Consider the following 230,686-nt stretch of genomic DNA (forward strand, 5'->3'; position numbering starts at 1 on the left):
CAGTGCAGCCTGCAGGCGCTTTTCGCGCACCGCCGCGTCAGGCGCCGGGATATGCGCGCTGACCAGCGCGGATGCGGCGTCCACCAGCACCCCGGCCGGCTTGCCGGCGGCATCGCGCAGGATGCGCCCGCCCTCGGGTTGCCAGTCGCCGGACAACGACCTGCCCGCCTTTTCCGCGATCCGCAGCGCGGCGCTGTTGGCCCAGCCGGCGTGGCCGTCGACACGTTCCAGGTACACCGGTCGTTCGGGGAACGCGGCGTCCAGGTCGGCCGCGGTCGGGAACGCGGTATCGTCCCAGCGGTTCTGGTCCCAGCCGGCGCCAAGCAGCCACTCGCCCGGCGCCAGCGTCTTCTCGAACGCGCGCAGCCGCTCGACCACGTCGGCACGGCTGCGCGCGCCATTGAGATCGGCCTGCGCCAGGGTGTTGCCAAGGCCGACCAGGTGCGCGTGCGCGTCGATCAGCCCCGGCACCACCGTGGCCTTGCCGACATCGACCCGCGTGGCCTGCGGATAGCGCTGCAGCAGCGCGGTGCGTTCGCCCACCGCCAGCAGGCGGCCGTCGTCCGTGTCCCAGGCCAGCGCGCTGGCGGACGGCTGCTGCGGATCGCCGGTGCGGATGGTGTCGGCGAGCAGCACCCGCACCCCGGCCGCGACCGGCGCGACATGCAGGCAGGGAAGCAGGATGGCGAGACAGGCGGCGGTACGGCGCATGCGGGGACACTCCTGGCCAACGGGAACGGCGACTATGCCGTCATCGGCCAGGCGTGACAACGAACCGCGGGCGCCGTCGGGCGCGGATCAGTCGGCGCTGACGTCCACCCGCACCCGGATGCGTTCGCCCGGGTGGTAGTCGCGGCGGGTGTGGTACTCGCGGCCGGCGTACTCGTAGGTAACGTCGTAGCCGGCCACCCGTTCGCGCTCGTAGCCATAGCCACCAACATCGCGTTCGGGCTCGCATACGCGCACGTCCGAACGGCGGTACAGCGGACGGTTGTTGGCGTCATAGATCGCGCGACCGGCGGCGCCGCCGGCGACGGTACCGATCGCGGTGCCGAGATAGCGGCCATCGCCGCCACCGATGCGGCTGCCGATGATGGCGCCGGCCAGGCCACCGATCACCGTTGCCACCTGGCGCCCGCCATCGCTGCCCTGGCGATAGCCGCCATCGCGCCCGTCGCCATAGTCGCGGATATCGCCACGCTCGCGGCGGTAGCCGTCGGCGTCGTACACGTAATCGCCATCGCTGCGCTCGTAACAGGCGCCCTGGCGGCCGCCGCCGTCGACGATGATCGGATCCACCCGCACCACCCGGGCATAGTCGTAGACCGGGCCGTTGTCGTCGCGGTCGTAACGGCCATCATCGTCGCGCCACTGGCCGCTGCTGCCCGGGTAGGGGCGATAGCTGCCGTCGTCGTAGCGCTGCGCCGAGGCGGTGAACGCCAGCAGGCAACCAAAGACCAGGACACCTGCAACAGGCAATGATCGGGACATGGCGGCCGCACCGGCGTGGGAGATGGACGGATGCTCCGGCGCGGCGCGTGAAACGGCCCTGAACCGGAACGCCGGGGCGGTTGCGCACCGCCCCGGCCGACGGGTCAGGAGGCGAACTCGGTTTCCAGGCTGATCGGCACCGCGCCGAGCGCCTTGGACACCGGGCAGTTCTGCTTGGCGTCGTCGGCCACCGCGCGGAACTTCACTTCGTCCATGCCGGGCACCACCGCCTTCACCCTGAGGCGGATGCGCGACAGCTGCGGCCCGCCCTCCATCGACAGGTCGACATCGGCGCGGGTGTCGAGCGAGCGCGGCGGGAAACCGGCTTCGGTCAGTTTCGCCGACAGCGCCATGGTGAAGCAGCCGGCGTGCGCGGCGGCGATCAGCTCCTCGGGATTGGTGCCCTTCTCGTCGCCGAAGCGGCTGGAAAACGCGTAGCGGGTGTTGTCCATCAGGCCGCTCTGCGGCGTGCTCAGCCGCCCCTGCCCGCTCTTGAGGTCACCTTCCCAGTGCGCGGTGGCGTGACGCGAAATACCCATGGCAAGTCTCCTGTGCATGCATTGAAGGTGGCCCCAGCCTAGGCGAGCGTTCGTTAGCGCCTTGTGCGCCGCGGCGGCATCGCCCCGCGCGCCGGCCAGCGCTGCCGGCCGCGCCCATGCCCGCCGCCATTACCGGCATGCACCCCCGCGTTTGCCGTGCATTTTCCCGCCGCCGTCGCCCGCGCCGTGGCAAAAGGGCGGCTGGATGCAATTTTTATGGGGTTTTTGTGCCCCGGCCTATTGGCGATGCACCGCGCATGCCCTACATTTCGCTTGCCGACGGGGTCGGCACGACCAACAACCATCCGCTCACGGAACAGGAAACCATGGCAAAGACCGCTAAGAAGGCTGCCCCGAAGAAGGCAGCGAAGAAAGTCGCTACGAAGGCAGCCGCCAAGCCGGCCGCTCCCAAGCCGATCAAGGAAGCCCTGACCAAGTCGGGTCTGGTTGCACACCTGGCCGAGGCGACCAGCGTCGCCGCCAAGGATGTCCGTTCCGTCCTGGCCGCGCTGGAAGGCGCCGTTGCCGCATCGGTCAACAAGAAGGGCGCTGGCAGCTTCACCCTGCCGGGCCTGCTGAAGATCACCACCGTGAGCGTGCCGGCCAAGCCGAAGCGCAAGGGCATCAACCCGTTCACCAAGGAAGAGCAGTGGTTCGCCGCCAAGCCGGCTTCCACCAAGATCAAGGTGCGCCCGCTCAAGAAGCTCAAGGACGCCGCGATCTGATCCGCGCGCCCTGGGCGAAACAACGGGACGGCCATGCCGTCCCGTTTTTTTTTGCGCCGTGCACGGCGCTTCCCGGGTCATCGACGGGCAACGCCGGAATCGTCCCGGCGCCCGCCTGCAAGGCGTCTGCACCAACCCGCGCGGATGCGCGGAGGGGAGATCCAGCCACCGCGCGCAAGCGCCGCCATCACCACGGTGCGTTGCCGGATCGGCAGCAATCCGCGGGCGCCGACATGCACCGGGAGCAGCGCTGCCGCGCAGCCGGTGGTTGGAAAGCGCGGGACGTGCCCCCCAACGGACGCCGTGGCCGGCGCCGTGGACCGGTGCGCCACGCGGCCTGCGGCACGCCCGCCAGCGATGGCCACGGGGTGCCCGCCGGCACGGGCCGCTGCCCTGCGCGGCGGCCTGCACTGGAACACAGCGTCATGGGCTGACGCCTCGCCCCGGCCGCGCGCCGGGCCTATGGTGGTCGCCAAGCCACACGACCCCACGCCACACCATGTCCAGCAGCAAGCACCGTTACCGCATCACCGTCACGCCGATCGAAGCCGATGGCCTGCAGTGCAGCGGCCGTTGCACCATCGAGTTCGAGCAGCGCAGCCCGCGCGACTGGATGCGCGAACTGGAGGAGGCCCAGCGGCAGCGGCGCCTGTCCTGCAACGAGGCCGCCGGCGTCGTGGTCGCCACCGGGCTGCTGGAAGCGCTGGCCGCGGCCGCGCGCGGCGACGGCCACCCGCTGGCCACGCTGCAGCCGGAACTGGACGGACTGATCGCGCGGCTGCGCGCACTGCGCCCGGCGCAGTGACTGCGGCGACGCCGTCGCCAGCGCGCTAACCGGCCATTCACCGTTTCCGGGTATCGTGCGTCGCTTCCCGCCGCACTCTCACAGGCCGATACGATGAACCTCCGCACCCTGTTGCTGCCCGCCGTCGCCTGCGTGGTCCTGGCCACCAGCGCCCATGCCGCGCCGCAGGTCAGCGGCCGCCGGCTCCTGGTCGACGCGGCCGACGTGCAGCACTACCTGGACGGCAGTTTCCCGCGGTCGCAGAAGGCACTGGGCGGGCTGCTGGCGATGACCGTCAGCCAGCCGCGGCTCACCCTGCCCGCGGGCAGCCGCCTGAACCTGCAGTTCGACCTGGCCATGGCCGCCGCCGGCGGCGCGCCGATGCCGGTGGGCAACGTACAGCTCAGCAGCGGCCTGCGCTACGACGCGCAGACCCGTGGCTTCCACCTCGAGCAGCCGACCGTCGACGCGTTCCGCCCGGCCATGGCCGGGGCCGAACTCGACGCCGGTACCCGCGGCCTGCTCAACACCTGGCTGGCCGACTACGCGCGCCGCGAGCCGATCTACCGCATCGAACCGGCCATCGCCAACGTGATGGGCGCGCTGCAGGTGAAGTCGGTGGGCATCGAGAACGGCCGCATCGCGGTGGACTTCAACCAGAACCTGGGCACGCTGCTGCCGCAGGGGCTGCTGGGCAACTGAGGTTCCGCGCGCCTGCGATGACGCGAGGCGCCACGAAACGGACGGCCGTGGATGCGCGGCTTGCCCCGCCTGGCGCTCCCCGGGGAAGTCCAGCGCGGGGCAAGCCCGGCACCTGCGGACCAGCGGGCAGTTCCACCTGCCGGGAACGAAGAAGGCCGCCGAAGCGGCCTTCTTCATGTCCAGTCACCCGCTGCCGCTCAGCGCTTGGGCTGCAGCATGGTGCCGGTGCACTTGGGCGAGCCGCAGCGGCACTCCCAGATCTTCTTCAGCCGCGGGGTGTGGCGCTCGGCCAGGGTGATGCCGTAGTTGTAGGTCAGCTCCTCGCCCGGACGGATCGCGCGGATCGCCTCGATGAACACCTTGTCCGCGGTGCGGTCGTCGCCCTCGGCCTCTTCGATCAGCGCCTCGCAGTTGGGGTCGCAGCTGTGGTTGATCCAGCGCGCGTCGTTGCCCTTGTAGCTGGCATCGATGACGTAATCGTCGTTGAGCGTGAACAGGAAGGTATGCCCGCTTTCCACGTCGCCCGCATCGTCGGCGTCCACCTCGGCGTGGGTCCGGCGCAGCCCCTTGTACTCGATGATGCGCTCGCCCTTGGCGATGGCCGCCAGCGCGAACACGCCATTGCCGTGGATGGTGGATTTGCGCGCCTGGATCTTCTTGGGCATGTACATGGCCGGGAAACGATGGGAAGGGGGATTCTCGCGCAGTCGCGCAGGCTTCCCAAGCCCGGGGCGCCACAAGGCGGCCGCTTGACCTGCATCAACGCGGCGGCCGGCGGCCGATTTGAGGCCCCGCGCACAAAAGCGTACAATTTCGGTCCACATTGATTCCCCCGCCTTCGCATGCTCCGCGTCACCAAGCTCACCGATTACGCCAGCGTCGTCATGACCGTGCTCGCCACGCGGCCGGACGAGGTCTTGAGCGCGACCGAGCTGGCCGAGGCCGCCGGGCTCGAACCGCCCACGGTCAGCAAGCTGCTCAAGCCGCTGGCGCAGGCCGGGCTGGTCGAAGGCCTGCGCGGCGTGCGCGGCGGCTACCGCCTGACCCGCCCGGCCACCGAGATCAGCCTGATCGAGATCGTCGAGGCGATGGAAGGCCCGCTGGCGATCACCGAATGCAGCCAGGGCGAGAGCCAGTGCGGCATCGCGCGCCAGTGCGGGGTGCGTTCCAACTGGCGGCTGATCAACGACGTGGTCGCCGATGCCCTGCGCGGGGTCACCCTGGCGCAGATGCTGCACCCCCTCCCACTTGCTGATCGCCGGCGCATCGACGTCAGCATCGTTTCCTGAATTCCGTAGGCAGCCTCATGGCCACCGAGACCATCGACAACGTCGGCAGCGCCGACACCCCCAACCGCGAGATCCACGAACAGCTGGGCCGCAAGTACGCGGCCGGCTTCGTCACCGACATCGAGTCCGAGTCGTTCCCGCCGGGCCTGGACGAGGACATCATCCGCGCCCTGTCGGCCAAGAAGGACGAGCCGGAATGGATGACGCAGTGGCGCCTGGACGCCTACCGCCATTTCCTGACCATGCGCCAGCCGGACTGGGCCAAGCTGCAGATCGGCCCGATCGACCTGCAGGCGCTGAGCTATTACTCCGCGCCCAAGGGCCCCAAGTACAAGTCGCTGGACGAAGTCCCCAAGGAACTGCTGGACACCTACGACAAGCTCGGCGTGCCGCTGCATGAACGCGCCAGGCTGGCCGGCGTGGCGGTCGACGCGGTGTTCGACTCGGTCTCGGTGGGCACCACGTTCCGCAAGGAACTGGCCGACAAGGGCGTGATCTTCTGCTCGATCTCCGAGGCCATCCGCGAGCACCCCGAACTGGTCCGCCAGTACCTGGGCTCGGTGGTGCCGGTGGGCGACAACTATTTCGCCGCGCTCAACTCGGCGGTGTTCTCCGACGGCAGCTTCGTGTTCGTGCCCAAGGGCGTGCGCTGCCCGATGGAGCTGAGCACCTATTTCCGCATCAACGCCAACAATACCGGCCAGTTCGAACGCACGCTGATCATCTGCGAGGACAGGGGCCACGTCTCCTACCTGGAAGGCTGCACCGCGCCGATGCGCGACGAGAACCAGCTGCACGCCGCGGTGGTGGAACTGGTGGCGCTGGAAGACGCCGAGATCAAGTACTCCACCGTGCAGAACTGGTACCCGGGCGACGAGAACGGCGTGGGCGGCATCTACAACTTCGTCACCAAGCGCGCCGAATGCCGCGGTGCCCGCTCCAAGGTCACCTGGACCCAGGTGGAGACCGGTTCGGCGATCACCTGGAAGTACCCTTCGTGCGTGCTGCTGGGCGACGACTCGGTGGGCGAGTTCCACTCGGTGGCACTGACCCACCACCGCCAGCAGGCCGACACCGGCACCAAGATGATCCACGTCGGCAAGCGCACCAAGAGCAAGATCGTGTCCAAGGGCATCAGCGCCGGCCGTGGCCAGAACACTTACCGCGGCCTGGTCAAGGTCGCCGCCAGCGCCGACGGCGCGCGCAACTACACCCAGTGCGACTCGCTGCTGATCGGCAAGAAATGCGGCGCCCATACCTTCCCCTATATCGAGGTGAAGAACCCCGCCGCCACCGTCGAGCACGAGGCCACCACCTCCAAGATCTCCGACGACCAGCTGTTCTACTGCCGCGCGCGCGGCATCGACCAGGAGAACGCGGTGTCGATGATCGTCGACGGCTTCTGCAAGCAGGTGTTCAAGGAGCTGCCGATGGAGTTCGCGGTGGAAGCCAAGAAGCTGCTGGAAGTGTCGCTGGAAGGCTCGGTCGGATGAGTCGCCTGCCCCTGCTCCTGCTGGCATTGCTGCCGGTCGCTGCCTCGGCCGCGTCGCCAGGCAAGGCCTGCGACAGTGCCCGCACCCAGCTGGACATCAACGAATGCGCCGCGCGTGAAGCCGACGCCAGCGATGCCGAGCTCAACGCCGTGTACCGGCAGGTGATGCAGAAGCTGCAGGGCCAGCCGGTGGCCATCGCCAGGCTGCGCGACGCCCAGCGCCTGTGGATCCAGCTGCGCGACGCCGACATCCAGGCACGCTACCCGGTGGGCAAGGACGAGAACCCGCGCGTCCTGTACGGCTCGATGTACCCGATGCTGTATTCGGCCAACAAGGCCGAGCTCACCCGGCAGCGCACCGGCTGGCTGCGCGCCACCTTCCTCGATCGCGCCGAAGGCGAGCTCTGATCGCCCTGCCCCACATTCAAATTTGAAGACCGCACCCTCATGTTGAAGATCGAAAACCTCCACGCAAGCATCGCCGGCAAGGAAATCCTCAAGGGTCTGTCGCTGGACGTGAAGCCCGGCGAAGTCCACGCCATCATGGGCCCGAACGGCGCCGGCAAGTCCACGCTGGGCAATGTGCTGTCCGGCCGCGATGGCTATGAGGTCACCGCGGGCAGCGTGCGTTTCGAGGGCAACGACCTGCTGGAGCTGGAGCCGGAGGCGCGCGCCGCCGCCGGCCTGTTCCTGGCGTTCCAGTACCCGGTGGAGATCCCGGGCGTGAACAACACCTATTTCCTGCGCGCCGCGCTCAACGCCCAGCGCAAGGCGCGCGGCGAGGAAGAACTCGATTCGATGCAGTTCCTCAAGCTGGTGCGGCAGAAGCTGGCCGTGCTGCACCTGAAGGACGAGCTGCTGCACCGCGGCGTCAACGAGGGCTTCTCCGGCGGCGAGAAGAAGCGCAACGAGATCTTCCAGCTGGCGGTGCTGGAGCCGAAGCTGGCGATCCTGGACGAGACCGACTCGGGGCTGGACATCGACGCGCTCAAGAGCGTGGCCGACGGCGTCAACGCGCTGCGCTCGCCGGAGCGCTCGTTCCTGGTCATCACCCACTACCAGCGCCTGCTCGACTACATCAAGCCGGACGTGGTGCACGTGCTGGCCGATGGCCGCATCGTCAAGAGTGGCGGCCCGGCGCTGGCGCTGGAACTGGAAGCGCACGGCTACGACTTCCTCAAGGACCGCGTGGTGCGCGAGGCGGCCAAGTAATGAGCCCGCTCCTGCAATCGCTGGCCGCCGCGTTCTGCGGCAACGACGAGCGTCGTGCCGCGCTCGATGCCGCGCTGCGCAGCGGCCTGCCCGCCGCGCGCAGCGAAGCCTGGAAGTACACCTCGCTGCGCCAGCTCGAACGCCGCAGCTTCGATGCCGCGCCGCTGCAGGCGCCGGCCATCGACGCCGCACTGCTGGCCGCCATCCCGGCGCCGCGGCTGGTCTTCGTCAATGGTCGCCCCAGCGACGCCCACAGCGACCTGTCAGGGCTGGACACCGGCGTCCAGGTACGCACGCTGTCGGCGGTACGCCGCGACGAGCCGCTGGCCGCCGGCTTCCTGGGCCGCCGCTTCGACCGCGCCGAGGAGGTGTTCGCCCAGCTCAACGCCGCGCTCGCCGATGAGGGCGTGCTGGTGCAGGTGGCCGAGGGCATCGCCGCGACAACGCCGTTGCACCTGGTGTTCGTCAGCGCGCCGCTGGCCGCCGCGCACGCCGATGCCACGACCGCGGCCGCGACCCGGGATGCGACCGACATCGCCTGGCATCACCGGCACCTGGTCGAACTGCGCCGTGGCGCGTCGCTGGACCTGGTCGAACACCACCTGCATGCCGGCGACAGCGCGCACCTGGACAACACACTGGTGCATGTCCACCTGGCGCAGGGCGCGCGGCTCGCGCATGCCCGCGTGCAGGCCGACAGCGCGCGCGCCACCGCGCTGCTGCGCACCGACGCGGTGCTGGCGCGCGATGCGGAGTACCGCCGCATCGACCTGGAACTGGGCGCCGCGCTGAGCCGCCATGAACTCAACGTGCGCCTGGAAGGCGACAACGCCCTGCTGGTCGCCAATGGCGTGCTGCTGGGCACCGGCCGCCGCCACATCGACACCCGCCTGGGCATCGAGCACATCGCCCGCGACACCCGCGCCGAACTGCTGTGGCGGGGCGTGGCGGCCAACCGCAGCCGGGTCGTGTTCCACGGCGGCATTCATATCCGCGAGGGCGCCGACGGCACCGACGCCAACCTGTCCAACAAGAACCTGCTGCTGTCCGCCGACGCCGAGATCGATACCCAGCCCACGCTGGTGATCGACGCCGACGAGGTCAAGGCCGCGCACGGCGCCACCGTCGGCCAGCTCGACGCCAACGCGCTGTTCTACCTGCGCTCGCGCGGGGTGCCGGCCGAGCAGGCGCGCGCCATGCTCAGCACCGCGTTCTGCCACGAGCCGCTGGCCGCCGTGGACGACACCCTCACCGGGCAGCTGGTCCAGCACCTGGGCCAGGCACTGCACCAGGCAGGCATGGCATGAACCTTTCCTCCCCGCGCCCCCTCCCCGACACCGGCAGCGCCCCCGACTGGGAGCGCGTGCGTACCGACTTCCCGCTGCTGATGCGCGAGGTCAACGGCAAGCCGCTGGTGTACTTCGACAACGCCAACACCGCGCAGAAGCCGCTGCCGGTGATCGGCGCGGTCGATGAGTTCTACCGCCGCTACAACGCCAACGTCAGCCGCGCGGTGCACGCGCTGGGGACCGAGGCCACCGACGCCTACGAAGGCGCGCGCACCAAGCTGGCGCGCTTCCTCAACGTGCGCGCCAACGAGCTGGTGCTGTGCAGCGGCACCACCTTCGCCATCAATCTGGTGGCCTACTCGTGGGCGCTGCCGCGGCTGAAGGCCGGCGACGTGATCCTGGTCTCGCGCATGGAGCACCACGCCAACATCGTGCCGTGGCAGCTGGTCGCCGAACGCACCGGCGCCCGCATCCGCGTGGCCGAGATCACCGCGGACGGCAGCCTGGACATGGACGCGCTGCACGCGGCGATGACCGCGGACGTGAAGCTGCTGGCGCTGACCCACGTCTCCAACGTACTGGGCACGGTCAACCCGGTGCGCGAGATCTGCCGCGAAGCGCGCCGGCGCGGCATCGTCAGCGTCATCGACGGCTCACAGGCCGCGCCGCACCTGGCGCTGGACGTCGCCGCCATCGGCTGCGACTTCTACGCCGTCACCGGGCACAAGATGTGCGGCCCCACCGGCACCGGCGCGCTGTGGGCGCGCCGCGAGCTGCTGCAGGAGATGCCGCCGTTCCTGGGCGGCGGCGAGATGATCAAGGAGGTCAGCTTCGACGGCACGGTGTTCAACGACGCGCCGCACAAGTTCGAGGCGGGCACCCCCAACATTGCCGGCTTCGTCGGCCTTGGCGCGGCGGTCGACTACCTGGACGGCCTCGGCCGCGACCACATCGCCGCCCGCGAACAGCAACTGCTGGCGCACTTCACCGAGGAACTGCAGCGCGTGGACGGCGTGCGCATCTTCGGCACCGCGCCGCACAAGGCGGCGGTGGTCTCGTTCCTGGTCGAAGGCGCGCATGCGCACGACCTGGCCACCCTGCTCGACCTGCAGGGCGTGGCGGTACGCTCCGGCCAGCATTGCGCGCATCCGTTGCTGCAGTACTACGGGGTGGCCGCGACCTGCCGTGCCTCGCTGGCGTTCTACAACACGCACGCGGAAATCGAGGCGTTCATGGCCGCGCTGAAGAAGGTACGCGCCCTGTTGGGCTGAGCGTGGAGGCGGGGCATGCCCCGCCCGCGGCGTTGCCGTCACGGCATGCGCGGCAGGCCCCGCATCTACAAGGAAATCCGGCATCGCTACAATGCGGCGATGGATACCCTCACCTTCCGCAGCGCCACCCCGGACGACGTTCCGGCCCTGATCGAACTGGTCACCTCGGCCTACCGTGGCGACGCCTCGCGCGTGGGCTGGACCACCGAAGCCGATCTCCTCGACGGCCAGCGGGTGGACGCCGCGGGCCTGCTCGCCGACATCCAGCGGCCGCGCAGCGTGATCCTGCTGGCCGAACAGGGCGGGCGGCTGCTGGCCTGCTGCCACGTCGCCGACGAGGACGGTCATGGCTACTTCGGCATGTTCGCGGTCAGCCCCGCGGCGCAGGGCGGCGGGGTCGGCAAACAGGTCATGCAGCATGCCGAGCGGCTTGTCGCGGCGCAGTGGGGGCTGCCGACCATGCAGATGACCGTGATCGACTGCCGCGACGAACTGATCGCCTTCTACGAGCGCCGCGGCTATGCCCGCACCGGCATCAAGAAGCCGTTCCCGTACGGCGACGCGCGCTTCGGCCTGCCCAAACGCGACGACCTGCGCTTCGAAGTCCTGGAGAAGCGACTGGAGCCGGCGGCATGAGCGCGACCTGGACCTATGTCTGCGCCAGCGATGAGCTGCTGCCGGGCGAGATGAAGACCGCGTTCGACGAGGTGACCGGCGCGCCGATCGTCGTGTTCAACCTGGACGGCGAACTGTACGCGCTGGAAGACCAGTGCACGCACGAGGAGTTCGAGCTGTCCTCGGGCAGCATCGACCCGGTCGAGGGCAGCATCGAGTGCGTCCTGCATGGCGCCCGTTTCGATGTCCGCGACGGCCGCGCCCTGTGCGCCCCGGCCTATACCCCGGTGCCCAAGTTCCCGGTCAAGCGCGAGAACGGCGGCATCTGGGCCCGCGACGACCGCGACTGACCCAGCCGGCACGGCGCCGGTCGGGGCACCGCGCATGCGTGTGGACATGCGAATCATTATCGTTTAATTTACCGTTATGCATGCCGCCCGCCCCCGCCCGCGCGGCTCCCGCGACGGAGCCCCGCCCTGCCTGCCGACCGTTCCGGTGCGGCGGTACTGGCATCTGTGGCTGCTGGCATGCGGCTTTCTCGCCACCTGCCTGGTGGCGGCGCTGGCCCCTGCGGCTCATGCCGCCACATCGCCCGCCGGCGGCGCGGCCGTTGTCACGTCCGCCGGCCAGCCGGCGGCCCCGGGCGGCCCATCGCTGCACCTGACTGCGATTGCCGAAGCCGATGCCGAAGCAGCGACCCGCGTCGCGCGCCCGGCGGCACTGTCGCGCGCGCCCTGGCCGGCATCGCATCCGGCCCGGCCAGCCACGCCTCGGCGGATCAAGCCGGCGCCTGCGGCACCCGGCGCACGGGCGTACCGGTCGCCTCCGGGGCATGCGCCCCCTGCGCGCCACCACGGCTGAGTTCCGCGCGGCCGGGTCCACCTGCCAAAGGCCGCGCCTGCCTGCTCCGTTCCGCTTCCCGGGCGTCCGCACCGCCGGCGCCCGCGCTGCTGCTTTCATCTTTACTTTTCCCGGACATCGTCATCCATGAGCCCCATCAAGACCCGCAAGTACCCGCCGCGTGCCGCCATGCTGGCCACCGCCACCCTCGCCGCCGGCTTCTCGCCCTTGGCCGCGCAGGCGGCGGACGCTGACGCCGGCGCCGCACAGGCCACCGATCTGGACAAGGTCCAGGTCCGCGGCAGCTGGTTCGCGCCGTCCTCGCCCAAATTCACCGCCGAACTGCTGGATACGCCCAAGTCGGTGGCCGTGGTCACCGAGAAAACGCTGCAGGAGATCGGCGCCACCAACCTGGTGGACGCGCTGCGCATGGTGCCCGGCATTACCTTCGGCGCTGGCGAGGGTGGCAATTCGACCGGCGACCGCCCGTTCCTGCGTGGCTTCGATGGGCAGAGCAACATGTTCGTCGATGGCCTGCGCGACGTCGGCAGCCAGACCCGCGAAGTGTTCGACCTGGAGCAGCTGGAAGTGGTCAAGGGCCCGAGCTCGGCCTACGGCGGCCGTGATTCCGGCGGCGGCAGCATCAACCTGGTCAGCAAGACCCCGAAGCTGAAGAACCAGACCAGCGCCAGCATGGGCGTGGGCAGCGACCGCTACGCGCGCGGCACCGTGGACGCCAACTACGTACTTGGCGACGGCATCGCCGCGCGCCTGAACCTGCTCAAGCACGAGTCCGACATCCCCGGCCGCGACGCCGCCAACGTCAGCCGCTGGGGTATCGCGCCGTCGATCGCGTTCGGCCTGAACGGGCCGCTGCAGGTGATCGCCAGCCATTACCACCTGGAAACCGACGACCTGCCCGATGCCGGCGGCTTCCCGTATGCCGACCCGGCCACCGGCACCACCACCGGCCGGCCGCTGGTGCCTGACCGCAACAACTACTACGGGCTGAAGGACCGCGACTTCCAGCGCACCCGCGCCGACATCAGCACCCTCGATGCCAGCTATGACCTGGGCGGCCACAAGCTGCGCAACATCGCGCGCCTGGGCAACACCAGCAACGACTACCTGTGGACCCAGCCGGACGACAGCAAGAACAACCCGAACAAGTACGGCACCCTGTGGCGCCGCACCAACGACCGCGCCATCGACACCCGCACCTTCGCCGACCAGCTCAGCCTGACCGGCGCCTTCCAGACCGGCGGGCTGAAGCACAGCTACAGCGCCGGGGTCGAGTACAGCGAGGAGAAGAGCAGCAAGGGCCGCTACCTGATCGGCGGCGGCGGCACCAGCAACGCCATCAATGGCACCCAGGCCTGCCCGACCACCGGCGCGGCGACCGGCTGGAACTGCACCGACTTCTACAACCCCAACCCGAACGACCCCTGGGCCGCCACCCACCCGGTCACCCGCAGCGACAAGGCGCTGGACATCCGCCAGACCACGCGCACCGCGTCGGTGTACGCGTTCGACACCCTCGAACTGAGCCCGCGCTGGCTGCTCAACCTGGGCCTGCGCTGGGACGACTACGACACCGAGCAGGTCACTCCCGTCGCGGGCAAGGCGCCGACCGTGCTGCGCAACAGCGAGTCCTTCGTCAACTACCAGGCCGGCGTGGTGTTCAAGCCCACGGCCAACGGCAGCATCTACCTGTCCTACGGCACCTCGTCCACGCCGCCGGGCATGGACAGCGGCGAAGGCAACGACGCGATCAGCGCCGCCATCCAGAACCTCAAGCCGCAGGAGACCAGGAACTACGAGCTGGGCACCAAGTGGGACCTGTTCGGCAACCGCCTGAACCTGACCGCCGCGCTCTTCCACACCGAGGTGAACAACGCGCGCGTGGTGGTCGACAGCGGTGACACCCGCAACGCCGGCCGGAAGGCGATCAACGGCGTGGAGATCGGCATCAACGGGCAGATCAGCGAACGCTGGAGCGTCGCCGGCGGCTACACCTGGATGGATTCGGAGCTGAAGGACAACGGCTACGTCTGCTCGGTGCCCAGCCGCAGCGGCTGCCCGGCGCCCGGGGTGTGGATCGTCTCGCCGAACAACGGCAACGTCTTCCCCAACACGCCGCGGCACGCGGCCACGCTGTGGACCACGTATGCGCTCCCGTTCGGCCTGACCCTGGGCGGTGGCGCCAGTTACGTGGACAAGCAGTACGGCGACGTCGCCAATACCAAGTGGATCCCGGCCTACACCCGCTGGGACGCGATGGCCAGCTACGCCCTGCAGGACAACATCAGCCTGCAGCTCAACCTGCAGAACCTGACCGACAAGGTCTACTTCACCAAGGCCTATTCGTCGCACTACGCGAGCATCGCGCCGGGGCGTTCGGCCACGCTGGCGCTCAACGTCAGGTTCTGATCCCGGGACACGGACGGCGGCAGGTCTGCTGCCGCCGTCTTCGCCTTTCCGGCAGGCCCGTCTTTCCTCCAAACGCCAAGCCCGATCGAAGCCACCGATGTCCGCGTCCTCCCGCCCCTTCCTCGATGCCGACGCGCTGGCCGCGCGGCTGAGCACGGACCCGCACGCGGCCTTCGCCGATGTCCGCGCGGCCGCCCAGGGCGGACTGGTCGCCGCGCAGCTGCTGCTGGCGCAGATGTACATGGACGGCAAGGGCGTGGCGCGCGACGCCGAAGCGGCATTGCTGTGGTACGCCACCGCGGCCAACAACGGCGATGCGCTGGCGATGAACATGCTCGGCCGCTGCCACGAACTGGGCCAGGGCACCGCGCACGATCCGGCACTGGCTGCCGTCTGGTACCGGCGCGCGGCCGAGGCCGGGCTGGACTGGGGCATGTACAACCTGGCCAACCTGCTCGCCACCGGCCGCGGCGTGGCGCAGGACCGCCGCCAGGCGCTGGCGCTCTACACCCGCGCCGCCCACCTGGGCCACGCCAAGTCGATGAACCTGCTGGCGCGCCACTTGGAAGACGGGCTGGAGACCGCGCGCGACCCGCAGGCGGCGCTGGACTGGTACCGGCGCGCGGCCGAAGCCGGGGACTTCCGCGGGCAGGCCAACTACGCCTCCATCCTGTTGCAGCAGGCGCGCATCGACGAAGCGCTGCACTGGCTGCGGCTTGCGCTCGCCCACGGCAGCCCCGCGTTCATGGCGCATATCGTTCCGCAACTGGCCGCCTCGCCGCACCCCCGGGTACGCGCGCTGGTCGACTCTCCCGCAGACTGAGGAAAGCCCCGATGCTGCTGCATATCCCCAACGTGTTGACACCGGCGCAGGTCGCCGGCTTCCGCGCCCGGCTCGACGCCGCGCAGTGGATCGATGGCCGCCAGACGGTGGGCCACCTCGGCGCCCAGGCCAAGCGCAACGAGCAGTTGCCGGAAGATTCGCCGCTGCGGCGCGAGCTGGGCGAGACCCTCCTGCTGGCACTGGCCAGGCACCCGCTGTTCTTCAGCGCCGCGCTGCCGCTCAAGTACCTGCCGCCCCGCTTCAACCGCTACACCGGTGGCGGCACCTACGGCTTCCATGTCGACGGCGCGGTGATGAACCTGTCCCAAGGCGAACAGCTGCGCTCGGACGTGTCGTGCACGCTGTTCCTCAACCCGCCGGACGAGTACGACGGCGGCGAGCTGGTCATCAGCGACACCTATGGCGAGCACGCGGTGAAGCTGCCGGCCGGCGACCTGATCCTGTACCCCTCCAGCAGCCTGCACCAGGTGACGCCGGTGACCCGTGGCGCGCGGCTGGCGTCGTTCTTCTGGGTGCAGAGCATGGTCCGCGACGACACCCGGCGGCGGATGCTGTTCGAACTGGACAGCTCCATCGAGACCCTGCGCCAGGGCAACGCAGATGCCGGCGCGGTGCTGCAGCTGACCGGCGTGTACCACAACCTGCTGCGGCAATGGGCCGAGGTCTGACGGTGCGGTGGGCGGGTTGATCCACGTCAACCCGGCTTTAAATGAAATGAATTCTTATTTGCATCGGATAACGAATCCCAACTACAATTGCGCAACGCCGCCGGCCCGTTGATCGGCGGCCACTGACGCCTACCGGGGATCCGATGCACCACCTGCTCCGCCGCCGCTGCCTGTCCGCCCTTGCGCCCCTGCGCAACGGCCTGCGCATGCCGCTGTGGGGGTTGATGGTCCTGTGCCTGCTGCTGGGCCCTGCCGGCACCGGCCAGGCGCATATCGCGCCCGCGACCCGGGCGCCGTCGGCCGCCGTCGGCGCAGGCGAGGAAACGCCCGCGGGCGAGACGGCCGCGCAGGAAACACCCGCCAAACTGCGCCGCGTGGCCACGCTGCAGGCGCCGCGCGCGGCCTGCCTGCGCGCCGCGCCGCCACGTCCCGTGGCATGCGCAGTGGACAGCGCATCGACCCTGACGTCCGCCCTGCCGGCGGCTTCGCCGGCGCCCCCGGCCGCCCTGCCCAGGCACTGGCGGTCGCAGCGCAGCCAGGCGCCCCCGCCGCGCTGAGCCGTCGCCGCGCGGCCACGCCGCGCCTGTTCCACCGACCCTTCCGTCGCTGCCATGGCGCCCGTGCGCCAGCGGCCCGCCGCACCCTTCTCCATTCCGTTCCCGAGGTCTTCCCATGGCTCTGCGCCATCGTTTCCGCGCGCCCGCCGCGCGCACTTCCCTCGCCCTGGCCCTGCTCGCCGCGCTGCCGGCGCTGGCCCACGCCTCCGGCGCCCCCGCCGCGCAACCGTCCACGCTGGACACCGTCGTGGTCACCGCGTCCGGCTTCGAGCAGAAGATCACCGACGCGCCGGCCAGCATCTCGGTGATCACCCGCGAGGACCTGGCCAGGCGCCCCTACATGACCCTGCTGGACGCGGTGCGCGACCTGGAAGGCGTGGACGTGGGCGAGACCCGCGACAAGACCGGCCAGGGCACCATCTCCATGCGCGGCATGGGCGCGGACTACACCCTGATCCTGGTCAACGGCCGCCGCCAGAACAACCACGGCGACATCTACCCGAACAACTTTGGCGGCAACCAGTTCAACCACATCCCGCCGCTGGACGCGATCGAGCGCATCGAGGTGATCCGCGGGCCGATGTCCACGCTGTATGGCGCCGACGCCATGGGCGGGGTGATCAACATCATCACCCGGCGCACCCTCGACAGCTGGCACGGCTCGGCCAGCATCGCCCGCACCGTCGAGACCGACGACGCGTTCGGCGACGACAGCACGGTGGACTTCTTCGTCACCGGGCCGCTGCTGCCCGGGGTACTCAACCTGAGCGCGCGCGGCAGCTGGTACGAACGCAAGGCTTCCAACCCGACCTACGCACCGGCCACCGATCCGGCCGGCGGCCTGCACACCCGCCCGCTGGGCTTCGGCAGCGGCGGCAAGACCGTGGACAACACCAACAAGGCCGGCGGCATCACCCTGGCGTGGATGCCATCGGACAACCAGACCCTGTCGCTGGACTACGACACCTCGCGGCAGACCTACGACAACAGGATCAGGATCAACGACAGCGGCGTGGAGGAATACCCCGTCGGCACCGTCGACAACATCAACAGCATCTGGCGCGCCTCCAACTACTGCAGCGGCGCGAGCGGCGCCAACGCCGCCGCCTGCCGCGCCAACGGCGGCACCTGGGCGCGGCGCGCCGACCCGCGGGTCGGCTACAGCGCGTCGCAGGCGTTCACCCGCGATGCCTGGGCGCTGACCCACGAAGGCCAGTGGGACATCGGCAACAGTTTCGTCTCGCTGGCGCGGGTGGCCACCAACAACGATGGCCGCACCCTGCCGTTCACCGTGGCCGAGCGCGAACGCCTGCTGGCGATGATCGACGGCACCGGCGCATATGCCGGCATGGGCCTGGCCGAGCGCCGCGCGCTGGCCGAGTCCACCTTCCTGCCGCGCCCCAAGCGCACCCTGGAGAGCGCGCAGTACACCCTGGACGCCAAGCTTGACGTGCCGTTCCAGGCCGCCGGCGAGCACACCCTGGTGGTCGGCACGCAGGTCATCCGCGGCGATCTGACCGACGGCGTGTTCGGCACCGAGAAGGGCACGCCCGGGCTGAAGCAGGAGCACGACATGTACTCGCTGTTCGTCGAGGACAACTGGAAGGTGAGCGCGCCGCTGACCCTCACCGCGGGCCTGCGCTACGACGACCACAAGGTGTTCGGCGACCACCTGAGCCCGCGCCTGTACGGTGTCTATGCGCTGGGCGAGCAGTGGACGATCAAGGGCGGCGTCAGCACCGGCTTCAAGACCCCCAGGACCACCGACCTGTACGACGGCGTCATCGGCTTCGGCGGCCAGGGCACGCTGCCGTTCTTCGGCAACCCGGACCTGAAGCCGGAAACCAGCACCAGCACCGAGCTGGCGGTGTACTGGCAGCACCCGCGCGGCCACAACTTCAACGCCACGCTGTTCCACAACCGCTTCGACGACAAGATCGACAGCCAGCCGTGCGGCGCCGGCCTGGCCCTGCGCTGCACCAGCAGCGGCGAGTACGCCGAACTGGGCTATTCGAGCAGCAGCCGCACGGTCAACATCGACGAAGTGGTGATCCAGGGGGCCGAGCTGGCCGGGCGCTGGCAGATCAGTGATGCCTTCGGCCTGCGCGCCAACTACACCTTCACCGACAGCGAGCAGAAGAGCGGCGCGGAGAAGGGCCTGCCGCTGGGCAACAGCGCCCGGCACATGGCCAATGCCACGTTCGACTGGCAGGCCAGCGACCGCCTGAGCCTGTTCCTGACCGCCGAGGCGCGCTCCAGGCGCTACCGCGGCGTCAGTGCCGTCACCGGCAAGGAGCTGTACTACAAGGACTACACGGTGCTGCACCTGGGCGCGTCGTTCGAGGCCACCGGCTGGCTGACCTTCAACGCGCGCATCAACAACCTGCTCGACCGCGACTTCACCACCTACCAGACCACGTTCACCGACCTCAACGGCAACGGCATCTACGGCGACGTGACCAATGAGGTGCTGTTCGAGGACGACTACAACAACAAGGACAAGGCGCGCAGCGTCTGGCTGAGCATGAACCTGCGCTTCTGATCCGCCCTGGCGGGTGGCGCCCCACCCGCCGAGGCCGGGATACAGAGCGATACAAATTGCGAATCATTCTCATCAATGTTCTAATTCCATCTCTTTCCCCCGCACCACGCCCGTGTCCGCCGAACGTTCCCCCGCCGATCTCGTCCAGCAGCAGGCCAGCCGCGGCTTCTGGCTGCGCACGCTGCACCAGTGGCACTGGATCAGCTCGGCGGTCTGCCTGATCGGCATGCTGCTGTTCGCCGCCACCGGCATCACCCTCAACCATGCCGGCAGCATCGAGGGCGCGCCGCAGGTGACCAACCGCCAGCTGGAACTGCCGCCGCCGCTGCTGCAGGTGCTGGCGGCGCCGCACGCCGATGGCAATGCGCCGCTGCCGGCGCGGGTCGCCGACTGGCTGGCGCGCGAACTGGACGTGGCCATCGGCGGGCGCGCGGCCGAGTGGTCGCCCGAAGAGATCTATCTGTCGCTGCCGGGCCCCGGCAGCGACGCCTGGCTGAGCATCGACCGCGAGACCGGCGCGGTGGAGTTCGAACGCACCCGCCGCGGCTGGGTGTCGTACTTCAACGACCTGCACAAGGGCCGCAACGCCGGCGCCGGCTGGGGCTGGTTCATCGACCTGTTCGCGGTGGCCTGCCTGGTGTTCTGCATCACCGGCCTGTTCCTGCTGCACCTGCATGCGCGGCAGCGGCGCATGACCTGGCCGCTGGTCGGCCTGGGCCTGCTGGTGCCGCTGCTGATCGCCCTGCTCCTCATCCACTGAACACGCTTCCCCTACGGAGTCGCACCATGCGCGTCACCCTCACCATCGCCCTGAGCGGGCTGCTCGCCGCCGCCCCGGCGGCCTACGCCGCGAGCCTGGACATCAACGTCGAGATCCCCCGGCTCAACGTGGCCGAGTACCACCGTCCCTACGTGGCGGTGTGGGTCGAGGATGGCGCGCAGAAGTCGGTGGCCAACCTGTCGGTGTGGTACCAGCAGACGTCCAACGCCGAAGGCCATGGCACCAAGTGGCTGCCCGACCTGCGCCAGTGGTGGCGCAAGAGCGGCCGCACCCTGCAGGTGCCGGTGGACGGCGTGACCGGGCCGACCCGCCCGGCCGGCAAGCACGCGCTGAGCTTCAGCGACAGCCAGCCGCAGCTGCGCAACCTGCCCGCCGGCCAGTACACCCTGGTGGTGGAAGCGGTGCGCGAGGTCGGCGGCCGCGAGCTGCTGAAGATCCCATTCGAGTGGAAGGGCAAGGCCGCCACCGGCAGCGCCCGCGGCCAGAGCGAACTGGGCCTGGTCACCCTCGCCACCAAGCCCTGACCTTCCGGACAAGGAGAAACCCGCATGAAACACACCACGCTGCTCGCCGCGCTGATCGCCGCCTCGCTTCCGTTCTCCGCCCTGGCCCACAAGCAGTGGCTGCTGCCCTCGGCCACCGTCGTCGCCGGCAACGATGCCTGGGTGACGGTCGACGCCGCGGTGTCCAACCAGCTGTACTACCCCGACCACGTGCCGATGCGGCTGGACAACGTCAGCATCGCCGCGCCCGACGGCAGCACGCTGCAGCCGCAGAATCCGGCCACCGGCAAGTACCGCAGCGTGTTCGACGTGCCGCTGGCGCAGGAAGGCACCTACCGCATCGTCAACCTCAACCGGGGCCTGTCCGCGCGCTGGGATACCCCGAAAGCCTGGCCGCGGCCAAGGACAAGCCGGCGGCCGGCGGCATGGGCGGCGCCCGTGGCGGCTTCCTGCGCAACGCCACGGCCGAGGACCTGGCCACCAAGATTCCGAAGGACGCGCAGAACCTGCAGGTCACCGAAGGCATCGGCCGGGTGGAGACCTTCGTCACCAAGGGCAAGCCGAGCACCGTCGCTGCCACCGGCAAGGGCCTGGAACTGGTACCGGTGACCCACCCCAACGACCTGTTCGCCGGCGAGGAAGCCACGTTCAGGCTGGTGGTCGACGGCCAGCCCGCCAGCGGGCTGGAGGTGGAAATCGTGCGTGGCGCCACCCGCTACCGCAACGCCCAGGACGAGATCAAGGTGACCACCGGCGCCGACGGCAGCTTCAAGGTGACCTGGCCGGAGGCGGGCATGTACTGGCTGGAAACCTCGACCAGCGATGCCAGGACCAGCGCGCCGCAGGCCAAGCAGCGCCGGCTGAGCTACGTCGCCACGCTGGAAGTGCTGCCGCAGTAAGGCAGCGGCACGTGCCGGGGAGCCACGGGCAGGCCGTCGCCGCGGCGGCCGCCCAGCTCCCCGGCCCGCGCCTGCACGGGGACCGGCGCGGCCGCCGGCGCCCCTCTTCTTTCCCCTGTCCGCATCCCCTTCCATGTCATCCGACATCGCCGCACTCGGCGGCCACACCATGGGCACCACCTGGAGCGTCAAGCTGGTGGCGCCGCGCGACCGCGACCTGCATGCGCTGCATGCCGGCATCCAGGCGCAGCTCGACCGCGTGGTCGCGCAGATGAGCACCTGGGCGCACGATTCGGATATCAGCCGTTTCAACCGCGCGGACCGCGGCCACTGGCAGCCGCTGCCCGACGATTTCTGGCAGGTGTTGCAGGCCGCGCGCAGCGTCGCCGAACGCAGCGAGGGCGCCTTCGACCCTACCGTCGGCCCGCTGGTCGGGCTGTGGGGGTTCGGCGCCGATGCACGCGGCCAACGCCCGCCCGACGCGGCGCAGATCGCCCGTGTCGCCGCGCAATGCGGCTGGCAGCGGCTGCGACTGGACGCGCAGGCGCAGGCCGTGCTGCAACCGGGCGGCCTGCAGCTGGACCTGTCGGCCATCGCCAAGGGCTACGGCGTGGACCTGGTCAGCCGCTGGCTGCGCGCCCAGGGCATCGAAGCGGCGCTGGTCGAGGTCGGCGGCGAACTGCATGGCCGCGGCCGCAAGCCGGACGGCCAGCCGTGGCGCGTCCTGGTCGAATCGGCACCCGACGAGGATGCCGGCAGCGGGCAGCCGCCACGCGTGCTGGCACTGGACGACCTGGCCGTGGCCACCTCCGGCGACCACTGGCACCGCTATGAACACGACGGGGTGAGCTACAGCCACACCCTGGACCCGCGCCGGCAGGCGCCGGTGACCAGTGCCGCCGCGGCGGTCACCGTGCTCCACCGCGAGGCGATGCTGGCCGACGCCTGGGCCACCGCGTTGACGGTGATGGGGGCCGACCAGGGCTGCGCGTTCGCCGATGCCCACGGCCTGGCCGCGCGCTTCCTGCAGCGCGGCGCCGATGGCCCGCTGGAAACGTTGTCGCGCGGCTTCCGGCAGCAGCTGGACGCGGGCAACGCATGAACCATCCGGGCTCGATGCGCACCATCGCCGGCAATGCCGTGGTCATCGCCGCGCTGCTGGCCATCGCCGGACTGCTGCTGCGCCTGCACCTGGGCCAGGACGGCTGGCAGCCCACGCCGCTGCCGGCGCGGCGCTGGATCGCGCTCGCCGCGGTGCTCGGCTACGTGGCAGGGTGCCTGGCGCTGTGGTGGCGCGCGCGCCCGCGCCCGGACGAGCCCGGCGACAGCGGCGAACCGCCGCTGCTGGTGGCCTGGGCCAGCCAGACCGGCTTCGCCCGGCAGCTGGCCGGGCATACCGCGCAGAGCCTGCGCGATGGCGGTTGCCGGGTACGCCTGCGCGCGCTCGACCAGGTCGATGCGGCGCTGCTGGCCGGTACCCGCAAGGCACTGTTCATCGCCAGCACCACCGGCGAGGGCGATCCGCCCGACCACGCCCTGGCCTTCCTCGGCCAGGTGATGCGCCAGGCGCCGGCGCTGCCGGCACTGCAGTACGCGGTGCTGGCGCTGGGCGACCGCAGCTACGCGGACTACTGCGCGTTCGGCCACCGGCTCGACGACTGGCTGCGCGGACAAGGCGCGCAGCCGTTGTTCGATACCGTGGACGTGGACAATGCCGATCCGGCCGCGCTGCGCCACTGGCAGCAGCTGCTCGGCCAGTTCGGCGACGGCCGCGTGCAGGCCGACTGGAGCCCGCCCGATTACCAGCCGTGGGTGCTGCGCGCACGGACGCGGACCAATCCGGGCAGCGTCGGCGGCCCGGTGTTCCAGCTGTGCCTGCAACCGGCCGACGGCGCGCTGCCCGCCTGGCAGGCCGGCGATATCGCCGAAATCGGCCCACGGCACGCGCCGGCCACGGTCGAACAGTGGATGCGCGCGCACGCGCTCGATCCGGCGACAACGCTGGCCGATGGCCGCGCGCTGCGTGAACTGCTGGCCGCGGCCAGGCTGCCCGAGGCGATCGATGGCAGCGCGCCCGAGGCGATCGCGGCGGCGCTGCAGCCATTGCCGCACCGGGAATACTCCATCGCCTCGCTGCCCTCGGAGAACCACCTGCGGCTGCTGCTGCGGCGGCAGTCGCATCCGGACGGCACTCCGGGCCTGGCCAGCGGCTGGCTGTGCGACCACGCCGCCATCGGCGCGCGCATCGACCTGCGCCTGCGCGCCAACCCCAACTTCCACCCGCCGGCCGGCGACGCGCCGCTGGTGCTGATCGGCAACGGCACCGGCATCGCCGGCCTGCGCGCGCACCTGCGCGCACGCATCGACGCCGGCGCACGGCGCAACTGGCTGCTGTTCGGCGAACGCCACCGCGCCCACGATTTCCACTTCGGCGACGAGCTGGAGCAGTGGCGTCGCGATGGCGGCATCGAACACCTGGATACCGTGTTCAGCCGTGATGGCGGGCCCCATCGCTACGTGCAGGACGTGCTGGCCGCGCAGGCCGGGCGATTGCGGCGCTGGGTCGACCACGGCGCCACCGTGCTGGTCTGCGGCAGCCTGCAGGGCATGGCGCCGGCGGTGGACGCGGTGATCGCACAGGTGCTGGGGCACGAACGCAAGGAACAACTGGTCCGGGAACGGCGCTACCGCCGCGATGTTTACTGACGGACCCGCATGAAGCGGGGAGCGGCGGGGCCGCCTGCCGGGACGTGAGGGGGTAATGCCCCTGCGGGGCAAGCCCCGCCTCTACGATCCGCATCAACACAGGACCGTGGTGCCGGGCGTGTCCGGCACATGGCTTTTCCGGTAATGCCACATGCGGGGCAAGCCCCGCCTCTACCATCCACATCAACACAGGACCGTAGTGCCGGGCGTGTCCGGCACGTGACTTTCCCGGAAATGCCGCATGCGGGGCAAGCCCCGCATCTACGATCCGCATCAACACAGGACCGTGGTGCCGGGCGTGCCCGGCACATGGCTTTTCCGGTAATGCCGCATGCGGGGCAAGCCCCGCCTCTACGGCAGCAGCGCCATCCACTGCCTGATCAGCGCCACCACTGCGGCCTGCCTGGCTTCCAGTTCGGCGGCATCGCGGAATTCGAGCAGGGCGCGGTCCGGCGCCAGCCAGGTGAGCAGGCCGTCCGGATCGGCGATGGCGCCCACCGGCAGGCTGCGCTTCTGCGTTCCCAGGTGCAGGATCAGGCGCACCACGTCGGGCCGGCGCAGCTGCATCGTCGCGAAGTGCCCGCGGCTGCGGAAGCTGGGGGCATTCCACTTGACCTCGTCGCGGATCGCCGGATCCACCGCCAGCAGCAACGCACGCAGCGCGCGGATCACTGCCAGCCGCGGGTGATCGAGCGCATCGATGAAGGCATCGACGTCCTTGCCATGGGTCTTGTCCATCGTCGCTCCCGGCGCTGCGGCCAGACGCCATCATCGGCCGCCGCGCACGCGGCTGTCCACGCGCCGCGGCCGCCTCAGGCGACGTGCGCGGCCGGCGAGACCCGGATCGCCAGCAGCTCGCCGGCACCGTGCAGCGCATGCCGCCGGCGCTCGCCGGCCCCCAGCCAGGCGCTGTCGCCGGCCTCCAGCGGCGGCAGCATCGGGTCCTCGAACGCCGCCTGCCCGGCCAGCAGGTGGATCGCCCACGCCACCTGCGGCTCGCAGAAGAACAGCATGCTGCCGACCAGCGGCCGGTGCAGCAGCTCGGCACGCAGGTCGGCGCGACGCCACATCAGGTTGAAATCGCGGGTCGGGCCATCGACCAGTTCGCCGTCCAGCGCGTCCTCGCCGGCGAACCGCAGCCGCTGGTAGGGCGGCAGCAGGGTTTGGCAGCGGCCATCGGCGAAGCGCAGGCGCAGACCCTCGCCTTCGAGCAGCACCAGTTCGCGTTCGATGCCGGGAAACGCGGAAAACGCCGCGTCGTGTTCGATCTCGGCGATGGACAGGCGCAGCTGCCACGGCTCCTGCGCCGGCAGGCGCAGGATCTCGCGGGTCCAGCCCAGGCCGTTGCGCCACCGCTCGCGCTGGTAATCGGCGGCCGGAATCACCCGGGAAGGCGTCGTCAGGATATCCATCGGCGCATGATGCCACGCCGCGACGATGGCGCCGCCACGACAGTGGCGGCGATCCGCATGCTGCGTGCCGCGCAGGACCGGCGCGGCGATGCCCACGCCTGCGTGCGCGTCGCCTACTCCGGCAGCGCCAGGTTCTCCGCGGACAGCGGCTTGCCCATGCGCGGCGTGGTCTGGATCACCGCGTCGGCCGGCAGTGGCGTGCCCTTGTCCAGGCGCGCCTGCACGCGGTCCAGCGCAGCATGCACGTAGGGCAGCAGCGGCAGGTAGCGCGCGCCGTAGTCGGGCAGCCCGAGGAAGCCGTCGAAGTGCTGCACATGGCGTACCTGCCAGTAGTTCACCTCGCGCCCGGCGGCCTTGGCCGCGGCCACGTACGGCGCGCTGCTGAACGCCGGCGGGATCAGGCCGTCGTCGGTGCCGTGCACCACCATCACCGGCAGGCCGCTGCGCGGCAGCCCGGCGCGGGTGGCCTCGATCCCGGCCTGCACCCGGCGGGCATCCTCGCCCTGCCCGTCCCACAGGGCGCGCAGGCACTTCAACCCGGGATAGGTCAGGTCCGGCAGCCGCACCTTGCTGTCGAGCAGGCCGACCCCGGCCCCCGGCGGGATGCCGCTGCCATCGGCGATCCACGCCGCGCGTTCGGCGGCGGTGGCCGCACGCGGCGAAAAATCCGGGTTCTGCGCGGCGAAGCTGAAGCCGCACGGATGCTCACCCACGCCATAGCGGCCATAGGCCGAGGCATAGCCGGCGGCGACCGCGCGCCACAGGTCGAAGCCGGTGGACAACGCGCCGGCACGCAGCGCAGCGTCGGTCCAGCCCTTGCCGAGCATCAGTTCGTAAGCCGACCGGGCCTGCGCCGCCGGCGTGGCGCCGGCGATGACGCCTTCGGCCGCCAGCGTGGCGCAGCGCACCGTGGCAGCGGTCTGCAGCGCGGCGGTCAGCGGCGGCTGCGGCAGGTCGGTCATGTGCAGTTGCGCGCACGGCATCAGCAGCGCCGCCTCGGTGGCGTAGTCGTACAGCGCGCGCACACCGGGGCCACTGGACAGCACGCTCGGTTCGCCGGCAACCACCGCGTCCAGCCAGTCGCCCTCCATCTCCGCCGCGCGCAGCACCGCGCCGCCGCCGTTGGAGATGCCCACCGCGATCACGCGGGTGTTGGCGAAGGTGAACGGCGCGGCCTGCGGGAAGGCCTGGTCCAACGCCAGCAGCGCGAACTCGGCCGCCTGCTTCACGTGACGGCCCCAGTCCGCTTCCGGGTTGTCCCGCGAATGGGCGTGCTTGAACGCCACGCCGGACGCATTGACCGGCGCATCCGGCACGAAGGCCAGGTCGGCGGCCTCGCCGAGCGCGCCGACCATGCCGTTGGCACGCACGCCCATCTGCGCATCCAGGTCGAAATAGTCGCTGCCCGCGCCCTTGTCGGTGTAGACCACCGCGCAGCCGCGCGGCAGGCCCCAGGCCGCCGCCACCGACACCGCGCCGTAGATGCCGCGCGAACCCGACGCCGGTGCCACCAGCACGCAGCGCCGGCCGCTGTCGAAGTTGTCCGGCACCTGCGCCAGCACGCGGTGCGGCTGGTGCGCGCCGGGCAGGCGCGCATAGGCCGAGTACTCGCGCCCCGGCACCGGGGCCAGGTCGCCGAACAGATCGCCATAGCCACCGCCCGGGGCCAGGTCGGCGATGCCGCGCCAACTGCCCCACAGCGCGCGCCGGCGCAGTTCCTCCACGGTCGGCGCATTGGCATCGGCGAATGCCGGCGGCGCCAGGCTGCGCAGCCCGGCCAGGCCGAGGCCGGCGGTCAACAGGTCGTCGTTGCCGCGATGCTCGCTGCGCAGTTCGTTGCTGAACATGGAAGACTCCACGGACTTGGACGCAGGGCCGCTGGCGCACGACGCCAGGCCGAATCCGACGATGAGGCCGCAGGCGGCGCGCAGGAGGGAAGTAGTCATGTCCCCACACTAGCAGAGCGCCCCGCCCGGCCCATCGTACTTTCGTACCACGCGGCGCTTACGTTCCGGCTGCTACGTTCTGCAGCCTTTCCCCACTGTTTGACGGAGTTCCCATGGACCGCTTCCTGCAGGGTCGCACCGCGCTGGTCACCGGCAGCACGTCGGGCATCGGCCTGGCCATCGCCCAGGCACTGTCCGCCGCCGGCGCGCGCGTGGCGATCAACGGCCTGGGCACGGCCGAACAGATCGACGCCGCGCTGGCCGGCGTCGCCGCGGCCGGCGGGCAGTCGCGCCATTTCGGCGCCGACCTGCGCAATCCGGCCGAGATCGAGGCGATGATGGCCGCGGTGCAGGACTGGGGCGCGCTCGACGTGCTGGTCAACTGCGCCGGCATCCAGCATGCCGCGCCACTGGCCGAGCAGCCCGCCGGCAAGTGGGACGACATCATCGCCATCAACCTCAGTGCCGCCTTCCACACCATGCAGCAGGCGCTGCCGGGCATGGCCGCGCGCGGCTACGGCCGGGTGGTCAACATCGCCTCGGTGCACGGGCTGGTGGCATCGAAGAACAAGGCGCCCTACGTGGCCAGCAAATTCGGCATCGTCGGCCTGAGCAAGGTGGCCGCACTGGAATACGCCGCCGCCGGCAGCCGCGACAGCGGCGGGGTCACCGTCAACTGCGTGTGCCCGGGCTGGGTGGAAACGCCGCTGATCGAGCCGCAGATCCAGGCCCACCGCCACGGTGGCAGCCGCGACGACGGCGTGCGCGCCCTGCTCGAAGAGAAGCAGCCCAGCCTGCGCATGTCGCTGCCCGAGGACATCGCCGCGATGGTGGTGTGGCTGTGCCGCCGCGAAGCGCACAACCTCACCGGCGCGGCGCTGCCGATGGACGGTGCCTGGACCGCGCAGTAAGCGCATGGCGGCGCAACCTGCCGGGCACCGCGGCCGCGCCGGCGGCGCCGCTGCCGGCCGGGGTGCGCCACCGCCACACATTGGCCGACAATGCAGGCATCACCCGCCCCTTCCTGCCCCATGCCCAGCCTGCTGATCGCCGACGACCACCCGCTGTTCCGCGCCGCGCTGCGCCAGGCCGCGGGCGAGGCGGTGGCCGACCTGCAGGTGCGCGAGGCCGAATCGCTCGAGGGCGTGCTGGCGGCGCTGGACGCCGCGCCCGATACCGACCTGATCCTGCTCGACCTGCACATGCCCGGCAACCACGGGCTGGCCGGGCTGGCGGCGATCCGCGCCCAGCACCCGGGGGTGGCGGTGATCGTGGTGTCGGCCAACGACGACCCGCGCGTGGTGCGACGCGCGCTCGACCACGGCGCCGCCGGCTACCTGCCCAAGAGCTCGGGGCTGAACGAACTGCGCGAGGCGATCCGCAGCGTCATGGCCTGCGAGCAATGGCTGCCGGCGTCGCTGCGCGCGGCGGTGGCGCGGGCGCAGTCCTCCAGCCACGACAGCGAACTGGCCGCACGCCTGGCCAGCCTGTCGCCGCAGCAGTTCCGGGTACTGGCGCTGGTCGCCGAGGGCCTGCTCAACAAGCAGATCGCCGACCGCCTGGACGTGCAGGAACGCACGGTCAAGGCGCACCTGTCGGCGATCTTCGAGCGCCTGGGCGTGCGCAACCGCACCCAGGCCAGCGTGGTGCTGCGCGAACTGGAACTGAGCGACCCCAGCCGCCAGAGCGACCTGTAACGCGCGGCGCGCAGGTACGCGCCGCGCCACCGGTCATGCCGCTGCCTGGCGCTGGCGCCGCCGCGACAGCAGCGCGTAGTACAGCAGCGGAATCACCACCAGGGTGAGCACGGTCGACACCAGGATGCCGAAGATCAGCGCGATCGCCAGACCGTTGAAGATCGGGTCGTCGAGGATGAAGAACGCACCGGCCATCGCCGCCAGCGCGGTGAGCGCGATCGGCTGCGCGCGCACCGCGCAGGCATCGATAACCGCCTGCTCCAGGGTCTGCCCGCGTTCGACCAGGTGGTTGATGAAATCCACCAGCAGGATCGAATTGCGCACGATGATGCCGGCCAGCGCGATCATGCCGATCATGCTGGTCGCGGTGAACTGCGCCCCGAGCAGCGCATGGCCCGGCATCACCCCGATCACGGTCAGCGGGATCGGCGCCATGATCACCAGCGGCACCGCGTAGTTGCGGAAGTACGCCACCACCAGCAGGTAGATCAGCACCATGCCGGCGGCATAGGCGATGCCCATGTCGCGGAAGGTCTCGTAGGTGATCTGCCATTCGCCGTCCCACTTGATGCCGAAGCCGGCGCCGTCGGTCGGCTGGCGCACGAAGAACTGCGCCAGGCGCTGGCCGTCGATGGCGTGGTCGCCGACCTGGCCGACCAGGTCGAACATGCCGTACAGCGGGCTGTCGATGCTGCCGCTTTCGTCGCCCATCACGTACACCACCGGCAGCAGGTCCTTGTGCTGGATCGCGCCATCCCAGGGCGCGCGCCGCACCGTCACCAGCTCCGACAACGGCACCAGCTGGCCGTTGCCGCCGCCTACCCGCAGCGCCAGCACGCCGTCGAGCGTGGCCTGGCCGCTGGCCGGCAGCCGCAGCCGGATCGGGCGCGGGTACAGCGAGCCGCTGTCGATGACATGGCTGGCGTCGCTACCCGACAGCCCGGCGGCGATGGTCTGCACGATGTCCGCCTGCGACACGCCCAGCCGCGCCGCGCGCTCGCGGTCCACCACCAGCACCTCGCGCGCGGCATCGGCCTCGACGCTGCTGTCGACGTCGACGATGCCGTCGGTGTCGAGGAAGCGCTGGGTCAGCGCGCGCCCGATCTGGCGCAGGCGCGCATGGTCCGGGCCGTACAGCTCGGCCACGATCGGCGACAGCACCGGCGGTCCCGGCGGCACTTCCACCACCTTCACCGAGGCACCATGGCGGCGTCCGATCCGCGCCACCTCCGGGCGCAGCGCCACGGCGATGTCGTGGCTCTTGCGGCTGCGCGCGTGGCGGTCGACCAGGTTGACCTGCAGGTCGCCGGTGTTGGCGCCCTCGCGCAGGTAGTACTGGCGCACCAGCCCGTTGAAATTGATCGGCGCGGCGGTGCCGGCGTAGCCCTGGTAGTGCAGCACCTCCGGGGTGCGGTCGAGCACGCCGGCCAGTTCGGCGAGCACCGCGTTGGTGGCCTCCAGGGTGCTGCCTTCGGGCATGTCCACCACCAGCTGCAGTTCGGACTTGTTGTCGAACGGCAGCATCTTCAGCACCACCAGGCGGAACACCGCCAGGCTCGCGGCCAGCGCCACCAGCACGGCCATGGCCAGGAACAGCCAGCGCCGCCGGCGCGCGGCGCCGTCACCGGCCAGGAACGGCGTCATCACCCGCACGAACACGTGGTGCAGGCGCGCGGCCATGCCGCCTTCGACATGGCCGTGGGCACCGGCCACCGCTGCGCCGGCATGGCGGCGCAGCAGCTTCAGCGACAGCCACGGCGTGACCACCAGCGCGATCAGCAGCGACAGCACCATGCCGACCGAGGCATTGATCGGGATCGGCCGCATGTACGGCCCCATCAGGCCGCTGACGAAGGCCATCGGCATCAGCGCGGCGATCACGGTGAAGGTCGCCAGGATGGTCGGCCCGCCCACTTCGTCGACCGCCGGCGGGATCGCCTCGCGCAGGGTCTTTCCGCCCTGCGCCATGTGCCGGTGGATGTTCTCCACCACCACGATGGCATCATCGACGAGGATGCCGATCGAGAAGATCAGCGCGAACAGCGACACCCGGTTGAGGGTGAAACCCATGGCCCAGGACGCGAACAGCGTCACCGCCAGGGTCAGCACCACCGCCGAACCGATCACCAGCGCCTCGCGGCGGCCCAGCGCGAACAGCACCAGCAGCACCACCGAACCGGTCGCGAACACCAGCTTCTTGATCAGGGTCTGCGCCTTGTCGCTGGCGGTCGCGCCGTAGTCGCGGGTGACGGCCACTTCCACGCCCTCGGGAATGACCTGCCCGCGCAGCGCCTCGATCCGCTCCAGCACCGCGCCGGTGATGTCGGCCGCATTGCTGCCCGGCTGCTTGGTGATGGCCAGGGTCACCGCCGGCGCCACGCCGGTGCGCGGGCCGGCGCGCCCGGGCGGCGCGCCGTGCCAGACATAACGCGACGGCAGGTCGGTGGCATCGCTGACCGTGGCCACGTCGGCCAGCCGCACCGGCTGCCCGCCGTCCACCCCCAGCACCAGCCCGGCCACGTCGGCGCGGTCGGCCAGGAAGCGCCCGGCGCTGACCTGCACCACGCCGTCGCCACCGATGCGTTCGCCGGCCTGGCGCGCCAGGTTCGCCGCCTGCAGCGCCGCGGCCAGGTCGTTCACCGCCAGGCCATGGGCGGCCAGGCGCGCCGGATCCAGCGTCACCATCATCGCCCGCTCGGGCGCGCCGATGGTGTAGACGTCACGGGTTCCGGGGATGTGCTTGAGCTCGGTTTCCAAGGTATGCGCGACCTGGGACAGTTCCAGCGCGCCACGCCCGCCGGCACCGCGGTCCGCCGCCGTCGGCGCGGGCGCATCGGCCCACAGCGTCAGCGCCATCACCGGCACGTCGTCGATGCCGCGGGGCTTGATGATCGGCTGGCCGACGCCCACGTCCGGCGGCATCCAGTCCATGTTCGAGAACACCTTGTCGTACAGGCGCACCAGCGCCGCCTGCCGCGGCACGCCGACGTCGAACTCCACGGTCAGCACCGCCAGCCCCGGGCGGCTGACCGAATAGGTGTGCTTGACCTGCTCGATCCCGGCCAGCCGGCGCTCCAGCGGATAGGCCACCAGCTGCTCCACCTGGCGCGCGTCGGCGCCGGGGAACGGCACGATGACGTTGGCCATGGTCACGTCGATCTGCGGCTCTTCCTCGCGCGGGGTGATCGCCACCGCGACCAGGCCCAGCAGCAACCCCAGCAACGCCAGGATCGGGGTCAGCGGGTTGTCCTGGAAAATGCGGGCCAGGCGGCCGGAAACACCCAGCCGCGGCGTATCGTGCGGCGCCATGTCAACGCTCCCCGCGGGCAGCGGCCAGCGCCTGCATCGCCGCCAGTGGATCGGCGGCGATGCGCTCGCCCGCCGCGAGCCCGGCGATTACCTCCACCTGGTCGCCGCGACGTTCGCCCAAGCGCAGCTGCCGCAGCGACGGCCGGCCATCGGCCAGCACGTAGACGGCATCGACCTCGCCCCGCCGCAGCAGCGCCGAGACCGGTATCTGCGGATACGCGCCGCCCTTCACCGCCGGGAACACCACCCGCACCGTATTGCCGGGCACCGGCGCTGCCTCCAGCACCGGCAGCAGCACCCGCACCTTCACCGCATGGGTTGCGGCATCGGCGGCCGGGAATACCGTCACCTGCGCCGCGTCGACCTGGCGCCCGTCGTCCAGCTGCAGCCGGGCCACGGCATCGGCACGGATCGCATCGGCCTCGGACTGCGGCACGCTGACTTCCACGCGCAGCGCATCGGGCGCGAACACCGTCATCAGCGGCTGGCCCGGGTTCACGCTCTCGCCGGGCTCGACGTCGCGGCTGCTGACAATGCCGGCATACGGTGCGCGCACCAGGGTGTAGCTGCCCTGCTGGCCTGCGCTGGCCAGTTGCGCGCGGGCCGCATCGCGCGCGGCCACCGCCGTGTCGCGCGCGGCGCGGGCACGGTCCAGCTGCGCCCGCGACACATACTGGCCCTGCGCCAGGTCGGCATGGCGGCGATAGTCGAGCTCGGCCTCGCGCGCGGCGGCCTCGGCGGCACGCACCTGCGCACGCGCCGCGTCCACCCCCGCCTGCTGTTCGACCGCGGTCAGCCGCAACAGCACCTGCCCGGCGGCCACCCGGTCATCGACATCGGCCTCCACCTGCGCCACCCGCCCGCTGGTCTGCGCCGACAGCGTGGCCTGGCGCACGGCCTCCACTACGCCATCCCAGCCGCGCCCTTCGCTGGCGTCGGCGGCCCGCACTTCGATGCTGGACAGGCCCTCGACCCTGATCGGGGCAGGCTGAGGCTGGCCCCCGCCGCAGGCCGCCAAAGAGGCGGCCAGCAGCAGGGCCAGGGCATGGCGCGGGCGCAGGGTGTTCTGTTCCACGGCGCCGCCTTACTTGAACGCGCAGCCGCCGGGCACGCCCAGCCTGCGGAACACGATGGCGGCCGGGCAGAAGCCGGTGACGCTGGCCTGCAGCAGGTTGGCGCCGACGAACACGGTGAGCCACAGCCACAGCGGCGATACGAAATGCGCGAGGGCGACGCTGGCGAGGACCATCACGCCGGCGAAGGCAAGGACGGCACGGTCGAGGTTCATACGGATTCTCCTGGGCTGCACGGGACGGCACGGATGCCGGGTTGCGCTGAACATTAGCATTTACTAATATTAGCGTCAACTGATATAAGGAACCGCCATGCCCGCCTCCATCAACGACCTGGTCGCCGCCGCCCGCGCCCGCATCCGCGAGGTTTCCCCGCAGCAGGTCGCCGCCTGGCCAGCCGGCAGCGTCGCGATCATCGACGTGCGCGAGCCGGACGAGTACGCCGCCGGCCACCTGCCCGGCGCGGTCAACATCCCGCGCGGGGTGCTGGAGTTCCGCATCCACGCCCACCCGGCGCTGGCGTGTTCCACCAGCCAGGAACTGACCCGCCCCGACCGTCCACTGCTGCTGTACTGCCTGACCGGCGGCCGCTCGGCACTGGCCGCCGACAGCCTGCGCCAGCTCGGCTTCAGCGACGTGCGTTCGCTTGCCGGCGGCGTCAACGCATGGCGCAATGATGCGCTCCCGCTGGAACAGGAATGATGATGGCCGATACCGCTTCCCGCCCGCCGTTCGACGTGACCGCGATGCGCGCGCATGCCGGCGACGCCGCGCAGCTGCTCAAGGCGCTGGCCAACGAGAACCGGCTGCAGGTGCTGTGCCTGCTGGCCGAGGGCGAGCGTTCGGTGGGCGAGATCAACGCCCTGCTGGACCTCAGCCAGTCGGCGCTGTCGCAGCACCTGGCGGTGCTGCGCGAGGAAGGCCTGGTGCTGACCCGGCGCGAGGCGCAGACCATCGTCTACGCGCTGGCCGATGGCCCGGCGGCGGCGGTGATGCACACCCTGCACGGCATCTACTGCGGCCGCCCCGCGACCCGCGGCAAGGCGGGCAAGCCATGATCACGCTCCTGCGGCCCCTGTTCGGCCGTCGCGGCGGGCAGCTCACGGCGCATGAAGCGCGTGCGCGCATGCAGCGTGGCGCGGTGCTGGTGGACGTGCGCGAAGCGGCCGAGTTCGCCCGCGGCCACGCGCCCGGCGCACGCCTGCTGCCGCTGTCGCGCATCCGTGCGGGCGCGGCCGGCGCACTGGAGAGCCTGGACCTGCCCGGCGCCCCCGCGAACTGCTGCTGATCTGCCACAGCGGCATGCGTTCGCGCATCGCCCAGGCGGCGTTGGCAGGGCACCCGCGCGTGCGCTGCGTCAACGTCGCCGGCGGCATGCAGGCCTGGGCCGCCGCGGGCCTGCCGACCACACCCCCGCAGGGCTGACCACGCGTTACCGGCCCTTCCTGCACAGCGGCGCCCGGCGCCGATGCCTGTTCCCACCACGCCGGCAATCGCCGGGCACCGTTCCCCTTCCCTTCCCGAGGAGCAAATCCATGAGCGCCACCCCGTCCTACACCGAACTGACCCGCGACATCTCGCGCAACCTCACCCCGCTGCGCACCCACAACGCCGATGTGATGCAGGGCTTCGGCGCGCTCAGCAAGGCGGCAATGGCGGCCGGCGCGCTGGATGAGAAGACCAAGGAGCTGATCGCCATGGCGATCGGCGTGGCCAACCGCTGCGATGGCTGCCTCGGCTTCCATGCCAAGGCGCTGGTCCGGCTGGGCGCCACCCCGGAGGAGTTCCGCGAGATGCTCGGCGTGGCGGTCTACATGGGCGGCGGCCCGTCGTTGATGTACGCGGCCAACGCGCTGGCGGCGTTCGAGGAATTCAGCACCGCCCAGGGCTGAGCACGTCTCACCGCGCGCGCTATGGCCGGGCCAGCGCGCGCGCGGCCAGCAGCCGGTCCATGATCGATTTCAGCGCGAGCGGCCGCACCGGCTTGTGCAGCAGGGTCAGGCCCTGCTCCAGCACCTCGCGGCGGGTGGCCAGGCTGTCGTCGGCGCTGAGGATCAGGGTCGGCCGGGTGCCGAAGCGCGCCCCCAGCCGCGCCTGCAGCGCGGTGCCGGTGTCGCCGTCGTCCAGGTTGTAGTCGAACAGCCACAGCGCCGCCGGCGCGGCCTGCATCGCCGCGACCGCAGCCGCCTCGGCCGACGCCTCGGCGACGTCGTAGCCCCAGCCGCGCAGCAGCGCCGCCAGCCCGGCCAGCGCCGCCGGGTCGTTGTCCACCACCAGCACCCGGACCGCACCGCGCGCCGCCGGCTCCGCCGGTCCCGGCGGCGGCGCCGCCGGCGTGGACACCGGCAACGCATCCACCGCCACCGAGAACACCGTGCCCCGGCCGAGCGTGCTGCGCAGCCGCAGCGGCGCCTGCAGCAGGCCGGCGATGCGGTCGGCGATGGCCAGGCCCAGGCCCAGCCCCTGACCGCCGCTGTCCTCGCCACGGCGGAACTCCTCGAAGATGCGCCGCTGCTCGGTCGCGGCGATGCCCGGCCCGGTGTCGTGCACCTCGATGCGCAGCCGTCCGCCCTCGCGGCGCACGCCCAGCAGCACGCCGCCGCGCGCGGTATAGCGCACCGCATTGGCCAGGAAGTTCTGCAGTACCCGCCGCAGCAGCTGCGGGTCGCTGTTCACCCAGGCCCGGGTCGGCACGTAGCGGAAGCCCAGCCCACGCGCCGCCGCCAGGGCACGGAACTCGGAGGCCAGCGGGTCGAGCACCTCGGCCAGCGGCATCCCGCGCGGCTGCGGCACCAGCCCGCCGGCCTCCAGCCGCGACATGTCGAACAGGCCGGTGAGCAGCTGCGTGGTCGAATCCAGAGCGCCGCGGATCTGCGCCACCGCCTGCCGCTGCGACGGCGCCTCGACCTGCTGCGCCAGGGTGTCGGTGAACAGGTGCGCGGCATGCAGCGGCTGCAGTAGGTCATGGCCGATGGCGGCCAGGAACCGGCTCTTGGCGTCGTTGGCGCGCTCGGCCTCGCGCTTGGCCGACTCCAGCAGCGCGGTGCGCTCGCCCACCCGCTGCTCCAAGGTCTCGTTGCTGCGCATCAGCTCCTGTTCGGTGCGGCGGAACTCGGTGACGTCGGTGAAGGTGGCCACGAAGCCGCCACCGGGCATCGGATTGCCGCGGATCTCGACGATGCGGCCGTCCGGGAACACCCGCTCGGTGAGGTGCGCGGTGCCGGCGCGCATGAACGCCAGGCGCCGGTCCACCGCACGCTCGTCGCTGCCACGCTGCGGCAGCGCCTGCAGCGCCCAGCGGGTCAGGTCGACGATCGGCCGGCCCACCTGCAGCAGTTCATCGGGAAAGCCGAACAACTGCGCATACGGACGGTTCCAGGCCACCAGCCGCTGCTCGCGGTCGATCACGCTGATGCCCTGGCTCATGTTCTGCAAGGCCGCCTGCAATACCTGCTGGTTGAAGCGCAGGTCCAGCGAGGCCTCGCTGACGATGGCCGCGACCGTGGCCAGTTCGCCACTCTCGCGGCGCGCGGCGTCGAGCAGCAACCGCGCCGACGCCGCGCCGAGCACCGCGGACAATTCGCGCTCGATGCTGGCCTCGGTCGCCGCCGGCACCGGCCCCTGCCGCGGTGCGTCGGCCAGCAGCCGCTGCACCTTCTCCCACGGCAGGAAACGGCGGCCGGCGTCGCGCAGTGCGTCCGCGTCGAGGTTGCGCCGGGTGCGGTCGGGCGTGTCGCGGCGCCAGGCCATCACCAGCAGCGTCACCGCGGTGCCGACGAACAGGCTGGCGCCGACCGCGCGTCCCAGCGGGCTCCAGCCGGTCAGCCCGAACAGCGCCTCGGGCGCCAACCAGCGCCAGCCCAGCGGCCCGTGGGCAAGCCAGGCCGGCACCCTGCCGCTGCTCTCCAGCAGGGTCGGCAGCAGCAGCACCCAGGCCCAGGTGGCGAAACCGGCCAGCACCCCGGCGATGGCCGCGCGCGGCGGCGTCTGCGGCCGCCAGATCGCGAACCCCAGCACCGGCACCAGCGTGGCCATCGCCGAGAACGAGATCGCACCGATGTCGGCCAGTACGTTGCCGCCGCCGATCGAACGGCTGTAGCCCCAGGCCAGCAGCATGATCACGCAGATGCCGGCGCGCCGCAGCCACACCAGTTCGCGGCGGTGGTCGCCGCCGGCGCGGGCCCAGGTACTGCGCAGCAGGCCCGGCGCGAACCAGTGGTTGCCGATCATCAGGCTCAGGGTCAACGTGCTGACCACCACCATGCCGGTGGCCGCGCTGAGCCCGCCGAGGAAGGCGAACAGCGCCACCCCGGTGTGCCCGGCGGAGAACGGCAGGGCCAGGGTGTACATGTCGCTGGGCACGCTGTCGCCCAGCAACGCGGTGCCGGCACGCGCCAGCGGCAGGATCGGCAGCGCGATCAGCAGCAGGTACAGCGGGAACAGCCAGCGCGAGGTGCGGATGTCGGCCGGGTCGCGGCACTCGACCACGCCGACGTGGAACTGGTGCGGCAGCAGGAACATCGCCAGCGCGCCGAGCAGCACCAGGGGCATGAAGCCGCCGGCCGGCGCATCCGCCACCGGCGCGGGCGGCGGCACCGCCACCGCATCCAGCCCGAACCAGACGAAGGCGCCCAGCGCCAGCATCGCGCCCAGCTTGAACAGCGACTCGGCGGCCATCGCCAGCACCAGCCCGCGGTTGTGCTCGGACACGTCGGCGCGGCGCGCGCCGAACAGCATCGCGAACAGCGCCATCGCCAGCGCCACGTAAAGCGCACTGTCGCGCCAGGGCGCGGCGTCCACCGCATCGGCCGAGCGCAGGGTGAGCATGGCAAAGCTCATCGCCACCGCCTTGAGCTGCAGCGCGATGTAGGGAATGAGCCCGAGCGCGGCGATCAGCGTCACCGTCGCCGCCAGCCAGGCGTCGCGCCCCAGCCGCGCAGCGATCAGGTCGGCCAGCGAGGTCGCGTTGGTCTCGCGCGCCAGCCGCACCAGGCGCACCATCATGCCGATGCCCAGCGCGTAGAACAGGATCGCGCCGACGAAGGTCGGCGGCAGCGGCCAGCCATAGCGCGCGGCCTGGGTGACCGTGCCGTAGAACGTCCACGAGGTGCAGTGCACCGCCAGCGACAGCGCGTAGACATGGCGCCAGTGGCGCGCGAACACGGTGGGCCGGCGTTCGCCATAGAGCGCGACGCCGAACATCAGCACCAGCCAGGCCACTCCGGCCAATGCCACCGTCACCAGACTCAACATGCGCAAGCAGTCCCCGTATGCATGGCGGGCAGGATACGGCGCACGCCCCGCGTGGCGGAACCGCGCGGACCCCGGCCCGGCGGCGGCACGGTGGCCGGCGCCCCTGCGCGCCGCGCGCCGGCCCCGTGCGCGGCATGCGGCCGCGCCCCGCCACCGCCACGCCGCGGCTGCGGGCCCGCGCACGAAAAAGCCCTCCCTGCGGGCGCAGGGAGGGCCGGGTTGCGGAACTGCGGCACGTGCCTCAGAAGTTGTAGCGCAGCGACATGTACCAGTTGCGCGGCAGGCCGTAGTAGGCGGTCTGGATGTTGCCCACGCTGGCGAACTCCTGGCCTTCGGTCTTGTATTCCTTGTCGGTCAGGTTGCGCACGCCGGCACGCACCTGCCAGGCCATCTGCGGCGAATCCCACACGCCGTAGACGCCGAGCAGGGTGTAGGCGTCCTGGCTCAGCACCGCGCGGTTGTCCACGCTCAGCCAGGTCTTGCCGCGGTAGGAGACATCGCCACCGAAGGTCAGGTTGCCGTTGTCGCCCAGCGAAAACACGTGCTGCAGGGCCACGCGCGCGGTCCAGTCCGGCGAGAACGGCACGTGGTCATGGCTCACGTTCGGATCGAAGCCCGGGTACGAGGGATCCAGGCGGAAGTCCTCGAACTTGTCGTACTTGGCGTCCATCCAGCCGATCTGCGCGCTCAGCGTGGTGGCCTCGCCCAGCAGCGCACTGCCCTCCAGCTCGATGCCCTTGATGTTGAGCTTGGCCGCGTTGAGCACCGGGAAGGTGCCCACGTCCTGCGAGACGCGCGCCTGGAAGTCGCTGTAGTTGCTGTAGAACGCCGCCGCGCTGCCACGGAAGCGGCGGTCGGCCGAGCTGCCCTTCAGGCCGAGCTCGTAGGTCCACACGTATTCCGGATCGAACTTGGCGTGCTGGGTGTCGTAGCGGGTGTTGGCGCGGCCGTTGAAGCCGCCGGACTTGAAGCCGCGGTTGGCCGACACGTAGCCCATCAGGTTGTCGCCGAACGCCTTCTGCAGGCTGATCGACGGGGTGACCGCGGTCCACGAGGCGTTGGCGGCAAAGGCCACGGTTTCGTTCAGGGCGGTGAACGGTGCGCCCCAGAAGGTGCTGGTGGAACGGGCGTAATCCTTCTTGTCCTTGGTCCAGCGCACGCCCGCGGCCACGGTCCAGCTCGGCACGAACTCCCAGTTGAGGTGGGCGAAGGCGGCGTTGGAGGTGGTGGTCAGGTCATCGTTGATGGTGCGCAGGAACGGCACCTTCGCCCCCAGGAACGAGAACAGGTCGTCGGCATAGGCCTCCTGGTAGGACGGGACGTTCTCCTTCATGTAGTACGCGCCGAAGGTGGCGTGCAGGTTGGAGCCGTTGTCGTAGTGCAGCTGGAATTCCTGGCTCTTCTGGTCCTGGTCCAGCGCGACCAGCACGTCGCCCAGCTCGTACTCGGAGGCGTCGATGTCGATGTACGACTTGGTCTTGAGCTTGCGGTAGGAGCTGATGCTCTTCAGCGTCCACTGCGCGTTGATGTCCCAGTCCATCGCCAGCGATGCACCGGAGTGCTTCAGGTACTGGCCCTCGCCGTTCTTGAACGAAGTCAGGGCGCGACGGTTCCACTCGCCGGTCTCACCGGGCTGCAGCACGATCACGCCGGCCGGCGCGAGGCTGGTCTGGCGCAGGTCGGCCATCGGCCGGCCCAGGGTCAGCGCGGCGTCCTGCTTGGTGGTGTCCAGCGACAGCGTGGCACGGAAGCTGTCGGTGGGGTTGAAGGCCATCTTGAAGCGCAGCGCCTCGGTGTCGTCGTCGTTGTAGCGCTTGCCGGTCTCGGCGTCCTTGACGTAACCGTCGTTGGTGATCTTGGCACCGGCGATGCTGGCGGCGATGGTGTCGCTGAGCTTGCCCGAAACGTAGAAGCGGCCTTCCAGGCGGCCGTAGTCACCCGCGGTGACTTCCACCGCGCCGCCCTCGTTGTCGAACGGATTCTTGGTGGTCAGCTTGATCGCGCCGCCGGTGGAGTTCTTGCCATACAGCGTGCCCTGCGGGCCGCGCAGCACTTCCAGCTGCTGGATGTCGAACAGCGAGAACAGCGCGCCGTTGATGCGCGAGTAGTAGACGTCGTCGACGTACATGCCCACGCCCGGGTCGAACGTCTGCAGCGCGTCCGGCTGGCCGATGCCGCGGATGAACACGTTGACGCTGTTGGCCGAGCCGCGGCCCTGGGCGATGTTCATGTTCGGCACCGCGCCCTGCAGGCCTTCCACGGTGGAGGCCTGCAGGTCCTTGATCTGCTCCTCGCCGAACGCCGACACCGCCACCGGCACGTCCTGGATGGACTCGGCGCGACGCCGCGCGGTCACGGTGACTTCGTCCAGCTGGGTGGCCTGCTGGCCGGCCGCCGGCTGCTGTTGCTGGGCCTGCACGAATGCGGCCGGGGCCAGCAGTGCACAGCCCACGGCCATGCTCAGATACTTGCGCTTCATTGGTCTCCCTCCTCCCGGGTATGACACGGCGGCACACGGATGCCGCCCACGTAGCGCACGTTAACGGGGCGTTAGGAGCCGGCGTATCGTCCGTTCGTACAGTGGGCCGGGCCGGGCCGGCTCCCGATACTCGCCGGCATCGTGTCTGGCCGGGGAGCCGTGGATGTCGTTTCTGATCGTACTGGCGGCGCTGTGCTTCCTGATGTTCGTGGCCTACCGCGGCTACAGCGTGATCCTGTTCGCGCCGGTGGCGGCGCTGGGCGCGGTGCTGCTGACCGACCCGACGCTGGTGCAGCCGATGTTCACCGGCCTGTTCATGGACAAGATGGTCGGCTTCCTGAAGCTGTATTTCCCGGTGTTCCTGCTCGGCGCGGTGTTCGGCAAGCTGATCGAGATCTCCGGCTTCTCCAAGTCGATCGTCACCGCCACCATCCGCCTGGTCGGCGCACAGCGCGCGATGCTGTCCATCGTGCTGGTCTGCGCGCTGCTGACCTACGGTGGGGTGTCGCTGTTCGTGGTGGTGTTCGCGGTCTACCCGTTCGCCGCCGAGCTGTTCCGCCAGAGCAACATTCCCAAACGGCTGATCCCGGGCACCATCGCGCTGGGGGCGTTCACCTTCACCATGGACGCGCTGCCGGGCACGCCGCAGATCCAGAACATCATTCCGGCCTCGTTCTTCGGCACCACCGGCTGGGCCGCGCCCTGGCTGGGGGTGATCGGCACGGTCGTGATCCTGGTGCTGGGCATGAGCTACCTGGAATGGCGCCGGCGGGTCGCCATCGCCCGCGGCGAGGGCTACGCCGGTACCGACGAAGCGCTGCGCAACGAGCCCGAGCCCTTCAGGGGCGACCGCCTGGCGCACCCGCTGCTGGCGGTGCTGCCGCTGCTGCTGGTGGGCGTGGCCAATTTCCTGTTCACCCGCTGGATCCCCGGCTTCTACGGCGAAAGCCAGTCGTTCGTGCCCGCGGTGATCGGCAACCCGCGCCGGTGGTGCAGGAGGTGTCCAAGGTCGCCGCCATCTGGGCGGTGCAGGGGGCGCTGCTGCTGGGCATCCTCAGCGTCGTCGCGCTTGCCTGGAAGCCGGTGGTGGCGGCCTTCGCCGAGGGCACGAAAGCGGCGATCGGCGGCGCCATGCTGGCGTCGATGAACACCGCCTCCGAGTACGGCTTCGGCGCGGTGATCGCCGCCCTACCCGGCTTCCTGGTCGTGGCCAACGCACTGGGGTCGATCCCCAACCCGCTGGTCAACGAGGCCATTTCCGTCACCGCCATGGCCGGCATCACCGGCTCGGCGTCGGGCGGCATGAGCATCGCCCTGGCGGCCATGGCCGACAGCTTCATCGCCAACGCGCAGGCCGCCGGCATCCCCATGGACGTGCTGCACCGGGTGGCGGCGATGGCGTCCGGCGGCATGGACACCCTGCCGCACAACGGCGCGGTCATCACCGTGCTGGCCGTGACCGGCCTGACCCACCGCCAGTCCTACAAGGACATCTTCGCCATCACGATCATCAAGACCCTGGCCGTGTTCGCGATCATCGGCGTGTACTACGCCACCGGCGTGGTCTGAGACAGGGGCACCCGCGCCACACGGGCGCTGACCGGCGGCTTTGCGCAGTCAACCGCGCTCGTCCCCCGGGGGCAGCATCAACTCGATGGGGTCGTGCCACAGGGCGCAGGACCCGCGCCGGTCGCGCTTCGCGGCGGGCCTGCCACAGCGGGACAGGGCGACCGCTGGTCGGGCATGGATCGGGGCGGTCCGGCATTTCCGGCCACTGCGAGGAGGCTGAGGCCACTGTGCGGTCGCAGGACGCAGCCGGGCCCGGTGCGCGGGACGGGGCATCGACCTTGATTGCATGGCCGGCAGAACGCCCTGTCCGGGCGGGCGGCGGGCGGTGACCGGGAATGCCGCGGCCTAATGCCAAGCCTCGGCGGTCCGCCACGGCCGCAAAAAGAATCGCCCGGCTGCACGTCACTGTGCAACACCGGGCGATATTCACGTCCTTGTAGGCTTCCTGCCTCTCCCCTGCCTCCTGGCTATGCGGGGTTCTCCGTGTGGCCGTCGTCCAGACGGCGCACATAACCGCGATTCCTTTCCGCTCAGCGTCTTTCGACCGGTTTGGCCGCTGCCGGCTTGGCAGGCCTGGCGGCGGAGGCGGTTCCTGCGCCCACGCCGATCAGGTCACGATTCCGTTCGACCGTCTTCAAACCGATGCCTTTCACCAGTGCCAGTTCCTCGACACTCTTGAAAGGGCCGTTCGCCTGCCGGTATTCGACGATCGCCTGCGCCTTGGCGGCGCCGACATTCACCAATACCTGGTCCAGCTCCGCCGCGGTGGCGGTGTTGATGTCGACCTTGTCCGTGGCATGCGCCGATGCGGTCAACAACAACGCCAGAACCAGTGACTTCAGCATCACGGTGAAACGCTTCATCGCTGCAACTCCTTGTGGCTTGGACTGGAATGCCGGCAGTCCCGCCGGCCAGTCCAGTGTTCCGCGCCACATGAACACAGCCTATCCGCCGCGCCTTCACACCGCAGCCGGCAAACCGCCCGATTCCTTGTAGGAAAATTCCTACAAGACGGACGGCGTAGAATGGGCGCATCTGAAACCTTCGCAACCGGAGTTCCCGAATGGACAGCGCCAAGCTCGGCCAATTTCTCAGTGACAAGTGGGACAGCGACATCGTCCCGCAGCTGGTCGACTACATCCGCATCCCCAACAAGTCGCCGATGTTCGACGCGAACTGGGTTGCCAATGGCTACATGGACCAGGCCGTGGCGCTGATGGAGGGCTGGGCCAGGGCGCAGAAGATCCCGGGCCTGCAGGTCGAGGTGGTCCGCCTGGAAGGCCGCACCCCGCTGATCTTCCTGGAAATCCCGGCCTCCGGCCCGGAGACCGGCGACGACACCGTGCTGCTCTATGGCCACCTGGACAAGCAGCCGGAAATGACCGGCTGGGATGCCGACCTGGGCCCGTGGAAGCCGGTGCTGCGCGGCGACAAGCTGTACGGCCGCGGCGGCGCCGACGACGGCTATGCCCTGTTCGGCTCGCTGGCCGCGGTGCTCGCCCTGCAGGAACAGGGCCTGCCGCACGCCCGCTGCGTGATCCTGATCGAGGCCTGCGAGGAATCCGGCTCCTACGACCTGCCGGCCTACGTCGACCACCTGGCCGGGCGCATCGGCCAGCCGTCGCTGGTGGTGTGCCTGGACTCGGGCTGCGCCAACTACGACCAGCTGTGGTGCACCACCTCGCTGCGCGGCCTGACCGGCGGCAACTTCACGGTCAAGGTGCTCAACGAGGGCGTGCACTCCGGCGACGCCTCCGGCGTGGTGCCGTCCAGCTTCCGCCTGCTGCGCCAGCTGCTCTCGCGCATCGAGGACGAGAACACCGGCCGTATCCTGCTCGACGGCCTGCACACCGAAATCCCGGCCGAGCGCCTGGAACAGGCCCGGCGCGCGGCCGAAGTGGTCGATACCGCCATCTTCGACAAGTTCCCGCTGGTCGACGGCCTCAAGCCGATGAACGAGGACCTGACCGAGCTGGTGCTCAACCGCACCTGGCGCCCGGCGCTGTCGGTCACCGGCATCGGCGGCATGCCGCCGCTGGAGTCGGCCGGCAACGTGCTGCGCCCGGAAACCTCGGTGAAGCTGTCGCTGCGGCTGCCGCCGACCGCCAACGGCAAGGCCTGCGGCGAGCTGCTGAAGGAAGCGCTGCTGCGCGACCCGCCGAACGGCGCCCATGTCAGCCTGGAACTGGAAAAGGCCTCCACCGGCTGGAACGCGCCGGCCATGGCGCCGTGGCTGGAGAAGTCGATCGACGACGCCAGCCAGGCCTTCTTCGGCAAGCCGGCCATGTACATGGGTGAAGGCGGCTCGATCCCGTTCATGGGCATGCTGGGCGAGAAGTTCCCCGGCGCGCAGTTCATGATCACCGGCGTGCTCGGCCCGCACTCCAATGCGCACGGCCCGAACGAGTTCCTGCACATCCCGATGGGCAAGCGGGTCACCGCCTGCGTCTCCAAGGTACTGTTCGACCACCACGCAGCCAGCCTGCGCGGCGAGACCAGCGGCTCGCCGGTGGCCGCCGACAGCGGTACCCGCCACGGCGGCCACGGCTGCTGCTGAGCGGCGCGATGACGACGCAGCCTGGCCTTGCTAGGCTGCGTTTTTTCCTGGAGCGGGCGCGCACATGAGCGGACTGTTTGGCAGCGACAGCTGGCTGTACATCATCCTGGTCGGCTTCGTGGTCGGCCTGCTCGGGCGCTTCTTCATGCCCGGCAACAACCGCATGGGCTGCCTGCTCACCATCGTGCTGGGCATCGCCGGCGCGGTGTTCGCCGGCTGGTTCGGCCGCGAGATGGGCTGGTATGCCGCCGGGCAACCGGCCGGCTTCGTCGGCGCCATCATCGGCGCCATCGCCCTGCTGGCGCTGCTGCGGCTGGTCAGCGGCAAGCGCTGAAGCCCACCCCGGATTTCCCTTCCAACACGGCACGTCCCCGGAGCGCAGCGCCCCGGCGGCGGGGCCATTGGCACCTGCGAGCACGCTCCACCGATGAACCCGGACATTTCCCTCGAACCGCAGCGCGCGCGGCACCGCCTGGAGTGGGCACGCGAACGCCTGGCCGACGCCACCGCCAGCATCGAGCGCGCCTCGGTGGATGCCGGCTTCCGCAGCTACTGGCGCGTCACCGGCGATGCGGGCAGCCATATCGTCATGGACGCACCGCCCGGGCTGGAGGATCCGCGGCCCTGGCTGCGCATGCGCGAGCTGCTGCTGGCGCATGGGCTGCGCGTGCCCGCGCTGCTCGCGCAGGACCTGGATGCCGGCTTCCTGCTGCTGGAGGACCTGGGCGCGCCGACCCTGGCGCGGCTGCTGGACGACGGCAATGCCGATGCGTGGTTCGACCGCGCCATGGAGCAGCTGGTCCGGTTGCAGTCGATCCCGGTGCCCGACGGCTTCGGCGAGTTCGGCGAGGCGCTGCTGCAGCGCGATGCCGGCCTGTTCGACGAATGGTTCCTGCAGCGCCATCTCGGCCTGCAGCTGGACTGCGGCGAGGTCGAGGGCCTGCAACTGGTACAGCGGCGGCTGATGGACAACGCGCTCGGGCAGCCGCAGGTGATGACCCACCGCGACTTCATGCCGCGCAACCTGATGCCGGTGGCCGACGGCCCGGCGGTCCTGGACTTCCAGGACATGGTGCGCGGGCCGATCGCCTACGACCCGGTGAGCCTGTTCAAGGATGCCTTCCTCAGCTGGCCGCTGCCGCGCGTGGACGACTGGCTGGCGCGCTACCACGCGTGTGCGCTCGGCGCCGGCCTGCCGGTGCCCGACCGCGCCACCTTCCTGCGCGACGCCGACTGGATGGGCGTGCAGCGCCACCTGAAGATCCTCGGCATCTTCTCGCGCTTGCATTACCGCGACGGCAAGAGCCATTACCTGGAGGACGTGCCGCGCTTCATCGCCTACCTGGACGAGGTCCTGCCGCGCCATCCGCAGCTGTCCGCGCTGCAGTCGCTGCTGCAGCGGCGGATCAAGCCGGCGCTCGCCGCACGGGCCACCCGATGAAGGCGCTGGTTTTCGCCGCCGGGCTGGGCGAGCGCATGCGCCCGCTGACCGAGCACACGCCCAAGCCGCTGCTGCCGGCCGGCGGCAAGCCGCTGATCGCATGGCACCTGGAAAAGCTGGCCGCGCTCGGCGTACGCGACGTGGTGATCAACACCTCGTGGCTGGCCGAGCAGTTCCCCCGGGCGCTGGGCGACGGCAGCCGCTGGAACCTGCGCCTGCACTATGCCCACGAGGGGCCGACCCCGCTGGAAACCGGCGGCGGCATGCTCAACGCGCTGCCGCTGCTGGGCGAGGCGCCGTTCCTGGTGGTCAATGGCGACATCTGGACCGACTTCGACTTTTCGCGGCTGCCGCGCGAGCCGGCCGGCGAGGCGCACCTGCTGCTGGTGGACAATCCGCCGCAGCACCCGCGCGGTGACTACCACCTGGACGCGCACGGCGTGCTGCATGACGACCGCGACGCACCGTGCCTGACGTATGCCGGCATCGGCGTGTATCGCCCGTCGATCCTGCAGGGCTGGCGCGCGGTGATCGGCGATGCCCCCGGCAGCGAGCGCACCCCGCCGCGCTTCAGCGTGGTGCCGCTGCAGAAGCACTTCATGGCGCAGGGCCGCATGACCGGCCAGCACTACCGCGGCCGGTGGACCGACGTCGGCACCCCGCAGCGGCTGCAGGCGCTGGAAGAAACCCTCTCATCGTAGGTACGGGGCTTGCCCCGTACGGCGCTTTCCCGGTGAGGTTTCGTGCGGGGCAAGCCCCGCACCTACGGCAAGCGTTGCCAACGCGCCGTTCAATCACAGGCAGGGGCTACGTCCTCCGCGCCCGCATCCAGGGCATCGTGCGGGGCAAGCCCCGCACCTACGGAGAGCGTTGCCAATGCGCCGTTCAATCACAGGCAGGGGCTAGGTCCTCCGCGCCCGCATTCGGGGCGCCAGCGGCCACCCCGACCTGGCCGGTTCGCCGGAGCGGGTTCCACCCGTAAGGGAACAAATCTGTCGTAGGTACGGGGCTTGCCCCGTACGGCGCTCTCCCGGTGAAGCCTCGTGCATTCCCGGCGAGGCTTCGTGCGGGGGCAAGCCCCGCACCCATGCAACCCACCTGCCTCGCCTGGAACGTTCCCGGCAAAACCCCGGCCAGGCGATCGCCGCGCTGCTCAGGATCCGTCCAGCACCTGGCGCAGGAACGGCACGGTGATCCGCCGCTTGGCCGCGAGCGACTCGCGGTCGAGCCGGTCCAGCAACACCACCAAGCCACCGAGGTCGCGCCCGGTGCGGGTGAGCAGCCAGTCGATCGCGGCCTGGTCCAGCGCCAGCCCGCGACGGATCGCGCGCTCGCGCAGCACCGCACCGCGGCCGGCGTCGTCGAGCGCGTCCAGCAGGATGCGCCCGCACTGCGACAGCCGCGAACGCAGGTCCGGCAGCACCAGCCCCAGCGCGTCGGGTGCGGCGCTGGCGGTGTAGAGCAGGGTCACGCCGGCGGCACGCGCGCGGTTGTGGAAATCGAACAGCGCCACCTCGTCCTCGCGCTGGCCGGCGATGGCATCCAGGCCATCCAGCGCGACCACGTCGCGCCCCTCCAGCGCCTCCAGCGCATCGCGCAGGCGCCCGGCGGCGGCCTGCAGCGGCAGGTAGGCCGAACCGCGCCCGGCCTGCTCGGCGGCCGCGCACACGGCCAGTGCCAGGTGGGTCTTGCCGCTGCCCGCGGGGCCGACCAGGTACACCCAGTCGCGGCTGTCGCCGGTGGCGGCGGCGCGCAACTGCGCCAGCGCCCCGTCCGGGGCGCCGATGAAGGTCTCCAATCGCTGGTCCGGCGGATAGCGCAGGGCCAGCGGCAACTGCGGCACGCTCACTTCTGTTCCACGTCCTTCGGCACGATGCCCATGCCCGGGGCGGGCTCGCCGCTGGACTGCAGCACGATGGTCGGGCCGTGCCCGGCATACAGTTCGCTCTGCCGGTAACGCTCATGCGCGTAGCGCAGCAGCACGTTGATCACCGCCGCCGCCGGCAGCGCCAGCAGCATGCCGAGGAAACCGAACAACTGGCCGCCGGCCATCACCGCGAAGATCACCGCCACCGGATGCAGGCCGATCTTGTCGCCGACGATGCGCGGGGTGAGCACGTAGCTCTCCAGCAACTGGCCGACGGTGAACACCACGCCGACCAGCGCCAGCAGCTTCAGGTCGAAGCCCTGCGCCTGCACCAGCGCCGCCAGCACCGCCAGCACCACGCCGGTGGTGGCGCCCAGGTAGGGAATGAAGCTGATCAGCCCGGCGACCAGTCCGATCAGCAGGCCGAGGTTGAGTCCGACCACCGACAGACCCACCGCGTACACCACGCCCAGCGCGATCATCACCGCGATCTGCCCACGGATGAAGGCACCGAGCACGTCGTTGGATTCGCGCGCCAGCCGCGACACGGTTTCGATATGGTTGCGCGGGATCACCGAGGCGACGCGCTCGACCAGGCGGTCCCAGTCGCGCAGGAAGTAGTACGCCAGGATCGGCAGCAGCGCCAGGTTCACCACCCAGGCCACCATCGCGAAGCCCGAGCGCGACAGGTAGCCGAACAGGGTGCTGGCCGCGCCACCGGCCTGCTGCCAATGGGTGCGGATCCACTCGAACAGGCGTTCGGGTTCCAGCCAGCCGAGGATCTCCACCCCGGTACGCCGTTCGATCCACGGCAGCGCGGTGCCCATCAGCCATTCCTGGGCCTGCGGCAGCGCGGCCACCAGGGTGGTGATCTGGCGCTGGATCATCGGCACCAGGATCAGCAGCGCCAGCGCCAGCAGCAGGATCATCAGCGCGAACACCAGGATCACCGCGGTATTGCGCGACCGGCCGCGCGCCTCCAGCCGGTCCACCAGCGGATCGCCCAGCCAGGCCAGCATCAACGCCACCACGAACGGGGTCAGGATCGGTGCCAGCAGCCACAGCACCCACATGGCGAAGGCCCCCAGCACCGCCCACTTCACGCGGCGCAGGAACAGCGCGATTTCGGTATCGGCGCTACTGTTCATCGGACGCGGTACTCGGCCGTGGTGGACGCCGGCGCGCCTTCGGCAGGCGGTGCCACCGGCTGCAGCGCGGCATCGGCGCCGAGCATGCGGTTCAGGCCCTGCAGGCCGCTCATCAGTTCCAGGTCCAGCTCCAGGCGGTCGCCGGACGCCTGTACCGGCACGACCGAACGCACCACCGGCACCGACTGCAGCGTGGCGGCCACGCGCAGGTAATCGGCCGCGGTGCGCAGCCCGCTGACGCGGATGCGGTAGGTGCCGGCGGCACCGGTCACCGGCGCCTTGGCGTAGCGTTTGACCAGCGCGTCCGCGGCACCGTCGGCGCCACCGGCCATGGCGCGGCGGGCATCGCCGTCGCGGGTGCTCCAGCGCGCCAGCTCGCGCCCGTCATCGACGAACACCCAGTCGGCCATCCAGCCACCGCCGCTGGCGCGGTACAGCTTGCCGACCAGTTGCATCGGCGGAGCATAGCGCGCCGAGGCGCGGGCGATGGCGGCGGTGTCCTGGCGCCAGATCGCACCAACCAGCGCCTGCTCGGCGGCGCCGCCGCCGGGCAGGCCCAGGCGGAAACCGCGCTCGATCGCGCGGTCCAGCAGCGGACGCGCCGCATTGGCCTGCTGCACGCTCACCAGGCGCGGGCCGCTGCCGTCGTCGATCGCCATCCACACCACCGGCTTGGGCCGCGGCTGCGGCCATACCGGCAGCCCCAGCGCCGCGACCAGCCCGTCCACGTCGTCCTGGCGGAAACGCGCCACCAGCATGGTCCGGAAGCTGGGTGCGCCGGAGGCCGACACGCTCTGGTCCTGGCGGTAGTCGTAGCTCTCGACCATGTCCCTGGCACTGCGCAGCGCCTGGGCGACGCCCGGGCGGGTCATTGCGCTGCGGTCGCCGGACAGCTTGCCCAGTACCGCGCCCAGCGCGCGCGCCAGGGCGCCGTTGCGGTCGGCGTCGCCCTGGCTGTTGACCGGCACCTCCGCCTCGTAGGCATTCTGGGCGCTGGCGATGTCGCCCTCGGTACGCAGGCCGGACTGCGCAAGCGCCGCCGGGACGGACAGGCAGAGCGCCATAAACAGGAAAAAGGCCAGGCTGCGACGCATTGAGGGTTCCATTGCTCGACGGTTCCGGTGGGAATTGTTGCCCGAATGCGGCCTTGGCGCCAACGTGGCCTGTTAAAATCGCCCGTTCACCCCGCCAGTGCAGCCGCCCGTGACCAGTTCCCCGACTTCCGCCAACTCTCCCCTGACCTACCGTGACGCCGGCGTGGACATCGACGCGGGCAACGAACTGGTCGAGCGCATCAAGCCGCTGGTCAAGCGCAGCTTCCGCCCCGAGGTGATGGGCGGGCTGGGCGGTTTCGGCGCGCTGTTCGACCTGTCCGGCAAGTACCGCGAGCCGGTACTGGTCTCGGGTACCGATGGCGTCGGCACCAAGCTCAAGCTGGCCCAGCAGCTCGGCCGCCACGACACCATCGGCATCGACCTGGTCGCCATGTGCGTGAACGACGTGCTGGTGCAGGGCGCCGAACCGCTGTTCTTCCTGGATTACTTCGCCACCGGCAAGCTCGACATCGACACCGCCGCCGCGGTCGTGGGCGGCATCGCCAACGGCTGCACCGAGGCCGGCTGCGCGCTGATCGGTGGCGAGACCGCGGAGATGCCCGACATGTACGCCCCGGGCGAGTACGACCTGGCCGGCTTCACCGTCGCCGCAGTGGAGAAGAGCGAGCTGAAGGACGGCTCCAGCGTGCGCCAGGGTGACGTGCTGATCGGCATCGCTTCCTCCGGCCCGCATTCCAACGGCTACTCGCTGGTGCGCCGGATCTACGACCGCGCCGGCCAGCCGGCCGACCTGGTGCTGGAGGACGGCGTCAAACTGGTGGACGCGCTGATGGCACCGACCCGCCTGTACGTCAAGCCGATCCTGTCGCTGCTGAAGGAACACGGCGCCGCGATCCACGGCATGGCCCATATCACCGGCGGCGGCCTGACCGAAAACATCATCCGCGTGGTGCCCGATGGCCTGGGCCTGGACATCGATGCCGGCAGCTGGACCCTGCCGCCGGTGTTCCAGTGGCTGCAGCGCGAAGGCAACGTCGCCGACAGCGAGATGTGGCGCACCTTCAACTGCGGCATCGGCTTCGTGCTGCTGGTGCCGGCCGACCAGGCCGCCGCCATCGGCGCCTCGCTCGACACGCTGCAGCTGGCGCACTGGCAGATCGGCCAGGTGGTCGCGGCCGAGGGCGGCGAGCGCGTGCGCATCGGCTGAGGTTTCCGGACCGCACGCTGCCCCATGGACCCGGTGACCGCCCCCGCCCCGCCGCCCAGGCTGACCGACGAGGACGCCAGCCAGTTGCGCCTGCTGTCGATCTTCCATTACGTGGTGGCGGCGATCACCGGGCTGTTTTCGCTGATCCCCGTGCTGCACCTGGTGATGGGGCTGGCCATGGCCACCGGCAGGCTGCCGGTGGAGACGGGTACTTCCGGTGCGCAGGCCATCGATCCGCGGTTGTTCGGCTGGTTCTTCGTCGCCTTCGCCGGCGTCTTCATTGCCTGCGGCCTGGCCCTGGCGGGTTTCATGGCCCATGCCGGCCGCTGCCTGCGGCAGCGCCGGCGTTACACGCTGTGCCTGGTGGTCGCCGCCATCTCCTGCATGATGATGCCTTTCGGCACGGTACTGGGCGTGTTCACCCTGATCGTGCTGATGCGCCCTTCGGTCAAGGCGGCCTTCGCTTGAACGGTACGCCACCGCCCTTCACCCCTCCTCCGGGCCACGCCGCATGAGCCCTGCCAAGAAGGCCGCGTTCGCCGGCGTGCTCGCCGTGTTCCTGCTCACCTGGATCAAGCCACTGTGGCCACTGGAGCAGGCCCTGCACAGCTCGCTGACCGTGGTCGGGCTGGCGGCGCTGTGGTGGGTGGACCGGCGCTGGCCGCTGGATGGCGGCGCCTTCGCCGCCATCTGCGGGTTCGTCGCGCTGCATTGCATCGGTGCACGCTGGCTGTATTCCAACGTGCCGTACGAGACATGGCTGCAGGCGCTGGCCGGCTGGTCGCCCGGCGCGGCCTTCGGCTGGCAGCGCAACCATTTCGACCGGCTGATCCACCTGCTGTATGGCGCCTGCTTCACCCCGGCGCTGGCGCAGCTGGCCCGGCACGCGTGGCCGGCGCTGCGCGGTGGCCAGGCGTTCGTGCTGGCGGTGATGGCGGTCATGTGTTCCAGCCTGGTGTACGAATGGCTGGAATGGGGCATCGCGCTGGCGCTGTCGCCGGAAGCCGCCGAAGCCTACAACGGCCAGCAGGGTGACGTCTGGGATGCGCATGCCGACATGCTGCTGGCCACCGTCGGCAGCCTGCTGGCCTGGCCGCTGGCGCGACGGGTGGCCCGATGAGCGCCCCCGCACGCATCGCCGTGCTCGCCTCCGGCCGCGGCAGCAACCTGCAGTGCCTGCTGGACGGCATCGGTAGCGGGCAGCTGCACGCGCGCATCGCCGGCGTGTTCTCCGACAAGCCCGGCGCCGCGGCACTGGACAAGGTCGCCCCGGCGCTGCGCTGGGCACGTTCGCCGCGGGAGTTCGCCGGCCGCGATGCCTTCGACGCCGCGCTCGGCGACGCCGTGGCCGCCAGCACCCCGGACTGGATCGTCTGCGCCGGCTACATGCGCATCCTCGGCGCCGGCTTCGTGCAGCGCTTCGGCGGCCGCCTGGTCAACATCCATCCGTCGCTGCTGCCCCGGCACAAGGGCCTGCACACCCACGCCCGGGCGCTCGAGGCCGGTGACGCCGAGCATGGCGCCAGCGTCCATTTCGTGGTGCCGGAACTGGATGCCGGCGCGGTGATCGCACAGGCACGGGTGCCGGTGCTGGCCGGCGACGACGCCGATGCGCTGGCCGCGCGGGTGCTGGCGGTCGAGCACCCGCTGCTGCTGGCAACGGTACGCCTGCTGGTCGATGGGCGCGTAGCTGAACAGGATGGCACGGTCCTGTTCGATGGTCAGTCCCTGTTTAATCCCCTGCGCCTAGATTCCGACGGCACCCTCCGGCGCTGATCCGCACATGCCGCTGATGCGCCGGCTGGCATGATGACCATCCCTCCCGCCCAGATCCGAGCATGACCCTCGCCTTCCTCAAACCGGTAGTGCTGGCCAGCCTGCTGACGACCCTGCCGGTCATGGCCCAGGAAACCGCCCCCGCGACGGCCGCGGCGCTGCCGCCGGCCGAGTGGGACCCGCCGGCGCTGGAACCGTTCGTCGCCACCTACCAGGCCTTCTACAAGGGCAAGGAAGCCGGCGACGCGACCATGCGCGTGGTCCATGACGACGGTGCCCGCTGGCGCGTGGACATGGCCGTGCGCGGGCGCCGCGGGTTCGCCGGGGTGCTGGGCCTGAACCTGGAGCAGAGCACGGTGTTCGACAACCAAGGCACGGTGTACGTGCCGCTCAGCCAGAGCACGGTGAAGAAGGCGCTGTTCCTGGGCAAGAAGGTCACCGGCACCTACGACTGGCGCGATGGCACCGCGCAGTGGCACGGCGACCTCAAGAAGGAGCGCCAGCGCCCGATTCCGCTGCAGCCGGGCGACCAGAGCGCCCTGCTGCTCAATCTGTCGCTGATGCGCGACGCCCGCCCCGGCCAGCCGCTGCGTTACCGCTACGTCGACGTGGGCCGGGTCCGCCAGTACGAATACCAGGCGGCCACCAGCACCGAGACCGTGCAGGTCGGCGACCTCAGCTACGACGCGCTGCGGGTCTACCGCACCAACGGCGGCAACGATGAAACCATCCTGTGGATCGCCAATGGCGTGCCCACGCCCGTACGCATCCTGCAGCGCGAGGATGGCGAGGACGCCATCGACCTGCGCCTGACCGAATACCAAGGAGCCTGAGCATGAAGCCTTCTCTGCGCCATCTCCCGCTGGCCGCCGCCGCCCTCGCCGCGCTGGCCAGCACGCCCGCACTGGCCATGCAGCCGTTTACCGCGAACTACCAGGCCAGCTACATGGGCCTGCAGGCCAACGGGGTGATGACCCTGGCCGCGGAGAGCGGCGGCAAGTGGCGCTACACGCTGCAGGTCAAAAACCAGCTGGCCGAGTTGAGCCAGAGCACGCTGTTCGACGAGCAGAACGGCCGCCTGCGACCGCTGAGCAGCCATGACGCCTCGGTGATTCCGTTCAAGCGCCGCGCGGTCGATGCGCGCTACGACTGGGGCAGCAGCCAGGCCACCTGGAGCGGCGATGTGAAGCCGGAACGGCGCGGGCCGGTGGCGCTGCAGAACGGCGACATGGACGGCCTGCTGATCAACCTGGCCATCGCCCGCGATGTCGCCGCCGGCAAGCCGCTCAATTACCGCATGGTGGACGACGGCCGGGTCAAGACCCTGACCTACCGCGTGGTCGGCAAGGAAAACATGACCGTCGACGGCAAGACCGTGGAGGCCACCAAGGTCGCGCGCGTGGACGGCAACAAGGAACAGATCGCCTGGATCGCCCCGGGCATGCCGGTGCCGGTGCGCCTGCTGCAGCGCGAGGGCGGCCGCGACGCCCTGGACCTGACGATCAAGTCGCTGCGCTGAATCCCGCCGGCGCAGCACCCGGAACGCGAAAAGGCCGCCCGCAGGCGGCCTTTTCGTTGCGCCTCGCGGCCGGTCTTACTTGACCAGCTTGGCGATGGCGGCGCCCAGGTCGCCCGGCGAACGCACGGTGACCACGCCAGCGGCTTCCATCGCCGCGAACTTGCCCTCGGCGGTGCCCTTGCCACCCGAGGCGATCGCGCCCGCGTGGCCCATGCGCTTGCCGGCCGGCGCCGACGCACCGGCGATGAAACCGACGACCGGCTTCTTCACGTGTGCCTTGATGTACTCGGCACCGGCTTCCTCGGCGTCGCCGCCGATCTCGCCGACCATGATGATGCCTTCGGTCTGCGGGTCTTCGTTGAACAGCTTCAGGCAGTCGACGAAGTTCAGGCCGTTGATCGGGTCGCCGCCGATGCCGATGCAGGTGGACTGGCCCAGGCCGACTTCGGTGGTCTGCTTGACCGCTTCATAGGTCAGGGTGCCCGAACGCGACACGATGCCGATCTTGCCCGGCTTGTGGATGTGGCCCGGCATGATGCCGATCTTGCACTCGCCCGGGGTGATCACGCCGGGGCAGTTCGGCCCGATCAGCACGGTCTCCGGGTAGGTGCGGGTCAGCACGTTCTTGACCCGCAGCATGTCCAGCACCGGGATGCCCTCGGTGATGCAGACGATGACCTTGATGCCCGCGGCAGCGGCTTCCAGGATCGCATCGGCGGCGAACGGTGGCGGCACGTAGATGACCGACGCGTCGGCGCCGGTGCTGGCCACGGCATCGGCCACGGTGTTGAACACCGGCAGGTCGATGTGGGTGGTGCCGCCCTTGCCCGGGGTGACGCCGCCGACGACCTGGGTGCCGTACTCGATCATCTGGGTGGCGTGGAAGGTGCCCTGCTGGCCGGTGAAGCCCTGCACGATCACCTTGGTGTTCTTGTTAATCAAAACGGACATTCGTTTGAGTCCTCTGAATCTCTTGCTGTTTGTCGGCTTCGGAACCACGTGATGTTCCGCCATGCGGAACATCACTCAGGCATGCCACCCCATCCCCCGCATCACCGCTTCGCGGCAATACCGCCCCCTTGACTCAAGGGGGCTGGAGGAACGCAGCCCGGTGCCCCGAAACAGGGAATGATCAGGCGGCGGCGTTCTTGACCGCTTCAACGACCTTCTTGGCGCCGTCGTTGATGTTGTCGGCCGGGATGATCGCCATGCCGCTGTCGCGCAGCAGCTGCTTGCCTTCTTCCACGTTGGTGCCTTCCAGGCGCACCACGACCGGAACCTTGACGCCCACTTCCTTCACGGCGGCGATGATTCCTTCGGCAATCATGTCGCAGCGGACGATGCCGCCGAAGATGTTGACGAAGATGCCTTCGACCTTGTCCGAGGACAGGATCAGCTTGAACGCCTCGATCACGCGCTGCTTGTTGGCGCCGCCGCCCACGTCCAGGAAGTTCGCCGGCTCGCCGCCGTTGAGCTTGATGACGTCCATGGTGGCCATGGCCAGGCCGGCGCCGTTGACCATGCAGCCGATGTTGCCGTCCATGGTGACGTAGTTGATGTCCAGCTCCGAAGCGGTGACTTCGGTTTCGTCTTCCTGGGACTTGTCGCGCATGGCGACCAGTTCCTTGTGGCGGAAGTTGGCGTTGTCGTCGCTGTTGAACTTGCCGTCCAGCGCGTACAGGTTGCCGTCGTCCAGGATCGCCAGCGGGTTGATCTCGACCAGCGCCAGGTCCTTCTCGTTGAAGATGCGGTACAGGTTCACCATGATGTTGGCGAACTGGCCGGCCTGCTTGGCGGTCAGGCCCATCTTGAAGCCGATGTCGCGGCCGTGGTAACCCTGCACGCCCTCGACGAAGTCCACGTTCAGAGTGTGGATCTTGTCCGGGGTCTCGGCGGCGACCTGCTCGATCTCCATGCCGCCTTCCGAAGAGGCGATGAAGCTGATGGTACGGGTGCCACGGTCGACCAGCACCGACAGGTACAACTCCTTGACGATCTCACCGGCGGTGGTGACCAGCACCAGGTTGATCGGCAACTCAACGCCGGCGGTCTGGTAGGTCGCCATCTTGGTGCCAAGCATCTTGGCCGCGGCCGCCTTCACGTCTTCGACGGTCTTGCAGAACTTGACGCCGCCGGCCTTGCCGCGGCCGCCCGCGTGGATCTGCGCCTTGACCATCCAGGGGCCCTGGCCCAGCGACTGGGCAACGGCGACCGCCTCGTCCGGGGTAGCCGCGACCTTGCCGGCCGGGACGGGGATGCCGTACTCGGCAAGCAGTTGTTTTGCCTGGTATTCGTGGAAATTCATGTGTCACCGTGGGAATGGGAACAACCGCCACGAGTCCACAGGGCCAAGGGATGGCCTTCCTGCAGGGCGGGCGGGCCCACCATTGTCGCCGACCACGGCCCGTGGCGCAAAGAACGCCATCCCCGGCGCCGCCCGGGGAGCGGAATCGGGCGGGATTTCAGTCACTTGCCGGCTGCCGCTGGATTGTCGCGGTGGCCGTCACCGCGATCCCGGCCCCCACCTATACTCCGTGCTGCCGCCCGCCGCCGGAGCCCCGCGCTTGACCTCCCCGTCCTCGCTCATCGACCGCATCGAATCGATACCGCGGCGCGAGCTGTACTTCTTCGCGCTGTACCGGGTGCTGATCGCCAGCCTGATCGCGGCACTGGTGTTCAGCCCGCTGAGCGCGCTGATGAGCGAGGCGCACCACCCGGCGCTGGCACGCGCGGTGAGCATCGGCTACCTGCCGGTCGCGCTGGGCCTGCTGGCGTGGGGCCGCAACGAGCGCTGGCTGCAGCCGCTGGTGTTCTGGGGCGCGGTGAGCGACATCCTCGCCGCCACCCTGCTCATCCACGCCCTGCCCGGCGCCAGCGCCGGCATCTCCATGACCCTGCTGTTCAACATCTCCGCCGCGGCGATGATGCTGCCGCTGTCCGGCGGCATGCTGCTGGCCATGGTGGCCAGCATCGCCACCGTGGCCGAGTTCGGCTGGCGCGAACTGGAAGGCGGCGACAGCACCCGCACGGTGGCCGAGCTGGCGATGTTCGTCACCAGCTACCTGGCCCTGGCCTGGATCAGCTACCAGATCGGCAACCGCGCCCGGCGCAACCAGCAGTTGGCCGAGCAGCGTGGCGCCGAAGTGGCCAACCTGTTCGAGATCAACGAGCTGATCATCCGCCGCATGCGCACCGGCGTGCTGGTGGTGGATGGCGGCGGCCGCATCGCCCTGGCCAACGAGGCCGCCACCGCGCTGCTTGGCGAGGCCGGCGATGGCCTGGCCGGCGGCGAGGCGCGGCTGGGCCAGGTGGCGCCGGAGCTGGCGCGGCGCCTGCAGCGCTGGCGCAACGGCTCGACCGGCGAGGAGCAGCCGCTGCAACTGGCCGGCGGCCAGGCCGAGGTGCAGCCGCGCTTCGCGCGCCTGCTGGCCGACAGCGACCAGACCCTGCTGTTCCTGGACGACACCAGCGTGGTCTCGCGCCGCGCCGAGTCGCTCACCCTGTCCACCCTGGGCCGCTTCTCGGCCAGCCTGGCGCACGAGATCCGCAACCCGCTGGCGGCGATCAACTACGCCACGCAGCTGCTCGAGGAATCCAGCGACCTGGGCGACGCCGACCGGCGCCTGCTGCAGATCATCCACCAGCAGTGCCAGCGCACCAACGGCATCGTCGAGAGCGTGCTGGCGCTGGCCCGCCGCGAGCGCGCCAGCCCGGAGAACCTGGACCTGGCCAGCTTCGTGCGGCGCTTCGTGCTGGAGTACCGACAGACCCTGTCCACCGAGACCGACAACGTCGAATCCATCATCCGCGAGTCCTCGGTGCCGGCACTGATGGACCCGCGCCACCTGCACCAGATCCTGACCGCACTCGTGCACAACGCGCTCAAGTACGGGCGCGCCGGCGACGAGCCGGCACAGGTGCGGATCCGCGTCGCGTCCGCCGGCCGGCACGCGGTGATCGATGTGATCGACCGCGGCCCCGGCATCCCCGAGGCGGTCGCCGCACAGCTGTTCCGGCCGTTCTACACCACGTCCGAGCACGGCACCGGACTGGGCCTGTACATCGCGCAGGAGCTGTGCCGGGCCAGCCAGGCGCGGCTGGAATACATCCCGGTCCCGACCCGCGGCGCCTGCTTCCGCATCGTCATGCCCGCCCCGCACGGCGCTTTCGCCGCCTGATCCAGCGCCGCCGCGGAGACAGGAAGATGACGTCCAGTGCCGCTCTCGGCTATCGTTTTCAACATGAACGTGACGCATAGCGCGCTGGTCGTCGACGACGAACGGGACATCCGCGAACTCCTGGTCCTCACCCTCGGCAGGATGGGGCTGCGCATCAGCACCGCCGCCAACCTGGCCGAAGCCCGCGAACTGCTCGGCAGCAACAGCTTCGACCTGTGCCTGACCGACATGCGCCTGCCCGACGGCAACGGCATCGAGCTGGTCACCGAGATCGCGCGCGACCACCCGCGCACCCCGGTGGCGATGATCACCGCGTTCGGCAGCATGGACCTGGCGGTGGAGGCGCTGAAGGCCGGCGCCTTCGACTTCGTCAGCAAGCCGGTGGACATCGGCGTGCTGCGCGGCATGGTCAAGCACGCGCTGGAACTCAACAACAGCGAGCGGGCGGCGCCGTCGCCGCCACCGGAAAGCGCCTCGCGCCTGCTCGGCGAGTCGCAGGCGATGGCCGACCTGCGCACCACCATCGCCAAGGTCGCGCGCAGCCAGGCGCCGGTCTACATCGTCGGCGAGTCCGGCGTCGGCAAGGAACTGGTGGCGCGCACCATCCACGACCAGGGCGCGCGCGCGGCCGGGCCGTTCATCCCGGTCAACTGCGGCGCCATCCCCGGCGAACTGATGGAAAGCGAGTTCTTCGGCCACAAGAAGGGCAGCTTCACCGGCGCGCACGCGGACAAGCCCGGGCTGTTCCAGGCCGCGCACGGGGGCACCCTGTTCCTGGACGAAGTGGCCGAGTTGCCGCTGCAGATGCAGGTCAAGCTGCTGCGCGCGATCCAAGAGAAATCGGTGCGCCCGGTCGGCTCGGCCACCGAAGTACCGGTGGACGTGCGCATCCTGTCGGCCACGCACAAGGACCTGGCGGCGCTGGTGCAGGACGGCCGTTTCCGCCACGACCTGTACTACCGCATCAACGTGATCGAACTGCGCGTGCCGCCGCTGCGCGAGCGCCGCGGCGACCTGCCGCAGCTGGCGGCGGCCATCCTCAGCCGGCTGGCGCGCTCGCAGCAGCTGCCCACGCCACTGTTGTCGCCGTCGGCGCTGGACGCGCTGGCCGGTTACGCCTTCCCCGGCAACGTACGCGAGCTGGAGAACGTGCTGGAGCGCGCGCTTGCCCTGGCCGATGGCGACAGCATCGGCGCCAGCGACCTGCGCCTGCCCGCCGCGCGCGGCGATGCCGGCTGCGCGGCCGAAGACGCCGCGGTCGAGCTCGATGCCGGCAATGCCGCCCTTCCCTCGTACATCGAACAGATGGAGCGCGCGGCCATCCAGAAGGCGCTGGAAGAAAACCGCTGGAACCGGACCCGTACCGCGGCGCAGCTGGGCATCACCTTCCGCGCGCTGCGCTACAAGCTCAAGAAGCTGGGCATGGACTGACCCGGCGCTTGCCGCCGCGCGGACGGGCGCGCCCTTCCAGCAGCAACACTCCCCGCGCCCGCGAGGCGCCCTCCGCTCCTTCGCTGCGCCCGCGCGATCCTCGTGTTCGCCGGCGATCCCCGCGCGCACCGCGCGCAAGCGCACGCCGGGGCGACGGCTGGCAGGCCGGGCTTGCGCCGGTACGCCGCGTTTCCGGCTAGCGCGGCTCGCCCTGCGGGCGCTCGGGGCTTCGCGCGGGATGATCAGGGTGAAGCAGGTCCCCGCCGGCAGGCCGCCCGGATCGCCCGCGCGGTGGCTGCTGACCTCGATCCGCCCGCCCAGTACCTCGGTCACGATCTGGTGGACGATGTGCAGCCCCAGCCCGGTCCCGCCGCGGTTCCGCGCGGTGGTGAAGAACGGCTCGAAGATGCGCGACAGGTGCTCCGGCGCGATGCCGCGGCCATCATCGGCGATCTCGATCCGCACCAGCGCGTCCCCGTCGCGATGCGCGGACAGCCGGATGCGGCCCTGCCGTGCCTGCGGATACGCGTGCAGCAGCGCATTGTTGAGCAGGTTGGCGACCACCTGTTCCAGCGGCCCCGGGTAACTGTGCAGGGTGATGCCCGGCTCCAGGTCCAGCTCCAGCGCGATGCCCTCGTCGAGGCTGCCGCGGCGCAGCCGCGGGTCGGCATCCAGCAGGACCTCCGCCAGATCGAAATCACGCCGCTCCAGCGATGCGCGGTCCACCGCCACCTGCTTGAACCGCTGCACCAGCGCCGACGTGCGTCGCAGCTCGCCGTCGGCCAGGGTACAGGCCTCCGTGGCCTCGTCCAGGAAGCTCTCCAGCTCGGACCGGCGCAGACCCGCCATGACCTGCGCCTGCAGGCGGGCGATGCCGCCACGCAATGTGCCCAGTGCCAGCTGCGCACTGGCCAGCGGGGTGTTCATTTCGTGCGCGACGCCCGCCACCATCAGCCCCAGCGACGACAGGCGCTCGGCACGCGCCAGTTCCTGCTGCGCCGCCTGCAGGTGTTCGTTGGCCAGCTCCAGCGCGGCATTGCTGTCGCGCAGACGCTGCATGTACGCCAGTTCGCGCGCCATGCCGCGCGCCTGCGCCAGCAGCAGCCACAGCACCAGCACGCCGCCCAGCAGCGCCAGGCCGCCGAGCACGGCCTTCCAGCGCGCGGTCGGCGGGCGCGAGCGGTGCACCAGCAGGCGCAGCTGCCCCACCGTCGGGTCGGCGTGTGCGAGCAGGTCGCCCTCGGTACCGCGCCAGGCCGCCTGCAGGGTGGTGAAGCTCCAGTCGCGCCAGCTGCCGGCGGACCGTCGCTGCATGGCGGCCCACAACGCCGGATCGAATGTCGCCACGGTGTGCTCGGCGTGGCCCAGCTGCCACCCCCAGGCCTCGCCCGGGGTGGGGCCCAGCAGCCAATAGCCGTCGGGATGGACCAGATACAGGCTGAAACCCGACTGCGACGCACGGTCGCGCAGGCGCTTGAGCAGCACGTTGCCGTGCAGGTTCACCACGGCCACGCCGACGCTGCCATCGGCCATCAGGAACGGCGAGGAGGCGCGCAGGGTCGGCCGCAACGGCTGCTCGATGCGGCCGTTCTCGAAATTCAGGTCCAGCGGGGAAAGATGGATCTCGCCCGGCTGCAGCAGCAGCGCATTCTCGAAGAACGGCCGGCCGCGCTTGTCCTGCAGCGCGCCGCCCGGCACGCGCAGGATGCTGCCACCTTCCTGGTCCACGCGCAGGCGCTCCTGCCCGGTCGCGTCCATCCAGCGCACCTTGTGGTAATCGCGCCCGGCCATCAGGAAGCTGGTGTAGGTTTCCAGCAACTGCGCCTCCGACCCGGTTTCCAGCAGCCGCGGGGTCAGGAAGGCGATGAAGCGCGTGTCGTCGCGCAACCGGCCCAGCCGGCGCAGCATCGACTGCGCGGCGTTCTCCAGCGCATCCTGCGCGGCCTGGCGTTCGGGCAGGCGCACGGCCCGGTCCATTTCGTACCAGAGCATCGGCACCACGGTCAGCAGGCCCAGCAGCCAGGGGGCGGCGATCAGCGTCACCCGCCACGGATGCGCGCGCATCGCGACCCATGCTTCCTGCCAACGCAGCCGCGGCCACTGCCAGAGGCGGCGCATGGCTCAGCCCTGGCCGCGCAGGCGCGCGATGAAGTCCTCCACCGGTTCGGGATGCGCGAACAGGTAGCCTTGTGCGCAGGGGCACCCGTGACGGCGCAGCCATTCGACCTGGGCGGGGGTTTCCACGCCCTCGGCGACGATGTCCAGGCCCAGCCGGTGGCCCAGGGTGATGATCATGTCCGCCACGTTGGCGCCCTCGCCCTGCTCGCCCTGTTCGCCGACGCCGGCGGTGAACTGCCGGTCCAGCTTGAGCCGGGTGACCGGCAGCGAATGCACGTAGCGCAGCGACGAATAGCCGGTCCCGAAATCGTCCACCGCGATGCCGAAGCCGAGCCGGCGCAGGCGCGCCAGCAGCTCGCGACCATCCTGGTAATCGCTCATCACCGCGCCCTCGGTGATCTCGATCTCCATCCGCCGCGGCTCGATCCCGTGGCGCGCCACCATGGCGGCCAGTTCCTCGATGAACTCGCGACGGCCCAGCTGCAGCGGTGACACGTTGACCGACAGCGGGATGTCCGGGAAACCCGCCTGCTCCATCGCCCGCAGGGCCTCGCAGACCAGTTCGATCACGCGCCCGCCCAGCGGCACGATCAGGCCACTGGCCTCGGCTACCGGAATGAAGCTGGCCGGCGATTGCGGGCGTCCGTCCTCGGTCCAGCGGGCCAGCGCCTCGGCGCCGACGATGGCCCCGGTCTCGAGATCCACCTGTGCCTGCAGCGCGATGCCGACGCGGTCCTCGCGCAGCGCCCGGTAGAGCGCGCGCGACTCCATGAAGCGGCACAGGTTCTCCTGCTCGCTCTCGACCTGGTATTCGGCCACGCCGTGCCCGCCATTGGCACGGATCCGGGTGACCAGCAGCAGGCCGGCGGCCACCGCGCCGCCCGCGCCGCCGCGGTACTGGTCCAGATCCACCCGTGCCGCATCGACCCGCAGGAACGGCAGCTCACCGGTGTCCTCGCTCTGTTCCAGCGCATCGACGGGATCGGAGGCCAGGTGCGCGGACGGCCCCAGTACCGCGAAGGTGCCTTCGTGCAGCCGCGCGATGCTGCACGGCGGCGGATACATCTGTGCCAGGCGGTCGGCCATGCGCTGCAGCAGCAGGTCGCCCTGCTCCGGCCCCAGTGCCAGGCTGCCGTCGCTGTACTGCCCCAGGTCGACCACCAGCAGGCTCTGCCCACAGCGCCCGGGCTGCTCCAGCACCTGCCGCAGGTCACGGCGCAGGGCATTGCCGTTGGGGATGTCCAGCAGGCTGTCGCGATAGGCGACGCGCTCCAGACGCGCCGCCAGGTCGACATTGACCAGGCCGGCATTGGCATGGGTGACGAACACCTGCAGCAGTTCGTGCTCCTCGGCGTCGAGCGAACGCTCGGTCGCCAGGTAGATGGCCATCGGCGCCACCGTGCCGCCGCCATCCAGGAACAGCACCTGGCTGGACGGCATGCCGATGCTGCAGCGGCGGGTGAACGCGTCCAGCAGCAGGTCGCGGACCATGGGGTCGGCGATGTCCTGCACGCGGCACCCCTGCAGCGTCGCGAAGCCGCCATCGGCTGCGGTCACCATCGCCTCGGACACCGGCAGGTCGGCCGAACCGTCGTGCACGCACACCAGGCCATCGAGCGGCACTTCCAGCAATGCCGCCAGTTCGCACAGCAGCTGGCGCGAAAAATCGTCGGGGTCGCGCAGCCCGGCCAGGCGGCTGCCGGCCTGCACGATGTGCTTCAGGCCGCGCTTGGCCCGCGCCAGCGCGTGGATCTCGCTCCAGGTCCGCAGCGAGCCGGTGACGATGCCCTGCAGCCGCTCGCGGTACAGATCGGTCTTGAGCCAGTACTCGCTGATGTCCAGCTGCTGCAGGGTCTTGCGCAGCGGCGCCATGCCCGGCTGCCCAGTGATCAGCACGATGCGTACTTCGGAGTTGCCCAGCTGCTCGCGTACCGCGCGCACCAGCTGCAGGCCGGCGTCGTCGGTCTCCATCACCACGTCGAGCAGGATCGCGGAGATGCCCGGGTTGGCGGCCATCACGTCGCGCGCTTCGCTGGACGATGACGCCGTCAGCAGCCGCAGCGGGCTTTCGTTGAAACGGAAATCGGACAGCGCCATGCGCAGCGACTGCTGGAAACCGGGATCGTCATCGACGCTCAACACGGTGAAAGGAGGACTGTCCGGCGGCTGGCCACCATCGACCAGTTCCTGGCGGAACTCGAACATCCTGTCTTCGCCCGACCATGCGCTACCGCTCATGCCCCTTCCCCCAGACCTGGCTGCCCTGGACCGACACGTGCCGCGCCAGCGTAGCGCAATCATGGCCGGCGGTGGAACTGCCTTCGAGGGCCCCGGGAGGGCCGCCCCGGCGGGCTTCCGGGCACCCGTCACCGGGGTGGCCGGTGGCTGTCCCGGGACAGGCCGGCAGCAGCGGCCCGGGCTGCCCGGGCCAAGCCCGGGAACACCCCCCGACCGGCCGCCTGGCCTCGCAACTGGCGCCGGCTTCCGTGGACGGAAGGGGGGCGCCCGGGGCGGGTCAGTCCTTGGTGACGCGGTTGATCTCGGTCAGGCTGGTGATCCCCTGCGCGGCCTTGAGCAGGGCCGACTGGCGCAGGTCGTTGACCCCGATCTTCTGCGCGGCCTCGGCGATGTCCAGCGCGTTGCCGCCCTGCAGCACGATGGTGGCGATCTCGTCCGTCATCGGCATCACCTGGTAGATACCGGTACGGCCCTTGTAGCCCTCGGTGCACTCATCGCAGCCGACCGGCTCGTAGAGCTGGATGCCCTTGTCGATCTGCTCCTGGGTGAACCCCTCGGCCAGCAGCGCATTGTCCGGCAGGTGCGCCGGCTTCTTGCAGTTGGCGCACAGGCGCCGCGCCAGGCGCTGGGCGATGACCAGGGTGACCGAAGAGGTGATGTTGTACGGGGCGATGCCCATGTTCATCAGGCGCGCGATGGTCTGCGGCGCGTCGTTGGTATGCAGGGTGGACAGCACCATGTGGCCGGTCTGCGCCGCCTTGATGGCGATCTCCGCGGTCTCCAGGTCACGGATTTCGCCGACCATGATCACGTCCGGATCCTGGCGCAGGAACGAGCGCAGCGCCGCGGCGAAGGTCATGCCGCGCTTGTTGTTCTGCTGTACCTGGTTCACGCCCGGCAGGCGGATTTCAACCGGGTCCTCCGCGGTGGAGATGTTGCGGGTCTCGTCGTTGAGGATGCCCAGCGCGGTGTACAGCGACACCGTCTTGCCCGAACCGGTGGGGCCGGTCACCAGCACCATGCCGTACGGCTTGTGGATGGCGTCCAGGAACAGCTTCTGCTGCACCGGTTCGTAACCCAGTTTGTCGATGCCCAGCTTGGCCGCGCTGCCGTCGAGGATACGCAGCACGATCTTCTCGCCGAACAGCGTCGGCAGCGTGCTCACGCGGAAGTCGATCTGCTTGGTCTTGGACAGGTTGAGCTTGATGCGGCCGTCCTGCGGCACCCGCTTCTCGGCGATGTCCAGCTGCGACATCACCTTCAGGCGCGCGGCAATGCGCTCGCGCAGCTTCACCGGCGCCCGGGCCACGGTCTTGAGCAGGCCGTCGATGCGGAACCGCACCCGGTAGTCGTCTTCGTACGGCTCGAAGTGGATGTCCGAGGCGCCACGGCGGATCGCGTCCACCAGCACCTTGTTGACGAACTTGACCACCGGGGTGTCGTCGCCCTTGGCGTCGATGCCGGTATCGCCACCGCCCCCCATGTCCTCGTCGCCGGCGGCGACGTCCAGGTCGCCCATGCCCTCTTCGTCGTCGCCCAGCCCGCCGGTCAGGCTTTCGTTGCTCGCCACCCACAGGTCGAGCGTGCGCCGGATCTGGTCCTCGTCGACCAGGATCGGTTCGACCACCAGGTTGGTATGGAACTTGATCTCGTCCAGCGACTGGGTCGGGTTGCTGGTGCCGATGAACAGCTTGCCGCCACGCCTGAACAGCGGCAGCACGTTGTGCTTGCGCAGCAGCTCCTCGCTGACCAGCTTCATCGCATTGTGGTTGGCGTCGAACACCGAGGCATCCAGCAGCGGCATGCCGAACTCGACCGCATTGGCCGCGGCCAGCTGCGCGGCGTTGACCAGCTTCTTCTCGGCCAGCCACTGCGCCAGCGGCACCTTGGCCGCCGCCGCCTGCGCCATCGCGTTGCGCGCCGCGGTCTCGTCCAGTGCACCGTCCTGCACCAGGCGGCGGGCGATCCCGGTGATGCCCACGAGATTGGCGGCGACGGCTGTATTCATGGTGTTCCCCGGCATGGACGACAGTTGGGCGATTGTACGGGGGGAAGCGGGATGGCGGACGTCTTGGAAAAGGCGCGATGCGTTGCGCACAACGGCAATGCGCATATAATGCGCATGAAGCCGGAGAAAATTCCAATGCTTACGTTCTACGACACCACTGCCCCCAAACGCCCGGTCAATCTGTCCCTCAATCAGGATCTGGTCGCCCAGGCGCGTAACCTGACCACGAACCTGTCCGCCGAGGTGGAAGCCATGCTGGCAAGCTTTGTCGAACAAAAGACCCTTGAATTGCGCAACGACCGCGAGCGCCTGAAGAAATCGACGGATGTCTGGAACGACTTCAACAACCGCCACGGCTCCATCGCCGACGAGTTCTCCACGCTCTGATGGCCCAGTACGACGTCTTCGAGAATCCAGGCAGGAACCCGGCGATTCCCTACGTGGTGGATGTGCAATCGCCCTCCTTGGGCGGATATCACCGAAGGATGGTGGTTCCGCTGGTACTGCGTACAGCGCTCCCGGACATCCACCACGCCACCTTGAACCCGATCTTCGTGATCGAGCACAAGCAATGCGTATTGCACCCACTTGAGATGGTGTCGGTGCCGGCCAGCAAACTGGGCAAACCCGTGCACTCGTTGTCGGCTCACGCCAACACCCTGATCGACGCGATCGATATGCTGATCTCCCAGGCATAGAGCAGGAAAGCCGCAACACCGGGCGTCATCCAGCACGTCCGTCCAGAACCCCCGCCATTGGACATGGCGCCTTCTCCCTGCCCCCATTCTTCCATGACCCGCTGGAAAGCCGCCGCCGTGCATGCCCTGGCCAGCCTGGTGCTGGTCGCCGCGATCGCCGCCATCATCGTGCCGCTATGGCACCCCTGGGGGCTGTACCGCATCTCGGGGTGCTGCCGCTGCTGGGGTTGCTGTTGCTTGCGCAGATGGTCGCCGGGCCGTTGCTGACCCTGGTCGCATTCAAGCCCGGCAAGGAAAGCCTGCGCCTGGATCTGGCCATCATCGGCCTGCTGCAGCTGGCGTTCCTGCTCTTCGGGCTGCACATGCTGTGGCAGACCCGGCCGGCATTCGTGGTCGCCAGCGACATGCGCCTGGCCGTGGTCCTGGCCAACGAGGTGGAGGCATCCGGCCTGGCCCGGGCCAGCGATCCCCGCTGGTCGCGGCTGGCATGGGGCACGCCACGGCTGGTGGGCCTGCGGCCGGGAACGTCACGCAGCAGCCACGACTCCGCGCTCGCCGCCTTCCTCGATACCGGGAGGGAACGGGAGCGGAAGCCGGCGTGGTACGTGCCCTACGCCGACATCGTACCGCGGCTGGCCTTCAACGCCACGCCCAGCACCGCCGACGGCCAGCCCGCTGCCAACCCGGCAGACACCCCGTTCCGCAGCCTGCCGATCGTGGCCCGGCACGGTGCCGGCCGCGTGGTGCTCGACGCCGGCAGCCTGCAGCCGGTGCGGGTGGTCACCTATTGACCAACGCGCCGCAACGCCAGCTCACCAGGGCTGCGTGCGATGCCAGCGCCAGGCACTGTCGATGATGGCCTCCAGGTCGGTCCAGGCCGGCGACCAGCCCAGTTCCGCCTGCGCCCGCCGGCTTGAAGCGACCAGCACCGCCGGATCGCCGGCACGGCGCGGCGCCATCTCCCAGGGCACGACGCAACCGGTGACCGCCGACGCCGCGGCGATGACCTCGCGCACGGAAAAGCCGCGCCCGTTGCCGAGGTTGAACGCATGCGCGCCCGGATGGGCATCCAGGTAATCCAGCGCCAGCAGGTGCGCCTGCGCCAGATCCTCGACATGCACGTAATCACGGATGCAGGTGCCATCGGGCGTGGGATAGTCGCCGCCGAATATCTTCAGCGCCGGCCCGCTCCCGAGCACCGACCGCAGCACGTTGGGAATCAGGTGGGTCTCGCAGGCGTGCGACTCGCCGATGCACGCATCGGCCGCCGCGCCGGCCGCATTGAAGTAGCGCAATGCCACCGAATCCAGCCCGTAGGCCGTCGCCGCGTCGGCCAGGATGCGTTCGACCATCAGCTTGCTGGCGCCGTACGGGTTGATCGGCCGGGCGGGATGGTCCTCGTCGACCATGCCGGCAACCGGGTGACCGAACACCGACGCGCTCGAGGAGAACACCAGCCGCCGCACCCCGTGCCGGCGCATCGTCTCAAGCAGGTTGAGGGTGCCGACCACGTTGCTGGCGTAATAGTCATAGGGCCGGACCATCGACTCGGCGACCAGCGAGCGCGCGCAGAAGTGGAACACGGCGTCGAACCGCTGCCCGGCGAATGCGGCCTCCAGCGACGGCGGGTGCAGCACGTCGGCCTGGATCAACCGCCCCCATTGCACCGCCTGCGCGTGCCCGGTGGACAGGTCGTCCAGCACCACCACCTCGTGGCCATGCGCCGCCAGCAGCCGCGCCATGTGGCTGCCGATATAGCCGGCGCCGCCGCAGACAAGAGCTTTCAACGGGCACCCCGGTGGATGGCAACGGCAAGGGCATAATTCTATGCCGATGGCCCCAGCACAAGGAATGAGAACCCGCTCCATCCCAGGGCGGCAGGTTCCCGCTACCATGTCCGCCGGGGAGAACGACGGGTACAGAACGTGCAGCGATTGAGCATCATATTGCCGGCGAAGAACGAGGCCGAGGGGCTGCAGCGCACCCTGCCGGCACTGCGCCAGGCCTGGCCGCTGGCGGAGATCATCGTGGTCGACGATGGCTCCACCGACGCCACCGCCACCATTGCGGCCGGCCACGGCGCCCGGGTGGTCAGCCACCCCTACTCCATGGGCAATGGCGCGGCGATCAAGCGCGGCGCACGCACCGCCAGTGGCGAGATCCTGGTGTTCATGGATGCCGACGGCCAGCACAGCGCCGAGCACATCGGCGCCCTGCTGGCCAAGCTGGACGAGGGCTACGACATGGTGGTCGGGGCTCGCGACCGCAGCGGCCAGGCCAACCTGCACCGCGGCCTGGCCAACGGCTTCTACAATCGCCTCGCCAGCCACATGACCGGCCATCGCATCGACGATCTCACCTCCGGCTTCCGGGCCGTGAGGGCCGAGCGCTTCCGCGAATTCCTGCACCTGTTGCCCAATGGCTTCAGCTACCCCACCACCAGCACCATGGCGTTTTTCCGCAGCGCCTACCCGGTGGCCTACGTGCCGATTCCGGTCGCACGGCGCGTGGGCACCAGCAGCCATATCCGCCCGATCAAGGACGGCATCCGCTTCCTGCTGATCATCTTCAAGATCGCCACGCTGTACTCGCCACTGAAGCTGTTCGCGCCAATCGCCGCGTGCTTTTTCCTCACCGGGCTCGGGTATTACGGCTATACCTTCGCCACGATGCACCGGCTGACCAACATGAGCACGCTGCTGTTCAGCGCGGCGGTCATCATCTTCCTGATCGGGCTGATCTCCGAGCAGATCACCAACCTTACCTATCGGCGTGACGACTGATCATGTCCGTACTATCGGTCGCAACTTTGCGCGAGCGCATGCAGGGCTACTCGGGAGGACGCCCAGACGTAATGAGGCTCGTTACCGGCTCCCCAACACGGATACTGGACGTTGGCTGCGGCGCTGGATTACTGGGGAGGCAACTCCGCGACAGCTTCCCCCATTGCGATGCCTTGGGAATCGAACCCGACCCGGATCGGGCATCGTTGGCACGCACCTACTTCCCGCGGGTCATCCAGGGATCTGTGGATGACCCCCAGACCTTGGAAACGCTTGCAAGCGAACCCCCCTTTGATCTCATCATCTGCGCAGATGTCCTTGAGCATTTGGTCGATCCTGCAAGTACGTTGAAGAAACTTGCGAGGATGCTGGCAAGGAATGGGCAACTCATAACCAGCCTGCCCAACGTACGCCATCTTTCGACATTGGTGGACCTGTACTTCTTCGGATACTGGCCGCAACGTGATCGCGGTATTCATGACCGGACCCACCTGCACTTCTACGCCCGCCCCAACATAATCGAACTCGGACGCTCCGCGGGCCTGCACATGCGCCAGGAGCGGCGCAATCTACGCCTTTTCGAGGCGCACCCATGGTCCATGGTGCCCGCAAAAGCACTTGATTTCTGGCCTTTCCGCGGGCTTTTCACCTTCCAGTATCTCCACCGTTGGCACAGGACGGATGACTGATTTGCGACCGAGATCATGGGCGAGACTCTTGCTTGGTTATGGCCTCGCCATAGCCACGCTAGCCTTCACCGCGCGGAGCTTGAACAGCGGACTATCGCAAGTGAATGCGGCACCCATGGCCTTGGAACCTGTGGCACTGATTGCCTGTGCCCTGCTGATGGCGTGCCACACCCTGCTCAATCGGGAAGGCTTTGTTGCACTATGCGAAGCGTTGGACAGCGGTTTGCCACCAGCCACCATACGGCGCATCTGGGGGCGTAGCCTGTTGGCCAAGTACGTACCTGGGGGCATCTGGCAGCTCGTCGGCCGCGGGTTGCAGATGCGCCAGCTCGGCAGTCTGCACAACAGTGCCGTCTACAGTGGAATACTGGAGCAGGCTCTATCCATGCTCTTGTGCCTGACCATCGCCGTCAGCGCGCACTTGTTGTTGTCCCGTTATCACGCACTGGGAATAGCGACCATTCTCCTGCCCTTCCTCACCGTCTGGCTTGTTGCTCGCCTGACAGCGTGGGTGAAGCAACCCGCGGCCCTACAACGTGCGGCGATCCTCTACGCCGCCGCGATGCCCTTTTACTTGGCCGCGTACGCATGCGTTGTCTGGCAGTTTCCACTACTGGAGCTGTGCGCCTATCTGTTCACCGGCACTGTCGCGGGCATGCTCGCATTCCTTGTGCCAGGCGGGCTCGGCGTACGGGAATCCGTGATTTCCCTGCTGGCCGCGAACACGCATATATCGCTGCTGACGGCAATGATGGTGGTTCGCTTGATCACGATCGGCATTGAAGTGCTGATCACCGTGGCCGGACTTGCCGCGCGGCGTAAACCATGACGTTCTCGTCACGCTCGAGCAGAAGCTCCATCATGTGGGTTGCAGGCGTTGCGCTTAACGGCCCTGGATATCCCAATGCACGTGCAACCATCCGTATGCTCGAATCGCACCTTGGTGTCCAGGTCGAGGAAATCGCGTATTGGTTGCGGCCGGACTTCCATCTCTGGAAATTGGCGCGCGGCACGCATGTGCAGAAGGTTGCGGGGCTGGCAAGAATTACTTGGAGCACAGCCTCATCACTCTGCCGGCTGCTCTTGCAGCACAGAGCGGGCGACTGGGTCTATGTTCCCTATCCCAGCGCTTTTCTGCTGTGGCTGCTTTCCTGGCTGCCACGCCGCTGGCGACCGCGATGCGTCTGCGATGCGTACATCACCCTCTGGGACTCGCTCTTCCAGGACAGAGGCATGGGCGTGGCCGGCGGACGGCTCTCACGCTTGCTGCTCCGCGCCGAGATTCGCGCACTAGGGGCGGCGACCCACGTCATCGTCGACACGCAGGCCAATGCGCAGCACATTCACAGGCTGTTCGGCGTTCCGCTCGAACGTATCCACGCCTTCCCGCTGGCACTGGACACGGCGCTGCTGCCAGCCGGTGACGGTGCGCGCGGAACGGGCAACAATACCCACGTGGTCTTCATCGGCACGTTCGTGCCCCTCCAGGGCACCACGGTCATCGCACAAGCCATCGACAAGCTGCGCAGGCAGGACTCCCTTGAATTCACCCTGATCGGCGATGGACAGCAGGCCGACGAAGCGTCCCGCTGGTTGCAGGACAACCCGGCTGTGACATGGCTGCGAGGATGGCAGCCCCCCGGCATAATCGCCACGCACCTGGCACGCGCGGATATATGTCTCGGCGTCTTCGGTGGCGACGGCAAGGCCGCGCGCGTATTGCCGTTCAAACTTTACATGGCACTGGCCGCGGGCAAGGCGATCATTACCCAGCGCGCCTACAGCACCCCCGACGGGTGTCCGCCGATCCCGGCCATCACCTGCGACGCGACGCCGGAGGCGCTGGCCGAAGCGATCACCCGGCTTGCACAGGATCCGGAGAAGCGCGCCCAGTTGGCACGCCAGTCGCACGACTACTTCGAGCGCTATCTGTCAGCCACCGCATTGGCGGCATGCTGGGAACGGCTGCTTGCCGGAGGCGGCAAACGGCAGCCCAGCGGGGGATGACACTCCGCAACCCAGTACCCCCGCTGGCCCGCGCTCAGGCAATGGCACGGCGCCAACGCGTCACGGCTTGAGCGCACACTGCCCGCTGCCCGTATTGCACTCGGTGTCGACCTTCACGGCGCTGTTGCCCTTGGCACGCGCCCTGAACGTCACCGAGCGCGGCGTGGCGAAATCGCCCACCCCAAGCCCCAGGCTGGTGTCCGCGCCACACGCCTTGGGCACGAAGGCCACAGGCAACGTGTAATCGGCCAGCTCCACCACGGCTGTGGTCATGTAAGCCTTTGCCTCGGCAAGGCAAGCAGTGTTCGCAGACTTCTGTGTGTAGTTGCGATACTGCGGAAGAGCAATGGCGGCAAGAATCGCGATGATCGCGACCACGATCATCAGCTCGATCAGGGTGAAACCGCGCTGTGGATTGTTCATGCATCCGTCTCTCTCGTATGTCCCCTGCATGGGATGCGCATACAACATCCCGCCCATCCGAAAATGAAGCAAATTCCGTACCAACATGGCCGGAGCCACGTACCGGCCGGATCACTCTTTCTGCCCTCGAACGCGGACCAACTGCTCGACCCATTCCTTCCGGCCAGCCTGCTCAAGCTGGGCGAGCATCAGGTCGATACGCGGATCGTCCGGCTCGGATTCCTCCACGGCAAGCCGCAGATAGTGCAATGCATGCTCGGGCCGCGCGCTCTTGCTGTAGATGTAGCCCCCCATGCGCAGGTAGGCCTCGGACGGGAATATGGCATGTTCGGTGATAAGGTCGAACGTCTGGATGACACCGTCTTCATCAAGAGGGATGCCACGATCCAGGTTGTCCAGCGTTATAAGGGCAATTCCCTGATTGCTTGAATATGCCGCCCCTTTGCGCAGCGCCTCCAGGAAGCGCGCCCAGTCGGCAGGCACAACGGTTCCCTCCAGGGTCTTGAAGATCACCACATTCGAGAGCAGCTGCGCCGACCCGGTCCGGTCGCCCCCCCGCTCACAGACCTGGATTGCTTCCCGCATCCCCGCTGCATGTTGCTTGCCGCCGGTGCGCTCCAAATAGGCCGCACACAGCGCGAGCCAGGCGCGGGCGGAGTCCGGGCTGATCGCCACACTGGTACGTGCGAACCGCATGGGCTCACCCCAGGAATGAGCCCGCGTCAACGTCGCCGCCGCCTCAAGCGTGAGAAGCAGACCCAGCATGAAGGCGATGATCATTGGGCGGACCGCCCAACGCTGGCATGCGATGACGAAAAGCCCACCGACAGCGAGCACCACGCCGATCAGCGGGAAATGATTGCGGTGCTCGAACGCCAGTTCCACATTGATGACATTGCTCGTCAGGAAATGGCCGGCAAAGAACAACAACACGCCCAGGGAGAACACCGGGGCGCGGGTGCGCCAGCGCCATGCCCACGCCAACAGGGCCAGCAACAGGAGCCAGGCCGGCAATGTGGTGGCGGGTTGCAGCCAGCCGCGCGAAACGACCAGGTCGTCGTAGTAGAAGGGAAGCAGCTGCGGCAAGGGCAATACGATCTGGCACAGATACATCACCAGCACCCGGCCTTGGGTGAGCAGGCGTTCGCTGCTGCTGAAATCGCGGCCCGGGTAGGCATCCCAGTGCCAATAATGTGGAACGATGACCAGCAGGTAGGCCACCAACCCCACCACTGCAAAGCCGGCATAGCCGACGCGCAACACCTTTGCGGTCACGGGCGATGCCGCCCGCATGCGCAGCACCGTCAACTCCAATGCCAACGTGTAGACGGGCAACAGTACGGCATCCTCCTTGCTGGCAAAGGCAAGAACACCGAAGAACAGCGCCATCAGACCGAAGTGGCGACTGCGCTCCCCTTGGATCTGTGCCTGGCGCATGGCCAGATAGGCCCACAGCGCGGCGAGCACGAACAAGGTGCACAGGGTTTGCATCCGCTGTACCACATACAGCACGGAGGACACCTGCAGGGGATGGATGGCCCACACGGTGGCCATGATCAGGGCCCCAGCCAGTGCACGACGGGCGGGCCACTGCGCCAGCGTCAACAGCCGCCGCAGGAATACCGCCAGCACCACCGTCGTCAGGGCATGGATGAACAGGTTGGTGGATTTGAAGACCTGGGGATCAGGCCCGCCGCGCCAGAGATCCAGCGCCAGGCTCAGCATCGACAGCGCCCGCGAATGCCCGGCGTTGTAGCTGTACGCCGCGTACAGCACATCCTCCACCCCCCTCCCGTGAAGCGCAGGTTTGCATTGCGTACGATGTTGGGCAGGTCGTCGAAGATGAAACCACCGCCCAGACCGGGCAGCAGCACGCCACAAGCGAGTATCGCCGGCAGAAGCGAAAGAACAACGAAGCGACGGGTGATGGGCAGCATGCAGTTCCAGTGATTCAATATCTGAACAAACGAAAAGCGCCTTTCGGCGCTTTTCGAATTCAAGCAAAACCAGTATTGCTTACTGGTAGTCGCAGGAACCGCTACCGGCATTGCACTCCACGTCCTTCTTCAGGGTCGCGTTGCCCTTGGTCTGGCTGGTAAAGGTAATGCTGCTGCCACCATTGTAATCGGCATCGGTCGGCACAGTACCGCCAGCACATGCCTTGGCGTTAAAAGCCGGGGCAGCCGAACTGTTGGCCAGGTTGGCCACAGCGGTGCCCATGTAAGCCTTCGCTTCCGCCAGGCAGGCGCCGTTGGCAGACTTCTGGGTGTAGTTGCGGTACTGCGGCAGCGCGATGGCGGCCAGAATGGCGATGATCGCGACCACGATCATCAGTTCGATCAGGGTGAAGCCCTGCTGCATCTTCTTCATCTGTACATCCCCTAGAGGTTTGGATTGTGAGCACCGGAAGGGCCGTCGCCCCCGTAAGGGTCGAAAAGCAGGTTGCGTGCCAATGGCCTGCCACATGCCATGTCCCCGGTACGCATGATGGCAGCATCCATGAAGAAGGAAAGCCCCGGATGATGATTCTGCGATCCAGACAACAGGGTGACGCGCCGCGTCACATCTCGACACTTCATCACCAATCCGCCAGCTCCTTGTTGCTTCGCCCACAAGTATCGCCGGAGCGTGACGGCGGCCACGCTTGCCGACGGGCGAGATGCCACGCCCACGCAGACCCGCTACCATGCAGGAATTGTCCGGCCCGGGGAGTGGCCGGACGGGGAGAAGAACGATGTCCGTGACCCGTAGCGCAGTGAACAAGCCGCCGGTGGAACGCAACACCAGCCAGATGCAGCCGTTTGTCTGGGAGGGGACCGACAAGCGCGGCGCCAAAATGAAGGGCGAACAGGATGCCCGCAATGCCAACATGCTCCGCGCCGAGCTGCGCAAGCAGGGCATCACCCCGACCGTGGTCAAACCCAAGCCCAAGCCCCTGTTCGGCGCATCCGGCAAAGCGATCAAACCCAAGGACATCGCCTTCTTCAGTCGCCAGATGGCGACGATGATGAAGTCCGGCGTGCCCATCGTGACCGCCCTGGACATCATTGGCAGCGGCCACAAGAACCCGCGCATGGCCAAACTCGTGGGGCAGATCCGTGCCGACCTGGAAGGGGGCTCGTCGCTGTACGAGGCCATCAGCAAGCATCCCGTGCAGTTCGACGAGCTGTACCGCAACCTGGTGCGCGCCGGCGAGGGCGCAGGCGTCCTGGAAACCGTGCTGGAGACCATCGCCAACTACCAGGAGAACATCGAAACGCTGAAGGGCAAGATCAAGAAGGCCCTGTTCTACCCGGCCATGACCATTGCCGTAGCCCTGATCGTCAGCGCGGTCCTGCTGGTTTTTGTCGTGCCGCAGTTCGAACAGGTATTCAGCAGCTTCGGCGCCGACCTTCCTATTTTTACGCAGATGATCGTGGCAGCATCCCGCTTCATGGTCAGCTGGTGGTGGCTGATATTGCTCGTGACCGTGGGCGCCGTCGTGGGCTTCGTCTTCGCCCTCAAGCGCTCGCCCAGGATGCAGCACACCATGGACCGGCTGATCCTCAAGGTACCGGTGATCGGCCAGATCATGCACAACAGCGCCATTGCGCGATTCTCCCGCACGACCGGCGTGACCTTCCGGGCAGGCGTACCGCTGGTCGAGGCGCTGGGCATCGTCGCCGGCGCCACCGGTAACAAGGTCTATGAGGAAGCCGTCCTGCACATGCGCGACGATGTGGCGGTGGGCTACCCGGTGAACATGGCAATGAAGCAGGTCAATGTATTTCCGCACATGGTGATCCAGATGACCGCCATCGGCGAGGAAGCCGGCGCGCTGGATACCATGCTGTTCAAGGTCGCCGAGTACTTCGAGCAGGAAGTGAACAATGCCGTGGATGCCTTGAGCAGCCTGATCGAACCGATGATCATGGTGTTCATCGGCGTGATCGTCGGCGGCATGGTCATTGGCATGTACCTGCCGATCTTCAAGCTCGCTTCCGTCGTTGGATAATTGACCCATGGCATTTCTCGACCAGCATCCCGGCATCGGCTACCCGGCCGCTGCCGGACTGGGGTTGCTGATCGGCAGCTTCCTTAACGTGGTGATCCTGCGCCTGCCTAGGCGCATGGAGTGGCAGTGGAAGCGCGATGCGCGCGAGATCCTGGGCGAGCCGGACATCTACGAGCCGCCGCCGCCGGGCGTGGTGGTGGAGCCTTCGCATTGCCCGCACTGCAAGCACAAACTGAGCTGGTACGAGAACATCCCGCTGTTCAGCTGGCTGCTGCAGCGCGGGCGCTGCCGCCATTGCCAGGCGCCGATCTCCATCCAGTACCCGCTGGTGGAGTTGTTGACAGCGGTGCTGGTGCTGGCCAGCGTGTGGCAGTTCGGCTTCGGCTGGCAGGGTTTCGGCGCGATCGTCCTGACCTGTTTCCTGATCGCGTTGTCCGGCATCGATCTGCGCACCCAGCTGCTGCCCGACCAGTTGACCCTGCCGCTGATGTGGCTGGGCCTGATCGGCAGCATGGACAATCTGTACATGCCCACCAAACCGGCGTTGATCGGTGCCGCGGTTGGCTACCTGTCGCTGTGGACCGTGTGGTGGCTGTTCAAGCAGATCACCGGCAAGGAAGGCATGGGCCACGGCGATTTCAAGCTGCTGGCGGCACTAGGCGCATGGTGCGGATTGAAGGGCATCCTGCCGATCATCCTGCTGTCCTCGCTGGTGGGCGCCATCGTCGGCTCGATCTGGCTGTACGCGCGCGGGCGCGACCGTGCCACGCCCATTCCGTTCGGCCCCTACCTGGCCATCGCCGGCTGGCTGGTCTTCATGTGGGGCGATCCGATGATCGCCGCCTACCGGCAGTGGGCCGGCCTGGCGTGATCCGGGCCCGCGGTCCCGCCCACCCGCTGGGCACGGGCCACGGCCCATGAGCCGCTTCATCGTCGGGCTTACCGGCGGCATCGCCTCGGGCAAGAGCGAGGTCACCAAACGCTTCGAAGGACTCGGCATCGCGGTGGCCGACGCGGACATCGCCGCACGCGAAGTGGTGGCGCCGGGCAGCCCCGCCCTGGCACAGATCAGCCGCCGCTTCGGCAACGCGATGCTGCTGGCCGACGGCACCCTCGACCGGGCGCGACTGCGCGAGCATGTGTTCGGCAACGACGCCGAACGCCGGGCACTGGAAGCCATCACCCACCCGGCCATCCGCGCCCGCGTGCGAGAAATCTGCGAGGCCGCCGACAGCCCCTATGCCATCGCCGCGGTGCCGCTGTTGGCTGAAGCCGGCGGTCGCGCAGCCTATCCCTGGCTGGACCGTATCGTGGTGGTCGACGCCGCCGAGCCGGTGCGCCACGCCCGCCTGCTCCAACGCGACAGCATCGATGCCGCTCTGGCGACACGCATGATCCAGGCACAGGCCAGCCGCGCGCAGCGGCTGGCGCTGGCCGACGACGTGATCGTCAATGACGGGCACCCGGAGCACCTGCAGCCGCAGGTGGAAGCACTGGATCGCCTGTACCGGGGCCTGGCTGCCGGCAATACGCCGCCCTGACGCGTCCAGCGCCCACCGCCACCGCGGCGGTCAGCCCGCCGGGGCGAAAATCAGCCGGCCGACCACACCGCGCTCGGCGCCCGGCCGGATGCTGACCTGCCAGCCGTACAGCGCACACAGCCGGCTGACGATGGACAGGCCGATGCCGCCGCCCTGCGAATGGCCGGCGTGGGTACCGCGGTAGCCACGCTGGAACAGGCTCGCGGCATCCTTTTCGCTCAACCCGGGGCCGGTGTCGATCACTTCGACCGCGTCATCCAGCACCCGGACCCGGACCTGGCCTTGCTGGGTGTACTTCACCGCGTTGCCGATCAGGTTGCCCAGCGCCACCGACAGCGCCGCCTCCGGCGCGTCGATGACCAGGTCACGGCCGCCCTCCAGCACCAGCTCCAGCGGCTTGCCACCGAGCTGCGCACGGTGCGCATCGAGCAGCTGCTCGGCGACCTTGGCGACGTTGCTGCTGCCCTGCCCGCGCTCGTTGCGCGATAGCAGCAGCAGCGAGCCGATCAGATCGCTGCACTGTTGCTCGGCACGCTGGATGCGCTGCAGGCGCTGCAGCACCTTCTCGTCCAGGCCCGGGCGCGCGAGCAGCAGCTCGGTCGCGCCACGGATCACCGCCAGTGGCGTGCGCAGTTCGTGGCTCACGTCCGCATTGAACTCACGGTCGCGCTGCACCACTTCGGTCAGGCGCGCGGAATAGTCGTCCAGCGCCACGGCCAGCTGCCCCACCTCATCGTCGGGGAACCGCGGTGCAAGGGGTTCGGGATGAGTGCTGCCGCCACGGTAGGCCTGCAGGCGGGCGGCGAGATCCGACACCGGGCGCATCACCCGCGAAGCAGACCACCACCCGAGCACCCAGGACAGCAGGCTGAACACCAGCACGGACAGGATCAGCGCGCGCTTCAACTGCTGTTCGCCGCGCATCGACTGGCTCATGTCGTAGGCGACGAAAAACCAGGCATCGTCCGTCTTGCGCACACCGACCTTGTAGGAAAACGCCTTGCCGTCGGCATCCTGGCCACTGAAATTATGGATGCCGTCCTGCAGGTGCTCCCATTCGGGATAATCGCGACGCAACCCTTCCAGTTTGTCGGGGCGATAGAGGAACGCGCGCATCTGCTGCACCGGCGCCACCACTTCGCGGCCACCGCTCTGGATGTAGCTCTGCCAGGAGGCATCCAGATTTCGGTTCATCACATCTTCGACCAACTGGTTTTCCACGCGCATGCGCGCCCAGTTGGTAGCGAACGCGAACAGCGCCGTCAGGCAGAAGCCCAGCAGCACGAACGAAACGATGATGCGGCTGCGCAGGCGGCGGCGATAGCGCCCCTGCCTGTGGACGACCGCCGACGATGCGGCTTCAGGCATCGGGTGCGGCGATCCGGTATCCGATGCCATGGCGGGTCTGGATCATGGGTGCGTTGAACGGCTTGTCCACCACCGCACGCAGGCCATGGATATGTACACGCAACGAATCCGAGTCGGGCAGCTCCTCGCCCCATACCCGGGTTTCCAGTTCCTGCCGGGTAACCACCGCCGGCGAGGCTTCCATCAATGCCTGCAGGATCTTGAGCGCGGTCGGGTTGAGCTGCAGCAGCTTGCCCTGGCGGCGCACTTCCAGCGTGTCCAGGTTGTACTCCAGGTCGCCGGTTTCCAGCACCCGGGTGTGCCCACCCTTGCCGCGGCGCGATAGCGCGTTGAGCCGCACCTCGACTTCCTGCAGCGCGAACGGTTTGATCAGGTAGTCGTCGGCGCCGGAGTCGAACCCGGCCAGCTTGTTGTCCAGCGAATCGCGCGCGGTGAGCATCAGCACCGGGGTCTGCTTGCGCGCGTCGTTGCGCAGCTTGCGGCAGACCTCGATGCCGTCCATGCCCGGCAGGTTCAGGTCGAGCACGATCGCATCGAAATCGTGCACGACTGCCAGGTGCAGGCCGGTGACGCCGTCGGCCGCGAAATCCACCGTATGCCCGCGGTCCTCGAGGTAGTCCCCGAGGTTGGCCGCGATGTCGCTGTTGTCTTCGATTACGAGAATGCGCACGTGTAGAACCTTAGTTTGTATTGGGCTTGGAATAATTACGCTGATTTTCCTTCAGGAAATCGGTCGACTGCTCGCGGATCCTGCGCCTCTCGGCCACTGTCAGGCATTGTGACACGGTGCGGTGTGAACCCACCGCCATCTCGCGCTTGCACACGACGCGACTGTCGGCACGTGCTTTGGTCAGCACAGTGTTGACCAGCTCCTGGTCGTTGAACAGCTGGACCTTGTCCGCTTCCTCGAGCTTGGTGGTGTCTGGCTCGGCGCCAATAAGCGCCTCCATGCGCTGCAGAGCGTCCGCAACGCTCTGCCGGTCCGCGCTTGAGATCTCGGAATACGTTTCCCCGTACAGGTCCTTGCGGATCTGCTGCGCCTGCGCCGAGAACGGCATTGCGACATTGAGTGCATCACCCGACTTGGAGTCGTTGGCGAAGGCCATCAACGGCCAAGCCAGACAAAGAAGTACGTACTTGAGCTTCATACCTTTCCTTTGGCATCTGCTATGGGTTGCGCGGCCCATCACATTCGCATCGACGAGCACGCGCCGCAAGCACATCTTCGGGAAGGATAAAACAAGGCCCCGGCGAGCACCGCCAGGGCCTGAAGATTCCCGATCACCGGACCCGCTGAGGAGGGCTGGTCACAGTGGGGCCAGCGTAGGGCCGGGGGAATTAAAGACCCGTTAAAACGGTGCAAGCAATTCGGAATCCGGGCTCAGCGCCTGAGGTTGACCACGTAGTCGATCATCCGCCCGGCGAGATCGCCGCCGGAAACGCTCTCGATGCCCTCCAGCCCGGGCGTGGAATTGACTTCGAGCACCAGCGGCCCGCGCCGGGAGCGGATCATGTCCACCCCGGCGATACCCAGCCCCAGGGCCTTGGCCGAGCGCACCGCCACCTGCTGCTCGGCCCGGCTGCAGACCGCCGGGCCGGCGCTGCCGCCGGCATGCAGGTTGGAACGGAAGTCGCCGTCCTGGGCCTGCCGGCGCATGGTCGCGACCACCTGGTCGCCCACCACCAGGCAACGCAGGTCCGCGCCCTGGGCCTCGGCAATGAACTCCTGCACCAGGAAATTGGCATACAGGCCGCGCAACGCCTCGACCGTGCCCTTGGACGCACTGAGCTTCTCGGTGAGGATCACCCCGCGCCCCTGGGTGCCCTCGCTGAGCTTCACCACGTGCGGCGGCGGCCCCAGCATGGACAGCAGGTCATGGGTGTCGTCCGGGTTGTCGCCGAACACCGTCACCGGCATGTCGATGCCCTTGGCGGCCAGCAGCTGGTGCGCACGCAACTTGTCGCGCGCGCGCAGGATCGCGTCGGAGGGGTTGGGCGTGCGCGTGCCCATCATCTCGAACTGGCGCAGCACCGCGGTGCCGTAGCGGGTGATGGAGGCACCGATGCGCGGGATCACCGCGTCGAAGCCGGACAGCGGCCGGCCCTTGTAGTGCATGCTGAAATCACCCGCGTTGATGCGCATGTAGCAGCGCAGCGGGTCGAGGATGCGCACGGTGTGGCCACGCGCGCGCGCGGCCTCGACCAGGCGCCGGGTCGAGTAGAGCTTGCTGTTGCGGGAGAGGATGGCGAGCTTCATCGCGGAGCCTGGAAGTCAGGCCGGGCACATCACGCCCTGCCCAGGGCTGGCGCCTCGGTGCCTGCGCGGCACCTGGAAGATGGAGCGGGTGAAGGGAATCGAACCCTCGTCGTAAGCTTGGGAAGCTTCTGCTCTACCATTGAGCTACACCCGCGCGGCGATGCGCAGTCTATGTGGAGCGGGGCCTGCCGCGCAATGCCAACGTGCAACGCGTTACCTCGACGGGAGCCCCGGGCAGGGACGGCGCCGCGACACGGCACCGTCCACAGCCGTCCACGTCCGGCTCAGAACCCGCCGCTGAACGTGGCGAACAGGGTGGCGTCGCGCGCCGACTTCTGCGCGGTGGTGGCGCTCAGGCCGATGTTGCTCTGCAGCCCCCACAGGCTCATCCGCGCACCCAGCACGGCGGTGGCGTAGTTGCGGTCGAACTGCAACCCGGGAACCCTGTAGGCGCCGACGTCGGCCATGGTCTGCAGCCAGGCGCTGGCCTGCTTGCCGCCGTCCTCGAACTCGTGGTCGTAGGTGACCTGCACGTAGGGACGGACGCTGCCACCGTCGAAGCGCGCCTGCCAGCCGATGCGGCCAACGGTGGAGTCCACGTCCTGGTTGCCGTAGCCCAGCGCGGTGGCGCCGGGATTGCTCTCCAGGTACCCGTCCAGCTTGACCTTCTGCCACACCACGCCCGCCACCGGACCGTGGCGGAAGCCGCCCTGCTGGCCGAACTCGTAGCCGGCGTTGAGCGCGGCGGTCAGGTTGCTGCCATCGGGCGATCCCCTGTGCTCGCGGGTGGCCGGGCCGAGCTGCACCTTGCGGGTAACGTCGTAACCCAGCCAGCTGTAGCTGGCCTGCCCGTTGACCCAGGCGCGCTCGCCATACCAGCCGGCAAATACGCCCAGGGTGGTGTCGGACTGGGTGAAATCGCCCATGCGGTTGCCGAAGTCCGCGTCCATCCGGCCGTACCCGGCGAACCCGCCGAACACCTTGCCATCACGCGCCCAGTCGACGCCGAACAGGCCGGCCGGCGCCATGCCGTCGTACAGCCGGCCATGGTCGTAGCGCTGCATGTCGCCGCGCACGTTGCCCCACCAGCTCATGCCGTCGGCCGGACGGCCCGCCAGGTGACCGCCGACCTGGTCGGCACGGGCACGGCCGGTGGTCTGCGCCGAGTGCGTCAGCACCTGCTGCAGGCGCGGCGCCTCGAGCACCGAAATCGAGTACTGTCCGAGGATCTTGTGGGCGGCGGTGGTCGGATGCACGCCATCGGCGAACACGTAGGTGTCGGCGGCATTCGGGCTGACATAGTTCAGCGGCGTGCAGGTCAGCGACTGCGCGGTGATCTGCGGCTGGCACGCGGTGCCGGACACGTTGCTGAAGCCGTAGGCGCCGGGGTTGGCGACGATTTCCTGGAGGATGCTGAAGGTGTCGACCGGGATCACCTGCAGGCCGGCCTGCTTGAGCCCGCCGAACAGCGCATCGTTGTACGCCTTGGCCAGCGCGGTGCCCTGCGCCATGGCCACCGGGCCGCCGGCGCGCGAGGACGGGGTCAGGCCGATGTCGGGCAGGTTCGGCACCATCACGTACTGGGCGCCGGCCGCCTTGAGCGTGGCGACCATGCCCACCTGGCTGGCGACCGCCGCGCCGATGGTGGCCTGCGCCGGTGCGCCGCCGGCCACCGCGAACAGGTCGTTGGCGCCGCCCCACACGGTGTACAGGGCATTGGCATCGGCCTTGCCGCCGTTGGCCGCCAGGTAATGGTTGAGCTGGGTCTTGAGCGACGGTGTCGGCGGCAGCAGCGGGCTCAGCGGATTGGGCACATCCACGCCCACGCGGGCGCCGCCGGCGGCGTAGTTGTCGCCCACCTGGCCATTGCCGTTGGGCAGGGCATTGGTGCCGTAGTACCGGGCCAGGTAGTCGGACCAGACCCAGCCGGGGTTGGTGGTGAAGCGGCCCGCCACCGAGGCGCTGGGATTGGCCTGCACCAGGATGGGACGGAAGTAGCCGGTGTCGGTCAGGCTGTCGCCGAAGAACACGGTCCTGGAAAACGGCGACTGCGCCATGGCCGGGACGGCGGCGGCGGCCAGCGCCAGGGCGAGCGCGGAGCGGAGTGGACGGGAAACGACACGCATGGGGAGACTCCTGACGGACGAGGAAGGCGACAGCGTACGCCGCCGCATGGAAGTAGTTTTTCACCGCCCCACGGCCGGCTCACGCTGCACTGCCGCATGGGCTGGGATTTTCCGGCCCTGCTGGCCAGAATGACGGCATGGACATCCAGCTCAATGGCGAAACCCGCCCCTTTCCCTCGCCCCTCACCCTGGCCGCGCTGCTGGCCGCCGAAGGCCTGGCCGAGCGCCGCGTGGCGGTGGAGGTCAACGGCGAAATCGTTCCCCGCGGGCGGCACGGCCAGTGGCAACTGCACGCCGGCGACGTGGTGGAGATCGTGCACGCGCTGGGCGGCGGGTGATCTGCCGCCGCCGCAGGTGTGGGCTTCCCCCACACAGTCCCACCGGGCAAGCCGCATGCGCGGCAGGCGCCGCATCTACGCGACGACACCACGCCACGCGGCCTGGCATGATCGGCGATAATCGCCCCATGAACGCACACGTCCCCACCGATCCGCTGGTCATCGCCGGCAAGAGTTATGCGTCCCGGCTGTTGACCGGGACCGGCAAGTTCAAGGATCTGGAAGAAACCCGCCTGGCCACCGAGGCCGCCGGCGCCCAGATCGTCACCGTGGCCATCCGCCGCACCAACATCGGCCAGAACCCGGGCGAGCCCAACCTGCTCGACGTGCTGCCGCCGGGCCGCTACACCATCCTGCCCAACACCGCCGGCTGCTACACCGCCGAGGACGCGGTGCGCACCTGCCGCCTGGCGCGCGAACTGCTCGACGGCCACAACCTGACCAAGCTCGAAGTGCTGGGCGACCAGAAGACCCTGTACCCGGACGTGGTACAGACCCTCAAGGCCGCCGAGCAGCTGGTCAAGGACGGCTTCGAGGTGATGGTCTACACCTCCGACGACCCGATCCTGTGCAAGCGCCTGGAGGAGATCGGCTGCGTCGCGGTGATGCCGCTGGCCGCGCCGATCGGGTCCGGGCTGGGCATCCAGAACCGCTACAACCTGATGGAGATCGTCGAGAACGCGCGGGTGCCGATCATCGTCGATGCCGGCGTCGGCACCGCCTCGGATGCCGCCATCGCCATGGAGCTGGGCTGCGACGGCGTGCTGATGAACACCGCCATCGCCGGCGCGCGCCATCCGGTGCTGATGGCCAGCGCCATGCGCAAGGCGGTCGAGGCCGGCCGCGAGGCCTTCCTGGCCGGGCGCATCCCGCGCAAACGCCATGCCAGCGCGTCCTCGCCGGTGGACGGGTTGATCGGCTGATGACCAATCCCTTTGAAAGCGCGGGCTCCAAGGCGCCGCCCAAGCCCTTCACCGTGACCGAAGGCCGCCGCGAGGTCCGCAGTTTCGTGCTGCGCCAGGGCCGTTTCACCCCCGCGCAGCAGCGCGCGTTCGACGAACGCTGGCCGCGTTTCGGCATCGACTTCAATGGCCAGCCGCGCGACCTGGATGCCACCTTCGGCCGCAACGCGCCCAAGGTGCTGGAGATCGGCTTCGGCAACGGCGCCGCACTGCGTTTCGCCGCCCGGTTCGACCCGTCCAGGGACTACATCGGCATCGAGGTGCACGCCCCGGGCGTGGGCCGCCTGCTCAACGCACTGGCCGACGACGACGCCGGCAACGTCAGGCTCTACCACCACGACGCGGTGGAAGTGCTGGAGAAGGAGATTGCCGACGGCGCGCTGGACGAGGTGCGCATCTACTTCCCCGACCCGTGGCACAAGAAGCGCCACAACAAGCGGCGCCTGGTGCAGCCGGCATTCGCCGCGCTGCTGGTGCGCAAGCTGCACCCGGGCGGGCGGCTGCACTGCGCCACCGACTGGGCCGACTACGCCGAACAGATGTGGGACGTGCTCGACGCCACCCCGGGCCTGGTCAACCGCGCCGGCCCGCGCGGCAGCGTGCCGCGCCCGGACTGGCGCCCGCAGACGCATTTCGAGACCCGCGGCCAGAAGCTCGGCCATGGCGTCTGGGATCTGCTGTACGACCGGCAGGGAACGGGAACCGAGGGGTAAGGAAATGCTGCCTTCACGCACCAGCGCATCCGCGGACAGCGCCAGGCACCTGGTGCGGAAGGCCGGCCCCTCGTCCCGCCCCCGGCATACCGCTGCCGCCACCCGGTGCGGAATCGCAGGCGCGGTGCCCCATCCCGCCCCGGGGGCGGGCCGCGGGGTTGCGCCGCCCGCACCGACCGCGCGTGATTCCCGCCCCCTCCTGCGCGCCTGCCGGCCCTGATGGATACCGCCCTCACGCTGACGACCGACATGAAGCTCGTCCTCGGGCTGGTCGGCTTCACCATGGCGATGTTCCTGTTCGAGCGCATTCGCGCCGACGTGGTGGCGCTGGTGGTGATGGTGGTGCTGGGCGTCACCGGGCTGATCGCGCCGGAGGAGATCTTCGGCGGCTTCTCGGGCAACGCGGTGATGAGCATCATCGCCACCACCATCCTCGGCGCCGGGCTCGACCGCACCGGCGCGCTGAACCGGCTGGCCGGCTGGCTGCTGCGCCGCTCGCACGGGCTGGAACAGCGCCTGCTGCTGCTGACCAGCGCCACCGCCGGCCTCAATTCGTCGTTCATGCAGAACCCGTCGGTGATGGCGCTGTACCTGCCGGTGGCCTCGCGCCTGGCCTCGCATACCGGGCTGACCCTCAAGCGGCTGCTGCTGCCGATCACCGCCGCCATCGTGATGGGCGGGGGCCTGACCATGGTCGGCAACTCGCCGTTGATCCTGCTCAACGACCTGCTGATCTCGGCCAACAACAACCTGCCCTCCGGCACCGCCACCATCGAGCCGCTGCGCATGTTCGCGCCGCTGCCGATCGGCGTGGCGCTGCTGGCCGCGGCGCTGCTGTACTTCCGCTTCTTCGGCGACCGCAAGCTCTCGCGCGAAGAAGGCGCGGATGACGATGGCCAGACCCCGGCGCGCACCGAGAGCTACTTCGCCAAGGCCTACGGCATCGAAGGCGAGGTGTTCGAGCTGGCGGTCACCGCCGAGAGCCCGCTGGTGGGAATGACCGTGAGCGAGGTCGAGAGCCTGTTCGAGGCGCCGCTGCTGCTGGCGCTCAAGACCGGCAACGACACCCGCCTGGCACCGCCGGCGGACATGCGCATCTGGGTCGGCAGCGTGATCGGCGCGATGGGCCCGCGCCAGCTGGTGGCCGACTTCGCGCAGAACCAGTTCCTGCGCATGTCCTCGCGCCTGCGCAACCTGGGTGACCTGTTCAACCCCAGCCGCGCCGGCATCTCCGAGGCGGTGGTCCCGCCGACCTCGAAGCTGATCGGCAAGACCGCCGGCCAGCTGCGGCTGCGCAAGGAACGCGGCATCAGCCTGCTGGCGATCAACCGCGACAAGCAGGTGATCCGCGAGGACGTGCGCAACGTGGCGCTGCGCGCCGGCGACATGCTGGTGTTCCACAGCATCTGGCAGGACCTGGCCGCCGCCGCCGAGAGCCGCGACTTCGTGGTGGTCACCGACTACCCCAAGGGCGAACAGCGCCCGCACAAGTTCAAGATCGCCATGGCGATCTTCGCCATCACCATCATCATCGCGCTGACCTCGCACCTGCCGGTGGCGCTGACCCTGCTCACCGGCGTGGCCGGCATGCTGCTCACCGGCGTGCTGCGCATGGACGAGGCCTACGCCTCGATCAACTGGAAGACCATCTTCATGATGGCCGGGCTGATCCCGCTGGGCTGGGCCATGGATTCCAGCGGCGCGGCGGCCTGGGTCGCCGGCCACACCATCGACAAGCTGCCGGCCGGGATCCCGATCTGGGTGCTGGAACTGGCGCTGGCAGTGCTGACCACCGCGTTCTCGCTGGTGATCAGCCATGTCGGCGCCACCATCGTCACCGTGCCGATCGCGGTCAACCTGGCACTGGCCGCGGGCGGCAACCCCACCGCGTTCGCGCTGATCGTGGCGCTGTCGGCCTCCAACAACCTGATGACCGCGTCCAACCCGGTGATCTCGATGGTGATGGGCCCGGCCAAGTACACCCCGCGCGAGATGTGGCGCGTCGGCGGCCCGTTGTCGCTGATCTACACCCTGGTCGTGGTGGCGATGGTCAACCTGATGTTCTGAGCCGCGCCGGGGGCGGCGGGATCAGCCCAGCAGTACCCTGCCGTCCTGCACCCGCACCGGCACCGCGCGCAGCGCGTCGCCCTTGCAGGGCCCGGACACACAGGCCCCGCCCTGCAGCTCGAACGCGGCGCCATGCACCGCGCACACCAGGCGGCCGTCGCGACTCTTCAGGAACTGCCCCGGCGCCCAGTCGAGGGGCCGGCCGGCATGTGGGCAGACATTGAGCCACGCCCGTACCTGCTCGCCCTCGCGGTACAGGATCAGCGGCTCGGCATCGCCCTCGACCACCGCCTCCACCAGCAGGAACCCCGGGTCGGGCAGGGCGTCGAGCCGGGCCAGCTCGACGGCGGAAGGTACGGACATGGACATCGCGGGACCGCATGACAGCAGGAAATTGCGCCGATTGTCGCACGCCGGCCCGCCCCGCCCAGCCAGGGGGCAGCATGAATGGGCGACCGCATTTAACGACAAATTCACTCATTGACCCGCATCCCCACCGATACTTCGGCCAGCCAAATCGTCATACCGCCGACATGCAGATCCGTTACTTCCAGTTCGCCACCCTCCGCAACCTGTTCGCGCCGCGCAAGCCCCGCAACCCGTTGCTGCGGATCGCGCTGGGCCTGCTGGGCCTGGCGATCCTCGCGGTCCTGGTCGTGGCCGGGCTGTTCGTCGGCGCGGCGATGATCCTGGTCGGGCTGAGCTGGAAGCTGCTGGCCGCGCGCAAGGCGCGTGCCGCGGGCAAGGCCGCCGGCAAGGTGATGGACGGCGAGTACCGCGTGGTGCGCAAGCCGGCATTGCCGCACGCCCACTGACGCCGGGCGTCCCCGCCCCAGGCTTCGACACCCGCGCCCGGCTCCTGCCGGGCGTGTTGCATCCGGCGCCACCGCGCGCATGGCCACCGGTACTACCAGCGCGGCGGCGGCGTCCGGCATCATGGCGCCAGCTCCCGCTTCCGGACCGACCATGACCGACCTGATCCCCGCTCCGCCCGTTCCCCGCATCCCGGTGGCAGGCGGCGGCACCTTCCCCGTGCGCCGCATCTACTGCGTGGGCCGCAACTTCGCCGACCACGCGCGCGAGATGGGCGCCAATGCACCGGCCTCCGCTGCCGAGCGCGGGCAGCCGATGTTCTTCATGAAGCCGGCCGACGCCATCGTCACCGGCGACGCACCGGTTCCCTACCCGCCGGCGACCGCCGACCTGCACCACGAAGTGGAACTGGTGGTCGCGCTGGGCCAGGATGCGCCGGACGGTGTACTCCCGGTCGAACAGGCGATGTCGCTGGTGCTGGGCTACGGCGTCGGCCTGGACCTGACCCGTCGCGACCTGCAGGCCGCGGCCAAGGCCAAGGGCGGCCCCTGGGACATCGCCAAGGGCTTCGATCATTCGGCGCCGGTCAGCGAACTGGTGCCCGCCGCGCAGGTGGGCGAGCTCGCGCCGCTGGCGCTGTCGCTGCAGGTCAACGGCCAGACCCGGCAGCACGCCACGCTGGACAACATGATCTGGAACGTGGCCGAAATCCTGCACGAACTGTCCCGGCTCTACGCGCTGCGCGCCGGCGACCTGGTGTTCATGGGCACGCCGGCCGGCGTGGCCGCGCTGCGGCCCGGCGACCGTTTCAGCGCGCGGCTGGGCGACATCGCGCGCCGCGACGGCATGATCGCCGGATGACCGGTGTCGGGGTAGTCTGTGCCTGCCCCCTTTCACGCTTTACAGGAGAAACCCGTGGGAATGATCAGTGAGTTCAAGGAGTTCGCGATGCGCGGCAACGTCATCGACCTGGCGGTCGGTGTCGTGATCGGCGGCGCGTTCGGCAAGATCGTCACCTCGCTGGTGGACAAGGTGATCATGCCGCCGATCGGCTGGCTGATCGGCAATGTCGATTTCTCCAAGCTCGCCTGGACGCTGGCGCCGGCGCGGGTGGCCGCCGACGGCACCGAGATCCCCGCGGTGGTCATCGGCTATGGCGACTTCATCAACACCGTGGTGCAGTTCGTCATCGTCGCCTTCGCCATTTTCATGCTGGTCAAGGTGGTCAACCGGCTGTCGCGCAAGAAGGAAGCGGCGCCCGCCGCACCGGCCGCGCCGAGCGAGGAAGTACTGCTGCTGCGCGAGATCCGCGACAGCCTGAGGAAGTAACGCCGCGCGGCGGTGACCTCCAGCACGGTTGCAGCCGGAGCCGCGGGCGTATGCTCGCGGCTTCTTTCGTCTGCGAATCCCTCGCAGCGGCCGCGCACGCCCAGGTGCGCCCCAACCGACCCGGAGCCCGCCATGCGCCGCCTCGCCCTTGCCATCGCCACCGTGCTTGCCTGCGCCACTGCGCACGCCGCCCCCACCCGCATCCCCGAACAGGCGCTGGCCCGTGCGGTGGAACTGCGCGAGCAGGCGCTGGCCGACGATACCGGCTGGAAGGTGGTCGAATCGCTGACCACCGAAGTTGGCCCGCGCCTGGCCGGCAGCGAGGCCGACGCGCGCGCGGTGGAATGGGCCAAGGCCAAGTTCAGGGCGCTGGGCTTCGACCGGGTATGGACCGAACCGGTCACCTTCCCCAAGTGGGAGCGCCGCAGCGAGCAGGCGCAGGTGCTGGGCGCGCATGCGCAGCCGCTGGCGATCACCGCGCTGGGTGGCAGCCCCGCCGGCAGCGCCGAGGGTGAGGTGGTGCGCTTCGACAGCCTGGAAGCACTGAAGGCCGCGCCGGCCGGCTCACTGGCCGGCAAGATCGCCTTCATCGACTACCAGATGACCCGCAGCCGCAGCGGCGAGGACTACGGCATCGGCGGCACGGTCCGCAGCCGCGGCCCCTCCGAGGCGATCCGCAAGGGCGCGATCGGCTACATCATGCGCTCGGCCGGCACCGATTCGCACCGCGTGCCGCATACCGGCATCACCCGCTTCGACGAAGGCCTGACCCCGGTGCCGTCGGCGGCGCTGTCGGTGCCCGATGCCGACCAGCTGGCGCGGCTGGTTGCGCGCGGCCCGACCCGCATCCGCATGGCCCTGGACTGCGGCTGGGACGGCAGCTACACCTCGCAGAACGTGATCGGTGAAATCACCGGCCGCGAACTGCCGAAGGAAGTGGTGGTGATCGGCGGCCACCTCGATTCCTGGGACCTGGGCACCGGCGCGGTCGACGATGGCGCCGGCATCGGCATCACCATGGCCGCCGGCCACCTGATCGGCCAGCTGCGGCAGGCGCCACGGCGCACCATCCGGGTGATCGCCTTCGCCAACGAGGAACAGGGCCTGCACGGCGGCTACGCCTATGCCGCCGCGCGGGCGAAGGCCGGGGAGATCCCGCTGCAGCACATCGCCGCCGAGAGCGACTTCGGAGCCGGCCGCATCTACGCGTTCAACACCGGCTCGGGCAACCCCGCCGGCTCGCGCGAGGCCACCGCGCAGATCGCCGGGGTGCTCGCGCCGCTGGGCATCGCGTACCGCCCGGACGAAGGCGGCCCGGGCCCGGACGTGGGGCCGCTGGCGGCCAAGGGCGGCGCCTGGGCGTGGCTGGCGCAGGACGGGACCGACTATTTCGACCTGCACCACACCGCCGACGACACCCTGGACAAGATCGACCCGAAGGCGCTGGCGCAGAACGTGGCCGCCTACACCGTGTTCGCCTACCTGGCCGCCGAGGCCGAAGGCAGCTTCGGCAGCGAGGCCCGCGACGTGGTGCCGCCCAAGGAATGACCGCGACACGCGCCCGGCAGCGGGCGCGGGCGTGGCAACGCAGCAGCGCCCCCGTCGCCGGGGGCGTTGTCGCATACGGGCATCGCCGGCATCAGCGGGCGTCAACAGCACATCTGGGATAATGGCGTCCTGGTCCCACCCCGCGTCCGTCGTGGACGCCTGCAACGACAAGGCAGCCGACATCATGTCCCGATCCCTCCGCATCGCCCTGGCGCAGTACGACTTCCCGGTCGGCGACGTGGCCGGCAACAGCGCGCGCATCATCGAACTGGCGCAGATCGCCCGCGACGAGTACGGCGCCGACGTGGTGCTGTTCCCCGAACTGGCGGTCAGCGGCTATCCGCCGGAAGACCTGCTGCTGCGCCCGTCGTTCCTGCGCGGGTGCGAGCAGGCGATCGCCCACATCGCCGCGCAGGTGCAGGGTATCGTCGCGGTGGTGGGCTGGCCGCAGAGCGCCGGCGCGGTGGTCTACAACGCCGCCAGCGTGCTGCGTGACGGCGCGGTCGCCGCCACCTACCGCAAGCGCGAGCTGCCGAACTACGCGGTGTTCGACGAGCGCCGCTATTTCGACGTCGATCCGGACGGCGGCAACTGCGTGTTCGAGGTCGGCGGGGTGACGCTGGGCCTGCTGGTCTGCGAGGACCTGTGGTTCGCCGAACCGCTGGCCGCGACCGTGGCCGAGGGCGCCGAACTGGTGCTGGTGGCCAATGCCTCGCCCTATGAGCGCGGCAAGCATGCCCAGCGCGACGCACTGCTGGCCGAACGCAGTCGCGACAGCGGCGCCGCCATCGCCTACGTCAACCTGGTAGGCGGCCAGGACGCGCTGGTGTTCGACGGCGCCTCGGTGGTGGCCGACGGCAGCGGTACGGTGCACCCGGCGGCGCTGGCCTTCGCCGAGGAAATGCTGGTGGTCGACTACGACGCCGATACGCGGTCGTTCCTGCCGATGCGCTGGATCGACGACGGCGACGAAAGCATGGACGCACTGGCCTGGCGCGCGATCACCCGCGGCATCCAGGACTACTGCCGCAAGAACGGCTTCGACAAGGTATGGCTGGGCCTGTCCGGTGGCATCGATTCGGCGCTGGTGCTGGCGCTGGCGGTGGACGCCCTGGGCGCGGACAACGTCACCGCGGTGGCGTTGCCGTCGCGCTACACCGCCGGGCTGTCCAACGACCTGGCCGCCGAGCAGTGCCGGGCGCTGGGGGTGAAGCTGGAAACGGTCCCGATCGAGCCGGCGTTCCAGGGGCTGATGCAGTCGCTGTCGGCGATGTTCCAGGGCAAGGACGCCGACGTGACCGAGGAGAACCTGCAGTCGCGCAGCCGTGGCGTGATCATGATGGCGCTGTCCAACAAGTTCGGCGGGCTGCTGCTGACCACCGGCAACAAGAGCGAGTACGCGGTCGGCTACGCCACCATCTACGGCGACATGTGCGGCGGCTATGCGCCGCTGAAAGACCTGTACAAGACCGAGGTCTATGGTCTGTCGAAGTGGCGCAACACGGTCGGCGGGGCGCCGGTGATCCCGCCGGCGGTGATCGCGCGCGCACCTTCGGCCGAGCTGCGCGAGAACCAGACCGACCAGGATTCGCTGCCGGCCTACGACGTGCTCGACGGCATTCTGTACCGCTACATCGACCAGGAGCAGTCGCGCGAGGACATCATCGCCGCCGGCTATGCGCCGGACGTGGTGGCCCGGGTGCTGCGGCTGGTGCGCACCAGCGAGTGGAAGCGGCACCAGGCCGCGCCCGGCCCGAAGATCTCGCGCCGCGCGTTCGGCCGCGAGCGGCGCTACCCGATCAGCAACGGCTACCGCGGCTAGGCACGTGCCTGCCGCGGCGGCAGGGAAACGGCGGGATGCGTGCAGCGCTTTCCGGATCCGTGCCGGCAGAGTGAATAGAGCGCGGCCGTGGCCACGGGAGGTGGGCCAGCGGGGCATGCCAGCCAACCGCGCGCCCGATGCCCGGCGCGCCGCGGGTGCCCGGGCACGACCCGGTTGGCCTGCGGCGCAGCGGCGAACCGGGCTGCGGAAGGCGACCGCCACCACCGCGTGATCCGCGCAGGCACGGAGCCGACAAAGGCATCTCCAGCTGCGCCTGATACACCGCGCCGGCAGCGCGAGGCCGGCGGCCCCGCGCGGGCCTGTCCCTGGCACAACCCGACCGCCTTGCGGCGGCGCCTGGCCGGGGTCGCCCGGGGCAGTCTCAGTCCCGGGCCTGGCGGCTGCGCCAGCCCGCCAGGAACACCGCGGTGGCGGCGGCGACGTTGAGGCTCTCCACCGCGCCGGTGCCGGGAATGGACAGGCGCAGGTCGCAGTGCTGCGCGAACTCGCGGTCCATGCCCTCGCCTTCGGCACCCATCACGTAGACCATGCGCGGCGGCAGCGGCGTGGCGAACAGGTCCTGCCCGCCCTCCACCAGCGTCGCGGCCAGCGCGAAACCGGCATCGCGCAGCTGCGACAGCGCCTGCGGCAGCGCCGGCAGGCGTACCAGCGGCACCGCTTCGGCACCGCCCTCGGCGACGCGGGCGGCGGCACCGGACAGGCTCAGCGTCGACTCGGCCGGCAGCAGGATGCCAGCCGCTCCGAAGTGTGCGGCCGAGCGCAGGATCGCGCCGAAGTTGTGCGGGTTGCCCACGCCGTCCAGCCACAGCGCCAGCACCGGCCCGTCAGGCAGCGCCGCCAGCCAGGCGGCCAGCGGCTGCGGTTCGGCGCGCAGCACGTCGGCCACCACGCCCTCGTGGTGGGTGGTGGCGGCGAGCTTGTTGAGATCGCCCTCGCCGACCACGCGGTAACCGACGCGGTTGCCCACGCACCACTTCAGCAACGGCTGCAGCCGCGGGATCAGCGCTTCGGCCAGGTACAGCTTGCGCAACGCCTGCGGGCGCCGCGCGTGCATCGCCAGTACCGCGTTGACGCCGTACAGGCGCAGTTCGTCGTTGCCGCGCACCGGGCCGGCACCGTCACCGCGCGCGCCCGAAGGCGGCAGCGGCGTGGCACGCGGCGGGCGCGCGGAAGGACGACGGTTGTTCCAGGGGCTGTTCACTGCCGTTGCACTCGCTTACTTGTTGCCGCGCCAGAAATCGGCGTTGCGGATGCCGAGCGCATCCGGGTCGAACACCGGGTCCAGGCCCTGCTTCTTCTGCCGCTCGTAGTCGGACAGCGCCAGCATCGCCGGCTTCTGCAGGATCAGGATGGCGATCACGTTGAGCCATGCCATCAGGCCGACGCCGATGTCGCCCAGCGCCCATGCCATCTTGGCATTGTGGAAGGCGCCGAACACCACCATGCCCATGATGCCCAGGCGCAGCACCAGGGTCGCCGCCGGGTGGGTGCGGTTGCTGCCGGCCAGGTAGGTCAGGTTGGTCTCGGCCATGTAGTAGTAGGCCATGATCGTGGTGAAGGCGAAGAAGAACAGCGCCAGCGCCACGAACCCCGCGCCCCAGCCCGGCAGCACCGACTCGACCGCGGCCTGGGTGAACAGCGCGCCCTCGGAGGGCGCCACGCCGGGCACGCCGCTGACGATCGCCTCCAGCTTCTGCACGCCGCCCTCGGTGACCTCGCGGAACACGTTGTACATGCCGGTGGACAGCAGCAGGAAAGCCGTGGAGGTGCACACCAGCATGGTGTCGAAGTAGATCGCGAACGCCTGCACGTAGCCCTGCTTGGCCGGGTGCGAGACTTCGGCCGCGGCGGCCGCGTGCGGGCCGGTGCCCTGGCCGGCTTCGTTGGCGTAGATGCCGCGCTTCACGCCCCAGGCGATGGCCTGGCCGATGATGCCGCCGAACGCCGCATGCGCGCCGAAGGCGCTGGAGAAGATGTCGGCGAACATCGTCGGCACCTTGCTGGCGTTGAGCATCATCACCACGATGGCCATCAGGATGAAGCCCAGCGCCATGAACGGCACGATCACCTCGGCGAAGCTGGCGATGCGCTTGACCCCGCCGAAGATGATCACGCCCAGCAGCGCCGCGACCGCGACACCGATCCACAGCTTCATGCTGGCCGCACCGCCCAGCGAAGCGCAGGCGTCGGCACCGGTGCACAGCACGTTGACCGCGCTGTCGGCGATCGCGTTGGCCTGCACGCCCGGCAGCAGGAAGCCGGCGGCGATGACCGTGGCCACCGCGAACACCGCCGCGTACCACTTCAGCCCCATGGCTTTTTCGATGTAGTAGGCCGGGCCGCCGCGGTAGCGGCCTTCGGCGTCCTTGGTCTTGTATATCTGCGCCAGGGTCGATTCGACGTAGGAGGTGGAGGCGCCGAGGAAGCCCATCACCCACATCCAGAAGATCGCGCCCGGGCCGCCGTAGGCGATGGCGGTAGCCACGCCGGCGATGTTGCCGATGCCCATGCGCCCGGCCATCGACATGGCCAGCGCCTGGAACGAGGAGACGCCGGCATCGGACTTCTGCCCGCGCACGGTGAGCCGGCACATCTCGGCAAAGCCGCGGATCTGCATGAAGCGGGTGCGCAGGGTGAACCACAGCCCTGCGCCCAGGCACATGAAGATCAGCGCATTGCTCCAGATGATGCCATTTACGAATTCGACGATGGATTCCACACGATCTCCCCGGATGGCTGAAGGTAGGCGGGTGCCGGCTTCAGGAACCGGCGATTCTTCCACGATTGCAGGGCCCTGTGCAGGGCCGTCACGACCCCGGCGGCCACGCCCGCAGGCGGGCGAAGCAGCGCATGTCGTGCAGTACGCCATCCTTGAACACGGCCTGGCGCTCCAGGCCTTCCTCGATGAAACCGGTCTTGAGCAGCACCCGCGCCGAGGCGGGATTGCCGGCCATGACCTGTGCCGCGAGCCGGTACAGGCCCAGCTGTTCCATCACCCACGGCGCGAAACCGTCCACGACCGTGGTCATGATGCCCTGCCCCCAGTGGCGCCGCCCCAGCCAGTAACCCAGGGTCGCGCCATGGCGGCGCTCGCCGCTGCCCTGCTGCACGCCGATGCCGCCGCAGGCCTCACCGTCGATCTCCAGCGCGAACACCGGCCCGGACAGGTCCAGCACCTGCCCGGACAGGAACGCCTCGCCGTCGGCGCGGGTGTAGGGATACGGGAAGCGCGTGCCCAGCCCGCGCGACACCGCCGCGTCATCGGCATGCCGCAGCAGCGACGCCAGGTCGTCCGCCCGCCAGTGGCGCAGCCGCACCGCGCCGATGGCGGGCGGCTCACGCATGCCCGCCCACCGATGGCGTGTCGCGTTCCTGCCTGGCCAGCTCGTTGGCCACCGTTTCCGGCGACTGCGTGTACGGCGCCAGCAGCGCGTAGAACGCCGGCACCACGAACAGCGACAGCAAGGTGGAAACGGCGACACCGAAGATCACCACGATGCCGATGGTGCCGCGGCTGGCCGAACCCGGGCCGCCGGCCAGCACCAGCGGCACCGCGCCGACCACGGTGGCGATGGAGGTCATCAGGATCGGACGCAGGCGCACCGTCGAGGCCTCGACGATGGCCTGGTGCACGTTGCGGCCCGCGTCGCGCAGCTGGTTGGCGAACTCCACGATCAGGATGCCATTCTTGGCCGCCAGGCCGACCAGCATGACGATGCCGATCTGGCTGAACAGGTTGAGCGTGCCGCCGCTGACGTACAGGCCGACGAAGGCGCCGAGCACGCCCAGCGGCACGGTCAGCATGATCACCAGCGGATGGATGAAGCTCTCGAACTGCGCGGCCAGTACCAGATAGACCACCAGCAGCGCCATGGCGAAGGTCAGCAGCACCGCGCCTCCGGCGCTCTGGTACTCGCGCGACTCGCCCTTCCAGTCGATCTGCGCGTACTCGGGCAGCTCCTCGCGGGCCACCTGCTGCACCCAGGCGATGGTCTCGCCCAAGGTGTGGCCGGGGGCCACGCTGGCGCTGATGGTGATCGAGCGCAGCCGGTTGAAGCGGTTCAGGGTGCCGGCCTCGGCCACCTCGCCGAGGCTGACCAGGTTGGACAGCGGCACCAGTTCGCCCGAACGCGCGCGCACCTGGATGGCCGCCAGGTCGGCCGGCGACGCACGGCCCTCGCGGCCGGCCTGCACCAGCACGTCGTATTCCTCGCCGTTGTCGACGAAGGTGGTGACGCGGCGCGAGCCCATCATGGTTTCCAGCGCGCGGCCGATGTCGGTCACGCTCACGCCCAGGTCGGCCGCACGCTGGCGGTCAATGTTGACCCGCATCTGCGGCCGGGTTTCCTTGTAGTCCGAATCGGCGCCGACCAGGCCCGGGTAGTCGGCCATGCGCGCCAGCAGGCGGTCGCGCCACTGCGCGATCTCCACGTACTCGGGCCCGCCCAGCACCACCTGGAACGGCTGCCCGAAACTGCGCACCAGGCCGCCACCGACCTGGGTGCGCACGCGCACGCCGCTGAGGCCGTCCAGTTCCTTCTGCAGCGCGCTGGCGACGTCGGCGGTGGCTTCCTGGCGTTCGCGCCAGGGCTGCAGGAACACGCTGATACGGCCGGTGTGCATTTCCTCGCTGTTGCCCCAGCCGCCGGGCACGCGCGGGTTGGCGCGCACGATCGGCTCCTCGGGGCCGACGAAGCGGTCGACGATGCGCTCGACCTGCTGCACCTGGCCGACGGTGTAGTCGAAGCCGGCGCCCTCCGGGCCGTCGATGATGATCTGGAACGAGCCGCGGTCCTCGGCCGGCGCCAGCTCCGACGGCAGCAGCCGGAACAGGCCCCAGCTGGCACCCAGCGCGGCCAGCATCACCAGGCCGAATACCCAGCTGCGCTGTACGTGGCGGTCCAGCACCCGGCCGTAGGCGGCCGCCACCCGCGCCAGCTGGCGGTCGATGAAGCGGTTGATGCGGTTGGGCCGGCGCTCGCTGTGCGGCCTGAGCAGCTTGGACGCCATCATCGGCGTCAGGGTCAGCGCGACGAACGCGGACAGCGCCACCGCCGCGGCCAGCGCCACCGCCAGCTCGCGGAACAGGCGGCCGGTGTTGCCCTCCAGGAAGCCGACCGGCAGGAACACCGCCACCAGTACCGCGGTGGTGGCGATCACCGCGAACGCCACCTGCGCGGTGCCGCGCCGCGCGGCGACCAGCGGCGGTTCGCCCAGGTCGATGCGCCGCTGCACGTTCTCCACCACCACGATGGCGTCGTCCACCACCAGGCCGATGCACAGCACCAGCGCCAGCAGGGTGAACAGGTTGATCGAAAAACCGAAGGCGAACAGCGCGATGAACGCCGCCACCAGGCACACCGGCACCGTCACCGCCGGGATCAGCGCCGCGCGCAGGCTGCCCAGGAACAGCCAGATCACCACCAGCACCAGGAGCATCGCCTCCACCAGGGTGGCATAGACGCGCTCCACCGCCGCCTCGATGAAGGTGGTGTTGTCGAAGGCGACGAAGATCCGGGTACCGGCCGGCAGGGTCCTGGCGATGCGTTCGGCCTCGGCGCGGGTGGCGCGGGCCACGTCCAGCGCATTGGCGGTGGAGGTCTTGACGATGCCCATGCCGATGCCGGGCTCGCCGTTGCTGCGGTAATAGGCGCGGCGCTCGGCCGAGGCCAGCTCGACCCTGGCCACGTCGCCCAGCCGCACCACGTAGCCGTCGCTGCCCTTGCCCAGCGGGATGCTGGCGAAATCGGCCGGGGCCACGTAGCTGCGCTCCACGCGCAGGGTGAAATCGCGGTCGGCCGACTCGATGCGCCCGGCCGGCAGCTCCACGTTCTCGTTGCGCAGCGCCGATTCCACCTCGCCCACGGTCAGCCCGCGCGCGGCCAGCTGGTCGCGGTCCAGCCAGATGCGCATGGCATAGCGCTGGCGCCCGCCGATGCGCACCTGGGCCACGCCGTCGATGCTGGAGAAGCGGTCGACCACGTAGCGCTCGGCGTAATCGCTGAGCTCCAGCGTGTCCATCGTCGAGGAGCTCATGTTGAACCAGATGATCGGGTCGGCATCGCTTTCGACCTTGGCGATCTCCGGCGGGCGCGCTTCCTCGGGCATGCGGTCGGCGACCCGGCTGACCGCATCGCGCACGTCGTTGGCGGCGGCCTCGATGTCGCGGTTGGCGGTGAACTCGATGCTCACCGAGGCGCGGCCGTTGGTGCTGCGCGCATTGATGGTGTCGATGCCCTCGATGCCGGCCAGCGCGTCTTCCAGCACCTGGGTGATGCGGCTTTCGATCACCGCCGCCGAGGCGCCGGTGTAGTCGACCGACACCGAGACGATGGGCGGGTCGATCGCCGGCAGCTCACGCAGGGTCAGGCGGCTGAAGGACATCAGCCCCAGCACCACCAGCAGCAGGCTCATCACCACGGCCAGCACCGGCCGCTTGATCGACAGGTCCGACAGCTTCATTCGGCGCTGGCCCCGGCGGCGGCCGGCGCGGCCTTGGCGTCGGCGATGCGCAGGCCCGGGCGCAGCTTGCCGGTACCGTCGACGACGATGCGCTGGCCGGCCTCGAGCCCTTCCACGATCTCCACCACGCCGGCGCGGCGGGTGCCGGTCCTGACGTCGGCGCGCTCGACCGTGGCGTCGTCGCGGACCCGGAACACGTAGGAGTCACGGCCGACCTGGACCACCGCGATCTCCGGGATCACCAGCGCCTGCCGCTCGGGGCGGAACACGCGCACGTCCAGCAGCATGCCCGGGCGCAGCGCATGGTCGGGATTGGCGAAATCGGCGCGCACGGTGACCGCGCGGCTGCCCGGGTCGACCCGCGCATCGACAGTGCTGACCTCGCCCTCGAAGCTGCGCCCCGGGTAGGCGATGCTGCTGCCGCTGACCTTGTCGCCGGGCTTGAGCGAGGCCAGCTCGGCTTCCGGCACCTGGAAATCGACATGCATCCGCGAAATGTCGTCGAGCGTGGCGATCACCGTGGTCGGGGTGACCAGCGAACCGGGGCTGACCTGGCGGATGCCGAGCACGCCGGCGAACGGCGCCCGCACCTGGCGGTCGGCCACGTCGGCGCGCATCTGCCGCACCCGCGCCTCGGCCGCGTCGCGGATCGCCTTCTGGGTATCAAGGGTGGAACTGGCGACCAGCTGCTGGGTGGCCAGCTCGCTCTGCCGGCGGTACAGGCGGTCGGCTTCGTCGAAGGTGGCCTGGGCCTGCGCCAGCGCCGCCTGCTGCGCGTCGATGCGCAGGGTCACCAGCGGTGCCCCGGCGGCCACTTCCTGGCCGCTGCGGAAATGCACCGCGTCGATGATCTCGCTGACCTTGGCGGTGACGGTCACCGACTCGCGCGCCCGGGTGGTGCCGATGGCCTGCAGGGTGTCGTTCCAGGCCGAACGCGCGACCACCTGGGTGGTGACCGGCACCGGCGCGCCCTGCGCACGCGGCGCATCGCCGCTCCCACGGCCGCAGGCGGCCATTCCCAGCGCCAAGACAATGCCACCGGCCAGGGTGGCCGAAAAACGCCACAACATACGTCGTTCCGTCCGCTACATGATCGCGCAGTCTAGCCGCCGCCAGTGAAGGGCCGGATGTGCCATTGGGTGGGGCCGGGCCATAACCAGGGCGGGGTCACCCATTGCCTGCCGCCATGGCTTCCGGCCGCGCCCGGGGGCGGGCGGCCGCGAGCGCCGGACCGCGCCCGGGATGGCCGGGGATGGCGCAGGACGGCGCGGACGCGTACTTCGGCAAGCGACCCTGCGACGGCGCAGGACGGCCGTGCATTCACCTTGCCGGCAGGCAAGCGGGCGCCCGCCCGGGGCGGCGGACGTGCGCCGCCCAGCGCCGCGCCACCGGCCCGGGTGCGGGCAGTATCGGCCGCGCGTGCAACGCGGCCGCGGTGCTCCGCGGCCCGCGCCTCAGCGCAATGCCAGCCGTACGACCTGGTCGGCCATCGCGTCCAGCGCCTCGCCGTCGGCGTACAGGTGCAGTTCCGGCGCTTGTGGCGCTTCGTAGGGCGAATCGATGCCGGTGAAATTGGGAATCTGCCCGGCCCGCGCCTTGCGGTACAGGCCCTTCACGTCGCGCGATTCGGCGACCTCCAGCGGCACGTCGACGAAGATCTCGACGAACTCGCCCGGGGCGAAACGCTCGCGCGCCATCTGCCGCTCGGCACGGAACGGCGAGATGAAGCTGACCAGCACGATCAGGCCGGCGTCGACCATCAGCCGGGCCACCTCGGCCACGCGGCGGATGTTCTCCACCCGGTCCTCGTCGGTGAAGCCCAGGTCGCGGTTCAGGCCGTGGCGGACGTTGTCGCCGTCAAGCAGGAACGTGTGGCAGCCACGCGCGTGCAGGCGCTTCTCCACCTGGTTGGCGATGGTGGACTTGCCCGCGCCGGACAGGCCGGTGAACCACAGCACCCGCGGGTCTGCCCCTTGATCCGCGCGCGCGCGGCCGGATCCACGTCCAGGTGCTGCCAGTGCACGTTGCCGGCACGGCGCAGGGCGAAGTCCAGGGTACCAGCGGCGACGGTGGCGTTGCTCTGGCGGTCGATCAGGATGAAGCCGCCCAGCGCGCGGTTGCGCGCATAGGGTTCGAAGGCGATGGGTTCGTCCAGGGACAGGTTGCAGTAGCCCACCTCGTTCAGCTCCAGCCGCTTGGCCGCCAGCTTGTCCTGCGTGTTCACGTCGATCCGGTGTTTGATCTCGCTGACGCTGGCGGCCACGCTGCGGCTGCCGATCTGCAGCCAGTACGGCCGCCCGGGCAGCAGCGCGGCATCGTCCATCCACAGCACGTGCGCGGCGAACTGGTCGGCCACTTCCGGCGGATCGCCGGCGGCGGCGATCACGTCGCCGCGACTGACGTCGATCTCGTCGGCCAGGACCAGGGTCACCGCCTGGCCGGCGCGGGCGACGTCCAGCGGGCCATCCGGGCCGAGCACCTCGCGCACCGTCGAACGCCGCGCCGACGGCAGCACCACCACCGCGTCGCCGGCGCGCACCTGGCCGGCGGCGAGGGTGCCGGCGAAGCCACGGAAATCCTGGTGCGGCCGGTTCACCCACTGCACCGGCAGGCGCAGGCCGCCGCCGCCGTCGTGGCCGGCGATGGCCACCGTGTCCAGGTGCTCGATCAGGGTGGGACCGTCGTACCACGGCATCAACGCCGAGCGCGTCGACAGGTTCTGCCCTTCCAGCGCCGACAGCGGGATCGCCTGCACGTGGGCGATGCCCATCTGCGCGGCCAGTGCCGCGTACTCGGCGGCGATGCGCTCGAACACCGCCGCGTCGTAGCCGACCAGGTCCATCTTGTTGACCGCCAGCACCACCTGGCCGATTCCCAGCAGCGAGATGATGTAGCTGTGGCGGCGGGTCTGCTGCAGCAGCCCCTTGCGCGCGTCCACCAGCACCACCGCCAGGTCGGCGGTGGAGGCGCCGGTGGCCATGTTGCGGGTGTACTGCTCGTGGCCCGGGCAGTCGGCGACGATGTACTTGCGGCGGTCGGTATCGAAATAGCGGTAGGCCACGTCGATGGTGATGCCCTGCTCGCGCTCGGCGGCCAGCCCGTCCAGCAGCAGCGCATAGTCGATACGTTCGCCCTGGGTGCCATGGCGGCGGCTGTCGGCCTCCAGCGCGGCCAGCTGGTCGTCGAACAGGCGCTTGCTTTCGTACAGCAGCCGCCCGATCAGCGTGCTCTTGCCGTCATCGACGCTGCCGCAGGTGATGAAGCGCAGCAGCGGCTTGGATTCGTGCTGCTGCAGGTAGGTGGCGATATCGGAAGACGTTGCCGGTGCGTTCATCAGAAATAGCCCTCCAGCTTCTTCTTCTCCATCGACGCGGACGGGTCGTGGTCGATCACCCGGCCCTGCCGCTCGGAACTGGTGGACACCAGCATTTCGGCGATGATCTTCTCCAGCGTGTCGGCCTGCGATTCGATGGCCCCGGTCAGCGGGTAGCAGCCCAGCGTGCGGAACCGCACCCGGCGCAGCTGCGGCACCTCGCCCGGACGCAGCGGCAGGCGCGCGTCGTCGACCATGATCAGGCTGCCGTCGCGCTCGACCACCGGGCGTTCGGCGGCGAAGTACAGCGGCACCACCGGGATCTTCTCGCGGTAGATGTAGAGCCAGATGTCCAGCTCGGTCCAGTTGGACAGCGGGAACACGCGCACGCTCTCGCCGGGGTGGATGCGCGCGTTGTACAGGTTCCACAGCTCCGGCCGCTGGTTCTTCGGGTCCCAGCGGTGGCGGTCGTTGCGGAACGAGAACACGCGCTCCTTGGCCCGGGATTTCTCCTCGTCGCGGCGCGCGCCGCCGATCGCCGCGTCGAACTTCCATTTGTCCAGCGCCTGCTTCAGGCCCTGGGTCTTCATCACGTCGGTATGCACCGCGGCGCCATGGCTCACCGGGCCGATGTCGCGGGCGACGCCATCGGGGTTGATGTGCACCCGCAGGTCCACGCCGGTCTCGGCCACGCGACGGTCGCGGAAGGCGATCATCTCGCGGAACTTCCAGCGCGTATCCACGTGCAGCAGCGGGATCGGCGGCACCCCGGGCGCGAACGCCTTGAGCAGCAGGTGCAGCAGCACCGAACTGTCCTTGCCCACCGAATACAGCAGCACCGGGTTGGCAAAGCCGGCCGCGACCTCGCGCAGGATATGGATGCTCTCGGCTTCCAGCCGGTCGAGATGCGACAAAGGGGGGGAACGGTCATTGCGGAAGTTTCAGCGGCTGCACGTGTAAGAACGGTGGAAGGGTAGCAGCGCAGACAGGCGCACGTCCCCGGCAGGATGGCGAGTGTGCGCGGCGCGCGCCCCGCGCAGAAATGAACGCAGGGCATGAACCGATAACCGCGCATCCTTTCCCGCGCCCCGCGCCGCTCCCTAGCATCGGTCACCCATCCCCGACCGGACCGGACATGACCGCCGCCGCTGCCACCGTGCCCCCCAGCCCCCTGCCCGAGGACCGCAGGGCGCTGCTGGCGCGCCTGGTCGAGGGCCTGGACGGCAACAGCCTGTGGTGGCTGTCCGGCTTCGCGGCCGGGCTGGCCCAGGGCCATCCGCCGCCGTCGCTGGCGGTGATTCCCGGCGGCCAGCCGGCGGCGCCGGCCAGCGGCCGCCTGACCATCGTCTATGGCAGCCAGACCGGCAATGCCCGCCGCACCGCCGAGCAGCTGGCCGGCGACGCCGAGGCCGCCGGGCTGGCGGTGCGGCTGCTCCGCGCCGACGCCTACCCGACCCGCGAACTGGCCGGCGAGCGCCTGCTGTACATCGTCATCAGTACCCAGGGCGAGGGCGACCCGCCGGACGACGCCATCGGCCTGGTCGAGTTCATCGGCGGCAGGCGCGCACCGAAGCTGCCGGAGCTCAGCTACGCCGTACTCGGCCTGGGCGATTCCAGCTACGCCGATTTCTGCGGCATCGGCCGCAGGCTGGACGCACGCCTGGCCGAGCTGGGCGCGCGGCGCCTGCAGCCGCTGGGCGAGGCCGACCTCGACATCGACAGTGTCGCCACGCCATGGCGCAGCCGTGCCCTGGCGGACGCACGCCAGGTGCTGGGCGACGCTGCCGCGACGACCGCCAGCAACGTCACTCCGCTGCGCCACGGGCACGGCCACGGCACGGCGTACAGCGCACAGCATCCATTCATGGCCGAACTGCTGGCGCGGCAACCGATCAGCGGCCGCGACTTTAAGGGCCCGGCCTTCGGCCACTACGGCCGCTTCGACAAGCGCGTGCACCACCTCGAACTGTCGCTGGAGGGCAGCGGCCTGCACTATGAGCCGGGCGACGCGCTGGGCATCGTCCACCGCAACCCGCCGCAGCTGGTCGATGCGATCCTCGCCGCCACCGGGCTGGACGGCGACGCCGGCGTCAGCCATGGCGGCCATGAGCGCCCGCTGGCGCAATGGCTGGGCGAACACCGCGAACTGACCCGCATTTCGCGCCCGTTGCTGGCGACCGTGGCCGAACGCAGCGGCAGCGCCGACCTGGCCGGCCTGCTGGAGCCGGCCCGCAGCGGCGAACTGGCCGCCGTGTTCGCCGACCACCAGTTGGTCGACGTGCTGCACCGCTGGCCAGCCGACTGGGACGCCACCGCACTGGTCGCCGCGCTGCGCCCGGCCGCGCACCGGCTCTACTCCATCGCCTCCAGCCGCAGGCGCGTGGGCGAGGAGGTGCACCTGACCGTGGACGAACTGGCCTACGACGCGCACGGCCGCGGCCATGTCGGCGCCGCCAGCGGGTTCCTCGCCACGCTGCAGGAAGGCGCGCAGGTGCCGGTGTTCGTCGAACCGAACGAACGCTTCCGGGTTCCCGCCGATGCCAGCCGCGACATCATCATGATCGGCCCCGGCACCGGCGTGGCGCCGTTCCGCGGCTTCGTGCAGGAACGCGCCGAGACCGGCGCCAGCGGCCGCAACTGGCTGTTCTTCGGTGCCCGCCACTTCAACAGCGATTTCCTCTACCAGGTCGAGTGGCAGGAGGCCCTGCAGAAGAAGGAACTGCATCGCCTCGACCTGGCCTTCTCCCGCGACCCTCTGAAATCCCCGCACATGGATGCGCGGGCTGGCTCGCAGCAACGCATCTACGTGCAGCAGCGCCTGCGCGAGCGCGGCCGCGACCTGTACGACTGGCTGCAGGGTGGCGCGCACCTGTACGTGTGCGGCGCCATCGCCATGGGCAGGGACGTGCATGCCGCGCTGCTGGAGGTGGTGGCCGCGCACAACGGCGGCGATGCCGAGGCCGCCGCCGGGTACCTGTCCGCGCTGCAGCGCGAAGGCCGCTACGCCCGCGACGTGTACTGACGCGTTGCGCGCACCCACACCGCCATTGGACACACCATGAGCCACCCATCCGTCGAAACCATCAAGCGCGAAAGCCGGCGCCTGCGCGGCACCATCCACGAGGGCCTGGACGATGCCACCACCGGCTCGTTGGGCTTCGAGGACCAGCGCACCATCAAGTTCCACGGCAGCTACCAGCAGGACGACCGCGACCTGCGCGACGAGCGCCGGCGGCAGAAGCTCGAGCCCGCGCACCAGTTCATGATCCGCATCCGCGCGCCGGGCGGGGTGTTCACCCCGCAGCAGTGGCTCGGGCTCGATCGCATCGCCACCACCTGGGCCAACCACTCGCTGCGGGTCACCACCCGCCAGACCTTCCAGTTCCACGGCGTGATCAAGCGCGAGTTGAAGGCGACGATGCAGGCGATCAACGCCGCGGCGCTGGATACCGTCTCGGCCTGCGGCGACGTCAACCGCAACGTGCTGGGCGCCAGCAACCCGCTGCTGTCGGGCCTGCATGCACAGGTGCACGCGTGGGCGCAGCAGCTGTCGCTGCGCTTCCTGCCGGCCACCCGCGCCTACTACGAGATCTGGCTGGACGAGGAAAAGGTCGCCGAAAGCGGGGTCGAGCACGAACCGCTGTATGGCGACACCTACCTGCCGCGCAAGTTCAAGATCGCCGTGGCGGTGCCGCCGTACAACGACGTCGATGTGTTCGCCAACGACCTCGGGCTGGTCGCCATCGTCGACGACGCCGGCAACCTGGCCGGCTTCAATGTCGCCATCGGCGGCGGCATGGGCGCCAGCCATGGCATCGCCGCGCATTACCCGCGGCTGGGCAACGTGATCGGCTTCGTGACCCCGGAACAGGTATTCGCCATCGCCGAGGCCGCCATCACCGTGCAGCGCGACCTGGGCGACCGCGAGGAACGCAAGCACGCACGCTTCAAGTACACCATCGACGACCACGGCACCGACGCCATCGTGGCGCTGATGCAGGAACGCGCCGGGATGGTGCTGCAGCCGGCGCGGCCGTTCCGCTTCGAGCACAACGGCGACCGCTTCGGCTGGGTGGAGGGTGCGGACGGCCTGTGGCACCTGACCCTGTCCCTGCCCAGCGGGCGCATCGCCGACACCCCGGGGCGGCCACTGCTGAGCGGCATGCGCGAGATCGCGCGGGTGCATCACGGCGAGTTCCGCCTGACCGCCAACCAGAACCTGATCATCGCCGGCGTGCCCGCGGCACAGCGCGCGCGCATCGACGCACTGGTCGCGCAGCATGCGCTGGACCTGGAGAACAACGCGCCCACCGCCACCGCGCGTGGCGCGGTGGCGTGCGTGGCGCTGCCGACCTGCGCGCTGGCGATGGCCGAGGCCGAACGCTACCTGCCCGGCTTCCTCGCCGCGCTGGAACCGCTGCTGGCCCGGCATGGCCTGCGCGAGGCGCCGATCCTGCTGCGCATCTCCGGCTGCCCCAACGGCTGCTCGCGCCCGTACCTGGCCGAAATCGCCCTGGTCGGCAGGGCGCCGGGCCGCTACAACCTGTTCCTTGGCGGCGACCACCGCGGCCAGCGCCTGAACACGCTGTACCGCGACAACGTCACCGAGGCGCAGATCCTGCAGGCGCTGGAGCCGCTGCTGGCGCGCTATGCCGCCGAACGCGACGCGGACGAACGCTTCGGCGACTTCCTGCACCGCCGCGGGCTGATCGAACTGCCGCCCTACCCGACCCACCGCCAGATTGCCGTGGAACTGCACGCATGAGCGCCCTGCCCCTGTCTTCCCGCCACACCGGCAACACCGCGTCCCCGAGGAAACCGCCGCGCTCGACGCGCGGCTCGAGGCGATGGACGCGACCGCGCGCGTGCGCTGGGCGCTGCAGCACCTGCCCGGCACCCACGTGCTGTCCTCCAGCTTCGGCGCGCAGTCGGCGGTGACCCTGCACCTGCTCAGCCGCGAGCGGCCGGACATCCCGGTGATCCTGATCGACACCGGCTACCTGTTCCCGGAAACCTACCGCTTCGCCGACACCCTCAGCGAGCGCCTGGGCCTGAACCTGAAGGTGTACCGGCCGCTGGTCAGCCGCGCCTGGATGGAGGCCCGCCACGGCCGCCTGTGGGAACAGGGCCTGGTCGGCATCGAGCAGTACAACAACCTGCGCAAGGTCGAGCCGATGAAGCGCGCGCTGGACGAGCTGCAGGCCGGCACCTGGTTCACCGGGCTGCGCCGCAGCCAGTCGAGCGGCCGCGCCACCACGCCGGTGCTGCAGCGCCGCGACGCGCGCTGGAAGGTCAACCCGATCGCCGACTGGAGCGACCGCGACGTGTGGCAGTACCTCAAGCAACATGACCTGCCCTACCACCCGCTGTGGGAACAGGGCTATGTGTCCATCGGCGATTACCACACCACCCGCCGCTGGGAACCTGGCATGCGCGAGGAGGACACCCGCTTCTTCGGCCTCAAGCGCGAGTGCGGCCTGCACGAGGACATCTAGGGCGGCCAGCGTGCGGCGTTTGCGCGGCGACGCCCCTGCGCGGCAGGCGCCACCCACCGTGGACGATCCGTCGCACCCCGCAGTGCCGGGCTTGCCCGGCAGCAACTTCCGGGCGAGACCAGCGCAACATGCGCGGCGCGATCAGCTGGGCACAGCTTCCTGCTGCTGTTCCCAGAACGCCAGCAGTCCACGCAGCCCCGGCGTGTCGCCGGCGTGCGCCAGGTCCTCGCCCAGGTACCGCGCTTCCTGCCGCCACTGGCGGCTGCTCAGCTCGCGCAGCGCGCTGCCATCGGTGCGGCTGCAGCCCATGTGCCACTGCGCGAAATATAGCTGTTCGACCGGGCCATCCTGCAGCTCTTCCAGCCCGACGTGCATGCGCGAATCGCGGATGCGCGCATAGATCTTCTCCACCCCGGCCGGCGGCCCTTCGAAATACTGGAAGAAGCGGTGGCCGTCGTGCAGCAGCACGCCGGTGACGCCTTGCATGCGGTTGTGCGCACGCGCGTCGATCAGCAGGCGGTCGAGATCGGCCGGCGTCAGCCCGGCCACGGCGGTGCTGACATAGGCCACGGCCCGGTGCGTCATCTGCGGTTCCTGCTTCGTCCCTGGGTGCGCAAGCATGACACAGGCGTCCCGCCGCCGGTGGCCCGGCAGCGGGACCCGCCGCGTCAGTAGCGGTAATCCAGCTTCAGCCAGAGCGTGCGCCCGGGTTCGTTGATCCGCACCGGGTCGGCGGGGAAGCCGAAGTCGGCGCTGCCGGCCAGGTTCAGGTGTTCGGCATAGGCGCGGTCGAACACGTTGTCCACGCCGGCACTGGCGCGCAGGCCGTCGCTGATGCGGTACGCGGCATTGAGCGAAAGCGTGGCGAAACCGGCGCTCGGCCCGAGATCGCGCGCCACCACGTTGCCTTCGTCCTGCGCCACCCGGTCCTGCCCGGCCACCACACGCAACAGCGCGCCGGTGGACCATTGGCCGCGCTCCCAGGAGGCGTTGAAACGGCCTTCCAGCGGCGGGATCTGCGGCAGCGGCCGCCGCTCATCGCGGTTCTCACCCCAGACATAGGCCAGCGTGCTGCCCAGCTTCAGGCCCTGCACCGGGCGCCATTCCAGCCCGGCCTCGGCACCGGCGATGCGCGCATCGACATTGCCCGCACGCGTGCTGCTGCCCATCATGCCGCCGCTGCGGTAGGTGAACAGGATGTAGTCCTGCAGATGCCCGGCATAGGCCGACACCCAGGCATCGAGCGTGCGCCCGCGGAACTGCAGGCCGAGATCCAGCTGGGTGGTCTTTTCCGGTTTCACCCCGGCGAAGGCATTGGCGCTGCCGGCCGGGCCGGCGTCGGCCGAGAACAGCTCCCAGTAGTCGGGCATGCGCTCGCTGTGGCCGAGCCCGGCATACCAGGTCCAGGCCTGGCCGTGGTCGCGCTCATAGCGCAGGAAGCCGCTGCCCAGCGTTTCCTCGCGCGTCTGCCCGGCGGTCGGATTGGGCCTGCCCATCATCCCGCTGGTCAGGCGCAGGTCCTTGGCCCGCGCCTTGTCCACGCGCAGGCCGCTGACCCAGCGCCGCGGCGTGTCCTCGCCGAAGGTCAGTTCGGCGAACGCGCCCGTGTTGCCGAGCTCGGCGTCGCGGGTCCACGCTTTCTGCTGCCACATCCCGCGCATGCCGCTGCGCTTGCGGTGACGGCTGTCCTGCGCATCGATGCCGGCGACCACGGCCACGTCCTGCCAGCGCCATTCCGAAGCGATGCGGCCGCCGCGGGTGCGCCGCGCCACGTTCGACGCCATCGGCATCGGCATGCTGCCGTTCGGGTTGGGCGTGCGCAGCGTGTAGTTGTCCATCACGTGGTCGGCCTCGTTGTAGTACAGGTTGGCCTGCAGCCGGTCCCAGGCGCCGGGCAGGTTGCCGCGCTCGAAACGCAGGCCGTAGCTGCTGCGCTTGAACGCCGCCCCGTCCATGCCACGGCCGGCATAGCGCGCCAGGGCATCGCCGGTACCGGCATTGAGCTCGAGCACGGTGTCGGCATCGGGGGTCCAGCCGATCGCGGCGTCGGCGTTCCATTTGCGCCAGCGCGACGGCACCACCTCGCCGTTGCCGTCGCGGTAGTCGCCGGACTCGGAGCGGTTGCCATTCACCCGCACATAGCCCGGGCGGCTGCCGAAGCTGGCATCGAGCATCTGGTCGTTGCGGTTGTTGGAGCCGCCCAGCGCGCTGGCCTGCAGCTCCATGCCCGGCGCATCGAAACGCGGCATGTCGCGCTCGAAGCGCACCGTGCCGGCCGAGGCACCGGCGCCCCAGCGCACGCTCTGCGGCCCCTTGACGACGGTCAGCCGGTCGTAGGTTTCCGGCGCGATGTAGGACAGCGGGTTGTCCATGCGCGAGGGACAGGCACCGATCAGGCTGCCGTCGTTGCTGAGGATGTTCAGCCGCGAACCGGACATGCCGCGCAGCACCGGGTCGCCATTGGTGCCGCCGTTGCGGATCGCGGAAAAGCCGGGGACGGTCTTGAGGTAATCGGCGCCATCGCTGGCGGGCACCGGCTGCCGCGGCAGGCGCGGATCGGTGACCCAGTTCAACGGCGAGGACGGCGCCGCGCTGGTCACCACCAGGGTATCGAGGGTCTTGATCGACTCGGGCGCGTCGGCGTGCGCGAGCAGGGGAAACAGCGCCAGGCAGACACAGGCGGCCAGGCACGCCGGGGCGCCCGGCATACGGGAAACGGGATACATGGAATTCTCCGGTACGACATGCCACGTGCCGCACGAAGCGACAGGCAGCGGGAAAAAGGGAATCTGTCGTCAGGAGAACAACGGCGGCCCACGCACCGGGTGCGCCGGCCAGCGCAGGCCGGCACTGGACACGGTGGCGCGCGGTGCCTGCGGCGCAACGCGGTACAGCACCGGCGCCAGCACCAGCAGCAGCGCCAGCCAGGGCAGCAACCGCGACGCCATGGTGCAGTAGTCGCAGGCCTCGCCGTGCGCGGCATGCGGATCTGGCGGGCGCGGTTTGTCAGTATCCGTGGCCGTGGCCGCACCCGTGTGCCCGACATGCCCGGCGTGCGCTGCATGCGCATCCGACATCGGCGGTACCGCCGACGCCGGGGGGCCATGGCCATCGAGGTCATCGCGTGCGCCATCGCCGTATGCGCCCCCGGCGCGGACTGGATCCAGCGGCTCACCACCGGCGCCAACGCCATCAGCAGCGCGGCCGCCAGCGCGAGCAGCAACATCCAGCGGTGCAGGAACGGGGATCGGATCACGCCCCGATTTTAAGACCGTGTCATCGCGGCCCATGTGCGACACATCGCCGCAGGGGAGGCATCACCCGGCAACACAGCGTGGCCAGTACTGCGAAAGCAGGGATGAGATGCGCAGGCGGTCCCGGCGCCAGCGGCGTAGTGCTATCGACAATGAGGCGAAAGTGCCAACAGCATGCGCCGCGACACGAACGCGTTCCCAATCCATACTCGGGTGCGCTATCGGCAAGCGCCCCCCTGTCGGCAGGACGCATGCGCACAGAGCGGCATGATCACGGAAGCACGCCCGGCCAGGCTTGCCGAGCCGGCCATCCAGCACACCCATGGCGCCGAAGCACCGTGGGCATGCTGGAACATCGATCCATCAAAGTAGCGTGCAATCCTTCAGGATCGGACTACCCACCATCAGACCCGAACCGACGCACTCAACCGTGATGTGCTGGCCCTTCTGCAGCCCAGCAGCAACATCCTGGGGAACGCCACGCGCGTGGATGGACTGGAACGGATTACCCGTTTCCATTTCCACATAGACTTCATCCGTGAAGTCCTTGTTGATGCCGACGACATTTCCCGATACGGCAAGAACCTTGCCCTTGTATTCGTTGTCTGCCGCCACTTCGTTTGCCTCATAGGCGGCAAACAGCCGATCCGCCGAAACTTCCAGGGCGGGCTGCGCCTGCGGCGCGGAGGCGAGCTCCGACTCCGAGGCTTCCGCCTGGACTTCCTCAGCCGCCATCTTGCGCTCGGCGTAGTCCTTGTAGCTGCCGCTGCTCAGAGCGGCGCCGAATATGGCCAGCCCAATGAAATAAACGATCGGCGAGACGATCACGGAACTCAACAGGGGGATCAAACCACCCACGGTACGGCCACGCGCCATGACCACGATGGCCAGGATGAACGCAACAAGGTTCAGCGTCCCACCGACGAAAAGACCAACGCCTGGAATGGGCAACAGGAAGAGAACCCAGGCGATCACCAGCGTGATCCACGTGGCTTTGATGGGGGCCGGCTTGGCTTGAACAGGGGTGGTGCTGGACATTCGGTGTGCTCGCTCTTGGGTCAATGGTCGGGGTCGATCCGCGCGACGCATCCCGCGATGCCTTCGTGGCATGCGGGACAACCAACAATTGGCCGCTCCCCAGCGGCTACACGGACAGGCGGATTCTATCCGCATTCCACTGATCGGCCGCAGTTCCAACCGAACGCGTGCTGGCACCGAGTACCTCCCGGGCGTTGCGAAGCAAGCACCCGTTGTCGTCGTCCAGCCCGAAGGGCACCGCGAGACCCATCTGCCCCCCGGAGCAGGGCGCACGTTCTCCAGGCCGCCCGCGATTCACCAGCACGTCGGAGAGCCGCAGCCGAATTCAGACAGCAGCGTGTAACCAGCGTTCCCTGGCCTTGGGCGTCGTACTCTCCACCCTGCATTACCGTCCTTCGCGCCCGTGCCCACTATCAGGCGGAGTAACGTCACACAGTCGCGCCGCCGAAGCGCCTGGTGCGCTTCCACAACTCAGTTGGTGATGGTCTGGGTCAGCGCTTCCCAGCTCGGTGGCACCGGCCAGTCGGCCTCTTGGTTGCCGTCCAGCACGCGCCGCAGGTCGCGCTTGTCGATCTGCGGCGCCAGCACATGCACTAGTTCCAGCGCGTAGTCGCGCAGCACCCGGTCGCGCGGCAGCACCGCCCAGGCGGTGCATTCGGGATCGCCGCCGGCGCCGGCCAGGCGCGCAGGTCGCTGTCGCCGGCGCTGACCGCCATTTCCGCCAGCAGGCCCACGCCCAGGCCGGTACGCACGTAGGTCTTGATCAGGTCGGCGTCGAGCGCGGTCAAGGCCAGGTCCGGTTCCAGCCCCTGCGCGGCGAAGGCGCGGCGCAGCGAGGAACTGGGCCGGGTCGAGGATTCGTAGCTGATCAACGGGTGCGCCGCGAGCGCGGCCATGTCCGGCTGGCGCCCGGCGCGGTCCAGTGCGTGCCCACGCGGCACCAGCACCAGCCGCCGCCAGCGGTACAGCGGCACCGCGATACCGGTGCTCGGTTCGCCACCGGCGGTACTGACGATGGCGATGTCGGCGTCGCCCTGGCTGAGCAGGTCCAGCGCATCGCTCTCGGCCGCCTGCTGCAGGTGCACGCTGACCTGCGGGTAGGCCTGCTTGATCCGCGCCACCGCCGGCGGCAGCACGAACCGCGCCTGGGTGTGGGTGGTGGTCAGCACCAGCTGGCCGTGGCTCTCGCGGCGCTGGTTGGCGGCATAGGTGCGGATGTTGTTGGCTTCGGCCAGTACCAGCCGCGCCCGCGCGATCACTTCCCCGCCGGCCGGGGTCACCGACTCCAGGCTGCGCCCCTTGCGCACGAACAGCAGGAAACCCAGCTCGTCCTCCAACTGTTTGAGCTGCTTGGACAGCCCCGGCTGGGTGGCGTGCACCCGCGTGGCCGCCAGCGTGATGTTCAGCTCGGCGTCGGCGATTGCCACCAGGTAGCGCAGTTGGGTCAGGGTCATCGGGGGCGGGACGATGGCTCGGCGGGGACCGACCCACTGTAGGGCAGATCGCAGGGGCTACTTATAACCGAAAGTAATCTGTAAGGCGGGGCATGTCATTTCCGGGCGGCCCGGGCCGGGACTACGGTCAGCATCCCTGCCCCGACCGCTGCCCTCCCCGCCTTGGACGCCCCCTGTTCCCGCTGTTTGCCGATCTCAACGGCCGTGCCGTGCTGGTGGTCGGGGGCGGCGCGGTGGCCGGGCGCAAGGTCGAGGCACTGCTGCACGCCGGCGCGCGGCCGCGGGTCGGCGCACCGTACCTGTCGCCGCCGCTGCGGGAGCTGGCCGAGGCCGGCCGCATCGACTGGCTGCCCGGCCTGTTCGACACGCGCTGGCTGGCCGAAGACGTGTGGCTGGTGATCGCCGCCACCGACACGGGCGCGGTCAACCAGGCGGTCGCGCGCGCGGCCGAAGCACAGCGGTTGTTCGTGAACGTGGTCGACGACGCCCAGCTGTCGCGCTTCCACGTACCGGCGGTGGTCGAGCGCGGCGCGCTGCAGATCGCCGTTTCCAGCGGCGGCGCCGCGCCGATGGTGGCGCGGCAGGTGCGCCGCCGGCTGGAGGAGCTGTTCGACGGCGCCTGGGGCCAGCTGACCGCACTGGCCGGGCGCCACCGCCCGGCGATCCGCGCACGCTTCCCGGACACCGCCGCGCGGCGCCGGTTCTTCGACCGCCTGCTCGATGGCCCGGTGCTGGATCTGCTGCGCCGCCAGCGCCCCGCCGACGCCGAATCCGCGCTGCGCCAGGCCATGGCCGACGAACCGCCGGCAACGGCCGGCTCGGTGGTGCTGGTCGGCGCCGGTTCCGGCGACCCCGGCCTGCTCACCCTGGCCGCGCTGCGGGCGCTCAACCAGGCCGACGTGATCCTGCACGACCGGCTGGTCAGCGCCGACGTGCTGCAGCTGGCCCGCCGCGACGCCGACCGCATCGAAGTCGGCAAGTCCGCGCGCGGCCACAGCACCCGCCAGGAGCACATCCACGCGCTGATGCTGGAACACGCCCGCGCCGGCCGCCGCGTGGTCCGGCTCAAGGGCGGCGACGCATTCGTGTTCGGCCGCGGCGGCGAGGAACTGCAGTTCCTGCGCGCGCACGGCATTGCCTACGAGGTGGTACCGGGCATCACCGCCGCGCTGGCCTGCGCCGCGCACGCCGGCATCCCGCTCACCCATCGCGACCACGCCCAGCAGCTGCGGCTGGTCACCGCGCATTGCCGCGAATCGCTGGACACGCTCGACTGGCATGCGCTGGCCGCGCCACGGCAGACCCTGGTGTTCTACATGGGCGTGGCCGCGCTGGCGCGGATCCAGGCGCAGCTGCTCGACGCCGGGCTGCCCGCCGCCACACCGTTCGCGCTGGTGGAAAACGGCTCGCGCCCCGGCCAGCGCGTGGTCAGCGGGCACCTGCGGCACCTGGCCGACGCCGCCGCCACGCATGCGGTGCAGTCGCCGGCACTGCTGGTCGTCGGCGAGGTGGCCGCGCTGGCGGACGAACTGCACTGGTTCGGCCAGGCGCCATTGCCGGCCACCCCGCACGCACCCTCACCTTCAGCAAAGACGGCGTCGCCGACACTGGCCGACGCCGCCTGATTCCCTTCCAGGAGATCCCCATGGCCATCTACAACAGCATCCTCGACACCGTCGGCAACACCCCGGTGGTCAAGCTCAACCGCCTGGCGCCGGCCGGGGTGGACGTCTACGTCAAGGTCGAGTCGTTCAACCCCGGCGGCTCGGTCAAGGACCGCCTGGCGCTGGCGATCGTGCTCGACGCCGAGAAGCGCGGCGTGCTCAAGCCCGGCGACACCATCGTCGAGGCCACCTCGGGCAACACCGGCGTCGCCCTGGCCATGGTCGCGGCCGCGCGTGGCTACAAGTTCGTCGCGGTAATGACCGAGACGTTCTCGGTGGAACGCCGCAAGGCGATGCGCGCCTACGGCGCCAAGGTGATCCTGACCCCGGCCGCGGCGCGCGGCACCGGCATGGTGGAGAAGGCGAAGGAACTGGCCGCCAAACACGGCTGGTTCCTGGCCAGCCAGTTCGCCAACCCGGCCAACCCGGCCTATCACCGCAACACCACCGCGGCCGAGATCCTGCGCGACTTCGCCGGCCGGCGCCTGGACTACTTCGTCAGCGGCTGGGGCACCGGCGGCACCCTGACCGGCGTCGGCGAGGTGTTGAAGCTGGCGCGCCCGGACACCCGCATCATCGCCACCGAGCCGGCCGGCGCCGCGCTGCTCAAGGGCGACGAGTGGAAGCCGCACAAGATCCAGGGCTGGACCCCGGATTTCCTGCCGGCGGTGCTCAACCGCAACGTCCACGACGCGCTGTATGCGGTGCAGGACGAGCGCGCGATCGAGACCTCGCGCCGGCTGGCCGCCGAGGAAGGCATTTTCGTCGGCATCTCGGCCGGCGCCACCGCCGCCACCGCGCTGGAAGTGGCCGCCACGGCACCGGCCGGCTCGGTGATCCTGGCCATGCTGCCCGACACCGGGGAGCGCTACTTCTCCACCCCGCTGTTCGCCGACATCAACGAAGGCAGCGACGACGACTGGCTGGCCGGCCTGCCGTAAGCCCGGCGCCCCGCCTCCCGCCCCCCGCACAAGGCCGCCCCCGGGCGGCCTTGCTGCTTGCGGGCGCCGCGTCGCAGCCGTGGAGACGGGCTTTCCTCAGACTTTGCCGCGGGCCGGCGCAAGCCGTGCACCCGTCACGTTTTGCTCATACATGGAAAGGGAAGATCGGGGGCATGAACATCGACATCTGGCACGGCGACATCACCACCCTGGACGTGGACGCCATCGTCAACGCGGCCAACGAGAGCCTGCTCGGCGGCGGCGGTGTCGACGGCGCGATTCACCGCGCGGCCGGGCCGGGCCTGCTGGCCGAATGCACGCGCCTGCCGGAGCTGCGCCCGGGCGTGCGCTGCCCGCCCGGCGAGGTCCGCGCCACCGGCGCCCATGCACTGCCGGCGCGCCATGTGTTCCACGCCGTCGGCCCGGTCTGGCAGGGTGGCCAGCGCGACGAGGCCGCGCTGCTGGCCAACTGCTACTGGCAGTCGCTCAGGCTGGCCGAACAGATGCGGCTGGAATCGATCGCCTTCCCGGCGATCAGCTGCGGCGTCTACGGCTACCCCATGCACCAGGCCGCGGCCATCGCCGTCACCGAAACCGTGACCTGGCAGAAGAGCCACGCACGGCCGGTGCGCATCGTGCTGGTGGCCTACAACACCGCCACCTTCAAGGCCTACCAGCAGGCGCTGGCGGTCGCGGGGCAGGCAGGGCCGGCGTTCCCGTCGATGGACGATCCGCTGCCGTCGTTCGCGCGCTGACCGGCTGCGGGATCGTTCCCATGCCATCGCCCGCCGCTGCAGTGCATTTCCTGGAGAGCGAGGCAACGCCCCGCCGGACCTTTCCGGCAACGCCACCGCGGGCGATCCCCAACGTTGCGGAACCTTGCGACCGCGTGTCGTAGATGCGGGGCTTGCCCCGCATGGAGCTTTCCCTGCGAAGGCCCGCTGGGCGTTGCCTGGCGCTACGGCGCCCCGCGGAGACGTTGGCGGGTGCCCCGCTGGCGCAGGGCCGCAGAAGCTGCGCCATCTGCGCACCACGGGCCCGGTCCTGTCTGGCCCTGGGCCTGCTCGCAAATGAAAACGCCGGCGCAGGGCCGGCGTTTCCACGTCCATCAGCGTCAGGCGGCGATCAGCCTTCCCACTTGCCCAGCGCGGCCAGGCCGTTCTCGCGGGCGCGCTCGTAAACGGTCTTCTGCGCGGCGGCGTAGTTGCCCTGCATGTCCTGGGCCCACAGCTTCAGCGCGGCCTGCTGCATGGCGCGGCCGTAGGAGAAGCTCAGCGGCCACGGCAGCTTGTCGAGCTGGTTCATGGCGTTCAGGTGCGCGGTCGACTGTTCGTCGCTCTGGCCGCCGGACAGGAACACCACGCCCGGCAGGATCGCCGGCACGGTGCTCTTCAGGCACATCACGGTGGCTTCGGCCACTTCCTCGACGTCGGCCTGCTCGTCGCAGTCCTTGCCGGAGATGACCATCGAAGCCTTCAGGATGGTGCCTTCCAGCAGCACGTTCTGCTGGTACAGCGCGTCGAACAGCGAGCGCAGGGTGGCTTCGGTGACTTCGTAGCAGGTCTCGATGTCGTGGTCGCCATCCATGATCACTTCCGGCTCGACCATCGGCACCAGGCCGCATTCCTGGCACAGCGCGGCATAGCGGGCCAGCGCGTGCGCGTTGGACTCGATGCAGGTGCCCGACGGGATGCTCTCGCCGATGTTGATGACCGCGCGCCACTTGGCGAAGCGGGCGCCGAGCTTGTAGTACTCCTGCAGGCGCTCGCGCAGGCCGTCCAGGCCTTCGGTGACCAGCTCGCCCGGGCAGCCGGCAAGCGGGTGCGCGCCCTTGTCGACCTTGATGCCCGGGATCATGCCGTGGTCGGCCATGTACTTGGCGAACGGCACGCCGTCGCGGGTGCTCTGGCGGATGGTTTCGTCGTACAGGATCGCGCCGGAAATATGTTCGTTGAGCTTCGGCGTGGTCAGCAGCAGCTCGCGGTAGGCACGGCGGTTCTCTTCGGTATTCTCGATGCCGACGCTGGCGAAGCGCTTGGCGATCGTGCCGGTGGATTCGTCGATGGCGATGATGCCCTTGCCCGGGGCGACCATGGCCTGGGCGGTTTCAGCCAGCAGTTCGATGCTCATGAAGTTCCTGTGACGGGGTGCGGGAAAACCCGGATTATAGCCCGCGGCCGTCGTTGCCCGGCCGTGAGGACGCGCTGGAACCGGTTTCAATCCGTCCGCCAGGACAAATCCTGTCCACTGCAGTCATGCACGGGCCATCGCGGTGGCCCGTGCACGCAGATCCGTCAGAGCTCGCCCAGCCCGCTGGCGCGGCCGTCGCTGCCCACTTCGAGCAGGCGCAGGGTATTGGTGGCGCCATGGGTTTCCATGTGCTCGCCGCTGGTGAACACCACGCGGTCGCCGGCCTGCAGCAGGCCGGCCTCGACCAGCAGGCGGATGCTGCCGCGCGCCGCCTCGCGCGGGGTGAAGCCGCGGCTGTCGAAATTGATCGGGAACACATCGCGCATCAGCGCCATCTGCCGGCGCGCACCGTCATGCCGGGTGACCGCATAGATCGGCGCCTTGGCCCGGAACCGCGACAGGTAGCGCGCGGTGCCGCCGGATTCGGTCATCGCCACGATCGCGCGCACGCCCACGTGCTGGGACAGGAACATGGTGGCCATGGCGATGGCCTGGTCGGCGCGCTCCAGGTTGCGCGGCGAGGCATTGAAATCGGTCTCGGTCTGGAACTGGCGCTCGGCTCCCAGGCAGATGCGCGCCATCGCCTCGACCGCCTTGACCGGGTAGGCGCCGGCCGCGGTTTCGGCCGACAGCATCACCGCGTCGGTGCCGTCGATGACCGAGTTGGCCACGTCCAGCACTTCGGCACGGGTCGGGATCGGGCTTTCGACCATGGACTGCAGCATCTGCGTGGCGGTGATCACCACCTTGTTCTGCGCCAGCGCGGCCTTGATGATCTTCTTCTGCAGGCCGGGCAGTTCGGCGTCGCCGATCTCCACGCCCAGGTCGCCGCGGGCGACCATCACCACGTCGCTGGCCTCGACGATCTCCTCCAGGTTCTCGATCGCCTCGGTACGTTCGATCTTGGACACCAGCGCCGCGTCGCAGCCGTGCTGGCGGGCGATCGCGCGGGCGTCGTTCATGTCCTGCGCGTTGCGGCAGAACGAGACGGCGATGAAGTCCACGCCGATCTTCGCCACGATGCCGATCAGTTCCTTGTCGCGCTCGGTGAGCGCACCCAGCGACAGGCCGCCGCCCTGCTTGTTCAGGCCCTTGCGGTCGGACAGCACGCCGTCGTTGAGCACGCTGGTGACGATGCGCTCGCCCTGCACTTCCACCACCTGCAGCTGCATCAGGCCGTCGTCCAGCAGCAGCACGTCGCCGGGGCCCACGTCCTGCGGCAGGCCGAGGTAGCTCACGCCGACCTGGGTGGCGTCGCCGGGCGCCGCGTCGGCCCTGGCGATGAGGTCGAAGCGGTCGCCCACCTTGAGCTGCACCCTGCCCTCGGCGAAGCGCTCGATGCGGATCTTCGGGCCCGGCAGGTCGGCGAGGATGCCGACTTCCACGCCGACCCGGTTGGCGGCGGCGCGCACTTCGGCGGCACGCTTGGCCTGGCCGGACGGATCGCCATGCGAGAAGTTCAGGCGGACCACGTTGACACCGGCGCGGAACAGATCGTCGAGCACGCCCGGCGCATCGGTGGCCGGTCCGAGGGTGGCGAGGATCTTGGTGCGGCGCTGGCGTTCGATCATGGTGCGAAAACTCCCTGAAAGGCCGCCGAAATTAGCATATCCAGTGCATGACAACGATGTCGCATACGATTTCAGAAGACACTTTCCACGCTGTCCCGCAGACAGGGCAGACAGCATGTCCGGACATCGCCCGCGCGTTGCCCGGCGCTGTCCGCCCGCCTATGCACAAGCGGACATGGATCGGTCGCGGACTGTCAGCAAGGGACAGCATGGTGGCCAGCCAGGACAACGCGCCGGCAATCACCGGCGCCTGCGACGCGCAGCTCGTGGACCGCGCCCAGCGCAACGCGTGCGCGGCGCGCGCGGGTTCAACGCACGCCGCGCGGCCTGCATCGCCGCCATCGCATCAGCGCGACAGCAGCTGCTCCAGTTCGGCCGGCGTGCCGGCCAGTGATCCGGCACCGGCCGCGGTCAGTTCCTCGCGGCCACCGAAGCCCCACAGCACGCCGATGTTGCGCATGCCATGGTGGCGCGCGCCCTCGATGTCCATGCGCCGGTCGCCGATCATCCAGCACCGCGCCGGCGCCAGCAACAAGCGCCGCAGCGCTTCGCCGATCAGTTCCGGCTTGTGGCTGCGCGCGCCGTCGGCGGTGGCGCCGATCACCGCCTCGAAGCAGCCACCGAACGGCAGGTGCTCGACGATCCGCCGCGCGTGCGGCTCGTTCTTGGCGGTGACCACCGCCAGCCGGTGGCCGGCGGCATGCAGCCCCTGCACCACCTCGCCGATGCCGGCGTAGACGTCATGCTCCTGCCAGCCGTGCAGTTCGAAGCGTTCGCGGTACAGCGCCACCGCCTGTTCGACGCGCTGCGCGTCGCCGAACAGCGGGGCGAAGCTGGTGCGCAGCGCCGGGCCGATCCAGCGGCGCAGCTCGGCCGGCGGCGGTACCGGCTGCTGCATCCGCTCCAGCGCGTAGGCCACGCAGCGGGTGATGCCGACGGCCGAATCGATCAGCGTGCCGTCGAGATCGAAAAACAGCACATCGCGGCTCACGCCCCGCGGGCCTCCAGCGCGGCCACGGCCGGCAGGGTCTTGCCCTCGAGGAATTCCAGGAACGCGCCGCCGCCGGTGGAGATGTAGCTGACCTTGTCGGCGATGCCGTACTTGTCCACCGCGGCCAGGGTGTCGCCACCGCCGGCGATGGAGAACGCGTCGGATGCGGCGATGGCGCGGGCCAGCGCTTCGGTGCCCTTGCCGAAGGCATCGAACTCGAACACGCCGACCGGGCCGTTCCATACCACCGTGCCGGCCCTGGCGATCAGCGCGGCGTAGTGCGCGGCGGTCTGCGGGCCGATATCCAGGATCATGTCGTCGGCGCCCACCGCATCGACCGCCTTGACCGTTGCCGGTGCGTCGGCGGCAAACGCCGGCGCCACCACCACGTCGACCGGCAGCGGGATCTCGGCGCCGCGCGCCTTGGCCGCGGCATCGATGCCGCGCGCCGTTTCCAGCAGGTCGTTCTCCACCAGCGACTTGCCCACGCCGTGGCCTTCGGCGGCGATGAAGGTATTGGCGATGCCACCGCCGACGATCAGCTGGTCCACCTTGCCGACCAGGCTGGAGAGCAGTTCGAGCTTGGTCGAGACCTTGGAGCCGGCGACGATCGCCAGCAGCGGCCGCGCCGGGTTGGCCAGGGCCTTGTCCAGCGCATCCAGCTCGGCCATCAACAGCGGCCCGCCGGCGGCGACCGGGGCGAAGCGGATCACGCCATGGGTCGAGGCCTGCGCGCGGTGCGCGGTGCCGAACGCGTCCATCACGAACACGTCGCACAGCGCGGCGTACTTCTTCGACAGGGCTTCATCGTCCTTGCCCTCGCCCACGTTCATGCGGCAGTTCTCCAGCAGCACGAGGCTGCCCGGGGCCACCTCCACGCCGTCCACCCAGTCCCTGACCAGCGGCACGTCCACGCCCAGCAGTTCGGACAGGCGCGCGGCCACCGGCGCCAGCGAATCGGCCTGGCTCCACGTGCCTTCCTTCGGCCGCCCCAGGTGCGAGGTGACCATCACCGCCGCGCCCTGGGCCAGCGCCCGCTTCAGCGTCGGCAACGAGGCGGTGATGCGCTGTTCGGACGTGATCCTGCCGTTCTCGTCGATCGGCACGTTCAGATCCTGGCGGATCAGCACGCGCTTGCCGGCGAGGTCGAGGTCGGTCATGCGGACGATGGACATGGCGGGGTCGGCTCCGGAAGACTGTGGGGAAACCGCAATTCTCGCCCGCCCCCGCAGGCGGGGCAAACCCGAGGTGCAACGCATGCCGCCCCACCTGCCACAACCCGAGCTGTGCAGCCCCCGGCTGCGCCTGCGCGAAGTGCGCGCGGACGATGCGCCCGCGCTGTTCGCCATTCACAGCGACCGGCGGGTGATGCGCTACTGGAGCTACCCGGCGTGGACCGAGCTGGCCCAGGCCGAACGCAAGGTGGCCGACATCCAGCGCCAGCGCCGCGAGCAGGAGATGCTGGTCTGGGCGATCGCCGACGCGCACGACGACCGGCTGATCGGCACCAGCGCGGTGTTCGCGATGCAGCGCGGGCAGGGCCGCGCCGAGATCGGCTACAGCCTGCACCCGGACTGGCAGGGGCGCGGGCTGGCCAGCGAGGCGCTGCGCATGATCCTGCGCCACCTGTTCGACGGCCTGGGACTGCGCCGGATCGAAGCGGACATCGACCCGCGCAACCAGGCCTCGTGCCGGTTGGTCGAAAGGCTTGGCTTCGTCCGTGAAGGCGTGCTGCGCGAACGCTGGGACGTGAATGGCGAGCTCGCCGACAGCGCGCTGTACGGGCTGCTGCGCCGCGATTTCATCGACCCGCCGTAGCCGCGCAGCGGCCTGCGCAACGGGGCGCACCGGCCTGCCCGCGGCCGCGCGCGGGCGGGCTGCGCCCAGCCACTCCCATCGCCGCCACCGGCGCCACCGCCATGCAACGGCGTCAGTCGCCCGCCGGACGCTGGCCGCGCAGCAGGCTGAGCGCGAAGCCGGCCACGGCCAGCGCGCCGGCCACCAGCACCGCCCACAGCAGGAGGCTCTTCCAGTCGCGCGCCGGTGCCGCGGGCACATAGGCCGCGTCGCCCGCGCGTACGCTCGGCTCCCGAGGGCGGCCGCCGCCGGCTGCCACTGCGCGCCGTTGCGCGCGCGCAGCGCGGCCAGCATCGGTTCCAGGCGGCTTTCGCGGGCGGTCGCGCGTGCATTGCCGGCCACCAGCCGGTACGGCGCCCGGCCCTGGGCGAGGAACACCACGCTGCCCGGCCGATAGCCCAGTTTCAGGACCGGCGCCGGCGTGCCGGCCACGGCCGGTTCGGCCTGCAGCTGCCATTCGCGGTCGGCGCTTTCCTGGCCGAGTTCCAGCGGCGCCGACGCCTGCCTGCGCCCGCCGTCCTGCAGCGTCCACGTGTTCCAGCCGGTGGCGCGCACCTGCCAGGCCGGCTCCGCGCCGTCCGCCTTGCGGTCGTCGTCGCGGCTGGACACGGTCCAGGCCACCGCGGTGTTGGGCGGCATCGCCACGTCCACCCGCTGCACCGGGAAGCGGCCCTGCAGCCGGTAACGGAAACGGGCCGGCGCGGTGTTGTCGGGCGCCGAGGCGGCCAGTTCGAGCCACTGCCAGTCGTCCGCCACCGCGTCGCCGGCCAGCTCGCCGCGCAGCGCGCGCAGCGGCGGCGCGCCTTCGCGCTGCAGCGGTACCAGCCGCAGGTAGCGCAGCGACGTGGAAAGCGCCACGCGGTCGCTGTCCAGCTGCCGGCCCTGGTTGCGCAGCCGTACCAGCCGCACTTCCGGGTCGAGCACCTGCCAGCGGCGCAGGTCATCGCTGCCTTCCAGCCGATAGCCCAGGTCCAGCGGCTGTGGCTGGTCGTCCCATTCCACGCGCAGCGCCTGCACCTGCCCTGCCCGCCGGCCCAGGTCCACCAGCCACGACGGATCGCCGGCGGACACGCCGGCAGCGCCCGTCGCGCTGCGCACCGACACCACGTTGCCGCCGGCGTCGCGCTGCACCACCACGCTCAGGTCGCCGCCCGCCGTGGTGGCCGTGGCGGCGGGCATGGCGAACCAGTCCAGCTGCACCTGCCGCGCCGGCGCGGCGATCGGGATGGCCGCGGCCTGCAGTGCGCTGGCCATCGGCTTGCCGTCGGCGTCGAGCACCTGCACGTCGCGCAGGTCGCGCCAGTAAGCGGCGCGGTAGACGCCCGCATCCAACGTAATCCGATAGGCGCCGGCATCGGCCTGGGCCGGCTGCAGCGGCCACTGCAGGGCGAAATCGTCGGCCGCCTGCGCCGCCAACGGCAGCAGCGCCATCCACCACAAACGCCTGATCATGCGGATGCTTCCTCTGGTTGCGGTTCGTTGCCGCGACCACGCGGCGGTGCCGGCGCCAGCCAGCCGACCAGCGTGCACAGCAGTCCATAGGCAATGAAGGCGCCGATGCCGAGCAGGTCGCCCAGGTTGCCGCGGTCGATCAACAGCAGCTTGGCCAGCACCACGCCCATCAGGATCGCGCCGGCCAGCCACACGCCCCATTGCCCGCGCCGCGAGCCGCTGACCCAGCCGATCACGCCCAGCAGGCTCCAGGCCACGGTCAGGCTGGTCTGCGCCAGGCTGGTACCGATCAGGCGCCCGTTCCAGTCGACGCCGCCCCAGTGATGCACCCCGCGCAGGGTGATGACGCTGACCAGCAGCAGCCCCGCCAGTGGCAGCAGGCCGCGGCGCAGTCCGGCCGCGCGCGGCCCCGCCGGCTCGGACCACAACAACATCGCCGCCAGCACCAGCACCGCCCACTGCGCCAGGTCCAGCGGGTTAAACAGCGCGATCCATGGCAACGGCGCCGACGCGCCGGCACTGCCCAGCGAGACCAGCCACCACAGGCCCAGCACCGCGAAGATCGCCGCCTGCAGCGGCGTGCGGTAGCGGTCGAACGCGGTACCCAGCGGCTGCGCCAGCCAGTGCCAGCGGCGGATCGACAGCGCCGCCAGCAGCAGCCACGGCAGCGCCAGCAGCATGCCGACCCAGCCGCCGGCCAGTTCGAAACGCGTGCCCAGGTGCCAGGACAACAGCGACAGCACCGTCGGCCACAGCAGCCACCAGGCAAACTGCGCCGCACCGGCGATGGCGTCGCCCGCCGCGCGCAGGCACAGCAGGCTGCGCAGGCCCAGCGCGGCGAACAGCGGCCAGGCCCAGGCGCCATGGCCGGCGAACGGCTGGCCATACGCGCCGAGCTGCAGGAACGCCAGCGGGAATGCCAGTACCAGGCAGCCGAGCGTGGTCAGCGACAGTGCCAGCGCCGGGCGGCGCCGGTGCACCTCGGCCGCCAGCCAGCCGCTGATGCCCAGCAGCAGCAACAGGCCATGCAGCACGCTGCGCGGCTCGACGAAGCGCGCGACCTCGGTCCCGATGTTGCCCATCCACCAGGCCAGGCCCCAGGCATAGGCGATCGCCGCCAACAGCCGGTTGCCGGCGTCACGCAACAGCCAGGCGCTGGCGAAGGCGGCCAATGCGATCAGCAGCGCGCCCATGAAGGCGGCGTTGGCGACCGCCGATGCCGCAGCGTCGCGCACGCCGTGGGCGCCGTCGATGCCCAGCGCCAGCGCGACCGCCGCCGCCAGCTGCAGGCCGATGCCGGTCCAGCGCGCCAGCCGGCGCTGCTGCATCAGGCCCAGCCAGAGCAGGCCGGCGCCTTCCAGCGCGAACACCGAGGCGGTGGCCTTGGCCGACAACGCCAGCGGTACCGCCAGCGTGGCGAAACCCACCGCCAGGATGGCATGGCCCTGCGCCAGCAGTTGCAGCCGCTCGCGATGCCACGACGCACGCGCCAGCAGTGCATAGACCGCCGCCACGCCGAGCGCGCACAGGGCCAGCGGCATGCGCTCGCCCTGCAACAGGCCGGCCTGCAGCGAGAAGGCCACCAGCGGCGTGCCGAACAGCAGGCAGCCGTCGATGCGCGCGCCGCCCGGCGTCGCCGCCCGGCGCGCATACAGCAGCGGCAGCAGCAGGTAGAACGCGAAGAACAGCACCAGGAACGGCTCGGTGCTGGCGAACTTGGCCGGCGTGTAGTCCAGCACGCCCCAGAGCGTGCCGATGCCCCAGGTGAAAGCGAAGCCGAGCAGGTTGAGGATGCGCCACGGCCGCACCCAGGCGATGGCGAAGATGCCGGCATTAAGCAGCGCGTAGTACGAGAACAGGCCGACATGGCTGCCGCTGCCGTCGGACAGCCAGATCGGCGCCATGAACCCGGCCAGCACGCCGAGGATGGCCAGCGTGCGCGATTCCTGCAGCACCGCCATCACGCACAGCCCGGCGATCAGCACCACACTGATCGCGAACGCCGGCAGCGCGTCGATCAGGCCGTGGTTCTTGAACGCGGCGAACACCACCAGCAGCAGCACGCCTATCGCGCCGCCCTGCAGGGCCAGCGCGAACGCGCGGTGGCTGGTGCGCTTGCGCCAGGCGAACACCAGCCCGGCCAATGCCACCAGGCTGATGCCGGCCAGGCGCAACGCGGGCGGGAAACTGAACCAGCCGGCATCGCTGCCGTACTTGAGCAGCGCCGCCACGCCGGCCAGCAGCACCAGCATGCCGACCTTGACCGGCACGTTGCCGCGGGTGAACCACTGTTTGATGCGCGCGACGCCGCGCTCGATGAGGTTCGGCCCGGGCGCTGCCGTCGCTTCCGGCACGGGCGCGGGACCGGGCGCGCTGCGGACCTGCCGCGGCGCGACGGGTTCACGCAGCGGCGGCAGCGGTGGCGTAACCATGGGCGGTGGGGGCTGCGGCGCATCCATCACCGGTTCCGGCACGGGCTCGACCGGCGCGGGCGGGATCTCCCACGCCTGCGGCAGCCCATGCCGCGCGTCGCTCGGATCGGCGGCGCGGCCGGCTTCGCCGACCTGCCCGCGCGCCAGCGCGTCCTCGAGCGCGGCCACGCGCCGCTTCAGCGAGGCCACCGATACCAGCGCCATGACCAGCAGCACCGGCACCGCCAGCACCACCGCCAGCAGCAGCAACCCCAACAACACGATCTCGTCGTCCATTCGCCGTCCCTGTCACCGGAAGGTGCCACACCACCTTCATCCACGCCCCGTCGAAACGCAAGCCGCACAACCGCCACGGCGGCGCCCTGCGCCCTGCCGCATCCGTGCCGCCGCAGGCAAAAAGAAGGGCGCCCGCGGCGCCCTTCCTTCATACCCCTGCAGTGTGGATCAGGCCGCGACCACGCGCACCATCTCCAGGCACTTGTTGGAGTAGCCCCACTCGTTGTCGTACCAGCTGACCAGCTTGACGAAGGTGGAGTCCAGCGCGATGCCGGCTTCGGCGTCGAACACCGAGGTATGGGTCTCGCCGCGGAAATCGGTGGCCACGACCTTGTCCTCGGTGTAGCCCAGCACGCCCTTCAGCGGGCCCTCGCTCTGGGCCTTCACTTCGGCGCAGATCTCGGCGTAGGTGGCCGGCTTCTCCAGCTCGACGGTCAGGTCGACCACCGACACGTCCGAGGTCGGCACGCGGAAGCTCATGCCGGTGAGCTTCTTGTTGAGCTCCGGGATCACCACGCCCACGGCCTTGGCCGCGCCGGTGGACGAGGGAATGATGTTCTCGAGGATGCCACGGCCGCCGCGCCAGTCCTTGTTGGACGGGCCGTCGACGGTCTTCTGGGTGGCGGTGGCCGCGTGCACGGTGGTCATCAGGCCGCGCTTGATGCCCCACTTGTCATTGATGACCTTGGCCAGCGGCGCCAGGCAGTTGGTGGTGCACGAGGCGTTGGAGATGATCGCCTGGCCGGCATAGGTCTTGTCGTTGACGCCGAACACGAACATCGGCGTGTCGTCCTTGGACGGCGCCGACATGATCACCTTCTTCGCGCCGGCATCGATGTGCTTCTGCGCGGCTTCCTTGGTCAGGAACAGGCCGGTGGATTCGATCACCACGTCCACGCCCGCCTCGTCCCACTTCAGGTTGGCCGGGTCGCGCTCCTGGGTCAGGCGGATCTTCTTGCCGTTGACCAGCAGGTGGCCGCCTTCGATGGCGACATCGGCCTTGAAGCGGCCGTGCACGGAGTCGTACTTGAGCATGTAGGCCAGGTAATCCGGCTCCAGCAGATCGTTGATGGCCACGACCTCGATGTCGTTGCCGAAGTTCAACACTGCCGAGCGCAGTACGTTGCGCCCGATGCGACCGAAACCGTTGATGCCGACCTTGATTGCCATGTTCACGAACTCCTGCGGCCGCAGACCGCTGCGGCGGGGGTGGAAAGGGGGCTCATTGTAGCAGCCGGGCCCCGCCCGCTGGCCGCGGCGGCCCGCGCCCGCACCGCCGGCGGCGCCGGTGCGCGGCCGCGTGGATCGTGAACGCGCCATGAGCGCGGACGCGGGTTTGATCCGGATCAAGGCGGGCATGCGCCGCCGCGCGGAGACTGGCGCCATCCTCACCAAGCAAATGGAAACGCACCATGCGCAAGACCCCCGCCCTGCTGCTGTCCGGCCTCGCCGCCGCCCTGGTCCTGTCCGCCGCCCCCGCCATGGCGCAGTCCAAGGGCGACTGGACCCTGGGCGTCGGCGTCCACAACGTCGATCCGAAGTCCAGCGCCGGCGACCTCAACGGCTCGGCCCTGGGCCTGGGCGCGCTGCCGACCAAGGTCGACAGCAGCGTGCGCCCGACCGTGACGTTCGAGTACTTCGTGGCCAACAACGTCGGCGTTGAAGTGCTGGCCGCGCTGCCGTTCCAGCACGACATCAGCATCGACGGCGTCGGCACCGTGGGCCGCACCAAGCAGCTGCCGCCGGTGGTCTCGCTGCAGTACCACTTCGCCAACAGCAGCAAGGTCACCCCGTTCGTCGGCCTGGGCGTGAACTACACCAAGTTCTTCAGCACCGACAGCAAGGGCGCGCTGACCGGCACCCGGCTCAAGCTGGAAGACTCCTGGGGCCTGGCCGCGCATGCCGGCCTGGACTTCGCGCTGACCAAGAAGGACGCGCTGCGCGTCGACCTGCGCTGGGCCGACATCGACACCAAGGTCAAGGTCAACGGCAACAAGCTCGGCACCGCCAACATCGACCCGCTGGTGTACGGCGTGGCCTACGTCCGCTCGTTCTGATCCCGCCCTCCCCCGGTACCGAGGGGAAGGACGTTCCCAGGGCCTGTTCATGGCCCGCCGCGAGCCAAGCGCGGTGGGGTCGTGGACAGGCCCGCCACTTTCGGCACACGTCCGCCGCCGATGCGCCGCTAGAATGCGGCGGATGAAAATCCGCGCCCGCATTCCCCTGTTTTTCCCCGGCGTCGTCCTGGCCGCCTGCTCCCTGGTCTCCACACCCGCCTTCGCCTGGGGCGCGCAGGGCCACCGCCTGGTCGCGCGCATCGCCGAAACCCGCCTGGACCCCGTCGCGGCAGCGGAAGTGCAGCGCCTGCTCGCCACCGAGCCCGGCGCCACCCTGGCCAGCATCGCACCGTGGGCCGACCAACTGCGGGCCGGCGACCCGGACCTGGGCAAGCGCTCGGCCGGCTGGCACTACATCAACATGGCCGAGGACGGCTGTACCTACGATCCGCCCAAACACTGCCGCGACGGCGACTGCGTGGTCGAGGCAATGAAGGCGCAGAGCGCACGCCTGGCCGACCGCAGCCTCAGCGACGCCGAGCGCCTGCAGGCGCTCAAGTTCGTCGTGCACCTGGCCGGCGACCTGCACCAGCCGATGCACGCCGGCTACGGTCACGACAAGGGCGGCAACACCTACCAGCTGCAGTTCAACGAGCGCGGCACCAACCTGCACTCGCTGTGGGACAGCGGCATGTTCTACGCCCTGCAGCTGGACGACGAGCACTACCTGCAGCGCCTGCAGGCACTGCCCGCGCCGGCGGACGTCGGCGCACCGCAGCTGCAACGCGATGCCACCCGCTGGGCCGAACAGAGCTGCGCCATCGCCACCCGCCCGGGCATCTACCCCAGCAACCGCAAGGTCGGCGACGCGTACGCCTCCACCTGGCGCCCGGTGGCCGAGGCGCAGCTGCGCCTGGCTGGCGAGCGGCTGGCGGCGCTGTTGAACGAACTGCTGGATTAAAGCGCCACAGCCGCATGGAGCGGACTGCGGTGCGGCGTGTCGTGAGAGCCGTGCCGGGCAAGCCCGGCACCTACGGGGTCCGCCGCAGCCGCCTTTCGTAGATGCGGGGCTTGCCCCGCATTGGGGGCGCCGGGAAAAGCGCGTGCCGGGCAAGCCCGGCACCTACGGCTGCGGCGGCTGGCCCAGCCGCACGCGCGCCTGCCCCTGCACGATCTCGAAGGTGAACGCATAGGGCAGCGTCACCGGCACCGCCTCCACCTGCGCCGCGCCGGCGCAGTCGTCCGGCGCGACCGGCGCCGTGCCGGGGGCGAAACCGCAGATCGCCGCGGGCGTGAAGCGCCATTGCCGCACGGCATCGTCGGCGGCCTGCAGCAGATGGCCATTCTCCGCGTCGTTGCCGGCGCCGCACTGGCTGTGCGTCAACAGCGGGAAACTCCGCTGCACCTGCCCCTGCGCATCAAGGACGACATTCAGGCACACCGTCACCGGCGGCAGTGATCGCCGCGCTGGCATATCGGGCAGTTCCGGCAATGGCGCATGCAGCGGCCGGGGCATGCGGAACACCTCGCGCCCGGACAGCGTGTACGGCTGCACGTCCCCGGCCTGCCCGCCCGCCGGCTCCGGCAGCAGCAGGCGCTGGCCGATGCTGTAGCTGCTGTCCGCCACGTCTTCGCTGGCGGCCGGTCGCGTCGCACAACCGGCCAGGGCCAGCAGCACCGATCCCGCCGACACGACGCCGACACGCATGTACCACATCACTGCACGCTTCCCTTGCCGGCTGCGCGGCCCGCGCCCCGGTAGAAAAGAACCGGAACGCGCACCGTGCCGGCCACCGGCTTGCCGTCCTTGCGGGCCGGCGGGAATCGCCATCGGCGTGCGGCCTCCACCGCCGCTTCGTCGAGATCGGCGTGCCCCGAACCACGTTCGATCCTGACGTCGGTGGCGGTGCCGTCGGCCGCCACGTCGATCTGCAGCAGCAGCCTGCCGGCATGCGTGCCTGGCGGATAGCGCGGAGGCGACCGGCGGGCGAACGCGATGTTGTCGGCCTGGACCCCGGTCGGTTCCGTGTCACCGCGCGATGGTGCCGCCGACGCAGGCGCGGCGCTTGTGGCGAGCGCGTCGCTCGGCGCCGGTTGTGCGGCCCAGGCCGCAAAACCCAGCGCAAGGGATACCCCCGCGGCCAACAGCAGCATGCCGAACCATTGTCCCCTGCCGGGTACCGGACGCTTCAACATGGCGATGCGCTCCTTGAGCGGATGGCGGTCCTGCCAGTGGCAGCCCAGCGGCAACGACGACAGCGCCAGCCCGGTCTTGAGCATGGCGTTGCCATAGCTGCGGCGCGCGCCGTCGCTGCGCGCGATGACACGTTCGTCGCAGGAGAACTCCTGGTCCTCGCGGCAGCGACGCAGCGCCAGCGGCAGCAGCGGGTTGAACCAGTACACGCACTGCAGGGCCGCCAGCAGCGCATTGACCGCGATGTCACCGCGGCGCAGGTGCACCTGCTCGTGCAGCAGCACCAGCCGCTGCTCCTGCGCGGTGTAGCGGCGTTCGAAATCCGCCGGCAGCACGATGCGCGGCGGCCACAGGCCGAGCACGGCGGGCAGCCCGGCCGTTGCCTGCGCCTGCCACAGGCCATCGTCGCGGCGCCGCAGCGCCCCCAACCCACGGACGAACCGCCGTTGCTGGCGCAGCAATCCGGCCATCACCAGCAGCGCGCCGGCCAGCCAGGCGCCGCCCAGCATCGAGGTCCAGGGCAGCGATAGCGTCGATGAATGCCCCAGGACGGTGCGGGCGGCCGGCAGCACCGCGTCGATGGCGTGCACCGGCAGTACCGCCACGCGCGGCGCCGGCAGCAGCACGGCAACCATGGCCACCGGTACCGCCAGCCACAGCAGATAGGCCGCGCTGGCGCCCAGCCGGCGCCGCACCATGCCGCGCAGCGCCAGCACCGTCACCATCGCCACGCTGCCGGCCAGCGCGGTGGCCAGCAAGGCCCGCAACCCTTCAAGACTGATCATCGTCGAGCTCCTCCAGCAGCCTGCGCAGTTCGGCCACGTCGTCGCGGCTCAATTTCCGGTGCTGGCTGAAATGCGCCACCAGCGGCGCCACGCGCCCGTCGAACAGGCGCTCGAGCAGGCTGCTGCTTTCCTCCAGCAGCCACGCCTCGCGCGCCACCTGCGGTACATACAGATAGCGCCGCCCCTCTTTCGTCGCGCTGATCGCGCCCTTGTTGAGCAGGCGGTTGAGCAGGGTCTTGACGGTGGCCTCGGCCCAGCCGTTGCGGCCGCCCAGGCGGGCGACCACGTCCTCGGCGGAAAGCGGGTGCGACTCCCACAGGGCCTCCATCACCACCGCTTCGGCCTCGCTGATCCGGATCATGGTTTACGCCTGTAATTTTTATCGATTACACGAGTAAACGCATGCCCTGTCAAGCATGCCGACCACGGGTTCATCGCGCCGATGCTGTAATGCGGCTTCCCCCTGACGGCGCCCCGCCATGCCCCACCATGTGACCGACCCCGATGCCGCCGCGGCGTGGTTGCTGGCCCGCGTCGAAGGGCCGCTGCGCATCGCCGCGCCGCTGGCGCTGGGCAAGCCGCACCGACTGCTCAACGCACTCTACGCGCGCGTCGGGGTGGACCCGTCGCGCCCATTGCAGCTGTACACCGCGCTCTCGCTCGATCCGCCGCATGCCGCCGGCGATGGACTGGAGGCACGCTTCCTGCGTCCGTTCGTGGCGCGTCATTTCGGCGCGGACTTCCCGCGCCTGGCCTATGCACGCGACATGGCGCGTGATGCGCTGCCCGCGCATGTGCAGGTGGAAGAGTTCTACATGCAGTCCGGCGCGCTGCTGGGTTCATCGCAGGCACAACGTGCCTACACCAGCCTCAACTACACCCACGTCGCCGCCGCCTTGGCCCAGCGCGCACCGCACGCCATCGTGCAGAAGGTCGCGCGGCGCGAGGGCAGCACCCGGCTGTCGCTGTCGTGCAACAACGATCTCACCCAGGACACGATCGATGCAGTCATCGCGCGTGGCCTGCCACGTCCGCTGCTGATCGCCGAGATCGACCCCGAGCTGCCCTGGCTGGGCGGCAGCGCCACGGTCGACGCGGCGTTCTTCGACCTGGTGCTGACCCCGCCCGGGCCCTACCCGAAGCTGTTCGGCCTGCCGCGGCAGCCGGTCAACGATGCCGAGTACGCCATCGGCCTGTATGCCAGCACGCTGGTGCGCGACGGCGGCACCCTGCAGATCGGCATCGGCGCGCTGGCCGACGCGCTCAGCCACGCGCTGGTGCTGCGCCACACCGACAATGCCCGCTACCGACGGGTGCTGCACGCGCTCGATCCGACGCTGGCGGAGCATCCGCTGGTGCGCGAAATTGGCGGGCTGGAGCCGTTCGAAACCGGCCTGTACGGATGCAGCGAGATGCTCAACGAAGGCTTCCGCAAGCTGGTGCAGAGCGGCGTGATCCGGCGCAAGGTGCATGACGACCTGGCGCTGATGCAGCGCCTGGCCAACGGCAGCGCCTACACCGCCGACCACGCCCGGCTGGCCGAGGAAGGCGAGTATCTCCACGGCGCGTTCTATCTGGGCTCGCCGGAGCTCTACGACTGGCTGCGGCACCTGCCCGCCGACGAATGCCGGGCCATCGGCATGCGCCGCATCAGCGAGATCAACCAGCTCTATGGCGGCGACGAAACCCTGCAGCGGCTGCAGCGCCGGCAGGCGCGCTTCTTCAACTCCTGCATGATGGCCACCGCGCTCGGCGCGGCGGTGTCCGATGCGCTGGAGGATGGCCGCGTGGTGTCCGGCGTCGGCGGCCAGTACAACTTCGTGGCCATGGCGCACGCGCTGCCCGATGCGCGCAGTGTGTTGATGTTCCGCGCCGTGCGCGATGATGCGGGGAGTGCCCGGTGCAACGTGCGCTGGAACTACGGCCACACCACCATCCCGCGGCACCTGCGCGACATTTTCATCAACGAGTACGGCATCGCCGACCTGCGCGGCATCACCGACGAGGACTGCGTGGTCGCGATGGCCGGCATCACCGACGCCGCCTTCCAGGCGCCCCTGCTGCAACAGGCGAAGCGGGCGAAGAAGCTGGCGGCCGGCTTCGTCGCGCCCGCGCACTGGCAGCGCAATCGCGCCGCTGTCCTGTCCGCGGCGCTGGCGCCGTTCCGCCGCGACGGCAGCCTGCCCGACTACCCGCTGGGCAGCGATTTCACCCCGGTCGAGCAGGACCTGCTGCGCGCCCTGCAGTGGTTGAAGAGCAACACCGGCAGCACCGGTGGCAAGCTGCGCACCGTGCTTGCGGCCCTGCGCCAGCGACGCGGCGACAACGATGCCATGTACCTGCAGCGCATGGGACTTGAGCGGCCGGACGGTCCGGCCAGCTGGCTGGACACGCGCCTGCTGCGGCTGGCGCTGGCGCGCACCGCGCGGGCCTGACCACCGCGCGTCGCGCTCAGGCATCCGCGGCAATCGTTGGGTGCCGCGGGGATGTTCACCCGCTGGCCAGACGGATCATGTACGACGAACCGGCGCATGTCCCGGGGTTCGCGCGACGGCGCTTGTTCAAGGGCGATGCTGGTGGCACGGGTGCGGCGCAGCGCCTCGTCCAGGTCATCGGTTTGCACCGGCGCCTCCGATCCGCCTTCGATGGCGAAGCTCGGCTGCGTGGCCATGCGCGATGCGGCCGCCCAGGTGCGGATCCAGCCGTGGTCCATGACCGGCCCCCGCACAGGAACCGCGCGGCAGCACGCGTCGGCGGCGTCCAGCGGAGCACTGCGCAGGTGGCGACGCCAGGGGCCGCCTGCATCGGCTTGTCCGCGATGCGCTATTGCCCCGTCGGCGGCTCCCACAGTTCGACCTTGTTGCCCTCCGGGTCGATGACCCAGCCGAACTTGCCCTGCTCGGAGACTTCGGTCCGGTCGACGACGTCGCAGCCCTCGGCACGCAACGCCGGCAGCAGCGCATCCAGGTCGGCGACGCGGAAGTTGACCATGAAGGACGCCGTGCCTGGCGCCATGTAGGCCGTGTTGGCCGCGAACGGGCTCCAGATCGTCATGCCCGGCGCACTGCCCTCGCCACCCCACGGGAAGACCGCACCGTTCCAGTCACCGACATCGAGCCCGAGGTGGTCGCGGTACCAGGCTGCCAGCGCGGCCGGGTCCCTGGCCTTGAAGAAGATGCCGCCGATACCGGTCACGCGCTTCATGGTGCTTCTCCGGAAGAGCTCCCTGCGGGAGGCTATGTGGCCGCATGCTCGCATGCGCACGGACTGCGGGCCAGCAGGCGCGGCGCCGACGCCAGGTGGGCTTAGGCGATCCATTACTGAACGAAGCCACAATCCCGGGAGCATTCCACGTGCCCTTGGCCGCTGCGCAACCGGATTAGGAGGCACCTGCTGCAATACTGCCCAGGCGCGGTCGGACGCAGCGCTCGAGCGGCCACGCGACCGAAGGACCTGCCTGAGAGCGCCTCGCCACCTGACCGGAGCCGGGAATGGACAATCGCATCCGTTTGTATCTTCTTGCTTTTCCGCTGGTGCTGGGCTGCATGCACAGCGTTGCCGCGCACGCCGCGGCCGACGATCCGCTGGAAGACCCCCGGCTGCATGCGTCTGGCTTTCTTTACGGCCATCCGGATCTCAAGCACCGCAAAAACGGGCTGGAGAACCGCGACAGTGGCCATGACGCCGCGGCATTCCTGCAGTTCCAGCAGGCTGCGCGCTATGGCGACAAACCCTCGCAGGCCGTAGTGGCCGAAATGCTGTGGGAAGGCAAGGGCACCAAACAGGATCGTCCGTTGGCATACGTGTGGATCGATCTGGCCGCAGAACGGGGATACCGTGGATTCATGGCGCTGCGAGAACGCTATTGGGCAGCACTGGACGAGAGCGAGCGTGCCCAGGCGATCGAGCGGGGGCCGCGTGTCTTCGAGCAGTATGCCGACAGCGTGGCCCGTCCGCGGCTGGCGCGCGTCATGCGCAGGGTGCGCAACGCATCCACCGGCAGCCGTACGGGAATGCAGACCAGCATGCGCATGTACGCTGGCCCTCCAGGCTCGGAACAGATGGATGATGGCTACCTGCATGCCGACCGCTTCTGGAACCCGGACAGCTATCAGGCATTGATGGATCGCGCATGGTCCAAGCGCCGGATTGGCTCGGCGCGCCATAGCGAGATAAAGGCGCTCTCCGACGACCTGCCGCGCTCTCGGATACGCCCGCCAGCGCAGCTGGTGTCGGCTGATGAACCATCGGGACGCTGAACCACCCTGTTCCGCACCTTCCGCGTCAGCACGGGCTGGGAGCGCGGCGTGCACATACCCGAGGCCCACCTTGCTGTCAGGGCCTGGAACGAGGAAGCCGGGGCTATGCCCCGGCTTCCCATGACGGAGCCGCAGAGCGACGCTTACTGCGCCAGCTGCGCCCGGGCCGCGGCGACCACCGCCTCGGTGGTGATGCCGAAGTGCTGGTACAGCTTGTCAGCCGGGGCCGAGGCACCGAAGCTGTCCAGCCCGACCACCGCGCCATCCAGGCCCACATACTGGCGCCAGAAACCGGTGACGCCGGCTTCCACCGCCACGCGTGCGCGCACCGCGTGCGGCAGCACCGACTCGCGGTAGGCCGCGTCCTGGCGGTCGAACACGTTGGTCGACGGCATCGACACCACGCGGGTCTTGATGCCGGCCGCGTCCAGCTCGGCCTTGGCGGCCATGGCCAGGCCCACTTCCGAGCCGGTGCCGATCAGGATCACGTCCGGCGTGCCGGCGGCGTCGGCCAGCACGTAGCCGCCGCGTTCGATCAGCTTGACCTGCTCGGCGCTGCGCGGCTGCGGAGCCAGGTTCTGGCGACTGAAGATCAGGCAGCTGGGGTTGTCACGGCGCACGATCGCCGCCTTCCAGCTCACCGCCGACTCGGTGGCGTCGCACGGGCGCCAGACGTCGTTGTTGGGGATGTAGCGCAGCGAGGCGATGTGCTCGACCGGCTGGTGGGTCGGGCCGTCCTCGCCAAGGCCGATGGAGTCGTGGGTGAACACGTGGATGACCTGCGCCGGGATCAGCGCGCTCATGCGCAGCGCGTTGCGGGCGTAGTCGCTGAACACCAGGAAGGTGGCGTCGAACGGCAGGAAGCCGCCGTGCAGCGCCAGGCCGTTGGCGATCGCGCTCATGCCGAACTCACGCACGCCGTAGTGCACGTAGTTGGCCTGCGGGTCCTCGCCGACCACGGTGTGCGCGCCCTTCCACAGGGTCAGGTTGGAGCCGGCCAGGTCGGCCGAGCCGCCGACGATTTCCGGCAGCAGCGGCGCGAACGCCTGGATCGCGTTCTGCGAAGCCTTGCGCGAGGCGATGGTCGGCGCCTCGGCCTGCACCTGGGCGATATAGGCATCGGCGCGGGCGATGAAGTCGGCCGGCAGCTCGCCATGCGAGCGGCGGGTCAGCTCCCCGGCCTCGGCCGGGAACTGCGCGGCGTACTTGTCGAACAACTGCTCCCATTCGGCCTGGCGCAGGGTGCCGGTGCCGCCCGCGCGCCAGCCGGCGTAGATCTCCTCGGGAATCTCGAACGGGCCATACGGCCAGTCCAGCGCCTTGCGGGTGGCGTCCAGCTCGTCCTTGCCCAGCGGCGCGCCGTGGCTGGATTCCTGGCCGGCCTTGTTCGGCGAACCAAACCCGATGGTGGTCTTGCAGCAGATCAGGGTCGGCCTGTCGAACTGCGACAGCGCCGCGTCGATGCCCGCCTTGATGCTCTCCGGGTCGTGGCCGTCGACGCCACGCACCACGTTCCAGCCGTAGGACTCGAAGCGCGCCGGGGTGTCGTCGGTGAACCAGCCTTCCACTTCGCCGTCGATGGAGATGTTGTTGTCGTCCCAGAAGCAGACCAGCTTGCCCAGGCCCCAGGTGCCGGCCAGCGAGGCGGCTTCGTGCGAGATGCCTTCCATCAGGCAGCCGTCGCCCATGAACACCCAGGTGCGGTGGTCGACGACTTCGAATTCCGGGCGGTTGTAGCGCTGCGCCAGCAGCTTTTCGGCGAGCGCGAAGCCCACCGCATTGGCGAAGCCCTGGCCCAGCGGGCCGGTGGTGGTTTCCACGCCCGGGGTTTCATGGCGCTCCGGGTGCCCGGCGGTCCTGCTGCCGAGCTGGCGGAACGCCTTGAGCTGCTCGATCGGCAGGTCATAGCCGCTCAGGTGCAGCAGCGCGTACTGCAGCATCGAGCCGTGGCCGTTGGACAGCACGAAGCGGTCGCGGTTGAACCACTTCGGGTTGTTCGGGTTGTGCCGGAGGTAGTCGTTCCAGAGCACTTCGGCGATGTCGGCCATGCCCATCGGCATGCCGGGGTGGCCGGAGTTGGCGGCTTGCACCGCATCGGCGGCGAGGAAACGGATGGCGTTCGCCAACTGGCGGCGGGTGGGCTGCGTCATGGTTCGTCGGGTCGGGAGGCTCCCGCGGAGCTGCGGGCGGCCTATTGTCCCACAGAGCACCGGGCAGGTCAGGCCGGCGGCGGCACGGCGCGGGGCATGCGCAAGGCCCCGGGCGGCATGCCGGTGCCGGCGGCGGGCACCGGCATGCGGCAGGCGGGGAAAAACGCGAAGGCCGCCCTTGGGCGGCCTTCGTGGCATCCGTTTCGCCGGCGGCTCAGTGGTGGCCGGCGTTGTCCGCCACTTCCGGCACTTCCTCGTCGGTCACGCCGCTGCGGTGCGAGACCACCACCGCGGTGGCGAGGTCGCCGGTGACGTTGAGCGAGGTGCGGCACATGTCCAGGAAGGTGTTGACGCCCAGGATGATGCCGATGCCCTCGGGCTTGATGCCGATGATGCCGCAGATCATCGCGATCACCGGCAGCGAACCGGACGGGATGCCGGCGGTACCGATGCCGCCGAGGATGCACAGCAGCAGCACCATCAGCTGCTGCGGCATGCCCAGGTGCAGGCCGTAGACCTGCGCCAGGAACAGCACGGTGATGCCTTCGAACAGCGCGGTGCCGTGGTGGTTGGCGGAGGCGCCGACGGTCAGCACGAAACGCGAGACCTTGCGCGGCAGCTTCAGGTTCTCCTCGGCCACGCGCAGGGTCACCGGCAGCGTGGCCGACGAGGAGGCGGTGGCGAAGGCGGTCAGCGTGGCTTCCTGGGTGCCGCGGAAGAAGCTGCGCGCCGACATGCCGCCCAGCAGCCGCACCCACAGCGGCAGCACGATGAAGCCGTGGATGGCGATCGCCAGCAGCACGGTCACCACGAACCACATCAGGCTCTGGATCACGTCCCAGCCGAGCCGCGCGGTCAGGTTGAACATGAAGGCCGCCACCGCGAACGGCGCCAGCTTGATGAACATGCCGATCAGGTGCATGCACACCTCGAACAGGCCCTGCACGGCGTTCTTGAACGCGGTGGTGCCCGCGGTCGGCTTCATCACCAGGCCGATGCCGATCATCAGCGCGAAGAACACGATGCCCAGCTTCTTGCTGTCGTCGCCCATCGCGTTGACGATGTTGTGCGGCACGATGTTGACCAGCAGGTCCATCAGCCGCAGTTCGTTGCCCTTGCTGACGATCTCACCGGTCTTGGCGCTGCTCATGGCCTGTTCGACCAGGGCCGGCTCCATGTGCGTGCCGGGCTGCAGCAGGTTGACGCACAACAGGCCGATGCCGACCGCCAGCGCGGTCACCACCGCGGTGTAGTTCAGGGTTTTCCAGCCCAGCCGGCCCAGCGAGGCGATGTCGCCCAGCTCGGCCACGCCCAGCACCAGCGCCGAGAACATCAGCGGCACCACCAGCATGAACAGCAGGTTGAGGAAGATCTGCCCGAACGGCTGGGTGACGTAATCGATGGTGGTGTTCACCCACGCCGCATCGGCGGAAGTGGCGTGCGCCACCAGGCCCACGATGGTGCCCAACATGAACCCCAGCAGCACTTTGATGTGCAACGGCATGGAGGGCTTGCTTGACGCGTGGGCGTGGGGCATGCGGCGGTACTCGCGGGCGAAAGATCGCGTAGCTTAACAAAAGCTGCACAGCCGCCAACCCTGCCATTTGGCCCGGTCCCGGGGGTACCGGGACGATGCGTCGGGGCGCCTCCGCAGCCGTCCCGGCACCGGCGCCACGGCGGCGATCCGCGCGATCGATCAGCCGGATCCCTGCCCCGGATAGAGCGGTGGCAGCGGTGATGGCGGGGCATCGGCCCGCGCCCGCCATGCCGGTCCGTTGGCGAACGCGGCGCGCAGCGCGGTGCGTGCCGCGGACCCGCTGCCACCGGCCCAGCGGGCGCGGCGCAGGGCTTCCAGTGCCTCGCGTTGTGCCGCGCTGTCCAGGCGCGCGGCCAACGCATCCAGGTCGACGACCGGCGGCCGGGCCAGGCCGCGCAGCGCCTGCTCGACGTCATCCAGGTCGCCGGTGTCCAGCGCGCGCCTGAAATCGGCCAGCGAATGCGTGCCCGCGCCAGCGTCGCCCTGCCCGCTGTCACCCTGCTCGCTGTCGCCTGGCCTCCGCGGGCGCTGGCTGGGCGGCTGGCGCCGCCGGGTCAGTGCCCAGACCAGGGTCAGCAGCCACAGCAGCGCGAACCCCGCCGCCAGCAGCGGCCACGGCGACGTGGGCAGCAGCCGGGCGCCGGCCACCGCGATGGCGCGCTCGCCGGTGGCCGCCGGCGGCGCGACCGTGGCGGCGGGCGCATCCGGCGCCGGCACCGCGGCTGCCGCGCCGGTCCCCGGCGCCACCTCCAGGCCCAGGTTAGGCAGTGCCGCGGTCCTGGCCTCGGCGGCGCCCACGTCCCACCAGCCCAGGCGCAGGCCCTGCACCTGCAGCGGGCCCGGCACCTGCGGCACGATGGAGTAGCGCCGCGTCAGCTTCAGCCGCGGGCTTCCGCCATCGAAGGTTTCGTCGTACTGCGGCGGCTCGGCGAACACCTGCGCGGCGTCGCCCAGGGCCGGCACCGGCAACTCCGGAAACTGCGCACGCGTCGCGCCGACCGCGGTGGCCTCCACCTGCAGCGTGAACGCCTGCCCGACCTGCGCCGACTGCGGCGCGGCGGTGTAGCGCAGGCGCAGGTCCTTCAATGGCAGCCATGGCTGCGGTGCGGCATCGGGCACCGCGCGCACCTGCAGGGTCTGGTCGGCCGCGCGGGCACTGAGCGCGCCGGTACCACGGCCGAGCAGATCGTCGAACAGGCCGCCGGCGCCGCGACCGCTGAAGCGCGCGCCCTGCAGCCGCAGCGGGCCGCTGCGTTCGGGAATCAGCAGGAAGCGCCGCTCGACCACGTTGTAGCGGCGGCCACCGACGTCATGCGACGAGGTGCGGTCCTCGCCGACCCGCTGCAACGAGGCCGAAGCCGGCGTGGCCAGGTCCAGCTCGCCGGACGCCAGCTGGGTCGCGAAGAACAGCCGGACCACCACGCCCACGCTCTGCTGCACGTACGGCTGTGGATCGTCGACCTCGGTTTCCACGAAGGCCACCGCGTCGCCGGCGCTGGCCACCGGGGCGGGATCGACCCGCAGTTGCAGCGGCGCCGTCCGCGCCGCGCCGACGCGCAGGGCCGGCACCTGCAGCGCGCCGCTGCGCCGTGGCGTAAGCACCACGCCGAACAGCGCGGTAGTGCTGACGCTGCCATTGACCAGCCGCGCCTGCCGGCCGCTGGTACGCCCGCCCAACGCGAAATCGGCCTGCAGCGGCGCGTAGTCCGGTGCCGCGCCGGGCTGGTCGGTCTCGATGTTGAGGGTGACCACGTCGCCTTCGCCGATGCGGTCACGGTCCAGCCATGCGCGGGTCTGCGCCTGCACGCTGGCGGCGCAGGCCAGCAACACCCACAACCCCACCTTCATGAGAACGCTTCGCCGCTTCATTGCCCTTCCCGCCTGCGCCGCTCGTATTCGAGCTGGAACTTCGCCTTCAACAGATCGCCCGGCTCATCGGGCACGCGCTGCATCCATGCCTCGATCGCCTGCCGCCGCTCGCGCTCCTGCGGGCTCATCGCCGCCTGCGCCGCGCGCTTTCCGGGGTCGCCGTCGCCGCCCGGCTGCCGGCGCAGCGCCTCGGCCATGCGCTCGCGCTGGGCCCGGTCGGCCTGCTGCTGGCCGCGGGCATCTTCCGCCTGCGGCGCCTTCGGCGCCGTATCGGCCGCGGGCTGGCCCTGTCCCGGCCGCGGCGGCGCGTGCTTCGGCTGCGACGGCGATTGCCCCTGTTGCGACGGGGCCTGCGATGGTGGCGGCTGCGACTTGCCGTCCTGTGACTGGCCGGGCGATGACTTGCCCTGCTGCGTTTCGGGCGTGTTCTGCTGGCCGCCCCCTGCGGGCCTGGCGGTGGCTTGCGCCTGCGCGCGGCATCGACCGCGGCGCGGTTGGCCTTTGCGTCGTCCATGCCCGGCCGCAGTGCCAATGCGCGGTCGTAGGCGGCGATCGCCTCGTCGTAGCGACCCTGCCGCGCCAGCGCGTTGCCCAGGTTGTACCAGCCCTGTTCGCTGTCGACGCCCTCGAAGCGGCGCTGGGCAGTGGCGAAATCGCCCTTGCGGTACGCCTCGACGCCTTCGGCCAGGCGCTGGTGCTCGTGCTGGTCCGCGCGCTGCCACCAGCCGCCGCGTTCGGCCGCATGTGCCGGCATGGCCAGCGGCAGCCACAGGCCCAGCGCCAGCGCCGCCAACGCCTGCCGGCGCCGCCGGAACGCCAACAGCGCGACCAGCATCAGCGGCGGCAGCAGCCAGTAGCCTTCGTCCTGCCAGGCGGTGCCGGTGCGGCCGGCACGCTCGCCGGGGGCGGCCTGCGGCTGCAGCACCGCCAGCGCCTGCAGGTCGGTGTCGCCGGCGGAAAGCCGCGCGTAGCGACCGCCGCCGGCGAGCGCCAGCGCACGCAACGACGGTTCGTCCAGCCAGGCATGGCCGATGCGTCCCTCGCGGTCGCGATAGGCAGCCCCCGCCGGCGTACCCAGCCCCAGCACCGATACCGGGTAGCCGGCCGCGCGCAGGCGTGCGGCTTCGGCGGCGGCGCCCGCATCGGCGCGGTCGCTCAGCAGCAGGATCGCGCCGTCGCGCGCACCGGCCTGGCGCAGCAGGCTGCCGGCCCATTCCAGCGCCTTGCCGGCGTCCTGCCCGTCCACCGGCATGACCTCCGGCGCCAGTGCGTCGAGGAACAGCGCGACGTTGGCCGCGTCATCGGTCAATGGCGCCACGGTGAACGGCTCGTCGGCATACGCGACCAGCGCCACTTCGCCACCGCGGCGCTCGCGCAGCAGCAGCGCCAGTTTCGCGCGCACCTGCAGCAGCCGGCTCGGCGGCAGGTCGGCCGCGCCGGTATGGCTGGACAGGTCCAACACCACGACCAACGGCATCTTCGATTCCCACAGCGGCTGCTCCACCTGGCGCCAGCTCGGCCCGGCCAGGGCCAGCACCGCCAGCAACAGGCCGACCGGTACGGCCAGCCATCTGCCGCGGGCGCGGCGGCCGCCATCCGCCAGCAGGTGCGGCAGCAGGTGCGCGTCCACCGCGCTGCGCCAATCGCCACGCCGGCGCCGCCGGTACCAGCCGCCCAGCAACACGGCCGGCACCAACAGCAGCGCCCACAGCCAATCCGGGCGGATGAAATGCAGGCTGTTCCAGAACGCGATCACCGGCGCCGCTCCGGCCAGGCCAGCGCCAGCAGGCCCAGCAGCAGCGCCGCCGCCAGCGGCCACGCATACCGTTCCAGCCGCGGACGCAGCGCCGGTCCGGCGCTGCGCACCGGCTCCAGGCGATCCAGTTCGGCATAGATGCCGACCAGCTCGCCGGTATCACGCGCGCGGAAGAAGCGCCCGCCGGTGTCCCGGGCAATGCGCGCCAGCGTGTCCTCGTCGATCGGGTCCTCCGCGCCCGGCAGCCGCATGCCGAACAGCGATACCCCGCCGTTGCCGCCGAACGCGATGGTATGCACGCGCACGCCCTCAGCCCTGGCCAGTTCGGCCGCCTTCAGCGGGTCGATTACGCCGGCGGTGTTGACGCCGTCGGTGAGCAGGATCAGCACGCGCTGGCCTTCGGGTTGCCCGCGCAACCGCTTGACCGCCAGGGCGATGGCATCGCCCAGCGCGGTCTCGCGCCCGGCCAGCCCGACCACGCTGTCGCGCAGCTGTTCGCGCACGCTGGCGCGGTCGCGGGTCAGCGGGGTCAGCGCATAAGCGCGCTGACCGAACACCAGCAGGCCGATGCTGTCGCCCTCTCGGCGGTCGAGGAAGTCGGCCAGTACCGCCTTCGCGGCCGTGAGTCGATCCACCACGCGGCCGCCGAGCAGCATGTCGCCCTCGCTCATGCTGCCGGACAGGTCCACGGCCAGCATCATCTGCCGCGTCTGCCGCGGCGGTTCGACCGCATCGCCCAGTTGCTGCGGTCGCGCGGCGGCCGCGCACAGGCACAGCCACGCCAGCCACAGCAGCAGGGTGCGCGGCCACGGCCCATGCCGGTGCGCCGCTGTTGCCTGCAACCGCGCCGGCGGCCAGGGCACCCGCAGTGCCGGCCCATTGCCGGCCGCGCGTGGCCACAAAGCCATCAGCAGCGGCAGCGGCACCGCCAGCCACAGCCAAGGCCAGGCGAACTCCGGCAGGCCGCCCAGCAGCGCGTGCAGGCGCTCCATCACCGGCGCCGCTCCATCAGGTCGACGAAACGCCCGCGCGCCAGCGCGCAGGCGCGCGTGGCCTGGGCCTCGTCGACCTGGCGGCGGAAGCCACCGTCGAGCAGCAGCCGACCCTCGCCCTGGCTGAAATCGCGGCGCGCCGGCCCGTCGAGGAACCGCAGCCAGGCCTCGCCCTGCAACAGCGCGGCCGCCGGGTCGCAGCGACGCGCCGCGCGCCGCAGCAGGTCCGAGGCCCGGCCGACGCGCGCGGCTGGAGCGGATGCCGCCGCCAGCGCCGCATCGAACAGCGATTGCCAGCGCCGCCGCCGGTGCCGGCGACGCAGCCGCAGTGCCACGAACACGGCAAGCCCGAGCAGCAGGACGCCCAGCAGCAGCCACCAGCCTGGCGCCGGCGGCCACACGCCCGGCGCAGCCGGCAGGTGCACGTCGCGCAGCGGCAACGCGGTGGCGATCACCGGCCGCTCCGCGCCGCGGTAGGCGCCAGCCAGGCGTCGCTGGCGTCGTCCGATGCCAGCACCTGCACCTGGATCCTGCGCCCGGGCAATGACCGGCACAGCGCTTCCACCGGGGCGACGAACGCCGCGTGCCAGGCATCGCGCGTGGCGCCGGCGGCCAGGTCCAGCTCCATGCGCGCGCCCGGCGCCAGCACCGGCAACACGCAGTGGGGCGGCCGCATCTCCAGCGGATCGACCAGCAGCAGCAGGCGTACGTCCACGTGCATCGACAGCGCCGACCAGGTGGCCGGGGCCACGGCAAGGGCGCTGCCCGGGTCGGCCAGCACCAGCACCCGCGCGCCCGGGTGCAGCAGGCGCGCCGCACGCTCGAGTGCCGGCTGCAGGCCTGCGTCATCCACTGCCGCCGCGCCGTACCAGCGCACCAGCGCATCGAGTACGCGCAGGACCCCGCGCATGCCCCCGGCCGGCGGCACCAGCGCGGCCCCTCCGCCCGCGCACAGCGCCGCCACGCGGTCGCCGTCGCGCAGCGCCGACCAGGCCGCGACCGCGCCGGCGCGCGCGGCCTGCACCGACTTGAACCGCACCCGGGTGCCGAAGTACAGCGCCGGTGCGGTATCGGCCACCAGCAGGGTCAGCCGTTCGCGCTCGGCCTGGAAGGTCTTGGTGTGGGTGAAGCCGGTGCGCGCACTGAGTTTCCAGTCGATGTGGCGGGCATCGTCGCCGGCCACGTACTCGCGCGATTCGGCATATTCCATGCCGCGCCCACGCTGCGCGGAGAGCGCGCGCGCGGACGCGCCGCGCCGGCCGCGACGCGGGCCACGCGCCGGCATCGCCGCACGCCGCAGCGCGATCAGCTCGGCCAGCGAAGGGGCGATGCCCTCGGTCGCGGGGAGCCGGGAACCGGGGGCCGCGATGGCGTCTCCGCCAGCGGCCGACCGGGCGGACGACACCGCCGTCGGCTTGGCCCCGTTCCCCGCAACCGGCTGGATCACGGCAACGGCACGCGGTCGAGCAGCGCCGCGACCAGGCGCTCGCCGTCCCAGCCCTCGGCGGCCGCCTCATAGCTGGGCAGGACCCGGTGGCGCAGCACGTCCGGCGCCACTGCGCGCACGTCGTCCGGGGTCACGTAGTCGCGCCCGGCCAGCCACGCCTTGGCCCGCGCGCAGCGCTCCAGGGCAATGGACCCGCGCGGACTGGCCCCCAGGCGATGCGGCGGGCCAGCGAGGCGTCGTAGGCCGAGGCGTCGCGCGAGGCCAGCACCAGCTCCACCAGATAGCGTTCCAGCTGCGGCGCCATGTGCAGTTCCAGCACCGCCCGTCGTGCCTGTTCGACCTGCGCCAGCGACAGCTTCCGCACCTGCACTGGCGTCGCATCCATCTCGCGCAGCGCGCGCTCGCGGGCCAGCCGCAGGATGTCGACCTCCGCGGCGGCATCGGGATAGCCGATGCGCACGTGCATCAGGAAACGGTCCAGCTGCGCCTCGGGCAGCGGGAACGTGCCTTCCTGTTCGATCGGGTTCTGGGTGGCCATGACCAGGAACACCGGCGGCAACGGATAGGTCGTCCGCCCTACCGTCACCTGGCGCTCGCCCATCGCTTCCAGCAGCGCCGACTGCACCTTGGCCGGCGCGCGGTTGATCTCGTCGGCCAGCAGGATCGGATGGAACACCGGGCCCGGCTGGAACTCGAAGCGGCCTTCTTGCGGGCGCCAGATGTCGGTGCCGGTCAGGTCTGCCGGCAGCAGGTCGGGAGTGAACTGGATGCGCGCGAAGCGCGCGTCGATGCGCGCGGCCAGCGCGCGGATCGCGGTGGTCTTGGCCAGCCCGGGCGCGCCTTCCACCAGCAGGTGGCCATCGGCCAGCAACGCCACCAGCAGGCGTTCGACCAGGACCGACTGGCCGACGATCTCGCCGGCCAGGGCGTCGCGCAGGGCGATGAAAGCGGCATGCAGGCCGGACTCATCGGCCGGCGGCGGGGGCAGGTGCGGGGTGTGGTCCATAGGTGCAGTTTGACCGATCCACGCTGGAATGGTTCACCGGCACGCCGGTGGCCGCGGAGCGCAAACGAAGAGGCCGCCCTGCGGCGGCCTCCCGTGCTCTTGCGGATGGACCCGGTTCAGTGCGGCTTGGCGACGCGCAGGATCTTCGGCGTCACGAACACCAGCAGCTCGGCCTTGTCCTTGGCGCGGCCGCGCTTCTTGAACAGATTGCCCAGGAACGGCACGTCGCCCAGGAACGGCACCTTCGCCACGCTGCTGCGGTCGTTGAACTCGTACACGCCGCCGATCACCACCGTCTGGCCATCGTCCACCAGCACCGCGGTATTGATCTCGCGGCGGTTGATGATCGGCACGGTGCCGAAGTCGGTCACGTCAAGGAATCGGTCGATCTCGTCCTTCTTCACATTCATGTTGAGGAACACGCGGTTGTCCTGGGTGATGGTCGGGGTGACCTTCAGTTCCAGCAGCGCTTCCTTGAACTGCACGTTGGCCGTGGGCGCACCGCCGGCACCACCACCGCCGGAGATGGTGACGTAGCCGATCTCCTTGCCCTGCTTGATCACGCCTTCGCGCTGGTTGGCGGTGACGATGCGCGGATTGGAGACCACCTCGCCGCGGCCCTCCTCCTGCATCGCCGACAACTCGACGTCCAGGGCGAAGTTGGCACCCAGCAGGGTATAGGCGATCGCGCCGGCCGGGCTTTCGGTATAGCTCTTCGCGGGCAGATTCACGTTTAGCCCTTCGTTGCTCACTATGCCGTTGTTGATGATGCTGCTGTTGCCGCCAAGCGAGCCGCTGATGGCCTGGGTGCGGTCACCGATGCGACGCCCCTGGATGCCGAACTTGGCGCCCAGGTCACGTGCGAAGGTGTCGGAGGCGATGACGATGCGGCCTTCGATCAGCACCTGGTCGACCGGCCGGTCGATCACCGCGATCAGCTCGCGCATCTGCGCGATCTTCTTCGGGATGTCGCTGATCATCAGCGTGTTGGTGCGCTCGTCGGCGACGATCATGCCGCGCTTGGACAGGAAGCCGTTCTCGTGCTGCGAGCCGCCGCCGGTGCCACCACCGCCGGCGCCGGCGTTGCCGATGCCCTTGGCTTCGGTCAGGGCTTTGAAGATCGCCTCGGCGCTGTGGTAGTTGATCTGGATGTAATCGGTGGCCAGGTTCTCGCGCTCTTCGATCGCGATGCGGGCGTCTTCCTTGTCCTGCTCGAACTTGGCCAGCTCCGGCTGCGGCGCCACCCAGATCACCCCGCCGTCGCGGCGCTTGTCCAGGCCCTTGGCGCGCAGGACGATGTCCAGCGCCTGGTCCCACGGCACATTGACCAGGCGCAGGGTCACGTTGCCCTGCACGGTGTCCGAAGCGACCACGTTGAGGTTGGATTCCTCGGCGATCAGCTGCAGCACGGTGCGTACCGGCACGTCCTGGAAATTGAACGTCACCGGGCGGCCGCTGTAACCGCGCGCGGCCACGGTGGCCGCGGCCTGGGCCACGGTCTGCGCGGTCACCGCACCGGTCGCCGACGGCGCCTGGCGTGGCGAGATCTCCACCACGTACTCGTTGCCGGACTGGTAGGCCAGCGACTCGAACGCCCCCTGGGTGCTCAGCACCAGCTGCGAGCCATGGCCCGACGGGCGGGCGTCGATGCGTTGCACCGGGGTGGCGAAATCGACCACGTTCAGCGGCCGCTGCAGCGCGGCCGGCAGGGTCGCATTGCCCATGTCGACCACGATGTCATTGCCCTGGGTCCTCAGGTCCGGGCTGGCGCCCTGGCCGTCGAACTGCAGGATCAGGCGGCCGGCGCCGTCGTCCCCGCGCTTGAAATCCACCTTGGTGACCGCCACGGTCGCCGCGGGCTGCGCGGCGGCGGCCGGGGCGAGGTCGGCGGCGAAGGCCGCGAACGGAGAGCCGCAGGCCAACGCCAGCGCAACTCCCAGTGCGCGGGCATTGACCATCGCATGGCGCCGGGCGGGACGCAGGCTCAGGGCTTTGGAAAAAGTCATCGTGCTATCCCCAATAATCATTCATCGATCGTCAAGCGCCAGCGAGGCCGGGCGTTCCAGCCAGCCGCCAGCGCCATCGGGCACCAGTTCAATCAGCTCAATGCCGTCCTCGCGCACACTGGTGACGCGGCCATCGCTCTGCCCCAGGTACACCCCCGGACGGACGCGGTAGGTCACCTTGTCCGGCCCCATCACCAGCGCGACCATGGCCGCGCCCTTGCCGATCGTCCCGACCATGTCCAGGCTGTCCAGCGGGAAAGCCTCCAGCGGCTCCTTGCGGCGGTTCGGGTCCGGGCGCAGGGCGCTGTTGCCGTCGGCGCTGGCCCAGGCATCGCTGAACGGATCGCGCAGCCCCTGTGCGGAGTATTCGAAGGTCTCGAACTGCTGCATCACCGGCAGCGGCTCCAGTGGCGTGGCCGGGCGCGCACGTACGTCCGCCACCCACTTCTCGAGATTGGGCGCATCGCCCGGGGTGCTGGTGATGCCGCGCGAACAACCGCTCGCGGCCAACAGCAGCAGCACCGCGCAGAGCGCCCGGATGCGGAGGGAACCCTTCATCACTTGCCCCCCTTCTTGCGCGCCGCTTCTTCGTCGGCGGCCTTCTTTTCCTGGTCCGCCAGCTCGTTGTCGTCCAGGTAGCGGTAGGTCTTGACCGTGCCCGACAGCTCCAGCGCACCGCTGCGCGCGGAGATGCCGGCCTTGGGATCCTTCGGCTTCAGGTTGATGTCGTGCATGGTCAGGATCACCACGCGCGGCAGCGAGGCCACGCCGCTGACGAAGGCGCCGAACTGGTGGTAGCTGCCCACCAGGCGCAGCGCGATCGGCTTCTCCGCGTAGAACTCCTTGAGCTGCTCGTCGCCCGGCTTGAACAGTTCGTTGTTCAGCCCGCTGGACAGCGCGGTCTGCGACACGTCGATGATCAGGTCAGGCATCTCGGTCTTGCTCGGCAGCTGGCGCAGCATCTGCTGCAGCACCTGCTCCATCTGCGCGAGCTGCTGCTTGAGCGGCTCGAGGTTGACCGCGCGCTGCTGCTCCTTCTCGAAGCTGGCGCGCAGTTCCACTTCCTTGGCTTCCAGCCCTTCCAGCTCCTCGGCCGTACCGCGGATCACCAGCAGGTAGGACAGGCCCAGGATCAGCAGCGCCAGCAGCGCGCAGAACACCAGCTTCGGACCCTGCGGCCAGTTGCCGATGTTGTTGAGGTCCAGATTGTTGAAACTGCTCTTCTTCTGGCTCACGGGCGGGCCTCCTTCTGCGCCGTGTCGGCGGCCGGAGCCGGCGCGGCGGGGGCCGGCGCTGCCGGGTCGGCGGCCGCTGCCGGCGTGGCGGCGGGCGCTGCGGCGTCGGCATTCGGCGCCACGTTGCCCTGCGCCGCGTTCTCACCCGGCGCCGGCAGTTTCACCTTCAGGGTGAAGACGTACGGCAGCGACTTGATGTCCACCGCAGAGCCCGACGGCTCCTGCGCCTTGGCCTCGATCACCGACAGCTCCGGATTGGACATCCAGCCCGAGCTTTCCAGGTTGCGCATGTAGGTGCTGACCCGCGCGTTGGACTGGGTGCGGCCTTCCAGCGTCAGCGTCTCGCCTTCCTGCTTGAGCGCGGTCAGCACCACGCCATCGGGAATGGTGCGCACCAGCGCGTCGAACAGGTGCACCATCTGCGAGCGCTTGCCCTGCAGTTCCTCGATGACCTGCTTGCGGTCGAGCAGACGCTTCTTCTGGCTGTCGAGCCGGTCGATCTCCTTGTTCTGCTCCTTGACCTTGGCGATTTCGGCCTCGAGGTAGGCATTGCGTTCGTTCTGGCCGCTGACCTGGCCGTCGTAGTAGAAGTACAGCAGCAGCGACATCAGCACGCCGGCGACGGCGGCCAGGCCGAGCATGGTGTAGAACTCGCGCTGGCGCTGTTTGCGCCGTTCGGCGCGCCATGGCAATAGATTGATGCGTGCCATCAGTCGAACCCCCGCAGGGCCAGGCCGGTGGCGATCATCAGCGCCGGGGCGTCCTGGGCCAGCGCATGCGCCTGCACCTTCTGCCCCAGCGTCATCTGCGCCAGCGGATTGGCCACCGACGTACTCACTCCCAGCTGTTCCTCGACCATCACCGGCAGCCCCGGCAGCGACGCGCAGCCGCCGGCCAGCACGATGTGGTCGACGCGATTGAACTCGCTGCCGGCATAGAAGAACTGCAGCAGGCGGCCGATCTGCTGGACCGTGGCCTCCTTGAACGGCTCCAGCACTTCCACCTCGTAGCTCTCGGGCAACCCGCCCTGGCGCTTGGCCAGCCCGGCTTCCTCGTAGCTCAGGCCGTAGCGGCGCATCACCTCGTCGGTGAGCTGCTTGCCGCCGAACACCTGTTCGCGGCTGTACAGGCTGCGACCGCCGCGCAGGACGTTGAGCGTGGTCATGGTGGCGCCGATGTCCACCAGCGCCACGACGCCGTCGCTGGCCACCGGCAGCTCGCTGGCCACCAGCGCGAAGGCGTTCTCGATGGCGAACGCTTCCACGTCCATGACCTTGGCCACCAGCCCGCCGAGCTCCAGCGCCGACTGGCGCAGTTCGACGTTCTCCGAACGCGAGGCCGCCAGCAGCACCTGGACCATTTCCGGGTTGTTGGGCACCGGCCCGAGCACCTCGAAGTCCAGGCTCACTTCCTCGATCGGGTACGGGATGTAGTTCACCGCCTCCAGCTCGACCTGGGCTTCCATGTCGGCCTCGTCCAGGTCCGCCGGCATCGGGATCACCTTGGTGATCACCGCCGAGCCGGCGACCGCGGCGGCCGCGCCCTTGGCGCGGGTTCCCGAGCGGGCCACCGCACGGCGTATGGCTTCGCCGACCGCCTCGACCTCGACGATGTTCTTTTCCACCACCGCATTGGGCGGAAGCGGTTCCACGGCGTAGTGTTCCACGCGAAAACGATTGCCGCTGCGGGCAAGCTGAAGCAGCTTCACCGCAGTCGAGCTGATGTCAACACCGATGATCGGTGGTTGACTCTTTGGGATAAGCCCCACGGTTTCTCCCCTGCCGACGGGCACTTGGACGCACTTGTTGCGCCCGCGCATTAATAATGAATTTCTGGTGATTGGCAACCGCTCCGCGCGCAGGCCGAGAAATCCGTCACGCCATCAGAGCCATCCCCGACCCCCATCTCCCCAGGGGACGGCCCCAGCCGTTCCCCCGCGTACTCTATACTCTGCGGCCACGAAATCCGCAATCGGGATCCTGCTTGATGCCCCGTTTCCGTCGCTGGCTGCGCTGGCTGCTGGCACTGTGCGTTGCCCTTGCCCTGGTCGGCGCCATCGCCGCGGGCGCTCTCTATTACGTGGTTTCCTCGAAGCTGCCCGACGTGCAGGCCCTGCGCGAGGTGGAGCTGCAGGAGCCGATGTACGTGCATGCCAGCGATGGCAAGCTGATGGCCGTGTTCGGCGAGACCCGGCGCTACCCGGTCGAGATGAAGGACGTGCCCGAGCGCCTGAAGCAGGCGTTCCTGGCCACCGAGGACGCGCGCTTCTACGAACATGGCGGAGTCGACTACAAGGGCATCGCCCGCGCGGTCTGGCTGCTGGCCACCACCAGCGACAGGCGCGTGCCGGGTGGCTCGACCATCACCCAGCAGGTGGCCCGCCAGTTCTTCCTCAGTTCCGAGTACAGCTACACCCGCAAGCTGGCCGAGATCCTGCTCGCGCGCAGGATCGAGAGCGAGCTGAGCAAGGACGAGATCTTCGAGCTGTACCTGAACAAGAGTTTCTTCGGCAACCGCGCCTATGGCATCGGCGCCGCCGCCGAGTACTACTACGGCAAGAAGCTGGGCGAACTGGACCTGGACGAGATGGCCTCGCTGGCCGGCATTCCCAAGTTCCCGTCCAGCGGCAACCCGATCAGCAATCCCGAGCGTGCCCGCCAGCGCCGCGACAACTACGTGCTGCAGCGCATGGCCGACCTGGGCTTCATCAGCCAGGCCGAGGCCGACGCGGCCAAGGCGGTGCCGATGCATGCCAGCCCGCACGAGCCGCCGATCGAGGTCAACGCGCCCTACGTGGCGGAAATGGTCCGCCAGGAAATGATCGCCCTGCATGGCGGCGACGTGCTCAACAAGGGCTACCGGGTCACCACCACCATCGACAGCCAGGCGCAGGAAGCGGCCAACATCGCCGTCCGCGATGGCCTGCTGCTGTACGACCACCGCCACGGCTGGCGCGGCCCGGAACAGCATTTCGACGTCGCCGCGGAGGCCGATGCCGCCGCGCTGGCCCGCCACCTCGCCGCGATCCCCGCGCAGTCCGGGCTGCTGCCGGCGATCGTGTCGGCGGTCCACGCCGATGGCGGCATCAGCGTGGTGCTGGCCGACCGCACCGAACTGGTCCTGCCGGTGGCCGCCAGCCGCTGGACCACGCGCGCGCCGGCCAAGCTGGCCGCGCGCGGCGACGTCATCCGCGTGCGTGCCGGCGACAAGGAAGGCGAGTGGCTGATCGAACAACTGCCGCTCGGCCAGGCCGCACTGGTCTCGCTCGACGCCGGCAACGGCGCCCTGCGTGCCCTGGTCGGCGGCTTCAGCTTCGCTGGCAACAAATTCAACCGCGCCACCCAGGCCCGGCGCCAGCCCGGCTCCAGCTTCAAGCCGTTCCTGTACGCGGCCGCGTTCGACAAGGGCTTCAACCCGGCCTCGATCGTACTCGACGCGCCGGTGGTGTTCCGCGACCGCCGCGGCAAGACCTGGGAGCCGAAGAACGACGGCGGCGGCTTCCGTGGGCCGATGCGCCTGCGCGAGGCACTGGTGCAGTCGCGCAACCTGGTGTCGGTCCGCCTGCTGGACAGCATCGGCGTGGATTTCGCACGCAAGTACATCAGCGAGTTCGGCTTCCAGGAAGCCGAATTGCCGCCGAACCTGTCCATGTCGCTGGGCACCGCCTCGCTGACGCCGCTGTCGGTCGCGCGCGGCTATGCGGTGTTCGCCAATGGCGGCTCGCGGGTCGACACCTGGACCATCGACGAGGTCAAGGACCGCGACGGCAACGTGGTGTTCAAGGCCAATCCGGCGCTGGCCTGCCGCGGCTGCGGCGGCGCCGCCGGTGGCACGGCGCCGGCCAGCCAGGTGGTGGACGGCTTCAACTTCGGCGCCGAAGCCGCGCCCGTCCCGGCCAGCGCCGATGCCGGCACCGGCACCCAGGCCGAACCGGTGGCGCCCAATCCCGACGCCCGCACCGCGCCGCGCGCGATCGACGAGCGCACCGCCTACCAGTTGGTGTCGATGATGCGCGACGTGGTCCAGCGCGGCACCGGCACCGCGGCCAAGGTGCTGGGGCGCGAGGACGTGGGCGGCAAGACCGGCTCGACCAACGACCACCGCGATGCGTGGTTCTCCGGCTTCGGCGGCCCCCTGGCCACCACGGTGTGGGTCGGCCGCGACGACTTCCGCTCGCTGGGCTACCGCGAGTACGGTGGCCGCGCCGCGCTGCCGATCTGGATCGACTACATGCGCGTGGCGCTGAAGGATGCGCCGATCGCACGCAACGACCCGCCCTCGGGCATGGTCCAGGCGACCCTCAACGGCGCCACCGAATGGATCAAGGTCGAGGACCTGGACCGGATGCAGGAGTTCGATTTCGACCAGCACGACCCGCAGGCCGACGACGCCGCGTTCGATATCTTCTGATCCACCCCGGAAAGGCGGCGCGCCGCCTTTCCGTACCGGCCCGCGATCCGGCGGGCCGCCGACAAGGGGAGAACCGCGATGCCACGCCCGGCACCCAACGCGCAGCGCGGCAGCCGCGAGCGGCAGCTGATCGCCCAGGAGGCGGCCCGCCTGGTCCGCGAGAGCGGCATCCACGATCTCGACCAGGCGCGGCGCAAGGCGGCCAGCCGCCTGGGCATCCACGACGAAGCGCTGTGGCCGCGCCAGGCCCAGGTGGAAGAAGTGCTGCGCGAGCAGCAGCGGCTGTTCGACGCGCACGCGCAGCCGACGGCGCTGCGCCAGCGCCGCGAATCGGCCGTGCAGGCCATGCAGTTCCTGCAGGCCTTCCAGCCACGCCTGGGCGGGGCCGTATTGGCCGGCACCGCCAATGCGTCCACGCCGGTGGTCCTGCACCTGCATTGCGACGACCCCGATGCGGTGCAGCGCTTCCTGCACGACCAGCGCATTCCCGCCGAGGCGCGCACGTCGCTGCTGCAACTGGCCGGGCACACCTCGCGGCAACCCTATCCGCGCTGGGAATTCGCCGCCGACGGCATCGCCTTCGAATTGATCGTGCTGCCCGAAGACGCACTGCGCCACCCGCCGGTTTCCAGCGACGACGGCAAGCCGCTGCCGCGGGCGACACTGGCGCAGCTGCGGCAATTGCTGGCCGGCGCACAGGGGCAATCGGCGCCCTGAGCTGCGGCGGCGGCCTGCCTGCGCACTTTCCCTGCGTCCGCACACGCCTGGCGCCGGAGACGTTTGTTGCCCCCGGGGCATGAGCATCGACGGACGAATGCCGGAAACCGCTCTATGGCGGTTTTGGTTCCCCCCCATGGCGGGAACCCTTCGGGCGATCGACAGGCGATGTCAAAAAGCGCTCCTGGCGGTTTTTGGTTCCCACCCTCCATGGCGGGAACCCTGCGGGCCATCGACAAGCGATGTCAAAAACCGCTCCTGGCGGCTTTTGGTTCCCACCCTCCATGGCGGGAACCCTTCGGGCCATCGGCAGGCGATGTCAAAAACCGCTCCTGGCGGTTTTTTCACCATGCTTCGCCGAGGCCCGCCACGCAAGGCGGCGCCGGCGTTATCCACAACTTCTGCCGGAAGTGCCGCACAGACCTTGTGGAGAAGTGGCGTGCGCGGGGGCTGCTGCTGGCGCCGCTACCCGCGTCCGGATACCGGTCGCCGCGTGCGATACGCGCCATCGCCCTGCCCCGCGCAAAGGCGCATGCCTGGAACGACGAAAACGAAAAAGCCCCGCCGGAGCGGGGCTTTGCTCGCGCGGGCGGCGCATCGCTGCGCCGATGCGCGCAGGCTCAGGTGTAGTCGCGCACGGCGTGGCCGGTGTAGACCTGGCGCGGACGGCCGATCTTCATTTCCGGATCGACCTGCTGCTCCAGCCAGTGCGATACCCAGCCGGCGGTGCGGCCGAGGGCGAACATGACGGTGAACATCTCGGTCGGGATCTGCAGCGCCTTGTAGATGATGCCGCTGTAGAAATCCACGTTCGGGTACAGCTTGCGGGCGACGAAGTAGTCGTCCTGCAGCGCGGCCTGCTCCAGCTTGATGGCGACATCGAGCAGCGGGTCGGTCACGCCCAGCTGGCCCAGCACCTGCTTGGTCATCTCGCCGATGACCTTGGCGCGCGGGTCGAAGTTCTTGTAGACGCGGTGGCCGAAGCCCATCAGGCGGAAGCCCGACGTCTTGTCCTTGGCCTTGAGCACCGCGGACTCGACGTTGTCGGCGCTGCCGATCTCTTCCAGCATCTTCAGCACGGCTTCGTTGGCGCCGCCATGCGCCGGACCCCACAGCGCGGTGACGCCGGCGGCGACCGAGGCGTACGGGTTGGCACCGGTCGAGCCGACCAGGCGCACGGTCGAGGTCGAGGCGTTCTGCTCGTGGTCGGCGTGCAGGATGAACAGCAGGTCCAGCGCCTTCACCACGTGCGGGTTCAGTTCGTACTGGCCGTCGGCCGACTCGAAGGTCTGCTTCAGGAAGCGGCTGACGTAATCCAGCGAGGTGTCCGGGGTGTTGGCCGGCAGGCCCTTGCCATGGCGGTAGATCAGCGACGACAGGGTCGGCACCTTGGCGATCAGGCGCACGGCGGCCTTGCGGCGCTGCTCGGCATCGGCCAGGTCCAGCGAATCGTGGTACTTGGCGGAGAGCTGGGCGATCGCCGCGGCGAGGATCGCCATCGGGTGCGCGTCCTTGGCGAAGCTGCCGATCAGGGTGTTGATCGACGCGTCGACACCGGCTTCCTCGGCCAGCTCGGCCTCGAAGGCCTTCAGCTGCGCGGCGTCCGGGCGCTCGCCGTTGACCAGCATGTAGGCGACCTCGACGAAGCTGGACTTCTCGGCCAGCTGTTCGATCGGGTAACCGCGATACAGCAGCACGCCCTTGTCGCCATCGATGTAGGTGATGGCCGACTTGCAGCTGGCGGTGGCGGTGTAACCGGAGTCGTAGGTGAAGAGACCGGTTTCCTTGGTCAGCTTCGAGATATCGACACAGTCGTTGCCCAGGACGGGCTTGACTACAGGCAGAACGACCGACGTGTCGCCGGCGTTGAGCGTGACCTGATCAAGATCGGACACAGTGTGCGCTCCTCAAGTGGATGGCGCCGGCCCCGACGAGGAATGACGGGCAGGCACGTGAAGGAAGTTCCACGGTTTTGCACCGCGGTTCAGGCCATTATCGCACAGCAGCATTTGCCGGTTGCGCAGACTAAAGTCCTATGGACGGCGCACGCGCGCGACACAGCGTCGCGCACGCACCGGCCGGCATTGCGCCGGGATTCAGCCGTGGCGCGCGCCACGCTGACGGCGCGCCCGGCGTCCCCGGCGGAGGCGCAGCGGACAGCCGCCCGGCATGGCACGCAGGGGCTGGCGCAGCTGCCAGCATGACAAAACAACGGCCGCGCAGGGCGCGGCCGTTGTCCGGGCGGAACGACAGTTGCGATCAGCGCGCGTAGCGCTTCTGGAACTTGTCGATGCGGCCGCTGGTGTCGATGACCTTGTGCTTGCCCGTGTAGAACGGGTGCGAGGCCGAGGAAATTTCGACCTTGATCAGCGGGTACTCTTCGCCGTCCTCCCACTTGACCGTTTCCTTGGAGGACATGGTCGAACGGGTGAGGAACTTGAAATCGGAGGTGACGTCGTGGAACACGACGTTGTGGTAATCGGGATGAATGTCGGCCTTCATGGGCTCACACCGTGTGGGCTGGTGGTCAAGAGCGGCATTATAGTCCCGGCCGGCCCGTCGGGGCAAGCCGGGATTGCAGGGAATCAGGAATCCAGCCCCAGCGCCCGCTGCACCTGGCGTTCGAAGCGGGCCTGGTCGTAGCCGATCAGCAGGGTGGTGTTGTCCGCCGCGCCGGTCTGCCGGTTCCAGTCCACCACGGTGGCGCCGCGGGTGCGGCCGCCGGCCATCTCGATCGCCAGCGGGCGCTGTTCCAGCCGGGTCGCGCCTTCCGGCTGCAGCGCCCAGGCCATCGCCAGCGCGTCGGCCGCGTACCAGTACTCGCCGCGGCTGTCCTCGGACCACAGCCGGGTCTGGCGCGAGATCAGCTCGTAGAAACGCGCCTTGTCGGTGTCGGCGGCCAGCCACTGCTCCACGTTCCGGTGCAGCAGGCCATGGGCGACGGTGGCTTCCCAGTCGGCCACTTCGACATGCGGGAACGCGGTGAACACGATGTGCGCCGCCTCCGGGTCGAAGGCGATGTTGAACTCCGCCACCGGGGTGATGTTGCCGTGCCCGGTGATCGCCCCGCCCATCACCAGGAAGCGTTTCACCCGCTGCGGCAGGGTCGGGTCGAGCTTCAGCGCCAGCGCGATGTTGGTCAGCGGCCCCAGCGCGACCAGCAGCAGCTCGCCGGCATACTGGTGCGACAGGCGCAGGATCGCCAGCGCGGCGTGCTCGTCCTCGACCGCGCGCGCGGCGGCGGGCAGGTCGACGTCGCCGAAGCCGTCGCGGCCATGCACGTGGGCCGCGTCCTCGGCCGGATACACCAGCGGATCGGGGGCACCGGCGAACACCGGCACGTCGCCGCGCCCGGCAACCTCGCACAGCTTCAACGCGTTGCGCACGGTGTAGCCCAGGCCGACATTGCCCGCCGCCACCGTCAACCCGACCACGTCGTGGCGCGCGTCGGCAAAGGCCATCAACAGCGCCAGCGCATCGTCCACGCCCGGGTCGGTATCAATCAGCAGCGGAATCTTCTTGCTCATCTCATGCTTGCCTTCTGGTCGGCCATGGAGTCTGGCACCTGGGCCCTGACAGGGGAAGTGCGCGTTCAGGCCGAGGCGTAACGGGCCGCGCCGCCCACCCAGCGCGCCACGACGCGGTCGGCCACCGCCGGCGCGTCGGCCAGCAGCCGTTCGGCCAGGGCATGCACGCCCGGCAGCAGCCCCGCGTCGCGCGCCAGGTCGGCCACCCGGAACGCGGCCAGCCCGGTCTGGCGGGTGCCGAGCAGTTCACCGGGGCCGCGCAGCTCCAGATCCTTTTCCGCGATCACGAAGCCGTCGCTGGTCTGGCGCATGGTCTCCAGCCGCTGCCGCGCCATCGCCGACAGCGGCCCCTGGTACATCAGCACGCAGCTGGACGCGGCCGCGCCGCGCCCCACCCGGCCGCGCAGCTGGTGCAGCTGCGCCAGGCCCAGGCGCTCGGCGTTCTCGATGATCATCAACGAGGCATTGGGCACGTCCACGCCCACTTCGATCACCGTGGTGGCGACCAGCAGGCCGGTCTCGCCTGCCTTGAAGGCGCGCATCGCGGCCTGCTTCTCGGCGGCCTTCATGCGCCCGTGCACCAGCCCGACGCGCACGCCCGGCAACTGCGCGGACAGCGCCTCGAAGGTGGCCTGGGCGGCCACGGCCTCCATGCGCCCGGCGTTGGCCGCGGGGCCGCCGCCATCGTCCCCGCTCTCGTCGATCAGGGTGCATACCCAATACGCCTGGCGCCCCTGCGCGCACGCGGCGCGGATGCGTTCGACCAGTTCCGGCCGGCGCTCGGCGCTGATGACGATGGTCTGCACCGGGGTGCGGCCGGGCGGCAGCTCGTCGATCGCCGACACGTCCAGGTCGGAATAGGCGGCCATCGCCAGCGTGCGCGGGATCGGCGTGGCGGTCATCACCAGCTGGTGCGGCACGCTGCGGCCATCGGCGCCCTTGTCGCGCAGTGCCAGCCGCTGGTGCACGCCGAAGCGGTGCTGCTCGTCGACGATGGCCAGCGCCAGGTCGTGGAACACCACGCTGTCCTGCATCAGCGCGTGGGTACCGACCACCACCTGCGCACGCCCGGAAGCGATGTCCTCCAGCGCCCGCGCGCGCGCCTTGCCGGTGACCTTGCCGGCCAGCCACGCCACCTGCACGCCCAGCGGCTCGAGCCAGCCGCGCAGGTTGGCCAGGTGCTGCTCGGCCAGCAGTTCGGTCGGCGCCGCCAGCGCCACCTGCTTGCCCTGCTCCACCGCCAGCATCGCCGCCAGCGCGGCCACCACGGTCTTGCCGGAGCCGACGTCACCCTGCACCAGGCGCAGCATCGGGTGCGGCCGCGCCAGGTCCTGGCGGATCTGCGCGAACACGCGCTGCTGCGCACCCGTAAGACGGAACGGCAGCGACTGGCGCAGTTGCCGCACGCGCTTGTCGCCCCCCGTCAGCGCCGGGGCGTGATGCTGCTGCAGGGCGATGCGCTGGCGGCGCAGGCTCAGGTGGTGGGCCAGCAGTTCTTCCATGGCCAGCCGCCGCTGCGCCGGGTGGGTGCCGGCGGCGAGCGCGGCGACATCGGCATCGGCGGGCGGCCGATGCATGGTCAACAGCGCCTGCCGCAGCGACGGCAATGCCAGGCCGTCCAGCAGGGCGGCCGGCAGCAACTCCAGCGCGGCCTCGCCGGGCAACCGCTCCAACGCCTGGCCGATCAATTTGCGCAGGGTCGCCGGGCCGATCCCCTCGACCACCGGATAGACCGGATCCAAGGCGTCGCCCAGGCCGGCCTCCTCGCCGTCACCGAGCATGCGGTAGCTGGGGTGCACGATCTCCAGCCCGTGCTGGCCCGGGCGCGGGGTGCCGTAGCAGCGCAGGCGCGCGCCGACCGCGAACTGCGCCACCTGCGCGGCGCGGAAGTGGAAGAAGCGCAGCACCAGGGTGCCGCGCGAGTCGTCTTCCAGCGCCACCCGCAGCACCGGCCGGTAGCGGAAGCCGCGCTCCACCGCGACCACCCGCCCTTCCACCTGCGCGGCGCTGCCCGGCAACAGCGTGGCGATGGCGCTGAGCCGGGTGCGGTCCTCGTAGCGCAGCGGCAGGTGCAGCCACAGGTCCTGCAGGCTGCCGATGCCGCGCGCCTGCAGCTTGGCGGCCACCGCCGGGCCGACGCCCGGCAGCGCCGTCACCGGGGTTTCGCCACTGGCCGCCAGCGCGGGGGCCGCCGCACGGGTACGCGCCATGCCGGTGGATCAGTCGAGGATCATCACCGCATCGACTTCGAACGCCGCGCCCTTGGGCAGGCCGGACACTTCGATGGTGGAGCGGGCGGGGAACGGCGCCTGGAAGTACTCCTGCATCACCGCATTGACCTTGGCGAACTCGCCCAGGTCGGTCAGGTACAGGCCCAGGCGCACGATCTGGTCGAGCGAACCGCCGGCTTCGGTGGCCACCGCCTTGAGGTTGTCGAAGGCGCGGCGCGCCTGTGCGGCGACGTCGCCGGCGACGATCTCGCCGGTGGCCGGGTCCAGCGGGATCTGGCCGGAGAAATACACGGTATTGCCGGCGCGCACGGCCTGCGAGTACGGGCCGATGGCGGCCGGCGCGTTGGCGGTGTTGATGATCTGGCGGGACATGGGGGACTCCGGTTGGGATATGGCCCGGCATTGTAGCGTCCGCCCCGGGCATGCCGGCCCGCCGGCGCCGCGGCCATCGTGGACATCGTGGACATCGTGGACATCGTGGACATCGTGGACATTTTTTCACCACCCGCGGCGAAGGCACGCCCGGCAAGGCGCACGGACGCTTATCCACAGGTTGTCGGCATGCCGTTGCACACCGGCTGTGGAGAACGCGCGGCGGCGGCGGATGACGGTTGTTCCGCAGCGGGTGCGGACAGGGTCGATAGGGCCCCAGCGCGGCGGTGCCCCGCGCTACAGGGGGTCGGCGCTGGCGTCCATGGCGCAGGGCTGCGCCCGGTGGGGCATTCCGGTGAAGCTCCATGCGGGGCAAGCCCCGCAGCTACCCGTTCGCTGCGCTCACTGGCGACGTACCGACTGCACCACGCTCAGGCGCCGCAACCGGCGCATCACCTCGGCCAAGTGGGGGCGGCGCTGGCGTCCATGGCGCAGGGCTGCGCCCGGTGAGGCGTTCCGGCGAAGCTCCATGCGGGGCAAGCCCCGCAGCTACCCGTTCGCTGCGCTCACTGGCGGCGTACCGACTGCACCACGCTCAGGCGCCGCAACCGGCGCATCACCTCGGCCAGGTGGGTACGGTCGCGCACCTGGATGTTGAAGCACAGCACCGCGGCGTTGAAGTCGCGGTCCAGGTAGTCCACGCGTTCGATGTTGGACTGGCTCTGGGCGATGGCCGCGGCCAGCTGCGCCAGCACCCCGGTGCCGTTCTCCACTTCCACCACCAGCGCGGTGTCGTAGTCGCCGACCACGCTGCTGTCCCAGCCGATCGGCACCCAGCGCTCGGGCGACTTGCGCAGCTCGGCCAGGTTCGGGCAGTCCATGCGATGCACCACGATGCCCTTGCCGGCGGTGTGGTAGCCCATGATCTCGTCGCCCGGGATCGGCTGGCAGCAGCCGGCGAAGCTGACCACGCCGCGCTCGCTGCCGTTGATCAGGATCTTTTCCTGCGCCCGCTGCGTGGTACCGCCGGCGCGCGGCTCGCCATGCGCCATCAGCGCCTGCGCGGCCTGGGTGGGCATCCAGTTGCCAAGCGCGACGTCGGCCAGGAACGCTTCCAGGCGCGGGTAGCGGTGCTCGCCCAGGAACGCATCCAGCCGCCCCTTGGGCAGGCGCTCGATCGAGCTGTCCATCGCTTCCAGCGCGCGGTCGAGCATGCGGTGGCCCAGCTGCACGGCGTCCTCGTGCTCGAGCTGCTTGAGCTGGTGGCGGATGGCGGTACGCGCCTTGGAGCTGACCACGAACTCCAGCCATTGTGGCTTGGGCGTGGCCGAGCGCGCGGTGATCACTTCCACCGTCTGCCCGCTGGCCAGCTTGGTGCGCAGCGGCACCAGCTTCTTGTCCACGCGCGAGGCCACCGCGCGGTTGCCGATGTCGGTGTGCACCGCATAGGCGAAGTCGAGCGCAGTGGAGTTGCGCGGCAACGCCAGGATCTTGCCCTTGGGCGTGAACAGGTAGACCTCGTCCGGGAACAGGTCGACCTTGACGTTGTCCAGGAATTCCAGCGACGAACCGGCCGAGCGCTGCGAATCGATCAGCTCGACGATCCACGCGTGCGCGCGGCTCTGCGCGCTGTTGGGCGAATCGCCGCCGAACTTGTAGGTCCAATGCGCGGCCACGCCGCGCTCGGCGATCAGGTCCATCTCCTCGGTGCGGATCTGCACCTCGATCGGCGAGCCGTAGGGCCCGAACAGCACCGTGTGCAGCGACTGGTAACCGTTGGCCTTGGGGATGGCGATGAAATCGCGGAAGCGCCCGTCCAGCGGCTTGAACGCGGCGTGCACCGCGCCCAGCGCGTGGTAGCAGCTGGGCACCGAGCGCATCACCAGGCGGAAACCGAACACGTCCATCACCTGGTCGAAGGTTTTGTTCTCCTCGCGCATCTTGGTGTAGATGCTCCAGGGCGTCTTGATGCGGCTGACCAGGCGGTGTTCCAGCCCTTCGCGCGCCAGCCGCTGCGACAACTGCACCTCGACCTGCGCCATCGCCTCGCGGCGCACCACCGGCTGGCTGCGGATGTGCTTTTCCAGGATGGCGTGGCGCCACGGGTACAGCGCCTTGAAACCCAGGTTCTGCAGCTCGGACTTGATCAGGCTCATGCCCAGGCGCTGGGCGATGGGGGCGTAGATATCCAGCGTTTCCATCGCGATGCGGCGCCGCGCCTCAGCGCTCTGCGCGCCCAGCGTGCGCATGTTGTGCAGGCGGTCGGCCAGCTTGATCATGATCACGCGCAGGTCGCGCGACATGGCCAGCAGCATCTTGCGGAAGCTCTCGGCCGCCGCTTCCTGGCGGTCGCGGAAGCGCAGCTTGTCCAGCTTGGTGACGCCTTCGACAAGCTCGGCGACGGTCTGCCCGAACTCGCCGGCCAGCTCGTCGTAGGTCAGCGGGGTGTCTTCGATGGTGTCGTGCAGGATCGCCGCGACCAGCGCCTCCACGTCCAGCCCGAGCTCGGCCAGGATGCCGGCCACCGCCACCGGATGGGTGATGTAGGGCTCACCGGACTTGCGGGTCTGGCCCGCATGCGCGGACGCGCCCACTTCCCAGGCACGGCGCAGCATCGGCAGCTGCTCGGCGGGCAGGTAACTGGCTGCGCGTTCGAGTTGGAGTACGTAGTCCGGCACCGCGCCACCCGCGGGCGCAGCGACCTGGGCAGAGGGTCCTGGGTTCATGGCTGGGAAGATATGCCAGCAGCACCCACACGGCAACGCCAAAGACGCGGCATCGCGCTGGCGCCGCCGCCCCACGGCCTGCATTGCGGGCGACGGGCCCCGTCCTGTTCATCGCCGCGCCGCTTCGCAGCGCCGACTGGCACACGAAGGCTTTCCTGCAGACGCGTCCGGGGCATGGAATGCAGGGTGCCGGGCGCCCATAACGCAGACAGCCCGCACGTGGCGGGCTGTCGATGCACAGCGATGACCCGGCGGATCAGTCGTCGTTCTTGGACATATCCTCGTCGGCGACGACTTCGGCGGCGGCCCATTCCAGCGCCTCGCGCTCGGCGCGCTCGCGCTCGGCCTTCTCGACTTCCTCGATCAGCGCGTTGTCGATCTTGCGCGCGGCGATCTCGCGCAGCGCCAGCACGGTCGGCTTGTCCTCGGTCTCGCTGTTGTCGAGGGTGGCCTGCACGCCGTTGGCCAGCTGGCGGGCGCGCTTGGACGCCATCATGACCAGCTCGAAACGGTTGTTAACGACTTCCAGGCAATCTTCTACGGTAATGCGGGCCATGCGAGCTCCCGGCGACCAGCAGCGGCCGCTCGATCGGATGAGGGAAAGGTCGGGGATTGTACAGGCCGATGCCCCGGGATACAAATCGCCACTGCCCCGGGTCCTTTGGAATCAATCAGTTGCCTGCCCGGCCGGCACCGGCGGCCGCCCCATGGCGGCGGCGGCACCCGGCCCGGGCCGCCGCGGCTCAGTCCAGCAGCGAGCGGATCAGGCCGCCATGGCGGGCCTGCTGCTGCGCCCGGCGCAGGCGGCTGGCGGTGAAGATGGCGCACATCTCGTCCACCGCGGTGTCGAACACCTCATTGACGATCACGTAGTCGAATTCGTCGTAGTGCAGCATTTCCTCGCGCGCGGCCGCCAGCCGCTGCGCCATCACCGCCTCGCTGTCCTGGCCGCGCTTGCGCATGCGGTCGTCCAGCGCCTGCTTGGAGGGCGGCAGGATGAATACGCTGACCGCGTCGGGCACTTTTTCGCGCACCTGGCGCGCGCCCTGCCAGTCGATCTCCAGCAGCACGTCCTTGCCGGCGGCCAGCTGCGGCTCCACCGACTGCCGCGCGGTGCCCTTCCAGTCGCCGTGCACGCGGGCGTACTCGAAGAAATCGCCGGCGGCGATCATGCGCTCGAACTCCGCGGCGCTGACGAAATGGTAGTGGCGGCCGTTCTCTTCGCCCGGGCGCATCGCCCGCGAGGTGAAGGAAATGGACAGCGCGATCTGCGCATCGCGCGCCAGGGTGGCGTTGACGAGGCTGCTTTTGCCGGCACCGGAGGGAGCCGCGACGATGAAGAGGGTGCCACGCATCGCGCGGATCTCCGGGTCGATGGTTCGGGCGGCGCACGATAACCAGCCCGGGCCGTCGCTGCAAATGCCGGGGCCGGGGCCGGGCATTTGCAGCCGCGGCCCGGTCAGAGGTCGAAGGCGAGCATGTCGCGCCCGGTGGCCGCGCGCACGATGCGCTGGTAGACCCCGGTGCCGCCACCGCCGCTGGTCATCACCACCAGCCCGCGCCCGTGCCGCGGGTCGCCGACCGCGAAGGTCTTGTAGCGGCCAGCATTGGCGCCGCCATGGAAGAACCAGCGCGTATCCGCGTCGATCCGTTCCAGGTTCCAGCCCAGGCCCTTGTCCAGCCAGCCGGGCCGCACCGCCAGCTGCGGGGTGAGCATCGCCTGCCGGGTCGCCTCGCCGATCTCCCAGTCCTGCCGCACCGGGTGCCGCATGATGTGGGCGATGAAGCGCGCGTAGTCCTGCACCGGGCCGCGCAGGCTGGCGGCGGCATTGGCCAGCAGGTCGCCGGGCCATACGAACATGCCCGCCGGCGCGGCGGCCTGCGCCTGCGGCAGCGCGCGTACCGCGTCGTCCCAGGTCCAGGCGGCCAGTGGCTTGCCGCTGGCCTCGGCCAGCGGCTGCAGCAGCGGCCATTGCGCGCGGAAGGTCTGCACCACCGGACGGGCGCCCGGCGCAGGCACGCCGGTCACCGAGTGGCGCGCGGCGTGCGCATTCCAGGTGTAGGTGCTGCCGTGCATGCCGGCGGGCCCGAACAGGTGCTGCTGTGCCCATTGGTCCAGGGCCTGGCCGGTGACCGTCTCCACCACCCGCTGCAGCCAGAAAAACGCCTCGCCCGAATAATCCACCCGCTGTCCGGGCTCGGCGATCGTGCGCAGTGGATCGCGATCGGGGTGCGCGCGCCAGCCCGGCAGGCCGCTGCTGTGGCGCAGGACGTCGCGCACGGTGATCCGCGCCAGCTGCGGGTCGTCATCGGCCAGGAAATCGGGCCGGTGGTAGTCCACCAGCGGGCGGTCGAGCGCGAGCGCCCCGGCATCCACCAGCTGCAGCACCAGGTAGGCGAACACCGGCTTGCTCAGCGAGGCGCACTCGAACACGCTGTCGGCGTCGACCGGCGCACCGCTGTCCACGTCGGCCACGCCGAACCCGCGGTGCCACGCCAGCTCGCCCTGGTCCACCACGGCGATGGCGACGCCGGGCACGCCGAAGGCACGCATCCATTCCGGCAACGTGGCCAGGAAGGCATCGGACGGGATCCAGCGCGGATCGTCGCGCATGCGGGCCGCCGCACGCCCCGCCGCCGGCAGCAGGGCCAGTGCCGCGCCGCCCGCGGCGGCCGCCAGGAAGCGGCGTCGATGGATCGGATCGGCAACCGTCGCGTGCATGCCCACACCTCTGCGCCAGGGAACGGACTGCATAGCAGCCGCGGCCCATGGCGGCAAGCGCGGCCGACCGGTGCGCGGCAGGCGCACTGGCCGCGCGGCGGCATCGAGGGAGGCCACCGCCACGGCAATGGCCGCGCCGACGCACCGCCCGGTCCCGGGCGTGGCCCGGCACCTGCAGGCCAGCCCGCGCACGGCAAAACCCTGCCCGGCGCAGGGATGCGGCGACCCGCGCCGGAAGCACAACGCGCGGCGCGACCGCGCCGGCGGGGTTACTCCAGGTTCTGCACCTGCTCGCGGATCTGGTCGATCAGCACCTTCAGTTCGACCGCGGCATTGGAGGTGCGGCTGTCCACCGACTTGGAGCCCAGGGTGTTGGCCTCGCGGTTGAACTCCTGCAGCAGGAAATCCAGGCGCCGGCCGACCGGTTCGCGCTGGCGCAGCACGCGGCGGATCTCGCCGATGTGGCTGACCAGGCGGTCCAGTTCCTCGTCGACATCGAGCTTCTGCAGCCACAGCACCAGTTCCTGCTCGGCACGGCCCGGGTCGACCGGGTGCGGCAGGTCGGCCAGGCGCGCGGCCAGCTTGGCGCGCTGGCCTTCACGGATGGCGGGGATCAGCCCGCGCACCTCGCCGGCGATGCGTTCGATCGCGTCCACCCGCTCGCTGATCGCCGCGGTCAGCTTGGCGCCCTCGCGCTCGCGCGCGGCGACGAAGCCGTCCAGGGTCTCGTCCAGCAGTGCCAGCGCCTCGGCCTGCAGTGCCGCCGCATCGACCGCCTCGCCACGCAGCACGCCCGGATACGCCAGCAGTTCGGTGAAGCCGATGCGCATGTCCGGGAACCGCGAGTGCAGGCGCCGCGCCAGGCTGCCCAGCTGCTCGACCAGCGCCTCGTCCACCGCCAGCGTGGGCGCCGCGTCCGGCGCGCGCAGGCGCATGACCAGGTCCAGCTTGCCGCGGCTGATCCGCGCGGCCACGCGCTCGCGCAGCTGCGGCTCGAGCGCGCGCAGTTCCTCCGGCAACCGCACCCCCACTTCGAGGAAACGGTGGTTGACCGAGCGCAGCTCGCAGCCGAGGGTGCCCCAGCGCGTGCCGCGTTCGCCGCCGGCATAGGCGGTCATGCTTCGGATCATGTGGATTTCCGGTGCGTTGCAAAGGGCGAATGGTACCCTAGGCGTCCCCGGATGCCGGCCCCGCAGGCCACCCGGGCGCCCCCACGCCGCTCCATCGCCACCCGGATTTTCCATGACCTTTTCCCGTCCCAGCGGCCGCCAGGCCGACCAGCTGCGCAGCGTCACCCTCGAACGCGGCTTCACCCGCCATGCCGAGGGCTCGGTGCTGGTGAGCTTCGGCCACACCCGCGTGCTGTGCACCGCCAGCGTCGAGAACCGCGTGCCCGGGTTCCTGCGCGGCAAGGGCGAAGGCTGGGTCACCGCCGAGTACGGCATGCTGCCGCGCTCCACCCATACCCGTTCCGACCGCGAGGCCGCGCGCGGCAAGCAGGGCGGGCGCACGCTGGAGATCCAGCGCCTGATCGGCCGCACCCTGCGCGCGTGCATCGACCGCAACGCGCTGGGCGAACGCACCATCACCCTGGACTGCGACGTGCTGCAGGCCGACGGCGGCACCCGCACCGCGGCCATCACCGGCGCCTACGTGGCGCTGGTGGATGCGGTGAACACCCTGCTCAAGCGCGGCGAAATCAAGCGCAACCCGGTGTTCGGCGCGGTCGCCGCGGTATCGGTCGGGGTCTACAAGGGCGTGCCGGTGCTGGACCTGGACTACGCCGAGGACAGCGACTGCGACACCGACATGAACGTCGTCATGAACGATGGCGGCGGCTTCATCGAACTGCAGGGCACCGCCGAAGGCCATGCCTTCCGCCGCGACGAGCTCGATGCGCTGCTGGCGCTGGCCGAGAAGGGCATCGGCGAACTGTTCGCCGCCCAGCAGGCCGCCCTGGCGCAGGCATGAACCGGCACATCGCCCTGGTCACCGTGGTGGTGGCCGATTACGACGAGGCGATTGCCTGGTACACCGGCAAGCTCGGTTTCCAGCTGCTGCAGGACGTCGACCAGGGCCACAAGCGCTGGGTCGTGGTCGGGCCGGGCGACGGTGGTGGCGCCGCGCTGCTGCTGGCACGCGCCAGCGACGAGGCGCAGCGCAGCCGCATCGGCGACCAGACCGGCGGCCGGGTCGGCTTCTTCCTGCACACCGACGATTTCCACCGCGACCACGCGGCCATGCGTGCGGCCGGCGTGCAGTTCCTGGAAGCGCCGCGCGAAGAACCCTATGCCACGGTCGCGGTGTTCCGTGACCTGTACGGCAACACCTGGGACCTGCTGGAGCCCCGCCGATGAAGACCCTGGTACTGGCCAGCCACAATGCCGGCAAGCTGGCGGAAATGCGCGAGATCCTCGCCGACCTGCCGCTGCAGGTCACCTCGGCCGCCGAACTGGGCCTGGGCGATGTCGAGGAAACCGGCCTGACCTTCGTCGAGAACGCGCTGCTCAAGGCGCGCGCGGCCTGCCAGGCCACCGGTCTGCCGGCGCTGGCCGATGACTCGGGCCTGATCGTCGACGCCCTGGGCGGCGCGCCCGGCCTGTACAGCGCGCGCTACGCCGGCGTCCCGGGCAACGCCGCCGCCAACAACGCCAAGCTGCTCGAGGCGATGGCCGGCATCCCCGACGGCGAGCGCGGTGCCCGCTTCTACGCGGTGATCGTGCTGCTGCGCCATGCCACCGATCCGCAGCCGCTGATCTGCGAGGGCCGCTGGGAAGGGCGCATCACCCATGCGCCGCGCGGCACCCACGGCTTCGGCTACAACCCGGTGTTCCTGGACGAACGCCATGGCCTGACCGCCGCGGAGATGGAGCCGGCGCTGAAGAACGCCATCAGCCACCGCGCGGTCGCCCTGCAGCAGCTCAAGCGGCAGCTCGCCGCCTGGCACTGACCGCCTGTCCGCGACGCCCTGCCCGCCCATGCCGCACACCCACGACCATTGCGACCACCTGCCCGGCGAGGCCTGCAGCGCAGATCACGCACCGGTGCGGCTGGTGCCACCGCCCTTGTCGCTGTACGTGCACCTGCCCTGGTGCGTGCGCAAATGCCCGTACTGCGATTTCAACTCGCATGCCGGCAAGGTCGCGCTGCCGTTCGACGCCTATGTCGACGCGCTGGTCCGCGACCTGGACCAGGATCTGCCGCTGGTCTGGGGCCGGGTGGTCAGCAGCGTGTTCTTCGGCGGCGGCACCCCCAGCCTGTTCCCGCCCGAGGCGATCGACCGCTTCCTGCAGCAGGCCAGCGCGCGGCTGCGGTTCGCGCCGAACCTGGAAGTGACGCTGGAGACCAACCCCGGCACCGCCGAGCACGGCCGCTTCGACCGCTACCGCGCGGCCGGGGTGAACCGCATCAGCTTCGGCATCCAGACCTTCGACGACGACGCGCTCAGGCGCCTGGGCCGCATCCACGACAGCCGCGAAGCCGAGCGCGCGGTGAAGCTGGCCCGGGATGCCGGCTACGACAACTTCAACATCGACCTGATGTACGCGCTGCCGGAACAGACCCTGGCCCAGGCCGAACATGACCTGGAGCGCGCGTTCGCGCTGGCGCCCACGCACATCTCGCACTACCAGCTCACCCTGGAGCCGAACACGGTGTTCTTCGCGCGGCCGCCGCGCGGCATTCCCGACGAGGACAGCGCCTGGGACATGCAGGAACATTGCCAAGCGCTGCTGGCGCAGGCCGGCTACGGCCAGTACGAGGTCAGCGCCTATGCGCGCGACGGCTGGCAGTGCGCGCACAACCTCAATTACTGGCGTTTCGGCGACTACCTGGGCATCGGCGCCGGCGCGCACGGCAAGATCAGCTCCGGCGCGCAGCAGCAGGTGCTGCGCCGCTGGAAGCACAAGCACCCGCAGGCGTTCATGGAGGCCGCCGGCACCCCGGCGGCGATCGGCGGCGACGACGTGATCGACGCCGCGCGGCTGCCGTTCGAATACATGCTCAACCTGTTGCGCCTGCACGAAGGCTTCGGCCTGCGCGACTTCGAGTCGCGCACCGGGCTGGACCGCGCCGTGCTGCAGCCGGCATTGGCCAGCGCAGTCGAACGCGGCTGGCTGCGGCACGACGGCGTCCGCGTCGTCCCCACCGAACTGGGGCGGCGCTTCACCAACGACGTGGTCGAGCTGTTCCTGCCCTGAACAGGGCATTGGGCCGTGCAAGTAGCGGCAGCACCGGCGAAGTGATAGAAATCGCCCACCAGGGGCGGAACGTACAGCGGATGTCAGGCACCACAGCACCCTTTTCCAGCCAGGCGGCGGCGCGGCATGCCGGCGCGCCGGCCCCCGAACGCGTCCGCCAGCTGCTCCAGGCCGTCCACGGCATTGCCGCCCAGGTGCTGGCCTCGCCGCTGCAGCTGACCATGGTGCAGTTGGAGCGCGAACTGTTCGGCCTCGCCGAGAAGGCGCGCAACAGCCAGGTCCAGGCCGATGTCTATGCGCAGATCCGCCAGCTGGGCGCGCAGGCCGCCGAGTTCCCGGGCTGGTTCCTGGACGCACTGGCCGAGGACCTGGCGCGGCTGCGCCGGCCGTCCACCGCAGGCAACGCCCCGGCGTCGACACCCGCACCGGCGATACCGGCGATGAGCCTGGTCACCGATACCGACATCGACCGCGACATCGTGCTGCACGAGATGGCGCGGCGCGAGAGCTACCGCGCGCAATCGCACCTGCAGCTGCTCGGGCAGCGCTTCGGCGTGCTCGCCGCGCAACCGGCGTTCGATGCCGAGAGCCTGCCGGTGGGGCCATACGCGCTGTGCCGGATACTGCGCGCCTGCGGCGAGCGGCTGGGCCTGAACCTGGAAGCGCAGCGGCAGCTCTACCATGTGTTCGAACGACAGGCGATGGAGCGGCACGTCGAACTGCTGGACCGCCTGAACATGCTGCTGGCGCGCGAAGGCGTGCTGCCCGGGCTGGTGTACATCCCCTATCTGCCACGGCCGGCAGGCCAGCGCCGCACCGCCGGCGGGCCCGCCGCGGCCACGCGCGAGGGCCCGTCCGCGGCGGCGCCGCGGCCCCTGACCCAGTGGCAGGGACAGGCGCCGGCGGCGTCATGGGCGGAGGCCGCGATGGGCGCCATGTCCATGCCCGCGACCGCCGCGCCGGGGCCGGCGTCCGCCACGCCGAACACGGCTACGACGGCGACTACGACGGCGGCCAGCATGGCCTCGCTGCACGAGCTGCTCGATGCCGCGCGCCAGCTGTTGGCGCAGCAGCTGCAGGCCGGCAGCGGCGGTGCTGCCGGTGCGGGTGCGGGTGCGGGTGCGGGTGCCAGTGCCAATGCCGGCAGCGGCGGCGGCATGGCCATCCCCCCGACCTCCTTCCGCACCTGGCCGCCCTGGGGGGCCAGCTGCGTTCCGCCGCGCCCGCGCCGGGCGTTGCACTGGCCGACCTGGCGGGCATGGCGCCGCCGGCACACCCGGCCGCCGCGCCGGCGCGCGCGGTGCCCAGCGAGGCGGTGATGGACGTGCTCGCGCGGCTGCAGCCACAGGGCGCGGCACCCGGCGCGCGCCGCAGCTTCGGCGACATCCAGAAGGCGCTGCTGTCCCAGGTGCGCGCCGAACACGGCGAAAGCGCCACGCTGTCGTCCCGCGACAGCAACACGCTCGACCTGCTGGGCATGCTCTACGGGCAGATCCAGCGCGAAGTACGCAGCAATGGCCCGGCCACCGACCTGCTCAATCGCCTGCAGGTGCCGCTGGCGCGTGCCGCCGTCGGCGACGAGGCGTTCTTCATCCGCGACCAGCACCCGGCGCGCGAGCTGCTCAACACCGTGGCCGAGTCGGGCGCGGTATGGCTGGGCGACGACGACGGCGACCCGGCGCTGCTGCAGAAGCTCGGCGAAGCGGTGGACCGGGTCGTCGCCGAGTACCAGGGCGACGAGTCCGTGTTCGCCGCCGCCAACCGCCAGGTGCAGTCGCACCTGCAGGCGGCGGTACGCAAGGCCGAGGTCACCGAACGCCGGCAGATCGAGGCCGCGCGCGGCAAGGAACGGCTGGAAGCGGCCAAGCAGCTGGCCGGCCGCACCATCGGCCAGCTGTGCCGCGCGGCCAACCCGCCCAAGTTCGTGCAGACCCTGCTGCACGAGGCCTGGAGCGACGTGCTGACCCTGACCCTGCTGCGCCAGGGCGAGGACTCGGACGAATGGCGCCAGCGCCAAGAAGCGACGGCGCGCATCGGCCGGATCACCGCCAGCGCCGACGGCGCGGCCGATCCGGCGCTGTGCGGGCAGATCGAGGAATCACTGCTGCAGGTCGGTTACCACGAAGACGAGGCCGGGGCCATCGCCCGCCGCCTGTCCACGCCCGGCGGCGAGGATGAAATCACCTCGCGCACCGAACTGGCCGCGCGGCTCAAGGCCCGCGCCCGGCTGGGCGGCGACAGCAGCAACGGCGCCGACCCGCAGGCACCGCCACCAGCCGAACGCACCCCGGCCGAGGAAGGCTTCTACCGGCAGTTGCGCACGCTGCCGTTCGGCACCTGGTTCGAGTTCACCATCAACCAGCAGGGCGACGCCCGCCGCCTGCGCCTGTCCTGGTACAGCCTAGTCACCGACAACGCGCTGTTCGTGAACCAGCGCGGGCAGAAGATGGCCGAACATTCGCTCGATGCGCTGGCGCGGCTGATGGCGCGCGACCAGCTGCGCGTGGTCACCGAGGACCGCGGCCGGCTGATCGACCGCGCCTGGCAGGCCACCCTGCGCGCCCTGCGCGCGCTTGCCGGCGGCAGCGCCGCACCGGAGTCCGCATGATCCCCGATACCCGGCGCGCCCCGCGCCTGCAGGTGCCCGCGCTGGTGCCGGTCACCGACACCATGACCGCCGGCGTGATCGGCCGGCTCGGCAACGTGTCCGAAACCGGCATGCTGCTGATCGCCTCCGAACCGCTCAACGAGGACGCGCTTTACCAGCTGCGTTTCCCGGTGCCCGACGGCCGCGGCGGCGAGGCACCGATCGACGTCGGCGTGCACCTGCTGTGGCGCGAAGCGGCACAGGCGCCGGGCCACTTCTGGGCCGGCTTCCGCTTCCTGACCTTGGAAAAAGGCCACCGCGAACGCCTGCGGCAGTGGATCGAATCCAGCCTTCCGGCATCCTGACCGACGGAACCGGCACAGCGGCGCGGCGCCGATTGCGGCAGAATTCCGGTTCGTTTCCCGCCCTGCCGCGAGCCTGTCCATGAACCTGCCCGATCCCGGCCGCCTGTACGCCGACCACCTGGATGTCCTCGTCCGCCGCGCCGACGAAGCGCTGGCCCGTGGCGGCTTCGACCACCTGGTCGTGCCCAGCGGCCGCCTGCATTACCAGGCCTTCGACGACCGCGACTATCCGTATGCGGTCAACCCGCAGTTCAAGGCCTGGCTGCCGCTGACCCGCGTGCCCGACAGCTGGCTGATCCACACCCCGGCCGCCGCCCGCAGCTGGTCTACCACCAGCCGCACGATTACTGGCACGCGGTGCCGGCCGCGCCCAATGGCTGGTGGGTCGAGCATTTCGACATCCACGTCATCCGCACCCCGGAACAGGCACTGGCGCTGCTGCCCAAGGACCCGGCGCGCTGCGCGATCCTCGGCGAAGCGCAGAGCGCGCTGGGTGGTTTCGCGCCCAACAACCCGCAGCCGGTCATCGACTACCTGGACTACCAGCGCGCGTTCAAGACGCCGTACGAGATCGCGCTGATGCGCCAGGCGCAGGTGCATGCGGTGCGCGGCCACCGCGCCGCCGCGGCCGCGTTCCACGCCGGTGCCAGCGAGTTCGCCATCCACATGGCCTACTGCAGCGCCGTGGGCCAGGACAGCAACGAACTGCCCTACGGCAACATCATCGCGCTCAACGAGCATGCGGCGGTGCTGCACTACACCGATCTCGGTCACGCCGCGCCGCAGCCGGCGCGCAGCTTCCTGATCGACGCCGGTGCGTCGGCATGCGGCTACGCCAGCGACATCACCCGCACCCATGCCGCCGCCGGCCATGACGAGTTCCAGGCGCTGATCGACGCGGTCGACGCCGCGCAGCGGGGCATGTGCGCGGCGGTGCGCAACGGCTTCGACTACAAGCAGCTGCACGTCGATGCGCACCTGGCACTGATGGGCATCCTCAAGGACTTCGGCGTGATCACCGTGTCGCCGGAAGCGGCGCTGGCCAGCGGCGTCAGCGCGGCGTTCTTCCCGCACGGCATCGGCCACCTGATCGGTGCGCAGGTACACGACGTGGCCGGTTTCGCCGCCAGCGACCGCGGCGGCCGCATCGAGCGCCCGGCCGGCCACCCCTACCTGCGCATGACCCGGGTGCTGGAGCCGGGCATGGTGGTCACCATCGAACCGGGCGTGTATTTCATCGACATGCTGCTGGACGAAGTGAAAAAGGCCGGCAACGCCGCCAGCGTGAACTGGGCGCGGGTCGACTTCTTCCGTCCCTACGGCGGCATCCGCATCGAGGACGAGGTGCTGTGCACCGACGGCGAGGCCGACAACCTGACCCGTCCGGTGTTCGCCGCGCAGGACTGACCGCGTCCGCCGCCGCGCGCATGCATGAGCGGGCCCGGCCGCGCAACGCGGCCGGGGTTTGATCCTCGCGCGCCCTGTCCGCCAGCGCGGAAGCCCACGGTACCGCCGGCTTCCGCGCTGGCGCCCCGGCGGGGGACTGGCCGGCCCGCCGGCAGCGCCGCGGCCGCCGGCAGGATCCTGCCGGTACGACGGGTGCGGATGCCTGCCGCTTTCGATACGACCGGAAGGTCATGCCGCAGGATCCCGGCGGCGGACTTGACCACGCGGGCGAAGTGCGCGACGGCCCGCCCGACCCGCCATGGAGCTTCTGGAAGGCACGTCTGCGGCGTGCCTTTTGCTTGCACGCACGGGGAAACGCAGGCCGCTGCGGGAAGGCGCGCGGACACCGCTGCGTTGCCCTGGGCCTTGCTGCACTGGGCAAGGGCGGACGCCGAGATCAAAGGCGGTCACTCCTGCTCCGCGACAGCGGGCCGCTTCATCCTTGCGCGCGCACCGAGAAGCAACCCGAAGACAGCACCACGGAGGCGATCCGCCAGACGGCAGCCGCCGACTGCCCGCGCTCCCGGCCGCAGCGACGGCCACGCGCAACCCGCCCCGCCCGGACACGCGCGCCTCTGCGCCGCGCGTTCCACCGCGGTGCCCGGCCTGCTCCCGGGCAAGGAAAGGCGCGATGCACGAGCACGAGTACGGCAGCGGAAGCACGGGTAACGGCAACCGCAACGACAACGACAACGACAGAAAAAGCCACGGCGCTGGCATCGCAACTGCGCGTTTGCGTCGCCCTTCCCGCGCCGTGCGCGGGAGCCCCCATGCGTGGGCGCCTCAGCGCCCGGCCATGAATGCCTCGATCTGGTCCGTGCTGCGTTCCAGCGCGCCGGTCAGCACGCGGTGGCCCTCGGCGGTGATCAGCACATCGTCCTCGATGCGGATGCCGATGCCGCGCCAGCGCGGCGCCACGCTGGTGTCGTCCGGCGACACGTACAGCCCCGGCTCGATGGTGAACACCATGCCGGCCTCCAGCAGCCGCGATTCGCCGGCGAGCTTGTAATCGCCCACGTCGTGCACGTCCAGGCCCAGCCAGTGCCCGGTCTTGTGCCGGTAGAAGCGCTTGTAGTGGCCCTCGATCAGGTTCTCCTCCAGGTCGCCCTTGAGCAGCCCGAGCCGCAGCAGGCCCTCGGTGAGCACCTCGACCGCGGCCAGGTGGCCTTCCTCGTAGGCAATGCCCGGCTGCGCCTGTTCCAGCGCCGCAGCCTGCGCCGCCAGCACCAGATCGTGCAGCGCGCGCTGTTCGCGGCTGAAGCGGCCGCTGACCGGGAAGGTGCGGGTGATGTCGCTGGCGTAGCCGCGGTACTCGGCGCCGGCATCGACCAGCACCAGGTCGCCGTCGCCGCTGCCGCCGTTGTTGGCGCGGTAATGCAGCACGCAGGCATTGGCGCCGGCGCCGACGATGCTGTTGTAGGCCGGGCAGGCATCGTGGCGGCGGAACTCGCGTTCCAGCTCGGCCTGCAGTTCGTACTCGGCGATGCCGGCGCGCGCGATCCGCATCGCCGCGCGGTGCGCCCGCACGCTGATGTCGGCGGCGTGCTGCATCAAAGCGATCTCGGCCGGCGACTTGAACAGCCGCTGCTCGTGCAGCAGGTGGCCCAGCTCCAGGAACTCGTGCGGCGGCTGCGCGCCATGCCGCACCTGCGACCGCACCCGGTTCACCCAGCCGATCAGCTTGAGGTCGAAATCGGCGTCGCGGCCGAAGTGGTAATAGACCCGCGAACGCCCTTCCAGCAGGCCCGGCAGGATGTCGTCCAGGTCTTCGATCGGGTAGGCGTCGTCCATGCCGTAGCGCGCCACCGCGCCTTCCTGGCCTTCGCGCGGGCCATCCCAGGCTTCGCGCTCGGGATCGCGCTCGCGGCAGAACAGGATCGTCTCGCCGTGGCGGCGGCCGGGATCAGCACCAGCACCGCTTCCGGCTCCGGGAAGCCGCACAGGTACCAGAAGTCCGAATCCTGCCGGTACGGGTAATGGGTGTCGTTGCTGCGCACCCGCTCGGGCGCGGCCGGCAACACCAGGATGGCGTCGTCACCGGCCGCTTCCATCAGCTGGCGGCGGCGGTGCGCATACTCGGCGGCGGCGATGCCGGTCAGCGTGTGCATGGCCGCCTCAGTTCAGGCGCTGGCGGTGGCGCGCGCCCATCACGCAGTCACCGTGCAGCAGCAGCACCGCCACGCGCACGAATTCCTCGATCTCGGCCAGCGCGTCCTCGTCCTCGTCGGCGCTGTCGAATTCCTCGCTGGAGGCCTGCGCCAGCCGCGCCAGGTCCTGCAGCGCCTCCTCGCCCTCCTCGCTCAGCGCCGGACGCTTGCCGGACGCCAGGCCGAATCCGCCGAGGAACGCACGGCACCAGTCGAACAGCGCGTCGGTGCGCGCCTGCAGCGACGCCGCTGGCGCGGCCAGCACCAGCTCGAAGGCGAAATCGCGGTCTTCCAGCTGCGCCACCACCGCTTCGCGCAGGCGGTCGAGCACGCTGCCCGGCTCCGGCGTGGGCAGGTTGTCGTCGGCCAGCACCGTGGCCGGCCACGCCTGCAGGTCGGCGCCGCCGGCGGCCAGCCAGCCGCACAGTCCACCGTGGAGTTCGGCCGGGGTGGCCCCGAGGTCCAGCGTCTGGCTGGCCTGGAGGATGTCGTTGACGGCGGGAAGATCGGTCATGTCACCTGGGTCTGCGAAAAGCGGGAAAGGCCACCGCGCATGGCGCGGCAACGGCCGCACAGTGTAGCAACGGCAGGGCATCGGCCATCTTGACCACCGCCGAGGCGCATGCCTATCGTGCCGGGCATGGATTCCTTCGACCCCGCCGCCCAGCTGCAGGCCCTGGCCGCCCGCCTCGAACTGCTGTTCGAGCGCAACCAGCGCCTGGCCGACGAGAACCGCAGCCTGCGCCAGCAGCAGGAGCAGCTGGTGGCCGAGCGCGCGCAGCTGCTGGCCAAGAACGAGCAGGCCCGCTCGCGGGTGGAAGCGATGATCACCCGCCTCAAGTCGCTGGAGCAGCACACGTGAGCCAGAACGAGCCGGTCAGCGTCCGCATCCTCGATCGCGAGTACACCGTCGGCGTGGAGCCGGCCGAGCGCGACAGCCTCACCGCCGCCGCGCGCATGCTCGACGCGCGCATGCGTGAGATCCGCGGCAACAACCGCATGGCCGCGATGGACCGGGTGGCGGTACTGGCCGCGCTCAACCTGGCCCATGAACTGCACCTGATGCGCGATGAACTAGCGCAGCAGCAGCAGCGCTTCCAGCACGCGATGAACGACCTCAACCGGCGCCTGGACAGCGCGATCGACGAAGGCCGTTGAGGCCGTCGCATTCATCCGACGGGCGGTTCATTTTTTGCCGCGCCCAACCGCTGCCATCCGCCTGCAACACGGCTATACTGGCGTCGCGTTCTCTGCCGTGAACGACGGCGTGTGCAAACATTCGCCTTGTCCCTTAATGACGACCACGGGGGCGCGACGGCACCGGGTGTGCAGGTCCGCCTTGCAGCGGGAAGCCCGATGGTTCCCCAGCGTCCCCACTTGAACCCCGGGTTCAAGGTCGTTTCGCATGCATCGTCATGGCGGAGAATGCAATTATTCCGGAACGGCGCCGCAAGGCGCCGTTCTTCTTTGCAGGTCCATGCACCGGCCGGCAGACCGGCCGATAATGCCGCCAGGCCCCGACCCACGCCGCCGATGACTGCCGACGACCGCCAGGCCCTGCGCCGACAACTGCGCCAGCGCCGCCGCGACATCCCCGCCGCCGAGCACATCGCGGCCGCCGATGCGCTGGCCGCACACCTGCTGGCCCTGCCCTTCGCCGATGTCGACGGCCCGGTGGCCGGCTACTGGGCGATGGATGGCGAGATCGCCCTGTACCGCTGGCAGCTGCAGTTGCCCGCGCACCAGACCTACTGCCTGCCGGTGCTGCACGGCACGCTGCTGCGCTTCGCGCCGTGGCGCCCCGGGCAGCCGTTGCGCGCCAACCGCTACGGCATCCCGGAACCGGACATCGATCCGGCGCGCGCGCTGCCGGCGCAGGACATGGCCCTGGTGGTGGCGCCGCTGGTCGGCTTCGACGCACGCGGCCGGCGGCTGGGCATGGGCGGCGGCTGGTATGATCGCAGCTTCGCTTTCCGCCAGCAGCGCAGCGCGCCGCCCTGGCTGGTCGGCGCCGGCTTCGCCGCCCAGCAGGTCCCGCTGCTGCCGGCCGCGGACTGGGACGTGGCGGTGGACGCCATCTGCACCGAGCAAGCCATTCTCTACCCGGAACCGTTGCCCGCATGACCGCCCGCAAGCGCTATTGGCTGATGAAGTCCGAACCGGACGCCTTTTCCATCGACGACCTGCAGCGCGTGGGCACCGAACCGTGGAACGGCGTGCGCAACTACCAGGCGCGCAATTTCATGCGCGACGGCATGAAGGTCGGCGACGGCATCCTGTTCTACCACTCCAACACCAAGGTGCCGGGCATCGTCGGCATCGCCACGGTGGCCAGCGACGCCTACCCGGACGACACCCAGTTCGATCCGCGCTCCGACTACTACGACCCCAAGGCCAGCCGCGAACAGCCGCGCTGGTACCTGGTGGACGTGGCTTTCGAACGCAAGCTGGCGCAGGTGATCGCGCTGGACCAGATCAAGCGCCACGCCGACGCGCTCGGCGAAGGCTTCCCGCTGACCGCCAAGGGCAACCGCCTGTCGGTGTTCCCGGTCACCGGCGCGCAGTGGAAGCTGCTGCTGTCGCTGGAAAACAAGCCGCAGGCCTGATCCCGCCGCAGCGGCCGCCACGGGCGCTGCCGGGCAGCGCCGGACCCGCCGCCGCGCCTGTTCCCTCTCCTCCAACGCCATCGAGTCCACCATGTCCGAAGCCAAGCGCCTGGCCGCCGAAAAAGCCATCGAGTACGTGCAGAAGGGAATGATCGTCGGGGTCGGCACCGGCTCCACGGTCGCCTACTTCATCGACGCGCTGGCGCGCATCAAGGACCAGATCGAAGGCGCCGTCTCCAGCTCCGAGCAGAGCACCGCCCAGCTCCGCGGCCACGGCATCGAGGTGCTGGACCTGAACCACACCGGCGGCCTGTCGCTGTACGTGGACGGCGCCGACGAGTGCGATCCGCACAAGCACCTGATCAAGGGCGGCGGCGCCGCGCTGACCCGCGAGAAGATCATCGCCGAGGCCAGCAAGCAGTTCGTGTGCATCATCGACCCGAGCAAGCAGGTCCCGGTGCTGGGCCGGTTCCCGCTGCCGGTGGAAGTGATCCCGATGGCGCGCAGCCTGGTGGCGCGCGAGATCCTGGCCCTGACCGGCGGCCAGCCGGTATGGCGCGACGGCGTGGTCACCGACAACGGCAACCTGATCCTGGACGTGCACAACCTGTCCATCACCGACCCGGTGAAGCTGGAGCAGCAGCTCAACCAGATCCCGGGCGTGGTCACCGTGGGCCTGTTCGCGCGCCGCCCGGCCGACGTGGTCATCGTCGGCGGGCAGCCGCCGCAGGTGCTGTAAGCGCGGGCAGGCGGCGCTGGCCGCGGCCGTGCCTCAGCGCGGCGCGGCCTGCAGCCAGGCCTGCCACTGGCGGTCGAGCGCGGGCAGCGTGGCCGGCAACCCGAAGCCCGGGCCGGTGTCGGCCAGCCAGTCCTCGAAACTGCCGCCGGCGGCGATCCGCGCGCTGATGCTGCCAAGCACGCCGGCGCGGGTGGCCGCGGTGGCCTGCACCAGGAAATCCGCCCAGCCCTGGACCAGCGCGTAGTAGCGCGCGCCGGCCGCCGCGTCGCCGGCCTCGGCCGGGCTGCGATAGACCAGGCTGACGCCCTTGGCGGCCGGCGCGGCCTGGTCCCGCGGGCGCGCCGGATTGGCCATGGCCAGGAAATCGGCCAGCGCCGGCAGCGGCTGCGCCGGATCGGTGCCCATGCCGTGCAGCAGGCGCCGCCGATGCGCCGCCAGGTCGTCGGCCTCCAGCACCATCGCCGCCGCCTCGTTGAGCCAGTCCGGGCTGCGCGCGTGGCCATGCCCGGCGGTCCGGCCCAGGTCCGGCCAGTAGGTCAGGTTGAAGCGCACGTGGCCCAGTTCGTGGCGGGTCAGGTTGCGCCAGATCGCCTGGCCGATGGCCGGGTTGGCGGCCAGCAGCCGGCGGCCCGGGTCGTCGGCCGGCTGGCTGGCCTCGCGGGCGGCCTGGAAGGCCTGCATGCCGGGCCAGTCGAGCACCTGCACGGCGCCCGCGGCGGCCAGCCGCGCGCGCGCATCGGCAGCGATGCCCTCCGGCGCGTCCAGCAGCACCGCCAGGCGCAGCGGCGCACGCGCGAACAGGCGCTCGAACGCCGCGGCGCTGGCGGCCAGGTCATCGCCGAGCAGGCGCACCTGCGCCGCATCGGGGCCGTAGACCCAGCCATGCGCACCGGCGGCGCAGTAATCCAGGCCCGGCAGCGGCGGGCAGCCGGTATCGGCCCGTGCGGCGCCGGCCAACAGCAGCAGCAGCGGCACCAGGACGGGGGCGGGGGATCGGGAACGGGCCATGCGCGCATCTCCGGTTGGGATGCTTCCCTGACGCATGCACGCGGCAAATGTGTCCAGCCGGGCGCGGGCCCGGCGACGGCGTCAGCGTGCCGGACGCCGGCCGTTCTGCGCCAGCGCCGCCACCAACTCGCCGACCAGTTCGCGCTGCCGCGCCGGCAGGCCGAGGAAGGTATCGATCACCGCGCGCTCGCGCGCGCCCACCGCATGCCATTCGCCGCGGGCCTCGGCGACCCGCGACGGCTCGCCGAAGCGCAGGGTCTGCGGCGACACCCCGAACAGGTCGGCCAGCACCTGCAGCTTGTCCTGCTCGGGGATGGAGCGGCCGGACAGCCAGCGCGACGCACTCTGGAAACTCACCGAACGCCCGGTGTAGCGCGCGTTGAACAGGCGGAAGAGGATCGCCGGCCGCGGTTCGTACCCAGCCGCGCTCATCGCCTGCCCCAAGCGGCGGGAAAATTCGAAGCGTTCGTCGCTCATGGCCGGAAACGTTACGGACCACGCCTGCGACGGGATCACCTGTTACTTTCATTTTAATTAACTAATTGCTTTCATTGGCCATGGACCCATGCGCGACGCCCGCACGGCGCCCGCCCCTGCCAAGGAGAAGCACCATGCACAGCGCCCCCGCCGCCGGTGCGGCACCGGAGCACTTCATCCGCCACTACCTGGACGTGGACTACCGCGGCCGCTACGCCGGCGTGCTGCGGCGGCACCCGGCGCCATCGGAAGCCATCGCCGAACTGTGCCTGTTCCGCTTCTGGCTGGCCTGCCGCGCCTATGCGCATTCGGGCGCGGCGCCGGCACCGGTGCCGCCGCTTTACCTGCCGCCGCACTGGGCACCGCCGCGGCAGGCCGCCGGCGTGGACATCAGCCACGCGCTGGACGCCTGGTACGGGCACCTGCTGGAAAGCCGCTTCAACCTGTATGACCGCTTCTTCCACCTGGGCCGCAACCGCGACGATCCGCTGGGGCTGGACGCGGTGGCGCTGGCGCTGTCGTGCCAGCTGTTCGTGCAGCCCTGCGCGGCCATGCGCACGTGCCTGCGGCATGAGGTGCACAGCCTGTTTTCCGCGGTGCATGCCGCCTTCGCCCCGCCGTCGCCCGCGCCGCAGCCGCCCCGCGGCGGCGCTTGACGCCACGCCACGCATCCGTGAAGGTGCGCAGCGCCTCCTTTCGCTTCGTGGATCACGCCATGTCCCTGCCGCGCCATGCCGCCTGCCTGTCCGTCCTGCTGTTGCTGGGCGGTTGCGCCAGCGCCGGCGGGCACTGGGTGGAACTGGGCGGCACGCGCTACCACGTGGAGCTGGCGCAGGACGACGCCAGCCGCGCGCGCGGGCTGATGTTCCGCGACCACATGGACGCGGACCGCGGCATGCTGTTCATCCATGACCGCGTGGAACCGCAGGCGTACTGGATGAAGAACACCCGCATCCCGCTGGACATCCTCTACTTCGACGACGCCCGCCGGCTGGTCAGCCAGCAGCGCGACGTACCGCCGTGCTCGGCCGGCGACGCCTGCCCGCCGTACCCCAGCTTCAAGCCGGCGCGCTATGTGCTGGAACTCAATGCCGGCCAGGCCGCGCGGCTGAAGCTGGAGGACGGCACCGAACTGGTGTTCGGGCCCGGCATCCCCAGCGGCAAGTGAGCGCGCGCGGCGCGTCAGGTTGATCGCGCCGTTCGGCCGGGTGCCTTGAACGCGCCGTTCGGCCGGGTGCCTTGAACCGGCCACGCTTTGCCGCCAGTCTTGGGGCATGTCCGATACCCGCCTGACCCTGCCGCAGTGGGATGCGCTGGCCGACCTGGCCGACGACGCATTGCCGCTGCTGCCGACCGCGCTGCTGATCGCGCGCGATGAATACCCGCACCTGGACCCGGGCCGCTACGACCGCCTGCTGCAGGCGCATGCCGACCACCTGCGGGTGGAAGTGGCGGCCATCGCCGAATGGCCGCTGAAAGTGGCGGCGATCAACCACCACCTGTTCAACGAACTGGGCTACAGCGGCAACCACGACGCCTACTACGACCCGCGCAACAGCTATCTCAACGAGGTGGTCACGCGCCGGCTCGGCAACCCGATCTCGCTGGCGCTGGTGCAGATGGAAGTCTGCCGCCGGCTCGGCCTGCCGCTGGAGGGCATTTCCTTCCCCGGCCATTTCCTGGTGCGGCTGCCGGTGGAGGAAGGCGTGCTGGTGATGGACCCGTTCAACGGCGGCCGCCCGCTGGGCGTGGACGAACTGCGCGAGCGCGCGCGCAACAACCTGGGCGGGGAGGCCCCCGATGACCAGGTGCTGGCGCAGATCCTGGACCCGGCGCCGGCACGCGCCATCCTGATGCGCATGCTGCGCAACCTGTATGGCGTGTACGCCGAGCGCGAGGAATGGGACCGCGCCGCGCGCAGCGCCGACCGTATCCTGAAACTGGCCCCGGAACAGAGCGAGGCGCTGCGCGACCGCGGCCTGGCCTACCTGCGCCTGGACCACCGGGCCGGCGCGCGCGCGGACCTGTCGCTGTACCTGCGGCGCGAACCCGATGCCGCCGACGCGGCGCAGGTGCGCGAACAGCTGATCGACCTCGGCGGCGAACGGCCGCAGCTGCACTGACCTTCGCACGCGGGCGCTGCCCGCACGCTGCATCGACCTGTGATGCGGGCCCTGACCCGCGCTGCATTGACCTGTGGATGCGGGGCTTGCCGCGCATGCGGCTTCACCGGGAACGCGCGTGCGGGGCAAGCCCCGCACCTACGGCATCCCGGCCGGCTGGACTCAGTCCAGCACCACCATCTCGAAATCGTCCTTGGTGGTGCCGCAATCCGGGCAGGTCCAGGTCTCGGGCACGTCTTCCCAGCGCGTGCCCGCGGCGATGCCCTCTTCGGGCAGGCCTTCGGCTTCGTTGTAGATGAAACCGCAGACGACGCACATCCAGGTGCGCAAGGTGGAGGCGGAAGCGTCGGACATCGGATAATCACGGCAACACGAGGGCGGTCGCAGATTGTCCCATTCCCGCCGCCGTACAGGTAGCCATCCATGTCCCAGCCCATCCGTGCCGCCCGCGGCGTCTATCTGATCACCCCCGACGAGGCCGACACCGCGCGCCTGCTCGAACGCGTGCAGCCGCTGCTCGCCGCCGGCGCCACCTGGCTGCAATACCGCAACAAGAGCGCCGACGCCGGCACCCGGCATGAGCAGGCGCGGGCGCTGCAGGCGCTGTGCGCGGCCAGCGGCGTGCCGCTGATCATCAACGACGATGCCGCCCTGGCCGCCGCCGTCGGTGCGGCCGGCGTGCACCTGGGCGAGGACGACGGCGACATCGCCGCCGCGCGCACGCTGCTCGGCCCCGGGGCCATCATCGGCGCGTCCTGCTACGACCAGCTGGCGCTGGCGCGGCGGGCCGTGGCCGCCGGCGCCAGCTACGTGGCGTTCGGTGCGTTCTTCCCCAGCCGCAGCAAGGCCACCACCCGGCGCGCGCATCCGCGGCTGCTGCACGAGGCCGCGGCGCTGGGCGTGCCGCGGGTGGCGATCGGCGGCCTGGCCGCGGACAACGCGGCGCCGCTGGTCGCGGCCGGCGCCGACCTGCTGGCGGTCATCAGCAGCGTGTTCGCCGCCGCCGACCCGGTGGCCGCGCTGCGCGGCTACCAGTCCTGCTTCGCCACCGCCTGAGCAACGGCGGGGCGCGGCTTCGCCCTCGCCTCCAGGCAGACAACGCAACCGCGAGGCCCGGCCTCGCGCAGCGCCGGCCCAGAGCTACGCCGCGGCGCCGGGCGCGCACGACCACGGGAACCTGTAACGGACGATGCCCCGCAAAGCCCCGCTACGCGGCCAGGCCTCCACAGCGCCGGCCCATGGCCACGCCGGGGGGCGCCGGGCGCGCACGACCACGGGAATCTGTAACGGACGATGCCCCCGCACCGCCCGGCTACGCGGCCAGGCCTCCATAGCGCCGGACCATGGCCACGCCGGCGCGCCGGGCGCGCACGACCACGGGAGCCTGTAACGGACGACGTCCCCCGCAAGGCCCGGCTACGCGGCCAGGCCTCCGCAGCGCCGGCCCAGGGTCACGCTGGGGCGCCGGGCGCGCACGACCACGGGAGCCTGTAACGGACGACGTGCCCCGCAAGGCCCGGCTACGCGGCCAGGCCTCCGCAGCGCCGGCCCAGGGTCACGCTGGGGCGCCGGACGCGCACGACCATGGGAACCTGTGGCGGGCAGCGACGCCGGGCGCCGCGGGTTGGGCCGTGCGCCCCTGCCCTGCTTCAGCGCGCGGCGGGCTTGTCGGTTCGACGGGGCTGTGCGGCTGCACGGCGGCGTGCTGCGGGGGATCGCCGCAGGCAGCAGCCCGCGGCAGACCCGGGCAGCGGCCATGGAAGCGCCGCGGCGGCGGCGCATGCCCCCGGCCCGCCCCCCTCCCGTGGGGAGCGGGGCTTGAACGGCGCGCTTACTCCAGCGCCGCCTTGACCGCCGCCGGGTCGGCCAGGGCCTGCACCTGGCGGATCAGGCGCACGGTGTTGCCGCCGAGGATGGCGCTGATCTGGCGCTCGTCGTAGCCGGCGTCGAGCAGCGCCTGCACCACCTTGGGCAGCGCGGCGATGTCCTCGTAACCGTCCACGCCACCGCCGCCGTCCCAGTCCGCGCCCAGGCCGACGTGCTCCCAGCCGGCCACCTTGATGATGTGCAGCAGGTGGCGCATGTAATCGTCGAAATCGGCCTTGCGGATGTTGTACTTCGCGTCCAGCGCGGCCAGCTGCGCCTTGAGCTGCGCGCGCTCGGCCGCGCCCAGGTCGGCGCGGTCGCCGAACGCGTCGTAGAGCTTGCGCCGCTCGGCGCGGTATTCCGGGGTGGCGCCGGTGTCGACCAGGTAGCCGCCCAGCGAGTTCACCTGGATCACGCCGCCCTTCTTCGCCAGCGCGCGGATGCGCGCGTCGTCGATGTTGCGCGAATGCGCGAACACGTCGTAGGCGCCACTGTGGGAGAGGATGATCGGCGCCTTGCTCAGTGCCAGCATCTGGTCGAACACCGTGTTGGACGCATGCGACTGGTCGATAATGATGCCCAGCCGGTTGGCCTGCGCGATCAGCGCCTTGCCCTTCTCGCTGAGGCCGCCGTGCTCGCCCTCCGGGGCCACGCCCATGCCGGCCGAATCGGCGAAGTCGTTGTGGCTGATGTGCGCCAGCGAAATCATCCGCAGGCCCTGCTTGTAGTAGAAGCTGAGCAGGCTGGGATCGGCCTCCAGCGGATAGGCGTTCTCCATGCTGATGTAGACCGACTTCCTGCCGGCGGCCTTGATCCGCGCCGCATCGTCGGCGGTGGTGGCCAGCTCGAACTTGTCCGGGTTGGCCGCGACCATCTCGCGGATTTCGGACAGGCGCCTGAGCCCGGCGTCGCGCGCCTTCAGTTTGCCCCCGGCATCACGCTCGCCCTGGCTGGTGAACACCACCCAGAAGCCGCCATCGAGCCCGCCTTCGACCATGCGCGGGTAATCGACCTGCGAACCATCGTCCTGGAAGTCGTGGCGGTCGGTGATCTTCCAGCCGGGCCGCGAGAACAGCGCCGGCGTGTCCAGATGGGTGTCCAGGTTGATCGCCCGGGCCTGGATGGCGCGCGCGCGTTCGGAGATCTTCGCCGGGCCGGTACCGGCCTGGGCGGTGGTGGCGACAGCCAGCAGCAGCGCGGCCGACAGCGCACCGGCCTTGAACGTCATGTCGAACTTCATGGCTCTCCCTTGGGGACGGATCGTGGCGCATTCTTGCATGCGCCCGCCGCGCCCCTGCGGGCCATTGGTCATGGCGGCGGCGGCGCGTGGCAGCGCCCGGCGCGAAAGCGGACAATGGGCGCATTCTTTCGTCACTCCCGTGCCTGCCATGTCCCTGAACCACGACCAGTCCCACGCCCTGTTCACCCGCGCGCAGCAGCTGCTGCCCGGCGGCGTCAACTCGCCGGTGCGCGCGTTCAAGTCGGTCGGCGGCGAACCGTTCTTCGTGCAGCGTGCCGACGGCGCCTACCTGCATGACGTGGACGGCAACCGCTACATCGACTACGTCGGCTCGTGGGGCCCGATGATCGTCGGCCACAACCACCCGGCGGTGCGCGAGGCGGTGCAGCGGGCCATCGGCAATGGCCTGTCGTTCGGCGCGCCCTGCCCGGCCGAGGTGACCATGGCCGAAACCATCACCCGCCTGGTGCCGTCGTGCGAGATGGTGCGCATGGTCAACTCCGGTACCGAGGCGACGCTGTCGGCGATCCGCCTGGCGCGCGGCGCCACCGGCCGCAGCAGGATCGTCAAGTTCGAAGGCTGCTACCACGGCCATGGCGACTCGTTCCTGGTCAAGGCCGGCAGCGGCATGCTGACCCTGGGCGTGCCGACCTCGCCGGGCGTGCCGGCCGGCCTGAGCGAACTGACCCTGACCCTGCCCTACAACGATTTCGAGGCCGCCACCGCGCTGTTCGAGGCGCAGGGTAGCGAGATCGCCGGGCTGATCATCGAACCGGTGGTCGGCAACGCCAACTGCATCCCGCCGCGCGACGGCTACCTGCAGCACCTGCGCGCGCTGTGCACCCGGCATGGCGCGCTGCTGATCTTCGACGAAGTGATGACCGGCTTCCGCGTGGCGCTGGGCGGCGCACAGGCGCACTACGGCATCACCCCGGACCTGACCACCTTCGGCAAGATCATCGGCGGCGGCATGCCGGTGGGCGCCTACGGCGGCCGCCGCGACCTGATGCAGCAGATCGCCCCGGCCGGCCCGATCTACCAGGCCGGCACGCTCAGCGGCAACCCGGTGGCGATGGCCGCCGGCCTGGCGATGCTGGAGCTGATCCAGGCGCCCGGCTTCCACGCCGGCCTGGCCGCACGCACCGCGCGCCTGTGCGAGGGCCTGGAGGCGGCCGCGCGCGAGGCCGGCGTCGCCGTCACCACCACCTGCGTCGGCGCGATGTTCGGGCTGTTCTTCACCGACCAGAAGGTGGAGACCTACGCCCAGGCCACCGCCTGCGACATCGCCGCGTTCAACCGTTTCTTCCACGCGATGCTGGAGCGCGGCGTGTTCCTGGCGCCGTCGGCCTACGAGGCCGGGTTCCTGTCCAGCGCGCACGACGACGCGGTGATCGACGCCACCCTGGCCGCCGCGCGCGAAGCGTTCAAGGTGGTCGCCGCCTGAGGCCCGGGGAGATGCGGGGCCTGCCCCGCATCGGCCTTCCGCACACAGCCCCCGTGCCGGGCAGGCCCGGCACCCGCGCTGCGTGCATGCAAGCGGCATCGCGCGCCGAAGTGCGCTCCTGCAGAAGGCGGCCCGCATGATCCAGACGCTGCTGCTCGATTTCGACGGTCTGCTGGCCGACTACGACCATTCCCGCCATCTCCAGCACCTGGCGGCGCTGGCCGGCTGCGCGCCGGCCATGGTCGACGCGGCGCTGCGCGGCGAGCACCTGGAACCGGCGCACGCGCGCGGCGACCTGGATGGCGAGGCCTTGCTGCAGGCGTTGAACACACGCCTCGGCAGCCGCCTGTCCGCCGCCGACTGGTTCGCCGCCCGTACCGCGGCCAGTGCCCTGCGCCGCGACACGCTCGCCCTGCTGCGGCAGCTGCGCCCGGCGGTCCGCGTCGCCGTGCTGACCAACAACGGCCCGCTGAGCGTGGCCGCGATCACCGCGCTGCTGCCCGGCATCGAGGTGCTGTGCAGCGCCACGCTGGGCGTGCGCAAGCCCGACCCGTGGATCTACCTGGCCGCGACCGCACGGCTCGGCGGCGTACCGGCCCGCACCCTGTTCGTCGATCACCTGTTCCGCAACGTGCAGGGCGCGCGCAGCGCCGGCCTGCACGCGGACACCGCGCACCACACCCAGTCGCTGCGCCGCGTGCTGCGCCGCTACCGCCTGCTCTGAGTGCCCGGCGGACGCGGGCCGCGCCGCCGGCCCGCCGTATCCTGCATCCCCCGCGCGACGGCCACCACGACGCGGCGGCGGCGTCTTGCCCTGTGCACGCCTGCACCGAACCGCGCCGGCCGTGGCCGGCGCGGTCGCCCGTGCTCAGGGCCGGGTGTCCCCCGGCGCCGTGCCCGGCGCAGCGCAGCGCGGTGCCGGCCCGCGGCAGCGGCGGCGGCTGTCGCCGGTCATGTCCGCGTTGAACGCATCGCCGTTCTCGCCATACATCGGCGCCTGTGCGCCCTGCTGCCCGTAGCGCACCTGCAGGCCGATGCTGGTGCTGTGCATCGCGTTGCGGCCCTGCTCGCGGCCCAGCAGCAGCGAGAACAGCCAGCCGCTGTCCAGCTGCAGGTCCATGCCCGCGCCCAGCGACAGCATGTCGTCGTTGTAGCTGCGCATCGCCAGCACGTAATCGACATCGCGCGGACGCTGCTGGTAGTTCACCGCCACGTCGCCGCGGTTTTCCAGCGCACCGCGGTATTCGATGCGCCAGTGCGGGCGCCAGCTCAGCCGTTCGCGCTGGAACAGCATGCTGCCCTCCAGGCCCAGCGCCAGCGCGCTGTTGTCCACCCGCTGCCGGCCATAGGCCAGGTCATAGGCGCCCAGCCCGGTCTCGCGGTAGCCGTCCAGCGTCGCCCGGTGCCCGTCGTAGCGGCCATAGCCGGTCAGGCTCAGCCCGGAGGCACTGCGATGTTCGTAGCCGAAGGTCAGCGCGCCGAACCACTGGTCGCCGCTGCGCGTGGCCTGGGCGCTGGCGTTGGCCAGCTCGCTCCAGCGGACCAGGTCGAAGTCCAGCCGGCCGTTGGCCAACAGGCCGTCCACGAACAGGTGCTCGCCCAGCCGCCACAGGCCGTAGACCGCCAGCGAGCGCTGGTCGGCATCGACCTTGGACGGGGTGTCGTCGAAGTCGGTACCCTGCCGGCCCCAGCTGCCTGCCAGGCCCAGCAACACGTGCTCGCCGACCGCGCGGTCCGCGCCCAGGGTCAGGCCGCCGGTGTTGAAGTCGAAGCCGCCGCCGGCGCGGCCGTTGCGCCCGGTCTTGCCGAAGCCCGCGGTACCGGCCAGCCACAGGCCCCAGCCTTCCGGCAGCGCCGGCAATGCCGCCTCGGCCACGCGGCCCACCGGCATCGACAGCCCCGGCACGCCCTGGCTGCCGGCATAGGCCAGCGCCATGTTGACGCTGCTGGCGTTGTGCCCGCCGCGCACCTGCCGCAGGCGGTCGCGGATGTTGTCGCCCTGCACCTGCGCGAAGCGCACGCTGGCGTCGACCTGCGCCTGGATGCCAGCGCTGACCTGCGCGTCCAGGGTCGGGTCCGGACGGGGGCTGACCACCAGCGTGACCGACACCGTGCCGGTGAGGTAGTTGGGGGTCGCCGCCTGGGTGGCGGTCAGCGTGGTCGTGCCTTCGCCCACCAGGGTGACGGTGCGGCCGTTGACCGTGGCCACCGCCGGGTTGCTGCTGGCGAAGGTGAAGGCACCGGGGCTGTTGCTCTGCGGCAGCGGCAGCTCGAAATCGGCCTGGCCGTACATCTTCTGCAGGTCGCCGACCCAGCTCAGGCTCGGGGCCGCCACCAGTTCGGTGGCGCTGTCCGGCTCGCCTTCGCCGGCCAGGTTGTAGGCGGCCACGGTGAACACGTAGCTCACCCCGTCAGCCAGCCCCTGCACCAGGATCGGCGAGCCGCTGCCGGTGGCCGTGACCACGCCCGGCGTGGCCGCCGCGCGCAGGCTCATCGTGCGGGCCGCCGGTGCCGCGCTGGCCTGCGGCGTGGCGGTGACCCGGTACCCGTCGATGGGCACACCACCGGTGAACCCCGGCGGCACGAACGCCACGCTCACCTGCCCGGGGCCGACGGGCGTCAGCGTCTGGATCTCCGGCACGCCCGGCGGCACCGGATCGATCCGGAACGTGCGCGTGGCCGAGGCCGGGCGATGGGTGGCATCGCCGGCCTGGGTGGCCACCACGGTGCAGTTGCCGGCCTGCACGAAGGCCAGCAGGCCGTCGCTGGTGACCGTGCATACGTCCTGCGTCGGCGAGGCGAAGGTCACCGGCAGCCCGGAGTCGGCGCGGGCGGACAGCACCGGCACCTGGTCGAAGCGCTGCGTGCCCACCTCGTCGAAGAGCACCGCCTGCAGCACCTGCGGCACCACCGGCGCCGAGGGCGCCGAGGGCGCGCTGGTGCCGGCCGCGGCCGCGGCGGTGAGGGTGAAGGTGTAGCTCACCCCGTCGGTCAGCCCGCGCACGGTGATCGGCGAGGCCGTACCGCTGGCGGTGATGCCGCCGGGCTGCGCGGTGACCGTGTAGGTCACCGGCTGGCCGGTGGGCGCCGACGGCGTGAATGCCACGTCCACCTCGCCCGAGCCGCGTACGCTCACTTCGCCCACCACCGGCGTCTGCGGCACCAGCGCGGTAACGTTGAACGATTGCGTCAGCGACGCTGCCAGGTGGCTGGCATCACCGTCCTGGTGCACCGTCACCGTGCAGGTGCCGGCGCTGGCAAAGGCCAGCACGCCGGCGGCGGTGACCGTGCATACCGCCGGGGTGGAGGAAACAAAGCGCAGTGGCAGGCCGGAGTCGACCGAGGCCACCAGCGTCGGCGTGGTGCCGAACGCCTGCGCGCCCGGGTTGGCGAAGGTGATGACCTGGGTCACCGCCGTGGTCACTGCATTGGAGGCGGCCGACGACGTACCGGTGCCCACGCTGTTGCTGGCGGTCACGGTGAAGGTGTACGCGGTGCCCGTGTCCAGCCCGTTGACCGTGATCGGCGAGCCGCTGCCAGTAGTCGGACCGCCGGCCACTGCCGGGCTGGGCGTCACCGTGTAGCCGGTGATCGCGGTGCCGCCATTGGACGCCGGTGCGCTGAAGCTCACCGACACCCGGCCGGGGCCGGTCACCGTGGCGGTACCGATGGTCGGTGCGCCCGGGACCACCGCGTTGACGGTGAACGAACGGGTGACCTGGGTCGCGGCCAGATAGCTGCCGTTGCCGGCCTGGTCGGCGTTGATGGTGCAGGTGCCGGCACTGAGGAAGGTCAGCGCGCCGCCGGCGGTGATGGTGCACACCGCGGTCGTGGACGAGGTGAAGGTCGGGGACAGCCCCGAATCGGAGGTCGCGCTCAGCGTCAGCGTGGTGCCGAAGGTCTGCGTACCCGGGTTGGCGAAGGTGATGGTCTGGGCCGCCTTGGGGGTGATGCTGTTGGACACGGCCGACGCCGCGCCGGTGCCCGCGCTGTTGTCCGCGGTGACGGTGAAGGTATAGGCCTGGCCGTTGGTCAGGCCGGTGACCACGATCGGCGAGCTGGCACCGTTGACCGGCGCCACATCGGCCGGCGACACCGTCACGGTATAGCCCAGCACGGGGCTGCCGCCGGTATTGGCCGGCGCAGTGAACGCCACGCTGGCCTGGGTGTCGCCGGCGACGGCGGTGCCGATGGTCGGTGCGCCCGGCACCACCGGATTGACCGTGAACGAGCGGGAGACCTGCGGTGCCGGCAGGTAACTACTGCTCCCTGCCTGATTGGCGTTGATGGTGCAGGTACCGGCAGTGATGAATGTCAGAACGCCGCCGGAGGTGATGGTGCACACGCCGCTGGTGGACGAGGAGAACGCCACCGTCAGGTTGGAGGTGGCCGTGGCCGACAACGTCGGCGACGTCCCGAAATTCTGCGCACCGGGATCGGCGAAGGTGATGACCTGCGGCGAGGCCGGGGTGACGCTGTTGGATGCGCTCGATGCCCCGCCCGTGCCCGCACTGTTGGTGGCGGTCACGGTGAAGGTGTAAGGCACCCCGTTGGTCAGGCCGGTCACCGTGATCGGCGAGCTGGTCCCGGTGCCGGTGAGGCCACCCGGGTTGGAGGTCACCGTGTATCCGGTGATCGCCGCGCCACCGGTGCTGGCCGGCGCGGTGAACGCCACGTCCGCCTGGGTCTCGCCGGCCGTGGCCGTGCCGATGGTCGGCGCGCCCGGGACAACGGCATTGACCGCGAAGGTCTGCGATACCGTCGGCGCGGCATGGGTGGCGGCATTGCCGGCCTGGTCGGCGTCGATGGTGCAGCTGCCTGCGCTGACGAAGGTCAGCGCGCCGCCGGCGGTGATGGTGCATACCGCCGTGGTGGTGGAGGAGAACGTCACCACCAGCCCGGAGCTGGCCGTGGCCGCCAACGTCGGCGACGTGCCGAAGTTCTGCGCCGGGGGCGGGGCGAAGGTGATGGTCTGGCTGGCCTTCGGTGTGGCCGGGTTGCTGGCGCTGGAAGCGGTGCTGGTGCCGACGGCGTTGGTCGCCGTCACCGTGAAGGTATAGGCGGTGCCGTTGCTCAGGCCGGTCACCGTGATCGGCGAGGTGGTGAATCCGTTGCCGCCGGCGGTGATCCCGCCGGGATTGGAGGTGACCGTATACCCGGTGATGGCCGAACCGCCGTTGTTGACCGGCGCGGTGAAGGCCACCGACACCTGCCCGTCGGCGGCCGTGGCCGTGCCGATGGTCGGCGCACCCGGCGCGGTGGGGATGGCCACGGTATGGGTCGTGCCCGCGGTAAACGCGGCCGGCGGGCCATTGCCGGCGCCGTCGACGATGTTGGTGGACGCGTTGAGGTTGACCTTCAGCGTGCCATTGCCGGTGATGCCGTCGACGACAACGGTGTAGCTGCTGCCGCTGCCGGACACGCTGGCGAGGGTGCCCGCGGCGGTGCCGGTGCTGGCCAGGGCGAAATCGTCGGTGGACACGCCGCTCACCGGCTCGCTGAAGGTGACGCTGAAGCTCACCGAGGTATCCGTCGAGGCCGCGCCGCCGGCAGGCGCGATGGCGCTCACCACCGGCGCGGCGCCATCGATGACCAGGGCCTTGTTCGCGCCAAGCGAGTTGGCCGCGCCCGGCACGGGCAGGGTCAGGGTGGCAGGGTTGTCGGCCGCGTCCTTGATGGTGCCGCCGTTGAGCGCCAGCGCGGTGGTGGAAACGTAATCCAGGTCGGCGCTGGTGTCGCCGGCCTGCACCGTATAGTTGAACGTCAGCGTGCTGGTGCCGCTGCCACTGGCGTAGTTGACCGCGCGGTCGGTGGCGCCGGTTTCCAGGGCCAGCTGCGGGGTGCCGGTGACTGTCACCGCCTCGCTGAAATTGACCTGGATCGAAACAACGTCGCCGGCCTTGTAGGTGCCGTTGGCGGTACTGGAGGTAACCCCGGAAACCGTGGGCGCCACGCCGTCGATGACGAGGTTCCTGTTCGCGCCCAGCGAGCCGGCCGCGCCCGGCGCCGGCAGCGTCAGCAGCGCATTGTTGCCCGCCAGGTCCTTGATGGTGCCGGCGTTGAGGGCCAGGGCGCTGCTGGCCACGTAGTCCAGATCGGCGCTGGTATCGCCGGCCTGCACGGTGTAGTTGAAGCTCAGGGTGTTGCTGTTGGAACCGCTGGTGTAGTTGATGACGCGGTCGGTGGTGCCGGTTTCCAGGGTCAGCTGCGGCGTGCCGGCGACCCACACGGTCTCGCTGAAACCGATCTGGACACTGATGACATCACCCACCTTGTACGTGCCGTTGGCGGTGCCCGAGGTTACGTTGGTCACCGTCGGCGGCGTGGTGTCGGGTGGCGGATTGAGGATGAAACTGTCGAAAACGTCGTAGAAACCACCCGAATTCGAAGTTATGACGACCTTGTCGACGTTGTTGAAAGTGGCGTTCAAGGACACCATGAAGGCGCCATTGGCCTGCCCAAAGCCGTTCCCCGTCGTCTGGACGCCGACGCTTGCCCCGTCGCGAAAGCCTTCAACCTGGGAAAAGCCGCCTCCGAACGCATTGATGAAGAAGCTCGTAAACTGGAACTCATTACCGGACGCGGTCTCGAGGGTGACCGTCTCCTCGCCGGTGAACGCCCCGGCGAACAGGCCTGCACTGCCGGACTGGCCGTCATCGACATCCTGGAACCAGTTGGCCGCGCTGTAGGTGATCTTCACGTCACCCTGGGTGTAGACATTCGAACCATGGTCGGCGCTTTCGACAAAGCCGGCAGAGTCGAAGTTGATCATGATGGCGGAGGGGATCGGGGCGGCCGCCGCACCGGTCGCCCATGCCAGCGCGGCCATCAGCGCCCAGGGCGCCAGGCGCAGCGCGCGGGGCATCTTCCCGAGCAGAAAACGAGTGAAAGTGGCCGGCATGTGAGTCCCCTGTGGGTATGCAAAGGGGCGGCCCGCCCACCGGCGACCCGCCCACGAATGAATCTCTCAATATCCCCTACCGCAGAAAGCAGCCGGATCCGATCACGCCCCCTCTCACCGGGTCTGGCGGATCATCGACAACCCTCACCCCCGCTCGCGCGGGCGTGGCGAATCTAACAGCCGGGACGGGTCTTCCGGAAGGGCTCCGGGGCCGGGACGGGGCCATGCCGCGGCGTCCCGGCGGAGTCGTTCCCGGGCCGTCAGCGCGCGGCGACGTAGGCGGCGATCGCCTCGCGCACGCGCTTGAGGCCCTCGGCCAGTTCCTCGTCGGTGATGTTCAGCGGCGGCACGAAGCGCAGCACGCTGGTACCGGCCTGCAGGATCAGCACCTGCTTTTCGGCGGCCAGGTCGAGCAGCGCGCCGATATCGGCCACGTACTCCGGCTTGAGCACCGCGCCGATCATCAGGCCCATGCCGCGCACCTGCTCGAACACGCCGAACTCGGCGCCGATCGCTTCCAGCCCGGCCTTGAGCGCGGCCGACTGCCGGGCCACGTTGGCCTTGATTCCCTCCGAGGCCAGGGTGCGCAGCGCCACCCGCGCCACCGCCGCGGCCAGCGGGTTGCCGCCGAAGGTGGTGCCGTGGGCGCCAACGCCCATGACCTCGGCCACCTTCGGCCCGGCCAGCATGGCGCCGACCGGGAAGCCGCCGCCCAGCGCCTTGGCCAGGCTGACGATGTCCGGGGTCACGCCCCAGTTCCAGTGCGCGAACAGCTCGCCGGTGCGGCCCATGCCCACCTGGATCTCGTCCAGCACCAGCAGCGCGTCGTGCTGGTCGCACAGCTCGCGGGCACGGCGCATGAACTCGGCCGAGGCCGGCATCACCCCGCCCTCGCCCTGCACCGGCTCGAACATCACCGCGGCCACGTCGCCGCCGGCCATGGCCGCTTCCAGCTGAGCCACGTCGTTGAAATCGGCATAGCGGAAGCCACCGGGCAGCGGCTCGTAGCCTTCCTGGTACTTGGGCTGGGCGGTGGCGGTCACCGTGGCCAGGGTGCGGCCATGGAAGCTGCCGCGGAAGGTGACGATGACCCGCTTCTCCGGCGGCCGGCCCTGCGCCGCGGCCCACTTGCGCACCAGCTTGATCGCCACCTCGTTGGCCTCGGCGCCGGAGTTGCACAGGAACACGCGGCTGGCGAAGCGCGAGGCCTGCACCAACTCCTGCGCCAGGTGCAGCGGCGGCTCGCTGTAGAACATGTTGCTGGTGTGCCAGAGCTTGTCGGCCTGGGCCAGCAGCGCGGCCTTCAGTTCCGGGTTGTTGTGGCCGAGGCTGCACACCGCGATGCCGGCCGCCAGGTCGATGAACTCGCGCCCCTGCGTATCCCAGAGCCGCGCCCCCTGGCCACGCTCGAGCACGAGCTGGCGGGGCCGGTACACCGGCAGGTAGTACTGCGACAGGGACAACAGCGGCTCGGCGACAGCGGTCATGGCGTTCCGGTAGTGGTAGTGGTGGGCGAAAGCCGCATTCTCCCCCATTACCCGGGCTGCGGCACAATAGCGCCATGCGACTGTTCTCCACCCCGCAGCTGAACCCCGCGTCCGAGACGGGCTGGCGCCGCCGCTGGTTCGACATCATCCACCGGCGCGACACCCGGCCCTCGCGCAACTTCGACCTGCTGCTGGTCTACGCCATCGTCGCCAGCGTCACGGTGGTGATGTTCGACAGCGTGCAGCACATCCACGCCGCCTGGGCATCGTGGTTCTACGTGGTCGAATGGGGGTTCACCCTGCTGTTCACCGCCGAATACGTGCTGCGGCTGCTGGTGGTGCGGCGGCCGCTGCGCTATGCGCTCAGCATCTGGGGGGTGATCGACCTGCTGGCGATCCTGCCCACCTATATCTCGCTGCTGCTGCCGGGCGCGCAGTCGCTGCTGGTGGTGCGCGCGCTGCGCATCCTGCGCGTGTTCCGCATCCTCAAGCTGACCCGCTACATCGAGGAAAGCGGCATCCTGATGCAGGCGCTGTGGCGCAGCCGCCGCAAGATCCTGCTGTTCCTGTCGATGGTGGTCACCATCGCGATCATCGCCGGCTCGCTGATGTACGTGATCGAGGGCCCCAGCCACGGCTTCAGCAGCATCCCGGCCAGCATGTACTGGGCGGTGGTGACCATGGCCACGGTCGGTTTCGGCGACATCGTGCCGCAGACCACGCTGGGGCGCTTCGTCACCTCGGTGCTGATCCTGATCGGCTACAGCATCATCGCCGTGCCCACCGGCATCTACACCGCCGAACTGGCCAACGGCATGCGCCAGGCCGAAGCCTGGCGCCGCCGCCGCGACGACCGCGGCTGCATCGTCTGCGGCCACGAGGGCCACGAGCAGGAGGCCCGCTACTGCAACCGCTGCGGGCATGAACTGCCCGAGCCGCTGGAACCGTGACCGGCATGACCGCGGGCACGCGCCCACGGCCACTGCGGCGTTTCAGTCCAGGAACAGGTCGGGCAGCAGCGCCCGCGCGGGATCGACCGCGTAGCCGGACAGGTCGCTGACCCCGGCCTGCGCCAGCACCTCGTCGTCGATCAGGAACTGGCCGCTGAAGCCGGCCGCTTCGCGCACCAGCACCGCGTGCGCGGCATCGGCCATGATCTCCGGGCGGCGGCAAGCGGCCGCATCGACCCCGGGAATCATGTTGATCGCGTCGGTGGCGATGACCGTGCGCGGCCAGAGTGCATTGACCGCCACGCCCTGCGGGCCGAACTCGGCGGCCAGGCCCAGGGTCACGAAGCTCATGCCCATCTTGGCCAAGGTATAGCCGGTATGCGGCCGCCACCATTTCGGGTCCAGGCTCGGCGGCGGCGCCAGGGTCAGGATGTGCGGGTTCGGCGCCTGCAGCAGGTGCGGCAGGCACGCCTGCGCGCACAGGAAACTGCCGCGCGCATTGACCTGCTGCATCAGGTCGAAGCGTTTCATCGGCGTGTCCAGCGTGCCCCGCAGCCAGATCGCCGAGGCGTTGTTGACCAGGATGTCGATGCCGCCGAAGGTGTCGACCGTGGCCGCCACCGCCGCGCGTACCTGGTCTTCCTCGCGGATGTCGCACTTCAGCGCGAGGCCGCGGCCACCGGCCGCGTTGACCGCCTCCACGGCGCTGTGGATGGTGCCGGGCAGCTTGGGGTTGGGCACCGCCGACTTGGCGGCGATGGCGACGTTGGCGCCGTCGCGCGCGGCGCGCAGCGCGATCGCCAGGCCGATGCCGCGCGAGGCGCCGGTGATGAAAAGGGTCTTGCCTTGCAGGGTGCTCATGCGCGACTCCGCGATACCGATGGAAGCGGAGCGCATTATGCGCCACCGGCGCGACCGCCCCTGCCGGTGCCGCGCGAACACCTGCGGTTAATCCGCGATGTCGATACTGGCGCCCTTCCACAGCCGTCGTGCGTTGCCATGAAATCCCTGCCTGTCGTCGTTTCCCTGCTGCTCGCCTTGTCCCTGCCCGCCTGCCAGGAGCGCACCGCGCCGCCCGGCGAGGCGACGCACCCGCGCGACGTCGCCGGGCAGACCACCGGCCTGGGCAACGGCGATGCCACGCCGGTGCGGATCGATGCCAGCGCGGTATGGAGCGGGGCGACCGACGGCTGCCGCCAGGCGGCCGCGCCCGGTGGCAACCACTGCGTGGTCGAAGCCATGCGCGGCGCCGGCGCGACACCGGCCGCGATCGCCGCCGCGCAGCGCCTGGCGGCACAGGGCGAATCCGGTTATGTCAGCGCCTGGGACGACCAGTCCGGGGTGGGCGTGGCGACCCTGGAATTCCCGCTGCGCGCCAACACCAACCAGGGCACCTGGCTGGTGGATGCCAACGGACGCACCATCGACGTGGATGCGGATGTGCTGCCGGACAGTGCCCGCACCGGGGCGCAGGCCCGCGCATTCTTCGACAGGCACCCGGAGGCCGTGCCGTTCGCACCGGCGCAAACCGCCGGCACCGCGCCGCTGGCCGACGGCGGCGTGCGCCTGCTGTACGCCACGCCGCTGCGCGGCTGCCATGCCTGCGCCGACGACGGCATACTCACCCTGGGCTACGACTTCGACGCCCAGCGCCGCTACATCGGCAGGCAGGTGGTGGAGGTGCGCTGAGCGATGACGTCGCCCTGCTCGGTCGACGCAGGCCGGCCCCACAACGCCGCCCCCCCTCCGGCGAACCCACCGTAGAACGGGCCCTGCCCCGCTGTGGATTTCCCGGCAGCCCCCGGCGGGGCACGCCCATCTCCACGCGCATTGCCAACGTGATGGCGCCAAGCCCTCCTTTGTATCAAGGGGGGCGCGCCAAAGGCGCGGGGATAGGCCGGCAAGGCGTCGGGGCCCAACGTTCTGCCGTGCGGAACTTTGTGACGCAGCCCGCTGCGCGGGCTGCGTCACATCTTCGGGCCCTGCCCCTCGTTGTCTTCCCAGTGCAGGATGCGCCGGGTCACGAAGCGGTACACCGGCTTGCCGGTGGCGAACCACAGTTCGCGCACCCACGAATGGCGCTTGAGCAGGCGCAGTTCCACCGGGGTCAGCGCCTGCCGGCAGTACATGCGCTTGTGCTTGAGCAGATGGCGCAGGTCCTCGCGCGCGAGCAGGCGCATCCAGCGCGAGCGCGGGTCGCCGCAGACCGCGAGCTGGAAGTCGATCAGCGCCGGCGAGCCGTCGGCGCGCACCAGCCAGTTGGCTTCCTTGGCCAGGTCATTGTGGGCGATGCCCTGCCGGTGCACCTGCTGCAGCAGGCGGCGCGCGGCATGAAACCAGGCCACGTCGCCACGCGGCGGGCGCAGGTGCATGGCCGCGCCCTCCATGTAGCTGCGGTCCAGCCAGCGCCCGTCCCAGCGCAGCAGCCGCGGGGTCGCCTCCATTCCGCCCAGCCTGGCCAGCGCGCGCGCCTCGCGCCGCGCCAGCCACCACGCCGGCAGCCGCAGCCACCACGGGGTGGCGCCCAGATCGCGGCGCACGAAGCGGCGGCCGCCCTCGCACACCACCAGGATGCGGCCGAAGCTGTCGGATTTGAGGATCTGGACGCCGTCGTCGTGGGAAATGGCCATCAGCGCCATTCTAGCCGCTGGCACCCGCCGCCCAGGCGCGCGGCGACGCGGCGTCGCATTACCTGCATGGCCGCTGTCCGGAACCCCGGCGCAGGGCAGCGGTCAGACCCCCACGCCCTTTTATAATCCCGCGATGCAACCTTCCTGGATCGACTCTCTCCTGGCCTGGATCGCCGCACACCCGGTGCTGGCCGGCGGTGCCGTCTTCGCCATCGCCTTCTGCGACGCGGTGATCATCCTCGGCGCGATCGTGCCGGCACTGCCGCTGATGATCGCCGTCGGCGTGCTGATCGGCATGGGCGAGATCTCCGGCCCGTATGCGGTGGCCTGCGCCGCGCTGGGTGCGTTCTGCGGGGATGGCCTGAGCTACTGGGTCGGCCGCCGCTGGGGCGACCGCCTGCGCGGGGTATGGCCATTCAGCCGCTACCCGCAGTTGCTGGAACGCGGCGAACTGCTGTTCAGGCGCAACGCCTTCAAGAGCATCCTGGTGGCGCGCTACGTCGGCGCGATCCGCCCGTTCGTGCCGGCCATCGCCGGCATGGCGAAGATGCCGCTGGCGCGCTACGCGCAGCCCAGCGCGGTGGCCAGCCTGTCGTGGGCGGTGCTGTTCCTGCTGCCGGGCTGGGCGCTGGGCCAGGCCTACGACGCAGTGGCCGCGGTCGCCGGCCGGCTGTTCGTGGTGGTGGCGCTGCTCGGGGTGATGCTGGGGCTGGTGTGGGCGATCGTGCTGTACGGCTACCGCTGGTCGGCCGCGCGCATGGACGGCTGGCTGGCGCGGCTGCTGCGCTGGTCGCAGCGCCATCCGCACCTGCTCGGCCGCTACTGGAACGACCTGTTCGACCCGCGCCGGCGCGAGTCGGTGCCGCTGGCGATGCTGGCGCTGATGCTGCTGTTGCTGGGCTGGGGCTGGTTCGTGCTGCTGATGGTGGTGGTCGGCCATGGCGAGCCGCTGTCGCTGGACCTGGCGGTGCACCAGCTGATGCTGGCGCTGCGCAACCCGCTGGCCGACTACCCGATGGCGGCGCTGGCCTCGCTGGGCGACTGGCAGGTGCTGTTGCCGGCGATCGCCGCCGGCATGGGCTACCTGTGCTGGCGCCGGCGCTGGATGGCTGCCGCGCACTGGCTGGCGGCGCTGGCCTTCGGCCTGGCGCTGACCAAGCTGCTGGGCACCACCGTGGACGTGGTGCGGCCACCGGCCGCCAGCAGCGGCTTCGGCTTCCCGTCGGTGTCGGTGACCATGGCCACCATCACCTTCGGCTTCTTCGCGGTGCTGATCAGCCGCGAGCTGCCCGGGCGCACGCGGGTTTGGCCGTACCTGGTGTCGGGCATCGTGGTCACGATCATTGGTTTTGCCCGCCTGTACCTGGGCGCACACTGGCTGAGCGATGTCATCGGCGGCATGTTGTTCGGCATTTTCTGGCTGCTGGTGCTGGGCATCGCCTACCGCCGCCGCTTCAACCGCTCGTTCTGGGTCAAGCCGGTGACGTGGCTGTTCTATGGCGTCTTCCTGCTGGCCGGGTTCTGGTACGCGCCGCGCAACGTGGCGGCCAAACTGGCCAAGTTCGAACCGGCGGCCGAGGCACCGCGGACGATGGACATGGCGGTGTGGTGGCAGGACGGCTGGCGCGAGCTGCCGGCACGCCGCAACGAATTCGACGACGACCAGCGCTGGCCGCTGGACGTGCAGGTGGCCGGGCCGCTGGCGCCGCTGCAGGCGCAACTGGAACGCCACGGCTGGCGGCTGCAGCCGCAGGCCGGCTGGCAGCAGGCCCTGACCATGCTGGACAGCAAGGCCACGCCGGACCAGGTACCGGTGCTGCCGGCGACGCTGGACACCCATGTCGAATCGCTGCTGATGCTGCGCCGGGGCGCGCGCCCGGACGAACTGCATGCGCTGCGCCTGTGGCCGGCGCCGGTACGGCTGCAGCCGGGCCAGGCGCCGCTGTGGCTGGGCAGCGCGCAGACCCTGCGGTTCCAGCGCCACTTCAAACTGTTCGGGCTGTGGCTGCCGCTGCGCGGGGTGGACCCGGCGCTGGCCGCGGTGACGCAATCGCTGGACGGCATGCAGACCCGTACCCAGGCCATGCCCGAAAACGGGATGCAGTTGTTGATGATCCGCAGCGAACCGCAACCGTAGCGGCGGGCGTTGCCCCTCCCGCTCTCCGTTTATGCAGGGCTTGCCCTGCATGAAGCCTTCCCGGTAAAGCCCCGTGCCGGGCGAGCCCGGCACCTACGCGTACCGGTGCAATTCGCGCCCTCCGTAGATGCAGGGCTTGCCCTGCATGAAGCCTTCCCGGTGAAGCCCCATGCCGGGCGAGCCCGGCACCTACGCGTACCGGTGCAATTCCCGCACCCCGTAGATGCAGGGCTTGCCCTGCATCAAGCCTTCCCGGTGAAGCCCCGTGCCGGGCGAGCCCGGCACCTACGCGTACCGGTGCAATTCCCGCCCTCCATAGATGCAGGGCTTGCCCTGCATGAAGCCTTCCCGGTGAAGCCCCGTGCCGGGCGAGCCCGGCACCTACGCGCACCGCCGCAATTTGCGCCCTCCGTAGATGCAGGGCTTGCCCTGCATGAAGCCTTCCCGGTGAAGCCCCGTGCCGGGCGAGCCCGGCACCTACGCGCACCGCTGCAATTCCCGCTCTGCGTAGATGCAGGGCTTGCCCTGCATGAAGCCTTCCCGGTAAAGCCCCGTGCCGGGCAAGCCCGGCACCTACGCGCACCGCCGCAATTTGCGCTCTCCGTAGATGCAGGGCTTGCCCTGCATCAAGCCTTCCCGATGAAGCCTCGTGCCGGGCGAGCCCGGCACCTACGCGTACCGGTGCAATTCCCGCACCCCGTAGATGCAGGGCTTGCCCTGCATGAAGCCTTCCCGGTGAAGCCCCATGCCGGGCGAGCCCGGCACCTACGCGTACCGGTGCAATTCCCGCACCCCGTAGATGCAGGGCTTGCCCTGCATGAAGCCTTCCCGGTAAAGCCCCGTGCCGGGCGAGCCCGGCACCTACGCGTACCGGTGCAATTCCCGCACCCCGTAGATGCAGGGCTTGCCCTGCATGAAGCCTTCCCGGTAAAGCCCCGTGCCGGGCGAGCCCGGCACCTACGCGTACCGGTGCAATTCCCGCACCCCGTAGATGCAGGGCTTGCCCTGCATCAAGCCTTCCCGGTGAAGCCCCGTGCCGGGCAAGCCCGGCACCTACGCGCACCGCCGCAATTCCCGCGCTGCGTAGGGGCGGGGCTTGCCCCGCCCCTACAGGTCGGATTCCGACGGCGGCTCGAAATCGGGGATCCAGGTGAGCAGTTGTTCCAGCCGCCGGTGCGGGTCGTCTTCCTGCAGCAGCACCAGCCGCTGCGCTTCGTCCAGCGGCAGCAGTTCGGCCAGCCGCCAGCCCACCCATGCCGCCTGGTCCAGCTGCGCCGGACCGGCGCCGGCGAACTCGCCCCCCGCCTGCTCCAGGATGCGTTCCAGCAGCAGGCCCAGCAGCGCATGCTCCGGGCGCAGCTCGTCGTCGTGGTCCGGCTCGCGCCAGTGGATCTCGCCCACCACCAGGCCGTTGTCGCGCACCCGCGTGCGCGCGACGTGGAAACGGCGGCCGCCGCGCAGGCGCAGTTGCAGCACGCCGTCGGCGCCGACATCGAAATCCTCGACCAGCGCCTCCACGCCCCAGGCCGCGGGCGTGGCCGGCGCACCGACTTCTTCGCCGTCTAGGATCAGGCAGATGCCGAAGGTGCTGCCATGGCGGCCGCATTCGCGCAGCAGGTCCAGGTAGCGCGGCTCGAACACGCGCAGGCCGAGCGCGGCGCCGGGCAGCAGTACGGCATGCAGCGGGAACAGGGACAGGGTCTGCGTGTCGGTCATCGGCCGGGCCAGGCTCCGGAAACGGGGGAATCGCGGACGAGGGTAGCGCATGACCGTCGCGCCCCGCGCCGCGACGGGTCGCGGCATCAGCCCTGCAGCTGCGCCAGGAAGCGGCGCGGCGCGCCGTCGAAGCCGCCGTTGGACATGAACACCACATGGTCGCCGTCGCGTACCGCTTCGCCCAGCCGCGCCAGCAGCGCATCGGTATCGGCCACCGCCTGCGCCTGGCCGCGTACCGCCGCGATCACCGCGGCCGCATCCCACGGCAGCTCCGGGCGGGCCAGGAACACCACCGCGTCGGCGATGTCCAGCGACGGCGCCAGCGCCGCGGCATGCGCGCCCAGCCGCATCGAATTGCTGCGCGGCTCCATCGCCACCACGATCCGCGCCGCCCCGACCTTCGCGCGCAGGCCTTGCAGCGTGGTGTGGATGGCGGTGGGATGGTGCGCGAAATCGTCGTAGACGGTCACGCCGCGCGCCTGCCCGATCACCTCCAGGCGGCGCTTGACGCTGTGGAAGCCGGCCAGCGCCGGCGCCACCGCGGCCACGTCCACGCCCACCGCATGCGCGGCGGCCAGCGCCGCCAGGCCGTTGAGCACGTTGTGCCGCCCCAGCAGCGGCCAGCGCACCTGCGCCACGTCCACGCCCCGGTGCAGCACCGCGAACGCGCTGCCGTCCGGTTCGACCAGGCGCGCGCTCCATTCCAGCGCGGGATCGAACCCGAAGCGCTCCACCGGCGTCCAGCAGCCCATCGCCAGCACCTCGGCCAGGCGCGCGTCCTCGCCGTTGACGATCAACCGGCCGCGCCCGGGCACGGTGCGCACCAGGTGGTGGAACTGGCGCTGGATCGCGGCCACGTCGGGGAAGATGTCGGCGTGGTCGTATTCCAGGTTGTTGAGGATCGCCACCAGCGGCCGGTAGTGGACGAACTTGCTGCGCTTGTCGAAAAACGCGGTGTCGTACTCGTCGGCCTCGACCACGAACTCGCGGCCGCTGCCCAGCCGCGCCGACACGCCGAAATCCTCGGCCACGCCACCGATCAGGAAGCCCGGCTCGCGCCCGGCGGCCTGCAGCAGGAAGGCCAGGATGGTGGTCGTGGTGGTCTTGCCGTGGGTACCGGCCACGGCCAGCGTGTCACGGCCCGGCAGTACGTTTTCGGCCAGCCACTGCGCGCCGCTGGTGTAGCGCCGGCCGGCGTCCAGCACCGCCTCCACCGCGGGGTTGCCGCGCGACAGCGCGTTGCCGATCACGACCTCGTCGCAGTCGGCGCCGATGTTGCCGGGCAGGTAGCCCTGGGCCAGGCTGATGCCCAGCGTTTCCAGTTGGGTGGACATGGGCGGGTACACCGCCTGGTCGCTGCCTTCGACCGTGTGGCCGAGTTCGCGGGCCAGGGCGGCCACGCCGCCCATGAAAGTACCGGCGATGCCGAGGATATGGAGCTTGCTCATGCGCCGATTGTCGCCGATGCGCCGGCGCGCGGGTATGTCACCCCGGCATTACCCTTACCGGCGTGTAGGGAAAACTCCTATACCACCCGGGGCATTCATACCGAGAATGCACGGGCCAGCCGCAGTATCCCTCAGGTCCTACTCCCCAAGAGGCCATCCCCAGGGAGCTCATGCTGCGGGGCTCTGAGCACGCCCACCTGCTGGCCCCTGCAACGACGAACGCCCCGGACCAGCCAATGGTCCGGGGCGTTCTTCATGCGCCCGCTCCGGCGCAGGTCCGGAGCGGAAAGCCGGGCATCAGCGTTTGATCGCCGCCAGGATGCGGGCCAGCACCTCGTCCAGCGCGCCGACGCCGTCGACCCGGGCCAGGGTGCCCTTGCCGGCGTAGAAGTCGATCACCGGCGCGGTGGAATCGTTGTAGACCTGCAGGCGCTGGCGCACCGATTCGGGGTTGTCGTCGGCGCGGCCCTGCTCCTTGGCGCGGCCGGCGATGCGCTCGACCAGCAGTTCGGTCGGCACGTCCAGCTGCACGATCGCGTCCAGCGGCTGCTGCAGGCGCGCCAGCAGTTCGCCCAGCGCGTTGGCCTGGGCCACGTTGCGCGGGTAGCCGTCGAGGATGAAGCCGTTGGCGACGTCGGCCTGCGCCAGGCGCGCTTCGAGCATGCCCAGCAGGATGTCGTCGGACACCAGGTTGCCGGCGTCCATCACCGCCTTGGCCTGCTTGCCCAGCTCGGTGCCGGCGGCCACTTCGGCGCGCAGCAGGTCGCCGGTGGAGATGTGCGGAATCCCCAGCTCTTCCTTCAGGCGGGTCGCCTGCGTGCCCTTGCCCGAACCGGGCGGTCCCAACAGAACCAATCGCATTCCTGACTCCCTTGTATGTAGAGGACGTTTCTTTCAGGGACGGACAGCGGCGTTAGACTCATGGGCCGATTCACGCTGCACCGCAATAACGCAGCTTACCGCATCCGGCCAATGTCCCGGAAATGTCCCCCGCCCGGAGAACCCCGCCCATGTCCAAAGGTACCCTTCTCTACGCCCAGTCCGGTGGCGTGACCGCCGTCATCAACGCCACCGCCTCGGCGGTCATCGCCGAAGCCAGGGCAAAGAAAATCAAGGTGTTGGCGGCACGCAACGGCATCCTGGGCGCGCTGCGCGAGGACCTGGTCGACACCTCCCGCGAGTCAGCCGCGAGCATCGCCGCGCTGGCCCACACCCCGGGCGGCGCGTTCGGCTCGTGCCGCTACAAGCTCAAGTCGCTGGAAGCGGACCGGGCCCGCTACGAGCGCCTGCTGGACGTGTTGCGGGCGCACGACGTGCGCTGGTTCCTCTACAACGGCGGCAACGATTCGGCCGACACCGCGCTCAAGGTCTCGCAGCTGGCCCGCGAGTTCGGCTACCCGCTGACCTGCGTGGGCGTGCCCAAGACCATCGACAACGACCTGGCGGTCACCGATACCTGCCCCGGCTTCGGCTCGGCGGCCAAGTACACCGCGGTGTCGGTGCGCGAGGCGGCGCTGGACGTGGCGGCGATGGCCGAGACCTCCACCCGGGTCTTCATCTACGAGGCGATGGGCCGCCATGCCGGCTGGCTGGCCGCCGCGGCCGGGCTGGCCGGGGAGAATCCCGACGAGGCACCGCAGATCATCCTGCTGCCGGAACGCGCTTACGACGAAGCCGCCTTCCTGGCGAAAGTGAAGCAGGTGGTGGCGAAGGTGGGCTGGTGCGTGGTGGTCGCCAGCGAGGGCATCCAGGACGCCGACGGCCGCTTCGTCGCCGACGCCGGCGGCGCCACCGACTCCTTCGGCCATACCCAGCTCGGCGGCGTGGCCTCCTACCTGGCCGGCCGGGTCAAGGCCGAACTGGGCTACAAGGTGCACTGGACCCTGCCGGACTATCTGCAGCGCTCGGCCCGCCACGTCGCCTCGAAGACCGACTGGGAGCAGGCGCAGGCGGTGGGCAGGGCGGCGGTGCGGTTCGCGCTGGAAGGCCGCAATTCGGTGATGCCGGTGATCGTGCGTACCGGCGACACGCCGTACCGCTGGAAGATCGAGGCCGCGCCGCTGTCCAGGGTGGCCAACCACGAGAAGAAGATGCCGGCCGGGTTCATCCGCCGCGACGGCTTCGGCATCACCGACAAGGCGCGGCGCTACCTGCAGCCGCTGATCCGCGGCGAAGCACCGCTGCCATGGGGCCGCGACGGTCTGCCGAAGTACGTGACCCTGAAGAACGTGGCGGTCGCCAGGAAACTGCCGGTCTGGGAGGGCTGAGCCGGCAGCGCCCTGGCGTGCGTCGCGGTGACTTCAGGCAGGTGCGCGGCGGCACGCGCGGCATCATCGTGGCGCCGTGTTTCCCGCACAGGCACGACGCCATGGCCCGCAGGATATTGATCGGCATGCTCGGCTTCCTTCTGGCCTGCCTGATCGGCGCCGCAGGCTATCGCCTGGGCCAGCACCTGGCCGGGCATGACGCGGGCCCCGCGCAAGCGGCGGCCTGAGCGGGGCAACCGCGGGCGCGGCGGCGCGCCACCGTCCGCCTCAGCGACAGGGCGTGCCCTGCAGGGTCATCCGCACCGCGAACGCGGGCAGTGACGCGAGTTTGCCGGCATCGGCCTGCTGCCGCGCTTCGCCCAGGTACACGCGCACCTGGCCCTGCCCGTCGCGGACCAGCGGTTGCTCGACCGGGCGCCGCCAGACTTCGACCACCGCCTGCTGGCCGGGACAGGCCGCGGCCGGTATGCGGATGCGGTCGTTGAGCCGCCACCCGTCCTCGCCGGGCCGCACCCGGGCGAAGTCCAGCAGCGCCGCGCGCGGCTGGCAGCGCGGGTCGGTGCGTACCGGCTGCATGGCGTAGGGTGCGTCGGCCTGGCCGGTGAAGCGGCCTTCGATGCGCACGCAGGCCTCGGGGATCTGGCGCACGGTATGCACCGCGCCCACCGCCTGCGGCGTGCCCGGCGGGCGCTGGATTTCCGGTTGCGTGGCCGCCGGCGCCTGCGCGCCGGCAGCCAGCGGCAACAGCGCCAGCAACGGTATCGACCACTTTCCACGCCGCACTTTCATCGGCCCGCCTCGCGTCAGGGAAAGCCGCACGGTGCCAGCGCGGCGCTGAACGGCAGGGCAAGCGCGCCGGCCCGTGACAGTGAACGGCAGCTGACCCATACTCGCCGCAGCTCCAGGAAACGTTGAACACCGCGACACGTACCACGGCCGCTGCATGGCTCCGGGTCTGTTCCAGTGCTTCATCCCCGGCGTGTCCCGCGTTCAGCGCTGCTGGACGACATCCACCTGTGCTGGAGGGGTTCATGCTGGAACACTACGGTCTCGTCTTCGCGCTGGCCTGCGCGGTCATCGCCATCGCCTATGGTCTGTTCGCCGCCCGCTGGATATTGCGCCAGCCGGCCGGCAACGCACGCATGCAGGAAATCGCCTCGGCGATCCAGGAAGGCGCGCGCGCCTACCTCAACCGCCAGTACCTGACCATCGCCATCGCCGGCGTGGTGCTGTTCGTGCTGGTGGGCGTGTTCCTGAGCTGGTACACCGCGGTCGGCTTCGCGGTCGGCGCGGTGCTGTCCGGCGTGGCCGGCTACATCGGCATGAATGTCTCGGTGCGCGCCAACGTGCGCACCGCCGAGGCCGCGCGCAACGGCATGGGCGCGGCGATGGACGTGGCCTTCAAGGGCGGCGCGATCACCGGCATGCTGGTGGTGGGGCTGGGCCTGCTGGGCGTGGCCGGCTACTACTTCGTGCTGCAGCAGCTGGGCCTGGCGCAGGCCGACAACCTGCACGCGCTGGTCGGGCTGGCGTTCGGCTCGTCGCTGATCTCGATCTTCGCGCGACTGGGCGGCGGCATCTTCACCAAGGGCGCGGACGTGGGCGCCGACCTGGTGGGCAAGGTCGAAGCCGGCATTCCCGAGGACGACCCGCGCAACCCGGCGGTGATCGCCGACAACGTCGGCGACAACGTCGGCGACTGCGCCGGCATGGCCGCCGACCTGTTCGAGACCTACGCGGTGACGGTGATCGCCACCATGCTGCTGGGCGGCATGATGATGGTGCCGGGCTCGGCCGACTTCGCCGGCAGGAACGCGGTGCTGTATCCGCTGGTACTGGGCGGCGTATCGATCCTCGCCTCGATCATCGGCGCGATGTTCGTCAAGGTCTCCGGCAGCAAGCCCAACATCATGGGCGCGCTGTACAAGGGCGTGATCGTCTCCGGCGTGCTGGCGGCGATCGCGTTCTACCCGATCACCACCGCGCTGATGGGCGACAACGCCCACGGCGCGATGAACCTCTACATCTGTGCCCTGATCGGCCTGCTGCTGACCGGGCTGATCGTGTGGATCACCGAGTACTACACCGGCACCCAGTACAAGCCGGTGCAGCACGTGGCCAAGGCCTCCACCACCGGCCATGGCACCAACATCATCGCCGGGCTGGGCGTGTCGATGAAGTCCACCGCGCTGCCGGTGGTGGCGGTGTGCGCGGCGATCTGGTTCGCATACCTGCACGGCGGCCTGTACGGCATCGCCATCGCCGCCACCGCGATGCTGTCGATGGCCGGCATGATCGTCGCGCTCGACGCCTACGGGCCGATCACCGACAACGCCGGCGGCATCGCCGAGATGGCCGAGCTGCCGCCGGAGATCCGCGACATCACCGACCCGCTCGATGCCGTGGGCAACACCACCAAGGCGGTGACCAAGGGCTATGCGATCGGCTCGGCGGCGCTGGCCGCGCTGGTGCTGTTCGCCGACTACACCCACAACCTGCAGGCGGCACACCCGGGCAGGTCGTTCCTGTTCGACCTGTCCGACCACCGGGTGATCATCGGCCTGCTGGTCGGCGGCCTGATCCCCTACCTGTTCGGCGCGATGGCGATGGAGGCGGTGGGCCGCGCCGCCGGCGCGGTGGTCGAGGAAGTGCGCCGCCAGTTCCGCGAGATCGCCGGGATCATGGACGGCAGCGGCAAGCCGCAGTACGACAGGGCGGTGGACATGCTGACCCGCTCGGCCATCCGGGAAATGATCGTGCCGTCGCTGCTGCCGGTGGCGGTGCCGATCGTGGTCGGCCTGCTGCTCGGGCCCGAAGCGCTGGGCGGGCTGCTGATCGGCACGATCGTCACCGGCATCTTCGTGGCGATCTCGATGACCACCGGCGGCGGTGCCTGGGACAACGCCAAGAAATACATCGAGGACGGCCACTTCGGCGGCAAGGGCAGCGAGGCGCACAAGGCCGCGGTGACCGGCGACACCGTCGGCGACCCCTACAAGGACACGGCCGGCCCGGCGATCAACCCGCTGATCAAGATCATCAACATCGTGGCGCTGCTGCTGGTGCCGCTGCTGTAACCGGCGCCCGCTTCCCGCGCTGCGCTGGCCTTCCCCGATCCGCGGCGGAAGGGCAGCGCAGCCGGGCGCTGGCCCCGCAGCCGCGGCCAGGACATCGCCGCCTGCTGCCGGTGCCACGCCGGGGCACGCCCCGGATCAGGCCGCGGCCCGCGGCACGGGAGGCGCCGCAGCGGCCCGACGCACGCGGTTCAGCGCGTGCGTGGCCGCTTCACCGCATGCACCCGCCCGGCGCGGCCGCCGCCGCAATAGAACAGGTCGCCGCCATCGGCTTCCAGGCCGCTGACGCTGATGCCCGGCGGCATGCGCAGGCGTTCCAGTACGGTGCCGTCCTGCGGATCGACACGGCGGATGTCGCTCTCCTCGCCCTCGCCGGTGCCGTGCCACAGCTGGCCGTCCACCCAGGTGACGCCGGTGACGAAGCGATCCGATTCGATGGTGCGCAGGACCGTGCCGTCGGCCGGATCGATCTGGTGGATCCGGCGCTGGCGGTACTGCCCCACCCACAGGCTGCCCTCGGCCCAGGCCATGCCGGAATCGGCGCCGGCGCCGGGCGCGGGATCGAGGACAGCACCCGCCCGCTGCGCGGGTCGATCTTGTCGATGCGCGCTTCGGCGATCTGGTACAGGTGGGTGCCATCGAAGGCGGTGCCGGCATCGCATGGCAGGGCCAGGGTGCGGACCAGCGCGCCATCGCGCGGGTCGAAGGCCACCAGCGCCGCGCCGGTGGCGGCCCACACGTTGTGGCCGTCGAAGCTCACGCCGTGGATGCAATCGGCGTCGGCGAACGGGCCATAGTCGCGTACCACTTCGGCCGGGCGGACCGGGGTGGCGGCCACGCCGGGGACAGGGTTTCCTGTGTTCATTGCTGCGCTCTCCTGGCACATCGGGGATTCGGTGCCTGCCGGTGACCCTAGTCAACCGGCAGCGCGGCGGGGAGTAACAAGATCGTCGTGAATCCACCGGGCGGCAGCGACCACCAGCGCTGCGCGCGGCCGCGTCCGCGCGAGCGCACGCGCCCAGCCGCCTCCAGCTCAACCAGCGCCCTCTGCACGTTGCGCTGGCTGCCGCCCAGTGCCAGGGCCAGCGCCGAGGTGGACCAGCCGGCGCCATCGGCGAGCAGCGCCACGAGCGCGGCCTGGGCGCCCTCGAACGGCGGCGCCAGCACCCTCACCGTATCCGTGGCATGCGGCACCAGCCGGAATCCGCCGGGCGTGGCTTCGATGCCGGCCACCGCCGCGACCAGCGCGCGCAGGCGGCCGATTTCCACCCGCAGCCGCGCGCGCAGGCTGTCGTCGCGGTGGCGCATGCCGAATACGCGGGCGACCAGCGCGTCGCGCTCGACGTCGCCCGGCCAGGCTTCGGCCAGCGCACGGGCCAGGGCGAGCAGTACCGGGCGCCGCACCAGCGAGTGCCAGCGGCCGCCCTGCCGCACGCCCCGGCGGCAGCCATCCACGACCAGCGCGCCGGACGCCAGCAGGGCCTGCACCTGCCCGATCCGCAGCGGCACGTCCACGCCGCCACCGAGGCAACGCGCGGCGGGCTGCTCCAGTTCCGCGCGGGCGGCGGCGACTTCCGCCTGCAGCGCGGCAATGCTGGCCGCACCCGCGGCCACGTCCGCGGCCTCGAGCGCCGCGCACGCCTCGGCCACCCGCAGCGCACGCAGCGCCAGCGCCGCGGCGGTCAGCCCGGCCATCGCCGCCAGCGCCGGCGGCATCCGCTGGCCGTCCAGGCGCGACAGCGCCTCGGCGGCCTGCGGCAGCCTGCCGAGCAGCAGCCAGCGGCGCGCCAGGATCAACCAGGCCTGCAGTGCATTGCCCTGGTCGCCATGCGCCTGCAGCTGCGCCGCCAGTGCACGCAGCGGCGCCGGCGAACCGCCGAGCTCGCGCATCGCCAGTGCCACCTCCGCGTCGGCCAGCGCGCAGCGCGCCCGCGACAGCCCCTCGTGCGTGCCGAAGCCGCGCCGCGCCCGGCGCAGCAGCCCGCGCGCGCGCGCCAGCTCACCGAGCCGGGCCATGGCGATCCCGCGCAGGGCCAGCGCCGCCGGGTCCTCGCGCAGCGCCACGTGGTTGAGCGCGGCCAGGACATCGCCGCTGGCCAGGGCGCGCGCGGAGGCGGCGATCAGCGAATCCATGCCGGCAGGCTACCCGTCCGTGCCCCGGCCTGCACCCGGCCGGCCCCGGCGGACCGGCGCCGGTGGCCGCGCCGCCCGGCGGGCTTTGGTGCGCCGCACCAGCGGCAGGCGTAGAATGCCGCCCTTCTGTCAAACGCACGATTCGGAGCAGCGCATGGGTCTGGAACTCGTTTCCGCGGGCAAGAACCCCCGGAAGAAATCAACGTCATCATCGAGATCCCGAAGGATTCGGAGCCGGTGAAGTACGAAGTGGACAAGGAGTCGGGCGCGATCTTCGTCGACCGCATCCTCTCCACGCCGATGCGCTACCCCTGCAACTACGGCTATGTCCCCAGCACCCTGTGCGGCGACGGCGACCCGGCCGACGTGCTGGTGGTGCTGCCGCTGCCGCTGGTGCCTGGTTCGGTGGTGCGCTGCCGCCCGGTGGGCGTGCTGAAGATGAGCGACGAAGCCGGCAGCGACGAGAAGATCCTGGCCGTGCCGGTGGCGAAGATCTTCAGCGGCTATGGCCACGTCGAGGACATCGCCCAGGTGTCCAGCCACTGGCTGGAGCGCATCGGCCACTTCTTCGAGCACTACAAGGACCTGGAAAAGGGCAAGTGGGTCAAGATCGAAGGCTGGGGCGACGCCGCCGAGGCCAAGCGCATCCTGGTCCAGGCGCACGAGACCTTCGTGGCCAAGCAGGGCTGAGCCACGCCGGCGGCGGCGCCATGCCGCCGCCAGCGACGAGCATCACGTTTCATCCGCCCGGTGCATGACCGCGGCCGGGTGTTCCGCTACATTGACAGGCCGGGTTACCGGCCTGTTCCAGTTCGGCCGGACGGTTCCATTGGGGGAAATGTCTTGCGTATCCTGCTAGTCGGCGACGAAGCCAGCCTGTCGGCCGATCTCCTCGAGTACATCACCGACCTGGGCGAGGACTGGCAGGTCCAGAGCGCCCCGGACGGCAATGCCGCCATCGCCACGGTGGCGTCGAGCACGGTCGACGCGGTGATCGTCGCCCCGGCGCTGCCTGACCTCACGCCTGCCACCCTGCTCGGCCAGATCCGCACCCTGCGCCCGGAAACGATCCGCATCGCGCTGATCGAAGCCGCGCAGAGCCAGCGCGCGCCCTCGGCGCGCATCATCGGCGTGGCGCATCGGTTCCTGCCGCTGCCGCTGTCGCCGGAAGTGCTGCTGGAAGCGCTGACCAGCCTGGAGGAACTGCGCGACCTGCTGGACAGCCCGCGGCTGCGCGCCGCCATCGGCCGCATCGAGAAGCTGCCGTCGCCGCCGCACCTGTACCTGAGCCTGATGCAAGCGCTGGAAGAGGACGAGAACAGCGACGCCAGCGACATCGCCAAGCTGGTCTCGGCCGACCCGGCGATCGCCGCCAAGGTGCTGCAGCTGTCCAATTCCGCGTTCTTCAACAGCGGCCGGGCGATTTCCGACCTGCGCGGCGCGGTGACCCGGCTGGGCCTGTCCACGCTGCGCGACCTGGTGCTGGCCAGCGAGGTGTTCTCGGTGCCGTCGGTGTCCCCGGCCGAGCGCAACGCGCTGCAGGCCCGCGCCCTGGCCGCCTCGCGGCTGGCGGCGAAAATGCTGCCGTCCTCCAGCGCCGAGCTGGGTTCGACCGCGGCGTTGCTGGCCGACATCGGCCTGCTGCTGCCGGGCGTGCGCGACGCGCGCGAACCGGCGGCCGAGGGCGACGACCGGCCCGGCCACGACGAGGCCGGTGCCTACCTGCTGGGGCTGTGGGGGCTGCCGATGCCGATCATCGAGGCGGTGGCGTTTCACCTGCAGCCGCAGCGCTCGAACGTGCGCAGTTTCTGGGTCACCGGCGCGGTGCACGTGGCCACGGCCCTGGCCAGCGGCAACCCGGTGGACGAAGACTACCTGCAGCGTACCGCGGTGTTGCCGCGGCTGGAGGGCTGGCGCGAGATGGCCAGCGACCTCGCCGGGCTGCCCGCCATCGCCTGAGGCGGCCCCCGCCCTGCATACCCCGGAACGGCCGCATCCCCTGCGGCCGTTTTCGTTTCCGCGTCCGGCTTCCCGCTTCCTGCCTCCGCACCTGTACCTGCGGACGCTGCGGCGAAGGCGGCACCGGTAGCGCGCGACAGCGCAACGGGCGCACGCGCGCATTCGCGCCAGCGCGGGCGGGCCGCGGGCGCGGCCTGCTGCCCGCGGACTCCCCCGGCGTGCGCAGGCGGCGCGCGCAAAGAAGAAGGGCGGGCCTTGCGGCCCGCCCTTCGTCGTGTTGCACAGGACTTCGATGGATCAGAAGCGCTGGGTGTACTTCATGTAGATGTAGCGACCGATGTCGAAGCCGCCGTAGTAGGCGAAATCGCTGTTCGGCGCCGAGTACTGCAGCGAACCACGGTGGTTGAACACGTTGTTCGCACCCAGGGCGATGGTGGCATCCCACGGCGCCTTGTAGCTGACCTGCAGGTCGTGGAAGGTGTTGGAACCGGTGCTGCGCAGCGGCTCCCACTCGCCATTGGCGTAACGGTCGGCCAGGTCGCACCAGCCGTCGGCCAGGCTGACGCAGCCTTCCTTCATGCCCGAGTAGTAGCGCGCGGTGTAGTTGGCACCGAAGTTGCCGTACTCCCAGTTCACGCCCAGGTTCGAACGCACGCGGAAGATGCCCGGGCTGCCGACGTTGCCGATGATGATGGTGTCGCCGGCCTTGTTCTGGCCGACTTCATCGTACTTGGCGGTGTAGGTGGTCTGCCAATCCAGCGAGATCTGGCCGATGGCCAGTTCCGGCAGGCGATACTTGACACCCAGGTCGTAGCCTTCGGTCTCCATCTGGCCCAGGTTGGCCAGGCCGTAGAACATCTCGCTGATGTGACCATCGGCGGCGCGCACGATGCCGGCGCAACGGCTGCTGTTGCCCAGCACGTAGCAGTCGCGCAGGATGCGGTCGACGCTGTCGGAGATGATCATGTCCTTGATCTGGTAGTTGTACCAGTCAAGCGAGATGTCCAGACCCTGCACCCAGCGCGGGCTCCACACCAGACCCACGGTCTTGCTGGTGGAGGTTTCCGGCTTCAGGTTCGGGTTGGAACCGGAGATGAACTGATCCGGGGTGGCGCACGGCCAGGTGGTGCACGGAATCAGGCCCTGACCCAGCTGCTTGTAGTCCGGTGCGACGCCCGCGGCGGTGCAGGCGGCATTGCCGGCGACGCTGCCGGCCACGCCGACCGAGCACGGATCGGTGTACTTCTCGAAGCTCGAACCCAGGCCGCCGTACATGTTGTCGACCGACGGTGCGCGGAAGCCTTCGGCGTAGGTGCCGCGGACCAGCAGCTCATCCATCGGCCGCCAGGTCACGCCGAACTTGCCGTTCACGGTGCCACCGAAGTTGCTGTAGTCCGAGTAACGGCCGGCAACGTTGACGGTCAGTTCCTTGGCGAAGGCCATGTCGGCCAGCACCGGCACGTTGAGCTCGAGGTAGACCTCGTCCAGCTCGTACTTGCCGTTGGTGGTGGTCTGGCCCAGGCCGGTGTATTCGCCCGACTGCATGAAGGCGTCCGGCACGAAGCGGCCTTCTTCCTCGCGGTGCTCGACGCCGATGGCGAAGCCCAGGTCGCCTGCCGGCAGGGTCATGATCGAACCGGCCAGGTCAGCGGTGAACGACGTGGTCTTGGTCACGCCGGTGGTGGTGAAGGACGGGAACAGGAAGTTCTGCAGGTCCTTGTCGGCCAGCGAGCCCGGGCCGGCCACGCCGGCCGGCAGCAGCGGGTTCCACGCATAGCAGCCTTCGATCGGCTTGGCCGCGGTGCCGCAGCGGGCAACGCCGTTGGCATCGATGAACGACGGGCCCAGGGCCTGGCGCGCGGCGATCAGGCTCATGTCGCCGTGGTTGGTCTTGGTCGACTCGTTGCGGTTGAACAGCGCACCGACGTTCCAGTCGAACGACTTGTCGGCGAACTCGAAGAAGCCACTGATGGTCGGCGCGAAGCGCAGGGTCTTCAGCTTGCTTTCGGTGGTGCGCGGCATTTCCCACAGGCGGCGGCGGAACTCGACGTCCTGGCCGATCGGGTTGAACGCGCTGTCAGCCGACAGCGGGGTGCCGAACGACTGCGACTGGTACGGGTAACCGGCGATCTGCTGATCGGTGGTGCGCTCGTTGTACAGGATGTCGGCGTTGAACGACACGCTGTCGGTGAAATCGTAGTTGCCGTTCACGTAGACCGACTTACGCTCGATGCCGGTCTGCAGCATCATCTGCTGGTTGGCGTTGGCGTATTCGGCCGGGGTGATCGGGTGGTAGTCGTTCGGGTTGGTCGGATCGCCGCCCGGATTCAGCGTCTGCCAGATCGGGCTCTTGTCCTTGGTCGGCTTGCAGTCGCCGAACACGCGCGGATCGCACCACACGCCGTTCGGGCCGATCGGGCTCAGGTCACCGGCGGTGGTGTTGGGGCCCTTGCCGCCGTCACGGGAGAACCAGCGGTCCTTGGCCATCACCGGGTCCTGCTTGGAGTACTCGGCGGACAGGGTGATGCCACCGCGCTCGCCTTCCGAGCCCATGGTGAAGGAGTACTGGTTGGTTTCGCCGTCGCCCTCGCCGTACTGGCCCAGGTAGACCTGCGCTTCGGCGCCGTCGAAGCGCTTGCGGGTGATCACGTTGACCACGCCGGCGATGGCGTCCGAACCGTAGATGGCCGAGGCGCCGTCCTTCAGGACTTCGATGCGCTCGATGGCCGACATCGGGATCTGGCTCAGGTCCTGGTAGCCGCCCGTGGTGGCGCCCAGGCGCTTGCCGTTCATCAGCACCAGGGTGCGGTTGGCGCCCAGGTTGCGGATGTCGATGTAGTAGCCGCCCACGTTCTCACCGGAGGCCAGGGCCTCGGAACGGGAGATGGCCGGCGAGCCGGCCGAGGTCATGTTCTGCAGTACGTCGGCGACCGAGGTGAAGCCCTGCTTTTCCAGGTTCTCGCGGCTCAGGGTCAGGATCGGCTGCTGCGTCTCCATGTTTGCGCCGCGGATGCGCGAGCCGGTGACTTCCAGGCGGTCCAGCGTGGTGGCGCCGGCAGCGGCGTCCTGCGCGGAGGCGAAAGCGGGGGTCAGCGCAATGGCGATGCCGGCCGGGAGCAGGCCCAGCCGCACTGCGGGAGTACGAAACTTCATGAATCTCTCCGGTTACGTTAGTGGTGTGTTAAACACCCCTGAACGTTACGTTCGTACCGAAGCCATGGGTTTGCGCGAAGCAGTCGCAAACTTTGCCGAATGTGGCGGGAGGCTGGCGCACGCCGCTTCGCGGTAGCGGCTGGCAGGAACGCCGAAACGCGCGCGGAAGGCGCGGGCGAAACTGCAGCAGTTGTCGAAGCCACTGGCCGCGGCGACCTCGCTGATCATCATGTCGGTATCGCGCAGCAGCTGGGCCGCGCGCTCCAGGCGCAGGCGCGCGGACAGCGACTGCGGGCTTTCCTCGTACAGGCTCTGGAAGGTCTTGGACAGGTACCAGCTGGAGAAGTTGGTCAGCTCGGCCAGCTCGCCGATGCGCACCACGCGGTGGCTGTTGCCCTCCAGGTACATGCGCGCGCGCTGCATGCGGCCGAACACCTGGCGCTTGCGCAGGCGCGAGCGCCCCGGGCAGCGCTGCACGCCCTCGGAAAAGTCGCGCTGCAGCGAGGCCACGTGCAGCAGCAACGGGCGCAGCACGTGGGAACCGGGCTCGCGTGCCTGGGCCTCGCGCCACAGGCCCAGCGCGGTGCGCGCCTCGGCCCGGCTCATGACGCCGTGGCCGGCATACAGGCCGCTGTCGGCCAGATCACCCAGGGTGCGCAGCGCAGCGGCGTCCAGCGCCACGCCGATGCACAGCCCGTCGCGGCTGGCCTGGATCAGCGGGCGCGAGTCCTTCTCGAACGCGATCCACTCGCGCTGGCGCAGGCGGAAGCGGCCTTCCCTGGATTCCACCCAGGCACTGCCGCGCAGCTGCATCCACACCGTGAACACCGTGCCCGATGTCTGCAGGCTGCCCAGGCGGGCGACGCCCACGCAGTTCGGGCGCGGACCGTCCTCCGGCTGCTTCTCGAACGAAACCGACTGGCCGCGATCGACCCAGGCCACCTGTCGCATGACTCACCATCATTTGCCTTCAATGGCCGATGGTTTTGCCAACTCTGGCGGCAGTCGTCAGGAAGTTGCGACGAGAACCTTCCGAATTCTTCCGGAACCGCGAACGAAGAAATCACGAATCCGGTTTTCCCAACAGGGGCAACCACTTGAGCACGCCCAGCGAGGGTCGCGAGGGTGCTTCGGGGACCGGCATGATGCCGATGTCGGTGCCATCGGACACCGCCAGCGGCACGTATACCGCGGCGCCATCGGGCGCCACGCTGAACCCGTTGGTGGCGGCCGCGGCGCGTGCCTCGAGGCAGCGCGGCGGTTGTGTCTGGTCGAGCCGGCTCAGCTGCACCGAGCATCCGTCATCCTGGCGCAGGTACGCGACCGCGCCATCGCCGCCCAGGGCCCAGGTGCGGAAGCGCCAGCGGGTCGGCACCTCCCCGCTGAGCTCATGGAAACTGCCCGGCGCCAGCGCGGCATCGGCCGACCACAGCCCGCCTTCGGCCAGCCGGGTGAACAACACCCGCTGCGTCGCGCGGTCGTAGCGCACCTGCGACACGCCGGCCACCTGCGCGACCCGCCGCCACTGGCCGCCGCCGCGGTCGAACAGGGACAACGTGGCCGGGCCGTCGCCCTCGCTGCCGATCACGAACACCAGATGCGGGGCGGGGCCATAGACGGCCTGCAGCGGTTCGGCAACCGGCACCGGCAGCCGCTTCCATTGCCCCTGCTCGGGCACGACTTCGTAGATGCCGGGCCGGCCGTCGTCGTCACGGCCGCTGACCAGCACCTGGCGGCTGTCGGGCGACCAGTCCGGTGACTGCCGCGCCTCGGGGCGGAAGCCGTCCACCGGGCGCAGGGAATCGGACTGCCCCAGCCGCGCCCACCACAGCGCGAACGCACCGGAGCGGTTGGAAGTGAACACCAGTTGCTGGCCGTCGGGCGCGATCATCGGCTGGGCATCGCGCCCGGACGACGCGAACAGCCGTTCCTTGCGTCCGGGATCGTCCAGCGGGACCCGGAACAGGCCGAACTGCGGCGCGCGGTGCATGAAGGCGAGCAGCGTGCCCATGCCGGCCACGCTGGGACTCTGCGCGTCATCCACGCCCAGGTCCTTGAGCAGGCCCGAACGCAGGTCCACCTGGTACAACCGCGATTCGCTGTCTATGCGCCGCCCGAACACGATGGCGTGCTCGCCCAGCCAGGCCCAGCCGCGCATCTCCGCGCTGCCGCTGGTGACGCGGCGGGCGTCGCCGCCATTGGCGTCCATCACCCACACCGCGCCCAGCTGCGGGTTGCGGGTGAATCCAAGCTGGCGGCCGTCGGGCGAGTAGCGCGGCGCGTAATCGAAGTCGCCTTCGCCCCGCGCGTAATCCAGCACCGTCCAGCGTCCCGTTGCCAGGTCCAGGGTGCGGATGCCGGGCGCACCGTGGGGGCCGGTCATCGAGCCGAACACCAGCCCGCGCCCATCCGGCGTCCAGCTGAAGCTGAGCATCTCGGCGCCATCGCAGGCCGTGGCGCGGCGCGCACTGCCGCCGGTGGCGCCGACCACCAGCACCTCGCAGCTGCCGCCGGCGGCGAACCGTGCGAACGCGATCTCGCGCCCATCCGGCGACCACGCCGGGAACCGGTCCATGGCACCCGCGGGCGCCTTCACCAGCGTCGCAGACGTGGTGCTGCCGGTGCTCTGCACCTTGAGCGTCGAACCGCCATCGCTTTCGTCGGCAAAGGCGACCAGCGCGCCATCGGGCGACAACGCCGGGAACGTGCCGAATCCCTGGCTGGCGGTGATCAGGCGGTACGGACGCTGCGGACTGCCGATCACGCCGGTACCGTCGGCCGTGACCGCGTCCGGCGCGCGCGCGGCGACCGGGCGCTGCCACAGCAGCCAGGCCATCGTCAGCGAGCTGCACAACAGCAGCAGGCCCACCACCAGCAGCAGGCGACGCCGTGCGCGGCGCCAGAATCCGGCGGCCCTGGCTGCATCCGGCAGCGCCGCGGTGCCCGTCGCATCTGCCGCATCTGCCGCATCCACCGGCTGCGCCACCGCGTCGGCGGCCGGCGAAGGTGCTTCTTCCTGCTCCTTCGCCCACGCCACCGGCGCGCGCAGCCGATAGCCGGTCTTGGCGATCGTTTCGATGTACTCCTGTCCCTGCGGGAACGCGCCACCGGCGGACAACGCCTTGCGCAGCTGGGTGACCGCCTGGGTCAATACGTCGTTGGTCGGCAGGGTGTCGGGCCACACCTGCGCGAACAGTTCATCGCGGGTCACCACATTGCCGGCGCCACGCGCCAGCACCAGCAGCACGCCGATCGCCTTGGGCGTGAGCCGCACGCTGCGACGGGCGCCAGGGGCATGCACCTCGCGCGATGGCAGGACGACCAGGCAGTCGCCGATATGCAGGCGTTCAGGGGGAGAAAGAGCGCTGTTGATGGGTTCCATGCCGGTCAGGGATTGAATCGCTGGAGGGCATCGTCCTGTGCCCGCCCCCTGGTGGTGTTGCCGCCAGTGAACCGCCAAATTCCGCAAATGGCGTCAACGCAAAGAGCAAATGTTTCAAGGCGCGCGGATATTAGCCTATGGCAGTTACCCGTGTACCCATGCGGGACGACACCAGGCTCTCTCTCGCCGACGCAATCCACATAATCCGTTTCAGAATTCGCGCCCCAGGGCGCGATTTTTTTATCTGCCGTTCATTCTTCGGCAAACGCCCCGGCACGCAGCAATCACGCAAACCCGCGTGATTGCTGCGTGCGCGGCCAATACGCGCCGCCGCACCGTTGTCACCGGTGCGGGCAATTCAACAAGCTGAAGAAAACATAAAGACAGATTCACGCCACTGCGCCCGTCCGCCGCGTGCCGCGGGCGCGGCGGCAATCACCGCCGTGCCCGCGCGGCAACGCGGCACCGCGCGGGCACCGGCGCATCACTCGGCGCGGTACACCTGCGCACCCTGCGCGCGGAATGCCCTGGACTTCTCCTCCATTCCGGCCGCCAGCGCGCCGGCGGCGTCCAACCCGCGCTCGGCCGCGTAATCGCGCACGTCCTGGGTGATCTTCATCGAGCAGAAGTGCGGGCCGCACATCGAGCAGAAGTGGGCCAGCTTGTGCGCCTCCTTCGGCAGCGTCTCGTCGTGGAATTCCCTGGCCTTCTCCGGATCCAGGCCGAGGTGGAACTGGTCCTCCCACCGGAACTCGAAGCGCGCCTTGCTCAGCGCGTTGTCGCGCACCTGCGCACCGGGATGGCCCTTGGCCAGGTCCGCCGCGTGCGCGGCGATCTTGTAGGCCATGATGCCGTCGCGCACGTCCTGGCGGTTGGGCAGGCCGAGGTGTTCCTTCGGCGTGACGTAACAGAGCATCGCGGTGCCGTACCAGCCGATCATCGCCGCGCCGATCGCGCTGGTGATGTGGTCGTAGCCCGGCGCGATGTCGGTGGTCAGCGGCCCGAGCGTGTAGAACGGCGCCTCGCCGCACTCGCGCAGCTGCTTGTCCATGTTCTCCCTGATCAACTGCATCGGCACGTGGCCGGGGCCTTCGATCATGGTCTGCACGTCGTGCTTCCACGCGATCTTCGTCAACTCGCCCAGCGTCTCCAGCTCGCCGAACTGGGCCGCGTCGTTGGCGTCGGCGATGCAGCCCGGGCGCAGGCCGTCGCCGAGCGAGAAGGCCACGTCATAGGCCTTCATGATTTCGCAGATCTCCTCGAAGTGGGTGTAGAGGAAGTTCTCCCGGTGGTGCGCCAGGCACCATTTGGCCATGATCGAGCCACCGCGCGACACGATGCCGGTGGTGCGCGCGGCGGTGAGCGGTACGTAGCGCAGCAGCACGCCGGCGTGGATGGTGAAGTAGTCCACGCCCTGCTCCGCCTGCTCGACCAGGGTGTCGCGGAACATTTCCCAGGTCAGTTCCTCGGCGCGGCCATCGACTTTCTCCAGCGCCTGGTAGATCGGCACGGTGCCGATCGGCACCGGCGAATTGCGGATGATCCATTCGCGGGTTTCGTGGATGTGCTTGCCGGTGGACAGGTCCATCACCGTGTCGGCGCCCCAGCGGATCGCCCAGACCAGCTTCTCCACTTCCTCGGCGATGCCCGAGGACACCGCGCTGTTGCCGATGTTGGCGTTGATCTTGGTGAGGAAGTTGCGGCCGATGATCATCGGCTCGCATTCCGGATGATTGATGTTGCACGGCAGGATCGCGCGGCCGCGGGCGATTTCGTCGCGTACGAATTCGGCGGTGATGCGGGGCGGCAAGGCGGCGCCGAAGTGCTCGCCCGGGTGTTGCTTCAGCAGCTGCGCGTCGCGCACCTCGTCCAGCCGCTGGTTCTCGCGGATCGCGACGAACTCCATTTCCGGGGTGACGATGCCACGCCGCGCGTAGTGCATCTGGGTGACGTTGGCACCGGCGCGCGCACGCCGCGGCAGGCTGCGCGCGGGGAAGCGCACCGCCTCCAGCGCCGGGTCGCGCGCGCGGCCACGGCCGAACGCCGAACCCAGCTGGGCCAGGCATTCGCTGTCGCCGCGTTCCTCGATCCATGCACGGCGCAATGCCGGCAACCCGGCGCACAGGTCGATGCGCGCGTCCGGGTCGGTGTAGGGGCCGGACGTGTCGTAGACCGTGACCGGCGGGTTGTGCTCGCCCCCGAACAGGGTCGGCGTGCGGGTCAGCGCGATCTCGCGCATCGGCACCCGCAGGTCCGGGCGCGAGCCGGGCACGTGGATCCTGCGCGAGCCGGGGATCGGCTGCGTGAGCGATCCGGAGAGTTGCTGTGCCTGCTGCTGCAGGGCGGAAAGCGGTGCATTCATCGGGCGTCGTCCTCTTGGAGGCCCACGCGGATGCACGGGCCGGACGAAGCGAAGGCGCGCCGCCACCGGCGCATGGACGCAGCCTGGGCAGGCGTCCACGCACGGCAACATTGCGAAGCTTCCCTACGCCGGTATCAACCGGATCAGGTTCCAAGGGACTGTCTCAACCGTGGCGCCAACGCCGCGGTACCCCGCTTCGGGCGGCATTAGAACACGAAGCGGCCGGCCGGGTGGAACGCGCGGCCGGCACGCCACCGGCGCGGGCCGCGTGGCGGCGACGCGGCGGGCACTAACGAATTCGTGACGTCGGGTTCAGTAGGATGCGCCGCTGCCGCCGCCAGGCGGCCCCGTGCCGCCATGCCGGCCTCCCTCCTTCCGTGTCCGCGGGCAACCGGTTACGCCATGACCGGCGCCGCGGCGACCGGTTCCGCTGCAAGCCCTGGCTCGCTCCCCATCCCCAGATCGGAGAAGCTCCTCCATGGTGTTTCGTGTTTCCATCGCGCTGGTCGCCGCCCTGGTGCTGCTGGCCGGCATCGCCCCCGGCCCCTTCAACGACGTGGTGCAGGCCGTGCTGGTCGACGTCGTGCGCAGCGTCGGCTGGCTGTACCTGCTGATCGTGTTCCTGACGCTGACCTTCCTGCTGTACCTGGCGTTCGGCCGTTTCGGCAACCTGCGCATCGGCGGCGAGGACGCCGAGCCGGACTTCTCGCGCGCCAGCTGGCTGGCGATGCTGTTCGCCACCGGCATGGGCATCGGCCTGGTGTTCTGGGGCGCGGCCGAGCCGATCTCGCATTTCTCCAAGCCGCCCGAAGGGCTGCCGCCGCAAAGCGTGGACGCGGCGCGCGCGGCGATGCGCTACGCCTTCTTCCACTGGGGCCTGCACCCGTGGGCGATCTACGCCCTGATCGGGCTGGCGATGGCGTGGTTCCAGTACAACCGCAACGGCCGCGGCCTGATCAGCGACATGCTGCAACCGCTGATCGGGCGCCACCACCGCGGCGCCATCGGCCACGCGGTCAACATCGCCGCGGTGGTGGCCACCGCGATCGGCGTGGCCACCACGCTGGGCTTCGGCACCATCCAGATCGCCGCCGGACTGCAGCGCGTGTTCGGCATCCACGCCACCGTCGCGGCGCAGCTGGGCATCATCGCCATCGCCTTCGTGCTGTACATGGCCTCGACCCTGAGCGGCGTGGACCGTGGCATCAAGTGGCTGTCCAACTGCAACCTGCTGCTGGCCGCGCTGCTGCTGGCCGCGGTGCTGGTGCTGGGGCCGACCGGCTTCATCTTCGACACCTTCACCACCACCCTCGGCGCCTACCTCAACCAGCTGGTGACCATGAGCCTGCGCATGTCGCCGTTCTCGGGCAGCACGTGGGTGGCGGACTGGACGATCTTCTACTGGGCCTGGTGGATCGCCTGGGCGCCGTTCGTGGGCGCGTTCATCGCCCGTGTGTCGCGCGGGCGCAGCGTGCGCGAGTTCGTGGTCGGCGTGGTGCTGGCGCCGACGCTGCTTGGTTTCGTGTGGTTCTCAGTATTCGGCGGCAGTGCGCTGTGGGCGCAGATCAGCGGCCACGCCGACCTGCTGCAGGCACTGGGCAACGGCTATGAGACGGTGCTGTTCGCGCTGTTCGACAGCCTGCCCGGCGGCTTGCTGCTGTCGGGCATCGCGCTGGTGCTGCTGGTGATCTTCTTCGTCACCTCGGCCGATTCGGCGGTGCTGGTGCTGGCCAGCATGTCCACCGACGAAGCCGGCGATCCGCCGCCGGCGCGCAAGGCGGTATGGGGCGTGGCGGTGGCGCTGATCGCCGCGGCCCTGCTGCTGGCCGGCGGGCTGGACGCGCTGCAGGGCATGATCACCATCGCCGCGTTGCCGTTCGCGCTGCTGATGGTGATGGTGATGGTGTGCCTGTACCGCGTGCTGGACCTGGAGTACCAGCTGGAACGGCGCCGCGCGCAGCGCGCGCGGCATGCCGTGCAGGCGTGGATCGAACGCGAGATGGCCGCGCAGGAAGAGGCTGGAGAGCAGAAGTGAGCGGGGCGGCGGAGTGAGTTAACGCCAAGGAATGAGTGAACAGGAGTGAGAAAAGGCAACAGCGGCTCCGCGGTTGCCTGCCATCTCCGCATCATTCCGTCATTGGCGCGCAGGCGGGAAGCGCCTTCCAACGCACGCATGCCTGGTAATGACGGCATCCAGGCCTTTTCTCACTCCTCACTCCTCTTCACTCACTCCTGGCCTCATCAGTAGCCCGCGGCCTGGCCGTCCTTGCGGCTCTCCGACGCACCGTAGTACACGCCGGTGGCGGGATCGCGCATGATCGCCTGGTAGCCACCGTAGGGGCCGTCGGCGAACACCACGCGATGGCCCTTGCGCATCAACGCGCGGATGGTCTCGTAGGGGAAGCCGGTTTCCAGGTTGACCTCGCCGCCGTCGCGCATCGCCGTGCCCTGCCCGGTCGGTTCGGTCGAGCCCTCGTGCTGGATGCGCGGCGCGTCGCCGGCTTCCTGCAGGTTCATGCCGAAGTCCACCAGGTTCATCACGATCTGCGCGTGGCCCTGCGGCTGCATCGCCCCGCCCATCACCCCGAAACTGGCGAACGGCTTGCCGTCCCTGGTGATGAACGCCGGGATGATGGTCTGGAACGGGCGCTTGCCCGGCGCGTAGCCGTTGGGATGGCCATCCTGCAGCACGAACATCTCACCCCGGTCCTGCAGGATGAAGCCCAGCCCCGGCGGCGCCATGCCGCTGCCCATGCCGCGGTAATTGGACTGGATCAGCGAGACCATCATGCCGTCGGCATCGGCCACGGTCATGTAGATGGTGTCGCCCTCCTCCAGTTGCCTGGGCGTGCCCGGCTGGGCCTCCTTCAGCGCCGTATCCATGGAGATCAGCGCGCGCCGCTGCGCCGCGTAGTCCTTGGACACCAGCCGCTGCACCGGCGCCGGCGAGAACGCCGGGTCGGCATAGAAACGCGCACGGTCGGCGAAGGCCAGCTTCTTGGCCTCGACGAACAGGTGCACGTGCTCGGGCGAGCCGAACGCGATCTTCGTAAAGTCGTAGCCTTCCAGGATGTTGAGGATCTGCAGCGCGGCGATACCCTGGCTGTTGGGCGGCAGTTCCCACACGTCGTAGCCACGGTAATTGCTGCTTACCGGTTCGACCCATTCGCCCTGGTGGCTGGCCAGGTCCGCATACGACAGGAAACCGCCGTTGGCCCTGAAATAGGCGTCGATGGTGCGCGCGATGTCGCCCTTGTAGAACGCGTCGCGGCCGCCATCGGCGATTTTCTGCAGGGTGTCGGCCAGGTTCGGGTTGCGCCACAGCTCGCCCTTGCGCGGGGCGCGACCATCGACGGTGAACTGTTCCTTGAAGCCGGGGTACGGCGACAGCCGCGGCACCGAACGGTCCCAGTAGTAGGCGATCACCTCGGCCACCGGGTGGCCGTCGCGCGCGTAGCGGATCGCCGGGGCCAGGTTGTCGGCCATGGGCTTG

Annotated in this window: 182 protein-coding genes, 1 tRNA gene, 1 other RNA gene, 18 pseudogenes and 1 riboswitch (2 of these 203 cut by a window edge); of the genes and pseudogenes, 101 read left to right on the forward strand and 101 right to left on the reverse strand. The window is 70.1% G+C overall.

Annotated elements, in window-relative coordinates:
* The 3 genes from B1L07_11685 to B1L07_11695 all read right to left on the reverse strand — a co-directional run.
* On the reverse strand, window positions 1-711 hold the start of the coding sequence (locus tag B1L07_11685) for an amidohydrolase (protein ID AUZ55636.1). The gene continues 981 nt to the left of window position 1, outside the view; 711 of the gene's 1,692 nt are visible here — the first part of the coding sequence; it begins with the start codon at window positions 709-711; its stop codon lies beyond the left edge, outside the window.
* Between the two features lie 87 nt (window positions 712-798).
* Window positions 799-1,491 carry a hypothetical protein gene (locus B1L07_11690; GenBank protein ID AUZ55637.1) on the reverse strand — a complete coding sequence of 231 codons (693 nt, stop codon included), beginning with the start codon at window positions 1,489-1,491 and terminating at the stop codon, window positions 799-801.
* Window positions 1,492-1,595: 104 nt separating this feature from the next.
* Window positions 1,596-2,030, reverse strand: a complete 435-nt coding sequence (locus B1L07_11695; GenBank protein AUZ55638.1) for an OsmC family peroxiredoxin — start codon at window positions 2,028-2,030, stop codon at window positions 1,596-1,598.
* Window positions 2,031-2,356: 326 nt separating this feature from the next.
* On the opposite strand from B1L07_11695, the gene B1L07_11700 reads away from it, so the two are divergent.
* The 3 genes from B1L07_11700 (at window position 2,357) to B1L07_11710 (ending at window position 4,241) form a co-directional block, all read left to right on the forward strand.
* Window positions 2,357-2,755, forward strand: coding sequence for a DNA-binding protein (locus B1L07_11700; GenBank protein ID AUZ56569.1), 399 nt, complete (start codon window positions 2,357-2,359; stop codon window positions 2,753-2,755).
* A gap of 499 nt (window positions 2,756-3,254) precedes the next feature.
* Window positions 3,255-3,560: a hypothetical protein gene (locus B1L07_11705; protein AUZ55639.1), complete on the forward strand. Its 306-nt coding sequence runs from the start codon at window positions 3,255-3,257 to the stop codon at window positions 3,558-3,560.
* 93 nt (window positions 3,561-3,653) lie between these two features.
* Complete coding sequence (locus B1L07_11710) at window positions 3,654-4,241, forward strand: DUF1439 domain-containing protein (protein AUZ55640.1); 588 nt, start codon at window positions 3,654-3,656, stop codon at window positions 4,239-4,241.
* Window positions 4,242-4,438: 197 nt separating this feature from the next.
* Here the strand turns inward: B1L07_11710 and B1L07_11715 are convergent, their stop codons facing one another.
* The gene (locus tag B1L07_11715) at window positions 4,439-4,906 is read right to left on the reverse strand and encodes an SET domain-containing protein-lysine N-methyltransferase (GenBank protein ID AUZ56570.1); all 468 of its coding nucleotides are present in this window, start codon (window positions 4,904-4,906) and stop codon (window positions 4,439-4,441) included.
* Window positions 4,907-5,083: 177 nt separating this feature from the next.
* Here B1L07_11715 and B1L07_11720 point away from each other — a divergent pair, with 177 nt between their 5' ends.
* From B1L07_11720 to B1L07_11805, 18 genes and pseudogenes are all read left to right on the forward strand, one after another.
* Complete coding sequence (locus B1L07_11720; GenBank protein ID AUZ55641.1) at window positions 5,084-5,530, forward strand: SUF system Fe-S cluster assembly regulator; 447 nt, start codon at window positions 5,084-5,086, stop codon at window positions 5,528-5,530.
* Between the two features lie 17 nt (window positions 5,531-5,547).
* The gene (locus B1L07_11725; GenBank protein AUZ55642.1) at window positions 5,548-7,023 is read left to right on the forward strand and encodes a Fe-S cluster assembly protein SufB; all 1,476 of its coding nucleotides are present in this window, start codon (window positions 5,548-5,550) and stop codon (window positions 7,021-7,023) included.
* Window positions 7,020-7,430: a hypothetical protein gene (locus B1L07_11730; GenBank protein ID AUZ55643.1), complete on the forward strand. Its 411-nt coding sequence runs from the start codon at window positions 7,020-7,022 to the stop codon at window positions 7,428-7,430. The genes B1L07_11725 and B1L07_11730 overlap by 4 nt, the downstream gene beginning before the upstream one ends.
* Before the next feature lie 39 nt (window positions 7,431-7,469).
* On the forward strand, window positions 7,470-8,234 hold the full coding sequence (locus B1L07_11735; protein ID AUZ55644.1) for a Fe-S cluster assembly ATPase SufC: 765 nt from the start codon (window positions 7,470-7,472) through the stop codon (window positions 8,232-8,234).
* Window positions 8,234-9,541 (forward strand): Fe-S cluster assembly protein SufD, encoded by a 1,308-nt coding sequence (locus tag B1L07_11740; protein AUZ55645.1) that lies wholly within the window; start codon window positions 8,234-8,236, stop codon window positions 9,539-9,541. Before B1L07_11735 ends, B1L07_11740 begins: the two co-directional genes overlap by 1 nt.
* Window positions 9,538-10,794, forward strand: coding sequence for a cysteine sulfinate desulfinase (locus tag B1L07_11745; GenBank protein ID AUZ55646.1), 1,257 nt, complete (start codon window positions 9,538-9,540; stop codon window positions 10,792-10,794). The genes B1L07_11740 and B1L07_11745 overlap by 4 nt, the downstream gene beginning before the upstream one ends.
* A gap of 99 nt (window positions 10,795-10,893) precedes the next feature.
* Window positions 10,894-11,430 carry a GNAT family N-acetyltransferase gene (locus tag B1L07_11750; protein ID AUZ56571.1) on the forward strand — a complete coding sequence of 179 codons (537 nt, stop codon included), beginning with the start codon at window positions 10,894-10,896 and terminating at the stop codon, window positions 11,428-11,430.
* Window positions 11,427-11,759 (forward strand): benzene 1,2-dioxygenase, encoded by a 333-nt coding sequence (locus B1L07_11755; GenBank protein AUZ55647.1) that lies wholly within the window; start codon window positions 11,427-11,429, stop codon window positions 11,757-11,759. The genes B1L07_11750 and B1L07_11755 overlap by 4 nt, the downstream gene beginning before the upstream one ends.
* A gap of 637 nt (window positions 11,760-12,396) precedes the next feature.
* On the forward strand, window positions 12,397-14,679 hold the full coding sequence (locus tag B1L07_11760; protein AUZ55648.1) for a TonB-dependent siderophore receptor: 2,283 nt from the start codon (window positions 12,397-12,399) through the stop codon (window positions 14,677-14,679).
* 97 nt (window positions 14,680-14,776) lie between these two features.
* A complete protein-coding gene (locus B1L07_11765; protein AUZ55649.1) occupies window positions 14,777-15,502 on the forward strand; it encodes a hypothetical protein in 726 nt (241 codons plus the stop codon).
* Between the two features lie 11 nt (window positions 15,503-15,513).
* A complete protein-coding gene (locus B1L07_11770) occupies window positions 15,514-16,191 on the forward strand; it encodes a Fe2+-dependent dioxygenase (protein AUZ55650.1) in 678 nt (225 codons plus the stop codon).
* Window positions 16,192-16,334: 143 nt separating this feature from the next.
* On the forward strand, window positions 16,335-16,748 hold the full coding sequence (locus tag B1L07_11775) for a hypothetical protein (protein AUZ55651.1): 414 nt from the start codon (window positions 16,335-16,337) through the stop codon (window positions 16,746-16,748).
* Window positions 16,749-16,863: 115 nt separating this feature from the next.
* Window positions 16,864-19,290: a TonB-dependent receptor gene (locus B1L07_11780; protein AUZ55652.1), complete on the forward strand. Its 2,427-nt coding sequence runs from the start codon at window positions 16,864-16,866 to the stop codon at window positions 19,288-19,290.
* 112 nt (window positions 19,291-19,402) lie between these two features.
* Window positions 19,403-20,050, forward strand: a complete 648-nt coding sequence (locus B1L07_11785) for a hypothetical protein (protein AUZ55653.1) — start codon at window positions 19,403-19,405, stop codon at window positions 20,048-20,050.
* Window positions 20,051-20,076: 26 nt separating this feature from the next.
* A complete protein-coding gene (locus B1L07_11790) occupies window positions 20,077-20,595 on the forward strand; it encodes a hypothetical protein (GenBank protein ID AUZ55654.1) in 519 nt (172 codons plus the stop codon).
* Window positions 20,596-20,619: 24 nt separating this feature from the next.
* A pseudogene (locus B1L07_11795) lies at window positions 20,620-21,473 on the forward strand (ABC transporter permease).
* A gap of 133 nt (window positions 21,474-21,606) precedes the next feature.
* Window positions 21,607-22,575, forward strand: a complete 969-nt coding sequence (locus B1L07_11800; GenBank protein AUZ55655.1) for a thiamine biosynthesis protein ApbE — start codon at window positions 21,607-21,609, stop codon at window positions 22,573-22,575.
* Window positions 22,572-24,179 carry a sulfite reductase subunit alpha gene (locus tag B1L07_11805; GenBank protein ID AUZ55656.1) on the forward strand — a complete coding sequence of 536 codons (1,608 nt, stop codon included), beginning with the start codon at window positions 22,572-22,574 and terminating at the stop codon, window positions 24,177-24,179. The genes B1L07_11800 and B1L07_11805 overlap by 4 nt, the downstream gene beginning before the upstream one ends.
* A gap of 351 nt (window positions 24,180-24,530) precedes the next feature.
* On the opposite strand, the gene B1L07_11810 is transcribed toward B1L07_11805, so the two are convergent.
* From B1L07_11810 to B1L07_11820, 3 genes are all read right to left on the reverse strand, one after another.
* A complete protein-coding gene (locus tag B1L07_11810; GenBank protein AUZ55657.1) occupies window positions 24,531-24,917 on the reverse strand; it encodes a hypothetical protein in 387 nt (128 codons plus the stop codon).
* A 74-nt stretch (window positions 24,918-24,991) separates the two neighbouring features.
* A complete protein-coding gene (locus B1L07_11815; protein ID AUZ56572.1) occupies window positions 24,992-25,591 on the reverse strand; it encodes a hypothetical protein in 600 nt (199 codons plus the stop codon).
* Window positions 25,592-25,704: 113 nt separating this feature from the next.
* Entirely contained in the window at window positions 25,705-27,438 is a 1,734-nt protein-coding gene (locus tag B1L07_11820; protein AUZ55658.1) for a hypothetical protein, read from the reverse strand.
* Window positions 27,439-27,650: 212 nt separating this feature from the next.
* On the opposite strand from B1L07_11820, the gene B1L07_11825 reads away from it, so the two are divergent.
* Window positions 27,651-28,448, forward strand: coding sequence for a 3-hydroxybutyrate dehydrogenase (locus B1L07_11825; protein AUZ55659.1), 798 nt, complete (start codon window positions 27,651-27,653; stop codon window positions 28,446-28,448).
* Between the two features lie 120 nt (window positions 28,449-28,568).
* Window positions 28,569-29,234: a DNA-binding response regulator gene (locus B1L07_11830; protein ID AUZ55660.1), complete on the forward strand. Its 666-nt coding sequence runs from the start codon at window positions 28,569-28,571 to the stop codon at window positions 29,232-29,234.
* Between the two features lie 33 nt (window positions 29,235-29,267).
* On the opposite strand, the gene B1L07_11835 is transcribed toward B1L07_11830, so the two are convergent.
* The 3 genes from B1L07_11835 to B1L07_11845 are packed head-to-tail and all read right to left on the reverse strand — an operon-like array spanning window position 29,268 to window position 33,831.
* Window positions 29,268-32,543, reverse strand: a complete 3,276-nt coding sequence (locus B1L07_11835) for a multidrug transporter AcrB (protein ID AUZ55661.1) — start codon at window positions 32,541-32,543, stop codon at window positions 29,268-29,270.
* Window position 32,544: 1 nt separating this feature from the next.
* Window positions 32,545-33,603, reverse strand: coding sequence for a hypothetical protein (locus B1L07_11840; protein ID AUZ56573.1), 1,059 nt, complete (start codon window positions 33,601-33,603; stop codon window positions 32,545-32,547).
* Window positions 33,604-33,627: 24 nt separating this feature from the next.
* Window positions 33,628-33,831 (reverse strand): sulfurtransferase, encoded by a 204-nt coding sequence (locus tag B1L07_11845; protein AUZ55662.1) that lies wholly within the window; start codon window positions 33,829-33,831, stop codon window positions 33,628-33,630.
* 97 nt (window positions 33,832-33,928) lie between these two features.
* On the opposite strand from B1L07_11845, the gene B1L07_11850 reads away from it, so the two are divergent.
* From B1L07_11850 to B1L07_11865, 4 genes are all read left to right on the forward strand, one after another.
* Complete coding sequence (locus B1L07_11850) at window positions 33,929-34,318, forward strand: sulfurtransferase (protein AUZ55663.1); 390 nt, start codon at window positions 33,929-33,931, stop codon at window positions 34,316-34,318.
* Window positions 34,315-34,674 (forward strand): transcriptional regulator, encoded by a 360-nt coding sequence (locus B1L07_11855; GenBank protein ID AUZ55664.1) that lies wholly within the window; start codon window positions 34,315-34,317, stop codon window positions 34,672-34,674. Before B1L07_11850 ends, B1L07_11855 begins: the two co-directional genes overlap by 4 nt.
* Window positions 34,671-34,904, forward strand: coding sequence for a hypothetical protein (locus B1L07_11860; protein AUZ55665.1), 234 nt, complete (start codon window positions 34,671-34,673; stop codon window positions 34,902-34,904). The genes B1L07_11855 and B1L07_11860 overlap by 4 nt, the downstream gene beginning before the upstream one ends.
* 247 nt (window positions 34,905-35,151) lie before the next feature.
* Window positions 35,152-35,508 (forward strand): alkylhydroperoxidase, encoded by a 357-nt coding sequence (locus B1L07_11865; protein ID AUZ55666.1) that lies wholly within the window; start codon window positions 35,152-35,154, stop codon window positions 35,506-35,508.
* Between the two features lie 19 nt (window positions 35,509-35,527).
* Here the strand turns inward: B1L07_11865 and B1L07_11870 are convergent, their stop codons facing one another.
* Complete coding sequence (locus B1L07_11870) at window positions 35,528-38,869, reverse strand: hybrid sensor histidine kinase/response regulator (protein AUZ55667.1); 3,342 nt, start codon at window positions 38,867-38,869, stop codon at window positions 35,528-35,530.
* A 241-nt stretch (window positions 38,870-39,110) separates the two neighbouring features.
* Complete coding sequence (locus B1L07_11875) at window positions 39,111-41,348, reverse strand: TonB-dependent receptor (protein AUZ55668.1); 2,238 nt, start codon at window positions 41,346-41,348, stop codon at window positions 39,111-39,113.
* Between the two features lie 163 nt (window positions 41,349-41,511).
* Between B1L07_11875 and B1L07_11880 the strand changes: the two are divergent.
* Window positions 41,512-42,917, forward strand: a pseudogene (locus B1L07_11880) (transporter).
* Window positions 42,918-43,447: 530 nt separating this feature from the next.
* On the opposite strand, the gene B1L07_11885 reads toward B1L07_11880, so the two are convergent.
* Window positions 43,448-43,780: a competence protein ComEA gene (locus B1L07_11885; protein ID AUZ55669.1), complete on the reverse strand. Its 333-nt coding sequence runs from the start codon at window positions 43,778-43,780 to the stop codon at window positions 43,448-43,450.
* A 200-nt stretch (window positions 43,781-43,980) separates the two neighbouring features.
* On the opposite strand from B1L07_11885, the gene B1L07_11890 reads away from it, so the two are divergent.
* The 4 genes from B1L07_11890 (at window position 43,981) to B1L07_11905 (ending at window position 47,616) form a co-directional block, all read left to right on the forward strand.
* A complete protein-coding gene (locus B1L07_11890) occupies window positions 43,981-45,474 on the forward strand; it encodes a peptidase M20 (GenBank protein ID AUZ55670.1) in 1,494 nt (497 codons plus the stop codon).
* A gap of 64 nt (window positions 45,475-45,538) precedes the next feature.
* Entirely contained in the window at window positions 45,539-45,808 is a 270-nt protein-coding gene (locus B1L07_11895; GenBank protein AUZ55671.1) for a hypothetical protein, read from the forward strand.
* Between the two features lie 93 nt (window positions 45,809-45,901).
* On the forward strand, window positions 45,902-46,915 hold the full coding sequence (locus B1L07_11900) for an aminoglycoside phosphotransferase (GenBank protein AUZ55672.1): 1,014 nt from the start codon (window positions 45,902-45,904) through the stop codon (window positions 46,913-46,915).
* Window positions 46,912-47,616: a mannose-1-phosphate guanylyltransferase gene (locus B1L07_11905; protein AUZ55673.1), complete on the forward strand. Its 705-nt coding sequence runs from the start codon at window positions 46,912-46,914 to the stop codon at window positions 47,614-47,616. The genes B1L07_11900 and B1L07_11905 overlap by 4 nt, the downstream gene beginning before the upstream one ends.
* 452 nt (window positions 47,617-48,068) lie before the next feature.
* On the opposite strand, the gene B1L07_11910 is transcribed toward B1L07_11905, so the two are convergent.
* Genes B1L07_11910 through B1L07_11920 form a run of 3 tightly spaced genes read right to left on the reverse strand, consistent with a single transcriptional unit; the run spans window position 48,069 to window position 51,087 of the window.
* The gene (locus tag B1L07_11910) at window positions 48,069-48,764 is read right to left on the reverse strand and encodes a DnaA regulatory inactivator Hda (GenBank protein AUZ55674.1); all 696 of its coding nucleotides are present in this window, start codon (window positions 48,762-48,764) and stop codon (window positions 48,069-48,071) included.
* On the reverse strand, window positions 48,761-49,930 hold the full coding sequence (locus tag B1L07_11915) for an AI-2E family transporter (GenBank protein ID AUZ55675.1): 1,170 nt from the start codon (window positions 49,928-49,930) through the stop codon (window positions 48,761-48,763). The genes B1L07_11910 and B1L07_11915 overlap by 4 nt, the downstream gene beginning before the upstream one ends.
* Window positions 49,927-51,087: a hypothetical protein gene (locus B1L07_11920; GenBank protein ID AUZ55676.1), complete on the reverse strand. Its 1,161-nt coding sequence runs from the start codon at window positions 51,085-51,087 to the stop codon at window positions 49,927-49,929. Before B1L07_11920 ends, B1L07_11915 begins: the two co-directional genes overlap by 4 nt.
* Before the next feature lie 46 nt (window positions 51,088-51,133).
* On the opposite strand from B1L07_11920, the gene B1L07_11925 reads away from it, so the two are divergent.
* The 6 genes from B1L07_11925 (at window position 51,134) to B1L07_11950 (ending at window position 55,487) form a co-directional block, all read left to right on the forward strand.
* The gene (locus B1L07_11925) at window positions 51,134-52,192 is read left to right on the forward strand and encodes a phosphoribosylformylglycinamidine cyclo-ligase (GenBank protein ID AUZ56574.1); all 1,059 of its coding nucleotides are present in this window, start codon (window positions 51,134-51,136) and stop codon (window positions 52,190-52,192) included.
* A 24-nt stretch (window positions 52,193-52,216) separates the two neighbouring features.
* Window positions 52,217-52,660, forward strand: a complete 444-nt coding sequence (locus tag B1L07_11930) for a hypothetical protein (protein ID AUZ55677.1) — start codon at window positions 52,217-52,219, stop codon at window positions 52,658-52,660.
* Between the two features lie 43 nt (window positions 52,661-52,703).
* Complete coding sequence (locus B1L07_11935) at window positions 52,704-53,312, forward strand: hypothetical protein (GenBank protein ID AUZ55678.1); 609 nt, start codon at window positions 52,704-52,706, stop codon at window positions 53,310-53,312.
* Window positions 53,309-53,968: a phosphoribosylglycinamide formyltransferase gene (locus B1L07_11940; GenBank protein ID AUZ55679.1), complete on the forward strand. Its 660-nt coding sequence runs from the start codon at window positions 53,309-53,311 to the stop codon at window positions 53,966-53,968. Before B1L07_11935 ends, B1L07_11940 begins: the two co-directional genes overlap by 4 nt.
* Window positions 53,969-54,057: 89 nt before the next feature.
* The gene (locus B1L07_11945; protein ID AUZ56575.1) at window positions 54,058-54,801 is read left to right on the forward strand and encodes a hypothetical protein; all 744 of its coding nucleotides are present in this window, start codon (window positions 54,058-54,060) and stop codon (window positions 54,799-54,801) included.
* A gap of 2 nt (window positions 54,802-54,803) precedes the next feature.
* Entirely contained in the window at window positions 54,804-55,487 is a 684-nt protein-coding gene (locus tag B1L07_11950) for a hypothetical protein (GenBank protein ID AUZ55680.1), read from the forward strand.
* A gap of 75 nt (window positions 55,488-55,562) precedes the next feature.
* Here B1L07_11950 and B1L07_11955 read toward each other — a convergent pair whose 3' ends face one another.
* A complete protein-coding gene (locus B1L07_11955; protein ID AUZ55681.1) occupies window positions 55,563-56,438 on the reverse strand; it encodes a succinate--CoA ligase subunit alpha in 876 nt (291 codons plus the stop codon).
* A 181-nt stretch (window positions 56,439-56,619) separates the two neighbouring features.
* Window positions 56,620-57,792, reverse strand: a complete 1,173-nt coding sequence (locus B1L07_11960) for a succinate--CoA ligase subunit beta (GenBank protein ID AUZ55682.1) — start codon at window positions 57,790-57,792, stop codon at window positions 56,620-56,622.
* A gap of 259 nt (window positions 57,793-58,051) precedes the next feature.
* On the opposite strand from B1L07_11960, the gene B1L07_11965 reads away from it, so the two are divergent.
* Window positions 58,052-59,665, forward strand: a complete 1,614-nt coding sequence (locus tag B1L07_11965; GenBank protein ID AUZ55683.1) for a PAS domain-containing sensor histidine kinase — start codon at window positions 58,052-58,054, stop codon at window positions 59,663-59,665.
* A 63-nt stretch (window positions 59,666-59,728) separates the two neighbouring features.
* The gene (locus tag B1L07_11970; GenBank protein AUZ55684.1) at window positions 59,729-61,096 is read left to right on the forward strand and encodes a sigma-54-dependent Fis family transcriptional regulator; all 1,368 of its coding nucleotides are present in this window, start codon (window positions 59,729-59,731) and stop codon (window positions 61,094-61,096) included.
* 228 nt (window positions 61,097-61,324) lie between these two features.
* Here B1L07_11970 and B1L07_11975 read toward each other — a convergent pair.
* Window positions 61,325-61,660 (reverse strand): annotated as a pseudogene (locus B1L07_11975) (hypothetical protein).
* Between the two features lie 493 nt (window positions 61,661-62,153).
* Between B1L07_11975 and B1L07_11980 the strand changes: the two are divergent.
* The gene (locus B1L07_11980; protein AUZ55685.1) at window positions 62,154-62,510 is read left to right on the forward strand and encodes a hypothetical protein; all 357 of its coding nucleotides are present in this window, start codon (window positions 62,154-62,156) and stop codon (window positions 62,508-62,510) included.
* Between the two features lie 707 nt (window positions 62,511-63,217).
* On the opposite strand, the gene B1L07_11985 is transcribed toward B1L07_11980, so the two are convergent.
* Both B1L07_11985 and B1L07_11990 read right to left on the reverse strand, forming a co-directional pair.
* Window positions 63,218-65,419 carry a hypothetical protein gene (locus tag B1L07_11985; protein AUZ55686.1) on the reverse strand — a complete coding sequence of 734 codons (2,202 nt, stop codon included), beginning with the start codon at window positions 65,417-65,419 and terminating at the stop codon, window positions 63,218-63,220.
* Window positions 65,420-65,729: 310 nt separating this feature from the next.
* Window positions 65,730-67,460 carry a type IV-A pilus assembly ATPase PilB gene (locus tag B1L07_11990; GenBank protein ID AUZ56576.1) on the reverse strand — a complete coding sequence of 577 codons (1,731 nt, stop codon included), beginning with the start codon at window positions 67,458-67,460 and terminating at the stop codon, window positions 65,730-65,732.
* Window positions 67,461-67,595: 135 nt separating this feature from the next.
* Between B1L07_11990 and B1L07_11995 the strand changes: the two genes are divergently transcribed.
* The 3 genes from B1L07_11995 to B1L07_12005 all read left to right on the forward strand — a co-directional run bounded on the left by B1L07_11995 (window position 67,596) and on the right by B1L07_12005 (window position 68,949).
* Window positions 67,596-67,847 (forward strand): plasmid maintenance protein CcdB, encoded by a 252-nt coding sequence (locus B1L07_11995; GenBank protein AUZ55687.1) that lies wholly within the window; start codon window positions 67,596-67,598, stop codon window positions 67,845-67,847.
* A complete protein-coding gene (locus B1L07_12000; GenBank protein AUZ55688.1) occupies window positions 67,847-68,158 on the forward strand; it encodes a hypothetical protein in 312 nt (103 codons plus the stop codon). Before B1L07_11995 ends, B1L07_12000 begins: the two co-directional genes overlap by 1 nt.
* A gap of 209 nt (window positions 68,159-68,367) precedes the next feature.
* On the forward strand, window positions 68,368-68,949 hold the full coding sequence (locus tag B1L07_12005) for a hypothetical protein (protein ID AUZ55689.1): 582 nt from the start codon (window positions 68,368-68,370) through the stop codon (window positions 68,947-68,949).
* A 21-nt stretch (window positions 68,950-68,970) separates the two neighbouring features.
* On the opposite strand, the gene B1L07_12010 is transcribed toward B1L07_12005, so the two are convergent.
* The gene (locus tag B1L07_12010; GenBank protein AUZ55690.1) at window positions 68,971-69,945 is read right to left on the reverse strand and encodes a UDP-glucose 4-epimerase GalE; all 975 of its coding nucleotides are present in this window, start codon (window positions 69,943-69,945) and stop codon (window positions 68,971-68,973) included.
* A gap of 138 nt (window positions 69,946-70,083) precedes the next feature.
* Between B1L07_12010 and B1L07_12015 the strand changes: the two genes are divergently transcribed.
* The 4 genes from B1L07_12015 (at window position 70,084) to B1L07_12030 (ending at window position 73,637) form a co-directional block, all read left to right on the forward strand.
* Complete coding sequence (locus tag B1L07_12015) at window positions 70,084-70,941, forward strand: glycosyl transferase (protein AUZ55691.1); 858 nt, start codon at window positions 70,084-70,086, stop codon at window positions 70,939-70,941.
* Window positions 70,942-71,012: 71 nt separating this feature from the next.
* The gene (locus B1L07_12020; GenBank protein AUZ55692.1) at window positions 71,013-71,630 is read left to right on the forward strand and encodes a hypothetical protein; all 618 of its coding nucleotides are present in this window, start codon (window positions 71,013-71,015) and stop codon (window positions 71,628-71,630) included.
* Window positions 71,631-71,745: 115 nt separating this feature from the next.
* On the forward strand, window positions 71,746-72,459 hold the full coding sequence (locus B1L07_12025; GenBank protein AUZ55693.1) for a hypothetical protein: 714 nt from the start codon (window positions 71,746-71,748) through the stop codon (window positions 72,457-72,459).
* Window positions 72,460-72,554: 95 nt separating this feature from the next.
* Window positions 72,555-73,637, forward strand: coding sequence for a hypothetical protein (locus B1L07_12030; GenBank protein ID AUZ55694.1), 1,083 nt, complete (start codon window positions 72,555-72,557; stop codon window positions 73,635-73,637).
* Between the two features lie 60 nt (window positions 73,638-73,697).
* Here the strand turns inward: B1L07_12030 and B1L07_12035 are convergent, their stop codons facing one another.
* From B1L07_12035 to B1L07_12045, 3 genes are all read right to left on the reverse strand, one after another.
* Window positions 73,698-74,060 (reverse strand): prepilin-type N-terminal cleavage/methylation domain-containing protein, encoded by a 363-nt coding sequence (locus B1L07_12035; GenBank protein ID AUZ56577.1) that lies wholly within the window; start codon window positions 74,058-74,060, stop codon window positions 73,698-73,700.
* A gap of 111 nt (window positions 74,061-74,171) precedes the next feature.
* Window positions 74,172-75,845: a hypothetical protein gene (locus B1L07_12040; GenBank protein ID AUZ55695.1), complete on the reverse strand. Its 1,674-nt coding sequence runs from the start codon at window positions 75,843-75,845 to the stop codon at window positions 74,172-74,174.
* Window positions 75,846-76,076: 231 nt separating this feature from the next.
* Window positions 76,077-76,430: a prepilin-type N-terminal cleavage/methylation domain-containing protein gene (locus B1L07_12045; GenBank protein AUZ55696.1), complete on the reverse strand. Its 354-nt coding sequence runs from the start codon at window positions 76,428-76,430 to the stop codon at window positions 76,077-76,079.
* A 364-nt stretch (window positions 76,431-76,794) separates the two neighbouring features.
* Between B1L07_12045 and B1L07_12050 the strand changes: the two genes are divergently transcribed.
* Genes B1L07_12050 through B1L07_12060 form a run of 3 tightly spaced genes read left to right on the forward strand, consistent with a single transcriptional unit; the run spans window position 76,795 to window position 79,595 of the window.
* Window positions 76,795-78,054 (forward strand): type II secretory pathway protein, encoded by a 1,260-nt coding sequence (locus B1L07_12050; protein AUZ55697.1) that lies wholly within the window; start codon window positions 76,795-76,797, stop codon window positions 78,052-78,054.
* A gap of 7 nt (window positions 78,055-78,061) precedes the next feature.
* Entirely contained in the window at window positions 78,062-78,925 is an 864-nt protein-coding gene (locus B1L07_12055) for a prepilin peptidase (protein AUZ55698.1), read from the forward strand.
* A 46-nt stretch (window positions 78,926-78,971) separates the two neighbouring features.
* Entirely contained in the window at window positions 78,972-79,595 is a 624-nt protein-coding gene (locus B1L07_12060) for a dephospho-CoA kinase (GenBank protein AUZ55699.1), read from the forward strand.
* Window positions 79,596-79,625: 30 nt separating this feature from the next.
* Here B1L07_12060 and B1L07_12065 read toward each other — a convergent pair whose 3' ends face one another.
* The 6 genes from B1L07_12065 to B1L07_12090 form a co-directional block, all read right to left on the reverse strand.
* Window positions 79,626-80,963 (reverse strand): two-component sensor histidine kinase, encoded by a 1,338-nt coding sequence (locus B1L07_12065; GenBank protein ID AUZ55700.1) that lies wholly within the window; start codon window positions 80,961-80,963, stop codon window positions 79,626-79,628.
* Window positions 80,956-81,633, reverse strand: coding sequence for a DNA-binding response regulator (locus B1L07_12070; GenBank protein ID AUZ55701.1), 678 nt, complete (start codon window positions 81,631-81,633; stop codon window positions 80,956-80,958). Before B1L07_12070 ends, B1L07_12065 begins: the two co-directional genes overlap by 8 nt.
* Window positions 81,634-81,643: 10 nt before the next feature.
* A complete protein-coding gene (locus B1L07_12075) occupies window positions 81,644-82,111 on the reverse strand; it encodes a hypothetical protein (GenBank protein AUZ55702.1) in 468 nt (155 codons plus the stop codon).
* 233 nt (window positions 82,112-82,344) lie between these two features.
* Entirely contained in the window at window positions 82,345-83,220 is an 876-nt protein-coding gene (locus B1L07_12080; protein AUZ55703.1) for a ribosomal protein S6 modification protein, read from the reverse strand.
* Between the two features lie 80 nt (window positions 83,221-83,300).
* Window positions 83,301-83,374, reverse strand: a tRNA-Gly gene (locus B1L07_12085).
* A gap of 130 nt (window positions 83,375-83,504) precedes the next feature.
* Window positions 83,505-85,346, reverse strand: a complete 1,842-nt coding sequence (locus B1L07_12090; protein ID AUZ55704.1) for an autotransporter domain-containing esterase — start codon at window positions 85,344-85,346, stop codon at window positions 83,505-83,507.
* 137 nt (window positions 85,347-85,483) lie between these two features.
* On the opposite strand from B1L07_12090, the gene B1L07_12095 reads away from it, so the two are divergent.
* The 4 genes from B1L07_12095 to B1L07_12110 all read left to right on the forward strand — a co-directional run bounded on the left by B1L07_12095 (window position 85,484) and on the right by B1L07_12110 (window position 89,426).
* Window positions 85,484-85,684 carry a sulfur carrier protein ThiS gene (locus B1L07_12095; GenBank protein AUZ55705.1) on the forward strand — a complete coding sequence of 67 codons (201 nt, stop codon included), beginning with the start codon at window positions 85,484-85,486 and terminating at the stop codon, window positions 85,682-85,684.
* Between the two features lie 128 nt (window positions 85,685-85,812).
* The gene (locus B1L07_12100) at window positions 85,813-86,607 is read left to right on the forward strand and encodes a thiazole synthase (GenBank protein AUZ55706.1); all 795 of its coding nucleotides are present in this window, start codon (window positions 85,813-85,815) and stop codon (window positions 86,605-86,607) included.
* Complete coding sequence (locus tag B1L07_12105; GenBank protein ID AUZ55707.1) at window positions 86,607-87,359, forward strand: tRNA (guanosine(46)-N7)-methyltransferase TrmB; 753 nt, start codon at window positions 86,607-86,609, stop codon at window positions 87,357-87,359. The genes B1L07_12100 and B1L07_12105 overlap by 1 nt, the downstream gene beginning before the upstream one ends.
* A 219-nt stretch (window positions 87,360-87,578) precedes the next feature.
* A complete protein-coding gene (locus B1L07_12110) occupies window positions 87,579-89,426 on the forward strand; it encodes an SLC13 family permease (protein AUZ55708.1) in 1,848 nt (615 codons plus the stop codon).
* Between the two features lie 21 nt (window positions 89,427-89,447).
* Here the strand turns inward: B1L07_12110 and B1L07_12115 are convergent, their stop codons facing one another.
* Window positions 89,448-89,789, reverse strand: a complete 342-nt coding sequence (locus tag B1L07_12115) for a ferredoxin (GenBank protein AUZ56578.1) — start codon at window positions 89,787-89,789, stop codon at window positions 89,448-89,450.
* A 170-nt stretch (window positions 89,790-89,959) separates the two neighbouring features.
* On the opposite strand from B1L07_12115, the gene B1L07_12120 reads away from it, so the two are divergent.
* The 5 genes from B1L07_12120 to B1L07_12140 all read left to right on the forward strand — a co-directional run bounded on the left by B1L07_12120 (window position 89,960) and on the right by B1L07_12140 (window position 94,938).
* On the forward strand, window positions 89,960-90,241 hold the full coding sequence (locus B1L07_12120) for a hypothetical protein (protein ID AUZ55709.1): 282 nt from the start codon (window positions 89,960-89,962) through the stop codon (window positions 90,239-90,241).
* A gap of 151 nt (window positions 90,242-90,392) precedes the next feature.
* Window positions 90,393-91,100: a fumarylacetoacetate hydrolase gene (locus B1L07_12125; GenBank protein ID AUZ55710.1), complete on the forward strand. Its 708-nt coding sequence runs from the start codon at window positions 90,393-90,395 to the stop codon at window positions 91,098-91,100.
* Between the two features lie 54 nt (window positions 91,101-91,154).
* On the forward strand, window positions 91,155-91,568 hold the full coding sequence (locus B1L07_12130) for a mechanosensitive ion channel protein MscL (protein AUZ55711.1): 414 nt from the start codon (window positions 91,155-91,157) through the stop codon (window positions 91,566-91,568).
* 132 nt (window positions 91,569-91,700) lie between these two features.
* Entirely contained in the window at window positions 91,701-93,116 is a 1,416-nt protein-coding gene (locus tag B1L07_12135; GenBank protein AUZ55712.1) for an aminopeptidase, read from the forward strand.
* A gap of 184 nt (window positions 93,117-93,300) precedes the next feature.
* Window positions 93,301-94,938 carry an NAD+ synthase gene (locus tag B1L07_12140; GenBank protein ID AUZ56579.1) on the forward strand — a complete coding sequence of 546 codons (1,638 nt, stop codon included), beginning with the start codon at window positions 93,301-93,303 and terminating at the stop codon, window positions 94,936-94,938.
* Window positions 94,939-95,320: 382 nt separating this feature from the next.
* Here B1L07_12140 and B1L07_12145 read toward each other — a convergent pair whose 3' ends face one another.
* The 7 genes and pseudogenes from B1L07_12145 to B1L07_12175 form a co-directional block, all read right to left on the reverse strand.
* Window positions 95,321-96,160 carry an rRNA methyltransferase gene (locus B1L07_12145; protein ID AUZ55713.1) on the reverse strand — a complete coding sequence of 280 codons (840 nt, stop codon included), beginning with the start codon at window positions 96,158-96,160 and terminating at the stop codon, window positions 95,321-95,323.
* Between the two features lie 15 nt (window positions 96,161-96,175).
* The gene (locus tag B1L07_12150) at window positions 96,176-97,678 is read right to left on the reverse strand and encodes a sodium:alanine symporter (protein AUZ55714.1); all 1,503 of its coding nucleotides are present in this window, start codon (window positions 97,676-97,678) and stop codon (window positions 96,176-96,178) included.
* An 88-nt stretch (window positions 97,679-97,766) separates the two neighbouring features.
* A complete protein-coding gene (locus tag B1L07_12155) occupies window positions 97,767-98,303 on the reverse strand; it encodes a GNAT family N-acetyltransferase (GenBank protein AUZ55715.1) in 537 nt (178 codons plus the stop codon).
* Window positions 98,296-101,421: a multidrug transporter AcrB gene (locus B1L07_12160; GenBank protein ID AUZ55716.1), complete on the reverse strand. Its 3,126-nt coding sequence runs from the start codon at window positions 101,419-101,421 to the stop codon at window positions 98,296-98,298. The genes B1L07_12155 and B1L07_12160 overlap by 8 nt, the downstream gene beginning before the upstream one ends.
* Entirely contained in the window at window positions 101,418-102,491 is a 1,074-nt protein-coding gene (locus B1L07_12165) for an efflux transporter periplasmic adaptor subunit (protein AUZ55717.1), read from the reverse strand. The genes B1L07_12160 and B1L07_12165 overlap by 4 nt, the downstream gene beginning before the upstream one ends.
* A 384-nt stretch (window positions 102,492-102,875) precedes the next feature.
* Window positions 102,876-104,755 (reverse strand): annotated as a pseudogene (locus tag B1L07_12170) (adenylyl-sulfate kinase).
* Complete coding sequence (locus B1L07_12175; GenBank protein AUZ55718.1) at window positions 104,755-105,648, reverse strand: sulfate adenylyltransferase small subunit; 894 nt, start codon at window positions 105,646-105,648, stop codon at window positions 104,755-104,757. Before B1L07_12175 ends, B1L07_12170 begins: the two are co-directional and overlap by 1 nt.
* A gap of 221 nt (window positions 105,649-105,869) precedes the next feature.
* Between B1L07_12175 and B1L07_12180 the strand changes: the two genes are divergently transcribed.
* The 3 genes and pseudogenes from B1L07_12180 to B1L07_12190 all read left to right on the forward strand — a co-directional run bounded on the left by B1L07_12180 (window position 105,870) and on the right by B1L07_12190 (window position 110,229).
* Window positions 105,870-107,756: a sulfite reductase [NADPH] flavoprotein, alpha-component gene (locus B1L07_12180; GenBank protein AUZ55719.1), complete on the forward strand. Its 1,887-nt coding sequence runs from the start codon at window positions 105,870-105,872 to the stop codon at window positions 107,754-107,756.
* Window positions 107,757-107,792: 36 nt separating this feature from the next.
* A complete protein-coding gene (locus B1L07_12185) occupies window positions 107,793-109,499 on the forward strand; it encodes a sulfite reductase subunit beta (protein AUZ55720.1) in 1,707 nt (568 codons plus the stop codon).
* A pseudogene (locus tag B1L07_12190) lies at window positions 109,496-110,229 on the forward strand (phosphoadenosine phosphosulfate reductase). Before B1L07_12185 ends, B1L07_12190 begins: the two are co-directional and overlap by 4 nt.
* A 141-nt stretch (window positions 110,230-110,370) precedes the next feature.
* On the opposite strand, the gene B1L07_12195 reads toward B1L07_12190, so the two are convergent.
* The 5 genes and pseudogenes from B1L07_12195 to B1L07_12215 all read right to left on the reverse strand — a co-directional run bounded on the left by B1L07_12195 (window position 110,371) and on the right by B1L07_12215 (window position 115,975).
* Window positions 110,371-110,850, reverse strand: a complete 480-nt coding sequence (locus B1L07_12195) for a hypothetical protein (protein ID AUZ55721.1) — start codon at window positions 110,848-110,850, stop codon at window positions 110,371-110,373.
* 47 nt (window positions 110,851-110,897) lie between these two features.
* Complete coding sequence (locus tag B1L07_12200; protein ID AUZ55722.1) at window positions 110,898-112,955, reverse strand: TonB-dependent copper receptor; 2,058 nt, start codon at window positions 112,953-112,955, stop codon at window positions 110,898-110,900.
* A gap of 69 nt (window positions 112,956-113,024) precedes the next feature.
* Window positions 113,025-113,422 (reverse strand): annotated as a pseudogene (locus tag B1L07_12205) (hypothetical protein).
* Window positions 113,423-113,846: 424 nt separating this feature from the next.
* On the reverse strand, window positions 113,847-114,359 hold the full coding sequence (locus B1L07_12210; protein ID AUZ56580.1) for a hypothetical protein: 513 nt from the start codon (window positions 114,357-114,359) through the stop codon (window positions 113,847-113,849).
* A 633-nt stretch (window positions 114,360-114,992) separates the two neighbouring features.
* A pseudogene (locus tag B1L07_12215) lies at window positions 114,993-115,975 on the reverse strand (CysB family transcriptional regulator).
* 173 nt (window positions 115,976-116,148) lie between these two features.
* On the opposite strand from B1L07_12215, the gene B1L07_12220 reads away from it, so the two are divergent.
* The 3 genes from B1L07_12220 to B1L07_12230 all read left to right on the forward strand — a co-directional run bounded on the left by B1L07_12220 (window position 116,149) and on the right by B1L07_12230 (window position 119,335).
* The gene (locus tag B1L07_12220) at window positions 116,149-117,600 is read left to right on the forward strand and encodes a uroporphyrinogen-III C-methyltransferase (protein ID AUZ56581.1); all 1,452 of its coding nucleotides are present in this window, start codon (window positions 116,149-116,151) and stop codon (window positions 117,598-117,600) included.
* 20 nt (window positions 117,601-117,620) lie between these two features.
* Window positions 117,621-118,580: a cysteine synthase A gene (locus B1L07_12225; GenBank protein AUZ55723.1), complete on the forward strand. Its 960-nt coding sequence runs from the start codon at window positions 117,621-117,623 to the stop codon at window positions 118,578-118,580.
* 173 nt (window positions 118,581-118,753) lie between these two features.
* Window positions 118,754-119,335, forward strand: coding sequence for an O-acetyl-ADP-ribose deacetylase (locus tag B1L07_12230; protein AUZ55724.1), 582 nt, complete (start codon window positions 118,754-118,756; stop codon window positions 119,333-119,335).
* 370 nt (window positions 119,336-119,705) lie between these two features.
* On the opposite strand, the gene B1L07_12235 is transcribed toward B1L07_12230, so the two are convergent.
* From B1L07_12235 to B1L07_12250, 4 genes are all read right to left on the reverse strand, one after another.
* Window positions 119,706-120,710, reverse strand: coding sequence for a fructose-bisphosphate aldolase (locus B1L07_12235; protein ID AUZ55725.1), 1,005 nt, complete (start codon window positions 120,708-120,710; stop codon window positions 119,706-119,708).
* Window positions 120,711-120,874: 164 nt separating this feature from the next.
* A complete protein-coding gene (locus B1L07_12240; protein AUZ55726.1) occupies window positions 120,875-122,341 on the reverse strand; it encodes a pyruvate kinase in 1,467 nt (488 codons plus the stop codon).
* 346 nt (window positions 122,342-122,687) lie between these two features.
* The gene (locus B1L07_12245; GenBank protein ID AUZ55727.1) at window positions 122,688-123,332 is read right to left on the reverse strand and encodes an HAD family hydrolase; all 645 of its coding nucleotides are present in this window, start codon (window positions 123,330-123,332) and stop codon (window positions 122,688-122,690) included.
* On the reverse strand, window positions 123,329-124,507 hold the full coding sequence (locus B1L07_12250; GenBank protein AUZ55728.1) for a phosphoglycerate kinase: 1,179 nt from the start codon (window positions 124,505-124,507) through the stop codon (window positions 123,329-123,331). Before B1L07_12250 ends, B1L07_12245 begins: the two co-directional genes overlap by 4 nt.
* 82 nt (window positions 124,508-124,589) lie before the next feature.
* Here B1L07_12250 and B1L07_12255 point away from each other — a divergent pair, with 82 nt between their 5' ends.
* Entirely contained in the window at window positions 124,590-125,150 is a 561-nt protein-coding gene (locus B1L07_12255) for a hypothetical protein (GenBank protein AUZ55729.1), read from the forward strand.
* Between the two features lie 112 nt (window positions 125,151-125,262).
* Here B1L07_12255 and B1L07_12260 read toward each other — a convergent pair.
* The 3 genes and pseudogenes from B1L07_12260 to B1L07_12270 all read right to left on the reverse strand — a co-directional run bounded on the left by B1L07_12260 (window position 125,263) and on the right by B1L07_12270 (window position 130,519).
* Window positions 125,263-126,638 (reverse strand): annotated as a pseudogene (locus B1L07_12260) (hypothetical protein).
* Entirely contained in the window at window positions 126,638-129,349 is a 2,712-nt protein-coding gene (locus B1L07_12265; GenBank protein AUZ55730.1) for a hypothetical protein, read from the reverse strand. The pseudogene B1L07_12260 and the gene B1L07_12265 overlap by 1 nt, the downstream one beginning before the upstream one ends.
* Window positions 129,350-129,517: 168 nt before the next feature.
* The gene (locus B1L07_12270; protein ID AUZ56582.1) at window positions 129,518-130,519 is read right to left on the reverse strand and encodes a type I glyceraldehyde-3-phosphate dehydrogenase; all 1,002 of its coding nucleotides are present in this window, start codon (window positions 130,517-130,519) and stop codon (window positions 129,518-129,520) included.
* 242 nt (window positions 130,520-130,761) lie between these two features.
* Between B1L07_12270 and B1L07_12275 the strand changes: the two genes are divergently transcribed.
* Both B1L07_12275 and B1L07_12280 read left to right on the forward strand, forming a co-directional pair.
* Window positions 130,762-131,406 (forward strand): hypothetical protein, encoded by a 645-nt coding sequence (locus B1L07_12275; protein ID AUZ55731.1) that lies wholly within the window; start codon window positions 130,762-130,764, stop codon window positions 131,404-131,406.
* A 148-nt stretch (window positions 131,407-131,554) separates the two neighbouring features.
* Complete coding sequence (locus B1L07_12280; protein ID AUZ56583.1) at window positions 131,555-132,367, forward strand: endonuclease; 813 nt, start codon at window positions 131,555-131,557, stop codon at window positions 132,365-132,367.
* A gap of 162 nt (window positions 132,368-132,529) precedes the next feature.
* Here B1L07_12280 and B1L07_12285 read toward each other — a convergent pair whose 3' ends face one another.
* The 3 genes from B1L07_12285 to B1L07_12295 are packed head-to-tail and all read right to left on the reverse strand — an operon-like array spanning window position 132,530 to window position 134,743.
* Entirely contained in the window at window positions 132,530-133,114 is a 585-nt protein-coding gene (locus B1L07_12285; protein ID AUZ56584.1) for a hypothetical protein, read from the reverse strand.
* Between the two features lie 8 nt (window positions 133,115-133,122).
* Window positions 133,123-134,385 carry a hypothetical protein gene (locus B1L07_12290; protein ID AUZ55732.1) on the reverse strand — a complete coding sequence of 421 codons (1,263 nt, stop codon included), beginning with the start codon at window positions 134,383-134,385 and terminating at the stop codon, window positions 133,123-133,125.
* Window positions 134,372-134,743 (reverse strand): BlaI/MecI/CopY family transcriptional regulator, encoded by a 372-nt coding sequence (locus B1L07_12295; GenBank protein AUZ56585.1) that lies wholly within the window; start codon window positions 134,741-134,743, stop codon window positions 134,372-134,374. The genes B1L07_12290 and B1L07_12295 overlap by 14 nt, the downstream gene beginning before the upstream one ends.
* A 121-nt stretch (window positions 134,744-134,864) precedes the next feature.
* On the opposite strand from B1L07_12295, the gene B1L07_12300 reads away from it, so the two are divergent.
* Window positions 134,865-136,820: an acetyl-CoA hydrolase gene (locus B1L07_12300; protein ID AUZ55733.1), complete on the forward strand. Its 1,956-nt coding sequence runs from the start codon at window positions 134,865-134,867 to the stop codon at window positions 136,818-136,820.
* 388 nt (window positions 136,821-137,208) lie between these two features.
* Here the strand turns inward: B1L07_12300 and B1L07_12305 are convergent, their stop codons facing one another.
* Entirely contained in the window at window positions 137,209-137,589 is a 381-nt protein-coding gene (locus B1L07_12305) for a glyoxalase (protein AUZ55734.1), read from the reverse strand.
* Between the two features lie 329 nt (window positions 137,590-137,918).
* On the opposite strand from B1L07_12305, the gene B1L07_12310 reads away from it, so the two are divergent.
* Window positions 137,919-138,644: a hypothetical protein gene (locus tag B1L07_12310; GenBank protein ID AUZ55735.1), complete on the forward strand. Its 726-nt coding sequence runs from the start codon at window positions 137,919-137,921 to the stop codon at window positions 138,642-138,644.
* A 143-nt stretch (window positions 138,645-138,787) separates the two neighbouring features.
* Here the strand turns inward: B1L07_12310 and B1L07_12315 are convergent, their stop codons facing one another.
* The 13 genes and pseudogenes from B1L07_12315 to B1L07_12375 form a co-directional block, all read right to left on the reverse strand.
* Complete coding sequence (locus tag B1L07_12315) at window positions 138,788-140,794, reverse strand: transketolase (protein ID AUZ55736.1); 2,007 nt, start codon at window positions 140,792-140,794, stop codon at window positions 138,788-138,790.
* A 214-nt stretch (window positions 140,795-141,008) separates the two neighbouring features.
* Entirely contained in the window at window positions 141,009-142,331 is a 1,323-nt protein-coding gene (locus B1L07_12320) for a dicarboxylate/amino acid:cation symporter (GenBank protein ID AUZ55737.1), read from the reverse strand.
* Between the two features lie 159 nt (window positions 142,332-142,490).
* The gene (locus B1L07_12325; protein ID AUZ55738.1) at window positions 142,491-144,200 is read right to left on the reverse strand and encodes a hypothetical protein; all 1,710 of its coding nucleotides are present in this window, start codon (window positions 144,198-144,200) and stop codon (window positions 142,491-142,493) included.
* A pseudogene (locus tag B1L07_12330) lies at window positions 144,197-145,956 on the reverse strand (hypothetical protein). Before B1L07_12330 ends, B1L07_12325 begins: the two are co-directional and overlap by 4 nt.
* Window positions 145,953-146,948 carry a hypothetical protein gene (locus B1L07_12335; GenBank protein AUZ55739.1) on the reverse strand — a complete coding sequence of 332 codons (996 nt, stop codon included), beginning with the start codon at window positions 146,946-146,948 and terminating at the stop codon, window positions 145,953-145,955. The pseudogene B1L07_12330 and the gene B1L07_12335 overlap by 4 nt, the downstream one beginning before the upstream one ends.
* Window positions 146,948-147,403 carry a hypothetical protein gene (locus B1L07_12340; protein ID AUZ55740.1) on the reverse strand — a complete coding sequence of 152 codons (456 nt, stop codon included), beginning with the start codon at window positions 147,401-147,403 and terminating at the stop codon, window positions 146,948-146,950. The genes B1L07_12335 and B1L07_12340 overlap by 1 nt, the downstream gene beginning before the upstream one ends.
* Window positions 147,400-148,317: an ATPase gene (locus B1L07_12345; GenBank protein ID AUZ56586.1), complete on the reverse strand. Its 918-nt coding sequence runs from the start codon at window positions 148,315-148,317 to the stop codon at window positions 147,400-147,402. Before B1L07_12345 ends, B1L07_12340 begins: the two co-directional genes overlap by 4 nt.
* A 74-nt stretch (window positions 148,318-148,391) precedes the next feature.
* Window positions 148,392-149,401: pseudogene (locus B1L07_12350) on the reverse strand (AAA family ATPase).
* A gap of 116 nt (window positions 149,402-149,517) precedes the next feature.
* On the reverse strand, window positions 149,518-151,407 hold the full coding sequence (locus B1L07_12355) for a fimbrial protein (GenBank protein ID AUZ55741.1): 1,890 nt from the start codon (window positions 151,405-151,407) through the stop codon (window positions 149,518-149,520).
* A 21-nt stretch (window positions 151,408-151,428) separates the two neighbouring features.
* Entirely contained in the window at window positions 151,429-151,965 is a 537-nt protein-coding gene (locus tag B1L07_12360; protein ID AUZ55742.1) for a fimbrial protein, read from the reverse strand.
* Window positions 151,965-152,642 carry a fimbrial protein gene (locus tag B1L07_12365; protein AUZ55743.1) on the reverse strand — a complete coding sequence of 226 codons (678 nt, stop codon included), beginning with the start codon at window positions 152,640-152,642 and terminating at the stop codon, window positions 151,965-151,967. Before B1L07_12365 ends, B1L07_12360 begins: the two co-directional genes overlap by 1 nt.
* A complete protein-coding gene (locus tag B1L07_12370) occupies window positions 152,639-153,352 on the reverse strand; it encodes a fimbrial protein (GenBank protein AUZ55744.1) in 714 nt (237 codons plus the stop codon). The genes B1L07_12365 and B1L07_12370 overlap by 4 nt, the downstream gene beginning before the upstream one ends.
* A complete protein-coding gene (locus tag B1L07_12375; GenBank protein AUZ56587.1) occupies window positions 153,352-154,410 on the reverse strand; it encodes a pilus assembly protein PilM in 1,059 nt (352 codons plus the stop codon). The genes B1L07_12370 and B1L07_12375 overlap by 1 nt, the downstream gene beginning before the upstream one ends.
* Before the next feature lie 218 nt (window positions 154,411-154,628).
* On the opposite strand from B1L07_12375, the gene B1L07_12380 reads away from it, so the two are divergent.
* Both B1L07_12380 and B1L07_12385 read left to right on the forward strand, forming a co-directional pair.
* Window positions 154,629-157,052, forward strand: a complete 2,424-nt coding sequence (locus B1L07_12380) for a peptidase (protein ID AUZ55745.1) — start codon at window positions 154,629-154,631, stop codon at window positions 157,050-157,052.
* Between the two features lie 78 nt (window positions 157,053-157,130).
* Window positions 157,131-157,769 (forward strand): hypothetical protein, encoded by a 639-nt coding sequence (locus tag B1L07_12385; GenBank protein ID AUZ55746.1) that lies wholly within the window; start codon window positions 157,131-157,133, stop codon window positions 157,767-157,769.
* A gap of 620 nt (window positions 157,770-158,389) precedes the next feature.
* On the opposite strand, the gene B1L07_12390 is transcribed toward B1L07_12385, so the two are convergent.
* The 10 genes from B1L07_12390 to B1L07_12435 all read right to left on the reverse strand — a co-directional run bounded on the left by B1L07_12390 (window position 158,390) and on the right by B1L07_12435 (window position 170,477).
* Window positions 158,390-159,664 (reverse strand): citrate (Si)-synthase, encoded by a 1,275-nt coding sequence (locus B1L07_12390; protein AUZ55747.1) that lies wholly within the window; start codon window positions 159,662-159,664, stop codon window positions 158,390-158,392.
* A 364-nt stretch (window positions 159,665-160,028) separates the two neighbouring features.
* Entirely contained in the window at window positions 160,029-160,271 is a 243-nt protein-coding gene (locus B1L07_12395) for a 50S ribosomal protein L31 (protein ID AUZ55748.1), read from the reverse strand.
* 83 nt (window positions 160,272-160,354) lie between these two features.
* Window positions 160,355-161,296, reverse strand: a complete 942-nt coding sequence (locus B1L07_12400) for a nucleoside hydrolase (GenBank protein ID AUZ55749.1) — start codon at window positions 161,294-161,296, stop codon at window positions 160,355-160,357.
* A 65-nt stretch (window positions 161,297-161,361) separates the two neighbouring features.
* A complete protein-coding gene (locus B1L07_12405; protein ID AUZ55750.1) occupies window positions 161,362-163,506 on the reverse strand; it encodes an ATP-dependent DNA helicase RecG in 2,145 nt (714 codons plus the stop codon).
* A 9-nt stretch (window positions 163,507-163,515) separates the two neighbouring features.
* Complete coding sequence (locus B1L07_12410; GenBank protein ID AUZ55751.1) at window positions 163,516-163,899, reverse strand: reactive intermediate/imine deaminase; 384 nt, start codon at window positions 163,897-163,899, stop codon at window positions 163,516-163,518.
* Window positions 163,900-164,465: 566 nt separating this feature from the next.
* Complete coding sequence (locus B1L07_12415; GenBank protein ID AUZ55752.1) at window positions 164,466-166,625, reverse strand: bifunctional GTP diphosphokinase/guanosine-3',5'-bis(diphosphate) 3'-diphosphatase; 2,160 nt, start codon at window positions 166,623-166,625, stop codon at window positions 164,466-164,468.
* A 256-nt stretch (window positions 166,626-166,881) separates the two neighbouring features.
* Window positions 166,882-167,181 (reverse strand): DNA-directed RNA polymerase subunit omega, encoded by a 300-nt coding sequence (locus B1L07_12420; GenBank protein ID AUZ55753.1) that lies wholly within the window; start codon window positions 167,179-167,181, stop codon window positions 166,882-166,884.
* Between the two features lie 187 nt (window positions 167,182-167,368).
* Entirely contained in the window at window positions 167,369-167,980 is a 612-nt protein-coding gene (locus B1L07_12425) for a guanylate kinase (GenBank protein ID AUZ55754.1), read from the reverse strand.
* A gap of 104 nt (window positions 167,981-168,084) precedes the next feature.
* Window positions 168,085-169,179 (reverse strand): hypothetical protein, encoded by a 1,095-nt coding sequence (locus B1L07_12430; GenBank protein AUZ56588.1) that lies wholly within the window; start codon window positions 169,177-169,179, stop codon window positions 168,085-168,087.
* A 437-nt stretch (window positions 169,180-169,616) separates the two neighbouring features.
* Window positions 169,617-170,477, reverse strand: a complete 861-nt coding sequence (locus B1L07_12435; GenBank protein ID AUZ55755.1) for a YicC family protein — start codon at window positions 170,475-170,477, stop codon at window positions 169,617-169,619.
* A 112-nt stretch (window positions 170,478-170,589) separates the two neighbouring features.
* Here B1L07_12435 and B1L07_12440 point away from each other — a divergent pair, with 112 nt between their 5' ends.
* The 7 genes and pseudogenes from B1L07_12440 (at window position 170,590) to B1L07_12470 (ending at window position 177,905) form a co-directional block, all read left to right on the forward strand.
* On the forward strand, window positions 170,590-171,318 hold the full coding sequence (locus B1L07_12440) for a ribonuclease PH (GenBank protein ID AUZ55756.1): 729 nt from the start codon (window positions 170,590-170,592) through the stop codon (window positions 171,316-171,318).
* Window positions 171,315-171,704, forward strand: a complete 390-nt coding sequence (locus tag B1L07_12445; GenBank protein ID AUZ55757.1) for an extradiol dioxygenase — start codon at window positions 171,315-171,317, stop codon at window positions 171,702-171,704. Before B1L07_12440 ends, B1L07_12445 begins: the two co-directional genes overlap by 4 nt.
* On the forward strand, window positions 171,701-172,297 hold the full coding sequence (locus B1L07_12450; protein AUZ55758.1) for a non-canonical purine NTP pyrophosphatase, RdgB/HAM1 family: 597 nt from the start codon (window positions 171,701-171,703) through the stop codon (window positions 172,295-172,297). Before B1L07_12445 ends, B1L07_12450 begins: the two co-directional genes overlap by 4 nt.
* A gap of 28 nt (window positions 172,298-172,325) precedes the next feature.
* Window positions 172,326-173,546 carry a YggW family oxidoreductase gene (locus B1L07_12455; protein AUZ55759.1) on the forward strand — a complete coding sequence of 407 codons (1,221 nt, stop codon included), beginning with the start codon at window positions 172,326-172,328 and terminating at the stop codon, window positions 173,544-173,546.
* Between the two features lie 80 nt (window positions 173,547-173,626).
* Window positions 173,627-176,154 (forward strand): annotated as a pseudogene (locus B1L07_12460) (thymidine phosphorylase).
* Entirely contained in the window at window positions 176,151-176,498 is a 348-nt protein-coding gene (locus B1L07_12465) for a pilus assembly protein PilZ (GenBank protein AUZ55760.1), read from the forward strand. Before B1L07_12460 ends, B1L07_12465 begins: the two are co-directional and overlap by 4 nt.
* A 79-nt stretch (window positions 176,499-176,577) precedes the next feature.
* A pseudogene (locus B1L07_12470) lies at window positions 176,578-177,905 on the forward strand (Xaa-Pro dipeptidase).
* Window positions 177,906-178,727: 822 nt separating this feature from the next.
* Here the strand turns inward: B1L07_12470 and B1L07_12475 are convergent.
* Together B1L07_12475 and B1L07_12480 are read right to left on the reverse strand one after the other, a co-directional pair.
* Window positions 178,728-180,052, reverse strand: a pseudogene (locus tag B1L07_12475) (Xaa-Pro aminopeptidase).
* A 7-nt stretch (window positions 180,053-180,059) separates the two neighbouring features.
* The gene (locus B1L07_12480) at window positions 180,060-180,605 is read right to left on the reverse strand and encodes a hypothetical protein (GenBank protein AUZ55761.1); all 546 of its coding nucleotides are present in this window, start codon (window positions 180,603-180,605) and stop codon (window positions 180,060-180,062) included.
* A gap of 126 nt (window positions 180,606-180,731) precedes the next feature.
* On the opposite strand from B1L07_12480, the gene B1L07_12485 reads away from it, so the two are divergent.
* From B1L07_12485 to B1L07_12510, 6 genes are all read left to right on the forward strand, one after another.
* On the forward strand, window positions 180,732-180,953 hold the full coding sequence (locus B1L07_12485; protein ID AUZ55762.1) for a TIGR02449 family protein: 222 nt from the start codon (window positions 180,732-180,734) through the stop codon (window positions 180,951-180,953).
* Window positions 180,950-181,249 (forward strand): cell division protein ZapA, encoded by a 300-nt coding sequence (locus B1L07_12490; protein AUZ55763.1) that lies wholly within the window; start codon window positions 180,950-180,952, stop codon window positions 181,247-181,249. Before B1L07_12485 ends, B1L07_12490 begins: the two co-directional genes overlap by 4 nt.
* 86 nt (window positions 181,250-181,335) lie before the next feature.
* A non-coding RNA gene (gene ssrS / locus B1L07_12495) (6S RNA) lies at window positions 181,336-181,520 on the forward strand.
* 104 nt (window positions 181,521-181,624) lie between these two features.
* A complete protein-coding gene (locus B1L07_12500; protein AUZ55764.1) occupies window positions 181,625-182,215 on the forward strand; it encodes a 5-formyltetrahydrofolate cyclo-ligase in 591 nt (196 codons plus the stop codon).
* Window positions 182,212-182,697 (forward strand): EVE domain-containing protein, encoded by a 486-nt coding sequence (locus B1L07_12505; GenBank protein ID AUZ55765.1) that lies wholly within the window; start codon window positions 182,212-182,214, stop codon window positions 182,695-182,697. The genes B1L07_12500 and B1L07_12505 overlap by 4 nt, the downstream gene beginning before the upstream one ends.
* Before the next feature lie 91 nt (window positions 182,698-182,788).
* Window positions 182,789-183,436: a ribose 5-phosphate isomerase A gene (locus B1L07_12510; protein AUZ55766.1), complete on the forward strand. Its 648-nt coding sequence runs from the start codon at window positions 182,789-182,791 to the stop codon at window positions 183,434-183,436.
* Window positions 183,437-183,469: 33 nt separating this feature from the next.
* Here the strand turns inward: B1L07_12510 and B1L07_12515 are convergent, their stop codons facing one another.
* Together B1L07_12515 and B1L07_12520 are read right to left on the reverse strand one after the other, a co-directional pair.
* Window positions 183,470-184,411 carry a hypothetical protein gene (locus B1L07_12515; GenBank protein ID AUZ55767.1) on the reverse strand — a complete coding sequence of 314 codons (942 nt, stop codon included), beginning with the start codon at window positions 184,409-184,411 and terminating at the stop codon, window positions 183,470-183,472.
* A 114-nt stretch (window positions 184,412-184,525) separates the two neighbouring features.
* On the reverse strand, window positions 184,526-184,921 hold the full coding sequence (locus B1L07_12520; GenBank protein ID AUZ55768.1) for a hypothetical protein: 396 nt from the start codon (window positions 184,919-184,921) through the stop codon (window positions 184,526-184,528).
* 134 nt (window positions 184,922-185,055) lie between these two features.
* Between B1L07_12520 and B1L07_12525 the strand changes: the two genes are divergently transcribed.
* From B1L07_12525 to B1L07_12535, 3 genes are all read left to right on the forward strand, one after another.
* Window positions 185,056-185,577 (forward strand): hypothetical protein, encoded by a 522-nt coding sequence (locus B1L07_12525; GenBank protein ID AUZ55769.1) that lies wholly within the window; start codon window positions 185,056-185,058, stop codon window positions 185,575-185,577.
* A gap of 59 nt (window positions 185,578-185,636) precedes the next feature.
* Window positions 185,637-186,089, forward strand: a complete 453-nt coding sequence (locus B1L07_12530; GenBank protein ID AUZ55770.1) for an ACR family protein — start codon at window positions 185,637-185,639, stop codon at window positions 186,087-186,089.
* 106 nt (window positions 186,090-186,195) lie between these two features.
* Window positions 186,196-187,044, forward strand: a complete 849-nt coding sequence (locus B1L07_12535; GenBank protein ID AUZ55771.1) for a hypothetical protein — start codon at window positions 186,196-186,198, stop codon at window positions 187,042-187,044.
* A gap of 162 nt (window positions 187,045-187,206) precedes the next feature.
* Here the strand turns inward: B1L07_12535 and B1L07_12540 are convergent, their stop codons facing one another.
* Window positions 187,207-187,398 (reverse strand): rubredoxin, encoded by a 192-nt coding sequence (locus tag B1L07_12540; GenBank protein AUZ55772.1) that lies wholly within the window; start codon window positions 187,396-187,398, stop codon window positions 187,207-187,209.
* A 69-nt stretch (window positions 187,399-187,467) separates the two neighbouring features.
* On the opposite strand from B1L07_12540, the gene B1L07_12545 reads away from it, so the two are divergent.
* The gene (locus tag B1L07_12545; GenBank protein ID AUZ55773.1) at window positions 187,468-188,100 is read left to right on the forward strand and encodes a thiamine-phosphate diphosphorylase; all 633 of its coding nucleotides are present in this window, start codon (window positions 187,468-187,470) and stop codon (window positions 188,098-188,100) included.
* 775 nt (window positions 188,101-188,875) lie between these two features.
* On the opposite strand, the gene B1L07_12550 is transcribed toward B1L07_12545, so the two are convergent.
* Window positions 188,876-190,138, reverse strand: a complete 1,263-nt coding sequence (locus B1L07_12550) for a peptidase M19 (protein ID AUZ56589.1) — start codon at window positions 190,136-190,138, stop codon at window positions 188,876-188,878.
* A 166-nt stretch (window positions 190,139-190,304) separates the two neighbouring features.
* Here B1L07_12550 and B1L07_12555 point away from each other — a divergent pair, with 166 nt between their 5' ends.
* Window positions 190,305-191,594: a glutamate-1-semialdehyde-2,1-aminomutase gene (locus tag B1L07_12555; GenBank protein AUZ56590.1), complete on the forward strand. Its 1,290-nt coding sequence runs from the start codon at window positions 190,305-190,307 to the stop codon at window positions 191,592-191,594.
* A 136-nt stretch (window positions 191,595-191,730) separates the two neighbouring features.
* Window positions 191,731-192,318, forward strand: a complete 588-nt coding sequence (locus B1L07_12560) for a hypothetical protein (protein ID AUZ55774.1) — start codon at window positions 191,731-191,733, stop codon at window positions 192,316-192,318.
* A 360-nt stretch (window positions 192,319-192,678) separates the two neighbouring features.
* On the opposite strand, the pseudogene B1L07_12565 reads toward B1L07_12560, so the two are convergent.
* The 4 genes and pseudogenes from B1L07_12565 to B1L07_12580 form a co-directional block, all read right to left on the reverse strand.
* Window positions 192,679-193,428 (reverse strand): annotated as a pseudogene (locus tag B1L07_12565) (hypothetical protein).
* Window positions 193,429-193,947: 519 nt separating this feature from the next.
* Window positions 193,948-194,226: pseudogene (locus B1L07_12570) on the reverse strand (hypothetical protein).
* A gap of 789 nt (window positions 194,227-195,015) precedes the next feature.
* Window positions 195,016-198,471 (reverse strand): annotated as a pseudogene (locus B1L07_12575) (adhesin).
* Window positions 198,472-198,755: 284 nt separating this feature from the next.
* A complete protein-coding gene (locus B1L07_12580) occupies window positions 198,756-199,982 on the reverse strand; it encodes an aspartate aminotransferase family protein (protein ID AUZ56591.1) in 1,227 nt (408 codons plus the stop codon).
* Between the two features lie 74 nt (window positions 199,983-200,056).
* Between B1L07_12580 and B1L07_12585 the strand changes: the two genes are divergently transcribed.
* Window positions 200,057-200,932 carry an ion transporter gene (locus tag B1L07_12585; protein AUZ55775.1) on the forward strand — a complete coding sequence of 292 codons (876 nt, stop codon included), beginning with the start codon at window positions 200,057-200,059 and terminating at the stop codon, window positions 200,930-200,932.
* Window positions 200,933-200,974: 42 nt separating this feature from the next.
* Here B1L07_12585 and B1L07_12590 read toward each other — a convergent pair whose 3' ends face one another.
* Entirely contained in the window at window positions 200,975-201,793 is an 819-nt protein-coding gene (locus B1L07_12590; GenBank protein AUZ55776.1) for a short chain dehydrogenase, read from the reverse strand.
* Window positions 201,794-201,931: 138 nt separating this feature from the next.
* On the opposite strand from B1L07_12590, the gene B1L07_12595 reads away from it, so the two are divergent.
* Window positions 201,932-202,621, forward strand: coding sequence for a hypothetical protein (locus B1L07_12595; GenBank protein AUZ55777.1), 690 nt, complete (start codon window positions 201,932-201,934; stop codon window positions 202,619-202,621).
* A gap of 278 nt (window positions 202,622-202,899) precedes the next feature.
* Here the strand turns inward: B1L07_12595 and B1L07_12600 are convergent, their stop codons facing one another.
* Window positions 202,900-203,562, reverse strand: a complete 663-nt coding sequence (locus B1L07_12600) for a serine/threonine protein kinase (protein AUZ56592.1) — start codon at window positions 203,560-203,562, stop codon at window positions 202,900-202,902.
* A gap of 133 nt (window positions 203,563-203,695) precedes the next feature.
* Here B1L07_12600 and B1L07_12605 point away from each other — a divergent pair, with 133 nt between their 5' ends.
* Window positions 203,696-205,699, forward strand: coding sequence for a hypothetical protein (locus B1L07_12605; protein ID AUZ55778.1), 2,004 nt, complete (start codon window positions 203,696-203,698; stop codon window positions 205,697-205,699).
* Between the two features lie 1,107 nt (window positions 205,700-206,806).
* Here B1L07_12605 and B1L07_12610 read toward each other — a convergent pair.
* The 3 genes from B1L07_12610 to B1L07_12620 all read right to left on the reverse strand — a co-directional run bounded on the left by B1L07_12610 (window position 206,807) and on the right by B1L07_12620 (window position 209,724).
* Complete coding sequence (locus B1L07_12610; protein AUZ55779.1) at window positions 206,807-207,415, reverse strand: ATP-dependent protease; 609 nt, start codon at window positions 207,413-207,415, stop codon at window positions 206,807-206,809.
* An 86-nt stretch (window positions 207,416-207,501) separates the two neighbouring features.
* A complete protein-coding gene (locus B1L07_12615; protein ID AUZ55780.1) occupies window positions 207,502-208,863 on the reverse strand; it encodes a UDP-N-acetylmuramate:L-alanyl-gamma-D-glutamyl-meso-diaminopimelate ligase in 1,362 nt (453 codons plus the stop codon).
* 297 nt (window positions 208,864-209,160) lie between these two features.
* Complete coding sequence (locus tag B1L07_12620; GenBank protein AUZ55781.1) at window positions 209,161-209,724, reverse strand: adenylate kinase; 564 nt, start codon at window positions 209,722-209,724, stop codon at window positions 209,161-209,163.
* A 149-nt stretch (window positions 209,725-209,873) separates the two neighbouring features.
* Between B1L07_12620 and B1L07_12625 the strand changes: the two genes are divergently transcribed.
* Together B1L07_12625 and B1L07_12630 are read left to right on the forward strand one after the other, a co-directional pair.
* On the forward strand, window positions 209,874-211,130 hold the full coding sequence (locus B1L07_12625; GenBank protein AUZ55782.1) for a 6-phosphofructokinase: 1,257 nt from the start codon (window positions 209,874-209,876) through the stop codon (window positions 211,128-211,130).
* Window positions 211,131-211,171: 41 nt separating this feature from the next.
* On the forward strand, window positions 211,172-211,357 hold the full coding sequence (locus B1L07_12630) for a hypothetical protein (protein AUZ55783.1): 186 nt from the start codon (window positions 211,172-211,174) through the stop codon (window positions 211,355-211,357).
* Window positions 211,358-211,397: 40 nt separating this feature from the next.
* On the opposite strand, the gene B1L07_12635 is transcribed toward B1L07_12630, so the two are convergent.
* On the reverse strand, window positions 211,398-211,919 hold the full coding sequence (locus B1L07_12635; protein AUZ55784.1) for a hypothetical protein: 522 nt from the start codon (window positions 211,917-211,919) through the stop codon (window positions 211,398-211,400).
* A gap of 242 nt (window positions 211,920-212,161) precedes the next feature.
* On the opposite strand from B1L07_12635, the gene hppA reads away from it, so the two are divergent.
* On the forward strand, window positions 212,162-214,207 hold the full coding sequence (hppA, locus tag B1L07_12640; protein AUZ56593.1) for a sodium-translocating pyrophosphatase: 2,046 nt from the start codon (window positions 212,162-212,164) through the stop codon (window positions 214,205-214,207).
* A gap of 188 nt (window positions 214,208-214,395) precedes the next feature.
* On the opposite strand, the pseudogene B1L07_12645 reads toward hppA, so the two are convergent.
* Both B1L07_12645 and B1L07_12650 read right to left on the reverse strand, forming a co-directional pair.
* Window positions 214,396-215,069, reverse strand: a pseudogene (locus B1L07_12645) (hypothetical protein).
* 47 nt (window positions 215,070-215,116) lie between these two features.
* Window positions 215,117-216,337, reverse strand: coding sequence for a helix-turn-helix domain-containing protein (locus B1L07_12650; protein ID AUZ55785.1), 1,221 nt, complete (start codon window positions 216,335-216,337; stop codon window positions 215,117-215,119).
* A gap of 154 nt (window positions 216,338-216,491) precedes the next feature.
* Between B1L07_12650 and B1L07_12655 the strand changes: the two are divergent.
* Together B1L07_12655 and B1L07_12660 are read left to right on the forward strand one after the other, a co-directional pair.
* A pseudogene (locus B1L07_12655) lies at window positions 216,492-217,027 on the forward strand (inorganic pyrophosphatase).
* Window positions 217,028-217,180: 153 nt separating this feature from the next.
* Window positions 217,181-218,296 (forward strand): hypothetical protein, encoded by a 1,116-nt coding sequence (locus B1L07_12660; GenBank protein AUZ55786.1) that lies wholly within the window; start codon window positions 217,181-217,183, stop codon window positions 218,294-218,296.
* Window positions 218,297-218,593: 297 nt separating this feature from the next.
* Here the strand turns inward: B1L07_12660 and B1L07_12665 are convergent, their stop codons facing one another.
* The 4 genes from B1L07_12665 to B1L07_12680 form a co-directional block, all read right to left on the reverse strand.
* Window positions 218,594-221,449: a TonB-dependent receptor gene (locus B1L07_12665; protein ID AUZ55787.1), complete on the reverse strand. Its 2,856-nt coding sequence runs from the start codon at window positions 221,447-221,449 to the stop codon at window positions 218,594-218,596.
* Window positions 221,450-221,494: 45 nt separating this feature from the next.
* The gene (locus B1L07_12670) at window positions 221,495-222,400 is read right to left on the reverse strand and encodes an AraC family transcriptional regulator (protein ID AUZ55788.1); all 906 of its coding nucleotides are present in this window, start codon (window positions 222,398-222,400) and stop codon (window positions 221,495-221,497) included.
* Window positions 222,401-222,512: 112 nt separating this feature from the next.
* Complete coding sequence (locus B1L07_12675) at window positions 222,513-224,822, reverse strand: transcriptional regulator (GenBank protein AUZ56594.1); 2,310 nt, start codon at window positions 224,820-224,822, stop codon at window positions 222,513-222,515.
* A gap of 493 nt (window positions 224,823-225,315) precedes the next feature.
* A complete protein-coding gene (locus B1L07_12680; protein AUZ55789.1) occupies window positions 225,316-227,193 on the reverse strand; it encodes a phosphomethylpyrimidine synthase ThiC in 1,878 nt (625 codons plus the stop codon).
* Between the two features lie 101 nt (window positions 227,194-227,294).
* Window positions 227,295-227,397: riboswitch (TPP riboswitch) on the reverse strand.
* 274 nt (window positions 227,398-227,671) lie between these two features.
* Between B1L07_12680 and B1L07_12685 the strand changes: the two genes are divergently transcribed.
* Entirely contained in the window at window positions 227,672-229,228 is a 1,557-nt protein-coding gene (locus B1L07_12685) for a glycine/betaine ABC transporter permease (protein ID AUZ55790.1), read from the forward strand.
* 206 nt (window positions 229,229-229,434) lie between these two features.
* Here the strand turns inward: B1L07_12685 and B1L07_12690 are convergent, their stop codons facing one another.
* Window positions 229,435-230,686 carry the 3' portion of a gamma-glutamyltransferase gene (locus B1L07_12690; protein AUZ55791.1) on the reverse strand. 452 nt of this gene lie beyond the right edge of the window, so the window shows 1,252 of its 1,704 coding nt (coding positions 453-1,704); its start codon lies beyond the right edge, outside the window; the stop codon is at window positions 229,435-229,437.

It is taken from the genome of Stenotrophomonas acidaminiphila, from assembly GCA_002951995.1.
GTDB lineage: Bacteria > Pseudomonadota > Gammaproteobacteria > Xanthomonadales > Xanthomonadaceae > Stenotrophomonas > Stenotrophomonas acidaminiphila_A.

What these genes read in the sequence shown, in the direction of transcription:
- B1L07_11690 (AUZ55637.1), bottom strand. Translation starts at nt 1,491, where the DNA reads ATGTCCCGATCATTGCCTGTTGCAGGTGTCCTGGTCTTTGGTTGCCTG.
- B1L07_11695 (AUZ55638.1), bottom strand. Translation starts at nt 2,030, where the DNA reads ATGGGTATTTCGCGTCACGCCACCGCGCACTGGGAAGGTGACCTCAAG.
- B1L07_11700 (AUZ56569.1), top strand. Translation starts at nt 2,357, where the DNA reads ATGGCAAAGACCGCTAAGAAGGCTGCCCCGAAGAAGGCAGCGAAGAAA.
- B1L07_11705 (AUZ55639.1), top strand. Translation starts at nt 3,255, where the DNA reads ATGTCCAGCAGCAAGCACCGTTACCGCATCACCGTCACGCCGATCGAA.
- B1L07_11710 (AUZ55640.1), top strand. Translation starts at nt 3,654, where the DNA reads ATGAACCTCCGCACCCTGTTGCTGCCCGCCGTCGCCTGCGTGGTCCTG.
- B1L07_11715 (AUZ56570.1), bottom strand. Translation starts at nt 4,906, where the DNA reads ATGCCCAAGAAGATCCAGGCGCGCAAATCCACCATCCACGGCAATGGC.
- B1L07_11720 (AUZ55641.1), top strand. Translation starts at nt 5,084, where the DNA reads ATGCTCCGCGTCACCAAGCTCACCGATTACGCCAGCGTCGTCATGACC.
- B1L07_11725 (AUZ55642.1), top strand. Translation starts at nt 5,548, where the DNA reads ATGGCCACCGAGACCATCGACAACGTCGGCAGCGCCGACACCCCCAAC.
- B1L07_11730 (AUZ55643.1), top strand. Translation starts at nt 7,020, where the DNA reads ATGAGTCGCCTGCCCCTGCTCCTGCTGGCATTGCTGCCGGTCGCTGCC.
- B1L07_11735 (AUZ55644.1), top strand. Translation starts at nt 7,470, where the DNA reads ATGTTGAAGATCGAAAACCTCCACGCAAGCATCGCCGGCAAGGAAATC.
- B1L07_11740 (AUZ55645.1), top strand. Translation starts at nt 8,234, where the DNA reads ATGAGCCCGCTCCTGCAATCGCTGGCCGCCGCGTTCTGCGGCAACGAC.
- B1L07_11745 (AUZ55646.1), top strand. Translation starts at nt 9,538, where the DNA reads ATGAACCTTTCCTCCCCGCGCCCCCTCCCCGACACCGGCAGCGCCCCC.
- B1L07_11750 (AUZ56571.1), top strand. Translation starts at nt 10,894, where the DNA reads ATGGATACCCTCACCTTCCGCAGCGCCACCCCGGACGACGTTCCGGCC.
- B1L07_11755 (AUZ55647.1), top strand. Translation starts at nt 11,427, where the DNA reads ATGAGCGCGACCTGGACCTATGTCTGCGCCAGCGATGAGCTGCTGCCG.
- B1L07_11760 (AUZ55648.1), top strand. Translation starts at nt 12,397, where the DNA reads ATGAGCCCCATCAAGACCCGCAAGTACCCGCCGCGTGCCGCCATGCTG.
- B1L07_11765 (AUZ55649.1), top strand. Translation starts at nt 14,777, where the DNA reads ATGTCCGCGTCCTCCCGCCCCTTCCTCGATGCCGACGCGCTGGCCGCG.
- B1L07_11770 (AUZ55650.1), top strand. Translation starts at nt 15,514, where the DNA reads ATGCTGCTGCATATCCCCAACGTGTTGACACCGGCGCAGGTCGCCGGC.
- B1L07_11775 (AUZ55651.1), top strand. Translation starts at nt 16,335, where the DNA reads ATGCACCACCTGCTCCGCCGCCGCTGCCTGTCCGCCCTTGCGCCCCTG.
- B1L07_11780 (AUZ55652.1), top strand. Translation starts at nt 16,864, where the DNA reads ATGGCTCTGCGCCATCGTTTCCGCGCGCCCGCCGCGCGCACTTCCCTC.
- B1L07_11790 (AUZ55654.1), top strand. Translation starts at nt 20,077, where the DNA reads ATGCGCGTCACCCTCACCATCGCCCTGAGCGGGCTGCTCGCCGCCGCC.
- B1L07_11800 (AUZ55655.1), top strand. Translation starts at nt 21,607, where the DNA reads ATGTCATCCGACATCGCCGCACTCGGCGGCCACACCATGGGCACCACC.
- B1L07_11805 (AUZ55656.1), top strand. Translation starts at nt 22,572, where the DNA reads ATGAACCATCCGGGCTCGATGCGCACCATCGCCGGCAATGCCGTGGTC.
- B1L07_11810 (AUZ55657.1), bottom strand. Translation starts at nt 24,917, where the DNA reads ATGGACAAGACCCATGGCAAGGACGTCGATGCCTTCATCGATGCGCTC.
- B1L07_11815 (AUZ56572.1), bottom strand. Translation starts at nt 25,591, where the DNA reads ATGGATATCCTGACGACGCCTTCCCGGGTGATTCCGGCCGCCGATTAC.
- B1L07_11820 (AUZ55658.1), bottom strand. Translation starts at nt 27,438, where the DNA reads ATGTTCAGCAACGAACTGCGCAGCGAGCATCGCGGCAACGACGACCTG.
- B1L07_11825 (AUZ55659.1), top strand. Translation starts at nt 27,651, where the DNA reads ATGGACCGCTTCCTGCAGGGTCGCACCGCGCTGGTCACCGGCAGCACG.
- B1L07_11830 (AUZ55660.1), top strand. Translation starts at nt 28,569, where the DNA reads ATGCCCAGCCTGCTGATCGCCGACGACCACCCGCTGTTCCGCGCCGCG.
- B1L07_11835 (AUZ55661.1), bottom strand. Translation starts at nt 32,543, where the DNA reads ATGGCGCCGCACGATACGCCGCGGCTGGGTGTTTCCGGCCGCCTGGCC.
- B1L07_11845 (AUZ55662.1), bottom strand. Translation starts at nt 33,831, where the DNA reads ATGAACCTCGACCGTGCCGTCCTTGCCTTCGCCGGCGTGATGGTCCTC.
- B1L07_11850 (AUZ55663.1), top strand. Translation starts at nt 33,929, where the DNA reads ATGCCCGCCTCCATCAACGACCTGGTCGCCGCCGCCCGCGCCCGCATC.
- B1L07_11855 (AUZ55664.1), top strand. Translation starts at nt 34,315, where the DNA reads ATGATGATGGCCGATACCGCTTCCCGCCCGCCGTTCGACGTGACCGCG.
- B1L07_11860 (AUZ55665.1), top strand. Translation starts at nt 34,671, where the DNA reads ATGATCACGCTCCTGCGGCCCCTGTTCGGCCGTCGCGGCGGGCAGCTC.
- B1L07_11865 (AUZ55666.1), top strand. Translation starts at nt 35,152, where the DNA reads ATGAGCGCCACCCCGTCCTACACCGAACTGACCCGCGACATCTCGCGC.
- B1L07_11870 (AUZ55667.1), bottom strand. Translation starts at nt 38,869, where the DNA reads ATGTTGAGTCTGGTGACGGTGGCATTGGCCGGAGTGGCCTGGCTGGTG.
- B1L07_11875 (AUZ55668.1), bottom strand. Translation starts at nt 41,348, where the DNA reads ATGAAGCGCAAGTATCTGAGCATGGCCGTGGGCTGTGCACTGCTGGCC.
- B1L07_11885 (AUZ55669.1), bottom strand. Translation starts at nt 43,780, where the DNA reads ATGAAGCGTTTCACCGTGATGCTGAAGTCACTGGTTCTGGCGTTGTTG.
- B1L07_11890 (AUZ55670.1), top strand. Translation starts at nt 43,981, where the DNA reads ATGGACAGCGCCAAGCTCGGCCAATTTCTCAGTGACAAGTGGGACAGC.
- B1L07_11895 (AUZ55671.1), top strand. Translation starts at nt 45,539, where the DNA reads ATGAGCGGACTGTTTGGCAGCGACAGCTGGCTGTACATCATCCTGGTC.
- B1L07_11900 (AUZ55672.1), top strand. Translation starts at nt 45,902, where the DNA reads ATGAACCCGGACATTTCCCTCGAACCGCAGCGCGCGCGGCACCGCCTG.
- B1L07_11905 (AUZ55673.1), top strand. Translation starts at nt 46,912, where the DNA reads ATGAAGGCGCTGGTTTTCGCCGCCGGGCTGGGCGAGCGCATGCGCCCG.
- B1L07_11915 (AUZ55675.1), bottom strand. Translation starts at nt 49,930, where the DNA reads ATGAACAGTAGCGCCGATACCGAAATCGCGCTGTTCCTGCGCCGCGTG.
- B1L07_11930 (AUZ55677.1), top strand. Translation starts at nt 52,217, where the DNA reads ATGGACCCGGTGACCGCCCCCGCCCCGCCGCCCAGGCTGACCGACGAG.
- B1L07_11935 (AUZ55678.1), top strand. Translation starts at nt 52,704, where the DNA reads ATGAGCCCTGCCAAGAAGGCCGCGTTCGCCGGCGTGCTCGCCGTGTTC.
- B1L07_11940 (AUZ55679.1), top strand. Translation starts at nt 53,309, where the DNA reads ATGAGCGCCCCCGCACGCATCGCCGTGCTCGCCTCCGGCCGCGGCAGC.
- B1L07_11950 (AUZ55680.1), top strand. Translation starts at nt 54,804, where the DNA reads ATGAAGCCTTCTCTGCGCCATCTCCCGCTGGCCGCCGCCGCCCTCGCC.
- B1L07_11955 (AUZ55681.1), bottom strand. Translation starts at nt 56,438, where the DNA reads ATGTCCGTTTTGATTAACAAGAACACCAAGGTGATCGTGCAGGGCTTC.
- B1L07_11960 (AUZ55682.1), bottom strand. Translation starts at nt 57,792, where the DNA reads ATGAATTTCCACGAATACCAGGCAAAACAACTGCTTGCCGAGTACGGC.
- B1L07_11970 (AUZ55684.1), top strand. Translation starts at nt 59,729, where the DNA reads ATGAACGTGACGCATAGCGCGCTGGTCGTCGACGACGAACGGGACATC.
- B1L07_11980 (AUZ55685.1), top strand. Translation starts at nt 62,154, where the DNA reads ATGTACGCCAGTTCGCGCGCCATGCCGCGCGCCTGCGCCAGCAGCAGC.
- B1L07_11985 (AUZ55686.1), bottom strand. Translation starts at nt 65,419, where the DNA reads ATGTTCGAGTTCCGCCAGGAACTGGTCGATGGTGGCCAGCCGCCGGAC.
- B1L07_11990 (AUZ56576.1), bottom strand. Translation starts at nt 67,460, where the DNA reads ATGAATACAGCCGTCGCCGCCAATCTCGTGGGCATCACCGGGATCGCC.
- B1L07_11995 (AUZ55687.1), top strand. Translation starts at nt 67,596, where the DNA reads ATGCTTACGTTCTACGACACCACTGCCCCCAAACGCCCGGTCAATCTG.
- B1L07_12000 (AUZ55688.1), top strand. Translation starts at nt 67,847, where the DNA reads ATGGCCCAGTACGACGTCTTCGAGAATCCAGGCAGGAACCCGGCGATT.
- B1L07_12020 (AUZ55692.1), top strand. Translation starts at nt 71,013, where the DNA reads ATGAGGCTCGTTACCGGCTCCCCAACACGGATACTGGACGTTGGCTGC.
- B1L07_12025 (AUZ55693.1), top strand. Translation starts at nt 71,746, where the DNA reads ATGGCCTTGGAACCTGTGGCACTGATTGCCTGTGCCCTGCTGATGGCG.
- B1L07_12030 (AUZ55694.1), top strand. Translation starts at nt 72,555, where the DNA reads ATGCTCGAATCGCACCTTGGTGTCCAGGTCGAGGAAATCGCGTATTGG.
- B1L07_12035 (AUZ56577.1), bottom strand. Translation starts at nt 74,060, where the DNA reads ATGAACAATCCACAGCGCGGTTTCACCCTGATCGAGCTGATGATCGTG.
- B1L07_12045 (AUZ55696.1), bottom strand. Translation starts at nt 76,430, where the DNA reads ATGAAGAAGATGCAGCAGGGCTTCACCCTGATCGAACTGATGATCGTG.
- B1L07_12050 (AUZ55697.1), top strand. Translation starts at nt 76,795, where the DNA reads ATGTCCGTGACCCGTAGCGCAGTGAACAAGCCGCCGGTGGAACGCAAC.
- B1L07_12055 (AUZ55698.1), top strand. Translation starts at nt 78,062, where the DNA reads ATGGCATTTCTCGACCAGCATCCCGGCATCGGCTACCCGGCCGCTGCC.
- B1L07_12060 (AUZ55699.1), top strand. Translation starts at nt 78,972, where the DNA reads ATGAGCCGCTTCATCGTCGGGCTTACCGGCGGCATCGCCTCGGGCAAG.
- B1L07_12065 (AUZ55700.1), bottom strand. Translation starts at nt 80,963, where the DNA reads ATGCCTGAAGCCGCATCGTCGGCGGTCGTCCACAGGCAGGGGCGCTAT.
- B1L07_12075 (AUZ55702.1), bottom strand. Translation starts at nt 82,111, where the DNA reads ATGAAGCTCAAGTACGTACTTCTTTGTCTGGCTTGGCCGTTGATGGCC.
- B1L07_12080 (AUZ55703.1), bottom strand. Translation starts at nt 83,220, where the DNA reads ATGAAGCTCGCCATCCTCTCCCGCAACAGCAAGCTCTACTCGACCCGG.
- B1L07_12090 (AUZ55704.1), bottom strand. Translation starts at nt 85,346, where the DNA reads ATGCGTGTCGTTTCCCGTCCACTCCGCTCCGCGCTCGCCCTGGCGCTG.
- B1L07_12095 (AUZ55705.1), top strand. Translation starts at nt 85,484, where the DNA reads ATGGACATCCAGCTCAATGGCGAAACCCGCCCCTTTCCCTCGCCCCTC.
- B1L07_12100 (AUZ55706.1), top strand. Translation starts at nt 85,813, where the DNA reads ATGAACGCACACGTCCCCACCGATCCGCTGGTCATCGCCGGCAAGAGT.
- B1L07_12105 (AUZ55707.1), top strand. Translation starts at nt 86,607, where the DNA reads ATGACCAATCCCTTTGAAAGCGCGGGCTCCAAGGCGCCGCCCAAGCCC.
- B1L07_12110 (AUZ55708.1), top strand. Translation starts at nt 87,579, where the DNA reads ATGGATACCGCCCTCACGCTGACGACCGACATGAAGCTCGTCCTCGGG.
- B1L07_12115 (AUZ56578.1), bottom strand. Translation starts at nt 89,789, where the DNA reads ATGTCCGTACCTTCCGCCGTCGAGCTGGCCCGGCTCGACGCCCTGCCC.
- B1L07_12120 (AUZ55709.1), top strand. Translation starts at nt 89,960, where the DNA reads ATGCAGATCCGTTACTTCCAGTTCGCCACCCTCCGCAACCTGTTCGCG.
- B1L07_12125 (AUZ55710.1), top strand. Translation starts at nt 90,393, where the DNA reads ATGACCGACCTGATCCCCGCTCCGCCCGTTCCCCGCATCCCGGTGGCA.
- B1L07_12135 (AUZ55712.1), top strand. Translation starts at nt 91,701, where the DNA reads ATGCGCCGCCTCGCCCTTGCCATCGCCACCGTGCTTGCCTGCGCCACT.
- B1L07_12140 (AUZ56579.1), top strand. Translation starts at nt 93,301, where the DNA reads ATGTCCCGATCCCTCCGCATCGCCCTGGCGCAGTACGACTTCCCGGTC.
- B1L07_12155 (AUZ55715.1), bottom strand. Translation starts at nt 98,303, where the DNA reads ATGCGTGAGCCGCCCGCCATCGGCGCGGTGCGGCTGCGCCACTGGCGG.
- B1L07_12160 (AUZ55716.1), bottom strand. Translation starts at nt 101,421, where the DNA reads ATGAAGCTGTCGGACCTGTCGATCAAGCGGCCGGTGCTGGCCGTGGTG.
- B1L07_12165 (AUZ55717.1), bottom strand. Translation starts at nt 102,491, where the DNA reads ATGTTGTGGCGTTTTTCGGCCACCCTGGCCGGTGGCATTGTCTTGGCG.
- B1L07_12180 (AUZ55719.1), top strand. Translation starts at nt 105,870, where the DNA reads ATGACCGCCGCCGCTGCCACCGTGCCCCCCAGCCCCCTGCCCGAGGAC.
- B1L07_12185 (AUZ55720.1), top strand. Translation starts at nt 107,793, where the DNA reads ATGAGCCACCCATCCGTCGAAACCATCAAGCGCGAAAGCCGGCGCCTG.
- B1L07_12195 (AUZ55721.1), bottom strand. Translation starts at nt 110,850, where the DNA reads ATGCTTGCGCACCCAGGGACGAAGCAGGAACCGCAGATGACGCACCGG.
- B1L07_12200 (AUZ55722.1), bottom strand. Translation starts at nt 112,955, where the DNA reads ATGTATCCCGTTTCCCGTATGCCGGGCGCCCCGGCGTGCCTGGCCGCC.
- B1L07_12210 (AUZ56580.1), bottom strand. Translation starts at nt 114,359, where the DNA reads ATGGCGCGTGGCCGTACCGTGGGTGGTTTGATCCCCCTGTTGAGTTCC.
- B1L07_12225 (AUZ55723.1), top strand. Translation starts at nt 117,621, where the DNA reads ATGGCCATCTACAACAGCATCCTCGACACCGTCGGCAACACCCCGGTG.
- B1L07_12230 (AUZ55724.1), top strand. Translation starts at nt 118,754, where the DNA reads ATGAACATCGACATCTGGCACGGCGACATCACCACCCTGGACGTGGAC.
- B1L07_12235 (AUZ55725.1), bottom strand. Translation starts at nt 120,710, where the DNA reads ATGAGCATCGAACTGCTGGCTGAAACCGCCCAGGCCATGGTCGCCCCG.
- B1L07_12240 (AUZ55726.1), bottom strand. Translation starts at nt 122,341, where the DNA reads ATGATCGAACGCCAGCGCCGCACCAAGATCCTCGCCACCCTCGGACCG.
- B1L07_12250 (AUZ55728.1), bottom strand. Translation starts at nt 124,507, where the DNA reads ATGTCCATCGTCCGCATGACCGACCTCGACCTCGCCGGCAAGCGCGTG.
- B1L07_12255 (AUZ55729.1), top strand. Translation starts at nt 124,590, where the DNA reads ATGCCGCCCCACCTGCCACAACCCGAGCTGTGCAGCCCCCGGCTGCGC.
- B1L07_12265 (AUZ55730.1), bottom strand. Translation starts at nt 129,349, where the DNA reads ATGGACGACGAGATCGTGTTGTTGGGGTTGCTGCTGCTGGCGGTGGTG.
- B1L07_12270 (AUZ56582.1), bottom strand. Translation starts at nt 130,519, where the DNA reads ATGGCAATCAAGGTCGGCATCAACGGTTTCGGTCGCATCGGGCGCAAC.
- B1L07_12275 (AUZ55731.1), top strand. Translation starts at nt 130,762, where the DNA reads ATGCGCAAGACCCCCGCCCTGCTGCTGTCCGGCCTCGCCGCCGCCCTG.
- B1L07_12285 (AUZ56584.1), bottom strand. Translation starts at nt 133,114, where the DNA reads ATGCGTGTCGGCGTCGTGTCGGCGGGATCGGTGCTGCTGGCCCTGGCC.
- B1L07_12290 (AUZ55732.1), bottom strand. Translation starts at nt 134,385, where the DNA reads ATGATCAGTCTTGAAGGGTTGCGGGCCTTGCTGGCCACCGCGCTGGCC.
- B1L07_12300 (AUZ55733.1), top strand. Translation starts at nt 134,865, where the DNA reads ATGCCCCACCATGTGACCGACCCCGATGCCGCCGCGGCGTGGTTGCTG.
- B1L07_12305 (AUZ55734.1), bottom strand. Translation starts at nt 137,589, where the DNA reads ATGAAGCGCGTGACCGGTATCGGCGGCATCTTCTTCAAGGCCAGGGAC.
- B1L07_12315 (AUZ55736.1), bottom strand. Translation starts at nt 140,794, where the DNA reads ATGACGCAGCCCACCCGCCGCCAGTTGGCGAACGCCATCCGTTTCCTC.
- B1L07_12320 (AUZ55737.1), bottom strand. Translation starts at nt 142,331, where the DNA reads ATGCCCCACGCCCACGCGTCAAGCAAGCCCTCCATGCCGTTGCACATC.
- B1L07_12325 (AUZ55738.1), bottom strand. Translation starts at nt 144,200, where the DNA reads ATGAAGCGGCGAAGCGTTCTCATGAAGGTGGGGTTGTGGGTGTTGCTG.
- B1L07_12335 (AUZ55739.1), bottom strand. Translation starts at nt 146,948, where the DNA reads ATGGAGCGCCTGCACGCGCTGCTGGGCGGCCTGCCGGAGTTCGCCTGG.
- B1L07_12355 (AUZ55741.1), bottom strand. Translation starts at nt 151,407, where the DNA reads ATGACTTTTTCCAAAGCCCTGAGCCTGCGTCCCGCCCGGCGCCATGCG.
- B1L07_12360 (AUZ55742.1), bottom strand. Translation starts at nt 151,965, where the DNA reads ATGAAGGGTTCCCTCCGCATCCGGGCGCTCTGCGCGGTGCTGCTGCTG.
- B1L07_12370 (AUZ55744.1), bottom strand. Translation starts at nt 153,352, where the DNA reads ATGGCACGCATCAATCTATTGCCATGGCGCGCCGAACGGCGCAAACAG.
- B1L07_12380 (AUZ55745.1), top strand. Translation starts at nt 154,629, where the DNA reads ATGCCCCGTTTCCGTCGCTGGCTGCGCTGGCTGCTGGCACTGTGCGTT.
- B1L07_12385 (AUZ55746.1), top strand. Translation starts at nt 157,131, where the DNA reads ATGCCACGCCCGGCACCCAACGCGCAGCGCGGCAGCCGCGAGCGGCAG.
- B1L07_12395 (AUZ55748.1), bottom strand. Translation starts at nt 160,271, where the DNA reads ATGAAGGCCGACATTCATCCCGATTACCACAACGTCGTGTTCCACGAC.
- B1L07_12400 (AUZ55749.1), bottom strand. Translation starts at nt 161,296, where the DNA reads ATGAGCAAGAAGATTCCGCTGCTGATTGATACCGACCCGGGCGTGGAC.
- B1L07_12405 (AUZ55750.1), bottom strand. Translation starts at nt 163,506, where the DNA reads ATGGCGCGTACCCGTGCGGCGGCCCCCGCGCTGGCGGCCAGTGGCGAA.
- B1L07_12410 (AUZ55751.1), bottom strand. Translation starts at nt 163,899, where the DNA reads ATGTCCCGCCAGATCATCAACACCGCCAACGCGCCGGCCGCCATCGGC.
- B1L07_12415 (AUZ55752.1), bottom strand. Translation starts at nt 166,625, where the DNA reads ATGAACCCAGGACCCTCTGCCCAGGTCGCTGCGCCCGCGGGTGGCGCG.
- B1L07_12420 (AUZ55753.1), bottom strand. Translation starts at nt 167,181, where the DNA reads ATGGCCCGCATTACCGTAGAAGATTGCCTGGAAGTCGTTAACAACCGT.
- B1L07_12425 (AUZ55754.1), bottom strand. Translation starts at nt 167,980, where the DNA reads ATGCGTGGCACCCTCTTCATCGTCGCGGCTCCCTCCGGTGCCGGCAAA.
- B1L07_12430 (AUZ56588.1), bottom strand. Translation starts at nt 169,179, where the DNA reads ATGCGTGCCTTCGGCGTGCCCGGCGTCGCCATCGCCGTGGTGGACCAG.
- B1L07_12435 (AUZ55755.1), bottom strand. Translation starts at nt 170,477, where the DNA reads ATGATCCGAAGCATGACCGCCTATGCCGGCGGCGAACGCGGCACGCGC.
- B1L07_12440 (AUZ55756.1), top strand. Translation starts at nt 170,590, where the DNA reads ATGACCTTTTCCCGTCCCAGCGGCCGCCAGGCCGACCAGCTGCGCAGC.
- B1L07_12445 (AUZ55757.1), top strand. Translation starts at nt 171,315, where the DNA reads ATGAACCGGCACATCGCCCTGGTCACCGTGGTGGTGGCCGATTACGAC.
- B1L07_12450 (AUZ55758.1), top strand. Translation starts at nt 171,701, where the DNA reads ATGAAGACCCTGGTACTGGCCAGCCACAATGCCGGCAAGCTGGCGGAA.
- B1L07_12455 (AUZ55759.1), top strand. Translation starts at nt 172,326, where the DNA reads ATGCCGCACACCCACGACCATTGCGACCACCTGCCCGGCGAGGCCTGC.
- B1L07_12465 (AUZ55760.1), top strand. Translation starts at nt 176,151, where the DNA reads ATGATCCCCGATACCCGGCGCGCCCCGCGCCTGCAGGTGCCCGCGCTG.
- B1L07_12480 (AUZ55761.1), bottom strand. Translation starts at nt 180,605, where the DNA reads ATGACCGATCTTCCCGCCGTCAACGACATCCTCCAGGCCAGCCAGACG.
- B1L07_12485 (AUZ55762.1), top strand. Translation starts at nt 180,732, where the DNA reads ATGGATTCCTTCGACCCCGCCGCCCAGCTGCAGGCCCTGGCCGCCCGC.
- B1L07_12500 (AUZ55764.1), top strand. Translation starts at nt 181,625, where the DNA reads ATGACTGCCGACGACCGCCAGGCCCTGCGCCGACAACTGCGCCAGCGC.
- B1L07_12505 (AUZ55765.1), top strand. Translation starts at nt 182,212, where the DNA reads ATGACCGCCCGCAAGCGCTATTGGCTGATGAAGTCCGAACCGGACGCC.
- B1L07_12510 (AUZ55766.1), top strand. Translation starts at nt 182,789, where the DNA reads ATGTCCGAAGCCAAGCGCCTGGCCGCCGAAAAAGCCATCGAGTACGTG.
- B1L07_12520 (AUZ55768.1), bottom strand. Translation starts at nt 184,921, where the DNA reads ATGAGCGACGAACGCTTCGAATTTTCCCGCCGCTTGGGGCAGGCGATG.
- B1L07_12525 (AUZ55769.1), top strand. Translation starts at nt 185,056, where the DNA reads ATGCACAGCGCCCCCGCCGCCGGTGCGGCACCGGAGCACTTCATCCGC.
- B1L07_12530 (AUZ55770.1), top strand. Translation starts at nt 185,637, where the DNA reads ATGTCCCTGCCGCGCCATGCCGCCTGCCTGTCCGTCCTGCTGTTGCTG.
- B1L07_12535 (AUZ55771.1), top strand. Translation starts at nt 186,196, where the DNA reads ATGTCCGATACCCGCCTGACCCTGCCGCAGTGGGATGCGCTGGCCGAC.
- B1L07_12540 (AUZ55772.1), bottom strand. Translation starts at nt 187,398, where the DNA reads ATGTCCGACGCTTCCGCCTCCACCTTGCGCACCTGGATGTGCGTCGTC.
- B1L07_12545 (AUZ55773.1), top strand. Translation starts at nt 187,468, where the DNA reads ATGTCCCAGCCCATCCGTGCCGCCCGCGGCGTCTATCTGATCACCCCC.
- B1L07_12550 (AUZ56589.1), bottom strand. Translation starts at nt 190,138, where the DNA reads ATGACGTTCAAGGCCGGTGCGCTGTCGGCCGCGCTGCTGCTGGCTGTC.
- B1L07_12560 (AUZ55774.1), top strand. Translation starts at nt 191,731, where the DNA reads ATGATCCAGACGCTGCTGCTCGATTTCGACGGTCTGCTGGCCGACTAC.
- B1L07_12580 (AUZ56591.1), bottom strand. Translation starts at nt 199,982, where the DNA reads ATGACCGCTGTCGCCGAGCCGCTGTTGTCCCTGTCGCAGTACTACCTG.
- B1L07_12585 (AUZ55775.1), top strand. Translation starts at nt 200,057, where the DNA reads ATGCGACTGTTCTCCACCCCGCAGCTGAACCCCGCGTCCGAGACGGGC.
- B1L07_12590 (AUZ55776.1), bottom strand. Translation starts at nt 201,793, where the DNA reads ATGAGCACCCTGCAAGGCAAGACCCTTTTCATCACCGGCGCCTCGCGC.
- B1L07_12595 (AUZ55777.1), top strand. Translation starts at nt 201,932, where the DNA reads ATGAAATCCCTGCCTGTCGTCGTTTCCCTGCTGCTCGCCTTGTCCCTG.
- B1L07_12600 (AUZ56592.1), bottom strand. Translation starts at nt 203,562, where the DNA reads ATGGCCATTTCCCACGACGACGGCGTCCAGATCCTCAAATCCGACAGC.
- B1L07_12605 (AUZ55778.1), top strand. Translation starts at nt 203,696, where the DNA reads ATGCAACCTTCCTGGATCGACTCTCTCCTGGCCTGGATCGCCGCACAC.
- B1L07_12610 (AUZ55779.1), bottom strand. Translation starts at nt 207,415, where the DNA reads ATGACCGACACGCAGACCCTGTCCCTGTTCCCGCTGCATGCCGTACTG.
- B1L07_12615 (AUZ55780.1), bottom strand. Translation starts at nt 208,863, where the DNA reads ATGAGCAAGCTCCATATCCTCGGCATCGCCGGTACTTTCATGGGCGGC.
- B1L07_12620 (AUZ55781.1), bottom strand. Translation starts at nt 209,724, where the DNA reads ATGCGATTGGTTCTGTTGGGACCGCCCGGTTCGGGCAAGGGCACGCAG.
- B1L07_12625 (AUZ55782.1), top strand. Translation starts at nt 209,874, where the DNA reads ATGTCCAAAGGTACCCTTCTCTACGCCCAGTCCGGTGGCGTGACCGCC.
- B1L07_12635 (AUZ55784.1), bottom strand. Translation starts at nt 211,919, where the DNA reads ATGAAAGTGCGGCGTGGAAAGTGGTCGATACCGTTGCTGGCGCTGTTG.
- hppA (AUZ56593.1), top strand. Translation starts at nt 212,162, where the DNA reads ATGCTGGAACACTACGGTCTCGTCTTCGCGCTGGCCTGCGCGGTCATC.
- B1L07_12650 (AUZ55785.1), bottom strand. Translation starts at nt 216,337, where the DNA reads ATGGATTCGCTGATCGCCGCCTCCGCGCGCGCCCTGGCCAGCGGCGAT.
- B1L07_12665 (AUZ55787.1), bottom strand. Translation starts at nt 221,449, where the DNA reads ATGAAGTTTCGTACTCCCGCAGTGCGGCTGGGCCTGCTCCCGGCCGGC.
- B1L07_12670 (AUZ55788.1), bottom strand. Translation starts at nt 222,400, where the DNA reads ATGCGACAGGTGGCCTGGGTCGATCGCGGCCAGTCGGTTTCGTTCGAG.
- B1L07_12680 (AUZ55789.1), bottom strand. Translation starts at nt 227,193, where the DNA reads ATGAATGCACCGCTTTCCGCCCTGCAGCAGCAGGCACAGCAACTCTCC.
- B1L07_12685 (AUZ55790.1), top strand. Translation starts at nt 227,672, where the DNA reads ATGGTGTTTCGTGTTTCCATCGCGCTGGTCGCCGCCCTGGTGCTGCTG.